The organism is Lentzea sp. CA-135723, from assembly GCF_050936595.1.
Taxonomy (GTDB): domain Bacteria; phylum Actinomycetota; class Actinomycetes; order Mycobacteriales; family Pseudonocardiaceae; genus Lentzea.
In genome coordinates this window covers 6,235,391-6,458,554 of the sequence record NZ_JBNJMK010000001.1, presented here as the reverse complement: position 1 = coordinate 6,458,554, position 223,164 = coordinate 6,235,391, and the positions used below count along the sequence as shown (strand labels likewise).

235 protein-coding genes, 4 tRNA genes and 1 pseudogene (2 of these 240 only partly in view) are annotated in these 223,164 nt (G+C 69.1%); 43 read left to right on the top strand and 197 right to left on the bottom strand.

Annotated features, from left to right (window positions below; translation table 11 throughout):
- Positions 1–330, bottom strand: partial view of a ribosomal protein S18-alanine N-acetyltransferase gene (gene rimI, locus ACQEU1_RS30155; protein WP_433208880.1) — the 5' portion only. 129 nt of this gene lie to the left of the window's left edge; 330 of the gene's 459 nt are visible here — the first part of the coding sequence; its start codon is at positions 328–330; the stop codon falls past the left edge of the window.
- Entirely contained in the window at positions 327–1,007 is a 681-nt protein-coding gene (tsaB, locus tag ACQEU1_RS30150) for a tRNA (adenosine(37)-N6)-threonylcarbamoyltransferase complex dimerization subunit type 1 TsaB (RefSeq protein ID WP_433208877.1), read from the bottom strand. Before tsaB ends, rimI begins: the two co-directional genes overlap by 4 nt.
- Before the next feature lie 204 nt (positions 1,008–1,211).
- Here tsaB and ACQEU1_RS30145 point away from each other — a divergent pair, with 204 nt between their 5' ends.
- Positions 1,212–2,558 (top strand): acyl-CoA synthetase, encoded by a 1,347-nt coding sequence (locus ACQEU1_RS30145; RefSeq protein WP_433208874.1) that lies wholly within the window; start codon positions 1,212–1,214, stop codon positions 2,556–2,558.
- A gap of 57 nt (positions 2,559–2,615) precedes the next feature.
- Here the strand turns inward: ACQEU1_RS30145 and ACQEU1_RS30140 are convergent, their stop codons facing one another.
- The 6 genes from ACQEU1_RS30140 to glmS all read right to left on the bottom strand — a co-directional run bounded on the left by ACQEU1_RS30140 (position 2,616) and on the right by glmS (position 8,938).
- Positions 2,616–2,957: a hypothetical protein gene (locus ACQEU1_RS30140; protein WP_394615373.1), complete on the bottom strand. Its 342-nt coding sequence runs from the start codon at positions 2,955–2,957 to the stop codon at positions 2,616–2,618.
- 63 nt (positions 2,958–3,020) lie between these two features.
- Positions 3,021–3,479 carry a tRNA (adenosine(37)-N6)-threonylcarbamoyltransferase complex ATPase subunit type 1 TsaE gene (gene tsaE / locus ACQEU1_RS30135; RefSeq protein ID WP_433208871.1) on the bottom strand — a complete coding sequence of 153 codons (459 nt, stop codon included), beginning with the start codon at positions 3,477–3,479 and terminating at the stop codon, positions 3,021–3,023.
- Positions 3,476–4,573 (bottom strand): alpha/beta fold hydrolase, encoded by a 1,098-nt coding sequence (locus ACQEU1_RS30130; RefSeq protein WP_433208868.1) that lies wholly within the window; start codon positions 4,571–4,573, stop codon positions 3,476–3,478. Before ACQEU1_RS30130 ends, tsaE begins: the two co-directional genes overlap by 4 nt.
- Positions 4,570–5,655: an alanine racemase gene (gene alr / locus ACQEU1_RS30125; RefSeq protein ID WP_433208865.1), complete on the bottom strand. Its 1,086-nt coding sequence runs from the start codon at positions 5,653–5,655 to the stop codon at positions 4,570–4,572. Before alr ends, ACQEU1_RS30130 begins: the two co-directional genes overlap by 4 nt.
- 37 nt (positions 5,656–5,692) lie before the next feature.
- Positions 5,693–7,078 (bottom strand): NAD(P)H-hydrate dehydratase, encoded by a 1,386-nt coding sequence (locus tag ACQEU1_RS30120; RefSeq protein WP_433208862.1) that lies wholly within the window; start codon positions 7,076–7,078, stop codon positions 5,693–5,695.
- Positions 7,079–8,938 (bottom strand): glutamine--fructose-6-phosphate transaminase (isomerizing), encoded by a 1,860-nt coding sequence (gene glmS, locus ACQEU1_RS30115; protein WP_433208859.1) that lies wholly within the window; start codon positions 8,936–8,938, stop codon positions 7,079–7,081.
- A gap of 134 nt (positions 8,939–9,072) precedes the next feature.
- On the opposite strand from glmS, the gene ACQEU1_RS30110 reads away from it, so the two are divergent.
- The gene (locus ACQEU1_RS30110) at positions 9,073–9,900 is read left to right on the top strand and encodes a dienelactone hydrolase family protein (RefSeq protein ID WP_433208856.1); all 828 of its coding nucleotides are present in this window, start codon (positions 9,073–9,075) and stop codon (positions 9,898–9,900) included.
- A gap of 86 nt (positions 9,901–9,986) precedes the next feature.
- On the opposite strand, the gene ACQEU1_RS30105 is transcribed toward ACQEU1_RS30110, so the two are convergent.
- From ACQEU1_RS30105 to eccCa, 17 genes are all read right to left on the bottom strand, one after another.
- Positions 9,987–10,427 carry a hypothetical protein gene (locus ACQEU1_RS30105; protein WP_433208853.1) on the bottom strand — a complete coding sequence of 147 codons (441 nt, stop codon included), beginning with the start codon at positions 10,425–10,427 and terminating at the stop codon, positions 9,987–9,989.
- Positions 10,424–13,132: a hypothetical protein gene (locus ACQEU1_RS30100; protein ID WP_433208850.1), complete on the bottom strand. Its 2,709-nt coding sequence runs from the start codon at positions 13,130–13,132 to the stop codon at positions 10,424–10,426. The genes ACQEU1_RS30105 and ACQEU1_RS30100 overlap by 4 nt, the downstream gene beginning before the upstream one ends.
- A gap of 6 nt (positions 13,133–13,138) precedes the next feature.
- Entirely contained in the window at positions 13,139–13,432 is a 294-nt protein-coding gene (locus ACQEU1_RS30095; RefSeq protein ID WP_433208847.1) for a hypothetical protein, read from the bottom strand.
- Between the two features lie 171 nt (positions 13,433–13,603).
- Positions 13,604–13,933 carry a hypothetical protein gene (locus tag ACQEU1_RS30090; RefSeq protein ID WP_433208844.1) on the bottom strand — a complete coding sequence of 110 codons (330 nt, stop codon included), beginning with the start codon at positions 13,931–13,933 and terminating at the stop codon, positions 13,604–13,606.
- On the bottom strand, positions 13,930–14,187 hold the full coding sequence (locus ACQEU1_RS30085; RefSeq protein WP_433208841.1) for a hypothetical protein: 258 nt from the start codon (positions 14,185–14,187) through the stop codon (positions 13,930–13,932). The genes ACQEU1_RS30090 and ACQEU1_RS30085 overlap by 4 nt, the downstream gene beginning before the upstream one ends.
- Positions 14,188–14,207: 20 nt before the next feature.
- Positions 14,208–15,542: a phosphoglucosamine mutase gene (gene glmM, locus ACQEU1_RS30080; protein WP_433208838.1), complete on the bottom strand. Its 1,335-nt coding sequence runs from the start codon at positions 15,540–15,542 to the stop codon at positions 14,208–14,210.
- 201 nt (positions 15,543–15,743) lie between these two features.
- Positions 15,744–16,313: a 30S ribosomal protein S9 gene (gene rpsI / locus ACQEU1_RS30075; protein WP_394615360.1), complete on the bottom strand. Its 570-nt coding sequence runs from the start codon at positions 16,311–16,313 to the stop codon at positions 15,744–15,746.
- A gap of 26 nt (positions 16,314–16,339) precedes the next feature.
- Positions 16,340–16,783 carry a 50S ribosomal protein L13 gene (gene rplM, locus ACQEU1_RS30070; RefSeq protein ID WP_189160352.1) on the bottom strand — a complete coding sequence of 148 codons (444 nt, stop codon included), beginning with the start codon at positions 16,781–16,783 and terminating at the stop codon, positions 16,340–16,342.
- A 262-nt stretch (positions 16,784–17,045) separates the two neighbouring features.
- On the bottom strand, positions 17,046–17,324 hold the full coding sequence (locus ACQEU1_RS30065; protein ID WP_433208833.1) for a WXG100 family type VII secretion target: 279 nt from the start codon (positions 17,322–17,324) through the stop codon (positions 17,046–17,048).
- A 75-nt stretch (positions 17,325–17,399) separates the two neighbouring features.
- Entirely contained in the window at positions 17,400–17,708 is a 309-nt protein-coding gene (locus tag ACQEU1_RS30060; protein WP_433208830.1) for a WXG100 family type VII secretion target, read from the bottom strand.
- A gap of 147 nt (positions 17,709–17,855) precedes the next feature.
- A complete protein-coding gene (locus ACQEU1_RS30055) occupies positions 17,856–18,245 on the bottom strand; it encodes a hypothetical protein (protein ID WP_433208827.1) in 390 nt (129 codons plus the stop codon).
- Between the two features lie 15 nt (positions 18,246–18,260).
- Entirely contained in the window at positions 18,261–20,063 is a 1,803-nt protein-coding gene (locus ACQEU1_RS30050; RefSeq protein WP_433208824.1) for a type VII secretion-associated protein, read from the bottom strand.
- Positions 20,064–20,223: 160 nt separating this feature from the next.
- A complete protein-coding gene (locus ACQEU1_RS30045; protein WP_433208821.1) occupies positions 20,224–22,887 on the bottom strand; it encodes a BTAD domain-containing putative transcriptional regulator in 2,664 nt (887 codons plus the stop codon).
- Between the two features lie 24 nt (positions 22,888–22,911).
- The gene (locus ACQEU1_RS30040; RefSeq protein ID WP_433208818.1) at positions 22,912–23,076 is read right to left on the bottom strand and encodes a hypothetical protein; all 165 of its coding nucleotides are present in this window, start codon (positions 23,074–23,076) and stop codon (positions 22,912–22,914) included.
- Positions 23,073–25,757 carry a BTAD domain-containing putative transcriptional regulator gene (locus ACQEU1_RS30035; protein WP_433208815.1) on the bottom strand — a complete coding sequence of 895 codons (2,685 nt, stop codon included), beginning with the start codon at positions 25,755–25,757 and terminating at the stop codon, positions 23,073–23,075. The genes ACQEU1_RS30040 and ACQEU1_RS30035 overlap by 4 nt, the downstream gene beginning before the upstream one ends.
- Positions 25,758–26,273: 516 nt before the next feature.
- Positions 26,274–28,964 (bottom strand): BTAD domain-containing putative transcriptional regulator, encoded by a 2,691-nt coding sequence (locus tag ACQEU1_RS30030; RefSeq protein ID WP_433208812.1) that lies wholly within the window; start codon positions 28,962–28,964, stop codon positions 26,274–26,276.
- 1,140 nt (positions 28,965–30,104) lie between these two features.
- Positions 30,105–34,130: a type VII secretion protein EccCa gene (gene eccCa, locus ACQEU1_RS30025; protein WP_433208809.1), complete on the bottom strand. Its 4,026-nt coding sequence runs from the start codon at positions 34,128–34,130 to the stop codon at positions 30,105–30,107.
- A 230-nt stretch (positions 34,131–34,360) separates the two neighbouring features.
- Between eccCa and eccD the strand changes: the two genes are divergently transcribed.
- Both eccD and mycP read left to right on the top strand, forming a co-directional pair.
- Entirely contained in the window at positions 34,361–35,764 is a 1,404-nt protein-coding gene (eccD, locus tag ACQEU1_RS30020; protein WP_433208806.1) for a type VII secretion integral membrane protein EccD, read from the top strand.
- Positions 35,761–37,164: a type VII secretion-associated serine protease mycosin gene (gene mycP, locus ACQEU1_RS30015; RefSeq protein ID WP_433208803.1), complete on the top strand. Its 1,404-nt coding sequence runs from the start codon at positions 35,761–35,763 to the stop codon at positions 37,162–37,164. The genes eccD and mycP overlap by 4 nt, the downstream gene beginning before the upstream one ends.
- Positions 37,165–37,245: 81 nt before the next feature.
- On the opposite strand, the gene ACQEU1_RS30010 is transcribed toward mycP, so the two are convergent.
- The 3 genes from ACQEU1_RS30010 to eccB form a co-directional block, all read right to left on the bottom strand.
- Entirely contained in the window at positions 37,246–38,325 is a 1,080-nt protein-coding gene (locus ACQEU1_RS30010; protein WP_433208800.1) for a WXG100 family type VII secretion target, read from the bottom strand.
- 5 nt (positions 38,326–38,330) lie between these two features.
- Positions 38,331–38,648, bottom strand: a complete 318-nt coding sequence (locus ACQEU1_RS30005; protein ID WP_433208797.1) for a type VII secretion target — start codon at positions 38,646–38,648, stop codon at positions 38,331–38,333.
- 236 nt (positions 38,649–38,884) lie between these two features.
- Positions 38,885–40,501, bottom strand: a complete 1,617-nt coding sequence (eccB, locus tag ACQEU1_RS30000; RefSeq protein WP_433208794.1) for a type VII secretion protein EccB — start codon at positions 40,499–40,501, stop codon at positions 38,885–38,887.
- Positions 40,502–40,771: 270 nt separating this feature from the next.
- On the opposite strand from eccB, the gene eccE reads away from it, so the two are divergent.
- The 3 genes from eccE to ACQEU1_RS29985 all read left to right on the top strand — a co-directional run bounded on the left by eccE (position 40,772) and on the right by ACQEU1_RS29985 (position 44,521).
- Positions 40,772–41,977 carry a type VII secretion protein EccE gene (eccE, locus tag ACQEU1_RS29995; protein ID WP_433208791.1) on the top strand — a complete coding sequence of 402 codons (1,206 nt, stop codon included), beginning with the start codon at positions 40,772–40,774 and terminating at the stop codon, positions 41,975–41,977.
- The gene (locus ACQEU1_RS29990) at positions 41,974–42,702 is read left to right on the top strand and encodes a hypothetical protein (protein ID WP_433208788.1); all 729 of its coding nucleotides are present in this window, start codon (positions 41,974–41,976) and stop codon (positions 42,700–42,702) included. The genes eccE and ACQEU1_RS29990 overlap by 4 nt, the downstream gene beginning before the upstream one ends.
- 256 nt (positions 42,703–42,958) lie before the next feature.
- Entirely contained in the window at positions 42,959–44,521 is a 1,563-nt protein-coding gene (locus ACQEU1_RS29985; protein ID WP_433208785.1) for a S8 family serine peptidase, read from the top strand.
- A 503-nt stretch (positions 44,522–45,024) separates the two neighbouring features.
- On the opposite strand, the gene truA is transcribed toward ACQEU1_RS29985, so the two are convergent.
- The 37 genes from truA to rpsL all read right to left on the bottom strand — a co-directional run bounded on the left by truA (position 45,025) and on the right by rpsL (position 69,234).
- A complete protein-coding gene (gene truA / locus ACQEU1_RS29980; RefSeq protein ID WP_433208782.1) occupies positions 45,025–45,819 on the bottom strand; it encodes a tRNA pseudouridine(38-40) synthase TruA in 795 nt (264 codons plus the stop codon).
- Positions 45,820–45,875: 56 nt separating this feature from the next.
- Entirely contained in the window at positions 45,876–46,439 is a 564-nt protein-coding gene (gene rplQ, locus ACQEU1_RS29975) for a 50S ribosomal protein L17 (RefSeq protein ID WP_433208779.1), read from the bottom strand.
- Positions 46,440–46,483: 44 nt separating this feature from the next.
- Entirely contained in the window at positions 46,484–47,542 is a 1,059-nt protein-coding gene (locus ACQEU1_RS29970; protein ID WP_285643098.1) for a DNA-directed RNA polymerase subunit alpha, read from the bottom strand.
- 151 nt (positions 47,543–47,693) lie between these two features.
- Positions 47,694–48,299, bottom strand: a complete 606-nt coding sequence (rpsD, locus tag ACQEU1_RS29965) for a 30S ribosomal protein S4 (protein ID WP_285643097.1) — start codon at positions 48,297–48,299, stop codon at positions 47,694–47,696.
- Between the two features lie 23 nt (positions 48,300–48,322).
- The gene (gene rpsK / locus ACQEU1_RS29960; RefSeq protein ID WP_033436732.1) at positions 48,323–48,730 is read right to left on the bottom strand and encodes a 30S ribosomal protein S11; all 408 of its coding nucleotides are present in this window, start codon (positions 48,728–48,730) and stop codon (positions 48,323–48,325) included.
- Positions 48,731–48,767: 37 nt separating this feature from the next.
- Complete coding sequence (gene rpsM / locus ACQEU1_RS29955; protein WP_045309821.1) at positions 48,768–49,148, bottom strand: 30S ribosomal protein S13; 381 nt, start codon at positions 49,146–49,148, stop codon at positions 48,768–48,770.
- A gap of 221 nt (positions 49,149–49,369) precedes the next feature.
- Positions 49,370–49,483 (bottom strand): 50S ribosomal protein L36, encoded by a 114-nt coding sequence (gene rpmJ, locus ACQEU1_RS29950; protein ID WP_010148647.1) that lies wholly within the window; start codon positions 49,481–49,483, stop codon positions 49,370–49,372.
- Between the two features lie 25 nt (positions 49,484–49,508).
- Positions 49,509–49,730 (bottom strand): translation initiation factor IF-1, encoded by a 222-nt coding sequence (gene infA / locus ACQEU1_RS29945; RefSeq protein WP_005166804.1) that lies wholly within the window; start codon positions 49,728–49,730, stop codon positions 49,509–49,511.
- 122 nt (positions 49,731–49,852) lie between these two features.
- The gene (locus tag ACQEU1_RS29940) at positions 49,853–50,527 is read right to left on the bottom strand and encodes a hypothetical protein (RefSeq protein ID WP_433208772.1); all 675 of its coding nucleotides are present in this window, start codon (positions 50,525–50,527) and stop codon (positions 49,853–49,855) included.
- 113 nt (positions 50,528–50,640) lie between these two features.
- Positions 50,641–51,423 carry a type I methionyl aminopeptidase gene (gene map / locus ACQEU1_RS29935; RefSeq protein WP_433208769.1) on the bottom strand — a complete coding sequence of 261 codons (783 nt, stop codon included), beginning with the start codon at positions 51,421–51,423 and terminating at the stop codon, positions 50,641–50,643.
- Positions 51,424–51,482: 59 nt separating this feature from the next.
- Positions 51,483–52,031, bottom strand: coding sequence for an adenylate kinase (locus ACQEU1_RS29930; RefSeq protein WP_359757727.1), 549 nt, complete (start codon positions 52,029–52,031; stop codon positions 51,483–51,485).
- Entirely contained in the window at positions 52,032–53,342 is a 1,311-nt protein-coding gene (gene secY / locus ACQEU1_RS29925) for a preprotein translocase subunit SecY (RefSeq protein ID WP_433208765.1), read from the bottom strand.
- Positions 53,343–54,693: 1,351 nt separating this feature from the next.
- Positions 54,694–55,137 (bottom strand): 50S ribosomal protein L15, encoded by a 444-nt coding sequence (gene rplO, locus ACQEU1_RS29920; RefSeq protein WP_433208762.1) that lies wholly within the window; start codon positions 55,135–55,137, stop codon positions 54,694–54,696.
- Positions 55,134–55,319 carry a 50S ribosomal protein L30 gene (gene rpmD / locus ACQEU1_RS29915; RefSeq protein WP_090094710.1) on the bottom strand — a complete coding sequence of 62 codons (186 nt, stop codon included), beginning with the start codon at positions 55,317–55,319 and terminating at the stop codon, positions 55,134–55,136. The genes rplO and rpmD overlap by 4 nt, the downstream gene beginning before the upstream one ends.
- A 2-nt stretch (positions 55,320–55,321) precedes the next feature.
- Positions 55,322–55,930 carry a 30S ribosomal protein S5 gene (rpsE, locus tag ACQEU1_RS29910; RefSeq protein ID WP_030473451.1) on the bottom strand — a complete coding sequence of 203 codons (609 nt, stop codon included), beginning with the start codon at positions 55,928–55,930 and terminating at the stop codon, positions 55,322–55,324.
- Between the two features lie 34 nt (positions 55,931–55,964).
- On the bottom strand, positions 55,965–56,366 hold the full coding sequence (gene rplR / locus ACQEU1_RS29905) for a 50S ribosomal protein L18 (RefSeq protein ID WP_090015388.1): 402 nt from the start codon (positions 56,364–56,366) through the stop codon (positions 55,965–55,967).
- Between the two features lies 1 nt (position 56,367).
- On the bottom strand, positions 56,368–56,907 hold the full coding sequence (gene rplF, locus ACQEU1_RS29900) for a 50S ribosomal protein L6 (protein WP_045309814.1): 540 nt from the start codon (positions 56,905–56,907) through the stop codon (positions 56,368–56,370).
- A gap of 12 nt (positions 56,908–56,919) precedes the next feature.
- Complete coding sequence (gene rpsH / locus ACQEU1_RS29895; protein ID WP_030478309.1) at positions 56,920–57,318, bottom strand: 30S ribosomal protein S8; 399 nt, start codon at positions 57,316–57,318, stop codon at positions 56,920–56,922.
- 120 nt (positions 57,319–57,438) lie between these two features.
- Positions 57,439–57,624 carry a type Z 30S ribosomal protein S14 gene (locus ACQEU1_RS29890; RefSeq protein WP_030473455.1) on the bottom strand — a complete coding sequence of 62 codons (186 nt, stop codon included), beginning with the start codon at positions 57,622–57,624 and terminating at the stop codon, positions 57,439–57,441.
- Positions 57,625–57,628: 4 nt separating this feature from the next.
- Positions 57,629–58,192 carry a 50S ribosomal protein L5 gene (gene rplE / locus ACQEU1_RS29885; RefSeq protein ID WP_089915278.1) on the bottom strand — a complete coding sequence of 188 codons (564 nt, stop codon included), beginning with the start codon at positions 58,190–58,192 and terminating at the stop codon, positions 57,629–57,631.
- 2 nt (positions 58,193–58,194) lie between these two features.
- On the bottom strand, positions 58,195–58,509 hold the full coding sequence (gene rplX / locus ACQEU1_RS29880; protein ID WP_090065866.1) for a 50S ribosomal protein L24: 315 nt from the start codon (positions 58,507–58,509) through the stop codon (positions 58,195–58,197).
- 2 nt (positions 58,510–58,511) lie between these two features.
- Positions 58,512–58,880 (bottom strand): 50S ribosomal protein L14, encoded by a 369-nt coding sequence (gene rplN / locus ACQEU1_RS29875; protein ID WP_030478306.1) that lies wholly within the window; start codon positions 58,878–58,880, stop codon positions 58,512–58,514.
- Between the two features lie 72 nt (positions 58,881–58,952).
- Positions 58,953–59,234, bottom strand: coding sequence for a 30S ribosomal protein S17 (gene rpsQ, locus ACQEU1_RS29870; RefSeq protein WP_030473459.1), 282 nt, complete (start codon positions 59,232–59,234; stop codon positions 58,953–58,955).
- On the bottom strand, positions 59,231–59,473 hold the full coding sequence (gene rpmC / locus ACQEU1_RS29865) for a 50S ribosomal protein L29 (protein WP_090094705.1): 243 nt from the start codon (positions 59,471–59,473) through the stop codon (positions 59,231–59,233). Before rpmC ends, rpsQ begins: the two co-directional genes overlap by 4 nt.
- On the bottom strand, positions 59,473–59,892 hold the full coding sequence (gene rplP / locus ACQEU1_RS29860; RefSeq protein ID WP_089915289.1) for a 50S ribosomal protein L16: 420 nt from the start codon (positions 59,890–59,892) through the stop codon (positions 59,473–59,475). Before rplP ends, rpmC begins: the two co-directional genes overlap by 1 nt.
- A gap of 3 nt (positions 59,893–59,895) precedes the next feature.
- The gene (gene rpsC / locus ACQEU1_RS29855) at positions 59,896–60,729 is read right to left on the bottom strand and encodes a 30S ribosomal protein S3 (protein ID WP_089915292.1); all 834 of its coding nucleotides are present in this window, start codon (positions 60,727–60,729) and stop codon (positions 59,896–59,898) included.
- A complete protein-coding gene (gene rplV, locus ACQEU1_RS29850; RefSeq protein WP_433208749.1) occupies positions 60,729–61,127 on the bottom strand; it encodes a 50S ribosomal protein L22 in 399 nt (132 codons plus the stop codon). Before rplV ends, rpsC begins: the two co-directional genes overlap by 1 nt.
- Positions 61,128–61,161: 34 nt before the next feature.
- Positions 61,162–61,443 (bottom strand): 30S ribosomal protein S19, encoded by a 282-nt coding sequence (gene rpsS, locus ACQEU1_RS29845; RefSeq protein ID WP_030478300.1) that lies wholly within the window; start codon positions 61,441–61,443, stop codon positions 61,162–61,164.
- Positions 61,444–61,461: 18 nt separating this feature from the next.
- Positions 61,462–62,295: a 50S ribosomal protein L2 gene (gene rplB, locus ACQEU1_RS29840; RefSeq protein ID WP_089949047.1), complete on the bottom strand. Its 834-nt coding sequence runs from the start codon at positions 62,293–62,295 to the stop codon at positions 61,462–61,464.
- Between the two features lie 19 nt (positions 62,296–62,314).
- Positions 62,315–62,614, bottom strand: coding sequence for a 50S ribosomal protein L23 (rplW, locus tag ACQEU1_RS29835; protein WP_065915972.1), 300 nt, complete (start codon positions 62,612–62,614; stop codon positions 62,315–62,317).
- Complete coding sequence (rplD, locus tag ACQEU1_RS29830; protein ID WP_433208744.1) at positions 62,611–63,297, bottom strand: 50S ribosomal protein L4; 687 nt, start codon at positions 63,295–63,297, stop codon at positions 62,611–62,613. The genes rplW and rplD overlap by 4 nt, the downstream gene beginning before the upstream one ends.
- Positions 63,297–63,947, bottom strand: a complete 651-nt coding sequence (rplC, locus tag ACQEU1_RS29825; protein WP_433208741.1) for a 50S ribosomal protein L3 — start codon at positions 63,945–63,947, stop codon at positions 63,297–63,299. Before rplC ends, rplD begins: the two co-directional genes overlap by 1 nt.
- 27 nt (positions 63,948–63,974) lie before the next feature.
- Positions 63,975–64,280, bottom strand: a complete 306-nt coding sequence (gene rpsJ / locus ACQEU1_RS29820; RefSeq protein WP_003938093.1) for a 30S ribosomal protein S10 — start codon at positions 64,278–64,280, stop codon at positions 63,975–63,977.
- A gap of 589 nt (positions 64,281–64,869) precedes the next feature.
- Positions 64,870–66,063, bottom strand: a complete 1,194-nt coding sequence (gene tuf / locus ACQEU1_RS29815; protein WP_433208738.1) for an elongation factor Tu — start codon at positions 66,061–66,063, stop codon at positions 64,870–64,872.
- Positions 66,064–66,211: 148 nt separating this feature from the next.
- Entirely contained in the window at positions 66,212–68,314 is a 2,103-nt protein-coding gene (gene fusA, locus ACQEU1_RS29810) for an elongation factor G (protein ID WP_433208735.1), read from the bottom strand.
- 75 nt (positions 68,315–68,389) lie between these two features.
- Positions 68,390–68,860, bottom strand: coding sequence for a 30S ribosomal protein S7 (gene rpsG, locus ACQEU1_RS29805; protein ID WP_030478293.1), 471 nt, complete (start codon positions 68,858–68,860; stop codon positions 68,390–68,392).
- Positions 68,860–69,234, bottom strand: a complete 375-nt coding sequence (gene rpsL / locus ACQEU1_RS29800) for a 30S ribosomal protein S12 (RefSeq protein WP_030473471.1) — start codon at positions 69,232–69,234, stop codon at positions 68,860–68,862. The genes rpsG and rpsL overlap by 1 nt, the downstream gene beginning before the upstream one ends.
- A 309-nt stretch (positions 69,235–69,543) precedes the next feature.
- Between rpsL and ACQEU1_RS29795 the strand changes: the two genes are divergently transcribed.
- The 5 genes from ACQEU1_RS29795 to ACQEU1_RS29775 all read left to right on the top strand — a co-directional run bounded on the left by ACQEU1_RS29795 (position 69,544) and on the right by ACQEU1_RS29775 (position 72,273).
- A complete protein-coding gene (locus ACQEU1_RS29795) occupies positions 69,544–69,996 on the top strand; it encodes an LppU/SCO3897 family protein (protein WP_433208730.1) in 453 nt (150 codons plus the stop codon).
- 134 nt (positions 69,997–70,130) lie between these two features.
- Positions 70,131–70,952 (top strand): phosphotransferase family protein, encoded by an 822-nt coding sequence (locus tag ACQEU1_RS29790; protein WP_433208727.1) that lies wholly within the window; start codon positions 70,131–70,133, stop codon positions 70,950–70,952.
- Positions 70,930–71,301, top strand: coding sequence for a zf-TFIIB domain-containing protein (locus ACQEU1_RS29785; RefSeq protein ID WP_433208724.1), 372 nt, complete (start codon positions 70,930–70,932; stop codon positions 71,299–71,301). Before ACQEU1_RS29790 ends, ACQEU1_RS29785 begins: the two co-directional genes overlap by 23 nt.
- Before the next feature lie 91 nt (positions 71,302–71,392).
- Entirely contained in the window at positions 71,393–71,839 is a 447-nt protein-coding gene (locus ACQEU1_RS29780) for a hypothetical protein (RefSeq protein ID WP_382445907.1), read from the top strand.
- A gap of 8 nt (positions 71,840–71,847) precedes the next feature.
- Positions 71,848–72,273 (top strand): hypothetical protein, encoded by a 426-nt coding sequence (locus ACQEU1_RS29775; RefSeq protein ID WP_433208721.1) that lies wholly within the window; start codon positions 71,848–71,850, stop codon positions 72,271–72,273.
- Here the strand turns inward: ACQEU1_RS29775 and ACQEU1_RS29770 are convergent.
- Positions 72,270–72,590: a hypothetical protein gene (locus ACQEU1_RS29770; RefSeq protein WP_433208718.1), complete on the bottom strand. Its 321-nt coding sequence runs from the start codon at positions 72,588–72,590 to the stop codon at positions 72,270–72,272. The genes ACQEU1_RS29775 and ACQEU1_RS29770 overlap by 4 nt on opposite strands.
- Positions 72,591–72,697: 107 nt before the next feature.
- On the opposite strand from ACQEU1_RS29770, the gene ACQEU1_RS29765 reads away from it, so the two are divergent.
- Positions 72,698–72,979, top strand: a complete 282-nt coding sequence (locus ACQEU1_RS29765) for a DUF4287 domain-containing protein (protein ID WP_433208715.1) — start codon at positions 72,698–72,700, stop codon at positions 72,977–72,979.
- Positions 72,980–73,402: 423 nt separating this feature from the next.
- Here the strand turns inward: ACQEU1_RS29765 and ACQEU1_RS29760 are convergent, their stop codons facing one another.
- The 15 genes from ACQEU1_RS29760 to rplJ form a co-directional block, all read right to left on the bottom strand.
- Complete coding sequence (locus ACQEU1_RS29760) at positions 73,403–77,299, bottom strand: DNA-directed RNA polymerase subunit beta' (RefSeq protein ID WP_433208712.1); 3,897 nt, start codon at positions 77,297–77,299, stop codon at positions 73,403–73,405.
- A 104-nt stretch (positions 77,300–77,403) separates the two neighbouring features.
- Entirely contained in the window at positions 77,404–80,889 is a 3,486-nt protein-coding gene (locus ACQEU1_RS29755) for a DNA-directed RNA polymerase subunit beta (RefSeq protein WP_433208710.1), read from the bottom strand.
- 1,163 nt (positions 80,890–82,052) lie between these two features.
- Entirely contained in the window at positions 82,053–82,862 is an 810-nt protein-coding gene (locus ACQEU1_RS29750; protein WP_433208708.1) for a hypothetical protein, read from the bottom strand.
- A gap of 89 nt (positions 82,863–82,951) precedes the next feature.
- On the bottom strand, positions 82,952–83,452 hold the full coding sequence (locus tag ACQEU1_RS29745; protein ID WP_433208706.1) for a hypothetical protein: 501 nt from the start codon (positions 83,450–83,452) through the stop codon (positions 82,952–82,954).
- Positions 83,452–84,684, bottom strand: a complete 1,233-nt coding sequence (locus tag ACQEU1_RS29740; protein ID WP_433208703.1) for an MCE family protein — start codon at positions 84,682–84,684, stop codon at positions 83,452–83,454. The genes ACQEU1_RS29745 and ACQEU1_RS29740 overlap by 1 nt, the downstream gene beginning before the upstream one ends.
- A complete protein-coding gene (locus ACQEU1_RS29735) occupies positions 84,681–85,820 on the bottom strand; it encodes an MCE family protein (RefSeq protein ID WP_433208700.1) in 1,140 nt (379 codons plus the stop codon). Before ACQEU1_RS29735 ends, ACQEU1_RS29740 begins: the two co-directional genes overlap by 4 nt.
- Complete coding sequence (locus ACQEU1_RS29730; protein WP_433208697.1) at positions 85,817–86,983, bottom strand: MCE family protein; 1,167 nt, start codon at positions 86,981–86,983, stop codon at positions 85,817–85,819. The genes ACQEU1_RS29735 and ACQEU1_RS29730 overlap by 4 nt, the downstream gene beginning before the upstream one ends.
- Positions 86,980–87,981, bottom strand: a complete 1,002-nt coding sequence (locus ACQEU1_RS29725; protein WP_433208694.1) for an MCE family protein — start codon at positions 87,979–87,981, stop codon at positions 86,980–86,982. Before ACQEU1_RS29725 ends, ACQEU1_RS29730 begins: the two co-directional genes overlap by 4 nt.
- Entirely contained in the window at positions 87,978–89,009 is a 1,032-nt protein-coding gene (locus tag ACQEU1_RS29720) for an MCE family protein (RefSeq protein WP_433208692.1), read from the bottom strand. The genes ACQEU1_RS29725 and ACQEU1_RS29720 overlap by 4 nt, the downstream gene beginning before the upstream one ends.
- Entirely contained in the window at positions 89,006–90,325 is a 1,320-nt protein-coding gene (locus ACQEU1_RS29715; RefSeq protein ID WP_433208690.1) for an MCE family protein, read from the bottom strand. The genes ACQEU1_RS29720 and ACQEU1_RS29715 overlap by 4 nt, the downstream gene beginning before the upstream one ends.
- Positions 90,322–91,131, bottom strand: a complete 810-nt coding sequence (locus ACQEU1_RS29710) for an MlaE family ABC transporter permease (protein ID WP_090065886.1) — start codon at positions 91,129–91,131, stop codon at positions 90,322–90,324. The genes ACQEU1_RS29715 and ACQEU1_RS29710 overlap by 4 nt, the downstream gene beginning before the upstream one ends.
- Positions 91,131–91,916, bottom strand: coding sequence for an MlaE family ABC transporter permease (locus ACQEU1_RS29705; RefSeq protein ID WP_433208686.1), 786 nt, complete (start codon positions 91,914–91,916; stop codon positions 91,131–91,133). The genes ACQEU1_RS29710 and ACQEU1_RS29705 overlap by 1 nt, the downstream gene beginning before the upstream one ends.
- Complete coding sequence (locus ACQEU1_RS29700; protein WP_433208683.1) at positions 91,913–92,974, bottom strand: ABC transporter ATP-binding protein; 1,062 nt, start codon at positions 92,972–92,974, stop codon at positions 91,913–91,915. The genes ACQEU1_RS29705 and ACQEU1_RS29700 overlap by 4 nt, the downstream gene beginning before the upstream one ends.
- A gap of 901 nt (positions 92,975–93,875) precedes the next feature.
- The gene (gene rplL, locus ACQEU1_RS29695) at positions 93,876–94,265 is read right to left on the bottom strand and encodes a 50S ribosomal protein L7/L12 (RefSeq protein ID WP_433208680.1); all 390 of its coding nucleotides are present in this window, start codon (positions 94,263–94,265) and stop codon (positions 93,876–93,878) included.
- 56 nt (positions 94,266–94,321) lie between these two features.
- On the bottom strand, positions 94,322–94,876 hold the full coding sequence (rplJ, locus tag ACQEU1_RS29690; RefSeq protein ID WP_045309760.1) for a 50S ribosomal protein L10: 555 nt from the start codon (positions 94,874–94,876) through the stop codon (positions 94,322–94,324).
- 244 nt (positions 94,877–95,120) lie between these two features.
- Here rplJ and ACQEU1_RS29685 point away from each other — a divergent pair, with 244 nt between their 5' ends.
- Positions 95,121–95,819 carry a hypothetical protein gene (locus ACQEU1_RS29685; protein ID WP_433208676.1) on the top strand — a complete coding sequence of 233 codons (699 nt, stop codon included), beginning with the start codon at positions 95,121–95,123 and terminating at the stop codon, positions 95,817–95,819.
- Between the two features lie 9 nt (positions 95,820–95,828).
- Positions 95,829–96,599, top strand: coding sequence for a methyltransferase domain-containing protein (locus ACQEU1_RS29680; RefSeq protein WP_433208673.1), 771 nt, complete (start codon positions 95,829–95,831; stop codon positions 96,597–96,599).
- Here the strand turns inward: ACQEU1_RS29680 and ACQEU1_RS29675 are convergent.
- Positions 96,558–97,442: an NAD(P)-dependent oxidoreductase gene (locus ACQEU1_RS29675; protein ID WP_433208670.1), complete on the bottom strand. Its 885-nt coding sequence runs from the start codon at positions 97,440–97,442 to the stop codon at positions 96,558–96,560. The two genes, ACQEU1_RS29680 and ACQEU1_RS29675, sit on opposite strands and share 42 nt — an antisense overlap.
- A gap of 84 nt (positions 97,443–97,526) precedes the next feature.
- Here ACQEU1_RS29675 and ACQEU1_RS29670 point away from each other — a divergent pair, with 84 nt between their 5' ends.
- Positions 97,527–98,495 (top strand): helix-turn-helix domain-containing protein, encoded by a 969-nt coding sequence (locus tag ACQEU1_RS29670; protein ID WP_433208667.1) that lies wholly within the window; start codon positions 97,527–97,529, stop codon positions 98,493–98,495.
- 63 nt (positions 98,496–98,558) lie between these two features.
- On the opposite strand, the gene rplA is transcribed toward ACQEU1_RS29670, so the two are convergent.
- From rplA to ACQEU1_RS29610, 12 genes are all read right to left on the bottom strand, one after another.
- On the bottom strand, positions 98,559–99,269 hold the full coding sequence (rplA, locus tag ACQEU1_RS29665; protein ID WP_433208664.1) for a 50S ribosomal protein L1: 711 nt from the start codon (positions 99,267–99,269) through the stop codon (positions 98,559–98,561).
- 83 nt (positions 99,270–99,352) lie between these two features.
- Positions 99,353–99,787 (bottom strand): 50S ribosomal protein L11, encoded by a 435-nt coding sequence (gene rplK / locus ACQEU1_RS29660; RefSeq protein ID WP_030478269.1) that lies wholly within the window; start codon positions 99,785–99,787, stop codon positions 99,353–99,355.
- Between the two features lie 85 nt (positions 99,788–99,872).
- A complete protein-coding gene (nusG, locus tag ACQEU1_RS29655; RefSeq protein ID WP_433208660.1) occupies positions 99,873–100,667 on the bottom strand; it encodes a transcription termination/antitermination protein NusG in 795 nt (264 codons plus the stop codon).
- Between the two features lie 40 nt (positions 100,668–100,707).
- Positions 100,708–101,142: a preprotein translocase subunit SecE gene (secE, locus tag ACQEU1_RS29650; RefSeq protein ID WP_433208657.1), complete on the bottom strand. Its 435-nt coding sequence runs from the start codon at positions 101,140–101,142 to the stop codon at positions 100,708–100,710.
- A gap of 15 nt (positions 101,143–101,157) precedes the next feature.
- Positions 101,158–101,230: transfer RNA gene (locus tag ACQEU1_RS29645), tRNA-Trp, on the bottom strand.
- 237 nt (positions 101,231–101,467) lie between these two features.
- Positions 101,468–101,878 carry a MaoC/PaaZ C-terminal domain-containing protein gene (locus ACQEU1_RS29640; RefSeq protein ID WP_433208654.1) on the bottom strand — a complete coding sequence of 137 codons (411 nt, stop codon included), beginning with the start codon at positions 101,876–101,878 and terminating at the stop codon, positions 101,468–101,470.
- Entirely contained in the window at positions 101,875–102,324 is a 450-nt protein-coding gene (locus ACQEU1_RS29635) for a MaoC family dehydratase N-terminal domain-containing protein (RefSeq protein ID WP_433208651.1), read from the bottom strand. Before ACQEU1_RS29635 ends, ACQEU1_RS29640 begins: the two co-directional genes overlap by 4 nt.
- A 72-nt stretch (positions 102,325–102,396) precedes the next feature.
- Positions 102,397–102,561 carry a 50S ribosomal protein L33 gene (gene rpmG, locus ACQEU1_RS29630; protein ID WP_015105301.1) on the bottom strand — a complete coding sequence of 55 codons (165 nt, stop codon included), beginning with the start codon at positions 102,559–102,561 and terminating at the stop codon, positions 102,397–102,399.
- A gap of 101 nt (positions 102,562–102,662) precedes the next feature.
- Positions 102,663–102,735, bottom strand: a tRNA-Met gene (locus ACQEU1_RS29625).
- Between the two features lie 44 nt (positions 102,736–102,779).
- Positions 102,780–102,855 (bottom strand) — tRNA-Thr (locus tag ACQEU1_RS29620).
- Between the two features lie 75 nt (positions 102,856–102,930).
- Positions 102,931–105,537: a putative bifunctional diguanylate cyclase/phosphodiesterase gene (locus ACQEU1_RS29615; protein ID WP_433208647.1), complete on the bottom strand. Its 2,607-nt coding sequence runs from the start codon at positions 105,535–105,537 to the stop codon at positions 102,931–102,933.
- A gap of 158 nt (positions 105,538–105,695) precedes the next feature.
- Entirely contained in the window at positions 105,696–106,448 is a 753-nt protein-coding gene (locus ACQEU1_RS29610) for a PhzF family phenazine biosynthesis protein (protein WP_433208644.1), read from the bottom strand.
- Between the two features lie 30 nt (positions 106,449–106,478).
- Here ACQEU1_RS29610 and ACQEU1_RS29605 point away from each other — a divergent pair, with 30 nt between their 5' ends.
- Both ACQEU1_RS29605 and ACQEU1_RS29600 read left to right on the top strand, forming a co-directional pair.
- Entirely contained in the window at positions 106,479–107,297 is an 819-nt protein-coding gene (locus ACQEU1_RS29605; protein WP_433208641.1) for a GNAT family N-acetyltransferase, read from the top strand.
- Between the two features lie 115 nt (positions 107,298–107,412).
- Entirely contained in the window at positions 107,413–107,649 is a 237-nt protein-coding gene (locus tag ACQEU1_RS29600) for a hypothetical protein (RefSeq protein ID WP_433208638.1), read from the top strand.
- A 111-nt stretch (positions 107,650–107,760) separates the two neighbouring features.
- Here ACQEU1_RS29600 and ACQEU1_RS29595 read toward each other — a convergent pair whose 3' ends face one another.
- From ACQEU1_RS29595 to ACQEU1_RS29585, 3 genes are all read right to left on the bottom strand, one after another.
- On the bottom strand, positions 107,761–108,186 hold the full coding sequence (locus ACQEU1_RS29595; RefSeq protein WP_433208635.1) for a carboxymuconolactone decarboxylase family protein: 426 nt from the start codon (positions 108,184–108,186) through the stop codon (positions 107,761–107,763).
- 84 nt (positions 108,187–108,270) lie between these two features.
- Positions 108,271–109,005 (bottom strand): SDR family NAD(P)-dependent oxidoreductase, encoded by a 735-nt coding sequence (locus tag ACQEU1_RS29590; protein WP_433208632.1) that lies wholly within the window; start codon positions 109,003–109,005, stop codon positions 108,271–108,273.
- Positions 109,002–109,820, bottom strand: coding sequence for an NAD(P)-dependent oxidoreductase (locus ACQEU1_RS29585; protein WP_433208629.1), 819 nt, complete (start codon positions 109,818–109,820; stop codon positions 109,002–109,004). Before ACQEU1_RS29585 ends, ACQEU1_RS29590 begins: the two co-directional genes overlap by 4 nt.
- Before the next feature lie 82 nt (positions 109,821–109,902).
- Here ACQEU1_RS29585 and ACQEU1_RS29580 point away from each other — a divergent pair, with 82 nt between their 5' ends.
- Entirely contained in the window at positions 109,903–110,256 is a 354-nt protein-coding gene (locus ACQEU1_RS29580) for a winged helix-turn-helix transcriptional regulator (RefSeq protein WP_433208626.1), read from the top strand.
- Between the two features lie 19 nt (positions 110,257–110,275).
- Here ACQEU1_RS29580 and ACQEU1_RS29575 read toward each other — a convergent pair whose 3' ends face one another.
- Both ACQEU1_RS29575 and ACQEU1_RS29570 read right to left on the bottom strand, forming a co-directional pair.
- Positions 110,276–110,953, bottom strand: a complete 678-nt coding sequence (locus tag ACQEU1_RS29575) for a protein phosphatase 2C domain-containing protein (RefSeq protein ID WP_433208623.1) — start codon at positions 110,951–110,953, stop codon at positions 110,276–110,278.
- 77 nt (positions 110,954–111,030) lie between these two features.
- Positions 111,031–111,111, bottom strand: a tRNA-Tyr gene (locus ACQEU1_RS29570).
- Between the two features lie 119 nt (positions 111,112–111,230).
- Between ACQEU1_RS29570 and ACQEU1_RS29565 the strand changes: the two genes are divergently transcribed.
- On the top strand, positions 111,231–111,722 hold the full coding sequence (locus ACQEU1_RS29565) for a YajQ family cyclic di-GMP-binding protein (RefSeq protein WP_433208620.1): 492 nt from the start codon (positions 111,231–111,233) through the stop codon (positions 111,720–111,722).
- Positions 111,719–112,591: a glucose-1-phosphate thymidylyltransferase RfbA gene (gene rfbA / locus ACQEU1_RS29560; RefSeq protein ID WP_433208617.1), complete on the top strand. Its 873-nt coding sequence runs from the start codon at positions 111,719–111,721 to the stop codon at positions 112,589–112,591. The genes ACQEU1_RS29565 and rfbA overlap by 4 nt, the downstream gene beginning before the upstream one ends.
- On the opposite strand, the gene htpX is transcribed toward rfbA, so the two are convergent.
- The 4 genes from htpX to ACQEU1_RS29540 are packed head-to-tail and all read right to left on the bottom strand — an operon-like array spanning position 112,588 to position 114,875.
- Positions 112,588–113,451, bottom strand: coding sequence for a zinc metalloprotease HtpX (gene htpX / locus ACQEU1_RS29555; protein ID WP_433208614.1), 864 nt, complete (start codon positions 113,449–113,451; stop codon positions 112,588–112,590). The two genes, rfbA and htpX, sit on opposite strands and share 4 nt — an antisense overlap.
- 19 nt (positions 113,452–113,470) lie before the next feature.
- A complete protein-coding gene (locus ACQEU1_RS29550) occupies positions 113,471–113,923 on the bottom strand; it encodes a 4Fe-4S binding protein (protein ID WP_382441750.1) in 453 nt (150 codons plus the stop codon).
- Positions 113,920–114,468 carry an NADH-quinone oxidoreductase subunit C gene (locus ACQEU1_RS29545; RefSeq protein ID WP_433208611.1) on the bottom strand — a complete coding sequence of 183 codons (549 nt, stop codon included), beginning with the start codon at positions 114,466–114,468 and terminating at the stop codon, positions 113,920–113,922. Before ACQEU1_RS29545 ends, ACQEU1_RS29550 begins: the two co-directional genes overlap by 4 nt.
- Positions 114,465–114,875 (bottom strand): NADH-quinone oxidoreductase subunit B, encoded by a 411-nt coding sequence (locus tag ACQEU1_RS29540; protein ID WP_191298138.1) that lies wholly within the window; start codon positions 114,873–114,875, stop codon positions 114,465–114,467. Before ACQEU1_RS29540 ends, ACQEU1_RS29545 begins: the two co-directional genes overlap by 4 nt.
- A 312-nt stretch (positions 114,876–115,187) precedes the next feature.
- On the opposite strand from ACQEU1_RS29540, the gene ACQEU1_RS29535 reads away from it, so the two are divergent.
- Positions 115,188–116,132 carry a LysR family transcriptional regulator gene (locus ACQEU1_RS29535; protein WP_433208608.1) on the top strand — a complete coding sequence of 315 codons (945 nt, stop codon included), beginning with the start codon at positions 115,188–115,190 and terminating at the stop codon, positions 116,130–116,132.
- 24 nt (positions 116,133–116,156) lie between these two features.
- Here ACQEU1_RS29535 and ACQEU1_RS29530 read toward each other — a convergent pair whose 3' ends face one another.
- The 4 genes from ACQEU1_RS29530 to ACQEU1_RS29515 all read right to left on the bottom strand — a co-directional run bounded on the left by ACQEU1_RS29530 (position 116,157) and on the right by ACQEU1_RS29515 (position 118,960).
- Positions 116,157–116,306, bottom strand: coding sequence for a hypothetical protein (locus ACQEU1_RS29530; protein ID WP_355300328.1), 150 nt, complete (start codon positions 116,304–116,306; stop codon positions 116,157–116,159).
- A gap of 148 nt (positions 116,307–116,454) precedes the next feature.
- A complete protein-coding gene (locus tag ACQEU1_RS29525) occupies positions 116,455–117,207 on the bottom strand; it encodes a transglycosylase SLT domain-containing protein (RefSeq protein ID WP_433208605.1) in 753 nt (250 codons plus the stop codon).
- Positions 117,208–117,739: 532 nt separating this feature from the next.
- Positions 117,740–118,117, bottom strand: a complete 378-nt coding sequence (locus tag ACQEU1_RS29520; RefSeq protein ID WP_433208602.1) for a hypothetical protein — start codon at positions 118,115–118,117, stop codon at positions 117,740–117,742.
- A gap of 9 nt (positions 118,118–118,126) precedes the next feature.
- Positions 118,127–118,960: a phosphotransferase family protein gene (locus ACQEU1_RS29515; protein WP_433208599.1), complete on the bottom strand. Its 834-nt coding sequence runs from the start codon at positions 118,958–118,960 to the stop codon at positions 118,127–118,129.
- A gap of 77 nt (positions 118,961–119,037) precedes the next feature.
- Here ACQEU1_RS29515 and ACQEU1_RS29510 point away from each other — a divergent pair, with 77 nt between their 5' ends.
- On the top strand, positions 119,038–119,298 hold the full coding sequence (locus ACQEU1_RS29510; RefSeq protein WP_433208596.1) for a GNAT family N-acetyltransferase: 261 nt from the start codon (positions 119,038–119,040) through the stop codon (positions 119,296–119,298).
- Here ACQEU1_RS29510 and ACQEU1_RS29505 read toward each other — a convergent pair.
- The 4 genes from ACQEU1_RS29505 to ddaH all read right to left on the bottom strand — a co-directional run bounded on the left by ACQEU1_RS29505 (position 119,295) and on the right by ddaH (position 121,417).
- Complete coding sequence (locus tag ACQEU1_RS29505) at positions 119,295–119,504, bottom strand: hypothetical protein (RefSeq protein WP_433208593.1); 210 nt, start codon at positions 119,502–119,504, stop codon at positions 119,295–119,297. The two genes, ACQEU1_RS29510 and ACQEU1_RS29505, sit on opposite strands and share 4 nt — an antisense overlap.
- A 317-nt stretch (positions 119,505–119,821) precedes the next feature.
- On the bottom strand, positions 119,822–120,223 hold the full coding sequence (locus ACQEU1_RS29500) for a DUF4279 domain-containing protein (protein WP_433208590.1): 402 nt from the start codon (positions 120,221–120,223) through the stop codon (positions 119,822–119,824).
- Between the two features lie 6 nt (positions 120,224–120,229).
- A complete protein-coding gene (locus ACQEU1_RS29495) occupies positions 120,230–120,493 on the bottom strand; it encodes a hypothetical protein (RefSeq protein ID WP_433208587.1) in 264 nt (87 codons plus the stop codon).
- Positions 120,494–120,604: 111 nt separating this feature from the next.
- The gene (gene ddaH, locus ACQEU1_RS29490; protein ID WP_433211861.1) at positions 120,605–121,417 is read right to left on the bottom strand and encodes a dimethylargininase; all 813 of its coding nucleotides are present in this window, start codon (positions 121,415–121,417) and stop codon (positions 120,605–120,607) included.
- A 138-nt stretch (positions 121,418–121,555) separates the two neighbouring features.
- Between ddaH and ACQEU1_RS29485 the strand changes: the two genes are divergently transcribed.
- The 5 genes from ACQEU1_RS29485 to ACQEU1_RS29465 all read left to right on the top strand — a co-directional run bounded on the left by ACQEU1_RS29485 (position 121,556) and on the right by ACQEU1_RS29465 (position 126,896).
- Positions 121,556–122,005 (top strand): Lrp/AsnC family transcriptional regulator, encoded by a 450-nt coding sequence (locus tag ACQEU1_RS29485; protein WP_382441738.1) that lies wholly within the window; start codon positions 121,556–121,558, stop codon positions 122,003–122,005.
- A gap of 10 nt (positions 122,006–122,015) precedes the next feature.
- Entirely contained in the window at positions 122,016–122,756 is a 741-nt protein-coding gene (locus ACQEU1_RS29480; protein WP_433208583.1) for an enoyl-CoA hydratase, read from the top strand.
- Between the two features lie 211 nt (positions 122,757–122,967).
- Complete coding sequence (locus ACQEU1_RS29475) at positions 122,968–124,806, top strand: 2-oxoacid:acceptor oxidoreductase subunit alpha (RefSeq protein WP_433208580.1); 1,839 nt, start codon at positions 122,968–122,970, stop codon at positions 124,804–124,806.
- A complete protein-coding gene (locus ACQEU1_RS29470) occupies positions 124,803–125,852 on the top strand; it encodes a 2-oxoacid:ferredoxin oxidoreductase subunit beta (protein WP_433208577.1) in 1,050 nt (349 codons plus the stop codon). Before ACQEU1_RS29475 ends, ACQEU1_RS29470 begins: the two co-directional genes overlap by 4 nt.
- Positions 125,853–125,996: 144 nt before the next feature.
- Positions 125,997–126,896, top strand: a complete 900-nt coding sequence (locus ACQEU1_RS29465; RefSeq protein ID WP_433208574.1) for a hypothetical protein — start codon at positions 125,997–125,999, stop codon at positions 126,894–126,896.
- A 51-nt stretch (positions 126,897–126,947) separates the two neighbouring features.
- On the opposite strand, the gene ACQEU1_RS29460 is transcribed toward ACQEU1_RS29465, so the two are convergent.
- A complete protein-coding gene (locus ACQEU1_RS29460; protein ID WP_433208571.1) occupies positions 126,948–127,871 on the bottom strand; it encodes a catalase family peroxidase in 924 nt (307 codons plus the stop codon).
- A gap of 63 nt (positions 127,872–127,934) precedes the next feature.
- On the bottom strand, positions 127,935–129,986 hold the full coding sequence (locus tag ACQEU1_RS29455) for a sunset domain-containing protein (RefSeq protein WP_433208568.1): 2,052 nt from the start codon (positions 129,984–129,986) through the stop codon (positions 127,935–127,937).
- 145 nt (positions 129,987–130,131) lie between these two features.
- Between ACQEU1_RS29455 and rarD the strand changes: the two genes are divergently transcribed.
- Positions 130,132–131,055: an EamA family transporter RarD gene (rarD, locus tag ACQEU1_RS29450; protein WP_433208565.1), complete on the top strand. Its 924-nt coding sequence runs from the start codon at positions 130,132–130,134 to the stop codon at positions 131,053–131,055.
- On the opposite strand, the gene ACQEU1_RS29445 is transcribed toward rarD, so the two are convergent.
- The 19 genes from ACQEU1_RS29445 to ACQEU1_RS29355 all read right to left on the bottom strand — a co-directional run bounded on the left by ACQEU1_RS29445 (position 131,056) and on the right by ACQEU1_RS29355 (position 152,555).
- Positions 131,056–132,021, bottom strand: a complete 966-nt coding sequence (locus tag ACQEU1_RS29445; RefSeq protein WP_433211858.1) for a polyprenyl synthetase family protein — start codon at positions 132,019–132,021, stop codon at positions 131,056–131,058. It lies immediately after the preceding gene.
- Between the two features lie 55 nt (positions 132,022–132,076).
- Positions 132,077–133,654, bottom strand: a complete 1,578-nt coding sequence (gene nuoN, locus ACQEU1_RS29440) for an NADH-quinone oxidoreductase subunit NuoN (RefSeq protein ID WP_433208562.1) — start codon at positions 133,652–133,654, stop codon at positions 132,077–132,079.
- Between the two features lies 1 nt (position 133,655).
- On the bottom strand, positions 133,656–135,224 hold the full coding sequence (locus ACQEU1_RS29435) for an NADH-quinone oxidoreductase subunit M (RefSeq protein WP_433208559.1): 1,569 nt from the start codon (positions 135,222–135,224) through the stop codon (positions 133,656–133,658).
- Complete coding sequence (gene nuoL, locus ACQEU1_RS29430; RefSeq protein WP_433208556.1) at positions 135,221–137,158, bottom strand: NADH-quinone oxidoreductase subunit L; 1,938 nt, start codon at positions 137,156–137,158, stop codon at positions 135,221–135,223. Before nuoL ends, ACQEU1_RS29435 begins: the two co-directional genes overlap by 4 nt.
- Positions 137,159–137,168: 10 nt before the next feature.
- The gene (nuoK, locus tag ACQEU1_RS29425; protein ID WP_030473209.1) at positions 137,169–137,468 is read right to left on the bottom strand and encodes an NADH-quinone oxidoreductase subunit NuoK; all 300 of its coding nucleotides are present in this window, start codon (positions 137,466–137,468) and stop codon (positions 137,169–137,171) included.
- Positions 137,465–138,319, bottom strand: coding sequence for an NADH-quinone oxidoreductase subunit J (locus ACQEU1_RS29420; RefSeq protein WP_433208552.1), 855 nt, complete (start codon positions 138,317–138,319; stop codon positions 137,465–137,467). The genes nuoK and ACQEU1_RS29420 overlap by 4 nt, the downstream gene beginning before the upstream one ends.
- Complete coding sequence (gene nuoI / locus ACQEU1_RS29415; protein WP_433208549.1) at positions 138,316–138,849, bottom strand: NADH-quinone oxidoreductase subunit NuoI; 534 nt, start codon at positions 138,847–138,849, stop codon at positions 138,316–138,318. Before nuoI ends, ACQEU1_RS29420 begins: the two co-directional genes overlap by 4 nt.
- Before the next feature lie 2 nt (positions 138,850–138,851).
- A complete protein-coding gene (nuoH, locus tag ACQEU1_RS29410; RefSeq protein ID WP_433208546.1) occupies positions 138,852–140,174 on the bottom strand; it encodes an NADH-quinone oxidoreductase subunit NuoH in 1,323 nt (440 codons plus the stop codon).
- The gene (locus ACQEU1_RS29405; RefSeq protein WP_433208543.1) at positions 140,171–142,621 is read right to left on the bottom strand and encodes an NADH-quinone oxidoreductase subunit G; all 2,451 of its coding nucleotides are present in this window, start codon (positions 142,619–142,621) and stop codon (positions 140,171–140,173) included. Before ACQEU1_RS29405 ends, nuoH begins: the two co-directional genes overlap by 4 nt.
- Entirely contained in the window at positions 142,618–143,898 is a 1,281-nt protein-coding gene (gene nuoF / locus ACQEU1_RS29400; protein WP_382441725.1) for an NADH-quinone oxidoreductase subunit NuoF, read from the bottom strand. Before nuoF ends, ACQEU1_RS29405 begins: the two co-directional genes overlap by 4 nt.
- A 10-nt stretch (positions 143,899–143,908) precedes the next feature.
- Entirely contained in the window at positions 143,909–144,628 is a 720-nt protein-coding gene (gene nuoE, locus ACQEU1_RS29395; RefSeq protein WP_433208540.1) for an NADH-quinone oxidoreductase subunit NuoE, read from the bottom strand.
- A complete protein-coding gene (locus tag ACQEU1_RS29390; RefSeq protein WP_433208537.1) occupies positions 144,625–146,025 on the bottom strand; it encodes an NADH-quinone oxidoreductase subunit D in 1,401 nt (466 codons plus the stop codon). The genes nuoE and ACQEU1_RS29390 overlap by 4 nt, the downstream gene beginning before the upstream one ends.
- Complete coding sequence (locus tag ACQEU1_RS29385) at positions 146,022–146,771, bottom strand: NADH-quinone oxidoreductase subunit C (protein ID WP_433208534.1); 750 nt, start codon at positions 146,769–146,771, stop codon at positions 146,022–146,024. The genes ACQEU1_RS29390 and ACQEU1_RS29385 overlap by 4 nt, the downstream gene beginning before the upstream one ends.
- Positions 146,768–147,319 (bottom strand): NuoB/complex I 20 kDa subunit family protein, encoded by a 552-nt coding sequence (locus tag ACQEU1_RS29380; protein ID WP_090013186.1) that lies wholly within the window; start codon positions 147,317–147,319, stop codon positions 146,768–146,770. Before ACQEU1_RS29380 ends, ACQEU1_RS29385 begins: the two co-directional genes overlap by 4 nt.
- A gap of 7 nt (positions 147,320–147,326) precedes the next feature.
- The gene (locus ACQEU1_RS29375) at positions 147,327–147,692 is read right to left on the bottom strand and encodes an NADH-quinone oxidoreductase subunit A (protein ID WP_030478224.1); all 366 of its coding nucleotides are present in this window, start codon (positions 147,690–147,692) and stop codon (positions 147,327–147,329) included.
- A 265-nt stretch (positions 147,693–147,957) separates the two neighbouring features.
- Entirely contained in the window at positions 147,958–149,223 is a 1,266-nt protein-coding gene (locus ACQEU1_RS29370; RefSeq protein WP_433208529.1) for a geranylgeranyl reductase family protein, read from the bottom strand.
- A 427-nt stretch (positions 149,224–149,650) separates the two neighbouring features.
- Positions 149,651–150,352 (bottom strand): demethylmenaquinone methyltransferase, encoded by a 702-nt coding sequence (locus tag ACQEU1_RS29365; RefSeq protein ID WP_433208526.1) that lies wholly within the window; start codon positions 150,350–150,352, stop codon positions 149,651–149,653.
- Positions 150,353–150,387: 35 nt separating this feature from the next.
- Positions 150,388–151,485 carry a glycosyltransferase gene (locus ACQEU1_RS29360; RefSeq protein WP_433208523.1) on the bottom strand — a complete coding sequence of 366 codons (1,098 nt, stop codon included), beginning with the start codon at positions 151,483–151,485 and terminating at the stop codon, positions 150,388–150,390.
- Positions 151,482–152,555, bottom strand: coding sequence for a glycosyltransferase family 4 protein (locus ACQEU1_RS29355; RefSeq protein WP_433208520.1), 1,074 nt, complete (start codon positions 152,553–152,555; stop codon positions 151,482–151,484). The genes ACQEU1_RS29360 and ACQEU1_RS29355 overlap by 4 nt, the downstream gene beginning before the upstream one ends.
- Before the next feature lie 144 nt (positions 152,556–152,699).
- On the opposite strand from ACQEU1_RS29355, the gene ACQEU1_RS29350 reads away from it, so the two are divergent.
- Positions 152,700–153,530: an inositol monophosphatase family protein gene (locus tag ACQEU1_RS29350; RefSeq protein ID WP_433208517.1), complete on the top strand. Its 831-nt coding sequence runs from the start codon at positions 152,700–152,702 to the stop codon at positions 153,528–153,530.
- On the opposite strand, the gene ACQEU1_RS29345 is transcribed toward ACQEU1_RS29350, so the two are convergent.
- From ACQEU1_RS29345 to ACQEU1_RS29310, 8 genes are all read right to left on the bottom strand, one after another.
- Positions 153,515–154,135, bottom strand: coding sequence for a hypothetical protein (locus ACQEU1_RS29345; RefSeq protein WP_433208514.1), 621 nt, complete (start codon positions 154,133–154,135; stop codon positions 153,515–153,517). The genes ACQEU1_RS29350 and ACQEU1_RS29345 overlap by 16 nt on opposite strands.
- Positions 154,136–154,253: 118 nt before the next feature.
- Positions 154,254–154,610, bottom strand: coding sequence for a hypothetical protein (locus tag ACQEU1_RS29340; RefSeq protein ID WP_433208511.1), 357 nt, complete (start codon positions 154,608–154,610; stop codon positions 154,254–154,256).
- Positions 154,611–154,736: 126 nt separating this feature from the next.
- A complete protein-coding gene (paaE, locus tag ACQEU1_RS29335; RefSeq protein ID WP_433208508.1) occupies positions 154,737–155,777 on the bottom strand; it encodes a 1,2-phenylacetyl-CoA epoxidase subunit PaaE in 1,041 nt (346 codons plus the stop codon).
- 1 nt (position 155,778) lies between these two features.
- Positions 155,779–156,270, bottom strand: coding sequence for a 1,2-phenylacetyl-CoA epoxidase subunit PaaD (paaD, locus tag ACQEU1_RS29330; protein ID WP_433208505.1), 492 nt, complete (start codon positions 156,268–156,270; stop codon positions 155,779–155,781).
- Positions 156,267–157,151 carry a 1,2-phenylacetyl-CoA epoxidase subunit PaaC gene (gene paaC / locus ACQEU1_RS29325; RefSeq protein ID WP_433208502.1) on the bottom strand — a complete coding sequence of 295 codons (885 nt, stop codon included), beginning with the start codon at positions 157,149–157,151 and terminating at the stop codon, positions 156,267–156,269. The genes paaD and paaC overlap by 4 nt, the downstream gene beginning before the upstream one ends.
- On the bottom strand, positions 157,148–157,432 hold the full coding sequence (gene paaB, locus ACQEU1_RS29320; RefSeq protein WP_285645464.1) for a 1,2-phenylacetyl-CoA epoxidase subunit PaaB: 285 nt from the start codon (positions 157,430–157,432) through the stop codon (positions 157,148–157,150). The genes paaC and paaB overlap by 4 nt, the downstream gene beginning before the upstream one ends.
- Entirely contained in the window at positions 157,429–158,370 is a 942-nt protein-coding gene (gene paaA / locus ACQEU1_RS29315; protein ID WP_433208499.1) for a 1,2-phenylacetyl-CoA epoxidase subunit PaaA, read from the bottom strand. The genes paaB and paaA overlap by 4 nt, the downstream gene beginning before the upstream one ends.
- A 9-nt stretch (positions 158,371–158,379) precedes the next feature.
- Positions 158,380–158,811 carry a DUF3592 domain-containing protein gene (locus ACQEU1_RS29310; RefSeq protein WP_433208496.1) on the bottom strand — a complete coding sequence of 144 codons (432 nt, stop codon included), beginning with the start codon at positions 158,809–158,811 and terminating at the stop codon, positions 158,380–158,382.
- A gap of 78 nt (positions 158,812–158,889) precedes the next feature.
- On the opposite strand from ACQEU1_RS29310, the gene ACQEU1_RS29305 reads away from it, so the two are divergent.
- Entirely contained in the window at positions 158,890–160,122 is a 1,233-nt protein-coding gene (locus ACQEU1_RS29305) for an isochorismate synthase (protein ID WP_433208493.1), read from the top strand.
- On the opposite strand, the gene ACQEU1_RS29300 is transcribed toward ACQEU1_RS29305, so the two are convergent.
- The 8 genes from ACQEU1_RS29300 to menD all read right to left on the bottom strand — a co-directional run bounded on the left by ACQEU1_RS29300 (position 160,094) and on the right by menD (position 166,848).
- The gene (locus tag ACQEU1_RS29300; RefSeq protein WP_433208490.1) at positions 160,094–160,624 is read right to left on the bottom strand and encodes a GrpB family protein; all 531 of its coding nucleotides are present in this window, start codon (positions 160,622–160,624) and stop codon (positions 160,094–160,096) included. The two genes, ACQEU1_RS29305 and ACQEU1_RS29300, sit on opposite strands and share 29 nt — an antisense overlap.
- Positions 160,621–160,794 carry a DUF397 domain-containing protein gene (locus ACQEU1_RS29295; protein ID WP_433208487.1) on the bottom strand — a complete coding sequence of 58 codons (174 nt, stop codon included), beginning with the start codon at positions 160,792–160,794 and terminating at the stop codon, positions 160,621–160,623. Before ACQEU1_RS29295 ends, ACQEU1_RS29300 begins: the two co-directional genes overlap by 4 nt.
- The gene (locus tag ACQEU1_RS29290; protein ID WP_433208484.1) at positions 160,769–161,617 is read right to left on the bottom strand and encodes a helix-turn-helix domain-containing protein; all 849 of its coding nucleotides are present in this window, start codon (positions 161,615–161,617) and stop codon (positions 160,769–160,771) included. The genes ACQEU1_RS29295 and ACQEU1_RS29290 overlap by 26 nt, the downstream gene beginning before the upstream one ends.
- A 78-nt stretch (positions 161,618–161,695) precedes the next feature.
- Positions 161,696–162,112: an Imm1 family immunity protein gene (locus ACQEU1_RS29285; protein WP_433208481.1), complete on the bottom strand. Its 417-nt coding sequence runs from the start codon at positions 162,110–162,112 to the stop codon at positions 161,696–161,698.
- Positions 162,100–162,849 carry a DddA-like double-stranded DNA deaminase toxin gene (locus ACQEU1_RS29280; protein WP_433208478.1) on the bottom strand — a complete coding sequence of 250 codons (750 nt, stop codon included), beginning with the start codon at positions 162,847–162,849 and terminating at the stop codon, positions 162,100–162,102. The genes ACQEU1_RS29285 and ACQEU1_RS29280 overlap by 13 nt, the downstream gene beginning before the upstream one ends.
- A gap of 75 nt (positions 162,850–162,924) precedes the next feature.
- Positions 162,925–163,674, bottom strand: a complete 750-nt coding sequence (locus tag ACQEU1_RS29275) for an SDR family NAD(P)-dependent oxidoreductase (RefSeq protein WP_433208475.1) — start codon at positions 163,672–163,674, stop codon at positions 162,925–162,927.
- A gap of 42 nt (positions 163,675–163,716) precedes the next feature.
- Complete coding sequence (locus tag ACQEU1_RS29270) at positions 163,717–165,219, bottom strand: M1 family metallopeptidase (protein ID WP_433208472.1); 1,503 nt, start codon at positions 165,217–165,219, stop codon at positions 163,717–163,719.
- A gap of 54 nt (positions 165,220–165,273) precedes the next feature.
- Entirely contained in the window at positions 165,274–166,848 is a 1,575-nt protein-coding gene (gene menD, locus ACQEU1_RS29265; RefSeq protein WP_433208469.1) for a 2-succinyl-5-enolpyruvyl-6-hydroxy-3-cyclohexene-1-carboxylic-acid synthase, read from the bottom strand.
- Between the two features lie 72 nt (positions 166,849–166,920).
- Between menD and ACQEU1_RS29260 the strand changes: the two genes are divergently transcribed.
- The 4 genes from ACQEU1_RS29260 (at position 166,921) to ACQEU1_RS29245 (ending at position 170,983) form a co-directional block, all read left to right on the top strand.
- Positions 166,921–167,823 (top strand): 1,4-dihydroxy-2-naphthoyl-CoA synthase, encoded by a 903-nt coding sequence (locus ACQEU1_RS29260; RefSeq protein WP_425412398.1) that lies wholly within the window; start codon positions 166,921–166,923, stop codon positions 167,821–167,823.
- Between the two features lie 18 nt (positions 167,824–167,841).
- Positions 167,842–168,873, top strand: a complete 1,032-nt coding sequence (menE, locus tag ACQEU1_RS29255) for an o-succinylbenzoate--CoA ligase (RefSeq protein WP_433208466.1) — start codon at positions 167,842–167,844, stop codon at positions 168,871–168,873.
- A gap of 77 nt (positions 168,874–168,950) precedes the next feature.
- Positions 168,951–170,063, top strand: a complete 1,113-nt coding sequence (locus ACQEU1_RS29250) for a hypothetical protein (RefSeq protein ID WP_433208463.1) — start codon at positions 168,951–168,953, stop codon at positions 170,061–170,063.
- A 47-nt stretch (positions 170,064–170,110) separates the two neighbouring features.
- On the top strand, positions 170,111–170,983 hold the full coding sequence (locus ACQEU1_RS29245) for a 1,4-dihydroxy-2-naphthoate polyprenyltransferase (protein ID WP_433208460.1): 873 nt from the start codon (positions 170,111–170,113) through the stop codon (positions 170,981–170,983).
- A 26-nt stretch (positions 170,984–171,009) separates the two neighbouring features.
- On the opposite strand, the gene ACQEU1_RS29240 is transcribed toward ACQEU1_RS29245, so the two are convergent.
- The 9 genes from ACQEU1_RS29240 to ACQEU1_RS29200 are packed head-to-tail and all read right to left on the bottom strand — an operon-like array spanning position 171,010 to position 178,786.
- Positions 171,010–171,408, bottom strand: a complete 399-nt coding sequence (locus tag ACQEU1_RS29240) for a hypothetical protein (RefSeq protein WP_433208457.1) — start codon at positions 171,406–171,408, stop codon at positions 171,010–171,012.
- Positions 171,408–171,857: a hypothetical protein gene (locus ACQEU1_RS29235; protein ID WP_433208454.1), complete on the bottom strand. Its 450-nt coding sequence runs from the start codon at positions 171,855–171,857 to the stop codon at positions 171,408–171,410. Before ACQEU1_RS29235 ends, ACQEU1_RS29240 begins: the two co-directional genes overlap by 1 nt.
- Entirely contained in the window at positions 171,858–172,835 is a 978-nt protein-coding gene (locus tag ACQEU1_RS29230) for a hypothetical protein (RefSeq protein WP_433208451.1), read from the bottom strand.
- A complete protein-coding gene (locus tag ACQEU1_RS29225; protein ID WP_433208448.1) occupies positions 172,832–173,251 on the bottom strand; it encodes a hypothetical protein in 420 nt (139 codons plus the stop codon). Before ACQEU1_RS29225 ends, ACQEU1_RS29230 begins: the two co-directional genes overlap by 4 nt.
- Positions 173,251–176,574: a hypothetical protein gene (locus tag ACQEU1_RS29220; RefSeq protein ID WP_433208445.1), complete on the bottom strand. Its 3,324-nt coding sequence runs from the start codon at positions 176,572–176,574 to the stop codon at positions 173,251–173,253. Before ACQEU1_RS29220 ends, ACQEU1_RS29225 begins: the two co-directional genes overlap by 1 nt.
- The gene (locus tag ACQEU1_RS29215; protein ID WP_433208442.1) at positions 176,571–176,876 is read right to left on the bottom strand and encodes a hypothetical protein; all 306 of its coding nucleotides are present in this window, start codon (positions 176,874–176,876) and stop codon (positions 176,571–176,573) included. Before ACQEU1_RS29215 ends, ACQEU1_RS29220 begins: the two co-directional genes overlap by 4 nt.
- Positions 176,877–176,931: 55 nt before the next feature.
- Entirely contained in the window at positions 176,932–178,020 is a 1,089-nt protein-coding gene (locus ACQEU1_RS29210; RefSeq protein WP_433208439.1) for a PLP-dependent cysteine synthase family protein, read from the bottom strand.
- A 27-nt stretch (positions 178,021–178,047) separates the two neighbouring features.
- Positions 178,048–178,317, bottom strand: coding sequence for a DUF4229 domain-containing protein (locus ACQEU1_RS29205; RefSeq protein ID WP_433208436.1), 270 nt, complete (start codon positions 178,315–178,317; stop codon positions 178,048–178,050).
- A 4-nt stretch (positions 178,318–178,321) separates the two neighbouring features.
- A complete protein-coding gene (locus tag ACQEU1_RS29200; RefSeq protein ID WP_382441690.1) occupies positions 178,322–178,786 on the bottom strand; it encodes an Lrp/AsnC family transcriptional regulator in 465 nt (154 codons plus the stop codon).
- A gap of 252 nt (positions 178,787–179,038) precedes the next feature.
- Between ACQEU1_RS29200 and ACQEU1_RS29195 the strand changes: the two genes are divergently transcribed.
- Both ACQEU1_RS29195 and ACQEU1_RS29190 read left to right on the top strand, forming a co-directional pair.
- Positions 179,039–179,245, top strand: a complete 207-nt coding sequence (locus tag ACQEU1_RS29195; RefSeq protein ID WP_089915625.1) for a BldC family transcriptional regulator — start codon at positions 179,039–179,041, stop codon at positions 179,243–179,245.
- A 57-nt stretch (positions 179,246–179,302) separates the two neighbouring features.
- Positions 179,303–179,470, top strand: a complete 168-nt coding sequence (locus tag ACQEU1_RS29190) for a hypothetical protein (protein WP_325517412.1) — start codon at positions 179,303–179,305, stop codon at positions 179,468–179,470.
- A 55-nt stretch (positions 179,471–179,525) separates the two neighbouring features.
- Here the strand turns inward: ACQEU1_RS29190 and ACQEU1_RS29185 are convergent, their stop codons facing one another.
- The 4 genes from ACQEU1_RS29185 to ACQEU1_RS29170 all read right to left on the bottom strand — a co-directional run bounded on the left by ACQEU1_RS29185 (position 179,526) and on the right by ACQEU1_RS29170 (position 184,264).
- Positions 179,526–180,941, bottom strand: a complete 1,416-nt coding sequence (locus tag ACQEU1_RS29185) for an AAA family ATPase (protein WP_433208431.1) — start codon at positions 180,939–180,941, stop codon at positions 179,526–179,528.
- Between the two features lie 103 nt (positions 180,942–181,044).
- Complete coding sequence (gene ccsB, locus ACQEU1_RS29180; protein WP_433208427.1) at positions 181,045–181,962, bottom strand: c-type cytochrome biogenesis protein CcsB; 918 nt, start codon at positions 181,960–181,962, stop codon at positions 181,045–181,047.
- Positions 181,962–183,437 (bottom strand): cytochrome c biogenesis protein ResB, encoded by a 1,476-nt coding sequence (gene resB / locus ACQEU1_RS29175; RefSeq protein ID WP_433211855.1) that lies wholly within the window; start codon positions 183,435–183,437, stop codon positions 181,962–181,964. The genes ccsB and resB overlap by 1 nt, the downstream gene beginning before the upstream one ends.
- Positions 183,438–183,478: 41 nt before the next feature.
- Positions 183,479–184,264, bottom strand: a complete 786-nt coding sequence (locus tag ACQEU1_RS29170) for a cytochrome c biogenesis CcdA family protein (RefSeq protein WP_433211852.1) — start codon at positions 184,262–184,264, stop codon at positions 183,479–183,481.
- Between the two features lie 167 nt (positions 184,265–184,431).
- On the opposite strand from ACQEU1_RS29170, the gene ACQEU1_RS29165 reads away from it, so the two are divergent.
- A complete protein-coding gene (locus tag ACQEU1_RS29165; protein ID WP_433208424.1) occupies positions 184,432–185,418 on the top strand; it encodes a M64 family metallopeptidase in 987 nt (328 codons plus the stop codon).
- A 47-nt stretch (positions 185,419–185,465) separates the two neighbouring features.
- Here ACQEU1_RS29165 and ACQEU1_RS29160 read toward each other — a convergent pair whose 3' ends face one another.
- The 17 genes from ACQEU1_RS29160 to ACQEU1_RS29080 all read right to left on the bottom strand — a co-directional run bounded on the left by ACQEU1_RS29160 (position 185,466) and on the right by ACQEU1_RS29080 (position 200,002).
- On the bottom strand, positions 185,466–186,023 hold the full coding sequence (locus tag ACQEU1_RS29160) for a TlpA family protein disulfide reductase (RefSeq protein ID WP_433208421.1): 558 nt from the start codon (positions 186,021–186,023) through the stop codon (positions 185,466–185,468).
- Complete coding sequence (locus tag ACQEU1_RS29155; RefSeq protein ID WP_433208418.1) at positions 186,020–186,649, bottom strand: histidine phosphatase family protein; 630 nt, start codon at positions 186,647–186,649, stop codon at positions 186,020–186,022. The genes ACQEU1_RS29160 and ACQEU1_RS29155 overlap by 4 nt, the downstream gene beginning before the upstream one ends.
- A complete protein-coding gene (gene hemL / locus ACQEU1_RS29150) occupies positions 186,646–187,941 on the bottom strand; it encodes a glutamate-1-semialdehyde 2,1-aminomutase (RefSeq protein WP_433208415.1) in 1,296 nt (431 codons plus the stop codon). The genes ACQEU1_RS29155 and hemL overlap by 4 nt, the downstream gene beginning before the upstream one ends.
- 11 nt (positions 187,942–187,952) lie before the next feature.
- The gene (locus ACQEU1_RS29145) at positions 187,953–188,303 is read right to left on the bottom strand and encodes a hypothetical protein (RefSeq protein WP_433208412.1); all 351 of its coding nucleotides are present in this window, start codon (positions 188,301–188,303) and stop codon (positions 187,953–187,955) included.
- A 5-nt stretch (positions 188,304–188,308) separates the two neighbouring features.
- Positions 188,309–188,728, bottom strand: a complete 420-nt coding sequence (locus ACQEU1_RS29140) for a DUF3093 family protein (RefSeq protein WP_433208409.1) — start codon at positions 188,726–188,728, stop codon at positions 188,309–188,311.
- Positions 188,728–189,471, bottom strand: a complete 744-nt coding sequence (locus ACQEU1_RS29135; protein WP_433208406.1) for a hypothetical protein — start codon at positions 189,469–189,471, stop codon at positions 188,728–188,730. The genes ACQEU1_RS29140 and ACQEU1_RS29135 overlap by 1 nt, the downstream gene beginning before the upstream one ends.
- Entirely contained in the window at positions 189,468–189,866 is a 399-nt protein-coding gene (locus tag ACQEU1_RS29130) for a hypothetical protein (RefSeq protein WP_433208403.1), read from the bottom strand. Before ACQEU1_RS29130 ends, ACQEU1_RS29135 begins: the two co-directional genes overlap by 4 nt.
- Positions 189,863–190,306 (bottom strand): hypothetical protein, encoded by a 444-nt coding sequence (locus ACQEU1_RS29125; RefSeq protein WP_433208400.1) that lies wholly within the window; start codon positions 190,304–190,306, stop codon positions 189,863–189,865. The genes ACQEU1_RS29130 and ACQEU1_RS29125 overlap by 4 nt, the downstream gene beginning before the upstream one ends.
- Positions 190,307–190,315: 9 nt before the next feature.
- Positions 190,316–190,822 carry a hypothetical protein gene (locus ACQEU1_RS29120; protein ID WP_433208397.1) on the bottom strand — a complete coding sequence of 169 codons (507 nt, stop codon included), beginning with the start codon at positions 190,820–190,822 and terminating at the stop codon, positions 190,316–190,318.
- The gene (gene hemB, locus ACQEU1_RS29115; RefSeq protein ID WP_433208394.1) at positions 190,807–191,781 is read right to left on the bottom strand and encodes a porphobilinogen synthase; all 975 of its coding nucleotides are present in this window, start codon (positions 191,779–191,781) and stop codon (positions 190,807–190,809) included. The genes ACQEU1_RS29120 and hemB overlap by 16 nt, the downstream gene beginning before the upstream one ends.
- Positions 191,782–191,967: 186 nt before the next feature.
- A complete protein-coding gene (locus tag ACQEU1_RS29110) occupies positions 191,968–193,500 on the bottom strand; it encodes a uroporphyrinogen-III synthase (protein ID WP_433208391.1) in 1,533 nt (510 codons plus the stop codon).
- Positions 193,501–193,518: 18 nt separating this feature from the next.
- Positions 193,519–194,454: a hydroxymethylbilane synthase gene (gene hemC, locus ACQEU1_RS29105; RefSeq protein ID WP_433208388.1), complete on the bottom strand. Its 936-nt coding sequence runs from the start codon at positions 194,452–194,454 to the stop codon at positions 193,519–193,521.
- Positions 194,451–195,764, bottom strand: coding sequence for a glutamyl-tRNA reductase (locus ACQEU1_RS29100; RefSeq protein WP_433208385.1), 1,314 nt, complete (start codon positions 195,762–195,764; stop codon positions 194,451–194,453). The genes hemC and ACQEU1_RS29100 overlap by 4 nt, the downstream gene beginning before the upstream one ends.
- A gap of 37 nt (positions 195,765–195,801) precedes the next feature.
- A complete protein-coding gene (locus ACQEU1_RS29095) occupies positions 195,802–196,557 on the bottom strand; it encodes a redox-sensing transcriptional repressor Rex (protein WP_433208382.1) in 756 nt (251 codons plus the stop codon).
- A 167-nt stretch (positions 196,558–196,724) separates the two neighbouring features.
- Positions 196,725–198,194 carry a molybdopterin-dependent oxidoreductase gene (locus tag ACQEU1_RS29090; RefSeq protein ID WP_433208379.1) on the bottom strand — a complete coding sequence of 490 codons (1,470 nt, stop codon included), beginning with the start codon at positions 198,192–198,194 and terminating at the stop codon, positions 196,725–196,727.
- Positions 198,195–198,281: 87 nt separating this feature from the next.
- Positions 198,282–198,521: a glutaredoxin family protein gene (locus ACQEU1_RS29085; protein WP_433208376.1), complete on the bottom strand. Its 240-nt coding sequence runs from the start codon at positions 198,519–198,521 to the stop codon at positions 198,282–198,284.
- A gap of 5 nt (positions 198,522–198,526) precedes the next feature.
- Positions 198,527–200,002 (bottom strand): AMP-binding protein, encoded by a 1,476-nt coding sequence (locus ACQEU1_RS29080; RefSeq protein WP_433208373.1) that lies wholly within the window; start codon positions 200,000–200,002, stop codon positions 198,527–198,529.
- 211 nt (positions 200,003–200,213) lie between these two features.
- Here ACQEU1_RS29080 and ACQEU1_RS29075 point away from each other — a divergent pair, with 211 nt between their 5' ends.
- The 3 genes from ACQEU1_RS29075 (at position 200,214) to ACQEU1_RS29065 (ending at position 202,852) form a co-directional block, all read left to right on the top strand.
- Positions 200,214–200,789, top strand: a complete 576-nt coding sequence (locus tag ACQEU1_RS29075; protein WP_285645541.1) for a sigma-70 family RNA polymerase sigma factor — start codon at positions 200,214–200,216, stop codon at positions 200,787–200,789.
- 138 nt (positions 200,790–200,927) lie between these two features.
- Positions 200,928–201,917 (top strand): DUF5667 domain-containing protein, encoded by a 990-nt coding sequence (locus tag ACQEU1_RS29070; RefSeq protein WP_433208370.1) that lies wholly within the window; start codon positions 200,928–200,930, stop codon positions 201,915–201,917.
- A 41-nt stretch (positions 201,918–201,958) separates the two neighbouring features.
- Complete coding sequence (locus ACQEU1_RS29065; RefSeq protein ID WP_433208367.1) at positions 201,959–202,852, top strand: HAD family hydrolase; 894 nt, start codon at positions 201,959–201,961, stop codon at positions 202,850–202,852.
- A 33-nt stretch (positions 202,853–202,885) separates the two neighbouring features.
- Here ACQEU1_RS29065 and ACQEU1_RS29060 read toward each other — a convergent pair whose 3' ends face one another.
- Positions 202,886–203,590 carry an ArsR/SmtB family transcription factor gene (locus ACQEU1_RS29060; protein WP_433208364.1) on the bottom strand — a complete coding sequence of 235 codons (705 nt, stop codon included), beginning with the start codon at positions 203,588–203,590 and terminating at the stop codon, positions 202,886–202,888.
- Positions 203,591–203,648: 58 nt separating this feature from the next.
- Between ACQEU1_RS29060 and ACQEU1_RS29055 the strand changes: the two genes are divergently transcribed.
- Positions 203,649–204,911: an isocitrate lyase/phosphoenolpyruvate mutase family protein gene (locus tag ACQEU1_RS29055; RefSeq protein ID WP_433208361.1), complete on the top strand. Its 1,263-nt coding sequence runs from the start codon at positions 203,649–203,651 to the stop codon at positions 204,909–204,911.
- Here ACQEU1_RS29055 and ACQEU1_RS29050 read toward each other — a convergent pair.
- The 14 genes and pseudogenes from ACQEU1_RS29050 to ACQEU1_RS28985 all read right to left on the bottom strand — a co-directional run bounded on the left by ACQEU1_RS29050 (position 204,880) and on the right by ACQEU1_RS28985 (position 218,143).
- Complete coding sequence (locus tag ACQEU1_RS29050) at positions 204,880–205,839, bottom strand: lysophospholipid acyltransferase family protein (protein WP_433208358.1); 960 nt, start codon at positions 205,837–205,839, stop codon at positions 204,880–204,882. The two genes, ACQEU1_RS29055 and ACQEU1_RS29050, sit on opposite strands and share 32 nt — an antisense overlap.
- A gap of 16 nt (positions 205,840–205,855) precedes the next feature.
- On the bottom strand, positions 205,856–206,893 hold the full coding sequence (locus ACQEU1_RS29045) for an NAD-dependent epimerase/dehydratase family protein (RefSeq protein ID WP_433208355.1): 1,038 nt from the start codon (positions 206,891–206,893) through the stop codon (positions 205,856–205,858).
- 275 nt (positions 206,894–207,168) lie between these two features.
- The gene (locus ACQEU1_RS29040) at positions 207,169–207,270 is read right to left on the bottom strand and encodes a 30S ribosomal protein bS22 (protein ID WP_015105422.1); all 102 of its coding nucleotides are present in this window, start codon (positions 207,268–207,270) and stop codon (positions 207,169–207,171) included.
- A gap of 120 nt (positions 207,271–207,390) precedes the next feature.
- Entirely contained in the window at positions 207,391–207,603 is a 213-nt protein-coding gene (locus ACQEU1_RS29035) for a helix-turn-helix domain-containing protein (RefSeq protein ID WP_030477960.1), read from the bottom strand.
- A gap of 149 nt (positions 207,604–207,752) precedes the next feature.
- A complete protein-coding gene (gene proC / locus ACQEU1_RS29030; protein ID WP_433208350.1) occupies positions 207,753–208,562 on the bottom strand; it encodes a pyrroline-5-carboxylate reductase in 810 nt (269 codons plus the stop codon).
- A 10-nt stretch (positions 208,563–208,572) separates the two neighbouring features.
- Positions 208,573–209,355 carry a thioesterase family protein gene (locus ACQEU1_RS29025; RefSeq protein WP_433208347.1) on the bottom strand — a complete coding sequence of 261 codons (783 nt, stop codon included), beginning with the start codon at positions 209,353–209,355 and terminating at the stop codon, positions 208,573–208,575.
- The gene (locus tag ACQEU1_RS29020; protein ID WP_433208344.1) at positions 209,352–210,248 is read right to left on the bottom strand and encodes a proline dehydrogenase family protein; all 897 of its coding nucleotides are present in this window, start codon (positions 210,246–210,248) and stop codon (positions 209,352–209,354) included. Before ACQEU1_RS29020 ends, ACQEU1_RS29025 begins: the two co-directional genes overlap by 4 nt.
- 1,295 nt (positions 210,249–211,543) lie before the next feature.
- The gene (locus ACQEU1_RS29015; RefSeq protein ID WP_433208341.1) at positions 211,544–212,365 is read right to left on the bottom strand and encodes a sugar phosphate isomerase/epimerase family protein; all 822 of its coding nucleotides are present in this window, start codon (positions 212,363–212,365) and stop codon (positions 211,544–211,546) included.
- Positions 212,362–213,726, bottom strand: a complete 1,365-nt coding sequence (locus ACQEU1_RS29010) for a hypothetical protein (protein WP_433208338.1) — start codon at positions 213,724–213,726, stop codon at positions 212,362–212,364. Before ACQEU1_RS29010 ends, ACQEU1_RS29015 begins: the two co-directional genes overlap by 4 nt.
- Positions 213,726–214,706, bottom strand: a complete 981-nt coding sequence (locus ACQEU1_RS29005) for a hypothetical protein (protein ID WP_433208335.1) — start codon at positions 214,704–214,706, stop codon at positions 213,726–213,728. The genes ACQEU1_RS29010 and ACQEU1_RS29005 overlap by 1 nt, the downstream gene beginning before the upstream one ends.
- A 27-nt stretch (positions 214,707–214,733) precedes the next feature.
- The gene (locus ACQEU1_RS29000; protein ID WP_053737067.1) at positions 214,734–215,414 is read right to left on the bottom strand and encodes a response regulator transcription factor; all 681 of its coding nucleotides are present in this window, start codon (positions 215,412–215,414) and stop codon (positions 214,734–214,736) included.
- Positions 215,411–216,580, bottom strand: coding sequence for a sensor histidine kinase (locus ACQEU1_RS28995; protein ID WP_433208331.1), 1,170 nt, complete (start codon positions 216,578–216,580; stop codon positions 215,411–215,413). Before ACQEU1_RS28995 ends, ACQEU1_RS29000 begins: the two co-directional genes overlap by 4 nt.
- A 198-nt stretch (positions 216,581–216,778) precedes the next feature.
- Positions 216,779–217,525 carry a phosphoglyceromutase gene (locus tag ACQEU1_RS28990; RefSeq protein WP_433208328.1) on the bottom strand — a complete coding sequence of 249 codons (747 nt, stop codon included), beginning with the start codon at positions 217,523–217,525 and terminating at the stop codon, positions 216,779–216,781.
- Between the two features lie 165 nt (positions 217,526–217,690).
- Positions 217,691–218,143, bottom strand: a pseudogene (locus ACQEU1_RS28985) (DUF5956 family protein).
- A gap of 239 nt (positions 218,144–218,382) precedes the next feature.
- Between ACQEU1_RS28985 and ACQEU1_RS28980 the strand changes: the two are divergent.
- A complete protein-coding gene (locus tag ACQEU1_RS28980) occupies positions 218,383–218,574 on the top strand; it encodes a hypothetical protein (RefSeq protein ID WP_433208325.1) in 192 nt (63 codons plus the stop codon).
- 198 nt (positions 218,575–218,772) lie between these two features.
- Here ACQEU1_RS28980 and ACQEU1_RS28975 read toward each other — a convergent pair whose 3' ends face one another.
- The 4 genes from ACQEU1_RS28975 to mshA form a co-directional block, all read right to left on the bottom strand.
- Entirely contained in the window at positions 218,773–220,338 is a 1,566-nt protein-coding gene (locus tag ACQEU1_RS28975) for a 4-coumarate--CoA ligase family protein (RefSeq protein ID WP_433208322.1), read from the bottom strand.
- Positions 220,339–220,748: 410 nt separating this feature from the next.
- On the bottom strand, positions 220,749–221,528 hold the full coding sequence (locus ACQEU1_RS28970) for a DUF4349 domain-containing protein (RefSeq protein ID WP_433208319.1): 780 nt from the start codon (positions 221,526–221,528) through the stop codon (positions 220,749–220,751).
- Between the two features lie 144 nt (positions 221,529–221,672).
- Positions 221,673–222,152 (bottom strand): YbjN domain-containing protein, encoded by a 480-nt coding sequence (locus tag ACQEU1_RS28965; RefSeq protein WP_433208316.1) that lies wholly within the window; start codon positions 222,150–222,152, stop codon positions 221,673–221,675.
- Positions 222,149–223,164, bottom strand: the 3' portion of a protein-coding gene (gene mshA / locus ACQEU1_RS28960) for a D-inositol-3-phosphate glycosyltransferase (RefSeq protein WP_433208313.1). Its footprint extends 232 nt past the window's final position; the window shows 1,016 of its 1,248 coding nt (coding positions 233–1,248); its start codon lies off the right edge, out of view — the gene reads right to left on this strand; it ends in the stop codon at positions 222,149–222,151. The genes ACQEU1_RS28965 and mshA overlap by 4 nt, the downstream gene beginning before the upstream one ends.

Sequence of the window (223,164 nt, the reverse complement as noted above, 5' to 3'; positions counted from 1 at the left end):
CCTCACCTCGAGGAACACCGGCACGCCGATCTCGTCGACCCGCGCGAGCAGGTCCTGCAGGAGCTTCTTGCCGACGCCCTTGCCCTGCCAGTACGTCACGACCGCGATGGTGTGCACGCTGGCCTCGTAGGGGCTGGACGCCAGCCCGGCGTACCCGATCAGCTCACCGTCGGCGTGCGCGCCCACGTAGTAGTTGCCGTTGTCGAGCTCGCTGTGGAACGCGTTCTCGCTCCACGGGTCGTCGCCGGGGAACAACGCCAGCTCGATCTCGTGGCACCTGGGCACGTCGGCGTGCCGCAAGGGCGCGAGCGTGACGGTGCCGGTGGTCATGCCCTGGTCACCCGCTTGCGCCCGGTGGGCTCGACGGCGTCGGGCCGGCGCAGGTAGAGCGGGGTGAGGGCGGCGGGCCGCGCCTTCGCGAGCACCTCGGCGGCCGCGGCGGCGACCAGGCCCTCAGGGCTCGGGTGCTTGGCGTCGAGGACTTCGAGGTTCAGCACCTCGGCGTAGATCTCGGCACCCTCGCCCGTCGCCTGGTGCACGCCCAGCTGCGGCAGCTTCTCGGCGAGGTCCTGCGGGCGTTCGACGTGCGGCCCGTCCGTGCGGCGACCGGCGGCGTCGTAGGCGGCCCAGTAGACCTCCTTGCGCCGCGCGTCCGTCGCGACCAGCAGCGGGTGGCCGGTGGCGGCGTCCTTGGCGATCGCGTCGGTGGTGGCGACCGGGTAGACCGGGCGGTTGAGCGCCTGGCCGAGCGCGGCGGCGGTGGCGAGACCGACCCGCAGGCCGGTGAACGGACCGGGGCCCGCGCCGACGACGATGGCGTCGAGGTCGGCGTAGGTCCTGCCGGCCTCCGCGAGGGCGTCGCTGATGTGCGGGGTGAGCAGCTCGCCGTGCGCCTTGGCGTTGAGCGTCACCCGCTTCGCGAGCAGGCGCGGCGGGGAGTCTGGCGCGAGTTCGACCACACCGGCGGTGACTGCGGGGGTGGCCGTGTCGACGGCGAGCACTAGCACGATTGTCCAGAGTAGTACGAGGTCGTGTCGGTCATCCGGTCGCCTCTTGCTGTCAACCGCCGGAGGCGATTCGGCGGCAAGCGGCGGCCGGATGACCGACACCCCGACGACCTCGTCGCCATCTGCGCAGCAGGGGCAATCAAACACAGTGTCTGAACCCACACTTCCGATGCGTCCTCTAGGGCGCCGTTGGACGCTGTGGGGATGTTCGCTGAACCGAGTGACCGCGAAGCCCTGCGCTTCGGCGAGAGGTCTCTGACGTACGCCGAGCTCCACCAGGCCGCGGGCACCTTGGCGGAACGGTTGCGCGGCCACACGCGGGTCGCCGTCTGGGCGACCTCGACGCTGGAGACGTGCGTGTCGGTCGTCGCCGGGCTGCTGGCGGGCGTGGCGATCGTGCCGCTCAACCCCAAGCTCGGCGAGCGCGAACTCGACCACATCCTCGGCGACAGCCAGCCCGACCTGGTGCTTCGCGACGAGCCGCTGGAACTCGGCGTGCCCGGGACGTTCGACGAGCACGGCACGGAGACCCCGGCCCTGGTCATCTACACCTCGGGCACGACCGGTCCGCCCAAGGGCGTGGTGCTGCCCCGCCGGGCGCTGACCTCGAACATCGACGCGCTCTCGAAGGCGTGGCAGTGGACCGCCGACGACGTGCTGGTGCACGGCCTGCCGTTGTTCCACGTGCACGGCCTGGGCATCGGCGTCCTGGGACCGCTGCGGCTCGGCGGCTCGGTGCGGCACGTGAAGTTCTCGCCAGAGGCCATCGGCCACGAGCTCGCGACCGGCGCCACGATGATGTTCGGCGTTCCGACGATGTACCACCGCATCGCCGAGGCCGTGGAGAACGACGCGGCGCTCGCCGAGCAGTTCGGCAAGGCACGGCTGCTGGTGTCCGGAAGTGCGGCTCTTCCGGCCGGCGACCACGCGCGCATCGCGAAGGCCACCGGGCAGGGCATCGTCGAGCGGTACGGCATGAGCGAGACGCTGATGAACGTCAGCGTCCGGTTCGACGGCGACCGCAGGCCCGGCGCGGTCGGGCTGCCGGTGGACGGCGTCGAGGTCCGGGTGGTGGACGAGCAGGGCCACGACGCGGGGGACGCCATCGGCGAGATCGAGGTGCGCGGGCCGAACCTGTTCCTGGAGTACCTCAACCGTCCCGACGCGACCGAGGCGGCGTTCCGGGACGGGTGGTTCAGGACCGGCGACATGGCGGTGCGCGACCCCGACGGGTACATCCGCATCGTGGGGCGGCGGGCCACGGACCTGATCAAGAGCGGCGGCTACAAGATCGGCGCGGGCGAGATCGAGAACGTGCTGCTCGAGCATCCGTCGGTGGCCGAGGTGGCGGTGACGGGCGAGCCGGACGACGACCTGGGCGAGCGGATCGTGGCCTGGGTGGTTCCAGCGGGCGAAGCGCCGGAACCATCGGCACTGAGCGACCACGTCGCGAAACTGCTCTCGCCGCACAAGAGGCCGCGAGTCGTGCGTTACCTGAAGGCCTTGCCGCGCAACGAGATGGGCAAGGTCCTCAAGAAGGAGCTGTCCTAAGAGGACTGCCAGCGGACGGCCGACGGGCTCGAACGGCCGTCCGCTGACGTCCGTCGATCAGCCAGCCGAGTTGCCGTTGCAGGCGACGTAGGACGGCGAGTGGTCGACCGTGAAGATCTCGAGCGGGCCGTTCCACTGCCACGGCGCGACGCAGGCGTTGTTCAGCACGCTGATGCCGTGACCACCGGCGGCGTGGTTGTCGTTGCACGCGGCGTAGCCGGGCGCGTGACCCTCGTGCAGCAGCGAGAACGGGCCGTTCCACTGCCACGGCGCGGCGCAGAGGTTGTCGGCAACGCTGATGCCGCCGGAGCGGTCGTGCTCGCCGGCGGAAGCGGGAGCAGCGGCCGCGAGCAGCGCGCCACCGATGACTGCGGTTGCGAAGAGCGTCTTCTTGATCATGCGACTCTCATCGGCCCGTCACGCTCTGTCCTTAATGGACGTCACCCCATGCGGCAGAGATCGTCACACAGGAAGGTCACGACCGGCCCACTCGCCGTGCGGGATGAGCTGAGCTGTGCGAACGTCGTCGGTTCCGCGTTCGAGGCGGATCAGCAGATGATCATCGTTCAGCCGTTCCGCGACGCCCTCGCCCCACTCGACGGCGACCACGGCGTCGACGAGATCGGTGTCCAGGTCGAGGTCGTCCAGCTCGTCCAGGTGACCCCCGAGCCGGTACGCGTCGACGTGCACGAGCCGCACGCCGCGGCCCTCGGCCGGTTCGTGCACGCGCGCGACGACGAACGTCGGCGACGACACCCTGCCCTGCACGCCCATGCCGCGCGCGAGGCCGCGCACGAACGCCGTCTTGCCGGCGCCCAACGGCCCGGCGAGCAGCAGGAGGTCACCCGCGCGCACGAGTTCACCCAGCTTGCGGCCGAACTCCTCGGTGTCCTCCACCAACGGCAGTTCGACGGTCTTCACGCTCGGCGCCACCACTTCTTCCGACTCTCTCCGCGATCGGTCGCGCAGCGTTCGACGAGCGCGACCAGGTGGTCGTTGACGAGATCAGCCTGCTCCATCATCACCATGTGCCCGGCACCGGGGGCCCGGACGAGGGTGGCGTGCGGCATCTCCTCGGCCATCCGCTCGGCGTGCGAGAACGGCGTGAGCTTGTCCGCGTCGCCGCTCAGGATCAGCACCTCGCAGTGCCGCAGACCCGCCAGCGCCTTGTAGCGGTCGTGCGTGCCGAGGGTCTCCAGGAACTCGGTGAGCACCTTCACCGTCGTCCCGTTGATCATCTGCTCCATCAGGTCCACAAGGGACGGAGCCACCTTGCGGTCGCCGAACGCCCCCATGCGGATGCCGCTCCAGGTAAGGCTTTTGGCGCTCTTGCGCACCCACTCGACCAGCCCGGGCTGCACGCCCGCGAGCCGTCCGACGCCCAGCGTCACCGGGTTGTACCGCGACAGCACGGACTTCGGCAGCCCCGCGCCACCCACGGCTCCGGCAGCGGTGCCGATCAACGCGACGCCCCGCACCCGTTCCTCGAACAGCTCCGGCTGCTTCTCGGCCAGCGCCATGATCGTCATGCCGCCCATGGAGTGCCCGACGAGCACCAGCGGCCCCTCCGGCACCACGCTGCGGATCACCGAGTCGAGGTCCAGCGCGAGCTGTTCGATCGTGCTGTTCTCCGGCGACGACCGCCCGGACCGCCCGTGACTGCGCTGGTCGTACAGCACCTGGTGCACGCGCGGGTCGATCAGCTCGGCCAGGTCGCGCCGCTGGAAGTGCCAGCACCGCCGGTCCAGCGCGAACCCGTGCACCAGCACGACCGTGATGTCCGGCTCGCCGCCGTCACCGGGGTCGGCCTCCTCGACGGAGATCGGCACCCCGTCCTCGGCTGCCACCGTCGACTCGCGATCGGGCCTGAGCTGCCCCAGCGGCTCGTCGGCGAGGCTGTCCGTCGCGGTCTTGCGCTCGTGCGAGACCTTCGCGGTCTGCGCCACGGCGGCACCCGCCACGACAGCGCCGACGGCACCGCCGACCCACCCGACGACCTTCCACACCGGCTTCACGTGTAGATCCTCCGCACCCGCGGCCGGTACATCCCGCAGACGATCTCGTAGTCGATCGTCCCGGTCAGCTCCGCCCACTCCGTCGCCGTCGGTTCCCCCCGGCTCCCGTCGCCGAACAACACGACCTCGGCACCCTCCGGCACCTCGTCGTCCTCGCAGTTCACCACGATCTGGTCCATGCAGACACGCCCGACCACCGGCCGGCGCCTCCCCGCGAGCAGCACTTCCATCCGTCCGGAGAGCGCGCGCGGGACACCGTCCGCATACCCGGCCGGCACCAGCGCCAGCGTCGTGTCCTTCGCCGCGGTCCATGTCATCCCGTAGGAGACCGACTCGCCGGCGGGGATACGTTTCGTGAGCGCCACGTGCGACCGGTAGCTCATGACGGGCCGCAGGTCGTGGTCCGTCGGCACGGGGTTCAGCCCGTACATCGCGATGCCGGGCCGCACCAGGTCGAAGTGCAGGTCGGGCCTGGTCAGCAACGCCGCCGAGTTGGCGATGTGCCGCAACGGGTCGAGCCCGGCCGCTCTCGCCACCTCGTACGCCTCGTCGAACCGCTTGGCCTGCAGGTCGATCGACGGGTCGCCGATCTCGTCGGCCGAGGCCAGGTGCGACCAGATGGCCACGACCTCGTGCCTGCGGGCCTGCTCGACCAACTCGGGCCAGTCCTGCGGCTGGCACCCGTTGCGACTGAGGCCGGTGTCGATCTTCAGGTGCAGCCGCGGCCGGGCGTCGGCCTCCTCCGCGGCCGCCTCGACCCGGCGCAGGTCGGACAGCGAGGCCACGGACATGTCGACGTCGGCAGCCAGTCCGGCCGCCAGGTCCTCGTCGGGCGCGTCCAGCCAGGCCAGGATCGGCGCCTGGATGCCCGCTCGCCGCAACGCGAGGGCTTCCTCCGTGCTGCACGAACCGAGCCAGGTGGCACCGGCTTCCAGTGCCGCGCGGGCGACCTGAACAGCGCCGTGCCCGTAGCCGTCCGCCTTGACGACGGCCATCGTGTCGGAGGACGGCGCTAGACCGGCGAGCAGGGCGACGTTGTGCCGCAGCGCGCCGAGGTCGACGACAACTTCTGAACGGGCCATAACCTGTTCATCGTGCCATGACAGCCGCGAGCAGGGACTATGGCGCAACTCGCAGTGACCGGATCGCGTCCGGGATCGCCGCCATCAGCCCCGACGCGGGTACCGGTGCACCGGCGGCCCCCAGTTCCGCCGCCAGCACGTGCAGGTAGGCCGCGTACCCCGCCGCCAGGAACGGGTCCAGCCCGCTCGCCAGCAGCGCGCCGATGATCCCCGACAGCACGTCCCCCGACCCGGCCGTCGCGGGCCAGGACGAGGTCGCCGAGTTCACCAGGGCCCGTCCGTCCGGCGCCGCCACCACGGTCCGGTGTCCCTTCAGCAGCACGAAGGCGTTGAACCGCCGTGCCGCCTTCCGCGCCGCCGCGACGCGATCCGCGCCGACCGGACCGGCCAGCCGTTCGAACTCGCGGTCGTGCGGGGTCAGCACCAGCGGAGCGTCGGGATCACGGGCGTCCCACAGGGACGGGTTCGACGCCAGCAAGGTGATGGCGTCCGCGTCGGCGATCGTCGGCACCCCGGCGTCCAGCACGAACCGGAGCACCTCGGCCGACGACGGCCCGGTGCCCATCCCGGGCCCGACCACCCAGGCCTGGACGCGGCCGGCGTCGGTGATCGAGCCGGTGCAGATCGTCTCCGGCCAGCGGGCGCGGATGGCGTCAGCGGCAGGCCCGGCGTAGCGGACCATGCCCGAGGTCGCGAGGACGGCCGCGCCGGTGGAAAGCACTGCTGCGCCGGGATAAGTCGAGCTTCCGGCGGCCACACCCGTGACGCCCTGCGTGTACTTGTCGTCAGCAGGCCCAGGCACGGGCCAGCGGACGTCCGCACGATCCAGCAGCACGAAGTCCGGATCGGACGGCCGCAGGCCGATGTCCACCAGGTGCACCTCGCCGCAGTCGGCCAGCGCGTGCACGGGCTTGAGACAGCCGAACGTCACGGTGGTGTGCGCACGCACGAACGGCCCCGAGGTCTCGCCGGTGTCCGGGTCGATCCCCGATGGCAGGTCGACGGCCAGGATCGGGGCCTGCACCGAAGCCACCAGCTCCGCCGCGGCCGGACGCAACGGGCCACGCGCGGACAGACCGACGATGCCGTCGATCACCAGGTCCGGCGAGCCCACCTCGGTGACGATCCGCCCACCGACCCGGCGGAACGCGGCCAGGCCTTCGGCATGGGTCTTCTCGGGCGACAACAACACGGCCGACACGGAAACCCCGCGGCGGCGCAGGAAGTAGCCGGCCCAGAGGGCGTCGCCGCCGTTGTTGCCCGCACCCACGAGCAACGTCACGCGGCGACGTCCAGCAAGCAGTCGAAGGGCGTGGGTGGCCACACCGAACGCGGCCTTGCGCATCAGAGAGCCCGGCGGGACGACCGCCATGAGCTCGTCTTCAGCGGACTTGACGCGTTCGGTGTGCCAGACGCCTCTCACTCACTCGACGGTAACGGACTTCGCGAGGTTGCGAGGCTTGTCCACGTCGTAGCCGCGGGCCGAGGCGATCTCGGCCGCGAGCACCTGCAGCGGGATGGTCGAGATGAGCGGCTGCAGCAGGGTCGGCACGGCCGGGATCTCGATCAGGTGGTCGGCGAACGGGCGGACCGTCTCGTCGCCCTCCTCGGCGATCACGATCGTGCGGGCGCCGCGGGCCTGGATCTCGCTGATGTTCGACACCAGCTTCGAGTGCAGGGTGGCGCGGCCCTTCGGCGACGGCATGACCACGACGACCGGTAGGCCCTCCTCGATCAACGCGATCGGGCCGTGCTTCAGCTCGCCCGCCGCGAAGCCTTCGGCGTGCATGTAGGCGAGCTCCTTGAGCTTCAGCGCGCCTTCGAGGGCCACCGGGTAGCCGACGTGGCGGCCGAGGAACAGGACGGCCTTCGAGTCGGCGAGTTCGCGGCCGAGTGCCTTGACCTGGTCGATGGTGCCGAGCACGCGGCGCACGGCCTCGGGCATGGCCTCCAGCTCGTGGAACTCGCGGGCTACCTCGTCCGGGTACTTGGTGCCGCGCGCCTGCGCGAGGGCCAGGCCGACGAGGTAGTTCGCGGCGATCTGGGCGAGGAACGCCTTCGTCGACGCGACACCGATCTCCGGGCCGGCGTGCGTGTAGAGCACGGCGTCGGACTCGCGCGGGATCTGCGCGCCGTTGGTGTTGCAGACGGCCAGGACGCGGGCCTTCTGCGCACGGGCGTGGCGGACGGCCTCCAGCGTGTCCGCGGTCTCGCCGGACTGCGACACGGCGACGACGAGCGTGTCGCGGTCGAGCACCGGGTCGCGGTAGCGGAACTCGGAGGCGAGCTCGACCTCGACGGGCAGGCGCGTCCAGTGCTCGATCGCGTACTTCGCGACGAGACCCGAGTGGTAGGCGGAGCCGCAGGCGATGACGAAGACCTTGTCGACGTCGCGCAGGTCCTGGTCGGACAGCCGCTGCTCGTCGAGGACGATCCGGCCGTTCGCGAAGTGGCCGCGCAGCGTGTTCGCGAGCGCTTCCGGCTGCTCCTCGATCTCCTTGAGCATGAAGTACTCGTGGCCGCCCTTCTCGGCGGCGCTGAGGTCCCAGTTGACCGTGAACGGCTTGGCCTCGGCGGGCTCGCCGTCGAAGTCGGTGACCTCGTAGCCGGAGCGGGTCAGCACGACCATCTGGTCCTGGCCCAGCTCGACGGCTTCCTTGGTGTGCGCGATGAACGCGGCCACGTCGCTCGCGACGAAGTACTCGTTGTCGCCGACGCCGACGACCAGCGGCGAGTTGCGGCGCGCGGCGACGACCGTGTCGGGCTCGTCGGCGTGCGTGAAGACGAGCGTGAACGCGCCCTCCAGGCGGTTCACGACCTTGCGCACGCTGGCGGGCAGGTCGCCCTTCGTGTCGCCCTCGGCGTAGGCGAACGACACGAGGTGCGCGACCGTTTCGCTGTCGGTGTCGGACGCCATCTCGACGCCGAGGCCCTCGAGCTCGGCGCGCAACGCGAGGAAGTTCTCGATGATGCCGTTGTGCACCACGGCGACACGGTTGGTCGTGTCGCGGTGCGGGTGCGAGTTCTTGTCGATCGGCGCGCCGTGCGTCGCCCACCGGGTGTGACCCATGCCGACGGTGCCCGCGAACCTCTCGCGACCCACCTCGTCGAGCAGCGTCTCCAGGTTCTGCAGCCGTCCGGCCTTGCGTTCGACGGCGAGGTCGTCGCCTGTCACGACCGCGACGCCCGCCGAGTCGTAGCCCCGGTACTCGAGGCGCCTCAGCCCGTCCAGCACGACGTCGAGCGCCGACTGGTGACCCACGTATCCCACGATTCCGCACACGGAAAACAGACTAGCTAGACCACGCCGCTAACCCTAATGAGTGAGCGACCCGCGTTTGCCCTGGTCAGAGACACATATGGTGTAGACCAATCTCGGATGTGGTGCGCGCGACAGGATCGACTACGGTTCACCACATGGCTCGCCGCGTGATCACGCTGACCGCGAAACAGGCTCTTGAGCAGCTCAGCAGGCCCGGACCGCACCCCGTGCTGCGCGGCGACCTCGCCCTGGTGGGCCTGCCGGGCGTGATCTTCACCCCGCGCGCCGGCCTGGGTCTGCCCGCCGTCGCGCTCGGACACGGCTGGATGCAGCCCGTACGCCGCTACCACGGCCTTTTGCGGCACCTGGCGTCGTGGGGAGTGGTCGCCGCGGCCCCCGCCGTGGAGCGCGGCCCGCTGCTGTCCGCGCGGGTCCTCGCGGCCAACCTGCTGACCACTTTGGACGTCTGCACCGGCGTGCGCCTCGGCACCGGGGAGATCAGCGTCGACCCGGCCAAGCTCGCCCTGGCGGGCCACTCGATGGGTGGCGGCGCGGCGGTGCTCGCGGCGTCCGAAGCGGAGCGCGTCCGTGCCGTTGTGACTTTGGCCGCAACGGAGACGCACCCCTCGGCCCTCGACGCGGCACGGTCGGTGCGCGCGCCCGGCCTGCACCTCGCGGCGGGCGAGGACCGCATCGCACCGCCCGTCGGCCACGCCGAGGCGATCGCGTCCGCGTGGGGCGGGCCGGTGCAGCTGCGGTTGCTGCCCAAGGCGTCGCACCTCGGGTTCACGGAGGGGCGGCACTGGAGCGAGCTCATGCTCGACGGACACGGGGAGCGGGGCGCGCAGAAGCTCGGGCGGGCGTACGTGACGGCGTTCCTGCTGCGCGTGCTGACCGGCGACCGGACGTACGACGAGCTGCTGGACAGCGACGTGAAGAACGCCGAGCTGGTGTTCCAGCGGGAGGCCCTGCCCGCCCGCTAGACCGCTCGACGGAGACGAACGCCCCCGGAGCCTGATGGCTTCGGGGGCGTTTCTCGTTCAGGAGCCGAGTTGGCTCGTGTGCGAGTTCAGGACAGCCAGGTCTGGCCGCTCAGGTCGTCATCGTCGTCCACCGGCGCCGGGCGGCGTGGGCGGGCCGGCGGCGGTGGCGGCAGCGGAGGTGCGACCGGCGGCGCCACGGGCTGCGGTGGCGGCGGTGCGGACGCCTGCGGTGCGTAGCCGCCGTCGTCGTCCTCCGGGCCGAACGCCATCTCGCCCGCGCCCCGGTCGGGACGTTCCCACTGGGGCTTGCGCGGCTGCTGCCGTTCGCCCTGCTTGCCGAGGTTCTCCGCGCTCTCGCGGGCCGCGGCCAGGTCCCGCCTGTGCTTGTCCTCGCGCGCCTCGATGTCGGCGGCGACCTTGTCCTGGCTCGCCCTGAGGTCCGCCGTGACGCCGGCCGTGGCGCGGCGGGTCCTCGCGAGGTTGTCGTCCAGCATCGCCTGGACCTGCGGGCTGACTTCCCCGATCATCGCCACGGGTTGGCCGCCTCTCCTCGCTCGTCACCCAGCGCGGTCTGCATGGCGCTCAACGGGTTGTTGTTGTCCTCGTCGAACAACGTGCCCGTGGTGCGCCACTGGCTGGCACCGCGCTCGGAGTCGCCGCCCTGCTGGCCGCCCGCTCCGGCGCCGGCCATGCCGCCACCCATCATCCCGCCGCCGCCCATCATCCCGCCGGACGCGGCACCGCTCGGGCCCTGGCCCTGGGCGTCCTGCATGGTCGGCAGGCTGGCCGAGCCGGGCTGACCCGCCTCGGACGGGTTCGTGCTGAACGAACCGCCGCTGCTGTCGCCGGAGTTCGGGCTGGTCCACGCGCTGTCCGGGGCCGAACCGAGCACGGACTCGCCACTGCCACCCGCGCCGCCGGTGAACGAGACACCGGACGTCGAGGTGCTGTCCGAGGCCTGCGCGAACTGCGGGCTCGGCGCGTCCGCCGCGATCCTGGGCTCGCCGACGCTCGGCATGATGCCGTTGTCCTCGATGAAGCTCCTGGCCATGGAGTCCTGGAAGCGCTCCGCCACGTTCGGCGCGGTGGGAGCGGTCTCCCCCGGCGCGCTCCAGACCTGCTCGGCCGCGGGGGCGGGCATGGTCTGGAATCCGGCCTCCGCGGGCATCGGCTGGAAGCCGGCCTCGGCCGGCAGCGTCCTGACGTCGTCGGGGAAGTCGCCCTCCGGCGTGCGCAGGCCGTCCTCCAGCCTGCCGCCCTCGGCACCGCCACCGCCGGCACCCTGGTTCTGCGCGGCCGGGTTCTCGTCCTCGCCGAACGACACCCCGATCTCGTCGGGCGTGCCGTCACCGTTGTCGGCGCTGATGTTGATCTCGCCGGTGTCCGCGTTCACCTCGGCGGTGAAGTTGACGCCGTCCTGCTCGATGTGGATCTTGCCGTCCTCGCCGACCTCGACGGGGATCGGGTTCGACTCCGACCCGAGCGGGCCCGCCGCCGGAGCCGCGCCGCCGCCGGGTGCGGGCGTGCTGCCCGCCGCCGGGGTCTGCGCGCCCGCCGTCGGCGACGTGGCGGTGAGCTGGTTGGCCATGTTGGTGATGGCCTGCGTGCCGTTCTGCCCCATCAGGGCCTTCGCGGCCTCGGGGTTCTTGCTGAAGTCGAGGTCGTAGGTCTTCGGCTCGCCCTTCGGCGTGTCGATCGTCATCTTCACGTGCCCGTTCGAGTCGGGCTCCGTGACCTTGATCGTGTTGTCGCCGGCCTTGACCGTGACGGTCTCCAGCTCCTCCTCGGGCTTCGGCTGGTCGGGCTTGCCGTCGCCGTCTAGGTCGTCCGGCTTGCCGTCACCGTCGGTGTCACCGGGGACGTCGGGCTTGCCGTCGCCGTCCTTGTCGAGCGGGTTCTCCGGCTTCGGCATCTCCGGTGCGCCACCACCGCCACCGGACGGGCCACCACCGCCGGACGGACCGCCGCCGCCACCGGGAGGAGTGCCACCGCCACCGCCGTTGTCGACGGGCTTGCGGTCCTTGCCGGCGTCGGTGAACGAGGGCGGGTCGCCGACCTGCTGGAACGGGTCGCCACCGAACGCCGTGGTGAGGCCCTCGAACATGGCCTTGTAGTCGCCGTCGACACCGGTCTGCACGGCCTGGCAGTAGCCGTCGAACGCCTTCTTCTTGCCGTCGAACTCCTCGCAGAGCGCCTTCAGCTTCTGCTTGGCGTCGTTGATGATGTTGTCGCGGGTGCCGGAGATCCAGCTGCCCCAGCCGAGGCCCGCGAGCATGCCGAGCGGACCGCCGCAGAGCGCGCCGAGCACCGCGCCGGAGATCGGGCCGGGAACGCCGGTGAGCCAGTCGAGGATGCCGCCGTCGTTCTCGTAGATGTCGCCGTTGGCGTGGCGGATCGCGGTCTCGGCCTCCTCGACCGACAGCCCGCCGCACTTCTCCGAGTACTGGTCGTGGATCTGCTGCGCGAAGTCCTTGACGTGCTTCTGCATGTTGGTGACGCCACCGGTGATCGCACCGGGTCCGCCGCCCGCCTTCTGCACGAACGTCTTGGAGGTCGTCGCGAACTTGTCGTGGTAGCCGCGCGCAGCCTCCGCGGCGGGGCCCTCCCACGAGCCGACGCCGTTCCAGGCGGCACCCAGCGCGTTGTCGTGCGCCTCCGCCTTCTTCACGTTCTCGGTCATCTTGTGCGCGTCCTCGCGGAACTTCGCGAAGTCGATGTCGCGCACCTCGTCGTACATGCGGTAGATGTCGCCCTGGAGGTTCGGGGCGGCACCCTGGTGCCCGCAGGCCGGCGCGGCCTTCTGGTAGACGGGGATGAACTTCTCGAAGAACCGCAGGCCCGGCGCACCGGCGTCGAGCAGCGTGTTGCTGTTCGGGACGTCACCCTGCTCGTTCAGGACCTTCTGGGTGGAGCCGAGCTCGCGCTCCTCCTTGGCCTTGTCGACGAGCTTGTCCGCGTCGGAGCCCTCCATCGTGAAGGCGCCGTGCTGGGCTTCCTTGCGGATGTTGTTGGCCTCGCTGATGCCCAGCGTCAACGGCGCGAGGAGCGTGCCGACCACGTGGTCACCGACGCTCGGGTCGTCCGGGACGTCGACGCCGTTCGCCTTGCCGTAGCGCTCGACCTCTTCCTGGGGAGCGCCGGCGCCGGCGAGGGCGCGGACGAGTTCCTTCTTGGTCTCCGGCGTGACGTTCGGGTCGTCGAGGAGCTTCCTGATCTCGTTCTGGTCCGCCACGACTCGTTACCCCTTGAACTGGCTCGAGGTCTGCGCCTCGTTCGACTCGTACGTCTTCGCGACGTCCTTCAGGCGAGTGGCGATGCCCGTCGCCTCCTTGCCGAACTTCTCCAGGCTCACACCGAACTGGTCGAAGAAGGTCTTGTAGGTGGCGGCGACGCCCTGGAACTTGCGGCCGACCTGCCCGGCGCCCACACCCGGTGTCACCGAGGGCTTCATCTGGATCAGACCTGATCCCTCTGCCTCGTAGGCCCCCGCGACCTTCGTCAGATCGCCGGACTGCACGCCGAACCCAGACATCTCCCGCCTCCCCTTCGTCCCCGATCTGACGCAATTCGGCCTCATCGGGTTCCGCCATACAGTGCCAGGTCGGGTCACGCGGTGACCGGAGCTCCACGATGTCGGTTGCCTTAGTAAACAGCCATTCGGCGGCTGTCGCCGATGATCACCACTGATCGGGTGGCGGGCAGGTCACCGGGGGTGGGGCGGGCGGCCACCGGGAGGCGGGTAGGACTGGCCGGGGTGAGGCTGCGGGTGGCCGGCTGGCGGGGGCGCGCTCTGCGGCTGCCATCCCTGCGGCGCGTGACCCTGCGGCGGACCGGCCTGTGGAGCGTGGGCCGGCGGCGCGTGACCCTGCAGGCCGTGCAGGGGAGGCTGAACGTCGGCAGGCTGCTTGCCGTACCCGGTCGGAGGCAGGTGCTTCCGGTTCTGCTTCTTGGCGACGACCACGATCACCACGACGATGGCCGCCACGACGAGCATGAACAGGAAGACCATCAGCTGCACGGGCCCGATGTTCATCGCGGGGCACCACCGTTCCAGGTGGACGGCTGACCGGGCGGAGGAGGCGGCTGCTGCCCGTACCCCTGCGGGTACGGCTGCTGCTGGGGGTGCTGCTGGTGCGGAAACCCCTGCGGGTACTGCTGCGGATACCCCTGGGGTGGGTACGGGGGCTGGGCCGCGGGCTTGCGCTTCGACGCGAGCACGACGGCGATGACGACCGCTGTCGCACCTCCCAGCAGGGCCAGGATCACGAGCAACATCAACACGGTCATCTTCCAGCCCCCGTCAGTCCTCAGTGCACCGAGGAAACCACACCCGCCAGTCGTTGCGCGGCCGACTCCGCCTGTTCGTGACTGGTCGCCTCGACCATCACCCGCACGAGCTGCTCGGTGCCGGACGGGCGCAGCAGCACGCGGCCGGTGTCGCCGAGCTCCTGCTCGACGGCGGCGACGGCCTCGCTGACCGACGTGGCCTTCGCCACGGCCGCCTTGTCGGAGACCTTCACGTTGATCAGGACCTGCGGCAGGCGGCGCATCACGGAGGCGAGGTCGGCGAGCGACTTGCCGGTCTCGGCCATGCGGGCCATCAGGCGCAACGCGGTGAGCAGGCCGTCGCCGGTGGTGGCGTGGGCCGGGAGCACGACGTGGCCGGACTGCTCGCCCCCGAGCGAGTAGCCGCCGGCCTTGAGGTCCTGCAGCACGTAGCGGTCGCCGACGGCGGTGGTGCGCAGGTTGATCTTGGACTCGCGCATCGCGATGTGCAGGCCCAGGTTGCTCATGACCGTGGCGACGAGCGTGTCCTCGAAGAGCTCGCCGGCGTCGCGCATGGCGAGCGCCAGGACGGCGAGGATCTGGTCGCCGTCGACCGGGTTGCCGTCGGCGTCCACGGCGAGGCAGCGGTCGGCGTCGCCGTCGTGCGCGATGCCGAGGTCGGCACCGTGCTCGCGGACGGCGGCGGCCACGACGTCGATGTGGGTGGAACCACAGCCGTCGTTGATGTTCAGGCCGTCCGGGTTCGCGTTGATCGCGATCACCTCGGCCCCGGCGCGGCGGTACGCGTCCGGTGCGGCCACCGACGCGGCACCGTTCGCGCAGTCCACCACGACCTTGAGGCCGTCGAGGCGGTGCGGCGTGACCTTGAGCAGGTGCTCGACGTACTGGGTCTCGGCGTCGGCGATGTCGCGCACGCGGCCGATCGCGGCACCGGTCGGGCGGTCGAAGCCCTGGCCCATGTGCTGCTCGATCTCGTCCTCGACCTCGTCGGGCAGCTTGTGGCCGCCGGCGGCGAAGAGCTTGATCCCGTTGTCCGGCATCGCGTTGTGCGACGCGGAGATCATCACGCCGATGTCGGCGCCGAGAGCGGCGACCAGGTGCGCGACGGCGGGCGTGGGCAGGGCGCCGACGCGCAGCACGTCCGCGCCGGCCGAGGTGAGGCCCGCGGTGACGGCGGCGTCGAGCATCTCGCTGCTCGCCCTGGGGTCGCGGCCGACGACGGCGATGGGACGGTGGGAGCGGTCGTGCTCGGCGAGAACCCGTGCCGCGGCTGCGGCGATGGACATCGCGAGCTCAGGGGTGAGATCGGCGTTGGCGAGACCGCGTACTCCGTCTGTGCCGAACAGGCGGGCCATAGAACCTCCGATGTGGACACTGCAAGGCGGCGGGGACACACCCGGAAAAACCCGGAAAACGCCGCGGGAGCAGCAGTTCGAGTGAACTGCTGCTCCCACGGGTACAGCTGGATGACGCTCGGGGTGCGGGGTGTCCCCGCAGTCACCGCGGAAGAGCCGTGGTCTGACGAACGCAGACACAGCTCGCCCCGCGATGGAGCATCAGCGCTTGGAGTACTGAGGCGCCTTGCGGGCCTTCTTCAGACCGTACTTCTTGCGCTCCTTGACCCGCGGGTCACGGGTGAGGAAGCCGGCCTTCTTGAGGACCGGGCGGTCCTCGGAGTCGACGGCGATCAGCGCACGCGCGATGGCGAGACGGAGCGCACCGGCCTGGCCGGTGATGCCGCCGCCACGCAGGTTCGCGATGACGTCGAACGTCTCGGGCTTCTCCGTGGTGACGAGCGGCTCACGGATGAGCTGCTGGTGCACCTTGTTCGGGAAGTACGCCTCAAGGGTCTTGCCGTTGAGGGTGAACTTGCCGGTGCCGGGCACGAGGCGGACGCGGACGACGGCCTCCTTGCGGCGGCCGACGGTCTGCGCGAGGTGCGCGGCACCGTTCAGCGCGGGAGCGACGGCCACCGGCGCGGAGGTCTCCTCGACCTCGGCGTCAGCCTCTGCGACCTCGGCCTCAGCGGCCTCGGCCTCAGGAGCCTCGACGACCTCGGCCTCGACAACCTCAGCCTCGACCTCGGGGGTCTCGACCTCAGGGGTCTCGTTCTCAGGGGTGGTCACAGGAACTTCCTCGGTGTACTCGTCGCTCACTGGGCGATCTTCTTGATCTCGAAGGCCTGGGGCTGCTGCGCCTCGTGCGGGTGGCTCGGGCCTGCGTAGACCTTGAGCTTGTTCGCGATCTGACGGCCAAGGCGGTTCTTGGGCAGCATGCCCTTGATCGCCTTCTCCACCAGGCGGTCCGGACGGGTGTCCAGGACCTCGCCGAAGGACTGCTTGCGCAGACCGCCCGGGAAACCCGAGTGGCGGTACTGGAACGCCTGGTCGCGCTTCGCGCCGGTCAGAGCAACCTTGTCAGCGTTGATGATGACCACGAAGTCACCGGTGTCAACGTGAGGCGCATAAGTCGGCTTGTGCTTGCCGCGCAGCAGCGTCGCGGCCTGGGTGGCGAGCCGGCCGAGCACCACGTCCTGGGCGTCGATCACGTGCCAGGTGCGGGTCACCTCACCGGGCTTCGGGCTGTACGTGCGCACGGATCTACCTCGTCGTCACTTGCGTCTGGGGTCACTGCGGCGGTTGCCCCAGACCGATCTTGGACTTGCCAAGCAATGGTTCCGAGACAGGCGCGGCACACACGGGCGCCAGCTACCGCACAACAACGTCAGAAGATACCGGATGGGTGGTGCGGAGACCAAAACGGGTCCTCTGAAGCACCCTCACCGAGGACATACGCGAGCCCCGGACCACGTGGTTCCGGGGCTCGCGAAGGGGTCTAGCGGTTGAGGCAGAGCACGCTTACCAGCGGCTGGCGTTCTGCTTCTCAGCGGCCTCGTAGGCCTCGCCGGCCTGGCCGACGGCGGTACCGATGGCGGCGAGCACCTTCTGCAGGTCGGCAGCGGCCTCGTCCCACTTGCGCTGCGCGGCCTCGTACTGCTCGCGGGCCTCACCCTGGTAGCCGGCGAGGGTCTTGGTGACCTCGGCGCGCAGGTCGGACAGCTGGCTGTCGATCTGCGTGGCCGAGCTGTTGATCGTGCTGGACGCCGTCTGGATCTCGGCGAAGGTGACCTGAAGCATTTCATCTCCCCTAGAAGTCTTGGTTGTTCAAAGAAGTCGAGCAAGTACCGCGAGGGCCTGGAAGGGCCCGGTCACTCAGCCCTGGAGGCGGCCGGCGAGGTTGCCGATCGAGGACTTGTTGTCCTCTTCCTGGCGGGCGTAGACGTCAGCGGAGCTCGCGATCGACTCGGAGATCGTGCGCAGGGCCTCCTGCAGCTTCTTCGCGTCAGCCTGGAAGCGCTCCATGAGGTTCATGAACGCAACGTTGGCGTCGCCCTTCCAGGAGGAGGAGACGGTGTCGACGGCGTTCTGCACCTGGCGGAGCGTGCCCTGCGTCTGGCCGTCGACGTCCATGATCCTCTTGGCCAGGGCGTCGAGCTCGGCTGCGGTAACTTCCAATGCCATTGGGAGATCCCCCTTCAGAGAACTTCAGGTCGTACTTCTTGGTTCGTACGCCTCTTACGACGCAAGACCCTGCCATGCCGGTTCCGCCCTGTCGCGACTTCTTTGGAAGTAGTTGCGCTAGTAAACGGCTCCGGGTGAAACCGCGACTCAGTAGAGGATTCGCGACTGCGAAAAGTCCTCGTCATCGTCACTCACACGGGGAAGCTGACCACTCGGACCGGCGACGGCCGCGGAACCCAGCGTGGCCACCGTCTCCGTCTCAACTGGACGCTGGACGGCCGGTTCGGCCGCTTCCGGCACCTGTTCGACGGCCAGTCCGCGCTCGGTGCGGAACCCGGTGGCGGCCTCCCGGACGTCCGCGGGAGTGGCCGGGGAACCGTGCTCGGCCCCGCGCTCACGGGCCCTCACCGCGAGGTCACGAGTGCGTTCCCGCAGCTTGGCATTGCGTTCACCGATCTCCCCCGACGCGCGGCGGGCACGGGTGAGGGCCGCCCCGACCTCGGCGCGGAACCGGGTGAGGACCTCGGTGGCGGACATCGGCGACTCCCTGGATCACTTGATGACGAGTGAGCGGACGACCTGCTCGCAGGCGGTGCGGACCTGCCCCTGAGCGGCCTGCGACGCCTGGCAGCCCACGCTCACCTGGTGCTCGCCGGAGAACTGGATGTACCACTCGACGCCGGTCTCCCCGACCGCTTCGCGATAGTGAACAACAGACTTCCCCGCGAATGTGGCGTTGTCGGCGAAGGCGTCGACACCGTCGCCTTTGCTTTTGCGTTCGTCATATGTGTTCTTCAACTCGCTCAACGCGCGCACACGATCGCGGTTGCTGTCGTACTTCAGAATTTGCTCCTGCACAGCAATACGCGCGCCGGGTTGTTTGCTATTGGAATTCCCGCGCTCAATCGGTTGCAAAAGCACCTGCCGGTCAACGGCGGCGCCACCGGTCTGCTCCCAGCCGTCGGGGAGGGTGAAGCTGTAGTCGTAGACGGCGATCTGGTTGCCGGCCGGACCGGGCGGGGTCTGCGGGTCGTCCTTCTGCTTCAGCCAGAAGTAGCCGCCGACGCCGGCCGCGACGAGCACCACCACCGTGCCGATCGCCACGAACAACGCCGTGCGGTTCTTCTTCGGCGGCGCCGGAGGGCCGCCTACCGGAAAGGCGACGGGGAACTGACCGGGCGGCGGCGTGATGCGGCGGGTGATCTTGCGGGTGGTCTCCTCGCCGACCCGGATGTTGTGAGTGACCTCACCCGACGGCGCGGGCTGCGACGCGACGCCACCGGTCCGTTCGGGATCGAGGCTCACGGCCCGCAGCGCGCCGCGGGCCACCACCGTCTCCGGCTGGTCGATGCTCGTCGGCACCACCCGGAGCTGCTCGTGCACGAGCCGCGCGACAAGAGGGATCCGGCTGGACCCACCGACCAGGAACACCCCGGCGAGCCGCTGGGGCGCGACCCCGGCGTCGCGGACGGCGGCCCCGGCGAGCGCGGCGGCCCGCCCGAGCGGCGCGGCGATCAACTGCTCCAGGTCGGACCGCGTCACGTGCGCGTCGGGAAAGGGCGGCGGCATCGGCACGTCCGTGTACGCGTGCCGGGACAACGTCTCCTTGGCCCCGCGCACGTCCTGCCGCAACACCCGCCGCTTGCGCCGGTCGGCCATCTCGCGCCCCTCGACGAGCTGCCGCCACGCCTCCGGGTCCTTGGCCGCGACCAGTCCACCGACGTGCTCCAGCAACGCCTGGTCGACGTCGGCACCGCCGAAGCTCGGGTCGCCCTTGGCCGACAGCACCCGGAAGCTCTTCCCGGCCCTGGCCACCACGCTCGCGTCGACCGTGCCGCCACCCAGGTCCAGCACGGCGAGCGCGGCACCGTCCGGCACCGAGTGGCTGGCCGAGTGGAAGACCGCGGCGGCCACCGGCTCCGGCACGAGCACCAGCTCCCGTCCGAGCCCCCGTGCCGCCTGCAACAGCACCCGCGTGCGCACCGTCCCCCAGTCAGCGGGGTGTGTGAGCACCAGCAGATCCACCGGAGCGCCCCCGGCAACGCGCCGCGCCTCCCCGACAGCCCGCGCCAGCACCGCGCGCACAACGTCCACAACGGGCAGCACGGTACTGCCGAGCAGCAGCTCCCCCTCGTCGACCCGGCGCTTCGGATGGGGCTCGTACCGGGCGGGGTCCACAGCGGCCTGACGCTCGGCCTCCTGCCCGACGAACAGGGTCCCGTCCGCGGCCGCGAACACCGCCGACGGCACGAGCGGCTGGCCGTCGAACACGACGACCTGCGGCTCCCGCCCGTGAGCGGAGATCGCGACGCAGGTGCTCGACGTGCCGAAGTCGACCGCGACGTGCAGGCTCATGCACCTTCCCCTCTTCCGCGCACATGCTTACCCGATGCGACTGGGCAGGACGACACGGATGACGAAGGTCGCCGTGAAGAGTTCAGCGCATCGCACCACCCACGTCCGCCCCGGGGTCGTTCCGGGACCGGCGGACGTCGGCGCAGATCCGGCGTTCCGCCTACTCCAGCTCGGCCAGCCTGGCCGCGAGCGCCTCGGCCTGCTCCTCGTCCAGTTGACGCAGAAGTTCCACCGCACGTCGCCAGGCCACGACGGCGTTCGCACGCTCGTCGAGCTCGACCAGGGCGTCGCCCAGGTCCCGCAGCGCCACAGATTCGTACATGGAGTCACCGAGCTCGGCCAAGGCCTTGGCAGCCGGTTCGAGCACGGCCACGGCTTCGACGTGCCGTCCGAGTCCGGTGAGCGCCTTGCCCCGCACAGCGTGCAGCCGCGCGAGCACGTGCTCGTCCTCGTCGTCGATCTCGGTCGCGATGACGACGGCACGGTCGCTCGCGACGAGAGCCTCGTCGTAGCGACCGAGCAGGTTCAGCATGTAAGCGACGTTGGAACGCGCGGCGCTCTCCATGTACCCGTTGCCGATCTCGGCGCTCACCTCGGCCGCCAGGCTCGAGGTGGCGAGGGCCTCCTCGATCTGACCGAGGATCTCCTGGTGCGAGGCCAAGTTGATCAGACCGGCCACCTCCGCGGTTCGTTCCCCTGCTTCGCGGACGAACCGCAGTCCCTCCTCGAAGCTGGCCAGCGCGTCGTCCCCGCGTCCGAGGTCCGAGTAGAGACCAGCCTGCTTCAGCAGCAGGAACCCTTGCTCGCGAGCGGTCCCGAAGGTCTGGACCGCCTCGAACATCTCGGCCGCTTCGGACCAGCGCGGCTGGTTGTAGACGAAGAACCTCTCCAGGTGCGTCGGGATCAGCAGCGCGAGCCGTTCCCGACCGCGTGCCGCAGCCTCGCGCAGGACCGCGTGGAGGTTGTCCCACTCCTCCCGCACCCACGCCAGCGCGTCGAACCGCGAGGTGAACCCGCGGGGCACCACGCCCGACGTGATCTCGTCGGCCCGCACCAGCGCGATCGGTTTCTCCACCAGGGCGGCGTTCTCGAGGGAGTGGACGTACCACTCGGTGATCCTCAGCACGGCCGCCTCGTCGTCCCCGCACAGCTCGGCCGCATAGGCGCGCAGCAGGTCGTGCAGGCTGTAACGCCCAGGGGACGGAGTCTGCACGAGGGCGTCGGCGACCAGCCGCTCCAGCAGCCGCCTGGCCTGCGTCACCGACACGCCGGCCAACGCGGCGGCAGCGCTCACGTCGAAGTTCTGACCAGGGTGCACCGACAACAACCGGAACATCCGTGCCGACTCGTCGTCCAACGCCCGGTACGACCACGAGAACACCGCACGGACGTCCACGTCGTAGAAGTCGCTGAACGCGTCGAGCCGCTCGCTGCGAAGCTCGGCCACGAACTCCCGCAGCGGCACGTCCGGGAAGCGCGCCACCCGTTCGGCGAACACGCGCAGCGCCAACGGCAGTCCGGCACAGCGTTCGACGATCTCGCGCGCGGCCTCCGGTTCGGCGTCGAGCCGCGGTTCACCGAGCACGACCGCGAGCAACGACCGTGCCGCTTCGAAGTCCAGCTCCTGCAGACCGATCGCGGTCGCGTCGTGCTGGGAGACGAGCGCGCGAAGCTGGTTTCGGCTGGTGATCAGCACCCGCACCCCGGCGGCCGCGGGCAGGAGGGGAAGGACCTGGCGTGCCGACGCGGCGTTGTCGAGCAGGAGCAGCAACCTCCTGTCGACCAGGGTGGTGCGCAGCAACGCGAACCGGGCGTCCGCGCCTGCCGGGACCTCGTCCACACCGAGCCCGATCAGCAACATCTCCGCCGCGGCGGCGGGGTCGACCGGCTGCACGTCGGGATCGAACCCGCGCAGGTTCACGTAGAGGTCGCCGTCCGGGTAGTTCTCCCGAACGTCGCGAGCCCACTGCAACGCCAGCGCGGTCTTGCCGACGCCGCCGACACCGTGCACGACGGTGACGCCCGCCGTCGTGGCGAGTTCCCCGAGTTCATCCTTGCGGCCAACGAAGTTCCGCACGCCGTGCGGGAGCTGCCGCGGCACCCGGACACGCTTGCCGGGAGTCACCTCGGCGCGCAGGATCCGCTGGTGCAGCTCCTGCAGCGCGGGACCGGGGTCGACGCCCAACTCGTCGGCGAGACGGCTCCGCAGGTCCTGGTACGCGTTCAACGCCTCGGCCTGGTTGCCCGACCGGTACAGCGCGAGCATCAGGTGCGACCAGAACTGCTCACGCAACGGGTGATCAGCGACCAGCGACCTCAGTTCCGCCACCAGCTCACTGGACAACCCCCTGTCCAGATCCGCGTCAATGCGCCTTTCGAGCACTGTGAGCCGTTCGTCGATCAGCCGCGGGACGTCCTCGCGGTGCAGGACGTCCGACACGACGTTGCCGAGCACGGACTCCCGCCACAACGCGGCGGCCGCGCCGAAGTCACCTGACCCCGCGAGAGCCCGGAACCGCAGCAGATCCACCTGATCGGGTTCGACCACGGCGGCGTAACCACCGGTCCGGGTCTGCACGCAGTCCGCCTCGCCCAACGCGACCCGCAGCCGCCGCACGACCATGTGGAGCGTCTTGTGCGCGCGGTCGACGTTCGGCGGCGAACCGTCCCACAGCCGGTCGACCAGCTCGTGCACCGGCACCAACTGGTTGGGGCGCAGCAACAACGCGGCCAGCAGCAGGTGGCATCGTCCGGAGGGGACCGCCACCGGTTCGCCGTCGAGCAGCACCTCCAGCGGACCCAGCACGCGGTATTCGGCTCGCACACATACCCCCAGATCACCGACAGTCTAGACCCGCTGTGGTCGCAGCGTGAGCGAAGTCCGAGCGCCCTCGGGCGCAGTCGTCCTCAGCCGGAACTCGTTGGGCGCAACAACAACGTCGGCACGCGCCCGGCCGGCACCACCACCGGCCAGCACCTCCAGCGGCCCCAGCACCCGGAGCTCGACGCTCATCGCTCACCTCCGGACAGCTCGGCGATCCGCGCCCGCAGCTTCTCCGCCACCTCGGCGTTGCCCATGGTCTCGCGCAGCACCAGGGCCGCCCGCAGCGCGGCCACCGCGTCCTCCGGGCGGCCCGCCCGCAGGTGCGCCTCAGCGAGGTTCTCCAGGGTGACCGTCTTGATCGGGTCGGCCAGCTGGTCCGCCGGCAGCGCGAGCACCTGCTGGAACGTCGCGACGGCCGCGGCGAGGTCGCCGCGCTCCAGCAGCAGCATCCCTCTGGTGTCCAATGAGGACGCTGCCGCGTCGATCATCCCCGCCTCCGTCACGACGGCGCGCGCCTCGTCGTTCACGGCGAGCGCGGCGTCGAACTCCCTGAGGCCCACCAACGTCATCGAGTAGTTGTTCAACGCGATGGCGAGTCCGGACGGCGACCCCTGTTCGCGCCGCTTCGCGACGGCCCGTTCGTGCATGGCCTTCGCCGCGGCGAGGTCACCGCTCATCGCGTGGTTGACCGCCCACTGGTCCAGGGTGACCGCGATGCCGTGCAGGTGCCCGATCTCCTCCCGCACCCGCAGCGCGGCGGCGTACTCGACGGCGGCCTCGGGGAACGAGCCCAGCGTGGCGAGCGCGTTGCCGAGGGAGTGCAGGGCGACGCCCTCCGCGTACCGGTCACCGGCGGCCCGCGCGGCCGCCACCGCCACGCGGTACAGGTCGATCCGCTCGGCCGGCCGGTGCCGCAGGTAGAGGTAGCCGAACATGACGGTCGCGAGCTGCCACGCGTGGTCGTGCAGGCCGTGCGCACCCGCGAGCCGCACGACCGCCAGCAGGTTGTCGTGCTCGGACTCGCACCAGGCCGCCGCGACCGCCGAGTCCTCGAACCGCACCGGCCGCACGCCGTCGGGCAGCGGCCGCAGCTCCAGGTCCGGACGGCTGCGGCGCAGCAGCCGGTCGGCGTTGTCCACCGAGTGCAGGTAGAACTCCAGCAACCGGCGCACGGCCGCGTCGCGGTCCTCCGCCGAGTCCTGGTCGCGCAACGAGCACGCGTACTCGCGCACCAGGTCGTGCACCACGTACCGGCCGCGCGACCGCTCGGTGACCAGGTGCATGTTCGCCAGCTTCTGCAACGACCTGCGCACGTCGGCACGGCCGCGCCCGTCCAGCGCGGTGGCGGCGTCGAGGGAGATGTCGGGACCCGCCGGGAGGCCGAGCAGCCGGAAGAGCGCCGCCGTCCCGTCGTCCAGGCGGCTGCACGACGTGGCGAAGGCGGCCTCGACCTGGCTCATCGGCCCGCCGGCCGAGGTGAGCTCGCCGACCAGCGCGCGGAGGGTGAGGCCGGGTTCCTCCGCCGCCCGGGAGGCCGCCACCGCGAGGGCGATGGGCAGGCCGCCGCAGAACGCGACGAGGTCGGCGACGGCACCGGGTTCGGCGGCCACCCTCCCCGCGCCGAGCCGGGCCGAGAGCAGCGCGACGGCGTCCTGCGCGCCGAGCACGCCGAGCGTCAGCGGCACCGCGCCCTCGCGGACGACGAGCCCGGTGAACCGGTTGCGGCTGGTGATCACGACCAGGCAGCCCCTGCCCGCCGGCAGCAGCGGGCGGACCTGCTCCACGTCCCGCGCGTTGTCGAGCAGCACCAGCACGCGCCGGTCGGCCAGCACGCTGCGGTAGAGCGCGGCCCGTTCGGGCAGGTCGGTGGGAACGGCGCCGCCGGACACCCCGAACGCGCCGAGGAACGTGGCCAGCACCTCGGCGGGGTCGGCGGGCTCCGCGGCCGGGTCGAACCCGCGCAGGTCGGCGTGGAGCTGTCCGTCGGGGAAGCGGTCGGCGACCGCGTGGGCCCACCGCACGGCGAGCGCCGTCTTGCCGATCCCGGCGGTGCCGTCGATGGCGGTGATCACGACCGCGGCCCCGCTCGTGGTCAGCTGGGTCAGCTTCGCGAGCTCCGCCGCACGACCGGCGAAGTGCTCCGGTGCCGCGGGCAGCTGGTGCGGGGTGCCGGTCCGGCCGAGCAGCCGGGCGTGCAGGTCGCGCAACGGCGGTCCCGGCTCGACCCCGAGCTCCTCGTCGAGGTGCTCGCGGATCTGCTCGTAGGCCGCCAGCGCCTCGCTCTGCCTGCCCGCCTGGTGCAGCGCCTGCACGAGCTGGGCCCAGAAGCCCTCGCGCAACGGGTGCGCCGCGGTCAGCTCGCGCAGCTCGCCGACGAGGTCGGCGCCCCGGCCGCGGGCGAGGTCGGCCTCGACGCGCCTGCCGTGCACCACCAGACGTTCCTCGACGAGCGGCGGCACGTCCTCGCGGTGCAGGTGCGCCGAGACGACGTTGGACGCCACCTCGCCGCGCCAGTGCGCGAGCGCGGCGGCGAACTCGCCCTCGGCCGCGAGCCGCCGGAACCGGGTCAGGTCGAGCCGTTCCGGATCGACCTCGGCGAGGTAGCCGCCGGTGGCCGTGCGCACGCAGTTGGCGTCGTCCAGCGCCATCCGCAGCCGCCGCACGACCATCTGCAACGTCTTGTGCGCGCGGTCGAGCGTGGGCGGCTCGCCGTCCCACAGCCGTTCCACCAGCTCGTCGACCGACACGAACCGGTTGGGCCGCAGCAGCAACGTCGTGAGCAGCACGCGCCCGCGTCCGGCGGGAACCGGAACGGGCACGCCGTCGCGCAGCACCTCCAGGGGACCGAGGACGCGGTACTCGACGTTCATGACTCCTTCACCTGTTCGTCCACTGTGGAGGTACGGGGTCGCGGTGTGACCGTTGTGTGAGCGGAGTGCGGCAGAGTGGTCACCAGCCGAGGACGACAACTGCGAGACATCGGCTGGGGGGCCGCTGTCGTCCGGTGCCGCCGCGGTGCACCTCTTGCACCGCGGCGGCGCCCCGGCGGTTGCCTCGACTTCCGCGTCCGGTCCGGCCGGCCGCTCTCCCGCCTGCGCGCGATGCCGCCCCGGCCGTGACGAAACGGGTGGGTCCCAGGGCCGCGGCGCCCGGCCGCACGGGACTCCGGGCTGCGCGCACCGCCGACGGCTCGCCATCGGGAAACACCTCCGCCGGCCCCGGCACGCGGTACTCGACTCGCACAGGTCCCCCCAGGTCGCGGCCAGTTTAGACGGTGCGTGATCGCAGTGTGAGCGAAGTGTGAGCGGGGTCCGGCAGAGTGGTTCTCAGCGGTGCTGGTGGCAAAGTTTCCTGGGGGGCCACCAGCACCGCTTCTCCGTTCCGGGTCAGCTCAGCGACGAAAGCAGCTCCCGCACGTCGTCCGCCTGCCCGTTGCCGAGGTCGTCGTAGACGTCGAGCGCGGCCCGGTAGTAGCCGCGGGCCGCGTCCAGCTCGCCCAGCTCCCGTTTCATGTCGGCCAGCCGCACGAGCGTGTCCGCCTGGTAGTGGCGGTATGACAACGTTGCCTGCAGCTCGACCGACCTGAGGTAGTTCGCCTCCGCCTCCTCGTACCGGCCGAGCGCGCGGTAGATGCTGCCGAGGGTGTCGCGGTTGGAGGCGACCACGGTGTCCCGCTCGTCCGGCACCAGCTCCAGGTACATGTCCCTGGCCTGCTCGGCGCGGGCGGCCGCCTCCAGGTGGTCGCCCAGCTCGTGGTGCAGGAACGCGAGGGACGCCGCGACGCTCGCCAGTTCGATGCGGTCGCCGCTGCGGGTCGCCACGGCCAGTGCGCGCTGCAGCGGGTCGAGCGCGCGCATGTGCCTGCCCTGCCGGGAAAGCAGGTACGCGAGGCCGCGCAGGTCGTTGGAGAGACCGATCTGGTCGCCCAGCCGTTCGTCGAGGGCGACGGCCTCGCGGAGGTGGCGTTCGGCCTCGTCGAACTCCTGCAGGGGGATGAGGCACGACACCAGGCCGCGGCGGGCCCGGCACTCGCCTTCGAGGTCGCCCGACCGCTGCGCCGCGGCGACGGCCAGCCGCTGCAGCCGTTCGCCCTCCCGCCTGCGGCTGGTAGCGAGCAGGAAGTGCCTGATGGCCCACACCGTGCGCCACACGTGACCGTCGAAACCCGCTTCGCCCGCGGCCATCACGGCCGGGCCGAACGCCGCGCGTTCCTCGGCGTACCAGCGGTCGGCGTCGGTGCTGACGTCGAACGCCAGCACGACCGCGCCGGGAACCGGGTCGGGGGTGGTGATGGGCTGGCGCAACGGGTCCGACTTCATGGCCGCCGCCAGCGCGGAGTGCATCAGGTGGTCGAAGAACCGCCGTTGGGCTTTCTCGCGTTCGTCGGCGGACAACCGGTGAGCCGCCTCCTCCGCCGCGTACGACCGCATCAGGTCGTGCAGCCGGTAGCGGCCGTTCTGGCTGTTGATCAGGCTGTAGCGGACCAGCTCGTCCAGCGCCTCCGCGGCAGGCAGCCCCAGGAGGCTGGTCGCGGCGGCCTCCGTGACGTCGGGCCCTGGGTGCAGGCCCAGCAGCACGAACAGCCGTGCCGCCACGGGACTCAGACAGCCGAACGTCCACGAGAACACCGCCCGCACGCTCGTCAGCGGGTCGTCCGTGTCCAACGCGTCGAGCGCGGCGTGTTCGAGCTCCTCCACGAGCATCTTGAGCGGGTGCTGGTCCAGCGTCGCGCGCGCCGCCGTGACCGCCAGCGCCAGCGGCAACCCGGCGCACAGCTCGACGAGCCGGTTGGCCGCGCCGGGTTCGTCCGCGACCCGTTCCGCGCCGACCCTGCCGCCGAAGAGCACCATCGACTCCTCCGGCCCGAGCACGTCGAGCTGCACGACGTGGTGCTGCGCGACCAGGCCGCGCAAGCGGTTGCGCGACGTGATCACGGCCAGGCTCTGCTCGCCGCCGGGCAGCAGGGGCCGCACCTGGGCGACGTCCCGGACGTTGTCGAGCAGCACCAGCACCCGCCGCCGCGCGAGCACCGCCCGGTAGCTCTCCAGCATCGCGTCGGTGCCCGCGGGGATCTCGCCGGCCGGCACCCCGAGCGCGAGCAGGAAGTCGCGCGCGGTGTTGACGGGGTTGACCGGCGCCCCGGTCGGGTCGAACCCGCGCAGGTCGCTGTAGAGCTGCCCGTCCGGAAACCGGTTCGCGATCCGGTGCGCCCACTGCACGGCGAGCGACGTCTTGCCGATCCCGCCGCTCCCGTTGATCACGACCTGCCCGGACGCCCGCACCGCGTCGAGCCGGCCGAACTCCGCCTCCCGCCCCACGAAGTGCGGCAACGCCGTCGGCAACTGCCGGGGAACGTGCTGCGGCACGTGCCGGGGCGGCACGGCGGCGAGCACCTGCTGCTGCGCCTTCCGCAGCCGTTCCCCTGGCGGCACACCGAGCTGCTCGGCCAGCACGACCGAGACCTCCTGGTACGCGGCGAGCGCGTCCGCCTGCTGCCCGCTCCGGTGCAACGCCACCATCAGCTGAGCCCAGAACACCTCGCGCAACGGGTGCTGCTGGGTGAGCGTCCGCAGCTCGGGCACCAGATCCGCGCCGAGGTTCCGCTCGAGATCCCCGTCGATCCGCGCCTCGAGGGCCTTCAGCCGCTCCTCCAGCAACGCGGGCACCAACTCCCGGTGCAACGACTCCGAGGTGACGTTCGCCAGCACCGGCCCGCGCCACAACCGAGTAGCCGCCCCGAACTCACCTCGTGCCACGTGCTCCCGAAACCGCAACAGGTCCAGCTGCTCGACCGTGACCACGGCGACGTACCCGCCCTCACGAGTCCGCACGCAACTCGCCTCGCCCAAGGCCCGCCGAAGCCGGGTCACCACCATGTGCAACGTCTTGCCGGCCCGGTCAGCCTGAGGCGGCGCCCCGTCCCACAACCGCTCGACGATCTCCCCAACAGACACGAACTCGTTGGCACGCAACAACAACGTGGCCAACAACACCCGGCAGCGCCCGGCCGGGACAACGACCGGAACACCGTCCCGCAGGACTTCGAGCGGCCCCAGCACGCGGTAGTCGACCCGCACGTCACCCTCCCGTCCGCTAGGTGACCGAGCCGCCGAGTGTATGGGCGAGAACTCGGTGTGACCGAAGTGTGAGCACCACCGGGCAAAGTAGTCAGCAGCCGGAACGGAGAGAGTGACACCAGAAAGTCCTGGGGGGATGTCACGCGAACCGAAACCCCGCTCCCAGCCACCCCTCCCAGTGGTGCGTGGCCAGGAGCGGAATCCGGTCATGGGGGAACCGGACAGTCCCCTGCTGTCCGGTCAAGGCCCGCAGCCCCGGCTGCGGGCCTTATTCATGCCAGGGAACAGTTGCCCGCCCACGTCATCAAGACGTGAGCGATGCGTGAGCGGCGTGAGGCAGAGTCGACCAGGCCAGCTCGGCCAGGCAGGTATCTGGGGGGACCACCAGGCCGAGCACGATCCGGAACGCCACAGCGGTCGCCTCCCTCTTGACCGCACGGCGTTCCGGATCAGGCACCGGGGGGGCAGGTAGAACCCCTGCTACCTGCGCGGACCCGCGGCTTCGGCCGCGGGTCCGTTCTGGTTGGGGGCTGGCTCACGCAGGGGTCCCCTCGGACTCAGGCTCCCCCGCGACCCAACGTACCGAGAGGGTCTGACACTCCGGCTGGATCTCGGCAGCGCACCCACCGCAGCCACCAACGCAGGCCAACCACGCACGCAAGCCCGGCGCGCACACCCAACCGCAGCCGCCAGCGCAAGGTGACCCCCCGTCTCAGCCCGGCGCGCGCCCTCAACCGGACAGCCAACGACACAAAGCCAACCGCCTACGAATCCTGGCGTGGCGAAGCGAAGCGAGCCCGAACGGGCTGATGCCCGGCTGGTCAGCGGTACAACCCACCGACTGCGATTGGGGCTTGACTTTGGGTGCGAGGTGCTACCACTAGTGGCTCGGCCGGGCCTCTTTTCAGCCCGGCCTTTCCGGTCCGACAAGCGCCTCGCAAGGGCCCCGAAGTCAAGCCCCAATCGCCACCCACGCGCTTCGACAGGACCCGCGCAAGCACCCTCGCAACCGCAGCCCAACCAACAAACGCAACCCACCCCGCTGGAACCGGAACCAAGCAACGGAACCGGCACCCACCAACGACAAGTGGGTGGCCCCGCCACCAAGGCAGGACCACCCACAAAGCCGAACCCCGAACCCTAGTCCGGCGAGATCCAGGCGAACTGGATCCGCTGCTGCCCGTGCTTGCGGGTGACCAGCGTCCCCCGCCCAGGCGGCTGAGGCGAGGGCTTCAGGTTGCCCACGATGTTGCCCTCCTCCTTCGACCCGGACCCCACGAAGATCGGCGCCGAGATCTCCTTCAGCTTGCCGATGATCGGGTCGTACATGGCCCGGGAGGCACCACCCATGCGCCGCGCGACGATCACGTGCAACCCGACGTCCTTGGCCTGCGGGATGAACTCGGCCAACGGCTGCATCGGGTTGGCACCACCCTGCGGCGCGACGAGGTCGTAGTCGTCGACGATGACGAAGACCTCCGGCCCCTTCCACCAGGAGCGGTTCTTGAGCTGTTCCTGCGTCACGTCCGGGCCGGGCATGCGGCCGGCCAGCGAGCCGCGGATCTCCTGGACGTTCTGCGTGAACTGCGGCCCGGAGACCGCGTAGCTCAGCAGGTGGTCGGTGTCGATGAAGCCCAGCATCGTGCGGCGGTAGTCCGCGAGCAGGATCAGCGCCTCCGAGGAGGTGTAGCTCTGCATGATGCCGCGGACGATGGTGCGCAGGAGGTTGGTCTTGCCCGACTCGCCGTCCGCGAGGGCCACGAAGTGCGGCTCCGCGTCGAAGTCCATGTAGACCGGGGCGAGCTCGTCCTCGTTGACGCCGACCGGGACCAAGCGGCCGCGGCCGGGGAACACCTGCTGCACGTGCGCCATGAACTGCCCGTGGTCGAGCAGGTCGGGCAGCATCCTGACCTGCGGGGCGTGCGCGCCCTGCCAGGACTGGGTGAGCTTGTTGGCGAGGTCGGCGACGCCGGCGGTGACGGTGCTCGCGTCCTGCGAGGTGTCGATGCGCGGCAGGCCGACGAGGTAGTGCAGCTTGCGGCCCGTGGAGCCGTCGATGGTGATGCCGCGGCCGGGACGGCCGGGGGGCACGTTGACGGCCACCTTGCGGTCTACCTCGGACTCGCTCGGGTCACCGAGGCGGAGCTCGAAGCGGGTGCCGAGGAGGTCCTTCATGGCCGGGCGGATCTCGGCCCAGCGGCTGGCGCCGAGGATCACGTGCACGCCGTACGACAGACCCTGGGCGGCGAGCGCCTGGATCTGCGGCTCGACCATCTCGAACTCCTGGCGGAAGTTCATCCAGCCGTCGATGATCAGGAACGCGTCGCCGAACGAGTCGTCCTTGATCTCGCCGCGCCGCTTGCGGTTGCGGAACTCCTGCAGCTCGATGCGCTGGTCGCGCCAGCGGACCTCGCGCTCGGCGATCAGCGTCTGGAGCTCGGCCACCATGCGGCGGACCTTGTCGACGTCGAGACGGCCGGCGAAGCCACCGACGTGCGGCAGGTCCTCCATCGCGGCGAGCGAGCCACCACCGAGGTCGATGCAGTAGAACTGCACCTCCTCCGGCGTGTGCGTCAGCGCCATCGACGCGATGACGGTGCGCAGCAGCATCGACTTGCCTGACTGCGGACCGCCGACGATCGCACCGTGGCCCGCGGCACCGGAGAAGTCGGCCCAGAGCAGGTCGCGGCGCTGTTCGAACGGCTTGTCGACGATGCCGACGGGGATCTGCAACGTGCTGTTGGCCGGGTAGCCGGGTGACGTCAGACCGCGGTCCGGCGTCACGTCGAGCGGCGGCAGCATCGTGTCCATCGTGGGCGGCTCGTTGAGCGGCGGCAGCCACACCTCGTGCGCGGGCGGGCCCTGGCCGACGAGCCGGTCGACGATGAGCTCCAGCTGCGTGGGCTCGTTCGCGTCCTCCTTGACCGGCTCCGCGACCTTCACGGGCTCGATCGGGCGCTCGGGCTCCTTCGGGATCTCGATGAAGTCCGGCACGAAGAACCGCGGCCGCTTGTCGCTGCGCACGGCCACCGACTCGCCGACGGACTGCATGCCCGCCGGACGGTAGGTGCCCGAGACGTAGAGCGCCTTGAACCTGGTCAGCGGCATGCCCTGCACGCTCAGGTAACCCGAGCCCGGGATCGGCGGCAGCTCGTACGCGTCCGGCACACCGATCGCCGCGCGGGACTCCGCCGCGTTGAACGTCTTCAGACCGATCCGGTACGAGAGGAACGTGTCCAGACCGCGCAGCTTGCCCTCCTCGAGCCGCTGCGACGCGAGGAGCATGTGCATCTGCAGCGACCGGCCGACACGACCGATCTGGAGGAAGATGTCGATGAAGTCCGGCTTCGCCGTCAGCATCTCGGAGAACTCGTCGATGCAGATGAAGAGCGCGGGCAACGGGTCGAGCTGGGCGCCGTTCTCACGGGCCTTCTCGTAGTCCCAGACGTTCTTGTAGTTGCCCTTCGCCAGGACCTCCTGGCGGCGGGACACCTCGCCCTCGATCGCGTCCTTCATGCGGTCGACGAGGCTGAGGTCGCCGGCGAGGTTGGTGATCGTCGCGGCGACGTGCGGTGCCTTGTCCAGACCGAGGAACGTCGCACCACCCTTGAAGTCGACGAGGATCATGTTCAACGCCGTCGACGAGTGCGAGGCCAGCAGACCGAGCACCAGCGTGCGGAGGAACTCCGACTTGCCGGAACCGGTCGCGCCGATGCACAGGCCGTGCGGGCCCATGCCGTCCTCGGCCGCTTCCTTGATGTCGAGCTCGACCGACTGGCCGTGCTCGCCGATGCCGAACGGGATGCGGTAGCGGTCGCGCTTGGGCCGGGGCCGCCACGCCTGCTGCACGTCGAACGTGATCGGGTCGCCGGGGATGCCCATGAACTCGAGCAGCGGCGGGTTGTTCGTCATCGCCAACGGGTCTTCGCCGCTGTCGCCACCGGCCTCGCCGGCGGCGCCCATGCGGTACGGCGACAGGCGGCGGGCCAGCGCCTCGGACTCCACGATGGTCAGGCGGTCCGGCGCGCCGAACCACTCGACGCCGCTCGCGGAACGGGCACCCAGCTGGTTGTTCTCGACGACGAGGCGCAGACCGCGCCGGGCCGTCAGGTTGCCGAGGCACTCGGACAGGTCGAGCAGCGTGACGCCGACCAGGCCCTCTTCCAGGATGATCATCTCTTCGCGGCTGATGTCGCCGTCGTCGATGACGATCACGATGTGCGGCTGGTCCGGCGGCGGCGGGGCGTTGCGGGTGAACCGCTGGCGGTCGCGCAGGTTCTCGTCCAGCATCGCCTCGATCTCGGCGAGCGAGTTCGCCATCATGCGGCGCTGGCCGATGCCGTCGATGTCGGTGGGGTGCTGCGCGTGCGGCAGCCACTTCGCCCACTCCCACAGCTGCTTCGTGCGGCCCGCGCTGACGACCGCGATCAGCAGGTCGTCCGGGGCGTGGAACGTGACGAGCTGGGCGATGAGGGCGCGCGCGAGGTCGCGGCGGTCCTCGATCTCGCCGAGCAGGCCGACGGCGGCGAACCCGCGCAGGGCGATGGAGATCGGGAGGTCGGGTACGAGCGAGTGGGCGCGCACGAACCGGCGCAGCGCCAGCGTCGCGATCGGCTCCAGCTCCTCGACGGGACCGGTCTGCGGTGGCACCAGACGAGTCGCGAGGCGCTGCGAGCCCCGGCCGGCGCGGAGGTGGCAGAAGTCCGGGTCGTTCTGGCGGCGTTCCCACATGCGGCGCGTGGTGGCGAGCGACCACAGCATCTGCGGGTCCGGGTGCACCCACTCGCGTTCGGCGCGCTGCTCGTCGGCCGCCTCGCGGGCGCGGTCGCGCATCTGGCCGAGGTACCGCAGGTAGTCCTTGCGGTCCTCGTTCATCTCGGCCTTCTTCTGGCCCTTGCCCGAGCCCATGCCGCTCGCCATCATGCCGATGGTCGAGATCATCATCATGCCGGGCATGATCATCGCCGCGGGCTGGCGCGGCATGAAGACCAGCATCATGCCCATCATGCCCATGGACGCCACGATCATGACGACGGGCATCGCCTTCATCATGATGTTGCCGGGGATGATCCGGGGCACCTCGGGTGGCGGTTCGAGGTGGACCTCACCGCCCGGAGGCCGGGGAGCAGCAAGGCGTGCCGTTCGCTTGAACTGCAGCGTGCTCAACTGACAGGCACCTCTTCGACTCGTTACGCCACCAGTAGCAACCGACACTATTGCGCATCAGCGGACGCCACGAAGGTGGGTCGGGAAAAAACCTGACCGAACGTGTTCTGCAAACGACACGTGCAGGAGACGTCGGTGCGTCCATACTAGGGCCGCTCGGCAACCGCCCAGGTGGACCAATAAGGTCGGGCACATTGTTTGCAAGCACTGATCTGACTTAGGGGGCCCTGGTGGCGACCGGTACGACGGTGTTCAGCCGTGTCACGGTGGTGGCACCTCGGACGCGTATCGACGTCGCGCTGCCTGCCGACGTGGCGGTGGCCGATCTCCTGCCGATGCTGCTGGACATGGCGAGAGAGGCCACTCCGGACGGTGGCGTCCGGCACGGTGGCTGGTGCCTCGCCAAGCTCGGCGACAACCCGCTCGACCCGGCGCGCACGCTGGCGTCGCTCGGCGTGGTCGACGGCGAGCTGCTGCAGTTGCGGCGCCGCAACGAGAATCCCCCGCCTCCGCTGTACGACGACGTCGTCGACGCGATCGCGGAGTCCGACCCGGACTCGTTCCGGCCGTGGACGAAGGAGACCGCGCAGAAGTTCGGTCACCTCGCCGGCTCGCTCGCGCTGATCGCGGCCGCCGTGGCGTTGTTCCTGTCCGGCCCCGTCACGACGGCGGGTTCCGGCAGCGGGCTCGCCGCCGCGATCGCCGGTGGTGTCGGCGCGATCGCCCTGCTGGCGGCAGGCGCGACCATCGCGCGGGCCTACAGCTCGGCGTCGACGGGTGTGCTGATCGCCGCGTGCGGATCGCTGCCGCTGGCGTTCGTCGCGGGCTTCCACGCCGTTCCCGGCGTGGGCTTCAACCCGAAGATGCTGCTGGCGTCGGCGTTGATGATGATCTTCGCGTGGGGCGGGATCCTGCTGATCGGGCAGGGCATCACGGTGTTCATCGCCGCGGCGACCGGCGGCACGCTGGTGGCGCTCGCGTTCCTCGTCGCGACGTTCGTGGAGCACCCCCTCACGGGTGTGGCCGCCGCGACCGGTGCCGTGGCGCTCGGCGCGCTGTCGCTGCTGCCGAGCCTGACGCTGCGGCTGGCCAAGATCCCGCCGCCCGTGGTGCCGACGAACGCCGAGGACCTCAAGGAGGACAGCGGCTTCCCGGAGTTCGCCGTCATCGAGCGCCGCACGGCCGTCGCCCACGAGTACCTGACGGGCATGATCATCGGCACCGGCGTGGTCGCCGCGCTGGCCGCCATCGTCGCCGCGAGCGCCCCCGGCATGTGGGGCCCGATCTACGCCGTCGTCGTCGCGATCGTGCTGATGATGCGCGGCCGTGCGTACGCGAACGGCGCGCAGGCCGTGGCGCTGCTGTCGACCGGCATGGTCGCCAGCGCGGGCATCCTGCTCGGCTGGCTGATCGCCTCGAACTCGTTCGACCGCATCGCGTTCGTCTTCGGCGCGCTGCTGGTGCTGGGAGCGCTCGCACTGGTGCTCGGTGTGATCTTCCCCGGCCAGAAGTTCTCGCCGCCGTTGCGCCGCACCGTCGACATCATCGAGGCGATCCTGATCGCGTCGGTGCTGCCGCTCGCGCTGGCCGTGATGGACATGTACCAGGTGTTCCGAGGTCTGATCACGCTATGAGGACCGGCATCAGGCGCACCACGGCGGCAGCGACCGCCGGACTGCTGCTGCTGACGGGGACGCTGCCGCAGGCCTCCGCTCAGCCGTCCTCGACGTCGCAGAGCGCGCGGCCGAACTCGGTGCCGCCCGACCTGCCGGCGGGCACCCAGCCGCCCAAGGACGAGGGCAAGCCCGACGTGGAGTACAAGCGCACCAACAAGGCGTGCGTCGAGTCCGACACCAAGAGCGAGCTGATCAAGACCAAGCCCTGGGGCCAGGTCCAGCTGAACCTCGACCAGGCGCACCAGTTCGCGACCGGCAAGGGCATCAAGATCGCCATCATCGACACCGGCGTCGACCCGCAGAACCCGCGGTTCGGCGGCAGGGTCGAGGCCGGCGGTGACTACGTGGCCAAGGCGAACGGCGTCGAGGACTGCGACGGCCACGGCACCGAGGTGGCGGGCGTCGCGGCGGCCGCGCGGACCGAGGGTGACTTCGTCGGCGCGGCACCGCAGGCGACGATCCTCGCGATCCGCCAGACGAGCGACCGCTTCGAGTTCGACAGCCCGACGGACAAGCGCGCGTCGGCGGGCAAGGTCGGCACGCTCGCCCAGGCGATCGTCCGCGCCGCCGACAAGGACGCGAAGGTCATCAACATCTCGTTGACGAACTGCAGCTCCCCCAAGGGTTTCAGCGCGGACGACCAGAAGCTCCAGGCCGCGATCCGGTACGCAGTGGACGTCAAGGACGTCGTCGTCGTGACGGCGGCGGGCAACCTGAGCGACCAGGGCACTGGCTGCGCGCAGCAGAACAACAACATGGACCCGAACACCGTGAACTCGGTGTCGTCGCCGGCGTGGTTCTCCAAGGACGTGCTGTCGGTGGCGTCCATCGCGCAGTCCGGCGCGGTGTCGGCGTTCAGCGTGTGGGGCCCGTGGGTCAGCATCGCCGGGCCTGGCGAGGAGATCATCTCCGTCGACCCCAAGGGCACCGGCCTGACGAACGCCAACGTCACCGCGCAGGGCGTGCAGGACATCAAGGGCACCAGCTTCGCCTCGCCGTACGTGGCGGGGATCACGGCGCTGGTGCGTGAGCGGTTCCCGAACCTCAAGGCGCGCCAGGTGATGGAGCGCCTGAAGATGACGGCGCTGCACCCCGGTGGCGTGACCGGCAAGGACAACAAGACCGGGTTCGGCATGGTCAACCCGATCGCGGCGCTCACCGCGGTGCTGCCGGCCGAGGCCGCCGGGTTCAAGGCGCAGGAGCAGAAGCAGATCACCACCAGCGTGACGCCGCCGCAGGGCCTCGACTGGCCGCCGATCATCGTGGCGTTGAGCGGAATCGGCGTCGGCGGTGTGCTGCTCGCGTTGACCTTGTTCATCCGCAATTCGCTGAACCGCAAACGCGGGCGTCCCGCCTGACGCGGTTTTCGAAACAAGTTTCGAAACAACGGCCCCGCTGAAAAGTTTCAGCGGGGCCGTTTTATTTGTTTCAAAACAAGATCAGTCGTCGTCGCCGATCGTCTTCGGCGCCGCCTTCTTGGGCTTGCCGAGCAGGTCGTCGATCGAGCCGGTGAGCCGTTGCCTCGGCTTGTGCTCCTTGTCGCCACCCTGCTGCCCGCCGCCGCCCATCGCGCCCATCATCGGCGCCATGCCGCCCATCATCCCGCCGCCCGCGGGAGCGGCCCCAGAACGCCCTGCGGCGGCCGCCGCGGCCTGTCCGGCGCCACCACCCTGCTGGGCCGGCGGAACCTGCTCAGCGACGCCTGTGGCCCCGCCGAACTGCATCTGCTGCTCGGGTGTCGCGGCAGCAGCGGGCGCACCGACCGAACCGACGCCACCGCCGACCCCGCCACCACCGCCGACCGAGCCTCCGCCGCCACCGGACGGCACTGCCTGGCTCGCCGCCGTCGCCGACGCTCCCGCCGGCGCGGGCAGCTTGGTCTCGGGCTTCGGAGGCGCGGTGTAGGTCCAGTTCTGGTCGGGGTAGCGGTGCTCCATCCGCACGGCGCCGAACGCCGCCGCGTCACCGGAGAGCCCGTCGCACAGCTTGAGGAACGCCTCCATCACCTGCCGCGCCGACTCGTGCAGCTCGCGGACCGGTTCCTTGAGCTCCTCGATGTGCCGCAGCGCGCGCTGGTCGCCGTCCGACGGCAGCGCGGCCGTGCCGGACACCGAGTCCGCGGCGTCGGCGAGCACGTGCGCCATGTCCTGCACGATGGTCCGCACGCCGTCCGCGGTCTCCTCCAACGCGTCCGCCATGGCGTTCATCGCGTCGGACAGGTCACCGCCCGCGAGCCCGACCTTGCGCATGTGGTCGAGGAACGCCTCGGCGTCCTTGCCCTTCCAGCGCTCGTCGACCCCGCCCAGCGGTGCCTTGACGTGGTTGTTGACCGCCTCGGTCACCTTCGCGGCCTTGCGCCAGCGCTCGGCTTCCTCGCGGAGGTCGTTCCAGTCGCCCACCAGCGGGTCGAAGAAGTCGTGCACGAGGTCCACGACCCCGAGCTTGCGGCTCACCCGCGAGAGGTAGTCGAGCTCGGGACCGACCTCGGCCGCGATCTGCCTGCCGTCCTTGGTCACCACAGCCCCTACCGCCGATCGGCCTTCTTGATGGCCTGCACGCCTTCGTCGTCCCCGGCCCCGTACTGCTGGGAGACCTCGTGCAGGCCCTTGGCGGCCGAGTCGAGCGCGTCACAGGCACGGGCGAGCTGGGAGTTGAGCAGCTCTGCCGCCCGCGCGTAACCCTGGGCCGTGCCGGCGGTTCTGCCGATCTCGCCGAACGACTGGGGGCGCAACGGCGACACCTTCATGGCGTCCCGCACCCGCCTCAGATCGTCCGTCGTCCCGTCGATGCGGTCGGCGTACTTCTCCAACCACTCGGCATCGACGCTGATGCGACCGGCCACAGCAGACTCCCCCCAGGACAGGTCCGGGTGCGGAGCGCGGTGACCGCAATCACCGTCACGTCTTTCGGCGATCAGCAGGGCACCTCGCGGCGTCGGCCCCCGCCCCCCATATGTCCAATATGAGGGGCGGGAGCCGACGCCGCGATGCACCCGTCTGACCGGCGAAACACGCGACGGCGGTTAGCGATCACCGCGCTTTTGTCCTGTTCGACGGTGCTGCACCCGGACCGGTTCCGCTACTTCTGCACGGCGGCCTGCGGGTCCTGGATCTTGCCGCCCGGCGCCGGGATCGAGTCGTAGCTGCGGTTCGCGTCGTTCTTGTTGAGCTGCGGGCCCATCGGCAGCAGGCTGAGGATCTGGTTCGGTGCCGGCGGGAACGTCCCGTCGAGACCGAGCGCCGCCGCCGTCGCACCGTCCGGCACGCCGTAGCGGACGCCACGACCCGTCACGACCTGCACCGGCCCGGTGCCGAAGTCGTTCTTGCCCTGGCTCGCCCGCACCACGGACGCCTTGCCCGGCAGCATCAGGAACTCGTCGATGATCTCGCCGTTGGCACCGGGCGAACCGAGCTGCGCCGGGGTCATGTCCTTCGGGCCCGGCAGCGCGGAACCGATCGTCACCGACGTGTGCTCCGCGCGGTTGTCGGCCGTGAAGTTCTCGGCCTTCCAGCCCAGGCACAGCACGACGTTGTTGGCGTTGGGCTCGAGCGTCGTCGGGATCTTCTCCGGGTAGGACTCGAGGGCGAGCGGCTTCGCCGGGCTGCGGTGGTTCGCGACCGCGCTCGGCGAGAGGCGGATGGCCGCGCGGTTGTTCGAGTAGGCGTAGCGCAGCAGGTCGCCGACCGTCTCCTCGACCGTCTGGAAACCGTCCTCCAGCGCGACCATGGACTCGAAGCCGTTCTGCCGCTCGACCTGGACGACCTCACCGATGTTGACCTTGGTCTCGGTGACGTACGCGGCCTGCTTGCCCTGGTTCGGCATGACCGGCGCGATCAGCGGCGCGACCTCGGGGATGGCGTTGAGCAGCGCCGTGCTGATGGCGCGCGGCTTCTTGCCGGTCAGCTTGAGGGCGTTGACCACCCGGTCGTTCTTCAGGTCCACCTCGGCGCGGACCGTCGACGACGAGATGTCGCGCAGGTTCTGCGGCGTCTTGTAGATCAGGTACGACTTCTTGGCGCCCGTGCGCTGCTGGACGAGCACGGCCTCGGAGCCCAGTTCCGCGTTGCCACCGCTGACACCGGCGATCACGGACGTCTTGATCTGGTTCTCCGCCGCCTGGTCCTCGCGGAACCGGTCGAGCTGGAGGGTGTCGCACACCGACCACTGAGCGTCGATGCGCATCTCCGGCGGCGGCAGCACGTCCGGCGCGTCCGGCAGACCCGTGAGGCGGCCGCGCGGCAGGTTCGCCAGCGCCTTCTCGCTCACGAGCTTCGGGGTTCCGCCCGCAGCGCCCTGCGTCGCGCCCGCCTGGCCGGCCGGTGCGTCGCCGCCCGCCTGACCCTGCTGCGCGTCGGGGTTGCTGCGGGACAGCCAGAGCAGCCGGGCCGACGCCAGGTTCGTCATCGGGATCAACCGCCGCGGGGCGTTGTCCACGACGTAGACCTGGCCGGTCTCCTTGCTGATGGCGATCTGCGTCTGGTCGTCGAGCCTCGGCGCCGGGCTGAAGAGCCCGATGACGAGGAAGATGATCAGACCGAGGACGCCCAGCACCACACCCACGGCTGTCGCGCGCGAATGTGTGCTCATCGGGTCGTTGAGCATCACCGCGTCTCTGCGGACCAGAGCTGACTGCATCCGCTTCAAGACGAATTGGTAGGCCTGGACCTGTGCCTTGGTGGTGGGTGTTGATGCCATTCTCGGCTCGCTGCTCTCCCAGTCGCGGTACGGTTCGGCAGGATAGCCGGACGCAGGTTGCTCCGTGGGCCGGTTCGCCAAGCCCACCGACCATCGAGGGGAAAGAGACCACAACGGATGTCCGTGACCACTCCACATCCGCCCCGGCCCAACCCAGGGATGGCACGGCCGCAGGGACCTGGGGGTCCTGGCCAGCAGGCACCCGCGCCTCCGCGTCCGGTCGGGCGTGTCCGTCGCAGAGCCGCGGGCGTGAGCCTCGGCTCGTTGCCCGTGTCGAACGTAGTCACGATCGAGGTCGGTCTCGCCATCGCCCTCCTCGTACTGGCGATCATGGGCGTCAAGCAGGGCGACGCGCTCAACGTCGTCTCCGTCTCGATCGCCGGCGGTGTGCTCCTCATCGCACTGATCCTGGCCTTCACCCGTTCGCGTGGCCGCTGGCTCACCCAGTGGATCGGCGTCCGCCTGCGCTACAACTTCCGCTCGCACGGCCGGACGGCGCAGCGCCAGGAGCAGACCGAGTCCAAGCCGGGTGACGACGAGCTGCAGGTGCTCGGCCCCGAGGACCCGCGCGTCGCGTTGCTGCGCCTCGCGATCCCGGACCTGGTGATCGCCAAGGGCGTCGACCACGAACGCCGCCCGCTCGCGTTGTCGTGGCACGACGGCGTGTGGACCGCGGTGCTGCTGGTCGACCCGACGCCGCCGCTGATCTCCGCGGTCGGCTCGGCGCCGTCGCTGCCCCTGGGAGCGCTCACACCGTGCCTCGAGGACCGCGGCGTGGTGCTCGACGCGATCACGGTGATCTGGCACTGCTACCCCGGCAGCGCGGCACTTCCGCCGAACTCGCCCGCCGTCAGCTCGTACATGGAGGTGCTCGGCCCGCTGCCCGCGGCGGCCAGGCGCACCACGTGGATCACGGTCCGGCTCGACCCGCGCCGCTGCGGCGAGGCGATCCGGGAGCGCGGCGGCGGCGTCGTCGGCGCGCACCGGGCGTTGATCGGCGCGTTGTCCCGCGTCCGCAACGCCCTGGAGTCCGCCGGCGTCACGATCCGCCCGCTCGACTCGGACGAGCTGCTGCGCGCGGCGATCTCGTCGGCGGAGCTCACCGCGGCCGTCGGCAACACGAACCCCGTGTCGTTGCGGGAGAAGTGGAAGGGCGTCACCGCGGGTGGCGTCGGGCACGCGAGCTACGCGATCACCGGCTGGCCGACCAAGGGCCTCAAGGGCAACCTCAACGCCCTGACCGGTGTGCGCGCTCTCTCGTCCACCCTCGCGATGTCCATCTCACCGTCCCGCGAGGACGGTCAGGTGTCGTTGCGCGGCCTGGTGCGGGTGAGCGCCCGCACGCCGAGCGAGCTCGACCGCGCGGAGGACCAGTTGTCGAAGATCGGCGACAAGCTCGACATCACGCTGACCCCGTTGCGGGGCATGCAGCTCGCGGGCCTCGCCGCGACGCTGCCGCTCGGAGGTGTGGCATGAGCTCCTCGTCCCGTCTGCTCGACGCCCGCGGCCGCGGCGCGGTGGCACCGGAGTTCCTGGTGTCGCCGAACATGCTCGACCTGGTCAGCCCGAGCGGCGACCGCGGCGGCATGATGCTCGGCCAGGGCACCAAGGGCGAACCGCTGTCGGTGTCCGTCCTGCGCCCGACCCCGACCCGCATGGTCGTCGTCGGCGGCCTGTACCTGGCGCGCCAGATCGCGTTGCGCGCCATGGCGACCGGCGCGTGGATCATCATCGCGACCGGCCGCCCGCAGGCCTGGCAGCCGGTGGTCCGCGCGGCGGGCCAGGGTCCGGACGGCCGCCCGTCTCAGCTGGTGCAGCTGCGCCGGCTGTCCCCGGCGGACCTGCCGCGCCCGACCGAGGACATGCCGCTGCTCGTGATCCACGACGGCGGCCACGTCCCGCAGGAGCTGTTCCCGCCGCGCGCCGCGTGGCAGACCACGATGTACGTGCTGCCGTACCTGCACCCGCAGGCGTCGTCCACGGCGAACAACGCGGACCTCGTGCTGCTGCAGCGCCTGCCGATGGGCCAGGCCCAGCTGGCGGGCCAGATGTGGCGGCTGCGCCCGCAGATGTTCCAGCAGCTGACGCAGCTCAAGGACGACCAGGTCATCGCGATGGGCCAGGACATGTGGGCGCACCTGCGCCTCTACACGACCCCGTCCGAACAGCAGATCCTCGGAGCCGTACGACGCGGCGATTGAGTGAAGCGCTCGATCGTCCCACTCAAAGCCGATTGAGACGCTCGACTAAATAGGCGAAACTTGCGCCCCGAACGGACAACCGTTCGGGGCGCAATTGTTTTGTCCATAGATCAGCGGCACCAACTAATTCACAGGTCGAGGCAAATCTGTTGATTCGCCATTCGAACGCATTTGCGTGGACCACCTTGTGTGAAATCAGTCCGCACCACTAAGAAAATTCTCACTGCACAACCCTGCGACGAGGGAGCTTGCTGCTATGGGAGAATCGTGGGCCAGACGAGCGGCTGGAATCGGGCTGGTGGCGGGCACGGCGCTCGCCCTGACGTCCGTCTCCGCCACCGCTGCGCCCGAGGGGGAGATTCGCAACCTCGGTGCGTCCAACGCGGTGAAGGACAACTACATCGTCGTGCTGAAGGACATGAGCACGTCGAGCGTGGAGAACCTCAGCGCTAAGTACGGCGCGAAGGTCAAGCACTCGTACAAGTCCGCTTTGCGCGGTTTCTCGGGCCAGATGTCGGAAAGCCAGGCCAAACGCCTCGCCGCCGACCCGGCCGTCGCCTACGTGGAACAGGACGCCGAGGTCCGCGTCTCCGACACGCAGACCCCGACCCCGTCCTGGGGCCTCGACCGCATCGACCAGCGAGCGCTCCCGCTGGACAACAGCTACACCTACCCGAACCGCGGCGCGGGCGTCACCGCGTACATCATCGACACCGGCATCCGGATCACCCACACCGACTTCGGCGGCCGCGCGGTCTCCGGCACCGACACGGTCGACAACGACGCGGACGCCACCGACTGCAACGGCCACGGAACCCACGTCGCGGGCACCGTGGGCGGCACGAAGTACGGCGTCGCCAAGGACGTGAAGCTGGTAGCCGTCCGCGTGCTGAACTGCTCGGGCTCCGGCACGTTCGCGGGCGTCATCGCGGGCATCGACTGGGTCACCGCCGACGTCCAGGCCAACCCGGCCCGCAAGCCGGCCGTGGCCAACATGTCCCTGGGCGGCGGCGCCAACCAGACCGTGGACGACGCGGTGGCCCGCTCCATCGCCGCAGGCGTCACCTACGGCCTCGCCGCGGGCAACGACAACGGCGGCAACGCCTGCAACACGTCCCCGGCCCGCACCCCGGAAGCCATCACGGTCGGCTCCACGGACCGCACCGACGGCCGTTCCTCGTTCTCGAACCTGGGCAGCTGCCTGGACATCTTCGCCCCTGGCCGCGACATCACGAGCGCCTGGCTCACGAACGACGAGGCCACCAACACCATCAGCGGCACCTCGATGGCCACCCCGCACGTGGTAGGCGCAGCCGCCGTCTACCTCGGCTCCAGCCCCACCGCCACCCCGCAGCAGGTCCGGGACGCCCTCGTTGACAACGCCACCTCCGACGTTGTCACCTCCCCCGGCACCGGCAGCCCGAACAAGCTCCTCCACATCACCGGCACGGCCCCCGGCAACCCGCCCGGCCAGTGCCCGGCCGTCACCAACGACACCGACACGGCCGTCCCGGACTTCGGCGAGGTCAAGTCGCCCATCACCATCGCCGACTGCAACGGCAAGGCAGCAGCCACCGCCACGGTGAAGGTAGCCATCAAGCACACCTACCGAGGCGACCTGGAAGTAGCGTTGATCGCCCCCTCAGGCGCCACAAAGGTCCTGAAGGTGGCCAACGGCTCCGACAGCGCCGACGACCTCAACGCCACCTACAACCTGAACGTGGCAACGGAAGACGCCAACGGCACCTGGCAGCTGCGCGTGCGTGACACCTTCCGCCAGGACACGGGCTACATCGACTCGTGGACGCTCGACATCTAGCCACACCTGAAAGCCGCACCACCGACGGAGCCCCCGGCACCCTGGCCGGGGGCTCCTCCTACGCCAGACGGAGAACGACGGCGGCAGGAAAGCGGCGGCGGGAGGCCAGATCGCACCGCGAAGCCGAAGGCGAGCCGCCCTTCAGCCTTCCTGAGCAAGCGGTCCCGGCGGTGGGGTCCCGTCACGAGTCGCGCCACAGCTCTTGCTGCATGGCTGGATGGGTGTCAAACCGACACGCTTTTCGTCGGTTTGACACCCATCCAGCCATGTGGCTCGCTCTTGGTGCGGCTTGTGACGGGACCCCACCGCCAACGCAACCAAACTACGAAACAGGCGGCCGCTCAAAGCAACAGGCGTGCCATCAGCCTGAGAGTGGCGCGGTGCCCCCCGATCAGATTGCCGGGGGTCTGGGGGCAGAGCCCCCGGAGGGAAGCACGCACGGCGAACCCGCCAACGAAACAGGGGAACCCTACGGACCAACAGCGATCAACAACGACCAGCGGTCAGGAAGACAGCGTCCGCACCCGACGAGTCGCCTCAGCCCGCGCAGCCAACTCGGAGTCGTCGGGGAAGTCCACCCGCACCAACGACAACCCGTGTGCAGGAGCCACCGTCACCCCGCTGGCACGCCCGTGGAGCGCCAAAAGGGACCCAGGCCACTCAACGGCCTTCCGCCCCTCCCCAACAGCCAGCAACGCCCCGATCAACGACCGAACCATCGAGTGGCAGAACGCATCCGCCGACACGAACGCCGTGATGACCCCATCCGAAGTAGCCCGCACCAGCTCCAGCCGCTGCAACTCCCGAATGGTCGTAGCCCCGTCCCGCCGCTTGCAGAACGCGCAAAAGTCGTGCTCCCCCAACAACAACCCGGCGGCCACGTTCATCGCGGCAACGTCCAGCGGACGAGGCCAGGCCAGGGTGTCCAACCGCCGCAACGGATGCGCCCCGAACTCAGCATCCGCGACCCGGTACTCGTAGTGCCGCCGCAACGCCGAAAACCGAGCGTCGAACTCGAAGGGCACCACGCGGGCGGAGAAGACCCGAACATCGTCCGGCAACGCCCGGGCCAGCCGCTTGGGCAACCCGGCGACGTCGACGGACGAGGGCAGATCAGCATGGGCGACCTGACCGGAGGCGTGCACGCCGGCATCGGTCCGCCCAGCAACAGTCAGAGAGACGTCCTCGCGCAACACCATCGACAGCGTGTCCTCGAGAACGCCACACACGGTTCGACGGGAAGGCTGACGGGCCCACCCCGAGAACGAGGTACCGTCGTAGCCCAGGTCGAACCGCACACGAACGAGCCCGCCGCCCCCGGAACCGGGAACGACGGGCTCGTCAGCGTTCAGACTCAGGACTTGTCCTTGGCGGATTCGTCCTTGGCCTCGTCGGCCTTCTCCTCGGCCTCGACGGCCTCAGCGGTCGGCTCGCCGTCAACCTCGACAGCGTCCTCGGCCTTGGTCTCGTCAGCCTCGGCGACGGGAGCCTCGGCAGCAGCCGGCTTCTCGTCCTTGGCGAACTTGGTCTTGCGCGCAGCCTCGGCCTCGGTGGAGACGAGCTTCTGCTGCACCAGCTCGATGATGGCCATGGGGGCGTTGTCGCCCTTGCGCGCCAGCGTCTTGGTGATGCGGGTGTAGCCACCGGAACGGTCGCTGAAGAAAGGACCGATCTCGGCGATCAGCTTGTGCACGACGTCCTTGTCGCGGATCACCTTCATGATCTCGCGACGGTTGTGCAGGTCGCCGGCCTTGGCCTTCGAGATGATCTTCTCGGCGTACGGACGCAGCCGCTTCGCCTTGGCCTCAGTGGTCTTGATCCGGCCGTGCTGGAACAGCGCCGTCGCCAGGTTGGCGAGCAGCAGCCGCTCGTGCGCCGGAGACCCACCGAGCCGTGGGCCCTTGGTAGGGGTGGGCATCGCTTACTCCTGTAACTGAAAGAGATCCTCTGGCTCTGAGAGCGTCAGAGCTGCTCGGTCTCCGCGTAGTCCTGGCCGTCGTCGTGCGGGTCCAGGCCGGCACCGGCGCCCCAGCCCGTGTCACCGGGGTGGTAGTCGGCAGCAGCCGCGGACGGGTCGAACCCAGGAGGCGAGTCCTTCAGGGCGAGGCCGAGGCCGACGAGCTTCATCTTGACCTCGTCGATCGACTTCGCACCGAAGTTGCGGATGTCCAGCAGGTCCGCCTCGCTGCGCGACACGAGCTCGCCGACGGTGTGGATGCCTTCCCGCTTGAGGCAGTTGTAGGACCGGACGGTGAGGTCCAGGTCCTCAATCGGCATCGCGAACGCGGCGATGGTGTCAGCCTCGGCCGGCGACGGGCCGATCTCGATGCCCTCGGCGTCGATGTTCAGCTCGCGAGCGAGACCGAACAGCTCGACCAGGGTCTTACCCGCGGAGGCAACGGCGTCCCTCGGAGTGATCGAGGGCTTGCTCTCCACGTCGAGGATCAGCTTGTCGAAGTCCGTGCGCTGCTCGACACGAGTCGCCTCGACCTTGTACGTCACCTTGAGAACCGGCGAGTAGATCGAGTCGACGGGGATGCGGCCGATCTCGGCGCCCGCCTGCTTGTTCTGGACAGCCGGGACGTAGCCGCGACCGCGCTCGACGACGAGCTCGATCTCCAGCTTCCCCTTGCCGTTCAGGGTCGCGATGTGCAGGTCGGGGTTGTGCACGGTGACACCGGCCGGAGGCACGATGTCGCCCGCGGTCACCACACCGGGGCCCTGCTTGCGCAGGTACATGGTCACCGGCTCGTCCTCCTCGGACGAGACGACGAGCTCCTTCAGGTTCAGGATGACGTCGGTGACGTCCTCCTTCACCCCGGGAACCGTGGTGAACTCGTGCAGCACGCCGTCGATGCGGATGCTCGTGACAGCAGCACCGGGGATCGACGAGAGCAGCGTGCGGCGGATCGAGTTGCCGAGCGTGTAACCGAAGCCCGGCTCCAGCGGTTCGATGACGAACCGGGAACGGGTCTCGGAGACCGCTTCCTCGGCGAGCGAGGGGCGCTGGGAAATCAGCACTGGGTTCTTCCTTTCAGCAACGACGCCCGCTATTTGACGCCGTCAACAACAGCCAGCCTCGAGGACCGGCAAACGCACTCGGCACACCCTTCGCGCCGATGCGGGACCCGACCCGAGCCACCGTCCACAAGAGACGATGGCTCGGAGAGGATCACTTCGAGTAGAGCTCGACGATGAGCTGCTCGGTGACAGGCGTGTCGATCTGCGCGCGCTCGGGCAGCTGGTGCACGAGGATGCGCAGGTTCGAGGGAACGACCTGCAGCCAAGCCGGAATCGGGCGGTCACCGAAGGACGCGCGCGCAGCCTCGAAGGGCAGCGTCGGCATGGACTTCGGCTTCACGTCGATGATGTCGAACTTCGACACCTGGTAGCTCGGGATGTTGACCTTGTGGCCGTTCACGATGAAGTGACCGTGGCTGACCAGCTGGCGAGCCTGGCGACGCGTGCGGGCGAGGCCCGCGCGGTACACCACGTTGTCGAGGCGGGCCTCGAGGATCTGCAGCAGGTTCTCACCGGTCTTGCCGGGGCGGCGAACCGCTTCCTTGTAGTACCGGACGAACTGCTTCTCGAGCACGCCGTAGGTGTAGCGAGCCTTCTGCTTCTCCTGGAGCTGCAGCAGGTACTCGGACTCCTTGACGCGGCCGCGGCCGTGCTGGCCGGGCGGGTACGGACGGCGCTCGAACGCCTGGTCCCCACCAACGAGGTCAACCTTGAGGCGACGCGAGATGCGCGTCGCGGGTCCCGTATAACGAGCCATGAGTTCTTACTCCTCCCCGTGCCTCAGACCCGGCGCCGCTTGGGCGGGCGGCAGCCGTTGTGGGGCTGCGGGGTCACGTCCTGAATGGTGCCGACCTCGAGACCGGCGGCCTGCAGCGAACGGATCGCGGTTTCACGGCCGGAGCCGGGACCCTTGACGAACACGTCAACCTTGCGCATGCCGTGCTCGGCGGCCTTGCGGGCGGCGTTCTCGGCAGCCATCTGCGCCGCGAACGGCGTGGACTTGCGCGAGCCCTTGAAGCCCACGTGGCCGGCGGACGCCCAGCTGATCACGTTGCCCATCGGGTCGGTGATCGACACGATGGTGTTGTTGAACGTGCTCTTGATGTGCGCCTGGCCGTGCGAGACGTTCTTCTTTTCCTTGCGCCGGACCTTCTTGACCCCGGCGCCCGTGCGGGACTTGGGTGGCAAAACGAACTCCTAAGTTGAGGGCAGTAGACGCGAGGTCTTACTTCTTGCCGGCCTTCTTCTTGCCGGCCACGGTCTTCTTCGGACCCTTGCGGGTACGGGCGTTCGTCTTCGTGCGCTGTCCGCGAACGGGCAGGCCGCGACGGTGCCGAAGACCCTCGTAGCAACCGATCTCCATCTTGCGACGGATGTCGGCCGCGACCTCACGGCGAAGGTCACCCTCGACCTTGTAGTTCGTCTCGATGTGGTCCCGCAGCTTGGCGAGGTCGTCGTCCGTCAGATCCTTCACCCGGAGGTCCGGGGAGATCTCCGTGGCGGCGAGCAGCTCCTTGGAGCGCGTACGACCGATGCCGAAGATGTAGGTGAGCGCGATCTCCATCCGCTTCTCGCGGGGGAGGTCGACGCCAGCGAGTCGTGCCATGTGGCGGTTAACTCCTGTCGATTACTTCCAGGTCTGCTCCTCGCCCAGTTCCGGTGACTGACTCGCTGTGTGTCGTTCCGGCTGCTCTCACAGCCGGTGTCCCGGCCCCGGCCTGGAATCCGGGGGTGTCCGCACGCCGATGAACACGGCGTGCGGTAGGTACGAGGAGGCTTCTCGTTACTGCGTCATCGAAAGATCTCGACGAGCGCGAGTGGAACTGCTCAGCCCTGGCGCTGCTTGTGGCGCAGGTTCTCGCAGATCACCATGACCCGGCCGTGACGGCGGATCACCTTGCACTTGTCGCAGATCTTCTTGACGCTCGGCTGAACCTTCACGCCTGAGATCTCCTGCTACTGGAGGTCACTTGTAGCGGTAGACGATGCGCCCGCGGGACAGGTCGTAGGGCGAGAGCTCCACGACAACCCGGTCCTCAGGGAGGATGCGGATGTAGTGCTGTCGCATCTTGCCGCTGATGTGCGCGAGTACCTTGTGACCGTTCTCCAACTCGACCCTGAACATCGCGTTGGGGAGCGGCTCGACTACGCGGCCCTCGACCTCAATGGCCCCGTCCTTCTTGCCCATGTCCTCCGCGTTTCGTGACGGTGGTAATAACCTTTGGACGCGCGCCTATCCGGTTCGATCTCACCAGCAAGGGCATGACAGAACCGGCGCGACGGATGCGCCACCTGACCAGTGTACGCAGTTCACTGCGGCAACCCAAATCGGGTCCGGTCGGTGCCGCTGTCCGGCTGCGCGGCCCGCTCCAGCACGGGCTTGAGCTTCGCGATGGAGCTGATCTCGGACTCGTGCCTGCCGAGCACGGACTGGAGCGTCCGCAGGCGCTGAACGGCGGTCCGGTCGCCGTACCCGGACTCGTCAGAACACCGCTGAGCTGCGTTGTCGAGCGCTCGGTCGCCCTTGCCGAAGCCGTAGGCGTCGAGGCCGGGTGCGTCTGGACCGGGGTTGGTGAACCCCGCCCGGTCGAGGCAGTGCCGCAGCGTCGTCTCGGTGGCCCGCCTCTCGGCGGCCTCCGGCCCGCTCGCCAGCAGCACCTCCCATTCGCGCACGACGGTGTCGTGCAACGCCGTGATGCGATTCACCGCATCGACGTACTCCCAGGGCGCGGAAGCCCGGAACGAGCCGCCGCACCCGCCGTCGACGGGCACGGGCGGGCTGACGAAGTTCGGACGGCCGACGTTGAGGTCGGAGAACGGTGGGTCGCAGTCCTCGACCGCCGCGATGGTCCCCGCCAGGAAGAGCTGGTCGGCGATCCGCGTCGCCGGGACGTCCTGGTAGGTGAAGTCGGTGGCCGGCTTAGAGGCAGCACAGCCTGCTAGTGGAATCAGAAGAACGGACAGGACGACACGGGTTACCCCCACAATGCCCCCAAGCATTGGACTCGCTCGTCCCCTCGACCGTATCCGTTCCCGCAAACGAATTAGCCCCGTTCGCCTGTCGGCAGAACGGGGCTATTCGGGAAAAGCGTGGGGGCTCAGTCCTCTTCGGGTGCGGTGAGCACCCAGGGACCGTCCTCGGTGATCGCGACGCTGTGCTCCCAGTGCGCGGCACGCGTGCCGTCGAGCGTGATGACGGTCCAGCCGTCCTCCAGCTCCTGGGAGTCGTCCGTGCCGAGCGTGAGCATCGGCTCGATCGCGATGGCCATGCCGACCTTGAGCCGGGCGCCACGGCCGGGCTTGCCGTAGTTCGGCAGGAACGGGTCCATGTGCATCTTGGAGCCGATGCCGTGGCCGCCGTAGTCCGCGACGATGCCGTACTCGATGCCGTCGCGCTCGCCCGACTCGATGGCCGAGGACTCGATGGCGAACGAGATGTCCGTGAGCCTGCCGCCGGGCACCGCGGCCTCGATGCCCGCGAGCATCGACAGCCTGGTGGCCTCGGACAGCTTGTGGTCCGCGGGCGAGATCTCGCCGACGCCGACCGTCACGGCCGAGTCGCCGTGCCAGTCGTCGAGGATCGCGCCGCAGTCGATCGAGATGAGGTCGCCCGCGGCCAGCACCTGGGTCTTGCTGGGGATGCCGTGGACGATCTGCTCGTTCACCGAGGCGCAGATGCTCGCCGGGAAGCCGTGGTAGCCCTTGAACGACGGGATGGCGCCGGCGTCGCGGATGGTCTGCTCGGCGATCTCATCGAGCTCCCACGTCGAAACACCGGGTTTGACGGCCGCCACGACGTTCTTGAGGGCCCGCGCCACGACCAGGCCGGAGGCGCGCATGGCCTCCAGCTGGCCGGGGGTCTTGATCTCGATCTTGCTCATGCCTTCACGATCTGTTGCAGCTGTGACGACAGCTCGGAGCCGCTGTAGCAGCCCGCCTGTCACTTCTCGTTCAGCGCGGCGAGCGCACGCTCGCTGATCTCGTCGATCTCCCCGACGGCGTCGATGGAGATGACCTTCTCCGCGTAGTAGCTCAGCAGCGGCGCGGTCTCGTTGCGGTACACCTGCTGGCGGTGCCGGATGACGTCTTCCTTGTCGTCCGTGCGCCCGCGCGCGAGCAGCCGCTCCACCACGACGTCCTCGTCGACCCGGAACTCCAGCACCGCGTCCAGCGAGTGGCCGCCGACCGCCAGGAACTCGCCCAGCTTGTCGGCCTGGGCGACGTTGCGGGGGAACCCGTCGAGCAGGAACCCGTCCGCCGCGTCGGCCTCGGCCAAGCGCTTGCGCACCATCTCGTTCGTGATGGAGTCCGGCACGAGAGCGCCCTCGTCGAGGATGCTCTGCACCTCCAGCCCGAGCTCGGTCTGGTTGCTGATGTGTGACCGGAAGAGGTCGCCCGTCGAGATGTGCGGCACGCCGAGCTTGCGGCTCAGAACTTCGGCCTGGGTGCCCTTGCCCGCTCCGGGCGGGCCAACGAGAACGAGTCGCATCTAGCGGAGGAACCCTTCGTAATTGCGCTGCATGAGCTGGCTCTCGATCTGCTTCACGGTGTCGAGACCGACGCCGACCATGATCAGAACCGCGGTACCGCCGAACGGGAAGTTCTGGTTCTGGCCGTCGCCGGTCAGGTCCAGGAACAGGTTCGGCAGGATCGCCACGATGCCGAGGTAGAGCGAACCGGGGAGCGTGATGCGACCCAGGACGAACTTGAGGTACTCGGCGGTCGGGCGACCCGGTCGGATGCCGGGGATGAAGCCACCGAACTTCTTCATCTCGTCAGCGCGCTCGTCCGGGTTGAACGTGATGCCGACGTAGAAGTACGTGAAGAAGACGATCAGCAGGAAGTAGACGCTGATGTGCACCCAGGACGACTGCTTGACCAGGTAGGTCTGCACGAACGAGGAGAACCAGTTCGGCTCGGTCGAGGAGCCCTGGGTGAGGCGGACGATCAGGTCCGGCAGGTAGAGCAGCGACGAGGCGAAGATGACCGGGATGACGCCGGCCTGGTTCACCTTGAGGGGGAGGTACGTCGACGTACCGCCGTACATGCGGCGGCCGATCATGCGCTTGGCGTACTGCACCGGGATGCGACGCTGGGCCTGCTCGACGTAGATGACGCTCGCGATGATGATCAGAGCCGCGACGAGGACGAGCGCGAAGGTCAGCTTGTCCTTCTCGAGGATGTTCTTGCCCTCGGCGGGGATGCGGGCGGCGATACCGGTGAAGATCAGCAGCGACATGCCGTTGCCGATGCCCTTCTCGGTGATCAGCTCACCCAGCCACATGATGACCGAGGTACCGGCGGTCATGGTGATGACCAGCACGATGAGGGTGAAGATGCTGTCCTTGCCAGGGATGACGTCCTGGTCGCACTCACCGAACAGCTGCCCGCGCACCGCCAGCGCCACGAGACCGGTCGACTGCAGGATCGCCAGGCCGATCGTGAGGTAGCGCGTGTACTGGGTCAGCTTGCCCTGACCAGCCTGTCCTTCCTTCTTCAACTGCTCGAACCGCGGAATCACCACGGTGAGCAGCTGAATGATGATGCTCGCGGTGATGTAGGGCATGATGCCCAGCGCGAACACCGACAGGTTGAGCAGAGCACCACCGCTGAACAGGTTGATCAGCGAGTAGATGTTCTGGCCTTCGAGAGCTTCAGCACACGCCCGCACGTTCTTGAAGGACACGCCCGGCGCGGGCATGGTCGCACCAAGCCGGTACACAATGATGATCCCGAGCGTGAACAGGATCTTCTTGCGTAGATCCGGCGTCGCGAGAGCCGAGCGGAATGCGCCGAGCACGCGAACCTCCTGAGCGTTGCCGACCCCCAGGGACCGGCACATGCGGTAGTTGGCAGGCCGAGTCAGGTAGCCACGACCAAGCAACCCGGAGGACATCCGGGTTCAGCCCGCGACTCTAACAGCCCTCCCGCACCACCCCGTACCCAGCGCCCAATCACAGGTTCCAACTCGTTGATCACTGACCACCCCACTAGCCCATCCGGGGTACCGCAACCCAGAAATCCGTGCTACGACCACCCAAAACGCCACTCCGGAACGCCCGCACCACCCACAAAGTTCCCGCAGAAATCCCCGCAGAGCGAACCACCTGACCACGCCGGCCTAGCGGCCAACTGGGGCCACACCAGAGCGCGCCGCCCGGATCGCGGGACGGACTGCGGGAGGCGCCTGCAAAGTGGGCGGCGCGGAGGAGGGCGGCGAAAGCGGCGAGGCAGGTCTGGGGAGGCGGGGGCCTGGCGGCAGGGGGCGGGAGGCGGGGCGGGTCGAGAACCGGGAGGTTCGGCCGGGACTGTGCAGCGCCTGGAAGGCGGAGGGCGGGGACGAGGCGGAACCCGGAAGGCGACGGCGGGGACGCGGGCCGGGATGAGGCCCCCGGAAGGCGAGAGCGGGCAAGACTCGGAGTGCGGGACGGGACAGGGCGAGCTCAGAAGGCGCGACCGGGGACGGCCGAAGCCCGAAAGGCGAGAGCGGGGGCAAGGCGAGGCAGGACAGGAAGGTCGGCGGGGCGAGGCCAGGCGGACACGCTTTCGCAGGGGTCCCCTCGGACTCAGGCTCCCCCGCGACCCAACGTACCGAGAGGGTCTGACAGTCCGGGGTGGTCAGCCGAGCAGCAACGGAGGCGATGGCGGCAGGGGCGGAGGCGCGGAGGCGCGACCCAACCGCAGTCGTCAACGCAACCCGACCACGCACGCAGGCCAGGCGCGCGGTGCCAACCGGACAGCCGTCAACGCAAAGCCAACCACCTACGAGGCCTGGCACGCGAAGCCGAAGGCGAGCCCGAACGGGCTGATCCCACTCCGGTCAGCGGTACCACCCATCGACTGCGATTGGGGCTTGACTTTGGGTGCGAGGTGCTACCACTAGTGGCTCGGCCTGGCCTCTTTTCAGCCCGGCCTTTTCCGGTCCGACAAGCGCCTCGCAAGGGCCCCGAAGTCAAGCCCCAATCGCCACCCCGCTCTTCGGCAGGACCCACGCACGCACCCTCGCAACCGCAGCCCAACCAAGCGAACGCGACCCACCCCGCTGGAACGCGACCAATCCCAACAAACGCGGCCAACCCCGCCGCAACAGGAACCACAACGCAAAGGGCCCCGAGGCGAATGCCTCGGGGCCCTCAGAAACGCGAAACGCGTCAGGCAGAAACCGTGGAAGAACCGCCGGCAGCCGCCAGCTTCTCCACAGCGGACTTGGAGAACTTGTCCGCGGTGACGTCCAGCTTGACCGACACGTCACCGTTGCCCAGCACCTTCACCAGGTGGCCCTTGCGGACCAGACCGGCCAGCACCAGCGCGGGAACGTCGACCGAACCACCCTCGGGGAACGAGGCGGCGATGTCGGAGACGTTCACGACCTGGTACTCGGTGCGGAACGGGTTCTTGAAGCCCTTGAGCTTCGGGAGCCGCATGTGCAGCGGCATCTGGCCACCTTCGAAGCGCGGCGAGACGTTCTTGCGAGCGCCCGTGCCCTTCGTACCGCGGCCGGCGGTCTTGCCCTTGGAGCCTTCACCACGACCGACGCGGGTCTTGGCGGTCTTGGCGCCGGGGGCAGGACGCAGGTCGTGAATCTTGATGGTCACGACTGGACCTCCTCAACGACCACCAGGTGACGCACGGCGTTGATCAGGCCGAGCACCTGGGGGGTGTCCTCACGCACGACCGACTGGCGGATCTTGCGCAGCCCGAGGGTGCGCATCGACTCGCGGTGGTTGTGCTTGGTGCCGATGGTGCTGCGAACCTGCGTGATCTTCAGCTGAGCCATGATCACACCCCCTGGCCCGCGCGAGCGCGGATCATGCCGGCGGGGGCGACGTCCTCGAGGGGCAGGCCACGACGGGCCGCGACCTCTTCCGGACGCTGCAGGCCCTTGAGGGCCGCCACGGTCGCGTGCACGATGTTGATCGCGTTGTCGGAGCCGAGCGACTTCGACAGCACGTCGTGCACGCCGGCGCACTCGAGGACGGCGCGGACAGCGCCACCCGCGATGACACCGGTACCGGCCGAGGCCGGACGCAGCAGGACCACACCAGCGGCCTTCTCACCCTGAACCGGGTGCGGGATGGTGCCGGCGATGCGCGGGACGCGGAAGAAGTTCTTCTTCGCCTCCTCGACGCCCTTGGCGATGGCCGCGGGAACTTCCTTGGCCTTGCCGTAGCCGACGCCCACCATGCCGTCGCCGTCGCCCACCACGACGAGCGCGGTGAAGCTGAAGCGACGACCACCCTTGACCACCTTGGAGACGCGGTTGATCGCAACCACGCGCTCGAGGTGGGGGGTCTTCTCCTGGGCCGCGCCGCCGCGGCCGCCGTCACGACGGTCGCGGCGCTCTCCGCGCTCGCCCCCGCCGCCTTCGCGACGCGTACGTCCTGGCATCAGGCGTCCCTCTCAATTCCGGTGATGATCATTGTCAGAACTCCAGCCCCGCCTCGCGAGCGGCGTCCGCCAGAGCAGCGATCCGGCCGTGGTACGCGTTGCCACCGCGGTCGAACACGACCGCCGTGACGCCGGCGTCCTTGGCACGGGCCGCGGCCAGCTGGCCGACCTTGGCCGCACGGGCCTTCTTGTCGCCGTCCAGGGCACGGACGTCGGCCTCCATGGAGGAAGCGGACGCGATCGTGTGGCCCTTCAGGTCGTCGATGATCTGCACGGTGATGTGCTTCGACGAACGGTGCACGGCCAGGCGCGGACGCTCGGCGGTTCCGTTGACCTTCTTGCGGAGGCGGAAGTGGCGACGGGCCTTCGCAACACGACGCCTGGTGGAGATGTCCTTGCCCACCGGCTTGCGCTTCGTAACAGTCGACTCGCTCATGTCACTTACCCGTCTTTCCGACCTTGCGACGGATCTTCTCGCCCGAGTAGCGGACGCCCTTGCCCTTGTACGGGTCGGGCTTGCGCAGCTTGCGGATGTTGGCGGCGACCTCACCGACCAGCTGCTTGTCGATACCCGAGACGGAGAAACGGGTCGGGGTCTCGACCGCGAAGGTGATGCCCGCGGGGGCCTCCACCTTGACGGGGTGCGAGTAACCGAGCGCGAACTCGAGCTCAGAGCCCTTGAGCGCGACGCGGTAACCGACGCCGTGGATTTCCATCTTCTTTTCGTAACCCTGGGTCACGCCGACGACCATGTTGTGCACGAGCGTGCGCGACAGGCCGTGGAGCGCGCGGTTGCGGCGCTCGTCGTTCGGGCGCTTGACCTCGAGAGTGCCGTCTTCGGCCTTCTCGACGATGATCGGCTCAGCGAGCGTGAGCGTCAGCAGACCCTTGGGGCCCTTGATGCTCACGTCCTGGCCGGCGATGTTCACGTCGACCCCGGAGGGGACAATGATCGGCTGCTTACCGATGCGCGACATGTCTACTCCCCCTTACCAAACGTAGGCGAGGACTTCTCCGCCCACGCCTGCCTTGTTGGCCTGACGGTCGGTCATGAGACCGCCAGAGGTCGAAATGATCGCCACGCCGAGGCCACCGAGAACTCGGGGCAGGCCAGTGGACTTCGCGTACACGCGCAGACCGGGCTTGGACACGCGGCGGAGGCCGGCGATGCTGCGCTCACGGTTCGGGCCGTACTTCAGCTCGACGACCAAGTTCTTGGCCACCTCGCCGTCCTCGTCGCGGTACGAGGCGATGTAGCCCTCGCGCTTGAGGATCTCGGCGATGTTCGCCTTGATCTTGGAGTGCGGCATCACGACCTTGTCGTGGTAAGCCGAGTTCGCGTTCCGCAGACGAGTGAGCATGTCTGCGATGGGATCGGTCATCGTCATGGTGACCTGGTCAACCTTTCTCGCTGCGGTTCACCGGCTCAGGGTCCAGACCCGCCCTCCCCCGGAGGGGAGAGCAGGACGGTCGTGTGCGGGCCTACAGCGAAGTAATGAAGCTTGGAATTACCAGCTGGACTTGCTCACGCCAGGCAGCTCACCGCGGTGAGCCATCTCGCGCAGGCAGATCCGGCAGAGGCCGAACTTGCGGAACACCGCGTGGGGGCGGCCGCAACGCTGGCACCGGGTGTAACCCCGGACCTTGAACTTCGGCTTCTTCGCGGCCTTGTTGATCAACGCCTTCTTGGCCATCGACTCAGTTCTCCTTGAACGGGAAGCCCAGGTGCTTCAGCAGCGCCCGGCCCTCCTCGTCGTTCGTGGCGGTGGTGACGACGGTGATGTCCATGCCGCGAGGCCGGTCGATAGCGTCCGGGTCGATCTCGTGGAACATCGACTGCTCGTTCAGACCGAACGTGTAGTTGCCGTTGCCGTCGAACTGCTTGCCCGACAGGCCGCGGAAGTCGCGGATACGGGGCAGCGCGATCGTCAGCAGACGGTCGAGGAACTCCCACATGCGGTCGCCGCGCAGCGTGACGCGCGCACCGATCGGCATGCCCTCACGCAGCTTGAACTGCGCGATGGACTTGCGGGCCCGGCGGACCTCGGGACGCTGGCCGGTGATGATCGAGAGGTCGCGCACGGCGCCCTCGATCAGCTTGCCGTCACGGGCGGCGTCGCCGACACCCATGTTGACGACGACCTTGACGACGCCCGGGATCTGCATGACGTTGGCGAAGGAGAACTGCTTCTGCAGCTCACCCTTGACCTCGTCGCGGTAACGCGTCTTGAGCCGCGGGATGATCTTCTCTGCGGTAGTCATGATCAGATGTCCTTCCCGTTACGACGGGAAATGCGGACCCGCTTGCCCTCGTCGTTCGTCCGGTAACCAACACGGGTCGGCTTGCCGTCCGAGTCGACCACCATCACGTTGGAGACGTTGATCGGGGCTTCCTGGGTCACGATGCCACCAGACTGCGCGCCCCGCTGGGTCTGCGTGATCTTGGTGTGCTTCTTGATCCGGTTGACGCCCTCGACCAGGACCTTGCCGTTCTCCGGGTAGGCCTGGATGACCTTGCCCTTGGCGCCCTTGTCCTTGCCGGCGATGACGACGACCGTGTCGCCCTTCTTCACCTTCATGGTCAGAGCACCTCCGGAGCCAGCGAGATGATCTTCATGAACTTCTTGTCGCGCAGCTCGCGGCCGACCGGGCCGAAGATGCGCGTGCCGCGGGGCTCGTTGTCGTTCTTGATGAGCACGGCGGCGTTCTCGTCGAAGCGGATGTACGAGCCATCCGGACGGCGACGCTCCTTGACGGTGCGGACGATGACGGCCTTGACGACGTCACCCTTCTTCACACCGGCACCGGGGATCGCGTCCTTGACGGTGGCGACGATGATGTCGCCGATGCCCGCGTAGCGGCGACCCGAACCACCGAGAACACGGATGCAAAGGATTTCCTTCGCACCAGTGTTGTCGGCGACACGAAGTCGCGACTCCTGCTGAATCACTTAACTTGCTCCTTGACCATTCCTGGCCCGCCGGATTTCCGACCCGACGGGCTCGGTCTGTCTAGAAAGGACTTACTTGGCCTTTTCGAGGATCTCGACGAGGCGCCAGCGCTTGGTCGCCGACAGGGGCCGGGTCTCCATGAGCAGGACGCGGTCGCCGATGCCCGCCGCGTTCTCCTCGTCGTGCACCTTCACCTTGGTGGTGGAGCGCATGATCTTGGAGTAACGCGGGTGCTTCTTGCGGTCCTCGAGCGCGACGACGATCGTCTTGTCCATCTTGTCGGACACGACGAGGCCCTCACGGACCTTGCGGTCGTTGCGCTTCTCGGTCTGAACTTCGTTGCTGTCGGTCATGCCGCACCCTCACCAGTGGAATCCGGCGAAGCGGAGAGCCCGAGCTCCCGCTCCCGCATCACGGTGTAGATCCGGGCGATGTCGTGCCGGACCGTGCGCAGCCGCCGGTTGTTGTCGAGCTGGCCCGTGGCCATCTGGAAGCGAAGGTTGAAGAGCTCTTCCTTCGATTCCTTCAGACGCAGCACGAGCTCTTCCTCGGTGAGCTCACGCAGCTCGGAAGCGGTGGTACCCGCTGCCATCAGAACTCACCACCCTCACGCGTAACGATGCGGCACTTCATCGGGAGCTTGTGGATCGCGCGGCGGAGCGCCTCGCGAGCGACCTGCTCGTTCGGGAACGCCATCTCGAAGAGGACGCGACCCGGCTTGACGTTGGCCACCCACCACTCCGGCGAACCCTTACCGGAACCCATGCGGGTCTCGGCCGGCTTCTTCGTCAGCGGACGGTCCGGGAAGATGTTGATCCAGACCTTGCCGCCACGGCGGATGTGACGCGTGATGGCGATACGAGCGGACTCGATCTGCCTGTTGGTGACGTACGCCGGCTCCAGAGCCTGGATGCCGAACTCACCGAAGGTGACCTTCGTGCCGCCCTTGGCAGCACCCGACCGCTTGGGGTGGTGCTGCTTGCGGTGCTTGACCCTACGAGGGATGAGCATGGCTCAGCTCTCCGTCTTCTCTGCAGAAGCCGGGGCCTCGGCCGACGCGGAAGCGTCAGCGGCGGCACGGCCGGCCTCGGTGCTCGTCGCCGTGGTGCCGCTGGCACCGGAACGACGGGCACGGTTCGGACGCTCGCCACGGTCGCGGCGCGGAGCGCGGTCGGCCTGCGAAGGCGCAGCCGCATCGAGCGCGCGCTTGGCGGAGATGCCACCGACGATGTCGCCCTTGTAGATCCACACCTTCACGCCGATACGGCCGAACGTGGTGCGGGCCTCGAAGAAGCCGTAGTCGATGTTCGCGCGGAGGGTGTGCAGCGGCACGCGGCCGTCGCGGTAGTGCTCCGAGCGGGACATCTCGGCGCCGCCGAGGCGGCCGCCGCACTGCACGCGGATGCCCTTGACCTGCGGCGAACGCATGGCCGACTGGATGGCCTTGCGCATCGCGCGCCGGAAGGCGACGCGGTTGGACAGCTGCTCGGCGACACCCTGTGCCACGAGCTGCGCGTCCGACTCGGGGCTCTTGACCTCGAGGATGTTCAGCTGGACCTGCTTCTTGGTGAGCTTCTCCAGCTCACCGCGGATGCGGTCCGCCTCGGCACCACGACGACCGATGACGATGCCCGGTCGCGCGGTGTGGATGTCGACGCGCACCCGGTCACGGGTCCGCTCGATCTCCACCTTGGAGATGCCGGCACGCTCCATGCCCTTGCTGAGCAGGCGGCGGATCTTGACGTCCTCCGCCACGTACTCGGCGTACTGCTTGTCGGCGTACCAGCGGGACTTCCAGTCGGTGGTGATCCCCAGCCGGAAGCCGTGCGGGTTGATCTTCTGGCCCACTACCGGGTTCCCTTCGCGCTGGTCTTCTTCGGACGCGACTCCACCTCGATGGTGATGTGCGACGTCCGCTTGCGGATCCGGTACGCGCGGCCCTGGGCACGCGGGCGGAAACGCTTGAGGGTCGGACCCTCGTCCACGTAGGCCACCGACACCCAGAGGGTGGAGGGGTCCAGGGACATGTTGTTCTCGGCGTTGGCCATGGCGCTGGCGAGCACCTTCGCGACCGGCTCAGAGGCGGCCTGGGGCGCGAACTGGAGCACGGCCAGGGCCTCGCTGGCGTTACGACCCTTGATGAGCTCGATGACGCGACGCACCTTCATGGGGGTGTCGCGAACGTAACGAGCCCGAGCCACGGCGCGCGGAAACTCCTGCGCCTCAGCGTCCTTACGGGCGTTCATCGCTGCTTTTCCCTTGCTCTTCTCAGTTCGACGCCTAGCGGCGACGAGACTTCCGGTCGTCCTTGATGTGACCCTTGAAGGTGCGGGTCGGGGCGAACTCGCCCAACTTGTGCCCGACCATCGCCTCGGTCACGAACACCGGGACGTGCTTGCGGCCGTCGTGCACCGCGATGGTGTGACCCAGCATGTCCGGGATGATCGTGGACCGGCGGGACCACGTCTTGATGACGGTCTTCTTGCCCGCTTCGTTCTGAACGTCCACCTTCTTGAGCAGGTGGTCGTCGACGAAGGGACCCTTCTTAAGGCTGCGAGGCATCCTTCACTCCCTCCCTGCTCAGCGCTTCTTACCGGTGCGACGACGCCGGACGATGAGCTTGTCGCTTGGCTTGCGGCGGCGGGTACGACCCTCGGGCTTACCAGCCGGGTTGACCGGGTGGCGACCACCGGAGGTCTTACCCTCACCACCACCATGCGGGTGGTCAACCGGGTTCATGGCGACACCGCGGACGGTGGGCTTCTTGCCCTTCCACCGCATGCGGCCGGCCTTGCCCCAGTTGATGTTCTGGTGCTCCTTGTTGCCGACCTCGCCGAGCGTGGCGCGGCAGCGCACGTCCACGTTGCGGATCTCGCCGGACGGCATACGCAGCTGGGCGTACGGGCCGTCCTTCGCGACGAGCTGCACCGAGGCACCGGCGGAGCGGGCGATCTTCGCGCCGCCACCGGGGCGGAGCTCGATCGCGTGGATCACGGAACCGACCGGGATGTTGCGCAGCGGCAGGTTGTTGCCCGGCTTGATGTCGGCCTTGGGGCCGTTCTCAACCGTGTCACCCTGCTTGAGCTTCTCCGGGGCGATGATGTAGCGCTTCTCGCCGTCTGCGTAGTGCAGCAGCGCGATGCGCGCGGTGCGGTTGGGGTCGTACTCGATGTGAGCGACCTTGGCCGGCACGCCGTCCTTGTCGTTGCGACGGAAGTCGATCAGACGGTAAGCCCGCTTGTGACCGCCACCCTTGTGCCGGGTGGTGATCTTGCCCGACGCGTTGCGTCCACCCAGCTTGTGCAGCGGGCGGATCAGCGACTTCTCCGGAGTCGACCGAGTGATCTCGGCGAAGTCGGAGACGCTCGCACCGCGACGACCGGGAGTCGTCGGCTTGTACTTGCGAATGCCCATCTCTACGCAGTCCTCGTCATCAGGCGGCAGGGCCGCCGAAGATCTCGATCGCCTTGCTGTCAGCCGACAGCGTCACGATCGCGCGCTTCGTGTCCTTGCGCTTGCCGAACCCGGTGCGGGTGCGCTTGCGCTTGCCCTGCCGGTTGATGGTGTTGACGCTGACGACCTTCACGCCGAAGACCTTCTCCACGGCGATCTTGATCTGGGTCTTGTTCGAACCCGGCGCCACCAGGAAGGTGTACTTGTTCTCCTCGAGCAGCCCGTAGGACTTCTCGGAGATCACCGGGGCGAGCAAGATGTCCCTGTGGTCGGGGATCACTTGGAACCCTCCTCGTCCACGACCGTCGCCGTCGCCTCAGCCGAGCCCTTGCCCGACTGGGCCTTGCTGGCGAGGAACACGTCGAGCGAGTCCTTGGTGAACACCACGTCGTCGTTGACGAGCACGTCGTAGGTGTTGAGCTGGTCGGGCGCGATCACGTGCACGTGCGCGAGGTTGCGCACGCTGACCCAGGCGACCTCGTCGGTGCGGTTGAGCACCACGAGAACGCGACGGGCCTGGGTGACCGACTCCAGGACCTTGCGCGCGGTCTTGGTCGACGGGGTGTCCCCGTCCACCAGGCCGGACACGACGTGGACCTGGTTCGCGCGGGCCCGGTCGGAGAGGGCGCCACGCAGAGCGGCGGCCTTCATCTTCTTGGGCGTCCGCTGCGAGTAGTCACGCGGCTGCGGGCCGTGGACGACGCCACCGCCGGCGAACTGCGGCGCACGCGTCGAACCCTGGCGGGCGCGACCGGTGCCCTTCTGGCGGTAAGGCTTCTTGCCACCACCGGACACCTCGCCGCGGGTCTTCGTGGCGTGCGTGCCCTGGCGCGCGGCGGCCTGCTGGGCCACGACGACCTGGTGCAGCAGCGCGACGTTCGCCTGCGCGTCGAACACGGAAGCCGGCAGCTCGACCGAGCCGGCGGACTTGCCGTCCGGGGTGCGGATCTCAACAGTCGACATCAGGCACCACCCTTCGCAGCAGTCCGGACGAACACCAGACCACCCTTGGGGCCGGGAACAGCGCCCTTGATGAGCAGCAGGCCGTTCTCGGCATCGATCTTGTGCACCTTCAGGTTCTGGGTCGTGACGCGCACGTGGCCCATGCGGCCGGCCATGCGCAGACCCTTGAAGACGCGACCCGGAGTGGCGCAGCCACCGATGGAACCCGGCGAGCGGTGCTTGCGCTGGGTGCCGTGGCTGGAGCCGAGACCCCGGAAGTTGTGGCGCTTCATGACACCCGCGGTGCCCTTGCCCTTGCTGGTGCCGGTGATGTCGACAACAGCGCCGGCCTCGAACACCTCAGCGGTGATCTCCTGGCCGACCGTGTACTCGCTGGCGTCGACCGTGCGCAGCTCCACCAGGTGGCGACGGGGCGTGACCCCGGCCTTGGCGAAGTGGCCCGCGACGGGCTTGTTGACCTTGCGCGGGTCAATCGCGCCGGCCGCCAGCTGGACGGCGGTGTAGCCGTCCTTCTCTTCGGTGCGAACCTGGGTGACGACATTCGGCTCAGCCTTGACGACGGTCACCGGGACGACCCGGTTGTTCTCGTCGAAGACCTGAGTCATGCCGAGCTTGGTGCCCAGGATGCCCTTCATCTGCCTGTCAGACATTGGTCCGTTACTCTCCGCGCCCAACGCTTACTGGATGTTGACGTCGACGCTGGCCGGCAGGTCGATGCGCATGAGCGCGTCCACCGTCTTCGGCGTCGGGTCGAGGATGTCGATCAGCCGCTTGTGCGTGCGCATCTCGAAGTGCTCGCGCGAGTCCTTGTACTTGTGCGGCGAGCGGATGACGCAGTACACGTTCTTCTCAGTGGGCAGCGGCACTGGCCCGACAACCCGAGCGCCGGTGCGCGTCACGGTCTCCACGATCTTGCGTGCAGACGCGTCGATCGCTTCGTGGTCGTAGGCCTTGAGCCGGATGCGGATCTTTTGTCCCGCCATGATGGCTTGCCGTTCCTCTGCTTCTCGTAACCGCTGCGGTGCGGTGCCTCGGATGAGGCCTGTTACAGCCTCTTGGCGCGCTCCGCCCCTGTTGAAGTGTCATGGTGCCCGGTCCACGCGGTCGGGCGTGTCGCGCCCGGTGCGCATACCGGTCCCACTCAAGGTCTCCCCGGTGGGATTGGGCCTACCACAGCCCATGCACCCTGATGCCCATCTCCGCAAGGAGGCGTTCACTAACAGGGCGCGGACGCTCGATCTCAGAACTCGAACACGCCGTGAAGCGCGCTCGGCCTTCATCGAGCAACCCGTAAAGGATGCCACACGGGCGTGGGGCGGTCCAAATCGGGGTGGGTGACTTGGAGGCAGATCACGTCGGGATCTTGGCCGGTGAGCGGTGCCGTCCGTCGCTTGTGGAGCGACGAGCGGACGGGTTCCGTTGCCCGGCAACGAGTTCCCGAAGCGGGTCTGCCCCGCGCGCGCTTTCGAACGAACTGGCGTGAGCTGACGCACACACCAGGTGGACCAACGACGAAGGCCGGGCCAACGAAGATCGTTGGCCCGGCCTCACGCCGAACTGGGTCGAGCTAGGTCACTTGATGATCTTGGTGACCGAGCCGGCGCCGACGGTGCGGCCACCCTCGCGGATCGCGAAGCGGAGGCCCTCGTCCATGGCGATCGGCTGGATGAGCTTGACGTCCATACCGGTGGTGTCACCCGGCATGACCATCTCGGTGCCCTCGGGCAGCGTCACAACGCCGGTCACGTCCGTCGTCCGGAAGTAGAACTGGGGACGGTAGTTGTTGAAGAACGGCGTGTGGCGGCCACCCTCGTCCTTCGACAGGATGTAGACCTGCGCGGTGAACTCGGTGTGCGGGGTCGTGGTGCCCGGCTTGACGATGACCATGCCGCGCTCCACCTCCTCGCGCTTGATGCCGCGGAGCAGCAGCGCGGCGTTGTCGCCGGCGCGGCCCTCGTCGAGGAACTTCTTGAACATTTCGATCGAGGTGACCGTCGTCTTCTTCGACGTCTCCTTGATACCAACGATCTCGATTTCCGAGTTGACGTTGATGATGCCGCGCTCGATGCGACCGGTCACCACGGTGCCGCGGCCGGTGATCGTGAAGACGTCCTCGACGGGCATGAGGAACGGCTTCTCGGTGTCGCGCTCCGGCTCCGGGATCGCCGAGTCGACGGCGGCCATGAGGTCGAGAACCGACTTGCCCCACTCGGCGTCGCCCTCGAGCGCCTTCAGCGCCGAGACGCGCACGACCGGCAGGTCGTCGCCCGGGAACTCGTACTCGGAGAGCAGCTCGCGGACCTCGAGCTCGACGAGCTCCAGGATCTCCTCGTCGTCCACCATGTCGGCCTTGTTCAGGGCGACGACGATGTAGGGGACGCCGACCTGGCGGGCCAGGAGGACGTGCTCCTTCGTCTGCGGCATGGGACCGTCGGTCGCCGCGACCACGAGGATGGCGCCGTCCATCTGCGCCGCACCGGTGATCATGTTCTTGATGTAGTCGGCGTGCCCGGGGCAGTCGACGTGCGCGTAGTGACGGTTCTCCGTCTGGTACTCGATGTGCGCGATCGAGATCGTGATGCCGCGCTGCTTCTCTTCCGGCGCCTTGTCGATCTGGTCGAACGCGAACGAGGCGTTCACATCGGGGTACGCGTCGTGCAGAACCTTGGAGATCGCCGCGGTCAGCGTGGTCTTGCCATGGTCGATGTGACCGATGGTGCCGATGTTGACGTGCGGCTTCGTCCGCTCGAACTTCGCCTTGGCCACTGGATTGTCCTCCTGGACTTCTTTTTGCTGGTCCGGCGGGCATTTGTGGCCACCCGCCGGACTTACACGTCAGGGTCTGAAAGTAGCGGACCCCAGGGAGAGACCCCCGGAGAGCCCGCGGTCGAACTGCGGTGCTCCGGTTGGGGAGTTACTCCCCGGTCGCCTTCGCGATGATCTCCTTCGAGACGTTCGCGGGAACCTCTGCGTAGGAGTCGAACACCATCGAGTAGTTGGCACGACCCTGGGTCTTGGACCGCAGGTCACCCACGTACCCGAACATTTCCGACAGCGGAACCAGTGCCTTGACGACACGGATGCCGCTGCGCTCCTCCATGGCCTGGATCTGGCCACGGCGGGAGTTCAGGTCGCCGATCACGTCGCCCATGTACTCCTCGGGCGTCGTGACCTCGACGGCCATCAGAGGCTCGAGGATCGCGGGAGACGCCTGACGGGCGGCTTCCTTGAGGGCCATCGAACCAGCGATCTTGAACGCCATTTCCGAGGAGTCGACCTCGTGGTAGGCGCCGTCCAGCAGCGTCACCTTCACGCCGACCAGCGGGTAGCCCGCCAGCACGCCGTACTGCAGCGCGTCCTGCGCACCCGCGTCGACCGACGGGATGTACTCGCGGGGGATGCGACCACCGGTGACGGCGTTGACGAACTCGTAGAGCGCGCCGTCTTCCTTCTTCTCCAGCGGCTCGACGGTGACGAGCACCTTCGCGAACTGGCCGGAGCCACCGGTCTGCTTCTTGTGGGTGTAGGAGTACTTCTCCACCGCCTTGCGGATGGTCTCCCGGTACGCCACCTGAGGCTTGCCGATGTTGGCCTCGACCTTGAACTCGCGGCGCATGCGGTCCACCAGGATGTCCAGGTGGAGCTCGCCCATGCCGGCGATGATGGTCTGGCCCGTCTCCTGGTCGAGGTTGACCCGGAACGTCGGGTCCTCCTCGGCCAGCTTCTGGATCGCGGTGCCGAGCTTCTCCTGGTCCGCCTTCGTCTTGGGCTCGATGGCCACCTGGATGACGGGCTCGGGGAAGGTCATCGACTCGAGCACGATCGGGTGCGCCGGGTCGGCAAGGGTCTCACCGGTCGTGGTGTCCTTCAGACCGATCACGGCGTAGATGTGGCCCGCGATGGCCTCGGTGACCGGGTTCTCCTTGTTGGCGTGCATCTGGAAGATCTTCCCGATGCGCTCCTTGCGGTCCTTGGTCGCGTTGACGACCTGGGTGCCGGAGGCGACCTTGCCCGAGTAGACCCGGATGTAGGTCAGCTTGCCGAAGAACGGGTGCACGGCGATCTTGAACGCCAGCGCCGAGAAGGGCTCGTCGGACGAGGCCTTGCGCGACACGACGGTCTCGCCGTCCTGCAGCGTGCCCTCGACCGGCGGGAGGTCCAGCGGCGACGGCAGGAAGTCGATCACCGCGTCGAGCATGGGCTGAACGCCCTTGTTCTTGAACGCGGAGCCGCAGAGGATCGGGTAGGCGGTGCCCTCGGCAACGATCTTGCGGAGGCCGGCCTTGATCTCCTCGACGGACAGGTCGCCCTGCTCGAAGTACTTCTCGGTGAGCGCGTCGTCGGTCTCGGCGACGGCCTCGAGGAGCTGCTCGCGGAACTCGGCCGCGCGCTCGACGAGATCCTCGGGGATCTCCTCGATCGCGTAGTCCTCACCCTTCTGGACCTCGCCGCGCCACGTGAGAGCACGCATCTCGATGAGGTCGACGACGCCGATGAAGTCGCTCTCGGCGCCGATCGGGAGCTGGATCGGCAGCGGCTTGGCGCCGAGCCGGTCCTGGATCGTCTTGATGGTGAAGTAGAAGTCCGCGCCGAGCTTGTCCATCTTGTTGACGAAGCAGATGCGCGGGACGTCGTACTTGGTCGCCTGCCGCCAGACCTGCTCGGACTGCGGCTCGACACCCTCCTTGCCGTCGAAGACGGCGACAGCGCCGTCCAGGACGCGGAGGTTGCGCTCGACCTCGACGGTGAAGTCGACGTGGCCGGGCGTGTCGATCAGGTTGATCTGGTGGTTCTTCCAGTAGCAGGTCGTCGCGGCCGACGTGATCGTGATGCCGCGCTCCTGCTCCTGCTCCATCCAGTCCATCACGGCGGCGCCGTCGTGGACCTCGCCGATCTTGTAGCTGATCCCCGTGTAGAAGAGGATCCGCTCAGTCGTCGTGGTCTTGCCCGCGTCGATGTGGGCCATGATCCCGATGTTGCGGACCTTGGCAAGATCAGTGAGCACGTCCTGTGCCACGGGTCTTTCCCCTGTCTTGAGCTTGTGAGCTCACTAGGGCTGGGAGAGCCCGGCCTTCTCAGGCCGGGCGTCGGATCACCAGCGGTAGTGGGCGAAGGCCTTGTTGGACTCGGCCATCTTGTGCGTGTCCTCACGGCGCTTGACGCTCGCACCGAGACCGTTGCTCGCATCGAGCAGCTCGTTCATCAGACGCTCGACCATGGTCTTCTCACGGCGCTGCCGGGAGAAGGTGATCAGCCAACGGAGCGCCAGCGTGGTGGAACGACCGGGCTTGACCTCGATCGGCACCTGGTAGGTCGCACCACCGACGCGGCGGCTCTTGACCTCCAGCGACGGCTTCACGTTGTCGAGCGCGCGCTTCAGCGTGACGACCGGGTCCGTGCCGGTCTTCTCGCGAGCACCTTCGAGCGCTTCGTAGACGATCTTCTCGGCCACCGAGCGCTTGCCGTCGACGAGCACCTTGTTGATGAGCTGCGTCACGAGGGGCGAGCTGTAGACCGGGTCAGAGATAAGCGGCCGCTTCGGGGCCGGTCCCTTGCGGGGCATTAGCTCTTCTCCTTCTTCGCGCCGTAGCGGCTGCGAGCCTGCTTGCGGTTCTTGACACCCTGCGTGTCGAGAGAGCCACGGATGATCTTGTAGCGAACACCCGGCAGGTCCTTCACACGACCACCGCGGACGAGCACCATCGAGTGCTCCTGGAGGTTGTGACCCTCACCGGGGATGTAGGCCGTGACCTCGATACCGCTGGTCAGCTTCACGCGAGCGACCTTGCGCAGTGCGGAGTTCGGCTTCTTGGGGGTGGTGGTGTAAACGCGGGTGCACACACCGCGCCGCTGCGGCGAGCCCTTGAGGGCCGCCGTCTTCTGCTTCGCCACCTTGTCCTGGCGGCCCTTGCGGACCAGCTGCTGGATCGTTGGCATTCGCCGGCTACTTCTTCCGTCTTCGTGGGATCCCCTTGCGGTTCACCCTCGTGTTTCTTGATCCCTCTCTGCACCCGAGGTCGGGCGTGTCGCCCGCTCCCAAGGTCCGCAAGCACCAGCTCAACTGCTACCTGCGAGTGGAGGTCACCGCTGCCTCAAGGGCACGCGGAGCGGCCCGACATGGGTCGGGCACGAGTAGCAAAGATACCCGCCCACGTCTACCTGGGTCAAAACGGGGGTACCGCCCCGGCGCCGTGCAGTAGACATGGAACCCGCTGTCCACGGTACTCGGGTGACGGAGAACGCACTGTGAAGCTCCTCGGAACCGCCGCGCTGGTAGCCGTTCTCGTGCTGTCCGGGTGCGCCGGCTGCTCGGTGCAGGCCGGGGTCGGCGAGTGCGCGACTCAGACCGACATGAACAGCGCCGAAGTCGCGATGACCGAAGTGGACTGCTCTTCTTCTGAGGCGGTGTACCGAGTTTCGTCCCGTGAGCGGCGCACGATGTGTCCGGAGGGCGACTACCTGACGGAGTCGTCCGGCCGTTCGCGGACCAACGGCAAGACGCGGCTCTGCTACGTCCTCAACGTGTCGGAGGGCGACTGCCTGAAGCCGGTGAACCAGTACTTCGAGCGGGTGCCGTGCGGCTCGGGTGTGCGCAAGGTCTCGAAGGTCGTCGACGGCCAGGCGGATCGCGCGCTGTGCGGCGGTGCCGACTCCCGCACGTACTCCCAGCCGGTGAAGACGATCTGCATCACCGGCTGAGCCGCCGCCACCGTCCGATGAGGACCTCGGTTCCTCTTTGCCGCGCAAGGAGTTCCACCCGGCGCGGCGCGACCTACCTGGCCGGCTTCACGGACAGCCGCACCGACGCGTTGCGCGGGTGATTCACTGTGCGCGTGGACGACCTGATCGCGGCGATGGCCTCGTTGACCGGCTCCGCGGCCGCCCCGGAGGTGCTCGGGGGCGACCGCGGCGACGTCGTGGTGGTGCGCGTCGGCGACGTGGTGGCCAAGGCGTTGCCCGCCGACACCGACGTCGTGGCGTTGCGGCAACGGCTGGAGATCGCCGCGGCGCACCCCGAGCTCTTCGTGCCGCCGCTCGCGTTGCACTTCGTGGACGACCGGCCCGTGACGGTGTGGCCGTACGGGACGCCGGTGAGCCAGGACGATCCCGACGCGGCGCCGTGGGAGGAGAGCGCGGCTCTGCTTGCGAAGCTGCACGCGTTGCCCGTGCAGGGGCCGGTGGCGGGCGCGCCGGAACGGATTGTGCGCGCAATTCGGGCATTGCCGCCGGAGCTGCCGTACGCCGATGTCGTGCTGCGCGCGTATGAAGTCCTGCCGTCGTTGGACTTGAACGGCCGTGCGTTGATCCACGGCGATTGGCACCTCGGACAGCTCGTGCACACGGGGTCCTGGCGGCTCATCGACGTGGACGATCTCGGGGTCGGCGATCCGGTCTGGGACCTGGCCCGACCTGCGGCTTTGTTCGCCGCCGGAGTCCTTCCGGGTGATCTTTGGGCGCGGTTCCTGGGTGCCTACCGTGAAACGGGCGGTGTGGCGCTGACGACATCCGAATGGGATGTCCTCAACATTCCCGCTCAGGCGTACGTTGTGCAGATGGCAGCGCGCGCACTAGTGAGCGGTCTGCAAGCTGTGGAACCGCTGATCGAGGCCTGCCGTCGGATCGTCACGACGCATGGCACCGACCACCGCGGCTAATATCGTATTTGTCCGGTCCCACCGCAGGAGGCTCACCACGATGCAGTGTCCCAAGTGTCATGCGAACATGCGCACGTTCGACCGCATGGGCGTCCACATCGAGCAGTGCGACGGCTGCCGCGGGGTCTTCCTCGACTACGGCGAGCTCGAGTCCATCACGCGCCTCGAGGCCCAGATGCAGGCGCCGCCGCCTCCGGTCGCGCCGCCGCCCGCCGCCTACCCGCAGCCGGCCCAGCCCGCCTGGGGCGCCCAGCCGCAGCAGATCCACCACCACCACGGTGGCCACGGCGGTTACGGCTACGGCCACCGCAAGCACCGCGGTCTCGGTGGCCTCTTCTTCTCCTCCTGATCGCGCGCGACGGCCCCGGATCCCTGCTCCGGGGCCGTTGACGACTACCGAAAAAGTAGTGGATAATCGGTAGTCAACGGGAGGAGTAGCCATGTCTGTCGCGACCGAGGCCGCCCACATCCGCGACCTCTTCGACACGATCGAAGAGCTGGAAGCCGTCGCGTCATCCCTGTCAGAAGACGACGAACGCCGCGCACGCCTCGACGGCGTGGTCGCCAAAACCCTCCGCCAGGCCCCACCGGTCCGTCCCGTGGTGGCAGGCGAGCTCCTCGACCTCACCGAGAAGACCGTGAAGGCCTGGGCCCGCGAAGGCGTGCTCGCCATCCACAGCCAGGAACCCAGGATGCTCCTCGACACCGTGCGCCTGCACGAGGTCCTCCACCTGGTCTCCGACCTCCGCCGCGCCGGCAAGACCCGCGGCCTGATCGACGAGGTCCACCGCCGCCTGAGCGACCAGTCCCTGCTGGACCGCCAGGACCTGGCCACCTCCCTCGACGAGATGCGCAGCGGCAAGGGACGCGTGGTCCGCTCAGTTTGATCGAGGTAGTGGAAACCCCAACAGCCCACGCCCAGGCAGGCGGCCTGCGCGGCAGAGCCCGCGTGGCCTACGAACGCTTCCTGGACGAACTGGCCCACTCGGGCTGCGCGGCCCTCGGCTACCGCGTGACGGGCCCAGAACCCCTGCCCCGCCTGTGCGTGAAGCACCTCCGGGGCCCCGACCGAGTGGTAGTCGCCTTCCCCTCCCCCGAAGTCGTGTGGGTGCTCCTGGTGGGCCCACACGACGACGACCCGGGCCTGGACCTCTACGAAGCCCTCTACGAGATGGCCGGAGTCCGCCCCCGCCTCTCCGAGAAGCGCACCAAACCCCGCTGCTGCACCGACGAGTCCGGCATCCCACCCCTGGTGGACGAACACCTGGTGGACGACCTCGTGATCCGCGCCAGAGCCCTGGCACGAGCCCGCCGCCGCTAGCCCTGGTCCAACACGAACCCGTCGACAACGGGGTCGTAGTGCAGGTACGGCTCCTCACTCGGGTCGAGCCCTTCGACGTCGAAGAGGACCTCGTCCCCGGCGCTCTCGAAGAAGTTGACCAGGAACCCGTCGGCGGGCCAGACCTGAAGCGTCGCCACACAGGGCTCAGGCCCGGCAGACCGCCACCCCCGAGCCCGCACCAGACCGGCGACCGCCGCCCACGCCCCAGACACCGAGCCGACGACACATCCGTCGTGCAGCACGCCGTCATCCGGGTCGAACCACTCACGCACGTCACTCCACCCCAGGTCACGCATGCCTTCATGGAACCAGGCACCCACAACCAGGTTTCACCGACAAATTTTCTTGTCAGTGCAGCGAAAGTTGTCTACGCTCGTGCCAGACACGACGAACGGAGCCCACGATGTCCTTCCAGGCCTACCTCGACGGCGCGGAGAAGAAGACCGGCAAGACCCCGGCGGACCTGCTGGCGGAGGCCACGAGCCGCGGCTACGACGGCACGACCAAGGCGGGCGTGTTCCTGGAGTGGCTGAAGACCGACTACGACCTGGGCAGAGGACACGGCATGGCGCTCTACCACGTGCTGAAGAACGGCCCGCAGATCAGCGAGAAGCACGTGGGCACGACCGGCACCCACCGGGACGAGTCGACAACGCTCCGCCTGGACGGCATCGCCCACCGCTGACAGCCAGGCGCAGAGCGAGGCGCCTTCCCTCTCACCGCCAGGCAACCCACCCCCAACGCAATGCCGAAGGCGAGGCGTCCTTACCTCTCACCGCCGTAAAACCGGTGTGGTGACGTGCCCACCCAACTCAGCCACGCACGCTGGAGATTGGGGCTTGACTTTGGGTGCGAGGTGCTACCACTAGTGGCTCGGCCGGGCCTCTTTTCAGCCCGGCCTTTTCCGGTCCGACAAGCGCCTCGCAAGGGCCCCGAAGTCAAGCCCCAATCTCTATCGACGCGAAGCGGCGATGAAATGACCCGGCTCGTCAAAGTCTTTGCCCCCAACGCAACCACCTCACAAGGTGACGCCGCCCGCACAAGACAAAACGGCCCCCAGAGCGAAGCTCCGGGGGCCGTTCAGCACTTGCAGACCTAGACCGACCGACTAGCGGTAGTCACGACCGAAGTCGTAGTCGTCCAGCGGCACCGCAGCGCCAGTGCCCGTGCCGAAGACGTCGGGCGTGTAGTACCCGTCGTCGTACGAAGGAATGGCGTACGCGGCGGCACGCGCCTCCTCGGTCGGCTGGACCTGGATGTTGCGGTAGCGGTTGATGCCCGTACCGGCCGGGATCAACTTACCGATGATCACGTTCTCCTTCAGGCCGATGAGCTTGTCCGAACGCCCGTTGATGGCGGCGTCGGTCAGCACGCGGGTCGTCTCCTGGAACGACGCCGCGGACAGCCACGAGTCGGTCGCGAGAGAAGCCTTCGTGATACCCATCAGCACCGGACGACCGGCGGCCGGCTCGCCGCCCTCGGCGACGACCGCGCGGTTGCCCGACTCGAAGTCGGCACGCTCGACCAGCGAACCCGGCAGGAACTCGGTCGCGCCGGAGTCGATGATCGTCACCCGGCGGAGCATCTGCCGGACGATGACCTCGATGTGCTTGTCGTGGATGGCCACACCCTGGGCGCGGTACACCTTCTGGACTTCCTGCACGAGGTGCAGCTGCGCCTCGCGCGGGCCCATGACACGCAGGACCTCGTGCGGGTCGGGGGTACCTTCCAGCAGCTGCTGGCCGACGGCCACGTGGTCGCCGTCCTGCAGCGGACCGGTGGCCGTGTTGGCGAGACGCTGACGCTTGGACAGCTTCTCGAACACGATCTCCTCGGAGCCGTCGTCCGGGATCAGCGTGATCTTCCAGAAGCGGTCGCCGTCCTCGATGCGGACGCGGCCGTCCACGTCGGCGATCGGCGCCTTGCCCTTCGGGACGCGGGCCTCGAAGAGCTCCTGGACACGGGGCAGACCGGTCGTGATGTCGTCACCGGCCACACCACCCTGGTGGAACGTGCGCATCGTCAGCTGCGTGCCGGGCTCACCGATCGACTGGGCGGCGACGATGCCGACGGCCTCGCCGACGTCGACCAGCTGGCCGGTGGCCATCGAGCGGCCGTAGCAGGACGCGCACACGCCGACCGCGGACTCGCAGGTCAGGACGGAGCGGACCTTGACGCGGACGATGCCGGCCTCGACCAGCGACGCGAGCGCCGGGTCGCCGAGGTCGTCGCCGCGGTTCAGCACGAGGTTGCCGGACGCGTCGAGGATGTCGTCCGCGACGGTGCGGGCGTAGACCGAGGTCTGCGCGAACTCGTGCAGGCCGACCTTGTCGCCCAGCTGCTCGCCGACGGTCATCTGGACACCACGGGTGGTGCCGCAGTCGACCTCGCGGATGATGACGTCCTGCGAGACGTCCACCAGACGACGGGTCAGGTAACCCGAGTCGGCGGTACGCAGCGCCGTGTCGGCCAGACCCTTGCGGGCACCGTGCGTCGCGATGAAGTACTCGAGCACCGACAAGCCCTCGCGGAACGAGTTCTTGATCGGGCGCGGGATGTACTCACCCTTCGGGTTGGTCACCAGACCACGCATACCCGCGAGCGAACGGACCTGCGTCATGTTGCCGGCGGCGCCGGACTGCACGATGACGCGGATCGAGTTGTCCTCGGGGAAGTTGTCTTCCATGATCTCGTGGACCTGCTCGGTGGCCTTCGTCCACACCTTGACCAGCTCGGAGTTGCGCTCCTCGTGGGAGAGCTGACCGCGCTGGTAGCGCTTCTCGACGGCGTCCGCGAGGCGCTCGTGCTCGTCGAGGATGCCCTGCTTCGCCTTCGGGACGAGGACGTCCGAGATCGCGACCGTGACACCGGAGCGGGTGGCCCAGTGGAAACCGGCGTCCTTCAGCTTGTCCAGCGTCCGGGCGACGGTGACCATCGGGTACCGCTCGGCGAGGTCGTTGATGATCACGGCCTGCCGCTTCTTGGGCATGACCTCGTTGATGAAGGCGTAGTCCTGCGGCAGGATCTCGTTGAACAGCACGCGACCCAGCGTGGTCTCCGCGAGCCACGGCTGACCGGGCTCCCAGCCCTCGGGCTCCTGGCCCTTCGGCGGGTTCTTGTCGGAGACGCGGATCTTCACCATCGCCTGCAGGCCCAGGACCTTGCGGTCGAACGCCATGAGCGCCTCGGCCGGCGACGAGTAGAAGTGGCCCTCGCCGATGTCGTCCTTCTTGTGGCGGGTCAGGTGGTACAGACCCGTCACCATGTCCAGACGCGGCATGGCCAGCGGCTTGCCGGACGCCGGGGACAGGATGTTGTTCGACGACAGCATCAGGACGCGGGCCTCGGCCTGCGCCTCGGCGGACAGCGGCAGGTGGACTGCCATCTGGTCACCGTCGAAGTCGGCGTTGAACGCTTCACAGACCAGCGGGTGCAGCTGGATGGCCTTGCCCTCGACCAGCTGCGGCTCGAAGGCCTGGATGCCGAGGCGGTGCAGCGTGGGTGCGCGGTTCAGCAGCACCGGGTGCTCGGTGATGACCTCTTCCAGCACGTCCCACACGGCCGGGCGCGCACGCTCGACCATCCGCTTGGCGGACTTGATGTTCTGCGCGTGGTTGAGGTCCACGAGCCGCTTCATCACGAACGGCTTGAACAGCTCCAGGGCCATCTGCTTGGGCAGACCGCACTGGTGCAGCTTGAGCTGCGGGCCGACCACGATGACCGAACGGCCGGAGTAGTCGACGCGCTTGCCGAGCAGGTTCTGGCGGAACCGGCCCTGCTTGCCCTTCAGCAGGTCGGACAGCGACTTCAGCGGGCGGTTACCGGGACCGGTGACCGGGCGGCCGCGGCGGCCGTTGTCGAACAGCGCGTCGACGGCCTCCTGCAGCATCCGCTTCTCGTTGTTGACGATGATCTCGGGCGCGCCGAGGTCGATCAGCCGCTTCAACCGGTTGTTGCGGTTGATGACGCGGCGGTACAGGTCGTTCAGGTCGGACGTCGCGAAACGGCCACCGTCGAGCTGCACCATCGGGCGCAGGTCCGGCGGGATGACCGGGACGCAGTCCAGGACCATGCCCTGCGGGTTGTTGCGGGTCGCCTGGAAGGCGGCAACGACCTTGAGGCGCTTGAGCGCACGCAGCTTCTTCTGGCCCTTACCGCTGCGGATCGTCTCGCGCAGGATGTCGGCCTCGGCGTCGACGTCGTAGTCGCCCAGGAGCTTCTGGATGGCCTCCGCGCCCATGGCACCGGTGAAGTAGTCGCCGTAGCGGTCGTACAGCTCGCGGTAGAGCAGCTCGTCCGCGATCAGCTGGGCGCGCTCGAGCTTGGTGAACGTGGACCAGATCTCGTCGAGGCGGTCCAGCTCGCGCTGGGCGCGGTCGCGGAGCTGGCGCATCTCACGTTCGCCACCCTCCTTGACCTTGCGGCGCACGTCGGACTTGGCGCCCTCGGCCTCGAGCTCGGCCAGGTCGGCCTCGAGCTTCTGGGCGCGGGCCTCCACGTCGGCGTCGCGACGGTTCTCGACGCGCTTGCGCTCGACCTGCATCTCGCTCTCGAGCGTCGGCAGGTCGTTGTGGCGCAGCTCGGCGTTCACGCCCACGATGACGTAGGCGGCGAAGTAGATGATCTTCTCGAGGTCCTTGGGGGCCAGGTCGAGCAGGTAGCCCAACCGGCTGGGGACGCCCTTGAAGTACCAGATGTGCGTGACCGGAGCGGCGAGCTCGATGTGGCCCATGCGCTCACGACGCACCTTCGCACGGGTCACCTCGACGCCACAGCGCTCACAGATGATGCCCTTGAAGCGCACGCGCTTGTACTTGCCGCAGTAGCACTCCCAGTCCCTGGTGGGACCGAAGATCTTCTCGCAGAACAAGCCGTCCTTCTCGGGCTTGAGCGTGCGGTAGTTGATGGTCTCGGGCTTCTTGACCTCGCCAAAAGACCACTGGCGGATGTCGTCCGCGGTCGCGAGACCGATGCGGAGCTCATCGAAGAAGTTGACGTCGAGCACGTCTACTCTCTTCCCCTTTTTAGATCGGTGGCAAAAGGAGCTGGTCGGAGGGCCGGTGGAGGGCTACGCGGGAGGCATTGCCCTCCACCGGCCGGCGAGGTGACTTAGTTGACGACGTCGTCCACGGAGGGCGACTCGGACCTCGACAGGTTGATGCCGAGGTTCGCGGCCGCGCGCTCCAGGTCTTCGTCGTCGCCGTCGCGCATCTCGATCGCGGCACCGTCCGAAGACAGGACCTCGACGTTGAGGCAGAGCGACTGCAGCTCCTTGAGCAGCACCTTGAAGGACTCCGGGATACCGGGTTCCGGGATGTTCTCGCCCTTGACGATGGCCTCGTAGACCTTCACGCGGCCGAGCACGTCGTCGGACTTGATGGTGAGCAGCTCCTGCAGGGTGTATGCGGCGCCGTACGCCTGCATCGCCCAGCACTCCATCTCACCGAAGCGCTGACCACCGAACTGCGCCTTACCACCCAGCGGCTGCTGCGTGATCATCGAGTACGGGCCGGTCGAACGCGCGTGGATCTTGTCGTCCACCAGGTGCAGCAGCTTCAGGATGTACATGTAGCCGACCGACACCGGGAACGGGTACGGCTCGCCGGAGCGACCGTCGAAGAGCTGCGCCTTGCCGTTCTCCTTGACCATCCGCTCGCCGTCGCGGTTCGGGATGGTGGAGCCCAGCAGGCCCGTGATCTCTTCTTCCTTCGCACCGTCGAACACCGGGGTGGCGGTCTTGGTGCCGGGGTCGACGTCGTACAGCTCTTCCGGCAGGTTCTTCGCCCAGTCCGGGTCGCCGTTGACGCTCCAGCCCTGCTTGGCGATCCACCCGAGGTGGGTCTCCAGCACCTGGCCGATGTTCATACGACGCGGCACACCGTGGGTGTTCAGGATGATGTCGACCGGCGTGCCGTCCTCGAGGAACGGCATGTCCTCCGCGGGGAGGATCTTGCCGATGACGCCCTTGTTGCCGTGGCGGCCGGCGAGCTTGTCACCGTCCTGGATCTTGCGCTTCTGGGCCACGTAGACGCGGACGAGCTCGTTGACGCCCGGAGGCAGCTCGTCGTCGTCCTCACGGCTGAAGACGCGGATGCCGATGACCTTGCCGTACTCGCCGTGCGGCACCTTGAGCGAGGTGTCGCGGACCTCGCGCGCCTTCTCACCGAAGATCGCGCGGAGCAGGCGCTCCTCCGGCGTCAGCTCGGTCTCGCCCTTGGGCGTGACCTTGCCGACGAGGATGTCGCCCGGCTGCACCTCGGCACCGATGCGGATGATGCCGCGCTCGTCGAGGTCGGCCAGGACCTCCTCGGAGACGTTCGGGATGTCCCGGGTGATCTCCTCGGCGCCGAGCTTCGTGTCGCGGGCGTCGATCTCGTGCTCCTCGATGTGGATCGAGGTGAGAACGTCGTCCTGCACGAGGCGCTGCGACAGGATGATCGCGTCCTCGTAGTTGTGGCCTTCCCACGGCATGATCGCCACGAGCAGGTTCTTGCCGAGCGCCATCTCACCGTTCTCGGTGCACGGCCCGTCGGCCAGGACCTGGCCCTCCTGCACCCGGTCGCCCTCGTTCACGATGGGCTTCTGGTTGATGCAGGTGCCCTGGTTCGAGCGACGGAACTTGTGCAGCGCGTAGGTGTTGCGCGCACCGTCGTCGGCCATGACGGTGATGTAGTCGGCGGAGACCTCCTCGACGACACCCGTCTTCTTCGCGACGACGACGTCACCGGCGTCCACCGCGGCGCGCAGCTCCATGCCGGTGCCGACGAGCGGCGACTCGGAGCGGAGCAGCGGCACGGCCTGACGCTGCATGTTCGCACCCATCAGGGCGCGGTTCGCGTCGTCGTGCTCGAGGAACGGGATCATGGCCGTCGCGGCCGACACCATCTGGCGCGGCGAGACGTCCATGTAGTCGACGTCGGTCGGGTCGATGAACTCGACCTCGCCGCCCTTCTTGCGGACCAGGACGCGGTCGTCGGTGAAGTTGCCCTCGTCGTCGGTCGGCGAGTTCGCCTGCGCCTTGACGTAGCGGTCTTCCTCGTCCGCGGTCAGGTAGTCGATCTGGTCGGTGACCCGGCCCTCGGTGACCTTGCGGTACGGCGTCTCGATGAAGCCGAACGGGTTGACCCGCGCGTAGCTCGAGAGCGAACCGATCAGACCGATGTTCGGGCCTTCCGGCGTCTCGATCGGGCACATGCGGCCGTAGTGCGACGGGTGGACGTCGCGGACCTCCATGCCGGCGCGCTCACGGGACAGACCGCCCGGACCCAGCGCCGACAGGCGGCGCTTGTGGGTCAGACCCGCGAGCGGGTTGGTCTGGTCCATGAACTGCGAGAGCTGCGAGGTGCCGAAGAACTCCTTGATCGCCGCCACGACGGGACGGATGTTGATCAGGGTCTGCGGCGTGATGGCCTCGACGTCCTGCGTGGTCATGCGCTCGCGGACGACGCGCTCCATGCGGGACAGACCGACGCGGATCTGGTTCTGGATCAGCTCGCCGACCGTGCGGAGACGACGGTTGCCGAAGTGGTCGATGTCGTCGACCTCGACGGGCACGTCACCACCGGCGGCGGCGTCCATCATGGTCTCGCCCGCGTGCAGGCGAACGAGGTACTCGATCGTCGTGACGATGTCGTCCTCGGTCAGGACACCCGTGTTGATCTCGGTGTCCAGGCCCAGCTTCTTGTTGACCTTGTAACGGCCAACCTTCGCCAGGTCGTAGCGCTTGTCCTTGAAGAACAGGTTCTCCAGCAGGGCCTGCGCCGACTCCTTCGTCGGGGGCTCGCCCGGACGCAGCTTGCGGTAGATGTCGAGCAACGCCTCGTCGGTACCCGCGGTGTGGTCCTTCTCGAGCGTGGTCAGCAACGTCTCGCTGAACGCGAACCGCTCGCGAATCTGCTCCGTGCTCCAGCCCAGAGCCTTCAACAGCACCGTCACCGGCTGGCGACGCTTCCGGTCGATGCGGACACCGACGGTGTCGCGCTTGTCGACGTCGAACTCCAGCCAAGCACCCCGGGACGGGATGATCTTGACGCTGAAGACGTCCTTGTCGGTCGTCTTGTCGACCGCGGTGTCGTAGTACACACCGGGCGAACGCACGAGCTGAGAGACCACCACGCGCTCAGTGCCGTTGATGATGAACGTGCCCTTGTTCGTCATCATCGGGAAGTCACCCATGAACACCGTCTGGCTCTTGATCTCGCCAGTGGTGTGGTTGGTGAACTCCGCCGTGACGAACAACGGTGCCGCGTACGTCATGTCCTTGTCCTTGCACTCTTCGGTCGAGGCCTTGACCTCGTCGAAGCGCGGGTCGGAGAAGGACAGTGACATGGAGCCGGAGAAGTCCTCGATCGGCGAGATCTCGTTGAGGACCTCTTCGAGGCCGCCCGTCGGGGTCTCGTCACCGGCGTCGACGCGGCGCTGGAACCACGCCTCGTCACCGGTGAGCCATTCAAAGGACTGGATCTGCAGGTCAAGCAGGTTGGGCGTCGAAAGCGGCTCGTGAATCTTCGCGAACGAGACCCGCTTCGGCGCTCCAGGGATCCCCGACGTGGAGTTGGTCGCAGCAGTGGCCTTGGTCGCGCGAGAGATCGCCAAGATGCGTCCTTCCAGGGACAGGTAGCTGGCTAGAGCGAACTAGCACGGCTGTCAAGGGTGCGGCGATGCCCGCATAATCCACGCTCTCGGCGAAGGGCAAGCGGAAAATGGGCAGCGCAAAGGGGCAGTCTAGCCACGCGCACGGCGACTGTCGAGAGGCACCTGGAAGGACCCTCCTCTTGCTCACCGACAGAGTGACCCTGCATGAGCGCGCAGTCAAGATGTTGCGGGCCGATCCACCCTCTGGATGGAGCGCCTTTTTCTCGGCTTCACCCATTTGACCAGCACAAACACGTGTGCGGCCGTGTTGGTGGGAAGTTGGCGGCTTCAAGTGAACTTACAGAGCGCCACTAAGATTTGTGTGACCGAGATCACGCGTGTCGGGGCTGGCGGAGGACGCGTTCGCGGTGCTTCTGGGGCTCCTGTGACGTCCTCACAGCGGAGTTGATCTTAGGGGATGGTGGACGGCGGGTGAACACGGGGCCGGTCCAAACGAGCCGGGCAGGTCGGGGGCTTCCGACTGGGGAGGGCGGGGGCTGCAGCGGAGGGCGGAGCTGCGGCGGAGGGCGGGGCTGCGGCGGAGGGCGGGGCTGCGGCGGAGGGCGGGGCTGCGGCGGAGGGCGGGGCTGCGGCGGAGGGCGGGGCTGCGGCGGAGGGCGGGGCTGCGGCGGAGGGCTTCGGCGGCTGAGGCTGGTCGTCTGCTGGGCTGGGCTTCCGCCGCGGGGAGGGGGGCGGGGCCGCAGTTGCGGCGGAGAGGGCGGGGGGCGCGGCTAGGAGCGACGACGAGGGCGCGGGGCTTCCGGCGGCGCGGCAGCAGCGCTGGGCAGACCTCACGGCGCGAAGCACGCCACTCGCGCGAGGCAAGCCACACGGCGCGTCACGCGCTATGTTGCGAAGCAGGCCGTACGGCGCGACACGCGCCACGTTGCGAGGCAAGCCGCACGGCGCGACGCGCGCCACACGTTGCGAGGCAGGCCACACGGTCGAAGCACGCCACCCTCGCGGGTCCGCCATGCGGTGCGAAGCCCATGGTGGGAAAGGCCCTGCGGGTGAGTTGTCCACAGATCGCCGAGCGGTCGGTTCGCGGGGCGATTTCGAAGCTAGCGTTCACGTATAGGCGGGCTGGCCCCCTGGGTGGGCGGGGCCTGCCGCGCGGGATTTCGTCAGCAGCCCTGGAGTTGGCGGGCCTGGTCTGAGGTGGCGCCGAACATCTCCATGTTGTCGATCTTCCAGCGGCCGCTGTCGTCCACCGCGCTCACGCGGAGCATGGCGGTGCCGCCGCCCGTCTGGTTGTCGGTGGTGCGGGTGGTGACCTGGTCGGCGAAGACCAGGACGGTGGCGTGGCCGTCCTTCAGGGACGAGACGGCCGAGGAGACCACCCGGACGGTGACCACCAGCTTCTGCTGCGGGGCCACCTCCTTCACCGGGCCGAAGACGGCGTTGTACTGGCAGAGGGCCTTGCCCGTGAGGAGCTCTTTGGCCGCCTTCTCGGTGGAGTCGACGTCGGCGAAGTTGTAGGAGAAGGACTTCTCCACCGCCTCGCGGATCTGGCCGTTGACCTCGGAGGTGGCGCCCGCGTCGACCAGGGCCTCGTCGTAGCTGACCGAGCGGGACTTGACCAGGAAGAACGTGGCCAGGCCGCCCAGCAGGAGGCCTACCACGACCAGCGCCACCGGGAGGGTCCAGTTGAGCTTCGCGGGCTCGGCCTTCGCGGCGGGGGCCGGCTTCTTCTTCGACGTGGGTGAGGGCGAGGGCGTCCACTCGGTGGCTTCCGGCGCCTTCAGCTCCGCCTCTTCGGACGCGGGTTCCGGCGCATCGGGCACGTCCGGCTCGTCGGCGACCTCGGGCACGTCCGGCGCCACGACCTCCGGCACGTCCGGCGCTACCTCGGCCGGCTTCGACGACGGCTCGGCGACCTCGACCGGCTCCGGAACGGGGTCGGCCGCGGGTGGGCGGCGGTTCAGGCCGGCCACCTTCGGGCGGCCTCCTGCCGGCGTGCTCGGGACTGGGCGGCGGCGGGGTGGGGGCACGTGCGCTCGATTCCTATCAGCTCTGGCCGGGGTCAGACGCCTGCCCGCAGCGGGCCCAGCTGGCTCAGCTTCCAGCCGTCGTCCGTGCGGGTGAGCTTGGTCAGGTACCGGTTGATCTTGGTGACCTGCTGGCCGCCGTCCGGGGTCACGGTGCTCTCGACCACGGCGATCATGGAGGCGGAGCCCGCGCGGTCGTCGAGCTCGGTGATGGCGGCGTCGAGGACCTTGGACGTGGTCACGGACTTGGCGTCGACCAGCTGCTTCTTGCGCGAGTCCTTGTCCTTGTCGATCTCCGCGCGCAGGTCGCCGGTGGACGAGTTCAGCCAGCGCTGGAGGTCCTCGTCCACCTTCTTGTAGTCGAGGGTCAGGAAGTTCGTGATGCCGACCTGGCCCGAACGCAGGGCGTCGTCGCGCTCGGTGGCGAACGACGACTCGGACGAGCCCGCCGCCGAGTACCAGACGAAACCGCTGAACACGGCGAACCCGAACATCACCACCGCGAAGACCGCGGCGACAGCTGTGAAGACCCGCACTACTTCTTCCCCTCCGTGGGCAGACCGAGCAGCTGGCCGAGCGACGTCAGCAGCGGCAACTCCGGCGCGGCGGCCTGGCCGGTGGGTTCCTGGCCCGGCTGCGTCGTCGCGTTGCCGACCGGCGTGGTCGGCGTCCCGCCGTACGGCGCGTTCTGCGAGCCTCGCACCGACGTCGCCGACCCGCGCGCCAGAGCGCAGTAGGCCTGCGTGTTCAGCGGCGCGGCAGAGGTGTCGCCACCCGGCCGGATCGTCGTTCCCTCGTAGCCCACGGTGCACGGCATCGGGTCGAACACGTTCAACGCCAGCCCGAAGTGCGCGGAACCGTCACCGGGCGCCACCGAGAAACCACCACCGACGGCGATGGGGTACGTCACGGCGATCTGCTCCAGACCGTCCCGCCTGGTCACGAGGATGTTCGAGGTCGTCAGCAGGTTCGCGAACACCACCCCGAGGTTCGGCCCGCTCTCCTTCAGCAGCGCCGACACCTGCTCCGACGCCGGCGGCACAGCGACGATCAACCGCCGCAGGTCGCCGTCCGAGGCCTTGAGCTGCTCGGCGAGCAACCGCAGGTCCCCGCTGAACGACCGGATCGCACCACCGGACGCGGCCTGCGTGGCCAGCACGATCCGCCCGTCCTGCAACAACTGCGTCGTCTGCGGCAGATGCTCGCGAGCGGCCGCCGTGAACGCCGCCGTGTTGTCGATCAGCACCTGGAGATCGCCACCGGTCCCGCTGAAGGCCGTGTGCAGCTCGTCCACGACGGTCCGCAACGAGTCCGTCGGCACCGACGAGGCGAAAGCGTCCAAATTGGACAGCAACCCGTCGACGGGAGGCGGGGTCTTGGTGGCCGACCGCGGAATCACCGACCCTGCCTCCAGGTAGGGCGCTCCATCGACCTTGGGCCGCAGGTCGACGTACTGCTCGCCGACCGCCGACCGGTTCGCCACCACGGCCTCCAACGAGGAGGGCACCCGCGGCGCGTCGGCGTCCAGCTCCAGGTCGGCCTCGATGCCGTCGCCCATCAGCCGCAGCTGCCCGACCCGCCCGATCGTCACGCCCCGGTACGTCACCTCGGCGTTGGTGAAGATGCCGCCCGAGTCGGCGAGCTGCATCGTCACGACCGTCGACGACGACTTGAACAGCCCGATGTAGGTGGCGCTGACGTACGACACACCCAGCAACGCGACCAGCACGAACGCGCCGATCTTGAGCTTCGTCGACCGCAGGATCACCTGCGACCACCTCCCAGCAGACCGCCGAGCAGGTCACCCAGCCCGGACCCGGTCCCCTGCCCGAGGTTCGGCAGCGGGATGTTCGGCATAGGCAACGGCGTGCCCTGCGACGGGATCAGCGAGTCGATCGGCGACTGCCGCGACCGCGACAGGTTGTCGAGCACCGTCCCGAGGTTCAGGTCGAGGTCGATGAACGCGTTGGTGTAGTCGCCGCGGATGCCGTCGACCGCCTCGTCCGGGAACGGGTAGGTCAGCAGCAGCTCCAGCGACTTCGGCAGGTTCTGCCCCGACTCGGCGAGCTTCGTCAGCGTCGGCTGCAACGCCTTGAGGTCCGCCACGATGTCGTCCCGGCTGCGGTTCACGGTGTCCGTCGCGACGTCCGACAGCTTGTTCAACGACTGCAACAACGTCACGAGCTGCGTCCGCTGCTCCGCCAGCACCTTCAACCCCGGCTCCAGGTCCGTCAGCGCGACGGCGATCTTCTCGCGCTGCCCCGCCAACGTCCCGGCCAGCCGGTTCAGCGAGTCGAGCGCGCGGACGATCTCCGCCTTGTGCTTGTCGAGCTCCCCGACGAACGTGTTGAGGTTGCCCAGCAACGAACGGATCTCCGCCTCGTTGCCCTCCATCGCCGCGTTGAGCTCCTTGGTGATGTTCTGCAGCTGCGCCACACCACCACCGTTGAGCAGCATCGACAACGCGCCGAAGACCTCTTCGACCTCGGGGTTGCGGTTCGTCTTGTCCAACGGGATCACGGCGTTGTCGGCCAACCGGCCAGAAGCGTCCTTGGGCTTCCCCAGCTCGACGAACTTCTCGCCCAGCAACGCCGACTGGCGCAGCTTCGCGAACGCGTTGGACGGCAGCTGCACGTCACCGTTGACCAGCATGGTCACCTCGGCGGTCCAGCCGTCGGCGCCCAGGTCGATCTTCTCGACCCGCCCGACCGGCACGTCGTTGACCTTCACGCCGGCCTGCGGCACCAGGTCGAGAACGTCCTTGAACTGCGCCTTCACCCGGTACGGGTGGTCACCGACGTCGGCACCGCCCGGCAGCGGCATGTTGTAGACGCCGTCGAACCCGCCGGACCCGCAACCCGAGACCAGCAGCACCGCGGCAAGACCCAGAGCCAGCTTCCTCACTGGGGCACCCCCGCGAGCGGCAGGGGCAGCGGCAGCCTGCCCGCGTTCAGGTCACCGAGCACCTCGGCCGGCGACTTCAGCGGGATCGCCCCGGTCAGCAACGGTTCCAGCTGCTTGCAGGTGTTCGCCAGCACCGGCGGCACGTTGTTCGGCGTGGCCTGCTGGATCAGCTTGCAGATCAGCACGATCGGCGGCTGGTTCAGCTCGTTGATGTTCGCGCGGGTGTCCAACGTCCCGGACGCCGCGTTGTAGGAGTTCTGCAGGTTGCCCAGCGCGAGCGGCGCGACGTCCAGCGTCTCCGCCAGCGCGGCCCGCTGGTTCACCAGCACCTGCGTGACCGAGGCGAGCTTGTCCACATTGGACTTCAGCACCTCGCGGTTGTCCTTGATGAACCCCTGCACCAGCCCCAGGGCCGTGGCCAGCTCCGAGAGCGCCGCCCCGAGGTCTCCGCGCTCGTCGGCGAGCATCTTCGACACGTCCGCGAGCTGCTTGTTGAAGTCGCGCACCTGGCTGTCGTTCGCGGCCAGCATCGCGGTGAACTTCTGCAGGTTGTCGACGGTCGCGAACAGGTCCTCCTTGGACCCCGACAACGTCCGGGTGGCCTGGCCGAGGTTCTTCAACGTGTCGTTGAGCGCCTGGCCGTTGCCCTCCAGGTTCGCGGCCGCCGAGTTCAGCAGGTCCGCCAACGCCCCGTCGGCGTTCGCACCGTTCGGGCCGAGAGCCGTCGTGAGCTTGTCGAGCGACGAGTACAGCTCGTCCAGCTCCACGGGCGTCGCGGTGCGTTCGCGCGGGATCACGGCGTTGTCGGCCAGCACGGGACCGCCGGTGTAGGCGGGCGCGAGCTGCACGTACCGGTCGGAGACGACGCTCGGCGAGACGACGACGGCCTGCGCGTTCTCCGGCACCCGCACGTCGCGGTCGACGGTGAACACGACCTTCACGGTCTTGCCCTCCGGCGTGACCTCGTCGATCGTGCCGACCTTCACGCCCAGCACCCGCACGTCACCGCCGGGGTAGACGCCGACGGCCGCGGCGAAGTGCGCGGTGACCTTGCGCCCGTTCATGGCCGCGAACACCCACCAGAGCCCGGCCGTCACGACCAGCGCCAGCACGCACGCGATCGCGATGAACCGGCCGACCTTGGACTGCGCCACGTCTGTCATCGCTGCACCCCCGGAGGCAGGCAGCCTTCCTCGTTGAACCCGACGACGCCGAGGTTCACCGAAGGTGGCAGCAGGCCGCAGATGTAGGTGTCGAACCACCGGCCGTTGCCCAGGGTGTTCGCGAACACCCGGTAGAACGGCGCCATCAGCGCGAGGCTGCGGTCGAGGTTCGCCTGGTTGCGCTCGAGGATCGTGGTGACCCGGCCGAGCTGCTCCAGCGCGGGCTTGAGCTGGTTCTGGTTGTCCGTCACCAACCCGCTCAGCTCGCGGGAGAGGTCGCGCGTGCCGGTCAGCAGCGCGCTGATCGACTCGCGGCGCTTGCGCAGCTCGCCGAGCAGCAGGTTGCCGTCCGCCAGCAGCTTCTCGAACTCGGCGTTGCGGTCGGCCAGCGTCTTGCTCAGCTGCCGCGTGTTGTCCAGCAGCTTCGCCAGCTGCTCGTCGCGCGAGGAGATCGTCTTCGACAACGCGGACAGGCCGTCGAGCGCGCCCCGGACGTGCTCCGGCGAGTTCTTGAAGGTGTCGGACAGGACCGTGAAGCTGTCCGCGAGCTGCTTGGTGTCGATCTGGCCGACGGTCGTCGCGAGCCCGTTGAACGCCTCGTTCACGTCGTACGGCGCGAGCGTGCGCTCCTTCGGGATCGGGTCGCCGGGAGAGAGCGGCGCGCTGCCCTGCGGGTCCAGCGCCACGAACTTCTGACCCAGCAACGTCTTGATGCGGATCATCGCGGTCGTCCGGTCGCCCACCCAGGCGTCCTTGACCTTGAACGTGACCCGCACGCGGTCGCCGTTGAGCTTGACCTTGGTGACCTTGCCGACCTTCACGCCGGCGACGCGGACCTCGTTGCCCGGCACCAGTCCCGCGGCCTCGCTGAAGTCCGCGGCGTACGAGGTGCCGCCGCCGACGATCGGCAGGTCGTCGGAGTAGAACGCGGCCAGCAACAGCAACGCGATCAACGTCAGGCTGATCGCGCCTGTCCGGATGGGGTTCGAGGTCTTCATCGGCGGCACCTCTGCTGAGTCACCGGCAACGCCGTGATCGGGATCGGGTTCGAGATGACCGGCGGCACGGCGACCTTGCCGCTGGCCTCGCACAGGTAGAAGTTGAACCACGAGCCGTAGGTCGCGGTCCGGGTGATCGTCTCCAGCTTGTTGGGCAGCCGCTGGAGCATCTGGTCGACCAGGACCTCGTTGTCGCCCAGCGTCTTCGAGACGATGCCGAGCTGCGCGATGTCGTTGCGCAACGGCTCCCGGCCCTGCTCCAGCAGCCCGGACGTGGCGTTCGTGAGGTCGCCGAGCGCGGTGATCGCGTCACCGATCGGCTGGCGGTCCTGGGCGAGGCCGGAGACGAGCGTCTGCAACGTGATCACGAGGTTGTTGAAGTCCTCGTCGCGCGAGTTCACGGTCTCCAGCGCGGTGTTGAGGTTGTCGACGACCTCGCCGATCACCTTGTCCTTGCTCGCCAGCGTGCTGGTCAGCGAGGCCGTGTGCTGCAGGAGGCTGTCGATCGTGCTGCCCTCGCCCTGGAGCACCTGGATGATCTCGAACGACAGCTTGTTCACGTCGTCCGGGTTCAGGGCCTGGAAGAGCGGCTTGAAGCCGTTGAACAGGACCGTGAGGTCCAGGGCGGGCTTGGTGCGTTCCAACGGGATCGTGCCGCCCTCGGCCAGCACGGCCTTGGTGTCACCGGTGCCCGCCTCCAGCGCGATGTACCGCTGCCCCACCAGGTTGCGGTACTTGATCGTCGCGGTGACGGCCTCGGGCAGCTTGCGGTCGCCGTCGATGGAGAACTCGACCTCGGCGGTCTTGCGGTCGACGACCTTGATGCCGTCGACCTGCCCGACGCGGACGCCGGCGATGCGGATGTCGTCGCCCTCGTTGAGCGCGGTGACGTCGGTGAACTGCGCCTTGTAGCCGGTGGCGCTGGACAGGTTGACGTTGGCGATCGTGACCGCGAGCAGCGAGGTCGCGAGGATCGTGACCACCGCGAAGGCGATCAGCTTGAGCAGCGGTCCGAGCAGTCCCTTCACTTGACGGTCACCTCCGCTCCGCGCACGAGCGGCCCGAGCAGCAGGCTCGACCAGCCCGGCATGTCCTGCGGCTCCACGCCGACGCGCGGCCCGAACAGCGCCGCGATCAGCCGTGCCTCCTCAGGGGAGTTGGCGAGGTTGGCCGCGTTCTGCGCGGACGACGGCGAGGTCGCGTTGCCGGCCGTGGCGGGCGGCAGGATGCCGTCGTTCGCGACGCGGGCGGGCGGCGGCGAGCTCGACCCGTCCTGCACCGGCCCCTCCGGCGGGTACTGCGGGAACGGGTCGGGCCTCGGCACGATGTCGTAGCAGCGGGGTCCGCGCTTGTCCTTGTACTCGGGCTCGTCGAGGTTCGGCTTGTACTTGCCGCGGTTCTGCGTGATCTCCAGCGTGATGTGCAGGCCGGGCTTGTCGGTGCCGGCGCCGAACGCCTTGCTGATGATCGGCTCGAACTCCGCGAGGCCCTTGAGCAGGCACGGGTACTCGGGCGCGTACTTCGCGAGCAGCTCCAGCGTCGGACGGCTGGTGTCGGCGAGGCCGATGATGTTGTTCTTGTTGACCGTGACGAACGACGTGAGGTCCTGCGACGTCGTGGTCATCGTCCCGTAGAGCGCGAGCAGGTTCTCGCGCTGGTCGACCACGGTCTTGGTGGTCGTGGTCATGTCGTTGAGCGCCTGCAACAAGTCCGGCGCGGCGTCCGAGTAGACGTTCGCGACGTCCGCGAGCCTGGAGATGTTCTCCTTCAGCGCGGGCAGCTGCGGGTTGAGCTCGCCGAGGTACTGGTCGAGCGACACCAGGGTCTGGCCGAGCGGCTTGCCCCGGCCGTCGAGCGCCTGGGACAACGCCGTCAGCGTGGTCGCGAGCTTCTCCGGCTGGACGGCCTGCAGGACCGGCATCAGGTTGTCCAGCACGCGTTCCAGCTCGATCGCGCTGCTGGTGCGGTCCTGCTCGATGACCGCGCCGTTCGCGATCGCGGCCTGCTTCTGCTGCGGTAGCACGAGGTTCACGTACCGCTCGCCGAACAACGTCTTGGGCAGCAGGCGCGCGCTGACGTTGGACGGGATCTGCTCGACCTTGTCCGGCAGCAGCGCGAGCTCCAGCTCGGCGCCGTCACCGCTGGTCCGCACGGCCTTCACCGAGCCGACGATGAGCCCGCGGACCTTGACGTCGCTCGCGGTCTGCAGCTGGTTGCCGATGTGGTCGGTCCTGAGCGTGACCTTCACGTAGTCGCTGAAGGCGTCCTTGTAGAGGGCGACCGTGAGGGACAGGAACATGGCGATCGCGAGAAGGAAGGCGATGCCCAGCACGCGTTTCCTCATCCGGCGATCCTCACGGTCGTAGTGGCACCCCAGATCGCGAGGCTCAGGAAGAAGTCGAGCAGCGCCGTCGTGACGATCGCGGTCCGCACCGCACGCCCGACCGCGACACCCACACCGGCCGGACCGCCGGACGCGCGGTAGCCGTAGTAGCAGTGGGTCATGATGATCACGACCGCGAAGACCAGCACCTTGCCGAACGACCACAGCACGTCGATCGGCGGTAGGAACAGGTTGAAGTAGTGGTCATATGTGCCCGCCGACTGGCCGTAGAACTCGACGGTGATCGTTCTGGCGGCGAGGTAGCTGGTCAGCAGGCCGATCACGTACAGCGGGATGATCGCGACGAACCCGGCGATGATCCGCGTGGTCACGAGGAACGGCAGGCTGGGGATGCCCATGACCTCCAGCGCGTCGATCTCCTCGGAGATCCGCATGGCGCCGAGCTGGGCCGTGAAGCCTGATCCGACCGTGGCACTGAGTGCGAGCCCGGCGACCAACGGCGCGATCTCGCGGGTGTTGAAGTACGCGGACACGAACCCGGCGAACGCGGACGTGCCGATCTGGTTGAGCGCCGTGAAGCCCTGGAGACCGACCACGGTTCCGGTGAACACGGACAGCCCGACCATCACGCCGATCGTGCCGCCGATGACCGCGAGCGCACCTGACCCGAAGCTGACCTCGGCCAGCAACCGCAGTGTCTCCTTGGAGTACCGCTTGAGCGCGCGGGGCGTCCAGGCCAGCGCCTTGATGTAGAAGGACAGCTGGTCGCCGAACCCGTCGAGGGTGGAGAGCACCTTGTTCGCCATCAGCTCCCCTTCGCGGGCACGACCTGCAGGTAGATCGTGGTGAGGACGAAGTTGACGAAGAACAGCAGCAGGAACGTGATGACCACGGCCTGGTTCACCGCGTCACCCACGCCCTTGGGGCCGCCGGCGGGGTTGAGGCCCCGGTACGCGGCCACGATGCCCGCGATGAACCCGAAGATCAGGGCCTTGAGCTCGCTGATCCACAGGTCCGGCAGCTGGGCGAGCGCGCTGAAGCTCGCGAGGTACGCGCCGGGCGTGCCGTCCTGCATGACGACGTTGAAGAAGTAGCCGCCCATCACGCCGACGACGCTCACCATGCCGTTGAGGAGCACCGACACGAGCATCGCCGCCAGCACCCGCGGCACCACGAGCCGGTGGATCGGGCTGACCCCGAGCACCTCCATGGCGTCGATCTCCTCGCGGATCTTCCTGGACCCGAGGTCCGCGCAGATGGCGCTGCCGCCCGCGCCCGCGATGAGCAACGCCGTCACGATCGGGCTGGCCTGCTGGATGATCGCGAGCACGCTGGCCGCACCCGTGAACGACTGGGCGCCGATCTGCCGCGTGAGGCTGCCGAGCTGAAGTGCGATGACCGCGCCGAACGGGATGGAGACCAGCGCCGTCGGCAGCACCGTCACGCTGACGATGAACCAGCTCTGCTGGATGAACTCCCGCAGCTGGAAGGGCCGGCGGAACGACGTCCGCACGACGTCGATCCCGAGCTGGCACAACTTGCCGGTCTCCCGCAGCGCGCCGGCGCCGGGGAACGAGGCCTGCGTGGTCACAGCACACCACCGTGCCGAGGCCACGGGCTGGGCGTCGGCGTCTGCACCCCGGCGTGCACGCCGTACCGCACGCGCTCCTCGGCCGTGAGACTGTCGATGATCCCCTGCTGAGCCTCGTGCGGCAGCTGGTGGATGATCGTCATGACCCGGTCCTTCCGCCGCCGCACCGCGTCGCGGTAGGGCAACCCGGGCGTCGGCTCCAGCTGCGGCACGATCCCGCGAACGTCACCCTCCGGCGACCCGTCCGAGTGCCCGGCGTCCGCGTGGGCCTGCTCGGCGGCCATCGTCGCCGTGTCCTTCTCCTCGGACATGCCGATGGGCCCCAGCCGCCGCCCGTTCAGGAACTGCTCCACCACGGGCTCGTCGCTGGTCAGCAACACCTCGCGGGGCCCGAACATGACCAGCTCGCGCCGGAACAGCATGCCGAGGTTGTCCGGCACGGTCCGCGCGATGTTGATGTTGTGCGTGACGATCAGGATGGTCGCGTCGATCTGCGCGTTGAGATCGATCAGCAACTGGCTGAGGTACGCCGTCCGCACGGGATCGAGGCCGGAGTCGGGTTCGTCGCACAGGATGATCTCGGGATCGAGCACCAGCGCCCGCGCCAGCCCGGCCCGCTTCCGCATACCGCCGGAGATCTCACCGGGCAGCTTCTTCTCGGCCCCGACGAGACCGACCATCTCCATCTTCTCGAGGACGATCCGCCGAACCTCGGCCTCCGTCTTGCGGGTGTGCTCCCGCAGCGGAAACGCGATGTTGTCGTAGAGGTTCATCGACCCGAACAACGCGCCGTCCTGGAACAGCACGCCGAACATCTTCCGAATCTCGTACAACTTGTGCTCGGAGCACTGCACGAGGTCCGTCCCGTTGATGACGATCTTCCCGCGCTCAGGCTTCAGCAACCCGACCAACGACTTCAGGAACACGCTCTTGCCGGTACCGGACGGCCCGAGCATCACGCTGACCTCACCAGGCGGGATCGTGAGCGTGACGTCCTGCCAGATGGTCTGCTTGCCGAAGGACTTGGTCAGACCCTCGACGACCACCTCGACGCCCATCCGCACACCTCCGCACACGCCCAGGGACGCCGCAGCGATCGGCGTCACATCTGGGCAACGAGTTCGTTCGCGGCAGGTTACTCACCAGTTGGCCTAATGGCGGTTGCGTTCAGATAACGCCACAGAGCGTGACCTCGCAAAACGGGCAAGCCCCCGTAGACCACTGCCCGACAACCGGGAAATTCCCCGAACGTGTGACCTCAGGCACATCGCCGCAGGTGGAGGCGGAGGCGGCAAGGCCGAACGCAGGCTCACGCAGGGGTCCCCTCGCGCTCAGGCTCCCCCGCGACCCAAGGTACCGAGAGGGTCTGACAGTCGGATGGGTCTTCAAGGGCGCACCCAACCGCAGTCGCCAACGCAAGCCGACCACGCACGCAGGCCCGGCGCGCGCACAACCGCAGTCGTCAACGCAACCCGACCACGCACGCAAGCCCGGCGCGCGCTCTCAGCCGGACAGCCAACAACGCAAGCCCACCACCTACGAATCCTGGCGTGGCGAAGCGGAGCGAGCCCGAACGGGCTGATGCCCGGCTGGTCAGCGGTGCAACCCATCGACTGCGATTGGGGCTTGACTTTGGGTGCGAGGTGCTACCACTAGTGGCTCGGCCGGGCCTCTTTTCAGCCCGGCCTTTTCCGGTCCGACAAGCGCCTCGCAAGGGCCCCGAAGTCAAGCCCCAATCGCCACCCCCAGGCGTTCGTCACGACCCGCGCGAACACCCTCGCAACCGCAACCCAACCCCAGGAACGCGACCAACCCCGCTGGAACCGGAACCCACAACACTGAAACCGCACCCCACCCGCACACAGCACCCCGAAAACACAAAAAACGGGCGTGCACCCCCGTTGAAAGGTGCACGCCCGTTCAAAACCGCGAAACGCCAGCCCCACGAGGGGGCTGAGATCACTTGAGGGTGATCTTGGCGCCGGCAGCCTCGAGCTTCTCCTTGGCGGCGTCGGCGACGTCCTTCGCCACGCCCTCGAGGATCGCCTTCGGAGCGGACTCGACCAGCTCCTTGGCCTCCTTCAGGCCCAGGCCCGAGACGACCTCGCGGACGACCTTGATGACCTGGATCTTCTTGTCGCCGGCCGACTCGAGGACGACGTTGAAGTCCGTCTGCTCCTCGACCTCGGGCGCAGCGCCACCGGCGGCGGGGCCGGCAGCGGCAACGGCGACGGGCGCCGCGGCGGTGACCTCGAAGGTCTCTTCGAACTGCTTCACGAACTCGGACAGCTCGAGGAGGGTCATCTCCTTGAACGCGTCGAGCAGCTCTTCGGTGCTGAGCTTCGCCATGATCGGCGGTCCTTTCTAATCTCCCGCGCGAAAGCGTCGGGCGTGTCTTTGGGTGATCAGCTTTCGGCGGGAGCGTCGGCCTCGGCGGCGGGAGCCGCGGCGGCCTTCTTCTCCTGCAGGGCAGCAGCCAGGCGAGCGACCTGGGAAGCCGGGGCGTTGAACAGACCCGCGGCCTTGGCCAGGTTGCCCTTCATCGCGCCCGCGAGCTTCGCGAGCAGCACCTCACGGGTTTCGAGGTCCGCGATGGCGGTGACCTCGTCGACCGAGAGCGGGCGGCCATCCATGTAGCCGCCCTTGATGATCAGGGCCTTGTTGTCCTTCGCGAAGTCGCGGATCGCCTTGGCGGCGTCCACGGGCTCGCCCTCGACGAACGCGATGGCGGTCGGACCGGACAGAAGGGCCTCGAGGCCCTCCACGCCGGCGTCCGCGGCAGCGAGCTTGACGAGCGTGTTCTTCGCGACGGTGTACTTGGTGCCCGCGCCGAGAGCGCGACGCAGCGTGGTGAGCTGCGCCATGGAGAGGCCACGGTACTCAGTGACAACCGCTGCCGAGCTGGTGCGGAACTGGTCCGCAAGCTCAGCGACCGCCGTAACCTTCGTGGGCTTCGCCATGATCGCCTCCTCTCTGGGCTGGGTTAGACCGCGAGTCAGGAGAAGGTCCCGAAACAACAAAAACGCCCTCGCGCACAAGCAGCACGGGGCGTCACAAAGAGCAAGCCTCGTCCTCCCTGCGCGGGCCGCCCGTGTTGCAACGGGGCCTTCGTTCTCCTCGCGGAGAAAACCTGCGGTCTTCGGTAGAACCACGAAAAGACTACTCGACTGTGTCCTGCCGCTCCAAATCGGCATGATGTGACCTGTGACCGACGAGCCCGGCAAGGACCTCGCGCCCCGCCAGCCGCAGCCGCCCGCGCAGCCGATGGACCCGGAGCAGCTGCGGCAGTTCCAGGAGTTCCAGCGGTTCCAGGAGTACCAGCGCTACCAGGAGGCGACGGGCCAGGCGCCCCAAGCTCCCAAACAGGGCGGCAAGCGCTGGTGGCTCGTCGTGCTGGGCAGCCGCATCTTCTGGCGCGCCTTGTTCTTCCTGCTCGTCGTCGGCAGCGCGCTGTGGGCCTACGACCGGTTCTTCGGCGTCGACGATCCTGGAGACGTCGCGCAGAACAGCGGCGGCGTCACCGGCGCGGCCCAGGGGCTGTCGGCGCCGGCCGGTCTGCAGGGCACGGTCGGCATGTTCTACAAGCACGTGTCGTTCGCCGACACGACCCGCGCCTGCACGCTGATCCTGCGGGACGACACCCGGCAGAAGTTCGCGAACGCTTACGGCGCAAGCGATTGCGCCGACGCGGTCACGAAGCTGAAGGCGCAGGTGACCAGCGTCGACAAGTACCAGCAGGTGATGTTCCCCCCGGACATGCTGAAGACGCCGACCAGCGACAAGGTCGTCATCGACTCGTGCGTCCTGACGGTCGAGGGAGGGCCGCGGCTCGGCACGTTCGTGGTCGAGAAGGTCAACGCCGGCTGGGTGATCACCGGCTGGGAGCCGAGCATCTGTGGTTGATTGGGGTGCATGCCAAACGCACTGGGGGTGCCCAGTCCCGACAAGGTCGAGTACATGGCGGACGCCGCCGCACTGGGTCGTGACTACAAGCACCAGATGCTCGTCTCGCTCGACCTGAGGCACGGCGACACCGTCCTCGACGTGGGCTGCGGCCCCGGCACCGACCTACCCGTGATGGCCGACGCGGTCACGACGTCCGGCCGGGTCATCGGCATCGACGTGGACCCGAGGATGGTGGCCGCGGCCGGCAGCTTCCTGAACTTCTACCCGCAGGTCGACGTCCGCCAGGGCGACGCCCACGCGCTGCCCGTCGACACGGGCACCGCGGACCGCGCCCGGATGGACCGCGCGCTCCAGCACGTCGAGGACCCGGCGAAGGTGCTCGCCGAGCTCCACCGGGCCATGAAGCCCGGCGGTCTGCTGCGCATCGCGGAACCCGACTGGGACGCCCTGCTGGTCGACGGCGACCTGGAGATGAACAGGCGGTTCAACCGGTTCGTCTGCGCGAACATGGTCCGCAACGCCACCATCGGCCGCGCACTCCCGCGGCTCGCCAGGGACGCGGGCTTCGAGGTCGAGAACGTCACCGCGGCCACGACCGTGCTGCGCGACTTCGCCAGGGCCGACTACACGCTCGCCCTGAGCCGCAACACCGAACGGGCCATCCGCGCCGGTGCGATCGACCGCGCGGACGGCGAGCGCTGGCTCGCCGAACTCCGCGAGGGCGACTTCCTGGCGTCAGTGACGATCTTCATCCTGGCCGCCCGCAAGCCCTTGTGACACCGGGCCGAACGACTCCACGGCGCGGGCGAGGCTCTCCTGCCCGCGCCCGGAGTCGACCTGCCGGTCCACCAACGCCTTGACCGCGTCGAGCCCCGCGAACGGCACGCCCTGCGCCTGTGCGGCCCTGATGAGCGTGGCCAGCCCCGACTGGTTCATCGCGAGGCTCGACTCCCCGTTGCCGTAGCTCGAGGCGTCGATCTCGGCGGCGAACGTCGTGAGCGCCGGCTGGAGGTCGGTCAGCCAGGACGCGAGCAGCGGCGTGAGCTCGGCGACCCCGATCCCGTTCGCCCGCGCCAGCGCCGCCGCGTGCAGGAACCCGCCGAGCAGCCCGTACATCCCGGCCAGGATCGCCACGTCGTACCCGGACGCGCGGCCGGCGTCGGCGCCGAGGTACGTCACCTTTCCCAGCAGCGCCAACGACTTCCGCGCGGACACCGGTTCCGAGCCGCTGTAGATGATCGACGACGCGCCGGTGCCGATCGTCTGCGGCACGGCGTACACGGCGCCGTGCAGGTACCCGGCACCCTGGGCCTCGGCCCACGCCGCCAGCTCGCGGGCGTCGTCCGGCGTGCCGGAGGTGAGGTTGACCAACGCCTTCCCGCGCACGTCCACGTCCCGCAGAACCTGTTGTGCCGCTTGGTGGTCGAGCAGCGCAACGACCACCAGGTCGCCCGCAGCCACCGCCTCGGCCGCACTGGCCGCGACGGTCGCCGCGAGCCCGGCCGCCTTCCCCTCGGAACGGTTCCAGACCGCCACCGGATGGCCGCCTCGCACGAACGTCTCCGCCAGCGCGCGGCCCAGATTTCCCAGTCCCAGCACGGTGATCGCTTCAGCTGTCATGCCTCCAGCATCGCCACGCTTGATCATCTCGACCAGTGACCGGAATGACCCCTGTCACCAAATTCCTGCCATAGGCTGGAGAGCATGAGCGCTGGTTCGGTGGCCCTGATCGTCCCCGCCGACTTCGGCGTCGCGGACCTGTACGAGCTGGGCATCCCGGCGGCGGTCTTCGGCACACCGCAGCCGGACCTCGCCGACCCCTGGTACGAGTTGTGGTTGTGCGGCACCGGAAACCGCACCCGCGAGACCACACCGAGCTTCACGCTCAACAGCACCCACACGCTGGACGACGTCGTCCGGGCGGACACCGTCATCGTGTCGTGGGTGCCCGACGAGGTCTTCGAGGAGAACGCTCCGGTGCCGCCCGACCTCGTGGCCGCGCTCCAGGAGGCCCACCGCAACGGCGCGCGGATCGTGTCGGCGTGCGTGGGCGCCTACGCGTTGGCCGAAGCCGGTCTGCTGGACGGAAAACGGGCCACGGCGCACTGGATGCACACGGCGTTGCTGGCGGAGCGCTATCCGAAGATCCACGTCGACGCGTCGCAGCTCTACGTCGACGAGGGCGACGTCCTCACCAGCGCCGGCATGAGCGCGGGCCTCGACCTCTGCCTGCACCTGGTCCGCCGCGACCTGGGCGCCCAGGTCGCGAACCAGCTGGCCCGCCGGATGATCGTGCCCGGCCACCGCCCCGGCCACCTGGGCCAGTACGTCGACCTCTCGGTCCCGGCCACCGACGAACAGGGCCTCACGCCCGTGCTCGACTGGGCCCGCGCCCGCCTCGACGAACCGCTGACGATCGAGATCCTGGCCCGTCAGGCCGCCATGAGCGAGCGGACCTTCTACCGCAGGCTGCACGCCACGACGGGCACGACGCCGTTGCAGTGGCTGCTCAACGAACGCATCACCAGGGCGCAGGTGCTGCTGGAGTCGACCGACCTGCCGATGGAGAAGATCGCGGCGCTCAGCGGCATCGGCACGGCCAACAACCTCCGCCACCACTTCCTCAGGCAGGTGGGCGAGTCGCCGACCGACTACCGCAGAAACCGGTCCTGAACAGCAGAAAGGCCCCCGGCGCGAAGCCGGGGGCCTTTCTCAGCTAACTAGAACCGCGGAGGCTCAGGCCTCGTCGACCAGCATGTTGCGGGTGCGGTTCGGGTCGACCGGGATGCCGGGGCCCATCGTCGTGGAGACGGTGACCTTCTTGACGTACCGGCCCTTGGCCGCGGACGGCTTGGCGCGGAGGACCTCGTCCAGCGCGGCCGCGTAGTTCTCGACCAGCTTGTCGGTGTCGAACGACGCCTTGCCGATGACGAAGTGCAGGTTGGCCTGCTTGTCAACGCGGAAGTTGATCTTTCCGCCCTTGATGTCGTTGACCGCCTTCGCGACCTCGGGGGTCACGGTGCCGGTCTTCGGGTTCGGCATCAGGCCACGCGGGCCGAGGATGCGAGCGATGCGGCCGACCTTCGCCATCTGGTCGGGGGTCGCGATCGCGGCGTCGAAGTCGAGCCACCCACCCTGGATGCGCTCGATCAGCTCGTCGGTGCCGACAGCGTCCGCACCGGCGGCCTCGGCCTCAGCGGCCTTGTCACCGGTTGCGAAGACGATCACGCGGGCGGTCTTGCCCGTACCGTGCGGCAGATTCACGGTGCCGCGGACCATCTGGTCGGCCTTGCGAGGGTCGACGCCGAGGCGAATCGCGACCTCGACGGTGGCGTCCATCTTGATCTTGGACGTTTCCTTGGCGAGCTTGGCGGCCTCCAGCGGCGAGTACAGCCGCTCACGGTCCACCAGCTCGGCGGCGGCCTTGTAGGCCTTGCTGCGCTTCATTTCTGACTGTCCTTAGTTCAGAGATCAGTTCGTGGTTGTTGAGCCGCGCTCGGCTCTCCCACGCTTTCTTGGAGGTGCTGCGATCAGCCTTCGACCGTGATGCCCATGGAACGGGCGGTGCCGGCGATGATCTTCGCGGCCTGGTCGATGTCGTTCGCGTTCAGGTCGACCATCTTGACCTGGGCGATGCTGCGGACCTGCTCCATGGTCACCTTGGCGACCTTGACGCGGTGCGGCTCGCCGCTGCCCTTGTCGACACCAGCGGCGGCGAGGATGAGTCGCGCGGCCGGCGGGGTCTTGAGCTTGAAGTCGAACGAACGGTCTTCGTACACGGAGATCTCAACCGGCACGACCTGACCGCGCTGCGACTCGGTCGCGGCGTTGTAGGCCTTGCAGAACTCCATGATGTTGACGCCGTGCTGACCCAGCGCGGGACCAACGGGCGGCGCCGGGTTGGCGGCACCAGCCTTGATCTGCAGCTTGATGATCGCTGACAGCTTCTTCTTCTTGGGAGGCATTGTCCGTACTTCCTGTTATTGCAGTGTCCGCGCGCGGCTCTGCCAGCCGCAGCGTGGCCGATCGGTCCCCCTTGCGGGAGACCGCTCAGATCTTGGAGACCTGGCTGAACGACAGCTCGACCGGCGTCTCCCGGCCGAAGATCGACACCAGGACCTTCAGCTTCTGGCCGTCCGCGTTGACCTCGCTGATCGTGGCGGGCAGCGTGGCGAACGGGCCGTCCATGACCGTGACCGACTCGCCGACCTCGAAGTCGACCTCGATGGTCGGCTTCGACACGGTCGTGGAGGCGGCCTTCTTGCCCTCGGCCGGCTTCTGCTCCTGCTGCGGGAGCAGGAACTTGAGCACCTCGTCGATCGTGAGGGGCGAGGGCTTCGAGGTGGCTCCGACGAACCCGGTCACGCCCGGCGTGTTGCGGACGGCGCTCCAGGACGCGTCGGTGAGCTCCATGCGGACCAGGATGTAGCCGGGCAGCACTTTGCGCTGCACCAGCTTGCGCTGGCCGTTCTTGATCTCGGTGACCTCTTCGGTCGGCACCTCGACCTGGAAGATGTAGTCCTCCATGTCGAGCGTGTGGATACGAGTCTCGAGGTTCGCCTTGACCTTGTTCTCGTAACCCGCGTACGAGTGCACGACGTACCAGTCGCCGGGCGCGTGGCGCAGGGCCTGACGCAGCTCTTCGGCGGGGTCCGCGATCTCTTCGTCGATCGGCGTCTCGTCGATCGCGAGGACGTCCACGTCCTCGTCCGACTCGTCGCTCTCGTCCGCGGCGGCGTCCACAGCCTCCGACTCGACCGTCTCGTCGGCGGCGATGTCCTCGGACACCTCGTCGTCGATGAGGTCGGTCTTCTCCTGGGCGTCGACGCCGTTGTCGGAGGTCACTGTGGATCTCGCTTCCTGGTTGCAGCGGCAGCTGTCCGGCTCAGCCGAACAGCTCGAAAACAGCCGCGCCGAAGCCGAGGTCGAGAGCCCACACCAGTGCAACCATGAAGACCACGAACACGAGCACGACACCCGTGTAGGTGATCAGCTGCTTGCGGGTCGGCCAGATCACCTTGCGGAGTTCGCTGACGACCTCGCGGATGTAGCGGAAGCCCCGCCCGATCAGCGAGGGACGCTTTTCCTGTCCTTCACGGGTCTTGGTCGGGCGACCCTTCTTCGCGTCCTCGTCCGACTCCTCGGACTTGGCGACGCTCTTCTTCGACTCAGCGCTGCTGCCGTCCTTGCGGGCGGCTGGGCGAGAGGAGGCACGACGTTCACGTCGCGCCGCAGCGTTGGACGGCCGGGTCGCGCTTTCGCGCTCCTCCGGCTGGTCCTGCTCGCGGCCCTCGCTCATGCCGTCCTCCACTCCACCCATGACGCGCTTCGACAGCAGGGGCGACAGGACTTGAACCTGCAACCTGCGGTTTTGGAGACCGCTGCTCTGCCAGTTGAGCTACACCCCTTCGGAATCCGACGAGCGGATCCCCTGGCCAAGCAGGAAGTGTACGGGAGCCTGTCCCGTCCATTCCAACCAGACCGCTCAAGCACTTGCCGAGCGGCCTGTCGCACAGCCTACCCACACGCGGGCCGAGAACACGAATCAGGGTCGTGCAACTGAAGCGCGTTCCAGGCCCGAATCTCGCTTGAGCACCGCAAACACCACCGGACCGGGTTGTCCGGTGGTGTTCTTGATCACAAGATCAGCTCACGCGCACGCGGGCGAAAGCGCCTGTCAACACCGACTTGCCGTCAAAAGCCGCGTTGATGTTGACCTTCACAGTTCCGTCCTCGAAGTCCTTGGTGACCTTCGCGGTGACCTCGACCAGGGCGCCCTCGTCGTCGTTCGGCACCACGACGGGACGGCCGAAGCGGCAGCCGTACTCGACGATCGCGCCGGGGTCGCCGATCCACTCGGCGACGATCCGCGACGCCACGGCCATGGTGAGCATCCCGTGCGCGATCACGTCCGGGAGGCCGACGTCCTTGGCCGTCTTCTCGTTCCAGTGGATGGGGTTGAAGTCCAGCGAGGCGCCCGCGTAGCGGACGAGGTCGGCGCGCTTGAGCCGCACGGACAGCGCCGGCAGCTCGGTTCCCACGACTGCGTTCGTCACGCGTCCTCTCCCCTCACGACGAGCATCGACTTGGCGGTCGCGACCGGCTCGCCGTCGACGGTGCCGATCTCCGTCCGCACGGTCACCATGTCGTTGCCCATGCGGTTCGTGATCGCGTCGATGTGCGCCACGCACACGAGCTGGTCGCCCGCGGTGATGGGCCGGTGGTGCGTGAAGTTCTGGTCGCCGTGCACGACGCGGCTGTAGTCGAGCTTCAGCTCCGGATCGAACATGACCGTCTCGTTCGTCTTCATCGACACGACGATCGCGAACGTGGGCGGGGCGATGACGTCCCTGTGCCCCAACGCCTTCGCGGCGTCGGCGTCGCGGTAGGCCGGGCTGGTCGCGCCGATCGCCGCGGCGAACTCGCGGATCTTCTCGCGGCTCACGTCGTACGGCTGCGACGGCGGATAACTGCGTCCGATGAAAGCGGGGTCAAGAGGCACCTGAAGAGCCTATATGCGACGAGGCCCGCCCCACGTGTGGGACGGGCCTCGGTCGAAAGCTTCGCTACGCGCTCAGCGGGTTTCCTTGTGCGCGCGGTGCGTCTTGCAGTTCGGGCAGAACTTCTTGATCTCCAGGCGGTCCGGGTCGTTGCGCCGGTTCTTCCTGGTGATGTAGTTCCGGTGCTTGCACTCCTCGCACGCGAGGGTGATCTTGGGGCGTACGTCGGTTGCAGCCACGGTCCTTGCCTTCCTGAGAGCACACGAGACCCCGTGGAACCCAGTCCGGGCTTACCGTCTGGCGGGGCGGACGACGTTGCCGTCCAAGGGATCTTGCTGAGTAGCGGTGGCCGGACTTGAACCGGCGACACAGCGATTATGAGCCGCTTGCTCTACCAACTGAGCTACACCGCTTTAACACAACTACAAGCCGCAGCGCTCAGCACTGCGGCCAGTAGTGGAGCCCCTTTACGGAATCGAACCGTAGACCTTCTCCTTACCATGGAGACGCTCTGCCGACTGAGCTAAAGGGGCTTGCTCTTTCGTTCTTGCTGAGCTGTGGAGAACTCTACAACACGCGTCTACCAAGAACGAAATCCGGGGGTCCCCTTAGTGGACCAAGGTGAGCACCGTCTCATCGCGAGCACCCCTGACCTGCACCGTTCGGGCGCGCAGCCACGCCTCGAAGCGGTCCTCGGACAGCGGGCGGGAGATCAGGTAGCCCTGGGCCACGTCGCAGCCCATGCCCACCAGCTGCTCGCGGGCGGCGTCGTCCTCGACGCCCTCGGCGACCACGACGAGACCGAGCGAGTGCCCGAGCTCCACGATCGACCGGACCACGGCCATGTCGCCGAGGTCCGTGCCCATCCCGAGCACGAACGACTTGTCGATCTTCACCTCGTCCACCGGCAGCTGGCGCAGGTACGCGAGTGACGAGTAGCCGGTGCCGAAGTCGTCGACGGCCAGCACGACGCCGATCGCGTGCAGGCGCCGCAGCACCGGCAGGGCGCGTTCGGGGTCGGCCATGACGCCGGACTCGGTGAGCTCGAACGTCAGCAGCCCGGACGGCACGTCGTGGCGTTCCAGCGCGGCCTCGACGCGGTTCGGGAAGTCCTCGTCGCCCAGCGTCCGCACGGACAGGTTGACCGCGATGGACATCCGCAGGCCGCGGTCGAGCCAGCGCCGCACCCGTTCCAGGGCGCGGTCCATCACGAAGTCCGTCAGCACGTCCACGAGCCCGGTGGCCTCGACGGCCGGCACGAACTCGTCCGGGTCGACGCGGCCGAACTCCGGGTGCGTCCAGCGCACCAACGCCTCCGCGCCCACGACCTGGCGGGACGGCAGCGCGACCTTCGGCTGGTAGTGCACCGAGATCTGGCCGGTCTCGACGGCCTGGCGGAACTGCGTCACGAGCTGGAAGCGGCGCAGGAACAGGTGGCCCATCGACGGCGCGTAGGCCTTCACCGGCGTGCCCTCGGACGTCGCGCGCACGGCCACGTCGGCCCGTTGCAGCAGCACGTCGGGATCCGGGTCCTCGGTCTCGGAGTCGGCCTTCGAGGAGTAGCCGACGACCGCGGAGGCCTCGACGGTCAGCCGGTCGACCGGGTACGGCACCGAGAGGCCCGCACGCAGGCGTTCGGCCGTTTCGTGCGCGGCAGCCGCACGCTCGTCGTCGAGGTATGCGGCGAATGCGCCGCCCTCAAGCCGTGCGAGCGGCACGTCCGCACCAAGTGCGTCACGCAGACGACGTCCGGCGGCGACGACCATCCGGTTGCCCCAGGCCTGACCGAGCGCGTCGGAGACGGTCGAGAGGATGTCGAGGTCGATCCGCAGCACCACGCCCCGCTGGGACTCTCGCAACGGCTCCGCGCACGCCTCGCGGAAGCCCGCGCGGTTGAGCAGGCCGGTCAGCGGGTCGTGGTAGGCGTCGTGGCGCAGCCTGGCCAGCAGGCGGCGGTTGTCGACGGCCGTCGCGAGGTGCGAGGCCAGGGTGCGCAGCAGCTGGATGTCGGCCTTGCCGAACCCGCGCCAGCGCGAGAGCCGGTCGTGGGCCTCGACGGCGCCGAGCAGCTGGGTCGCGCCGCGCAACGGGACGACCAGCGCCTCCTGCGCGTCGCGGCGCAGCAGGGCCTCGGTGACGTCCTCGGTCGCGTCGGCCACGCGGTAGTAGCGGACGTGCGTGCCGGGCAGCTGGAGGACCGGGTCCTCGCGCACGGCACGGGGGTCCGTCGCGGTCATCTCGTCGGGCAGCGGTTCGCCGGCGACGAGGGTGATCATGGCTTCCTGCGGGTCGGTGCGCAGGCGCAGCACGACCCGGTTGGCGTTGAGCTGCTCGCGGATGCGTTCCGCGATGAGCTGCCACTCGTCCTCTTCGACGCCGGTGGTGAGGTCGTCGTCGGGCTGGCGCGGGCCGGTGCCGTGCTGGCCCGACCTCGCGACGCGAAGGCTGACCTCGCTCAACGCCTCCAGGTCGCGCTGTTCGCGCAGCAGCCCGGAGTAGGCGAGGTAGGTGGCGACGATGCCCGCGAGCACCAGGACGATGAGGACGCCGCCCCACGCGGTGGTGGTGACGATCTGGTAGCCGACGAGGCCGGCCGAGGTGTTCAGCAGCGCCACGACCAGCGTCTGGAGCACGAGACGGACGCTGTTGCCGACGCGCATCGACTTGCCCATGAGGCGCAACGCGCAGAGGCCCAGCACGCTCGCGAGCAGCGGCACGGTGATGGTGCCGACGAACGCGCCGGCCCAGAACGGCCCGCCCTTGCCGAGCATGTTGTTCACGGCGGTCGCGGCCGCGAAGGCCACGGAGATCTCCATGAACATGAGGCCCGCGTTGTAGACGGCCCTGTCCAGGATCCGCCTGCCGAGCAACGTGCCCACGCCCGCGACCACGTGCGCGGCGAGCACGATCTCGAACGGCGCGACCAGCAGGCCCAGCACCAGCGGGATCTCGGTGAAGGAGATCGTCCAGGCGACGCCGCTGCGGACGTCGACGTTGATCGCGAGCTGTTCCGCCAGCAGGAAACCGACGACGAGAAGGGGGCCGATCCAGAAGAGGGAGGTCGTCTCCCTCTCCGGGAGCCATGCCGCGACCATGCCCGCGCAGACGACGCCTGCCACCAGGAGGGTGACGGCGAACGCGCTGAACGCGCGGTTGGTCGACTTGGCCGACCAGGCGGCCGAGTCCGACACGGGGGCCGACGCTCGGTCGGACATCCAGCCTCCTCGTCGGCCTGGGTGGGGGGACCTCTAGGCGTGACTGAGGGGTCCCGCACTTGGCGATCAGGACCCCTCCAGGGGCACCAATGTACCCCGCTCGGGGGACGAAATGGCAGGTCGAGCACGTTTGGTGACGTCGATTCACCCAGACGTGGTCACACCGCGAGGTGTCCCCGGAGCACCGTCACGGCCCTCCCCGAGAGCAGTACGCGATCTTGTGCCAGGGTCACGCGCACGAGCCCACCGCGGGGCGACGCCTGCTCCGCCAGCAGGTCAGCCCGCTTCAGCCGGGGCACCCAATAGGACGCAAGGGTGCAGTGGGCCGATCCGGTGACGGAGTCCTCCGGCACGCCGTAGGCCGGATAAAAACAGCGGCTGACGACGTCCACATCGCCGTCGCCAGGGGCCGTCACGATTACTCCGCGTGACTGGATTTGTGCCAGTCCTTGGACATCAGGTCGCAGAGAACGGACCTCCGCGGCGCTCTCCAACTCGACCAGGAAGTCGAAGCGCCCACGCGACACGGACTTGATCGTCGCATGTGGCAGCGCTTCCGCTAGACCGATTGGCGGGTCAGTCAACTCTGGCGGGTCCGCGGGGAAGTCCATCTGCACCCATCCATCGTCATTTGTGCATGTGAGCACGCCACTACGCGTGGTGAACGCCTGGTCGCCGCCCAGCACGTGCGCGGTGGCGAGGGTGGCGTGCCCGCAGAGGTCGACCTCCTTCTCCGGCGTGAACCAGCGCAGGTGCTTGTCGGGCGTGACGAAGGCCGTCTCGGCGTGCTTCATCTCGGCGGCGACCTGCTGCATCCAGGCGTCGTCGCGCGGTTCGGTCAGCAGCACGACTCCGGCGGGGTTGCCCGCGAAGGGCCGGTCGGTGAACGCGTCCACAACAAAGATCTCCACGGCGCCGACACTGCCATGCTCAGATGGGGCGTGACCGAGACTTTCTCCTACCGCGAAGCAGATCCGGACTCCCTCGGCCCGACCTGGGGCCCCTCGCGCACGCACGGCCTGATCTGGCAGCCGGACTGGGACCTGCCGGCCCTGCTCGACGCGTGGGACGCCCACCTGACCGGCCCGGACGACCCCGAGACCGCGGCGATCGTCCAACTCCCCTCCCGCGAGACCGCCGACGTGCTGCCCCTGGTGCACCGGGGGTTCTCGCCGTTGCTCGTGGTCGCCGAACGTCTGGCCGGCCGGACGAGCGCCGCACGGCCGTCCGGCGTGACGGTCCGCGCCGCCACGCACGCCGACCTGGACGTCGCCGTGGAGCTGAACCTGGACACGGTCCGGTACGACGCCCAGTTCGGCATGGTGTCCGAGCGCGCGAACACCGCCGAGCTCCTGCGCGAGGAACTGACCGGGGTGCTCGACCGCGACCACGAGGCGATGTGGCTCGCCGTCTCGGGCGACACGCCCGTCGGCATGCTCTTCGTCGACATGCCGCAGCACTCGGGGTGGATGGAGAGGTACACGCCGGCGCGGCCGTTCGCCTACCTCGCCCACCTCGGCGTGCGGCCCGACGCTCGCGGCACGGGTGCGGGCAGCGCGCTCGTGGCGTTCGCGCACCAGCTGCTGGACGACGCCGGAGTCGAGTCGACGCTGCTCCACCACGCCCTGCCGAACCCGCGCTCGACGCCGTTCTGGTACTCGCACGGCTATCGCCCGGCCTGGACGTTCTGGGTCCGGCGGCCCGCGGTGCGCGCGTCGTCCGGCGTGTCGGCGCAACCCGAACGGCCTAGTGGGACATGATCTACCCGTTCACACAAGCGAAGAACCCAAACGAACCCGTACTTGTGGAACGAATCCGGCCTCTATTTCGACAAAGGGGGTAAGCGGATTCGAACGTCACACCTGGGGGGTCGAGATGGAACTCAGTGCCAGAGCGAGGGCGATGCTGCGGGCGGTCGCCGCGGGCCGTGCCGAGGTGACAGGCGGTGCGGAGCCCGACCTGTACGTCGACGGACTGCCGTGCTGCGACCGGACGGCGACGCACGACCTCGTGCACGCCGGCCTGCTGCGCGCCTCGCGGCCCACGAGCTTCGGCCTGCGCGTCGGTGCGGAACTGACCGACGACGGCCGCGCGGCGCTGTCCGCTTCCTGAACGGCGCGTCGATCGCCCGATGATCGAACATCTGTTCGACATGGGGTATGCTCCGCGCTGAGGCCGGCACGCAAGAGAGAGGAAGCTCTTGCGCGCCGGCTTCAACCTTTTTCAGGCGACCTTCTGGCCCGTGGCGACGTTCAGCCGGTTCCAGACGTTGATCGCGGAGATCGCGACCGTGAGCCCGGCCAGCTGCTCCTCGCTCCAGTGCTTCGCGGCCTCTGCCCACACGGCGTCGCTGACGTGCACGTGCGTCATCTCCTCTGCGAGCGCGAACGCCGCCTTCTCCGCGTCGCTGTAGTACGGCACGTCCCGCCAGGCCGGGACGCACCGGATCCGTTCGTCGGTCTCGCCCGCCTTGCGCAGCAGCTTGCCGTGGTAGTCGATGCACACGCCGCAGCTGTTGACCAGGCTGACCCGGAGGTAGACCAGCTCCAGGAAGTTCTTGTCCAGCCCGGTCTTCTCCGCGGCCTCGGACAGCCCCAGCAGCGCCTGCATCGCACCGGGCACCGACATCATCGGGTTGGCGATCCTCATCTTCTTCTCTCCCTGTCGTCGTCTTCTACCTGCTCGACCCGGCAGGTCGGGAAGATGTGACAGGTCGTCCAAAGATTTTTTCTCTCAGACCTGGACGCCCTGGCCGAGACCGCCGTCGACGGCGAGTTCGGAGCCGGTCGTGAAGGTGGCGTCGAAGCCGAGGAACAGCACAGCGTCCGCGACCTCGTCCATCGTGCCGTGGCGCTTCAACGGGGTCATGCGGTCGCCGATCTCCTTGAACTCCTGGAGGGTCTCCGGCGACGCGCCGACCACGCCCATCGACGGGGTGTCGATGAAGCCGGGGCTGACGACGTTGACCCGGATGTTCCTCGGCGCGAGCTCGGCGGCGAACCCCCTGGCGAACGACCGCACGGCCGCCTTGGCCGCCGCGTAGAGGGTCAGGCCCTCCGCGCCCTGCTCGGTGGCGACGCTGGTGGTGAAGACGATCGCGCCGCCGTCGTCGATGAGCGGCGCCAGGCGTTGCGCGGTGAAGAACGCGCCCTTGGTGTTGATGTCGAACGTGCGGTCGTAGTCGTTCTCGGTGGCCTGCGGGAACGGCGTCAGCGTCGAGTAGCCGACGTTGACGAAGAGCAGGTCGATCCGGCCGAGTCGTTCCCGCACTTCGGTTTCGAGCTTCTGGACGTCTTGGAGGCTCGCCGCGTCGAACGCGACGGCGTGTGCCTTGATGCCCTCGGCCTTCTCGGTGGTGCGGCCGGTGAGCAGCACCTCGGCGCCTCCGGCGACGAGCTTGTCGACCGTCGCGCGCCCCATGCCGTGCGTGCCGCCGGTGACGACGACCTTCTTCCCCAGGTACCTCACTTGCGGATCCCCTCGATGATGCTCGCGATGCTGTGGTTGCCGTGCCCGAGCCGCTGGGCGCGTTCGAACACGCTGTGCAGCGCCCGCGGGATGGTGGCGTCGAGACCCTGCTGTTCGTTCGCCTCGGCGAGCAGGCGCAGCCCCGACACGTTGATGTCCAGCGCGGACACGTCGGTCTCGTAGTTCCCCGACTCGGTGACCGCGCCCATCTCCGGCAGGAAGGTGGTCATCTCGCTCAGCCAGTCCACGGCCATCGGCGTGAACTGCCCCGGCCTGATGCCCGCGGAGCCCATCAGCGCGACCGCCTGGACGTAGCCGCCGAAGGTCGCCCACATCATGCCGAGCAGGGCGAGGTCGTAGAGCGCGGCCAGGCCGGCGTCCTCCCCCACGTGCACGGGCTCGCCGAACGCGTGGAGCACGTGGTGGTTCTCGTTGCCGCTGAACAGGATCCGCGCCCGCTCCGTGCGAATCTGCTGCGGCACGGCCAGGATCACGCCGTCGACGTACTCGACGCCGTTGGCCTTCGCCCACCGCGCGGTCTGCCTGGCCTGCTCCGGCGTGCCGGACGTCAGGTTGACGAGCACCTTGATCTCGTTGCCGAGCAACGGTTGCTGGACGTCGTAAGTGGACAGACAGGTGACGACGACGTCGCTCTTGAACGCTTCTTCAGGCGTGTCAACGGTTCTGGTGTTCTCGATGGTCTTGGGCGTGCGGTTCCAGACCGTCACCTCGTAGCCCTCTTCGACGAGAGCCCTGGCGAGCGCGCTGCCCATCCGGCCGAGGCCGAGCACGCTCACGGTCTTCTTGATCCCCATGCTCCAGATGCTGGGTTCATGCTGTCTTTCCGACAAGTACCTACCATTTTGTCAGGTACCCACCTTTTGGTAAGGATCCAGCATGAAGCCACGGCAGTACGCCTGCGGACTGGACGCCGCGATCGACGTGATCGGCGGCCGGTGGAAGGCCCTCATCCTCTGGGCGCTGCACCACGGCCCGGTGCGCACCGGCGACCTGCGCCGCTCCGTGTCGGGCATCAGCGAGAAGATGCTGATCCAGGTGCTGCGCGAGATGGAGGCGGACGAAATCGTGCACCGCGAGGTGTTCCACGAGGTCCCACCACGCGTCGAGTACTCCCTCACGCCCCTGGGCGCGCGCCTGAACGAGGCGCTGCTGCCGTTGGGCGACTGGGGCGAGGACAACATGCGCGCCATCGCCCGCCGCCGCGGCGTGGAACCGGCTCCCAGGCATTGAGCAGCCCTGGGTTCCGCCGTCACCGGTCGAGGTAAACGACCGTCGCGTCATCCGAAATCTTCGCGCGCGGCCAATCCACGGCCTTCGCGTCTTCCTTCTCAACGGCCCGCATTCGCCGAATGAGGTCGTCCGGCCCGTTCGCCGACATCAGTTCCAATGCCTGCGGCCAGTCGAAGAGGTTGAACAGGTCGACCGCCCGCGCCGCCCCGTCGGACAGGATCGCCACCCGCCGCACGTCCGCGAGAGGCACCTCACCGGTGAGCGCGTGCTCGACGTCCGCGACCTTCGCCCCGGCCGTGCGCCGCGTCTGCGTGTCACTGACAACGCGAAGCTCGCTCTTGGTGTCCACCACCACCGTGGCGTCCCCGAGCACCAGGTACCGCAGCGCGTCACCGTCGATCCGCACCACCGCGACCGCCACGCTCGGCGAGTCGGGATGATCGAGGTCGCAGGTGCCCGAGTGCAGCTCAGCGGCCTGTTCGATGGCCTTCCTGAGCCCCTCGGCAGGCTCCAGGTGCGCGACCCTCAAGATCTCCGCGGCCAACTGGTCGGCGAACCACCCGACGCCGTGCTCGCACCCGTTCTCCGGCTTCGCCGTCACGCCGTCGAGCACCGCGAGGAGGTTGGGCCCGACCAACGCCCGGTCCTCGCTCGGCGCCGTCGTCCTGCCGGCCTCCGTGGCCATCTGCGTGCGCACTGAGATCCCCCTCGGTCCGAACGTCGATACGACGATGGGCCTCTGACCTGTCCGGTCAGAGGCCCATCAGTCTTGCGTGGCGGGTAGAGGATTCGAACCTCTGTAGCTTTCGCGACGGATTTACAGTCCGCTCCCATTGGCCGCTCGGGCAACCCGCCCCACACCGTCGTAACGGTGCGGGCAGAACAATACATAACCCCTTCGGGAGGCCCCAAATCGGGGTACCCCAGTAGCATCGCGGCAGGCTGTGACCCCGAGATCGTTGAGGAGTGAAGTCGTGGCGGACCCGTCGTTCGACGTGGTGAGCAAGGTGGACCGGCAGGAGGTCGACAACGCGCTCAACCAGGCGGCCAAGGAGCTGAGCACGCGCTTCGACTTCCGCGGGACCGGCACCACGGTGGCCTGGGCCGGCGAGGAGGCGATCACCTTCACCTCCGAGACCGAGGAGCGCTGCAAGGCTGCGGTCGACGTCTTCCAGGAGAAGCTGGTCAAGCGCAACATCTCGATGAAGGCGTTCGAGGTGGGCGAGCCCTCCATCTCCGGAAAGGTGTTCAAGGTCACGGGAAATCTCGTGCAGGGCATCACGTCCGAGAAGGCCAAGGAGATCGCCAAGAAGATCCGCGACGAGGCGCCCAAGGGCGTGCAGGCGCAGATCCAGGGCGACCAGTTGCGGGTGTCCGGGAAGAAGAAGGACCACCTGCAGGACGTCATCTCGCTGCTGAAGGGTTCCGACTTCGGCATCGCCCTCCAGTTCACCAACTACCGGTGAAGGGCATCGTCCTCGCCGGTGGCAGCGGAACGCGCCTGCACCCGATCACGCAGGCCGTCTCCAAGCAGCTGCTGCCGGTGTACGACAAGCCGATGATCTACTACCCGCTGTCGGTGCTCATGCTGGCCGGCATCCGCGAGGTGTTGATCATCAGCACGCCGACGGACTTACCGCTGTTCCGGCGTTTGCTGGGCGACGGGTCGCAGTGGGGCATGTCGTTCGAGTACGCGGAGCAGGCCGCGCCGAACGGGCTCGCGGAGGCGTTCATCATCGGCGCTGACTTCGTCGGTGACGACGACGTGGCGCTGGTCTTGGGCGACAACATCTTCTACGGCCAGGGCTTCTCCACGACCCTGCAGCAGCACGCGTCCTCTTTGGACGGCTGCGTGCTGTTCGGGTACCAGGTGAAGGACCCCGAGCGGTACGGCGTGGGCGAGGTCGACTCGACGGGCAAGCTGTTGTCCATCGAGGAGAAGCCGGCGAAGCCGAAGTCGAACCGGGCGATCACCGGGCTCTACTTCTACGACAACGGTGTGGTGGACATCTCCCGCAACCTCAAGCCGTCACCGCGCGGCGAGCTGGAGATCACCGACGTCAACCTCGCGTACCTGCGCGAGGGGCGCGCCCAGCTCGTGGACCTGAGCCGCGGCTTCGCGTGGCTCGACACCGGCACGCACGACTCGCTGCTCGAGGCCGGGCAGTTCGTGCAGGTGCTGGAGCACCGGACGGGCGTGCGCATCGCGTGTCCCGAGGAGATCGCGCTGCGCATGGGCTTCATCTCCGCGCAGGAGTGCTACGCGCTCGGCGAGAAGCTCGGCAAGTCCGGGTACGGCGAGTACCTCATGGCCGTGGCGCAGGGCACCCGCTAGCGCCTGGCCATCTCTTCGAGCCTGCGGATGCGGTCGGCGATCGGAGGGTGGGTCGAGAACCACCTGGCGAACTGTTCCCCGGTGCGGAACGGGTTCGCGATCATCAGGTGGCTCTGCGACACCACCTCCGGCTCCGGTGCGAGCGGCGCCGCCCGCGTCCCCAGCTCGATCTTGCGCAGTGCTGAGGCCAGCGCCAGCGGGTCGCCGGTCAGTTCGGCACCCGACTGGTCGGCCTGGAACTCGCGCGAGCGGCTCACGGCCAGGCGGACCACGGTGGCCGCGACCGGGCCCAGCAGCGCGATCAGCAGCAGGCCCAACGGGCCGGGGCCGTCGTCGTCCGAGTCGCCGCCGCCGAAGATGCTCGCGAACATGGCCAGGTTGGCGAGCATGGTGATCACGCCGGCCAGCGCGCCCGCCACGCAGCTGATCAGGATGTCGCGGTTGTAGACGTGCGCGAGCTCGTGGCCGAGGACGGCGCGCAGCTCCCGTTCGTCCAGCAGGTCCAGGATGCCCGTGGTGCAGCACACGGCCGCGTTGCGCGGGTTGCGGCCCGTGGCGAACGCGTTGGGCGCGACCGTCGGGCTCAGGAACAGCCTGGGCATGGGCTGGCGCGCCTTCTGCGACAGCTCCCGCACGATCGCGTACAGCCGCGGCTGCTCCACTTGCGACACGGGCACCGCCCGCATCGCGCGCAGCGCCAGCTTGTCCGAGTTGAAGTACGCGTAGGCGTTCACGCCCAAGGCCAACACCAGGCCGATGACCAGTGCCGTGCGGCCGAACAAGCTGCTGACCAGCAGGATCAGCGCGCTCATCCCACCGAGCAGCACGGCGGTCTTCAACCCGTTGAAGTGCTTGTGCACGGTTGCGCCTCCGGGTCTGTTACGTCCTACCCCTCAACGAACCAGGCCTCCTGCCGGTTCCTGCGGCCGTCTCCGGGGCGGCCTCCGCGGCGGCGTCGAGCGCGGGCGGTGGCGGCACCTTCTCGACCCACGTCGACAGCACGTCCCGTTCGTGGACGAGCTCCGCCACGGCGCCCTCGCCGTCGAGCGAGCCCGTGCCCGGATAACCGAAGTCCGGCGCCCAGTGCAGGGCGTCGAACGGGCAGACCTCGACGCAGATGCCGCAGTACAGACACTGGCCGTAGTCGATCGCGAACCGGTCGAGCACGTTGCGGCTGCGCGGGCGTGCGCTGCCGGGCTGCTCTTCGACCTCGGTGTGCGACGTGATGTGGATGCACCAGTCAGGGCACTCGCGCGCGCAGATCATGCACACGGTGCAGTTGGCGTCCAACAGCGCGATGACACCCCTCGTGCGCGGGGGAAGGTTCGTCACGACTGCTGCTCCTCTTCACGGCGCGGGCCCCAGGACGGGTCGGGCACGCCAGGTGGTGCGGTGCGGCGCCGGCTGGGGGCGCTCGTGTTGTCCTCGCCCGGTTCGAGGCGGCCCGGCCACGGGCGCACGACGCGGGAGGCGAGCACGAAGTCCTTGCGCAGCGGGTGGCCCTGGAAGCTCTCGGGGAGCAGCAGGTGCTCGGGTTCGCCGTCGACGGGCGGCACACCGAACATCTCGGCCGCCTCGCGCTCGTGCCAGTGCGCGCCCTGCCAGAGGTGGGCGACGCTCGGCAGCGCCTCGTCGGGGCCGAGCTCGGTGCGCAGCATCACGCCCTGGCGCGTGCTCGGGTCGATGACGTGCAGGAACACCGCGTGGCGCTGAGCAACCGCGCCCGGCCGGCCCGCGTCCTCGACGCCGAGCCAGTCGAACATCGTGTGGCCCGCGGCGTGGAGTTCGGCGGCGGCGGTGAGCCAGCCGGCGAGCTCCACGTGGTGGATGGTCTGGCCGAACGCGGTCTTGGGGGTGGCGGCGGATGGGGTCGTCACGCGTTCACCAGCCCGTGCAGGGCCTTGAGGCCCTCCAGCAGCGCCTCGGGCCGCGGTGGGCAACCGGGGACGGCGACGTGCACCGGCAGGGCCTGGTCGATCCCCTTGGTGACGCTGTAGGAATCCCAGTACGGGCCGCCGGTGTTGCTGCAGGCGCCCACGGAGATCACGTACCGAGGTTCGGGCATGGCCTCGTAACTGCGGAGGACTGCGGGCAACATGACGTCCGTGACGGTGCCGGACACGACGAGAACGTGCGCCTCGCCCGCGCCGTCGACAGGCGTGACGCCGAGGTCGGGAAGGCGGTCGAGAGCTGCCATCACTTCGACTCCGCAGCAGGCGAGTCCGAGTTCGAGCACGGTGACCTGGTAGGTGGTGCCCCAGTCCAGGCGAGCGGAAGCCGTCACAACGGCTGAGGATAATACTTGGGGGCCCGCCGGCTTGCGCCTGGCGGACCCCCACCCCCCAATGATTCCCCCCGGAATCGGCTCCCACGCGTGGTCGCCGCGGATAGTTTTGTACACGGCGGGATAAGTGTCCAGGGATTTGCCGACAGGATCTGCAGATAATTTGTCGGCGAAATGCGGTCAAGTTCAGTTCAACTGATCGGTAGAACATCAGAGAGGGTTCCGATGTCCGGCTCGTCCCAGTTGGTGCTTCCCACGAGCACCTCGCTGCACCGTCTGCTGAACATGCCCGGTGCCCTACTGGATACCACGATGGACCAGCTCAGGACGCTTTTGACGGTTCACGAGACCCGATCGGCGCTACGGGCGGCACGGGCGTTGGGGCGCGAGCAGTCGAGCGTGCAGAAGCAGCTCGACACGTTGAACAGGAACTTCCTGGAACTGTGCGGCGAAGCGCTCGTCGTGAAGCAGGGACGCGGAAAAGACGTGCTGTTCACGCCTACCGGTGAGTCACTCGTCGAATTGGCGCGGGAGACGCTCGCGGAGTGGCTCGACGGAATTCACGAGTGCCGCCGCAAGCTCGGCACGACCGTCACCGTCGGCACCACGCGATACATGCTGGACACGCTCGCGAAGGCGTGGCATCACGTCGCCGACGAGTTCCGCGAGCGCGACGTGGACCTCAAGGTCGTGCACATCCGCACCAAGGACATCTGGACGAAGCTGGAGACGCAGGAGGTCGACGTCGTGTGCGGCAGCGTCGTGACGCGGTCGGGCGCGGGGTGGGAACGGCCGGAGTTCGACGTGATCGAGTGGCGCCGCGGCGGGCTCGCGTTGCTGACGAATCTGCCGACGACGGTTGTGGGCGACCGGGTGCGGGTACCTCAGTTGAGGTCGGTCCCGTTGGTCGTGCCGGGGGCGGGGCTGATCGCCGAGTTCCTGCGGGGCTGGTTCGGGCCGGACTACCGCCAGGGGCTCGACATCGCCGCTGAGATCGACGAGATCCAGTACGGCATCTCGCTGCTGCGCTCGAACCTCGTCCAGGGAGCCATGATCGTGACGTCTGGCTTGGGCGTGGTGGCGTCGAACAACGAGCTCCGGGAGGGAGGAGGCCTCCGCGTCGTTGAACTCTCAGATGACTCGCTGGAGCGGCTTGTGGGCGTTTTCGCCCGAACGGACGAGCTGGCGAAGCATCCGGCGGATCACCCGCTCAACCTGCTGTGGTCGGCCTTCCAAGCAGAAGCGCCCCGGCAGTAGCCGAGGCGCTGGTGCTCTTGCGTCTTACTTCTTCGCGGGTGTCATGGCGTCGTGCTCAGGCCTGCGTTGCTCGACTTTGGGACGGTGCTGGGCTTTGGCCATCTTGGCCAGCCAACTCGTCGCCTCCGAGCGGATCTTCTCCAGCTCGTCGTCGCGTGCCTGTTGCTCGTTCATCGGCCACTCCCTGCGTTCGGGGATCGCGTTCGATGGGAGCACTACCGGGCGTGTGCCCGCTAGGGCCGCCATGCTTGTGGGTGAACCTGGTTGACAGCATCGCCCGCCGATGCGCTTTCCGCACCCCCGACACGGCGGTTCGACCTCTTTAGTACCCCCGGTACCCGCCGCCGAGGCCCATGCTGACCAGACCCGGGTGGTTGTGGAAGCCGCCGTAGCGCGCGTAGGTGTACCGGACGCCCGCGATGATGTTGTCGACCGGCGCGAGGATGTTGTCGTACCCGGCCAGCTTGTAGGCGTTGAACGTCGGGTCGATGCACTGCATCAGGCCCTTGGACGGCGTTCCGCGCATCGCGTTGGAGTCCCAGTTGTTGACGGCGTTGGGGTTGCCGTTCGACTCCTTCATGATGATCGTGTAGATCTCGTCGACGGAGCCGTTGTCGATGTTGGTGCCGTTGGCCTGCAGGACCTTGATGGCGTCCTTGATCCAGCCCTCGACCTCGCGCTGCTTGGCGGGCTTGCGCATCTCCGCCTGCCGCTCGGCCTCGGCCTTCGCCGCCGCCTCGCGCTGGGCGTGAGCGTCCGCGGCGACCTTGGTGGCCTGCTCGAACGTCTGCTGCGCGTACATCTGCTGGAACTGCAGGAGACGACCGACCTGGTTGCCCGGGTTGACGTCGTGCACCGTCTGGATCGTCTTGGTGGCCTGCTGGTCGGGAAGAGCGCCCAGCTCGGCCGCACCCGCGGCGAGTTCCGTAGAAGAACCGCTGGTGGCGGCGTTGGCGATGGCAGCGGTGCCGGCGGCGACACCTGCTGCGACGACGATCGCGCTCACGCGGTGAGCGAGCGGGACCTTGTCGTCCTCGACGCGGTGAGCGCCGGGCTTGACAACCTGTTTGGGCACGACCGTGTACACGGTTCGGCCATCGGCCTTGCTGTGCCGGGCCAAGGGGGAGCCTCCTGCGTCGGGGAGCTTGGTCTCCGGCAAACCCAGGCGGGGGACTCTGGGCGGACAAAGGGCCCTAGTGGCTGCAGCTCCTGTGTCCTGCCGGTGACCAAACCGTTATCGGCGGGCGAGAACGTAACCTCGCGTCACGAGCGCAGGCAAGCTTGAGCGCCCGTTGGGTGACTCTCGTCACTTTTGCAGTGGGTCGGGCTAGCGGTTGCTGACAGACAGTCAACGAGCCTTGTGAATGCTGCGTAAGTTCATCGTTGCCTCCTGACGAACTGGCGGAGCTGTCTGTTAGTTCGCTGCTGGCTCGACTCTCGTTATGGGTTACGTCCACGACCACGCGATCGAGTGATCCGGTCACGCTTCGTGATGCAGTTGGGGTGCGGGGAGCTGACCTGCGAGGACTTGATCGCTGGACAGCGTTTTTCTCGGTCTGACGAGGGGTACGGAGAGAGCGCCTTTCCGGTTCACCCGATGTTGTGGGTTAACTCTTGCGCCTCTGCTCCAGCGCCTTGAGCACCCAGTCCGAGCTGTCCCCGGGGCTGTCGTTGAAGGCGAGCGCGGCCTCCGGCTGATGCCAGTGCACCTCGTTGACGACGGCTTGGAAGAGCTCCAAGAGCCCCGGTCCCTTCCGGATGCCGCCGCCGACCACGACCACGTCGTACTTCTTCGCTTTGAGCTTCGCGGCGAGCTTGCCCTGGGCACGGCCGTCGAGCTCGGCGAAGTCGATGAGGAAGAGGTCCTCGGTGAGGCCGAGCTCGGCGAACTGCCTGCTGCCCTGCTCGATTCCGGCGGCGACGGGCGCGGGGTCGAAGCCGGGGATGGTGTGCGGGTCGAAGCCGATCACCAGAACGTCAGTCATCTCGCGACGCTACTGCGGCCACCAGAGACCGGCCACGAGCACTTCGAGCAGGCGGAGGACCCGCTGCCGGTCGAACGGCAGGTCGGCGACCAGGTGCGACGCCTCGCGGACCTCGCACTCGGCCCTGAGCACGTCCAGCGGGATGCCGGTCTCGCCGGCGATGAGACCGAGCACGGCGTGCAGGTGCGGGCCGCTGAACCTGGCCAGGAAGAACCAGTCGTCGAGAGGGTCGCCGAAGCGGGCCCACTCGAAGTCGAGCAGCGCGACGAGCTCGGGGCCGTCCGCCAGCCAGTTGTCCCAGTGGCAGTCGGCGTGCACGGGCACCGTTGTCTTCACGTGCGCGGGCGCGCGTGAGGCGATCTCTTTCAGGCCGTCGCTGATGGCCGGCGGAACGTCGAGGTTCTCGATGCGGTCCTCGAACGCGTCCTTGCCCGTGTAGCCACCGTGGCCCGAAACGTTCGCGAGCACCTCGCGGGCCTCGGCCGGGGGCGTCCAGGCGTGCAGGGCGGTGAGCTTGTCGATGCCCTGCCTGGCCAGCGCGAGCGCGGCCGGTTCGTCGAGGTCCGGGAGGCCCATACCGGGTGCGCTGCCGGGGAGGCGGCGGTAGCAGGCGTAGCGGACATCGCCGTGCTGCCCGCCTGCGAGCAGTGGAGCGGTGAGGCCTGGCGGCAGGTGTGACGCGAGGGCGATCTCGCGATCGAGCCGGGTGTGGCCGTCCGCAGCGATGAGCTTCACCACCACGTCGGCGCCGACGTACACCTGGTGCGACTGGCTGCTCGTGCGCTCGAGCGGTCCCGGATCACGGCCGAGCGCGGCCTTGGCAATCGTGCGAGCGTCCCCCATGCCGGCCAGCCTCCCACTCGTGCGGAGAAACCCGCGCGACAGCCTCAACACGGTCGTCACATGCGCGAAGACCTGACGTGGCCGGGTACATGAAGATCCAGTACCGGCCCACCGTGATGGACGTCCACCGCGTCTTGCTGGACGGCGGCGTGCACCCTTCGTACTGCCGCCGGGGCATCGCGAGCGCGTTGATCGCACACGCCCTGCAAGCCGCCGTTCGTCAGGGTTATGACCGCGCTTTGTTGAGCGTCGACTCGGAGAACGCCACCGGAGCGTTCGGCATCTTCGAAAGGGCGGGCTTCACGGCGACAAGGCGCTATGTGAAGTGGGAGCGCTAAGCCGGCGCCAGCTCGAACCCGGCGATGCCGACCCTCATTCCGAGGAACCAGAGGAGCACGGCCGCCCCGCCCACCAACGCCGCGATGCCGACGGCGAGCACCAGCAACCTCCACAGCAGCAACCAGCTCGACGTGTGGTGCCGGATCGTGGACCACACGTTCTCCTGGCCGCTTCCTTGCTGGTCAGACCGCCTGACTAACGTCACCGCTGCTTGCTCCTTGGACAGTGTCTATGTCGGACGAGGCAAGCGTATGGACCCATATGTGCGCTAGTAAGCCGTTCTCGGCCTTATGTCGCTGAACGGCGCCATCGGTACGTCGGACAACGCCGAAGCCTTCAGCGGCCGTTGCCGACTTTTTCCGATTTCCTCGAAACGCTGAACGTTTCCATTAGTGCCTCAACGCGTTGAACGGCACTTCGGACGCGACAAGCGGGTTGGAGTAAAACCAATTTCTTGGCCTCCCAGGTGGGGCCGTCTCGCCATATAGGTACGGCTGATCACCTGCTCGCGTTCGACGGGCCTCAGCAGAGGTCGAAGGTGACTTCGAGGTCGAGCTCGGCCAGCCGGCGCATCAGGTCGGTCGTGAAGGTGAAGCCGCCCTGCGCGTCGTCAGCGGTGAAGACGCCGCAGAAGATGTCGACGTCGCCCCCGAGCGCCTCGAACTCACGCCGACGCCCTTCGACGAACGCCACAAGCTCCGCGACGTGCTCATCGAGCGGGCTCGTGCGCTCCGCACGGCTGCTGAGCGACCAGTGCGACATGGTCCGCCGAGGCCCATCAGTGCGCCGCCTGCTCACCGGATCACCGATGTCGTAACCGTGATCGGGCTCGCCGAGCGCGGCAACGAGTTCCGCCAACATCGACGACTCGCTGAAGACCCTCAACGACGCCTTGTACTCGTGCCGTTCCCGCTCGTCCGGCACTCCGGGCTAGTCCCGGCCGGACGTCTGCGCCACCACACCGGCCACGGCCTGCCACGCCTTCCCGTCGGCGGCGGGCAGCGCGGCGTTCACCGCCCCGTGCGCGGTGACGATGGAGCCCGCCATCGCGGTGGCCGCCGCCAGGGCGAGCGTCGCGTGCACCTGCGCGAAGGCGAGGTTCGAGACCTCGGCCGCGTCGCCCGGCTCGATGCCGTCGGCCTTGGCGGCCGCGAGGTACTCCTGGGCAGCCGCGTAGTGCTCGGGACCGTTCATGCCGGAAACCCTAGGACACCGCCGCTCGCGCACGGGACCGATTTCCGCCCTGGCAAAGGAGAACACCCCCGGACGATGATCGTCCGGGGGTGTTCGTCGTCCACGAACTGATCAGCCGCGCAGTTCCATCGTGCAGCACTTCGGGCCGCCGCCCGACTTGCGGAGCTCCGAGATGTCGACCAGCACGGGCTCGAAGCCGCGGCGCGCCACCTGCTCGGCCAGGTTGGTGGCCTCGACCGGCATGACGACGTGCTTGCCGTCGGAGACCGCGTTGAGGCCCAGGCAGACGGCGTCGGCGTCGTTGGCGATCACGGCGTCCGGGAAGAGGCGGCGCAGGACCTGCTGCGAGCCCGGGGAGAAGGCCTCCGGGTAGTAGGCGACCAGGGGTGACGGGGACTGGTCGTCGAGCATGAAGAGGGCCACGTCGAGGTGGTAGAAGCGCGGGTCGACCAGCTGCAGGGAGACGACGGGGACGCCCAGGACCTCTTGTGCCTCGGAGTGCGCATGAGGGTCGGTGCGGAAGCCTGTGCCGGCCAGCAACAACGAACCGGTCCAGGTGAAGTCGCCCTCTGCCTCGTTGACGGCTGTGGGCATGACGACCGAGTTGTAGCCCGAGGCGAGGAACCAGCGGCGGAAGTGGTCGGCTTCTGCGGCTCGTTGTGAGGCGCGGAAGCGGGAGCCCAGGACCTTGCCGTCGATGACGGTGCCGCTGTTGGCGGAGAACACCATGTCGGGCAGGCCCGCCACGGGCTCGATCACGTGGACCTCGTGGCCCAGGCGTTCGTAGGTCTCCTTCAGCGCGGTCCACTGCTCTACGGCCAGGGACGTGCTGGTGGGCCTGGTGGGATCCATCCACGGGTTGATGGCGTACTCCACCGTGAAGTACGTCGGCGGGCACATGAGGTACCGACGGGTGGTCGGCATGCGCGTCGGCGCGATGGGTGCGGCGATGTCCAGGGTGATCGGCTCGCCGGGCCCGGAGATGGATACCGTCATGGATCGAAATGTAAAGCGCGGGTGGACCATCGATCAACGCCGCGACATTGCGTCAACTAGGGCAGAATGTTGCGTGTGGACAGCATCGACCATCGAATCATTTCGTGCCTCATGGCCAACGCTCGTTCCAGCTACGCGGAGATCGGGAAGGAGGTGGGGCTGAGTGCGCCCGCGGTGAAGCGGCGGGTCGACAAACTGCTGGACACTGGGGTCCTCAGGGGGTTCACGGCGGTGGTGGACCCCGAGGCGCTCGGGTGGGGGACGGAGGCGTTCGTCGAGGTGCACTGCCGGGGGAACGTGGCGCCGCACGACATCCAGCACCGGCTGGAGCCGATGGCCGAGGTGAGCGCCGCCTACACGGTGTCGGGGGCGGCGGACGCGATCGTGCACCTGCGGGCCGCGGACATCCACCACCTGGAGACGGCGCTGGAGCGGTTGCGGGCCGTGGAGATCATCGACCGGACGGTGTCGACGGTGGTGCTGTCCCGGCTCCTGGACCGGCCGCCGGCACCCTAGAGTCCGCGGCATGGCTGAGGTTCTGCTGGAGTTCGAAGAGTCCGTCGCGGTGATCACGATCAACGATCCGGAGCGGCGGAACGCGCTGACGATCGACCTGTCGCAGGAGCTCGCGGACAAGGTCGAGGAGGCGCAGACCCAAGCCAACGCGCTGATCGTCACGGGGGCGCCGCCGGCGTTCTGCGCGGGGGCGGATCTCACGCAGCTCGGGAACTCCAAGGACGAGGGACTGCGGAACATCTACAAGGGGTTTCTCGCCGTCAAGAACGCCGAGATCCCCACGATCGCCGCTGTCAACGGGGCCGCGGTCGGGGCCGGGCTCAACCTGGCGCTGGCCGCGGACGTGCGCGTCGCCGGGCCCAGGGCGCGGTTCGACGCGCGGTTCCTGCAGCTCGGCATCCACCCCGGCGGCGGTATGACGTGGATGTTGCAGAAGACCACCAACGCCCAGGTCGCCACGGCCATGACGCTCTTCGGGCAGATCCTGGACGCCGACCAGGCCGTGGCCCACGGGCTCGCCTACGCGAAGGCCGAAGACCCACTGGCAGTGGCCAAAGAGCTGGCCAAGGTGGCAGCCGAGGCCCCCGCAGCACTCGTGCGGACCATCAAGGCCACGATGCGGAAGACCGATGCAATGCAGGTCCACGCTGATGCGGTCGAGGCCGAACTGGGGCCACAGGTCGAATCGATCGACACTCCAGAGTTCGCTGCGAGGCTTGCCGCGATGAAGGCTCGGATCAGCGGACGATAAGTGTTACCTTGGGTAACAGGTAACGAGGGTGATGTCGGACGCATTCGGGTATCCGCTGGTAGCACTGTGTTTACCGTCAAGTTAAGGACCCGGTGCGGCAGATGGGACGGTTCGTCTCGCCTGGTGGTACACGGCCCGTCTCGCAGGCGGTCCTGGCGACTACCCTCGTGGTGGGGCATGGCCACCCTTGGAGAGAGGTATCGGCGTAGGAATGAGCACTGAGACTCGCAAGCTGGATCGCGTTGTGATCCGCTTCGCCGGCGACTCGGGTGACGGCATGCAGCTCACCGGAGACCGGTTCACGTCGGAAGCGGCGGCGTTCGGCAACGACCTCGCCACGCAGCCCAACTTCCCCGCCGAGATCCGCGCACCACAGGGCACGCTGCCCGGTGTGTCGTCGTTCCAGCTGCACTTCGCCGACTACGACATCCTGACGCCCGGCGACCGTCCCGACGTCCTCGTCGCGATGAACCCCGCCGCGCTCAAGGCGAACGTGGGCGAGCTGCCGGACGGCGGCATCCTCATCGTCAACACCGACGAGTTCTCGAAGCGGAACCTGACGAAGGTCGGCTACGACTCGAACCCGCTGGAAGACGACTCGCTCGAGAAGTTCCAGGTGCACAAGATCGCCATGGCGACCTTGACCATCGGGGCGCTCGAGGAGACGGGCCTCGGCAAGAAGGACGCCGAACGCGCGAAGAACATGTTCGCGCTCGGCCTGCTGTCGTGGATGTACCACCGGCCCACCGAGGGCACGGAACGGTTCCTGCGCGAGAAGTTCGCGAAGAAGCCGGACATCGCCGAGGCCAACGTCCTCGCGTTCCGCGCGGGCTGGAACTACGGCGAGACGACCGAGGCCTTCGCCGTCACCTACGAGGTGGCGCCCGCGAAGCTGAACGTCGGCACGTACCGCCAGATCACCGGCAACACGGCGACGGCGTACGGCATCGTCGCGGCCGCGCAGCTCTCGAAGCTGCCCGTCGTGCTCGGCACGTACCCGATCACGCCGGCGTCGGACATCCTGCACGAGCTGAGCAAGCACAAGAACTTCGACATCACCACGGTGCAGGCCGAGGACGAGATCGCGGGCATCGGCATCGCGCTCGGCGCGTCCTACGGCGGCGCGATCGGCGTCACGTCGACGTCCGGTCCCGGCATCGCGCTGAAGTCGGAGACCATCGGCCTCGGCGTGATGACCGAGCTGCCGCTGCTCGTGATCGACGTGCAGCGCGGTGGCCCGTCCACCGGTCTGCCGACGAAGACCGAGCAGGCCGACCTGCTGCAGGCGATGTTCGGCCGCAACGGCGAGTCGCCGGTGCCGATCGTGGCGCCGCAGTCCCCCTCGGACTGCTTCGACGCCGTGGTCGACGCGACCAGGATCGCGTTGCAGTACCGCACCCCGGTGCTGTTCCTGTCCGACGGCGCGATCGCGAACGGCTCCGAGCCGTGGATGATCCCGGACGTCGAGACGCTGCCGGACCTGACCGTCGAGTTCGCGACGGACCCGGAGAACTTCCAGCCGTACTCCCGTGATCCGGAGACGCTGGCACGTCCGTGGGCCGTGCCCGGCACGCCCGGTCTCCAGCACCGCATCGGCGGCCTGGAGAAGCAGGACGTCACCGGCAACATCTCGTACGACCCCGAGAACCACGACAAGATGGTGCGCCTGCGCCAGGCCAAGATCGACGGCATCGAGGTGCCGGACGTCGTGGTCGACGACCCGGATGGCAACGCGAAGGTCCTCGTCGTGGGCTGGGGTTCGTCGTACGGCCCGATCGGTGCGGCCGCGCGCCGGGTCCGCAAGCTCGGCCTCCCGGTCGCGCACGCGCACCTGCGGCACCTCAACCCGTTCCCCAAGAACCTGGGTGACGTGCTGAGGTCGTACGAGAAGGTCATCGTGCCGGAGATGAACCTCGGCCAGCTGGCGATGCTCCTGAGGGCGAAGTACCTCGTGGACGCGGAGTCGTACACCAAGGTGCAGGGCCTGCCGTTCAAGGCGGAAGAGCTGCAGGACGTGCTCGCTGACGTGATCAAGGGGGTGTCGGCGTGACCGCCATCGACATCGGTCTGCCCGGCCTGAGCGGGGTTCCCACCACCGACGAGAAGCAGTCGGCCAGGGACTACAAGTCGGACCAGGAAGTCCGCTGGTGCCCCGGCTGCGGCGACTACATCGTGCTCAACACCATGCAGTCGTTCCTGCCGTCGCTGGGTCTCAAGCGCGAGAACATCGTGTTCGTCTCGGGCATCGGGTGCTCGTCCCGCTTCCCGTACTACATGAACACGTACGGCATGCACTCCATCCACGGCCGTGCGCCGGCCATCGCGACGGGTCTCGCCGTGGCGCGGCCGGACCTGAGCGTGTGGGTGGTGACCGGTGACGGCGACGCGCTGTCCATCGGCGGCAACCACCTGATCCACACGTTGCGGCGCAACGTGAACCTCAAGATCCTGCTGTTCAACAACCGGATCTACGGCCTCACCAAGGGTCAGTACTCGCCGACCTCCGAGCCGGGCAAGGTCACCAAGTCGACGCCGATCGGCTCGGTCGACCACCCGTTCAACCCGGTGTCGCTGGCGCTGGGCGCGGAGGCCTCCTTCGTGGGTCGCGCGCTCGACTCGGACAAGGCCGGGCTGACCTCGGTGCTGCGGCAGGCCGCCGAGCACCGCGGTTCGGCGCTCGTCGAGATCTACCAGAACTGCCCGATCTTCAACGACGGCGCGTTCGACGTGCTGAAGGACGCGGACGAGGCGCAACGGCGGATCATCAACGTCGTGGACGGCGAGCCGATCCGCTTCGGCCGCGAGGGCGAGTACTGCGTGGTGCGCGAGGGCTTCGGCCTCGCCGTCGCGAAGTCCGCCGACGTGGACGCGAGCGACATCGTGGTGCACGACGCGTCGGACCTGAACCTGTCGTTCGCGCTCTCGCGGCTGTCGACGCAGGACCTCACGCACACCGTCACGGGCGTGTTCCGCCGTGCGGACCGTGCGACGTACGACGACGGCGTGCGCGCGCAGGTCAGCGAGGCCAAGAACGCGAAGGCCGCGGACCTGAGCAAGCTGTTGCACGGCAAGGACACCTGGACCGTGGTCGGCTAGCCCCGCGGAACCACCGGAGAGGCCCGTTCGGCGCAGCCGGCGGGCCTCTCTTCGTTGAAAACCCTGTAATCGCAACGGATTCGTGATCGTCTTCGTCTAAGCGACGTGAAGGACCCGGCCATACGCGGTACTACCGCGATCTCCGTGCTGTTGTTGGTTTTCTCCCTCGGACTCGGCGCTTGTTCGACAACACGCTCCTCGTCCTACGGGCTTCCCGAACGTCCTCCGCCAGGCAACTCCGAAGAGCTGGAAAGCCCACGCGGCCACATCTCGTTCCAGCCCGCTTTCGCACCGATCTCGTTCGAGTTCGACGGTCAGTCGCTCAAGGTCCAGCTGGACTCGAAGGTCGTCACGCCGATCGGCGTGGTCAAGATGGGTGGTTCCACGGGCGAGGTGGTCAAGCCCGACGGCAAGCCGTTGACCCCCGAACCCTCCGACGTCACCCAGCTCATCGTCTGCCGGCAGGACAGCAACGGTCAGACCTGCGACGCGACCCGGATCAACACCGGCCGCAAGATCACGGTGGAGATGAACGGGAGGTTCATCCAGGAGGTCGAGCGCAACCGCATCGTCATCCACGCCGATCCCGGAGCCACGGTCAAGCTGACCGACAGCGGGCCGCCGTCGAAGAAGGACGACGTGCGCGGGCCCGCGCGGGAGGACATCGAGGAGTTCGACTTCCACGCCACGAGCCCGGACACCGACGTGGATCTGGAACGGTCCCAGGCCGGCCTGCGGGCGGATCTGCGCTACGACCACGTGACCGGCGAGCTCAGCATGATCAACGGAGCCAAGCTCGCGCCGTACGACACCTACGAGTGGTCGGAGCCCGGCAAGGCCACCGACTACCCCGGTGAAGCCGAGTGCCTCGCCGTGGAACAGGACAAGTGGGTGGACCGTCTCAACGAGGACCAGCTGGAGTCGGAGCACATCATCGTGTGCGTGAAGACCTCCGAAGCAGACCTCGGGTACCTGCTGCTCGCACCTGACCGCAAGCGCAAGCCCGTTGCCTACTACGTCTACTCCTACGTCTGGGTCCGGTAAGGCCCGCCGAGAAGGCCCCCGATCGAACGTTCGGTGGGGGCCTTCTCATGTCTACCGCTGGTGCGAGCGGCGGTCGTAGGAGACCGCGTAGATGGTGCTGCGGGCGGCCAGCACCGGGTCGTCCGACACCTCGATGCCGTCTACCAGCGCGGTCGGGTCGAACACCTGCGCCTGCCAGTGCTCCTGGTCCTCGGCCTCGGCGGTGATCTCGATCCGGCCGACGTCCACAGCACTCCGGTCGGACGGCCACGCCACGGTCGAGTCGTGCGTCGGGTCGCCCGGCTCGCCGAACGTCACGCGCAGCACGAACGAGATCGGCAGGCGCGAACGCAGTTCCTCGGTGAGGTGGTGCGGGGTCCACGAAGAAGAGTCCTCGGCGTCCACGACACCTGCTTCCGGCACCCATGAGTAGCGCACGGGGCGCACGACGCCTGAAGCGTCACGCCACAGGAACGCGTGGATCGCCCAGTACTGGGACGTGCCGTAGCTCTCGGGGATTCCGACCGACTTCGCCGCCACCAGAGCGGGGCCGACGGTCGGGTGCGCTCCCACGAACGACTTGATGTGCGGCACCGAGGGATCGGCAGCGTCGGTGTCCGCCTTGGCCGCCTTGATGAAGTCCACGAACTCCTCGGGCGTCGCCGCCACGAACCGCTCCACGTTCACCATCACCAGGTCGGTGTTGGTGCCGTCGGCGAGGTGGAACTTCGTCGCGAAGCCGCGCACGGAACGGTCGCTGTCGAACGCGTGCGGGTTGGCGTCGGTGTGCGAGAAGCGGACGGTCGCGCGGACCGGCGCGCCCTGCAGGTGTGGCGCCGTCGTGAACGGGGCCGCGGCGCCGGACGGGGTGAACACGGCTTCGTAGACGAAGCCTCGGGCGTGGGCTCGGCGGAAGCCGTGGTGGGTGCCCTTCAGATCCTCGATCGAGTCCACGATCGTCGAGGAGATCTGCGATTTCGCCAGCTCGGATGACATGCGCCGAAGCTATCGGCGCATGTCACGAGCTGCCAGAACAGCGTTCCATTTGGCGGTAATCGATCAGGGAGCGGGGCGGAAACCGGCCTTCTCGGCGTCCGCCTCGGTGCGGAACCACACGTCCGCGCGGGTGCCGGTGAAGTTCGCCGACCCCTCCGAGTAGTAACGGCGGCCGGTCAGCGTGGCCTTCACCGCGAAGTCCGCGGCCGGCGCGTGGCCGTCCGACTTCGGCAGCACCGAGCCGGGACCGAACGGCGAGCGCGGGTTGAAGCCCTCCGGCTGCTGGAACCGGGCCGGCGCGCCTCCAGCCGCGGGCGCGGGGGCGCCGCCGGTGGACGGCGAGAAACCGACCGGGCGGGGACGCACCGGGAGTGCCGGGGCGGCCGCGGGGGCCTCCGGCTTCGCGGACTCGAAGGCCGAGAACGCCGGGAAGCTCTGCTGGCGTTGCTGCTGCATCGTGCTGCGGCGTGCCTCGCGGATCGGCAGACCCGCCTCGGTGTGCCGCTGCGGCAGTTCGACGGGCTCCGGTTCCGGCTCCGGCGGGGCGGCCAGCAGGGGCTCGTCGCTCGGCACGAACGTCGGCACGAACGGCTGGTCGTTGCTCGTGTCCGGGAGCGTGCGGGTCTGGCCCAGCGCGGGCAACGGCTCGTCGGCCTCGAGCAGCGGCTCGAACAACGACCGCGAGCGGGGCGGCTCGGCGACCGGAGCCGCCGGGGTCTCCGTGCCGTGCGAGAAGGCGGCACCGACGGCACGCGGGGTGCGTTCCGGCACCTCCTCGGCCTCGACGCGCGGCTCGAACGCCGAGAACGGCGCGGGCGGCGGGGCACCCGGCGTCGTGAACGGCATGGTGAACGAGCCGGTGTGCTCGGGAGCGACGAACTCCTCGTAGACCCGCTCCTCGTAGACCGGTTCCTCGTACGCCTGCTCCTGGTGAACCGGCTCCTGGTGGACCGGCTCCTCGTGGGCCGGTTCCTCCCGCAACGCGTGCGCGGACTCGGACGCCGGTTCCTGCTCCGGCTCGTGCTCCGCGAACAGGGGCTCCTCGGCCGACGTCGTCTCGAAGACGCCGTTGCGGACGTGCGGCGCGTCCAGGTCGATCGGCTCGATCAGGCCGGTCTGCTCGGCGGCGGTCTCCGGCTCGACCTCGGTCTCGGGCTCGGTGAACCCGTCGAGCTGGCCGGAGAAGTCGTCGCGCAGCGCCGGGTACTCGCCGGTGAGGTCGTTGCCGGGCCAGCTGCTCTCGTCGACGGCGATGAACGTCGTCTGCTCGGAGCGGGTGCGCGCGGGCTCGTCCTCCTGCTCGGCGGCCTCGTCCTGGAAGACCTCCTGCTCTTCCCGGGACCAGACCTCGCGCGGCTGGTAGATGAAGTCGTCCGGCTGCTCGACCTCGGGACCGGCCGTCGGCGAGAGCGCGGGGGCGCCGGGCTCGGCGACCGGCGGCAGGGTCGAGGTCTGCTCGGCGGGCAGCTCCGGCTCGTCGTCGAAGTCCGCGGCCTCGAGGCCCGACTGCGACAGGACCGTGGTCTGCTCCGCCGGGGTCTCCGGCGGCACCTCGGGCGCCAGCCGCTCGAACAGCGAGCGGGGGCGGTCGTCCTCGGCGTCGGCCAGTGCCTTCTGCTCGGCCAGCTGCTCCTCGAAGCGGCGCTGCGCCTCTTCGGGCTCCAGGTACTGGCGGACCGGCGCGGCGGGCTCCTCGTCCAGCTCAGGCTGGGCGTCGAACGTCGTGGTCTCGTGCGGCGCGGGCTCCTCCACGACGGGAGGCGCCGGCGGTGGCAGCAACGGCGGTGGCGGCTGCACGGGCGCCGGCTCACCGAAGTACGCGGGCGGCTCGACGTACGGCGCGGGCGCCGGCGGCAGCGCCGGAGCGGGCGACGGCGGCGTCAGCACCTCGTCGCTCAGCGATCGCGGCGGCGCGGCCTCCCACTCGTCGACCTCGAAGTCGTCGACGGTGACGGCGGCCGGGACCGGCTTGGCCGCCCTGCGCGCGTCGAGAAGTTGATCATCCAGGTCGGCGATCTGCTTTCGCGCGGGGCGCACCATCACCAACCAGGTGAGCAGCACTCCCGCAACGAAGGACAGCAGGCTCCACAGCCAGACCTGCCCGAAGATGTTCACGGGTAAGCCCCTTCTAAGACCACACTCCGACCCCACTCACTCGGAAGGGTGAGCATGGCCAAACTACAGTGCCTTTGATGATGCTCCGTCACTACGCCGTTCAGCGCAAATAACGGGTCGAAAGCCCAGCGTAGAGTGGGATTTTGTGCCCCCTCTGACCACGTCGGCCATCACTTCGCCAGAAGTTCACACCCAGGGGCGAGGGGTCACCTACGGCGCACTCGCCTACGTCCTTTGGGGCCTGTTCCCGGCGTACTGGCCACTCCTCGTACCCGCCCAGCCGGTCGAGGTGCTCGCGCACCGGATCGTCTGGTCGTTCGTCACCCTCGCCATCGTCGTCGCAGTGCTCCGGCGCTGGCGTCCTCTCCTGGAACTATCCGGGAAAGGCTGGCTCATCGTTACCTCAGCCGCCGTCTTGATCACGGTGAACTGGGGCGTCTACATCTACGCCGTCAACAGCCATCATGTCGTCGAGGCCGCCCTCGGCTACTTCATCAACCCGTTGGTGAGCGTGGCACTGGGCATGATCTTCCTCAAGGAACGATTGCGCATCACTCAGGTCGCGGCCATCGGCGTGGCCGTGATCGCTGTGATCGTGCTCACCATCGACTACGGCAGGCTTCCGGTGATCTCGCTGGTCCTGGCGTGTTCCTTCGGCACCTACGGCCTGCTGAAGAAGAAGGTGCCGTTGGACGCGATCTCCAGCCTGACCGCGGAGAACGCCGTCATCGCGCCGATCGCGTTGGTCTACCTGCTCACACTCGGCAGCGCGAACACGTTCACCTCCGAGGGCACCGGCCACGCGCTGATGCTCGTCACCACCGGCTTCGTGACGGTGATCCCATTGCTGCTGTTCGGCGCGGGTGCTCGGCTGATCCCGTTGAGCACCATGGGGATGCTCCAGTACATCGCCCCGATCCTGCAGTTCGCGTGGGGCGTGTTCGTGGTGCACGAGCCGATGCCGGCCAGCCGGTGGATCGGGTTCGGCCTGGTGTGGCTCGCCCTGGCGTTCTTCACGTTCGACGCGCTGAGGAACCGGCGCAAGCAGGCGCTCGCGCCGGTCAGCTGATCAACGAGAGCGCTCCACCACGTAGACGGCCAGCTCTTCCAGCGCGTCCCTCGCGGGGCACTCCGGCAGCTTGCTGAGCTCCACCCGAGCCCTGTCGACGTAGTCGCCGAGGATCTCGCGGGACCTGTCCATGCCCGCGGACTTCCGCAGCAGGTCCAGGGCCTCGTCGACCAGGTCGTCGTCGGAGATCGGCCCCGCCAGCAGCTCGGCGAGCCGCGTCTCGGACGGGTCGGCCAGCGCGTAGAGCATCGGCAGCGTCTTCACGCCCTCGCGCAGGTCGGTGCCGGGCGTCTTGCCCGACGTGACCGACGGCGACGCGATGTCGATGACGTCGTCGGAGATCTGGAACGCCGCCCCGATCACCTCGGCGTACCGGCGCAGCGCGTCCGTCTGCTCCTCGGTGGCGTCGGAGAACATGCCGCCGAACCTGGCCGCCGTGGCGATCAGGCAGCCGGTCTTCTCCTCGATCACCTTGAGGTAGTGGGAGATGGCGTCCTCGCCGGGCTGCGGGCCGACGGTCTCGCGCATCTGGCCGGTCACCAGCAACGAGAAGGTCTCCGCGATGATCCGCGCCGCGTCCGTCCCCAGGTCGGCGGTCAGCCGGGACGCGTGGGCGAACAGGAAGTCGCCCGTCAGGATCGCGATGCTGTTGTCCCACTTGACGTTCGCGGAGACCGCTCCGCGCCGCATGGTCGCCTCGTCCATGACGTCGTCGTGGTAGAGCGTCGCGAGGTGGGTGAGCTCGACCACAGTGGCCGCCTTGATGACCTTCTCCCGGTCCCAGTCGGCGCCGAACTGCGATGCGAGCAGTGTGAAGAGCGGGCGGATCCGCTTCCCGCCCGCCTCCACAAGGTGAAGCGAGGTTTCCGTGACCGGGGTGAACTCGCTCTGCACGACGTCGTGCAGGTTGCGCTCCACCTCGGCCAGGCCGTCCTGGACTACCTCGGTGAGCACGGGGTCCACCAACGCGAACCCCGGTCCCTCATGCTCGCTACTGGTCACACCAGCAGCCTACGTACACCTAGCTGAGGAAGGTGCCGGTACCCGCCCAATCGAGCACGAACGTGGGCCACAAACCCAGCACCAAGGTCACGACGGCACCCAACGTGATCGCGATCGTGGTGAACGCGCCGGGCACGGTGACGGTCGGGCCGTCCGGAGCCGGGTCGCTGAAGTACATCAGCACGATCACCCGCAGGTAGAAGAACGCCGCCACGGCCGAGGCCACGAGAGCGATCACCACGAGCGGCGTCAGGCCGGCCTCGATCGCCGCGCTGAACACGACGAACTTGCCGATGAAGCCGGACGTCAGCGGGATGCCGGCCAGGGCCAGCAGCAGGAACGTGAAGGTGGCCGCCACGATCGGCGACCGCTTCGCGAGGCCCGCCCACTGCGACAGGTGCGTCGCCTCGCCGTCCGAGTTGCGGACCAGCGACACGATGCCGAACGCGGCGATCGTGGTGAAGCCGTACGCCAGCAGGTAGAACATGGTCGCGCTCACACCGGGGGCGTCGCCCTCGGGGGTCAGCGCGATCGAGCCGATGAGCAGGAAGCCCGCGTGCGCCACCGAGGAGTACGCGATCATGCGCTTCACGTCGGTCTGGGTCAGGCCCAGGATCGCGCCGATCACCATCGACACGACCGCGACGGCGTAGAGCACGCCGCGCCACTCCCACTGCGTGTTCTCGAACGCGACCGTGAGCACGCGCAGGATGCCGCCGAACGCGGCGACCTTGGTGCAGGCGGCCATGAACGCCGTCACCGGCGTCGGCGCGCCCTGGTACACGTCCGGGGTCCAGGCGTGGAACGGACCGACGGCGGCCTTGAACAGCAGGCCCACCACCAGCAGGCCGAAGCCCGCGAACAGCAGCGTGTCGGAACGGTCGGTGCCACCCGCGGCCGTCGCGATCGCCGAGAGCTTCACCGAACCCGCGTAGCCGTAGAGCAGGGCCACGCCGTAGAGGAAGAACGCGGAGGCGAACGCGCCGAGCAGGAAGTACTTCACGGCCGCTTCCTGCGAGAGCAGGCGACGGCGGCGAGCCAGGCCGCACAGCAGGTACAGCGGCAGCGACAGGACTTCCAGCGCGATGAACATCGTCAGCAGGTCGTTCGAGGCGACGAACGTCATCATGCCGCCGAGCGCGAACAGCGTGAGCGGGAAGACCTCGGTCTGCATGCCGGTCTTCGTCGCCTGCGCGCGGTCCTGGACGGTGCCGGGACGGATCGCGGCCTGCGCCACGAACGCGCCGCCGGGTTCCACCGAGCGGTCAGCGATCAGCAGCACCGACCCGAAGGCCAGCACCAGCAACGTGGCCCACAGGAAGAGCGACGGCGAGTCGACCGCGATCGCGCCCGCCAGCGTCGCCACGCCCGTCTCCGGGCGGTCCGACGTGGCGTACAGGATCAGCGTGCCGGTGGCGGCGACCATCGACACGAGCGTCAGCACGAGCTGCACGGCCCACCGCTGGTGCTTGGGCAGCAACGCCTCCAGCAGCACGCTGACGCAGGCCGCGCCGAGCACGATCAGCAGCGGCGCGATGGCGCCGTAATCGATCTCCGGCGCCTCGATCGTCTGCGCCTGAGCGACGAGAAGGTTCACGTCACTTGCCTTCCTGCACGGTGACCGGGTCGGTCACGCCGACCTCGGTCAGCGTCGCCCCGACAGTCGGGGTGATGACGTCGAGCACCGGCTGCGGGTAGAACCCGAGGGCCAGCACGATGACAACGAGCGGTGCCAGGATGGCGATCTCGCGCTTGTTGAGGTCGCCGATCGTGGTCTTCTTCTCCGGGTCGCCGACGGCGCCCGGACCAGCCGCGGCACCGACGAGCGCGTCGCCGCGCAGCGGGCCGGTCATGATCCGCTGGTAGAGCCACAGCACGTAGAGCGCCGCGAGCACCATGCCGACCGTCGCGATGATCGTGAACACCGGCTGCGTCGGGAACGAGCCGATCAGCACCAGGAACTCCGAGACGAACGAGTTCGTGCCCGGCAGCGACAGCGTGGTCAGACCGGAGATCAGCAGCATGCCGGCGAGCAGCGGCGCCACCTTGGACATGCCGCCGTAGTCGGAGATCAGCGACGAACCACCGCGCGCGATCACCATGCCGACCACCAGGATCAGCATGCCGGTCGAGATCGAGTGGTTGAGCATGTACGACACCGAGCCCACGCCCGCCTGGGACGTGAACGAGAAGATGCCGAGCGCGATGAAGCCGAAGTGGGCGATCGAGACGTAGGCGAGGAACCGCTTCATGTCCCGCTGGCCCGTGGCGAGCAGCGATCCATAAAGGACACCGGCCACCGCGAGCACGAGCACCAGCGGCGCCAGGTTCTTCGACGCCTCCGGGAACATCGGCAGCAGGTAGCGCAGCATGCCGAACGTGCCGACCTTGTCCAGGATGCCGACGACGATGACCGTGACGCCGATGGGCGCCTCGGCGGCCGCGTCGGGCAGCCAGGTGTGGAACGGCACGAGCGGCGCCTTGATCGCGAACGCCAGGAAGAAGCCGAGGAACAGCCAGGTCTGCGTCGTCGAGTCGGCGTCGCTGACCACCTTCACGAGCGTCGCCCAGTCGAACGTGCCCTTGCCCAGCTCGTCCGACGCCATCGCGTAGGCGCCGATCGCGGAGGCCAGCATGATCAGGCCGCCGAGGAACGAGTACAGGAAGAACTTGACCGCCGCGTACTGCCTGCGCGCGCCGCCGTAGCCGCCGATCAGGAAGTACATCGGGATGAGCATGACCTCGAACAGCACGTAGAACAGGAAGACGTCGGTGGCGGCGAACACCGCGACCGTCACGGCCTCCTGGATCAGGATCAGCGCGAGGTAGCCGCCCTGCGTGCGGCCGGCGGGCAGCTTCTCCGTCCAGCCGGCACCGATCACCAGCGGGATCAGCAGCGCGATGACCGCGATCATCACCAGCGCGATGCCGTCGATGCCGAACGAGAGCCGGACGCCGAACGCCGGGATCCAGTCCACGCCGGTGGCGAGCTGGATGCGGTCGCCGTCCGGGTCGTACGCGGCCCACAGCAGGACCGCGAGCACGAGCTCGACGAGCGAGAACGCCAGCGCGACGAGCTTCGCCTTCTTGTCGTCCTTGCGCAGGAACGCCACCACCAGCGCGCCGACCAGCGGCACCACCAGCAGTGCGATCAGAACCCAGGTCACGAGAACCTCACCACCAGGAGCGCCCCGAGCACGAAGATCGAGCCCAGCAGCATGGACAGTGCGTAGGAGCGGACGAACCCGGTCTGCAGCCTGCGCAACCGGCCGGAGCTACCGCCGAGCAGCGCCGCGGTGCCGTTCACGACACCGTCGACGCCCTTCAGGTCGAGGAACACCAGCGCGCGGGTGAGCCAGGTGCCCGGCCGCGCGAACAGCGCCTCGTTCAGTGCGTTGCCGTAGAGGTCCGCACGGGCCGCGCGCACCGGGAACGACACGCGCTCCGGGCGTTCGACGGGCTGCTTGCCGCGGCCGAAGAGCAGGAACGCGAGACCGGCGCCGACCAGCGCGAGCACGACCGTCAGGATCCCGACCATGCCGTGCGAGATCACGCCGTGCTCCTCCTTCAGCTCTCCCAGCGAGGGCTCGAGCCACCCGGCGAGACGTCCGCCGGAGGAGAGGAACCAGCCGCCACCGATCGAGCCGACCGCGAGGATGATCATCGGAACGGTCATCGTCAGCGGGGACTCGTGCGGGTGGTACTCCTTGCCGTTCTCCGCCTTCAGGTCCTTCCAGCGGGGCTTGCCCAGGAAGACCAGGATCAGCAGGCGCGTCATGTAGAACGCGGTCAGCGCGGCACCGAGCAGGGCGACGCCACCGAAGACCCACGGCCGCCAGCCCTCGCCCGTGAACGCCGCCGCGATGATGGCGTCCTTGGAGAAGTAACCGGCGAACGGCGGGATGCCGATCAGCGCGAGGTAGCCGAGCGTCCAGGTGACGAAGGTGATCGGCAGGAACTTGTAGAGCCCGCCCATCCGGCGGATGTTGCCCTCGTCGTTCATGCCGTGCATGACCGAACCGGCACCGAGGAAGAGCCCGGCCTTGAAGAAGCCGTGCGTCAGCAGGTGCATGATGCCGAGCGCGTAGCCGATCGGGCCGAGGCCCACGGCGAGGATCATGTAACCGATCTGCGAGACCGTCGAGTACGCCAGGACCTTCTTGAAGTCGTCGTAGGCGCAACCGATGATGCAGCCGATCAGCAGCGTGACGCCACCGATGATCATGACGACCAGGCGGCCGTCCTCGCTCAGGTTGTAGAGCGGGTTCGAGCGGGCGATGAGGTACACGCCCGCGGTGACCATCGTCGCCGCGTGGATCAGGGCGGACACCGGGGTCGGGCCTGCCATCGCGTCCGGCAACCAGGCCTGGAGCGGGAACTGACCCGACTTGCCGCAGGCGCCGAGGAGCAGCAGCAGCGTGATCGCGAGGACCTCGGCGGAGGAGAACTCGCTGACGCGGCTGAAGACCTCGGTGTACTGCGTCGTCCCGAGCTTGTTGAACATCAGGAAGATCGCGATGGCGAGGCCCAGGTCACCGACGCGGTTCATCAGGAAGGCCTTCTTGGCCGCCGACGCCGCTTCCGGCTTGTACTGGTACCAGCCGATCAGCAGGTACGAGGCGAGACCGACGCCCTCCCAGCCGAAGTACAGGGTCACGAAACCGTTGCCCAGCACCAGCAGGAGCATCGCGGACACGAAGAGGTTCAGGTAGGCGAAGAACTTCCGCCTGCCTTCCTCGTGCGCCATGTAGCCGATCGAGTAGATGTGGATCAGCGAGCCCACACCGGTGATCAGCAGCACGAACGTGAGCGACAGCGGGTCGAGCCGCAGTCCGAACTCGACGGTCAGCGCGTTGACGTCGATCCAGTTGAACAGGTGCAGGTTCTGCACCCGCTCCTCGGCGTTGGAGATGCCGGCGGTCGAGAAGAACAACGCGAGCGCGTAGCCGAACGACGCCAGGAGCGTCGCGCTGCCGAGCAGGTGGCCCCACTTGTCGGCGCGCTTGCCACTGACCAACAGCACCGCCGCGCCGAACGCGGGCAGCGCCAACAGAAGCCAGGCGAGAGAAGCGACCCCGCTGGCGGCAACAGGTTCCGTCACCGGTGACCCCTCAGTACTTCAGCAGGTTCGAGTCGTCGACCGAGGCCGAGCGACGCGTCCGGAAGATGGACATGATGATCGCGAGGCCGACGACGACCTCCGCCGCGGCGACGACCATCACGAAGAACGCCATCACCTGACCGTCGAGCGAGCCGTTGATCCGCGCGAACGTCACGAGGCTCAGGTTGACCGCGTTGAGCATGAGCTCGACGCACATGAAGACCACGATGGCGTTGCGGCGCACCAGGACGCCGACGGCGCCGATGCTGAACAGCAGTGCCGACAGCAGCAGGTAGTAGGTGGGGGTCACGACTCACTTCCCTTGAGCGCGTGCGCGTCCGCCTCGTGGGCGGTGCCGGCCACCCCGGCGACGTCGTCCGAGAGCTTGGACTTGTCGGTCGCCTCGATGACCTCGAACAGCGACTCCTCCGACACGGTGCCGTCCGGCAGCAGTGCGGGAGTGGCCACCGAGTTGGCGGTGGCGAAGACACCGGGACCGGGCAGCGAGCCGACCCGCTTGCCCTCCTGGAAGCGCTCCTCGACGAGTTCCTTCTGCGTCTTCTTGGCGGGCTTCCCGTCACGGCCGACGAAGGCCAGGATCATCGCGCCGAGCGCGGCGGTGATCAGCAGCGCCGACGTGAGCTCGAACGCGAACAGGTAGTCCGTGAAGAGCTTCTGGCCGATGTTGCCTACGTTGCCGCCGTTCGTCGTGTTCGCCTCGGCGAGACCGCGGGAGTCGACGGACGTGAGCGCGCGGGCGACCGAGCCGACCATCAGGACCGCGAACCCGATGCCGAGCAACGCGGCCGCGAGTCGTTGTCCCCGGATGACTTCGACGACGGAGTCCGAACTGTCCCTGCCGACCATCATCAGCACGAACAGGAACAGCATCATGATCGCGCCGGTGTAGACGATGATCTGCACGAAGCCGAGGAACGGCGCCTGCTGGACCATGTACAGCACACCGAGGCTGAGCATCGTCACGACGAGCCAGAGCGCGGAGTGCACGGCGTTGCGCGCGAACAGCATGCCGAGCGCGCCGGCCAGGGCCAGCGGGCCGAGCACCCAGAACGAGATCGCCTCGCCGGTGGTGACCGTGTCGACCACGCGCTGCACCGGTTCCGGCTGCTGCTGCGCGAGGAAGCTGACGAGAAGGCTCACTGCTTCTCCCCCGCTCCTTCTTGGGCCACCTTCGCCAGCTGCGGACCGTTCACGTAGTAGTCCTGCTCGTTCTCGCCGAGCCGCATCGGGTGCGGCGGCTGCTCCATGCCGGGCAGCAGCGGGGCGAGCAGGTCTTCCTTGGTGAAGATCAGGTCCTGGCGGTTGTCGTCGGCGAGCTCGTACTCGTTCGTCATCGTGAGCGAACGGGTCGGGCAGGCCTCGATGCACAGGCCGCAGCCGATGCAGCGCAGGTAGTTGATCTGGTAGTCGGCACCGAAGCGCTCACCCGGTGAGTAGCGGGCTTCCTCGGTGTTGTCGCCACCCTCGACGAAGATCGCGTCCGCGGGGCAGGCCCACGCGCACAGCTCGCAGCCGACGCACTTCTCCAGCCCGTCCGGGTGCCGGTTCAGCTGGTGACGGCCGTGGAACCGCGGCGCGGTCACCTTCTTGACCTCGGGGTACTCCTCCGTCACCACCTTCTTGAACATGGTGCCGAAGGTGACGCCGAAGCCTTTCAGGGACTCGAACATCCCTACTCAGCCTCCTTACCGGTGGTGACGGCAGCCGTTTCCTGGGGAATGGTGGCGACCTTGACCTTGCGCTTGGGCGCTGACTTGGGGACCGCGAGGTCGAGCGGCGGGACGGGGAAGCCCGAACCCGCGAGCGGAACGCCCTTGGTGTCCTGGACCTTCTTGTCCGGCAGCAGGAACGAGACCAGCAGCACGAGCCCGACGATGACGCCGAGCGCGATGAGCCGCTGCGCCGTGGAGAGCTGCTGGATCGCACCGGTGCGGATGACCGCGACGGCCATGATCCAGACGAGGCTGGTCGGGACCAGCACCTTCCAGCCCAGGCGCATGAACTGGTCGTAGCGCATGCGGGGCAGGGTGCCGCGCAGCCAGATGAAGAGGAACAGGAAGGCCAGCGTCTTGATGATGAACCAGAGCAGGCCCCACCAGCCGGTGTTCATGAAGTCGCCGCTCCACGGGGCGTGGTAGCCACCGAGGAAGAGCGTCGTCGCGAGCGCCGACACCGTCACCATGTTCACGTACTCGGCGAGGAAGAACAGCGCGAACTTCAGCGAGCTGTACTCCGTGTGGAAGCCACCGACGAGCTCCGACTCGGCCTCGGGGAGGTCGAACGGGGCGCGGTTGGTCTCACCGACCATGGCCACGACGTAGATCGCGAAGCTGGGGAACAGCAGGAGGCCGAACCAGCCGGGTGCGAACCCGAGCACCGTGGTCGCCTGCGCGCCGACGATGTCACCGGTCGACATCGAGCCGGTGAACATGATCACCGCGACGATCGACAGGCCCATCGCGATCTCGTACGAGATGACCTGGGCGGCCGACCGCAGCGCGCCGAGCAGCGGGTACGGCGAGCCGGAGGCCCAGCCGGACAGCACGATGCCGTAGACGCCGATCGAGGAGCAGGCGAGCACCACGAGCACGCCGACCGGGAGGTCGACGAGCTGCAGCGCGGTCTGCTCGCCGAACAGGTTGACCTCACCCGCGAGCGGGATCACCGAGAACGCGAGGAACGCGGGGATGCAGGAGATCACCGGGGCGAGGAAGAACACCCACTTGTCCGCGAGGACCGGGCGGATGTCCTCCTTGAACGCGAGCTTCAGACCGTCCGCGAGCGACTGGAGCCAGCCGTTCGGGCCGACCCGGTTGGGGCCGGGGCGGTGCTGCATGCGCGCGACGACCTTGCGCTCCCAGTTGATCATGAACAGGGTCATGACCACGAGGAACGCGAAGATCGCGACGACCTTGACCAGCACCAGCCAGATCGGGTCGTCCGCGAGCAGCTCGGCGGTCTTGCCGTTGTCCGCGGCGAGAACCTTCTGGATCATGACTTTCCTCCGCTGACGGAGACGATCGAGCCGTGGCCCGCGCCGAGGGTGGCGCGGACGGTCACGTCACCCGAGTTGGTGGGCAGCCAGATGACGCCCTCGGGCAGGTCGTCGGTCTCGACCGGGAGCGTGATCGCGCCGCGGTCGGTGGAGACCGTCACGTACCCGCCCGAGGTCAGGCCGAACTGCTCCGCGGTGGCCTCGGCGATCTTCGCGACGACCGGGCGGGCCGTGCCGGCCAGGTGCGGCTCGTCGACCTGCAGCGAGCCGTTGCCGATCAGGCGGTGCCAGGTGGCGAGGACGGCCTTGCCGGGTCCGGCCGGGGAGGCCAGTGGCGCGGCGACGTTCAGCGAGGAGCCGGTGACGGCGCCCTCGCCGAGCCGGGCCAGGTCGGCGGCCGAGGCGGCGGGCGTCTGCGTGAACAGGTCCGCGTCCATCTCCACCGCGAGGGTGTCGAGCACGCGGCAGTCCGGCAGCGCGCCGGTGCCTTCGAGCGTCAGGCCGAACTCGCGGCGGCGGCCCTCCCAGTTGAGGAAGCTGCCCGCCTTCTCGACCGCCGGGGCGATCGGGAGCACGACGTCGGCGTACGCGGTGACCGCGCTCGGCCGCATCTCCAGGCTGACGACGAAACCGGCTCCCGCCAACGCCTTCTCCGCGAGCCGCGGGTCCGGCAGGTCGAACGGGTCGACGCCGCCGACCAGCAGGCCGGACAGCTCGCCGTTCGCGGCGGCCTCGAGGATGCCCGTGGTGTCACGGCCGGGCGTCGCGGGCAGCGAGCCCTCCTCAACGCCCCAGGTGCGCTCGACCTCGGTGCGCGCGGTGGCGTTGCTGACGTGGCGGCCTCCGGGCAGCAGGTTCGGCGTGGCACCGACCGCGAGCGCGCCGCGCTCACCGGCACGGCGGGGAATCCACGCGACCTTGGCGCCGGTGCGCTCCGCGAGCCGGGCGACCGCGGTGAACGCGCCGGGGATCACGGCGGCGCGTTCGCCGACCAGGATCACCGCGCCGGGCTTGCCGAGCAGCTCCACGACGTCGGAAGCGTGCTCCGGCAGGGCGTTGATCGCGTTCGCCTCGGCACCGGGCACGCAGGCGAGCAGCGTGCCGAACGTCTTCTCCACGGCCGGGGTCGTGAACTGGCCGAGGTGGAAGACCTTCGTCCGGCCGGTGCGGGCGGCCTTGCGCAGGCGCAGGAAGACGATCGGCGCCTCTTCTTCAGGCTCGAACGCGACCAGCAGCGCGGCCGGCGCGGCTTCGATGCCCTGGAAGGTGACGCCGTTGTCCGGGTTCGTGAACACCGTGGTGCCGGACAGGAACTCCAGCTCCTCGGCGCTGTGCGGCCGGGCGCGGAAGTCGATGTCGTTGGTGTTCAACGCGATCCGGGCGAACTTCGAGTACGCGTAGGCGTCCTCGACGGTCAGCCGGCCACCGGTCAGCACGCCGACGCCGTGCGCGTCCCGTGCCGCCGCCAGACCCGCGGACGCGACCTGCAGCGCCTCGGTCCACGACGCCTCGCGCAGCTCGCCGCTCTCCGCGTCGCGGACGAGCGGCCGCTTGATGCGGTCGCCGGTCGTGGCGTAGCGGAAGGCGAAGCGGCCCTTGTCGCAGATCCACTCCTCGTTGACCTGCGGGTCGTCGCCGGCGAGCTTGCGCTGCACCTTGCCCCGCCGGTAGTCGGTGCGCTCGGCGCAGCCGGAGGAGCAGTGCTCGCAGACGCTCGGCGTCGACACGAGGTCGAACGGCCGGGCGCGGAAGCGGTAGGCCGCCGACGTCAGCGCGCCGACCGGGCAGATCTGGATGGTGTTGCCCGAGAAGTAGCTCTGGAAGGGCTTCTCCTCGGCGATGCCGATCTGCTGGTGCGCACCGCGTTCGAGCAGCTCGATGAACGGGTCGCCGGCGATCTGCGCGGAGAACCGCGTGCAGCGCTGGCAGAGCACGCAGCGTTCGCGGTCGAGCAGCACCTGCGTGGAGATGTTGATCGGCTTCGGGAACGTCCGCTTGTGCTCGTGGAAGCGGGAGTCGCTGCGGCCGTGGGCGATCGCCTGGTTCTGCAGCGGGCACTCACCGCCCTTGTCGCAGATCGGGCAGTCCAGCGGGTGGTTGATGAGCAGCAGCTCCATCACACCCTGCTGGGCCTTGTCGGCGACCGGCGAGGTCAGCTGGGTCTTCACGACCATGCCGTCCGCGACCGTCATCGTGCAGGAGGCCTGCGGCTTCGGCATCGGCCGGCCGCCCATCTCGACCTCGACGAGGCACTGGCGGCAGGCGCCCGCGGGCTCCAGCAGCGGGTGGTCGCAGAAGCGCGGGATGACCGTGCCGAGGCGCTCGGCCGTGCGGATCAGCAGCTCGCCCTTGGGCGCGACGACGGTCTCGCCGTCGATGACGAGCTTGACGTGACCCTCGGGCACGACGACGTCGTCGGTGCTGTTCTTGTCAGGGGCGATGGTCATGCGTTCGCTCCAGCCAGGACCTTGGAGTTCTGGTCGCAGAGGGCCAGGAACTCGTCCTTGAAGTACTTGATGCCACTGGTGATCGGGCTGACGGCACCGTCACCCAGCGCGCAGAAGGAACGGCCGAGGATGTTGTCGCAGACGTCGAGCAACGTGTCGATGTCGCTCGCCGTGCCGTTGCCCGCGACCATCCGCTGCAGGATCTGCACGAGCCAGTACGTGCCCTCGCGGCACGGCGTGCACTTGCCGCACGACTCGTGCTTGTAGAACTCCGTCCACTTCATGACGGCCCACGGCACGGACACGGTCTCGTTGAAGATCTGCAGGGCGGTGGTGCCCAGCATCGAACCGGCCTCGGCGGCGCCCTCGAAGTCCAGCGGCACGTCGAGGTGCTCCGCGGTGAACAGCGGGGTGGACGAGCCACCCGGCGTCCAGAACTTGATCGGGATGCCGTCCTTCATGCCACCGGCCATCTCCAGCAGCTGCCGGAGCGTGGTGCCCATCGGCGCCTCGTACTGGCCGGGGCGCTCGACGTGACCGGACAGCGAGTAGATCTTCGGACCGGGCGACCGGTCGCGACCCATCTCGCGGAACCAGTCCGCGCCACCGTTGACGATGAAGGGAACCGAGGCGATGGTCTCGACGTTGTTCACGACAGTGGGCGACGCGTAGAGGCCCGAGGTCGCGGGGAACGGCGGCTTGAGCCGCGGCTGGCCGCGGCGGCCCTCCAGCGAGTCGAGCAGCGCGGTCTCCTCACCGCAGATGTACGCGCCGGCGCCGGCGTGGATCACGACGTCCAGGTCGAACCCGCTGCCGAGGATGTCCTTGCCCAGGTACCCCTTGGCGTACGCCTCGCGCACCGCCGCGTTGAGGCGGCGGATGCAGTGCAGGACCTCGCCGCGGACGTAGATCGCCGCGAAGTTCGCGCGGATCGCGTACGACGTGATGATCACGCCCTCGATCAGCGAGTGCGGGTCCGCCATCATGGTGGGGATGTCCTTGCAGGTGCCCGGCTCGCCCTCGTCGGCGTTGATGACGAGGTAGTGCGGCTTGCCGTCGCCCTGCGGGATGAAGCCCCACTTCATGCCGGTGGGGAACCCCGCGCCGCCGCGGCCGCGCAGCCCGGAGTCCTTGCACTGCTGGATGAGCTGGTCCGGGTGGGCCTTCAGCGCCTTGGGCAGGGCGGTGTAGCCACCGGTGCGCTCGTAGGTCTCGATGGTCCAGGACCTGGGCTCGGTCCAGCGCTTGGTGAGAACGGGAGTCAGCGGGTCAACCATTGGTGATCCCCTACTTCTTTTCCGGCAGGGCAGGGAATTCGGCGTTCGACGGCATCGCGGGCGCGTCCCAGCCTCGGTCCTTGGCGATCTGCGCACCGGCCAGCGTCTCCGGCGCCGCCGACGGGCCGTCGAGGTCGGCGTCGCGACCCTCGAAGAACCCGGCGAGCTGGAGCTCGGCCTGCTTGAAGTCGGTGAGCGGCGCGCCGCGCGTCGGGGCGGGCTTCTCCCCCGACTGCAACGCCTTCACGAGTCCCAGCGCCTTCTCGGACGTCTGGTTGTCGTAGAACTCGTAGTTCACCTGGAGAACGGGGCCGAGGTCGCACGCGGCGAGGCACTCGGCGTGCTCCAGGGTGATCGAGCCCGGCGTGCCCGGCTCGCCCGCGGTCTCCTCGTGGCCCACGCCGAGGTGGTCCTTGAGGGTCTGGTAGATCGCGTCGCCGCCGAGCGCCGCGCACAGCGTGTTGGTGCACACGCTGACCAGGTGCTCACCGCAGGGACGGCGCTTGTACATCGTGTAGAACGTCGCGACCGCGCTGACCTCGGCCTCGCTCAGGTCGAGCTGCCCGGCGCAGAACCGGATGCCCTCCTGCGAGACGTACCCCTCGACGGACTGCACGAGGTGCAGCATCGGGAGCAGCGCGCTGCGGGACTGCGGGTAGCGGGCGATGATCGCCTGCGCCCTGTCCACAGTGGACTGGTCGAACGTGGTGTTCTCAGCTGCCTGAGTCATCGGTCGCAACCACCCATCACCGGGTCGATCGAGGCGACGGCGGCGATCACGTCGGCGACCATGCCGCCCTCGCACATCGCGGGCATCGACTGGAGGTTCACGAAGCTCGGTTCGCGCAGGTGCACGCGCATCGGCCTGGTGCCGCCGTCGGAGACGACGTGGTAGCCGAGCTCGCCGCGCGGCGACTCGACCGGCACGTAGACCTGGCCTGCCGGAACCTTGAAGCCCTCGGTCACCAGCTTGAAGTGGTGGATCAGGGACTCCATGGACTGGCCCATGATCTTGCGGACGTGCTCGAGCGAGTTGCCCATGCCGTCGCTGCCGATCGTGAGCTGCGCGGGCCACGCGATCTTCGCGTCCTCGACCATCACCGGACCGGTCGGCAGGCTCTTCACGACCTGCTTGATGATCTTCAGCGACTGGTGCATCTCCTCGAGGCGCAGCAGGTACCGCGCGAAGCAGTCCGCCGCGTTCGAGGTGGGAACGTCGAAGTTGTAGTTCTCGTAGCCGCAGTACGGCTCGACCTTGCGCAGGTCCCAGCCGAGGCCGGCGGAACGCAGGATCGGGCCGGTGATGCCGAGCGCGAGGCACGCGTCGACGGGCAGGTAGCCCACGCCCGCGAGGCGGTTGCGCCAGATCGGCTGGCCGGTGAGCAGCTTGTCGTAGTCCGGGAGCCGCTTCTCCATGACCTTGACGAACGCGTTGATCTTCTCGACCGCGTCCGTCGGGAGGTCCTGCGCGAGACCGCCGGGACGGATGAACGCGTGGTTCATCCGCAGGCCGGTGAGGTGCTCCAGCAGGTGCAGCGCTTCCTCGCGCTCGCGGAAGCCGGAGGTCATGCCGGTGAGGGCGCCGAGCTCCATGCCGCCGGTGGCGAGCGCGACGAGGTGCGAGCTGATCCGGTTGAGCTCCATGAGGAGCACGCGGATCGCCTGCGCCTTGTCCGGCACCGTGACGCCGAGGAGCTTCTCGACGCTCATGCAGTACGCGGCCTCGTGGTGCAGCGGCGCGAGGTAGTCCGTGCGCGTCACGAACGTGACGCCCTGCACCCAGTTCCGGTACTCGACGTTCTTCTCGATGCCGGTGTGCAGGTAGCCGATGACGCTGCGGGCGTGCGTGACCGTCTCGCCCTCGAGCTCCAGGACCAGGCGCAGCACGCCGTGCGTCGAGGGGTGCTGCGGGCCGAGGTTCATGACGATGCGCTCGTCGTGGACCGCGTCCGCGAGCACCTCGTCCCAGTCGCCACCGGTCACCGTGTAGACGGTGCCCTCGGTGGTCCTGCGCGACTCCGCGATCTCGGCGTCGACGCTGGTGCGGGTGTTGACGTCGTCCGTGCTGTCGCTGCCGGTCGAGCTGGTGTTCGTCCCGGTGGTGACGTCCGAAAGCCGCTCGGTCATGAGTACGACCGCCTCTGGTCCGGCGGAGGAATCTCCGCGCCCTTGTACTCGACCGGAATGCCGCCCAGCGGGTAGTCCTTGCGCTGCGGGTGGCCGTCCCAGTCGTCCGGCATGAGGATGCGGGTCAGTCCGGGGTGACCGTCGTAGACGATCCCGAACATGTCCCAGGTCTCGCGCTCCTGCCAGTCCGAGGTCGGGTAGACCTCGACGAGGCTCGGCACGTGCGGGTGCTCGACGTCGACCGCGACCTCCAGCCGGATGCGGCGGCGGTACGTCATCGACGTGAGGTGGGTGACCGAGTGCAGGCGCTGCGCCACGCCGGCGCCGTAGTCCACACCGGACACCGAGCTGCACAGCTCGAAGCGCAGCGACGGGGTGTCGCGGCAGATGCGCGCGACCTCCAGCAGCGTCTCCGGCTTGAGGTAGAAGGTGATCTCGCCGCGGTCGACCGTGACCTGCTGCACCGTGTCGGCGGGCAGGCCCTTCTCGCTGATCGAGGCGAACAGCTCGTCCGCGACCTCGTCGAACCAGCCGCCGTACGGGCGCTCGGCGGGCGCGGCGACGTGGGCGGGCAGGCGCAGGCCACCGAAGCCGGACGTGTCGCCGGAGCCGGTGACGCCGAAGAGGCCCTTGCGCTCCTTGCCCGCGAGGATCGGCGCCTTGGCCTTCGCCTCTGTCGGGTTGGTCTTCTCGAGGTCTTCTCCCGCGCGGTTGACGCTGGAGTGCTCTCCCCCTGGCTCGGTCACTTCTTCCTCGCAAAACGCTCGGACGACGGGATGAGATCGGTGCGGTAGCCCGAGTCGGCGAGTGCCTTGGCGCGCACGGCGCCCAGCGGCTCGTCCATGATCTTGGCGTGGATCTTGAGGATCGCGTCCATCAGCATCTCCGGCCGCGGCGGGCAGCCCGGCAGGTACATGTCGACGGGCACGACGTGGTCGACGCCCTGCACCACCGCGTAGTTGTTGAACATGCCGCCGGTGCTGGCGCACACGCCCATGGCCAGCACCCAGCGCGGCTCGGGCATCTGGTCGTAGATCTGCCGCAGCACCGGGGCCATCTTGTTGGTGACGCGGCCGGCCACGATCATCAGGTCCGCCTGGCGCGGTGAGGCCCGGAAGACCTCCATGCCGAAGCGGGCCAGGTCGTAGCGCGGACCACCCGTCGTCATCATCTCGATGGCGCAGCAGGCCAGGCCGAAGGTGGCAGGCCAGAGCGAGGACTTGCGGGTCCAGTTGACCAGCTTCTCGACGCTGACCAGCAGGATGCCGTTCGGGAGCTTCTCCTCGAGACCCATGACTTCCTCAGTTCCAGTCGAGGCCGCCGCGACGCCACACGTAGACGTACGCGAAGCCGACCGTGGCGACGAACAGGACGATCTCCACCAGCCCGAACAGGCCGAGCTTGTCGGCCGCTACGGCGAACGGGTAGAGGAAGACCATTTCGATGTCGAACAAGATGAACAGCATCGCCGTCAGGTAGTAGGCGACGGGCATGCGCCCACCACCCACGACCGGCTGCGGGCTCGGCTCGATGCCGCACTCGTACGCGTCGAGCTTCGCCTTGTTGTAGCGGCGGGGTCCGATGTACGGCGCTGCGGTCACCGAGAACAGCGCGAACGCCCCGGCAAGCGCGAACATCAATACGAGGGGGAGGTAAGGGTCAAGCACGCTCCGTCGTCCTTTCCTCGCGGTCGACCGCACCCTAAGGGTGTTGTTCTCCGACTCGTTTGTTAGGCGAACCTAACAAACGCTTGTGAAACAGTTCACAAGCTTCTTCAGACTGTTGTGAAGTGATTCACAAGGTCGCTCGCCAGTGTAGAACGCCTGTAAATGACCTAGATCACAGGGTCTGACCTGGGGCTTTAACTTGCCCGACACATGCGAAACGGCACCGGCTCGTATTGAGCCGGTGCCGTCACCTATTCGGAGTAATTTACGCGCTGGGCGCGAGCTTCGTGGCGGCCACGATCAGCTTGTCCATTGCGTCGCCGTCCTTGGGGTCGTAGAGGCCCGCCAGCAGCTTGAGCACGAGTTTCATCAGGCGTTTCCGCGGCATTCCGTACTTCGTTGCGGTCCGCATGATCGCCGGGTTACCGATGAGCTTCGAGAAGACGTTGCCCAAACGGTAGTAACTGCCGAGCGCCTCCTCGATCCGCACCGGGTAGCCGTGGAGCGCTCGTTCACGGTTGACGCCGGTCCGCGCGAGCGCCTGGACGATGGACTCGGACGCGATCTTGGCCGACTCCATGGCGTAGCCGATGCCCTCGCCGTTGAACGGGTTGACCATGCCGCCGGCGTCGCCGACGAGCACGAGGCCTGCCCGGTAGTGCGGCTTGCGGTTGAGGCCCATGGGGAGCGCGGCGCCACCGATGCGGCTCGTCGCGTTCTCCTCGCGGAAGCCCCACTCCTCGGGCGTCGCGTCGAGCCAGGACCTGAGCAGCTGGCGGTAGTCCGTGGTGCCGTAGGCCTTCGACGTGCTCAGGATGCCCAGGCCGACGTTCACCGTGCCGTCGCCCATGCCGAAGATCCAGCCGTAGCCCGGCAGCAGCTTGCCGTCCGGGGCCCACAGCTCGAGGTGGCTCTCGAGGTAGTCGTCCTTCGAGCGCGGGCTCTCGTAGTAGCGCCGCACCGCCACGCCCATGGGCTTGGCGTCGTCCTTCTGCAGACCGACGCTCAGGGCGAGCCGCGCGGACACGCCGTCGCAGCCGACGACGATCGGCGCGCGGTAGGTGACCGGGTTCTTCTCCGGTCCCTGCTTGGCCTCGACGCCGACGACCCGGCCGTTCTCGATGATGGCCTTGGTGACGGTGGTGTGCTCGTGCATGCGGGCGCCGGCCGCCTTCGCCGCGTTGGCCAGCATCTCGTCGAAGTCCATCCGGGGACGGACCACGCCGTAGTTCGGGAACGTGGCCAGGTCAGGCCAGTCCAGCTCCATCGTGACGCCGCCGCCGACCACGCGCAGGCCCTTGTTGTGCAGCCAGCCGGCGCTCTCGCGGGTGTCGATGCCGAGGTCGATGAGCTGCTTGACGCCTCGGGGGGTCAGGCCGTCGCCGCAGACCTTCTCCCTGGGGAAGGTGCTCTTCTCGAGGAGCAGGACGTCCAGGCCTGCCCTGGCGAGGTAGGTCGCCGCGGTTGAGCCCGCCGGTCCCGCGCCTACGACGATGACGTCGGCGTCCTCGTTGATCCCGCGCCTGCTCATCCAGACTCCCTAACGTGTGCCGTGACTCCGTCACCGAGCCTAACCGGACGTTGCTGAGGGTTCTGGGCGCTGGGGTCGGGTTCAGGTTCCGTGGGTGCGTTGCGGTTCCAGCGGGGCGGGTCGCGTTCCTGGGGCTGGGCTGCGGTTGCGAGGGTGCTCGCGCGGGTCTCGACGGACGCGGGGGGATGGCGATTGGGGCCTACCGCTGACCAGCCGGGCATCAGCCCGTTCGAGCTCGCTCCGCTTCGCCACGCCAGGACTCGTAGGTGGCCGGCGTGCATCGTCGGCTATCCGGTCGGGTGCGTGCGCCTGGCCTGCGTGCGTGGCCGGCCTGCGTCGACGACCGCCGTTGAGCAGGACTGTCAGACCCGCTCGGTACGTTGGGGCACGCGGGAGCTGGCTTCGAGGGGCCCCAGCGTGAGCCTGCCTACTCGGCGGCCGGCTTCGGCTTCGTCGCCCGGTGCAGGGCGACCATGCCGCCGGTCAGGTTGAACCAGGCCACGTCCTCCCAGCCCGCCTGCGAGATGAGCTCGCCCAGCGCCCGCTGGTTCGGCCACGACGCCATCGACTCCGCCAGGTAGGAGTACGCGACCGGGTTCGACGAGACGAACTTCGCGATCAGCGGCAGGAGCTTGAGCAGGTAGCGCATGTAGACGAAGCGGAACGGCTTCCAGACCGGGGTCGAGACCTCGCAGATGACCATGCGGCCGCCCGGCTTGGTGACGCGGGCCATCTCCGTCAGGGCGGCGACCGTGTCGTTGAAGTTGCGGATGCCGAAGGACACCGTGACCGCGTCGAAGGAGTCGTCCTTGAACGGGAGGCGCAGGGCGTCGGCGGCGACCTTGGGGACTCGGCGGTGGGCACCGGAGGCGAGCATGCCGACGGAGAAGTCCGCCGCCACGCACCAGGCGCCCGAGGCCGCGTACTCGACGGTGGAGACGGCGGTGCCCGCGGCGAGGTCGAGGACCTTCTCGCCGGGGCGGGCGTCGAGGACCCTGCGGCTCCACTCCCGCCAGCGGCGGTCGAAGCCCAGCGTCATGACCGAGTTCGTGCGGTCGTAGCCCTTGGCCACGCCGTCGAACATCTCGGCTACTTCGCGGGGGTTCTTGTCCAGGCCGGCTCGCGACATGCCATGAGAGTAGGTCAGGGGTGCTGAGATCTTCTTCAGGGCACCTTCAGCGCGGTGAGCATGCCGCCCACCGCCGCGTGCCAGGGGTACTGCTCGGCTCTGGCGCGGGCCGCCTCGCGCGAGCCCGTGCGCAGGAGGGTCTGGGCCGCCAAGGCGAAGGCTCCCGCGTGGTCCTGGACTGCGGCGCCGCAGGAGGGCTGGACGATCTCCTTCAGGGCGCTGCTCTGGCTGACGACCACCGGGGTGCCGCTGGCCAGGGCCTCCAGGGCGGCCAGGCCGAACGTCTCGTGCGGGCCCGGCGCCAGGGAGAGGTCGGCGGACGCGAGCAGGTCGGCCACGTCCAGGCGGGACTTCACGAAGCCCAGGAAGGTGACGGGGAGGCCTGCCGCGCGCTTCTCCAGGAACGCTCGCCTGGGGCCGTCGCCCGCGATCACGAGCCGGGCGGAGTGGCCCTGCTCGTGCAGTTCGGCGAGCGTGTCGACGGAGCGTTCGACGTGCTTCTCCGGGGACAGGCGGCCGCAGTGGATCAGCAGGTTCTCCTCGCCCTGCAAGAGGTCCCTGCGGAGGTCCGCCGAGTGGCGGGTGGGCGTGAACGTGGTCAGGTCGACGCCGAGCGGGACCTGGGCGACGTTCGTGGCGCCGATCCGGTCGAACTCCTCGCGGGCGAACCCGGTCGTGCAGACGACCGTGTCGTACGAGGCGGCCATGCGGCGGTTCGCCCAGTCGGCACCGCGTTCGGCCGGGGTCTCCGGCAGCACGAAGCGGAGCAGGCGGTCGAGGCGTTCGTGGGAGATGACGATGTTCGGGATGTCCCGCTCGGTGGCCCAGGCGCCCATGCCTCGCAGCGTGAGCCGGTCGGAGACCTCCAGGCGGTCCGGCTTCAGGCCTTCCAGCAACGCCTTGACGCGCCACGGGTCGACCACGCGGTAGCCGCCGGTGTACGGGATCTTCAACGCGGGCAGGGTGATCCGCCTCACGCCGCCGGCGAGTTGCTCGTCGGCGTGGCGGGGGCCGGGCACGACCAGGACCACCTCGTGGCCCAGTTGGGCGTACCCGGTGCCGAGGTGGTGCAGTGCCGTGCGGAGTCCGCCCGACTTGGGCCCGTAGAAGTTGGCGAGCTGAACGATCCTCAAGCGGCCGCCTGGTGCGTTAGTCCGATCACCGCAGCGTAGTGGCCCATCAGCTGGTCGCAGATGGCAGGCCACGTCCTGGTCAGGACGGACTTGCGGGCGGCCAGGCCGAAGCGCTTGCGCAGCAGCGGGTCGCGCAGCAGGTCCACGTACTGGGTGATGTCCTCTTCGAAGAGGTAGCCGGTGCGGCCGTGGCGGACGAGGTCGCGCGGGCCGCCCGCGTTCGGCGCGAGCACCGGCAGCCCGGTGGCCAGGGCCTCCTGGACGGCCTGGCAGAACGTCTCGTGCGGGCCCGTGTGGATGAAGACGTCCAGGGAGGCGTAGGCCTCCGCCAGCTCCTGGCCGGTGCGGAAGCCGAGGAACTCGGCGTTCGGCATGTCCTTCTCGAGCTGCTCGCGGTCCGGCCCGTCGCCGACGATGCGCAGCTTCACGCCGGGCAGGTCGTGCAGCTCCTTGAGCCGGTGGACCTGCTTCTCCGGCGCCAGGCGGCCGACGTAGCCGATGGTCAGCTCGTCGTTCTGCCGCGGCCGCGGGTGGAAGAGGTCGATGTCGACGCCCCTGCCCCAGCGGTGCACGCGCGGGACGCCGTGCTGCTCCAGCGCCTCCACCGCCGAGCTGGACGGCGCGAGCGTGCGGTCCGCCAGCGTGTGCAGGCGCTTGGTCCACCGCCACGCGGCACGCTTGGTGAGGCCGAGGCCGTAGTTGCCGGCGAAGCCCGCCACGTCGGTCTGGTAGACGGCGACGGTAGGCACGTCGATCTTGCGTGCGGCTCTGAGCCCGTAGGCGCCGAGGACGAACGGCGACGCGAGGTGCACGACGTCCGGCTGGAAGTCCGCGAGGGCGTGCAGCACTCTCGGACCCGGCACGCCGATGGGAAGACTCGTCACCAACGGCACGTCGACGGAGGGGACTCTGACGACGGGCGTGCCGTGGTGCTCGTCGGCACCCGCGCCCGGCGCAACGACCATCGCCTGATGTCCGTTGCGGCGCAGGTGCTCCAGAACCCGGAGCACCGAGTTGGTGACTCCGTTCACCTGGGGCAGGAAGCTCTCGGTCACGATAGCTACGCGCACAAGCACACCTTGAGGTGCTCGTATGAAGTCCGCGTGACGCGTGATTTGACGTGGACAGAACACCTCACGTCGTGGCCAGGTGATCGTCGATTCGTCATCTTCGCTTAGGTTCCCGGTCACTCGACGCGGTGAAACTAGGCCAGCATGACCGTCTTGTCGTCCCGTCCCGCGCACCCGGTAGACCCCGGCCTGGTGTCCATCGCGCTGGAAGTGGCCGGTCGCCTGGCGAACGACGCTTCGGACGTCATCATGGCCACCGCCGGCCGCGGCGTGCGTCCCGACTCCGACGAGTCACCGTTCGACTGGGTCACCGACACCGACCGCACCCTGGAACGCCACACCCGCCGCGTGCTCACCGCCGAGTTCCCCACGATCCCGGTGTTCTGCGAGAACTCGGACGCCGTCCCCGGTGAGTCCGAGTACCGCTGGGTCGTCGATCCCGTCGACGGCACCGCGAACTACACCGCCGGCATGCCCTGGTGCGCCTACAGCCTCGCCCTGGTGGACCGCTGGGGTCCGGTGGTCGGCGTCGTCGCCGACCCGTACCGCTCCCAGATCTACGCCGCCGCACGTGGCCGTGGCATGCGTGCGAACGGCACGCCCGTGCGTCTGACCGAACGCCAAGGCGACTCTCTGGTCGTGTGCACCGAGATGACCCGCACGGGCCCATGGCCCGGCATGGGCGAGTTCATCTCCACAGCTGCGATAGCAGGCACGGGCGTGCGCGTACTCGGCTCGAAGTGCTTGGCAGTAGCGCAGGTCGCTCTCGGCCACGTCGCTGCCGCCGTGCTGCACGGCTACCACGAGTGGGACGTCGCCGGTGCCGTGTCGCTGGCCGTGGAGTCGGGTGCGGTCGTGCTGGACAGACGCGGCGCGGGTGCGTCGCTGCCCGTCGACGGCCTGCTGGTCGCCGCCCCGGACGTCGCCGACGAGGTGCTGTCGTGGTGGCAGTCGGCGCTTCAGGTCGACAGCTGAGGAAGCTGCTTCTCCAGCACTTCGAGGTGCGTGCGCGCCTCATCGAGCTCGGGGTGGTCGAACATCTGCAGCGCCACCCGCCCGACCTCGTTCTCGAACGCGTGGAAGTCGTGCGTGGCCTGGAGCAACCGCTGGTAGACGGGGTGCTGGCGGTCCACCGCACCGAGCGCCCTGCCGAGCTGCGCGATGCCGCGCACGTCGTCCAGCTCCGTCGCCAGCTTCTCGCTGATCCGCTGGAGCCAGTCCTTGGCGGGCGAGTTCGGCACGGTCTGCACGGCCGCGGCGACCCTGCGCGTGGACTCCGCGCACCGCTCGACCAGGTCGGACCACATGTCGTAGGGCTGCTGCGGGAACGGCGGGTGCACCGGCTGGGGCGGCGTGTAGCGGGGGCGCTGGGCCGACTTGCGGATGGCGCCCACGACCGTGCCGAGGACCGCGCCCGGAATGCCGCCGAACAGGGCGGAGGTGAACGCGATCGCGATGAAGGTGATGAAGGCCGACGTCGGTTTGTCGCTGGGGGTCGTGACGTCCACGACCGTGACGAGGACGCCCATGAGCAGGGTGCCGATCAGGGCACCCCAGACAGCTGAACGGACGACGACCATGCGGTCGATGGTGCCACGTTCACCAGCCGTTCGTGGGGCGTCTGAGATCTCGGCCTGCTTTCTATCTGTGCTAATGTTCTTCTTGTCGGTTCCAGTAGGAGCCGGAAGTGGACCCGGTTCACCGTCCGGACGGTCGGTTGCCGGGTTTCGCGCTTTCTGGACACTGGTCGAGCCGCACCACCGCGTCGAGCATCGGCTGGATTCGTTGCCGCCAGTCACCTCCCGCCCCGAAGCACCACGCGAGGGCATCACTCGCCCACAGCACCGGGTCCTCTGCCGGTCGCAGGTGCTCGTAGGTGAACGGACCGTCGACCTTCTCCAGCACGGCCGCGAGCGTTTGCCTGTCACGCGTGTCCTGGTGGGCACAGCTTTCGATCGCGAGGCGCGTGACCCCGAGTTCCTGGAGCCAGGTCGCGGCAGCGGCCAGGCAGAGTCGACGAGCACGGATGTCGTCCGAGTCCCGAACGGTCCACACAGCCGCTCGTAGACCCATCTCACGCAGCCGCGAGACGAGTTCGCGCCTTCGTGAGTCGCTCTCCTTCTTGAAATGAACGCGACGCTGACCAGACCTCACCAGCCGACGCAACGCGGTCCGGACCGATCAGGCGTCGAAGTCGACCGTCACGCACTCGCTGGTCGGCAGCGCCTGGCAGGTGAGCACGAAGCCCGCCTCCACCTCGGAAGCGTCCAGCGCGTAGTTGCGCCTCATCTCCACGGTGCCCTCGGTGACCAGCGCCCGGCACGTCCCGCACACCCCGCCCTTGCAGGCGAACGGCAGGTCGGCGCGCACCCGCTGGGCCGCGTCCAGGATCGGTTCGTCGGCCGGCAACGGCAGCGTGGTCGACTTGCCGTCCAGCACGACCGTCACGGAGGCGGCCGCCTCGATCACGGCTTCCGCGCGGCGCGGTGGGGGTGGGGGCTCGTCCACGTAGAAGAGCTCGTGGTGGACGCGTTCGGTGGGTACGCCTCGGTCGCGCAGCACGGCGGTGGCGTCCTGGACCATCTCGTAGGGGCCGCACAGCCACCATTCGTCGATGGCGTCGAACGGGACCACTGACCCGAACAGCGCGGTCAGCTTCTCGGCGGTGAGGCGGCCGGTGAAGAGTTCGACGTCCCTCGGTTCGCGGGACAGGACGTGGATCAGCTGGAACGTGGCCGGGTAGCGGTCTTTGAGGTCGGCCAGTTCGTCGGCGAACATCACCGTGTTGGTGCTGCGGTTGCCGTACATCAGGGTCACGCGGGCGCCGGTGGCGAGGACCGTGGCGGCGATCGACAGGGCCGGGGTGATGCCGGAGCCCGCGACGACCAGGCCGTGGTGGGTTCCGGTGCCGGTCGGCGTGAACTTGCCCAGGGGTGGCAGGACCTCCAGCACGTCACCGGGGACGACCCGGTCCACCAGCCACGTCGAGAACTGGCCGCCGTCGACCCGGCGGACGCCGATGCGCGGGGCTGCGCCTGCGGGGGCGCAGATCGAGTACGAGCGGCGTTCGTCGCCCTGGCGCAGCGTCAGGTACTGGCCCGCGGTGAACGCGAAGTCGTCGGTGAGGTCGGCTGGGATGTCGAAGGTGACGGCCACGGCGTCGTCGCAGAGGCGGTCGACGCTCGCGACGGTGAGCTTGTGGAAGGCGGCTCGGCGCGACAACTCAGATCTCCTTGACGTGCTCGAACGGTTCGGCGCAGGCGTGGCAGCGGCGCAGGGCCTTGCACGCGGTCGAGCCGAAGCGCGAGATCTCCGAGGTGTTCGGGGAGCCGCACTGCGGGCACGTGACCTGGCGGGACGGTGGCACGAGGTTCAGCGGGACCGGGCCCGCGGCCACCGGGCCGATGCGGGACGGCGGTGCGATGCCTGCCTCCGCCAGCTTCGAACGGCCCTCGTCGCTGATCCAGTCCGTGGTCCAGGCCGGGGACAGCGACAGCCGCACCTCGACGTCCTCGTAGCCTGCGGAGACGAGAGAACGGCGCAGGTCAGCACCCATCTCGTCGATCGCGGGGCAGCCCGAGTAGGTCGGGGTGATGGTGACGACGACGCGTCCGTCGGTCTCGGACACTTCGCGCAGCACGCCGAGGTCGGCGAGCGTGAGGACCGGGAGCTCCGGGTCCCGCACGGCCGACGCGACCTCCAGTGCCGTCGTCACCAGACCGCTCCCGGCAGCGAACGGTGCAGGTGCTGCATCTCGGCCAGCAGGTAGCCCATGGCCTCGGTGTGCACGCCGTCGCGGCCCGCCATGCCGGCGACGCGCGCCGCACGAGTGTCCGTCGGACGCGTCAGGCCGGCAGCCGAGAGAACAGCCTCCAGCACACCGTCCACTTCGGACCGCAGCGATGCCGGGTCCACGGCGACGCCGGCCAGGGTGGTCTCGACCGCGTGCGTCGCGAAAAGCTCGTCCACGAACGGCCACACGCGCTCCAGCCCCGCCTGCATGCGGCGGTGCGACTCGTCGGTGCCGTCGCCGAGGCGAACGGTCCATTGGGCCGCGTGGTCGCGGTGGTACGCGAGCTCCTTGAGGCCCTTCTCGGCGATGGCCTTCAGAACGGGGTCCGCCGAGCCGCGCAAACGGGAGAACAGGGCCAGGCGCCACGACGAGAACACCAGCAGACGCGCGATGGTCGTCGCGAAGTCGCCGCCAGGCCCAGGGCCGCAGTCGATCTCGGCCAGGTGCACGTTGCGGAACTCGCGTTCGTCGCGCAGGTACGCGAGCGCGTCCTCGTCGCGGCCGAGCACCTCGCCGGCGCGGGTCAGCAGCATCCGGGCCTGGCCGAGCAGGTCCAGGGCGATGTTGGCGAGCGCGATGTCCTCTTCCAGCTCGGGGGCGCGCGAGCACCACTCCGCGAGGCGCTGCGAGCAGATCAGCGCGTCGTCGCCGAGCATCAGGCAGTACGCGGCGAGGGCTTCGCGGTCGACACCGGCCGGGAACTCGCGGTCGACGCCGGACAGGGCCTCCGAGAAGCCCGTTCCGAACGCCCAGTGCGCGTCCTCTCCGCCCAGCAACGACTCGTACGCGTTGTCGAAGCTCATAGGTGCGGCACGTCCTCGGGAATCGCGTAGAACGTCGGGTGCCGGTAGACCTTGTCGCCCGCCGGCGCGAAGAACGGGTCCTTCTCGTCCGGCGACGACGCGGTGATCGACGTGGCGGGCACGACCCAGATCGACACGCCCTCGTTGCGGCGCGTGTAGACGTCACGGGCGTTGCGCAGCGCCATCTCGGCGTCCGGGGCGTGCAGCGAACCGACGTGCACGTGGTTCAGGCCGCGCTTGCCCCGCACGAACACTTCCCACAGCGGCCAAGACGTGCTCACGCGGCACCTTCCTCACGAACGGCGTTCTTGGCGGCGTGCGCGGCCGCGGCCTCGCGGACCCACGCGCCGTCCTCGTGCGCCTTGCGGCGGTGGGCGATGCGCTGCTCGTTGCAGACGCCGCCACCCTTGACGACCTGCCAGAACTCGTCCCAGTCCGGCTGGCCGAAGTCGTACTCGCCGCGTTCGGAGTTCCACTTGATCTCGGGGTCCGGGAACGTCACGCCGAGCGCCTCGGCCTGCGGCATGCTCATGTTCACGAACTTCTGCCGCAGCTCGTCGTTGGTGTCGCGCTTGATCCGCCACGCCATGGACTGCTCGGTGTTGGTCGACTCGGCGTCCGGCGGGCCGAACATCATCAGCGCCGGCCACCACCAGCGGTTCACCGAGTCCTGGACCATGTCCTTCTGCTGCTGCGTGCCGCGCATCATCGTCATCAGCAGCTCGTAGCCCTGCCGCTGGTGGAACGACTCTTCCTTGCAGATGCGGATCATGGCGCGCGCGTACGGCCCGTACGACGTGCGGCAGAGCGGCACCTGGTTGCAGATCGCGGCGCCGTCGACCAGCCAGCCGATCACGCCGACGTCGGCGAACGTGAGCGTCGGGTAGTTGAAGATCGAGGAGTACTTCTGGCGGCCCTCGATGAGCTTGGTCGTCAGGTCCTCGCGGTCGGCGCCGAGCGTCTCGGTCGCCGAGTACAGGTACAGCCCGTGGCCCGCCTCGTCCTGCACCTTCGCCAGCAGGATCGCCTTGCGCCGCAGTGAGGGCGCGCGGCTGATCCAGTTGCCCTCCGGCTGCATCCCGATGATCTCGGAGTGCGCGTGCTGGGCGATCTGCCTGATCAGGGTCTTGCGGTAGCCGTCGGGCATCCAGTCGCGCGGCTCGATGCGCGCTTCGGACTGCACGGTGCGCTCGAAGCGCAGCTCCAGGTCATCCGCCATGCCCCGATGTTACACCCGAGTGCCGAATCTGCGTATAACTGTCACAACGGCGGCGATGACGATCCAGACGGACACGAGGAAAGTTCCGACGGGAAGCAAGCTCAGCACGGCCGTGCGTCCGGCGACGCGCACGAGTTCGGGGTTCGTCTGGTCGTACTCGACCCTCACGTTGTCCCCGACGTTGAGCCCGGCCGGGTAGAGCACGCCTTGAGACGGGATGATCACGCGCCCGTCCGGTGTGGCGTAGCGCACAACCGTGCGGTTGAAGGCGACGGAGTCGACCTGCGCCACCGCCTGCCCCATCGACTTCTCGATGGCCATGTCGTCCCGCCAGCACGCGATGGGCAAAAGCACGCACACGAGCGTGATCACGCCACCGACGACGAACAACGCTCTGCAGACCGCACGGCGGACGCGTACACCGCGGGGCGTCTTGGTCACTGCGTCCTCCACCACAACTGAGAAGTCTAGAGCCGGGCGGATGCCGCGCTTTCAGGTTGAGGTCCATACAGTCGGACTGTGACCTCAGCACCGACATCGCGAGCACGGCAGCGGATCCGCGTCCGGTCGAGGCGGGACACCGCCGGTGACCTGCTCGGACTGCTGCCGTCGCCGGAGCACGCCCTCGCGTGGGTGCGCGACGGGTCCGGCCTGGTCGGCTGGGGCGAGGCGGCGCGGTTCGAGGTCAGCGGCCCCGACCGGTTCGCGCAGGCGGACAAGTGGTGGCAGGAGTTCTGCGCGCACCTCGACGTGGACGACCCGCTGGGCGTGCCGGGCAGCGGACCTGTGGCTTTCGTCTCGATGGCCTTCGCCGACGAGCCGGGCGACTCGGTGCTGATCGTGCCCGAGGTCGTCGTGGGCCGCCGCAACGGCGAGCAGTGGGTCACCACCATCGGCGCCTCCGACCCGGCACCTCACGTCGCGCCGCTGTCGAGGCCTTCGTCCGTCCGCTACTCGAACGGTCAGCTGCCGGTCACGCAGTACCGCGAGGCCGTGCGCTCGGCCGTCGCCCGGATGCGGGCGGGCGACCTGGACAAGGTGGTTCTCGCCCACGACCTGCTCGCCGTCACGGACCGAGCCCTCGACCAGCGGTTCGTGCTGCAGGGCCTCGCGCGCCGGTACCCGGAGTGCTGGGCGTACGCGGTCGACGGGCTCGTCGGCGCCACGCCCGAACTGCTGCTGCGCCGGACCGGGTCCGTCGTGGACTCGCGGGTGCTGGCCGGCACGACGTGGCCGCACGACGGCATCTCGGACGAGGAGCTCGCGGCGGCGTTGATGTCGTCGGAGAAGAACCTGGAGGAGCACGACTACGCGATCCGGTCTTTGGCGGACACCCTCCGGCCCTTTTGCACGACGATGTCGGTGGAGGGGCCTTCGGTTTTGCGCCTGCCCAACGTCTCGCACCTGTCTTCAGACGTGATCGGGACTTTGGGGTCTTCTACCTCGTTGCTGGGGCTTGGGGAGGCGGTGCATCCCACGGCCGCTGTGGGTGGGACGCCCCGGTTGGACGCGACGCGGTTGATCTCGCAGCTGGAGGGGATGGATCGCGGGCGGTACGCCGGGCCTGTCGGGTGGATCGACGGGAACGGGGACGGCGAGCTGGGGATCGCGTTGCGGTGTGCGCAGATCTCGGGGTCGACGGCTCGGTTGTTCGCCGGGTGCGGGCTGGTGGCCGACTCGGATCCGGACATCGAGGTGCAGGAGGCGCACGCCAAGATGCGGCCTATGCGCGAGGCCCTCGAAGGGCTCTAGCCACGAAGTCCGCCTTGCCCGCCGTGTAGGCCTCACGGTCGTGGCCGTTGCTGTCGGCCAGTTCGCGTTTCAGGTCTTCGTACTGCCGCGCGAGGTCCGGGTCGGCCCTGAGGGCATCCCGGAACCTCAGCTGGTCGGTCCAGCGGTGATGGCCGGCCTCGATGACGTGCAGGTGGGCTTCTCGGCGCGTGCCGGTGGGGTCCGGTTTGACGAAGAAGCGGCGCCACGGGCGGTTGTCCAGCTCCGGCGGCACGCAGGCCCAGCCGTGGGCGGCCAGCAGGTCGACCGGGGTGGTGTCCAGGCTGGTCACCGAGGCCATGAGGTCGACGATCGGCTTGGCGGCCAGGCCGGGAACGGCCGTCGAGCCGATGTGCTCGACGCCGTCGACCAGCCAGGGGGCGAGCAGGTCGGTCAGGCCGGCCGCCTCCGCTCGTGCCCGCTCCGCCCACGCCGGGTCGTGCGGACGGACCTCCGGCCGTTCATAGGCCCAGGGCGGCGTCAAAGACGCGCGGTGAACGTCCGCCAGGCCGAGGTGCTGAACGTCAGCACCTCACCGGCCTGGTTCTTCGAGTCGCGGACTCGTGCATCGTCGGCAAGCGAGATCTCCAGGCAGTCACCTTCCTCCGTGGCGTTGCTGTAGCTGCTCTTACGCCAAGCGCGGTCCTGGGGCATCGAGTTCCTCTCGCGGCGAGTTGACGTACTCCGCCAGCTTCCTCCGCGATTGTTCCTCATCCAAGGCGACCTCAGCCAAATGATCGAAGATCAGTCGGGTGCGTGCGATTGCCCCTCGGTCCTGCACGAACACCTGGGTCAGATCGCTCTCGGCGTAGGCGATCGGCATCGACTTCTCGTACTCCCACAGACGTACCCCAGCGGAGTTGACGATCACGTCCGCGGGCACGATCCGCACGATGTGCGCGTAGAACAGGAGCTGGAGGTACTGGTCTTCCATGACCTGGCGGTCACCGATCTGCTGCCGCAGCGCTAGCTCATGGATGTAGAACAAGCAATCCGGCCGATCGTGTCGCCTCAGCACCGCCTGTCGGTCCATTCGCGCCCTGACGACCGCCGGAATCCGCTCTTCGACGACAAGGGCGCCCGCGCGGAGCAGGGCCTCGGCATACGACTCGGTCTGCAAGAGGCCCGCCACCGTCAAGGTGTCGTAGTTGAGCATCTTCTTGGCCGTGGACTCGGCCAGAGCGAGCGTCCGGACGTTGTCCGGAACTTGCACGATGTATTCCTCGAAGGCGTTGCGGTAACGCCGCTTGAAGTCCTCGAAGTAGTCGAGGTCCTTGCCGCACATCGTGAGGAACTGGACCAGGTCGATCTCGCTCGGCCGGGCCTTGCCGTGCTCGATGGTGGAGACCTTGCTGGGATCCCAGCCGAGGCGGGAGGCCACCTCGTGCCCTTTGAGGTCGGTGCAGGTTTCGCGCAACCGACGTAGTTCATCGCCCAGATCGCGGCTGTACGCCGTGGATGGAGTGCTTTGAGCCATAGCCATCGACGCTATGACTTGGACCGGTTCCACGATATGGGCTCGTTCGGGTGAAAACGAGACCTGAGCGATCCGGCGTCAGTTCACATCGACGAAGTGAAGTTCGGCGAAGTCGGCTGGGATGCGCCCGCCGTGCTCCAGATAGGCGGCGAGCACAGCACGGACGATCTCCAGCGGCACCACCTGCCGAACTGGGATCTCCTGAGTGTTGTCCGCAAAATCGAACAACGTCGTACCGGTGGCCGCCTGGTCGCCGAGCGTCGCACGAGCAGGATCCCAGTACTCCTGCACAAATCCGGATTCCGCCCCTATACCCGCGTACAAGTGCGGAAACCCGTAGGGATCGTCGTTGATCGCAAGCTCAACGATCGAGGGAACAGGACCGCCCTCCAACTCGATCACGCGGATGATCAACTCGTTCAGGTCTTCCTGCGTGGCGATCAAAAACGGAGATGCGCCAGTCTCGTGGTTGTAGACCGCCTTCAGCGTTGCCACGGTGCCCGTGTCCCTCCTGCGATCGTCCGCCGGTAGCCGTCCGAACCGTGGATGGTCAGCGTTGAGCCAGCGGGGAGAATCGCCCCGACCAGCACTTCGCATCCGAAGTCACCTGGACAAGGCTTGTTGTCGATCACCACGGTAGCGTGCTGGATACCGTGGTCTCGCATGTGCACAGCAAGCTTGGTCTCGACATGCCATGCGGCGAACGGGAGCCCCGGACGAGGCATCATGAGGGCCTTGAGGCAGTCTGCCACCGCCTCGTCGCCGGGGCCCTCTCCGCTCACGATCTCGCTTTCCGCACAGCCCGGCGCGAACCACCGACCGCGGGTCTTCTGACCGGTCTTTCGCTGCGAGGGAACCGGTAGTTGCTCCTGCAGTCGCCTGATGCGCTCTGGTGAGCCCTGAACGGGTGCGTTCGTGCCCTGCGGCGGCAGCGGGTCAGAAGACCCGCTCGGAGGCCCGAGCGCCAGCCTCCTGACCATGCCCTCAACGGCGTCCGCCACGGTACCGAGCCCCGATGTCAGCCCCTCCGGCTCTCGAATGCCATCGATCGCGCTCGTGAGCAGCGAGCACGTTTCTTCAACATCCGCCTGGTGGGATCCGCGTCCGACGATCGCCAGAAGTTCGCGCGCATCCTCAGCGAGTTCTGCCGCGAGGTGCGCCGCGGTGATCGCATCATGGATCTTGCTGATGACACCGTTGAGCGCGGAACCCAGGTCGCCGATCGATGCCACGGATCCCTCCATCCACGCCATAACGCTATGACTTGGACCTGTTCCACGACATGGGCTCGTTCGGGTGAAAACGGATCAGCGGTGCGGGCGGCCGCTGACGTAGATGACCTGGCCTGTCACGTAGTCGGCGTCTTCCGCCGCGAAGAACAGCACGGCGCGGGCGATGTCGTGGGGTGTGCCCACGCGGCCGCGCGGGAGCGTCCGGCGCATCGCCTCGACGTGTTCGTCCAGCGTGCGGCCCTTCCGGGCGGCCGAGCGCTTGGTCATCTCCGTCACGACGAAGCCGGGGCCGACGGCGTTCACGGTGATGCCGTGCGGGGCCAGGTCGAGGGCGGCGCCGCGGGTGAAGCCCTCGAGGCCGGCTTTGGCGGCGACGTAGTTGACCCGGTCGTCGTCGACGATGGCGGAGACGCTGGAGATGTTGACGATCCGGCCCCAGCCCGCGTCGCTCATGGCCGGTGCGGTGGCCTTGAGCAGCAGGAAGCTGCCTCGCAGGTGGGTGTTGACGACGTCGTCCCAGTCCGACAGCGGCATGTCGAGGACGTGGTGGTCGCGGGCGAAACCGGCGTTGTTGACCAGGATCTCGACCGGGCCGAACTCGGCGGTGACCTGGTCGACGGCGGCGGTCACGGCGTCCGGGTCGCTGATGTCGGCGAGCACGGCCAGGGCTGTTCCGCCGGAAGCGGTGATCTTGTCGGCTACCTCGTGGACCGAGTCGGAACGGTCCAGCAGGGCCACGCGGTGGCCGAGGTCTGCGAGGGCTTGGGCAATGCCGGCACCGATTCCGGAGCCGGCGCCGGTGACGAGCGCGACGCGGGTGTTCACCCCTTGATCGTGCTCGTCACCGGACGCTACGCGCCACTCGGGTTACTTGTGGGCGTCCAGGAGCTGGTGGGTCAGTTCGATCTTGGCGCGCGACTTCGGTGCGGCCGGCACCGAGAGCGACTTCGCGGCCACGTCGGAAGCACGGCCAGGAGCCTGCGCCGGCTTGCCCTTGGTGAAGAGCCAGGTCTGGAAGAGCTGGTCCAGCTGCTGGCCGGAGACGCGCTCGGCGAGGGCGATGAACTCCTCGATCGTGGCGTCGGAGTACTTCTTCTCCGCGACCCAGGTCTTGAGGATCTCGAAGAACTTCTCGTCGCCGACGGCCGCGCGCAGGGCGTGCACGGCCAGCGCGCCGCGGTCGTAGACGGCACCGTCGAACACCGCGCCGGCACCGGGGTCGCCGGGCAGCACGTTCCAGAACTCGCTGTCGGCCGGGTACAGGTCGTAGGTGTAGTCGGCGTTCTCCTGGGCCGTGCCCTCACCGACGTGCTCGGACCACAGGAACTCGGCGTAGGAGGCGAAGCCCTCGTTCAGCCAGATGTCGCGCCAGTGGTGCACCGACACGGAGTCGCCGAACCACTGGTGGCCCAGCTCGTGCGCGACGACGTAGGTGTTGGCGCCGCGGCGGAAGAAGCCCGTGTCGTAGGTCGGGCGGGTCTGGTTCTCCAGCGCGTAGCCGAGGTTCGGGGTGACGAGGCCACCCTGCGCCTCGAACGGGTACGGGCCGAAGTTCTCCGAGAGGAACTCGATGACCTCGGGCGTGCGCTCGATGCTCGCCTTCGCGGCGTCCGCGTTCTCGCCGAGGCGCTCGGAGTACGCGTTCACGTACGGCTGGCCGGAGGGCGTGGTGCCCTGGGTCAGCTCGAACTGGCCGATCGTGAGGAACGTCAGGTAGGTGGCCTGCGGCTTGGTGCTGCGCCAGTTCCACCGGGTGTAGCCGTTGATCTGGCGGGTCTGGCCGACGAACGTGCCGTTCGAGATGGCCTCGACGCCGTTCGGGACGGCCACGTTGACGTCGAAGGTGGCCTTGTCGGTCGGGTGGTCGTTGGACGGGAACCACCAGGAGGCGATCTCCGGCTCACCGATGGCCAGTGCGCCGTCCGCGGTCTTCGTCCACGCCGTGAAACCGTTGCGGTCCTTCACGGTCGACGGGCTGTCGGCGTACGTGACGACGATGGTCAGGTCCTGGCCCTTGCGCACGCCACCGCGCGGGGTGAGCGTGAGCTCGCCGTCGTCGGAGACGAACGACGACGGCACGTTGTTGACCCGCACCGACTTCACCTTGAGCAGGAAGTCGAGGTTGAACTGGGTGAGGTCCTGGGTGGCCTTCGCCAGGATCGTCGTGGTGCCCGACAGCTGGTCGCCGTTCGGGTTGTAGTTGAGCCTGATGTCGTAGTGGGAGACGTCGTACCCACCGTTGCCGTAGGTCGGGAAGTACGGGTCGCCTGCGCCAGGTGCGCCAGGAGACGCCGCCAGCGCCGTCCCCGCGAAGAGCGTCATCGCGGCCGCGGACGCCACCGCGGCCGTCGCCTTGGTTCTGATCGACATGCGGCGGACGCTATCCAGACGATCTTGGACGAGCCACCGACTTCCGTAGGTTTCCTACCTGCTGAAAACCATTGACACAGTCGACTTGAGACGTTGGTGCAGCGCGCGCAGTTCGTCACGTTTTGCCTGCACTTCGACCACTTGGAGGCCTTTCGGCGCCGCAATCGCGCTACGGAACTCCTCCTGGCCGTCCACTGTGGAGTGTGGAATTCGGTAGCCGGCGCACAAAGCGGTCAGATCCGTCCCGTGCGGGGTGCCGAATATCCTTTCGAAACTCGCGTCGTACTCCGGAGCGCCTTGTTCCAGCAACGAGAAGATGCCGCCGCCGTCGTCGTTGAGCACGACGATCGTGAGGTCCGGCAGGCGGTCGGCGAGCAGGCCGTTGCTGTCGTGCAGGAACGTCAGGTCGCCCATCAACGCGAACGACGGCCCGTCGTGGTTCAGCGCCAGGCCGATCGCCGTGGACACGCTTCCATCGATGCCCGCGGCACCCCGGTTGGCGTGCACGGCGACGTCCGGCCGCCGTTCGCCCGCGAAGTCGACGTCGCGGATCGGGTTGGACGAGCCCACGAACAGCAGCGACCCGGACGGCATGGCCTGGGTGAGGTCGCGGGCGACGTGCAGCCCGGTCGGCCACGGCTCGGCGTCGAGCAGGTCGTCCACCGCCACACTGACGTTCTTCACCGCGCTCTGCCACGTCTGCAGCCACTCGCCGTCGAGCGCCTGCGGTTCCGGCAGCCAGGTGGACGCGCGGGTGGCGGTGAACTGGACGTCCGGCCACTGCGCCTGGTCCCCGACGGCATGAACGGTTGGAGTGCTTCCAAGCAACGCCTGCTGTCCCCTCGACAGCGTGACGCGGCCGACCACCAGCACCGCGTCGGGCTTCAGGTGCTCCGGCAGGCCCGCGTTGAGCAGCAACGACCCGTGCCGCAGCCCGCCGGGCGCGGTCGGTTCGGCGATCACCGGCCAGCCCAGCCGCGACGCCTCCAGCAACCGTTCCGGCCGGTCGTCGCCGAGCAGCACCAGCGTGCGGGCGGGCAGGTCCGACGCGCGGGTCTCGACGGTGAACGTGCGGTCCGTCTCGGTCCACGGGCCTTGCTTGGACGACGACGGCCACTCCGCGCCGGACGGCGTGAGCGGCGGCCGGAAGGGCACGTTGACGTGCGACGGGCCGTTCGTGGCGATCGCCCGGCAGACCAGTGACCGCGTGACGGCCTCGTCGGCGCCCTCCGGCATGTGCAGCGTGGGGATGCCGAGCACGTCGTGCTGGTTGATCGTCTGGCTGGAGCCCGTGCGGTACAGGTCGACCGGGCGGTCGGCGGTCAGCGCGATCAACGGCACGTTCGTCAGCTGCGCCTCGATGACGGCGGGGTGCAGGTTCGCCACGGCGGTGCCGCTGGTGCACGTCACGACGGCCGGCTCACCGGTCTTGGCGAGGCCCAGCGCGAGGAACCCGCCGCTGCGCTCGTCGATCCGCACGTGCACCGCGAGCAGGCCCTTCTGCTCGGCCTGGTGCAGCGCGAACGACAGCGGGGCGTTGCGCGAACCGGGGCACAGCACGACGTGCCGCACGCCGTTGCGCACCAGCTCGTCGACGATCACCCTCGCGTGCGCAGTTGACCCGTTCATCCCTCAATTGTCACCGGACGCGCTGAGAGGTCGCCCGCTGGTCTCAGCCGCAGCCGCCTAGAGTCTGCGACCGTGGCAGATCAGGAGCTCTTCGACCCGTCGTTGTGGAAGCCGATCGAGGGCTTCGACTTCACCGACATCACCTACCACCGCGCGCTCGACCAGGGCACGGTCCGCATCGCGTTCAACCGGCCAGAGGTGCGCAACGCGTTCCGGCCGCACACGGTGGACGAGCTGTACCGGGCGCTGGACCACGCGCGGATGTCGTCGGACGTCGGGTGCGTGCTGCTGACCGGCAACGGGCCGAGCCCCAAGGACGGCGGCTGGGCCTTCTGCAGTGGCGGTGACCAGCGGATTCGCGGGCGCAGCGGCTACCAGTACGCCTCCGGGGAGACGGCGGAGACCGTGGACCCGGCTCGGGCCGGGCGGTTGCACATCCTGGAGTGCCAGCGGTTGATCCGGTTCATGCCGAAGGTCGTCATCGCGGTCGTGCCGGGGTGGGCCGCCGGTGGCGGGCACAGCCTGCACGTGGTGTGCGACCTCACGATCGCGAGCGCCGAGCACGCGAAGTTCAAGCAGACGGACGCGGACGTCGGCTCGTTCGACGGCGGCTACGGGTCGGCGTACCTGGCGCGGCAGGTCGGGCAGAAGTTCGCCCGCGAGATCTTCTTCCTCGGACGCACCTACTCCGCCGAGGACATGTACAAGATGGGCGCGGTCAACGAGGTCGTGCCGCACGCCGAGCTGGAGACGACGGCGTTGCAGTGGGCGCGCGAGATCAACGGCAAGTCGCCGACGGCTCAGCGGATGCTCAAGTACGCGTTCAACCTGATCGACGACGGACTGGTCGGCCAGCAGCTCTTCGCCGGCGAGACGACGCGGCTCGCGTACATGACCGACGAGGCCGTCGAGGGCCGCGACAGCTTCCTGGAGAAGCGCGACCCCGACTGGTCGAACTACCCGTACTACTTCTGAGCTCCAGGGCAGGTGCACATGCTCGACGAACTGCGCGCGGCGCTGGCCGGTGGCGAACCGCTGGTCGACGGACCACTGGACGGCTGGGAGAAGCGCGCCGTGCTCGGCGTGCCCACCTCCGGGTCGACCGGCGAGCCCAAGACGGTGCTGCTCGACGCGGACGCGCTGACGACGTCCGCGGAGGCCACCCACGAGCGGCTCGGCGGGCCCGGCACGTGGCTGCTGGCGTTGCCGATGGGCCACATCGCCGGTGCTCAGGTGCTGGTGCGGTCGATCGTCGCCGGCACCACGCCCGGCGTGCTGGAGCTCGCGGGCGGCTTCCGCGCGATGGGCTTCGCGCACGCCGCCCGCCCGGTGCTGGCCCAGCCCGGCCGCCACTACACCGCCCTGGTGCCGACGCAGCTCTCGCGGCTGATCGTGACCGAGGGACCGGGGCTGGAGGCGCTGCGGCAGTTCGACGGCGTGCTGATCGGCGGGGCCGCCACCCCGCCGAAGCTCCTGCAGCAGGCGCGCGCTCTGGGCGTGCAGGTCGTCACGACGTACGGCATGAGCGAGACCGCCGGCGGCTGCGTGTACGACGGCGAGGCGCTGCGGGGCGTGTCGGTGCGCACCGACGACGTGATCGAGATCAGCGGACCGGTGCTGGCCCTCGGGTACCGCGGGTCTGCTGAGCCGTTCGCCGAGTGGTTCCGGACCGGGGACCTCGGGCGGGTGCACGACGGGCGGCTGGAGGTGCTCGGGCGCGCGGACGACGTGATCGTCACGGGCGGCGAGAAGGTGCCTCCGGTGCTGGTGGAACGGGCTCTGGCGACCGTCGACGGCGTGCTGGAGGCGTGCGTCGTGGGCGTGCCGGACGACGAGTGGGGTGCCGTGGTGGCCGCCGCGGTCGTGACGCGCGGGGTGGAGCCGTCGGTCGAGGAGCTGAAGGCCGTGGTGGCCGAGGCCGTGGGGCGGGCGGCGGCGCCGAAGCTGGTGCGGTTCGTGCACGAGCTGCCGTTGCGCGGGCCCGGCAAGGTCGACCGGACGGCCGTTGCCGCCTCTTTTAGGTGAACCTTTACCGCTGAGGGCAACTCTCCCCGCGAAGCGCACGAACTCAGGACGTGCGCGCTAGCGATGGGGGCTTCTTCATGCGCTACCTGATACCGCTGGTCGCCGGTGCCGCTTTGGTGGCCGGGCTGGCATCACCCGCCCAGGCGGCACCCGCTGCGAACGAGTGGACCGCTGACGTCAGCGGCCGCGCGGTCACGTGGGGCGGTTCGCCGCGCACGGGCCTGATCGAGCTCGGCGCGCACAGACTCGCTCAGCCCGCCAACGCGGTCACGGCGGCGGTGACCGGCGACGGTGTCGTCGACGTGCGCGGTCTGCGCGCGGACGGGCAGTGGACCGAGTGGCTGGAGGCGGCGGCGAACCAGCCGGTGGTCCTGCCGGTGACCACGTCCACGATCGAGACGCGCGTGGTTCTGAGCGGTGGCAAGGCTTCCCGCGTGAAGCTGACGGCCTCGCAGGCTCCCGCGACCGTGGCGGCCGACGACATCTCCGTTGCGGCTGCTGGACGTTCGTACCGCGTGTACGCCACGCGCGAGGGTCTGGTCGGTGGCACCACGGCGAACGGGCACACGATCGTGTCGCGCGACCACTTCGTGGCGTTGCCGTCGCGGCGTGGGCTGGCCAACAAGAACTCCGGCAACTACAGCGTGCAGGTGTGCGCGTCGAACGGCCGTTGCGAGTGGGCGCCCGTGTGGGACGTCGGCCCGTGGAACACCAAGGACGACTACTGGAACCCGGCCGCGACCCGGCAGATGTGGAAGGACCTGCCGCAGGGCAAGCCCGAGGCGCAGGCCGCGTACGAGGACGGCTACAACGGCGGCAAGGACGAGTTCGGCCGCAAGCCCGCGAACCCCGCCGGCATCGACCTCGCCGACGGCACGTTCTGGGACGGCCTCAAGCTCACCAACAACGCCTGGGTGACCGTGACGTACCTGTGGACCGGCTCCGGTCCTCTGGGGACGGTCCGCACGGCCGCGGCCAACGGCACGGTGAACGTCCGCAGCGGCGCCAGCTCCTCGTCGTCGCAGGTGGGGCTGGCCGCGAACTACGCGCAGGTCAGGGTGACGTGCCAGCTCACCGGTGAGTCGGTGTCGGGCACGCAGGGCACGTCGAACGTCTGGTACCGCATCGCGTCCGGCAAGCACATCGCCAAGGCGTACACCGCGGGTGTGTCCGGCGCACCTGCCTGCTGATACACCCCTTCGGCGGGTCCTCAGGAGCCATACCGGAGGATGAGGGCATGGCCTCAGTCGTCCAATGGATCCAGGGGACCCGCCCGCGCACGCTGCCGAACTCGATCGCGCCGGTGGTCGTCGGCGGTGCCGCCGCGCACCACATCGACGAGTTCAGCGTGCTCTACACGGTGCTGGCGCTGGTCGTCTCGGTGGCGTTCCAGGTCGGCGTGAACTACGCCAACGACTACTCCGACGGCATCCGCGGCACGGACGACAACCGGGTGGGGCCGTTCCGGCTCACCGGGTCGGGCGCGGCCGAGCCGGCGAAGGTGCGGCTCGCGGCGTTCATCTCGCTCGGCGTCGGCGCGCTGGCCGGGGTGGCGCTGGTGGTGCTGTCCGGGCATTGGTGGCTGCTGGCGTTCGGCGCGGTCTGCATCGCCGGGGCGTGGTTCTACACGGGCGGCAAGCGTCCGTACGGCTACGCGGGGCTCGGTGAGATCGCGGTGTTCCTGTTCTTCGGGCCGGCCGCGGTGCTCGGGACGTTGTACGTGCAGACCGGGGAGATCACCGGCATCGGCATCGGGGCGTCCATCGCGATGGGGTCGATCTCGGCCGCGGTGCTGGTGGCGAACAACCTGCGCGACATCCCGACGGACGCCGTGTCGGGCAAGCGGACCCTGGCCGTGGTGCTGGGCGACAAGGACACGCGGCGGCTCTACCTCGCGTTGATCGCGGTGCCGTTCCTGATCGCGCTGGGCATGGTCGTGCGGGTGCCGTACGCGCTGCTGGCGTTCCTCGCGGCGCCGATCCTGCTGCCCGCCGTGCGGCGCGTCGCCGCGGGCCGGGGCGGGCGCGACCTGATCCCGGTGCTGCAGTTCACCGGGATCGCGATGCTCGCGTGGGCCGTGCTGGTCAGCGCGGGGCTCGTGCTGGACTAGAGCGCTCTCACCAGCCGTTTTCGGTGCTACCAGGCGTCTTCGGTGAACTGGATGGGTTCGTCGTCGTCGCGGGGCTTGGGCTTCGGGCGTGGCGGCGGGGCCGTCTCGCCCACGATCAGCTCGTCGAGTCGCGCGCGGTCGGCTTCGAGTGCCTGCCGCACCAACGGGTCGTGGCTCGCCTCGCCGGTGAGGACCTGACGCCAGCTGAGGCCGGCACCCCTGGCGATGCGGTCGGCCAGTTGGCGCATCGCCGGTGACGCGTCGGAGGACTTGGCGAACTGCATGACCCTGCGGATGTCCTCAGTGGACGGCTCCTTGCCCCTGAGGTTCTGCTGGGCGGTGCGCATGGCGCGGTCCGCCTCGGCGACGGCGTTGCTGAGGAAGTCCTCCGCCGCCTGGATGTCCGGTGTCCGCCAAGCCGTCATCACCACTTGTCCTCCGTGAAGATGTCGGGGGCGTTCTCGTCGCCGTCGTCACCGCGGTGCCGGCGCGGGTCCTGGGCGTTCATGATCTCCTCGGGGGTCAGGCCCTCCTGGAGCATCTGGAACGCCTGCTTCATCTTCTTGACGTTCTCCTGCTGCATGGACTGGACGTCCGGGTCCTGCGCGGCCTTGCCGGAGACGACGTCCTCCCAGGTGAACTCGCCCGCGTCGACCTTGCGCTTGAGCGCCTTGAGCTGCTCGGGCGCGTCCTTCTCCTGCGCGGCCCGCTCGACCTGCTGCGCGATCGCCTTGAAGTCGACCGGCGGGACGGGCGGCAGCGGGGTGTCCTTGAGGCGGTTGGCGAGGTCCTGCGCCTCCTTGAAGCGCGCGTCGACCTGCGCCTCGGCGGCGCGCAGCTCAGCGGACTTCCAGCTGTCGTTCGGGGTGGTCATCTAGTTCTCCCTGCCGAAGAGGCCGCGCCGGATCGGCCTCGCGTCGCCGCGGATGTCGCTGACCTCGGCGCGGCGCGCGACGGTGCGCCACTGCCGGAAGTCCACTTCGGACAGTCCGAGCTGTTGCGCCGTCTCGTAGTTCTCGCCGAGGAAGTGCAGCACAGCCTCGTCGCCGAGCACGCCGATGATCTCGAACTCGGCGCCGCGGAACGTGCAGACCGTGCGGACGAGCTGGAGGTCCTCGACGGCCGCGTCGGGCACCTCGAGGAAGCCGTCCTGGTTGAAGTCCTGCGGAGCCGGCTGGCCGACGAGCGGGTGCAGCAGGACGCTGCCCGGCGTGGTGCCGAAGTCGATGTCGAAGTCCTGGCCGCGGTACCGGCCGATCAGTCCACGACGGACGGTCGGGCGGTGCGGAATCGGGGCCTGCCAGTACCTTCCGGGACCGAAGCCGACGTCGCCCGTCGGGATCCAGCCGGTCTGGCGGTTGACGTACTTGCCGACGCTGCGCCCGCCTGCGTTGTCGGGGTCGAAGCGCCACAGTTCCGTGCCCGCCGGGAGCTCGGCGAGGTCCATGACGTACTCGGGGATGGGGTTCGCGCTCGGCGTGTAGCCGGTGCCGGTGAACGGGACCGGGTAGACGCGGGTGGTGCCCATCTTCCGCGCGCCGTCGAGCGTGGGGCCGCCGAAGCTCGTGGCGAAGAGTTCCGTGGTGTGGGCCAGGAAGCGCAGCAGGTACTGGGTGCCCCTGGGCCAGTCCGCGACCTTGTCGACGCCGAACGCCTCGGCGAACTGGTCGCCCGTGCCCTGCGGGAAGTCCTGCCCGCGCGTGACGAACCCGGCCGCGCGGTGCGGTTCGAACTTGCCGGGCACCACGACGTTGCCCAGGTAGAGCTGCGCGACCGCGGGGTGGACGATCTTCTGCAGGATCGTCCCCGGCCCGATGCCGGCCGCCTTCTCGACTGTCTGCGGGGTGCTCATCCCGGGTTCTTCTCCTTCCACCGCTGCAGGAAGTCGGTGCGGTCGACCTGCACGTCCTCCAGCTCGCCGGTGCTGAGCGTGGCGGTGAAGCCGTTGTACTGGTCGCCTTCGAGCCCGTTCTGCCGGGCCCAGACGTACTCGCCGCCCGCGTACCCGGCCTCGGCCTTGCCGTTCTCTGTTTTCACGATGTTGAACGGCTGGCCGCGCCACGTCGCCTTGCAGGTCTCTTGGTACCAGGCGTCGAGGTCCTTCGCCGGGACGGTCCTGAGCTCGCGGTTGCCGTACGTCTGGAAGCCCTCGGCGTGCTCGTAGGTCTCGCCGGGGATCTTGCGCAGCCAGACGTGCGTGCCGTCTTCCTCGCCGGCGAAGTACGTCTCGCCCCGGTACTCGGCCATCTCCTGGGAGTAGTGGGTCATCAGAGCTTCGTCCAGCCGAACTTGCGGTCGTACACGGCGTGCAGTTTCTCAGTTCCGTCCGCGTTCACCTGCCAGATCTCGGCACGATCCGGCAACGGAGTGCCGCCGTCGACCCGCCACTCCGGCATGCCGCCCATCGTGGAGCCCGTGCCCGTGAAGGGGTCGTACCCGTCGTACGTCTTCGTCGTACCGCCCGCTGCCGCCATCTGCTGCTGCGACTGCTGGTAGTGCTGCTGCTCCTGCGGCGACTGGTACTGGTTCGGACCGTACGGACCGGGCTGGGTGAAGTCCGGCACGTCCTTCTTCGGGCCGCCGAACGGCACGTTGTGGTTCGGCTGGTTCTGGTCGGTGATCTCGTAGCGGAGCTGCATGGCCTGCTGCGCGCCCTGCGGGATCGGCGTCCAGCCCTGGCCCTTGTCGTCGAGCGCCAGGCCGTCCCGCAGGCCCTGCGGCGTGTTGACGCCGACCACGTCCTGGCCGCGAGCGATCGAGCCGCCCATCTGGTTCTGCCAGGTCTCCTGCTTGGAGCCGGCCGCGTGCGGCTGGTCGGGCAGGTAGGTGCTGAGCGCGCCCTGGTTGAGCGCCTTGGTGACGATGTCGCCGGAGTCGACCTTGATCTGGTTGCGGACGTCCGCCACGTGCTGGGCCTCGTCCGCGGTGAGGTTGGTGGACAGCCGCTGGCTCAGCTCGACGTAGCGGTCGCGGTCGGCCTGGTTGGGCAGGATCTGCTCCAGCTGGTGCTGGTAGCCCTGGCCCTGGGCGGCCATGGCGGCGGCGTCGAAGTGGCCCTTGAGGTCGGGGCCGGACGGAGGAGGCGGGGTGCCGCCGTCACCGCTGCCGTTGCCGTCGGTGTGGTCGCCGGTGGGGTGGTCGCCGTTGGGGTGGTCGGCTGGCTTGGGGTCGTGGTCCGGCTGGGACGGGGTGGGGTCGGTGTCCGGGTGGGCGTCGTGGGGCTTGGGGTCGTCGGCGCCGCTGGTGTCGGTGTCGTGCGGCTTGGGGTCGTGCGGCTGGTCCGCCGTGTCGTGCGGCTTGGGGTCGGCGTCGTGCGGCTGGCCAGCGGTGTCGTGCGGCTTGGTGCCGGGGTCGCCCGGGGTGGCGTCGTGGGGCTTGGGGTCGTGCGACCCGGTGGGGGTCGTGTCGTGGGGCTTGGGGTCATGCGACCCGGTGGGGGTCGTGTCGTGAGGCTTGGAGTCGTGCGCGCCGGTCGGGGTGGTGTCGTGCGGGCGCGGGGACGACGGGTCGTGCGGGGCGTTGCCGGACGGCGTGTGGTCGGCGCCGGTGCTCGGGGACGGGTGTCCGGGAGGCGACGGGAGGCCGCCGCCGGAGCTCGGCGTGTGATCCGTGGTGGGGCTCGGGTGGCCGGGAGGGGAAGGCAGTCCGCCGCCCGTGGTGGACGGGGACGGGGCCGTTGCCGTGCCGGAGCTCGCGGTCGGGTGGTCCGCGCCGTGTCCGGGCGGGGTGGGCAGGCCGGAGCCGTGGGTTCCGGGAGGCGTGGGCAGGCTGCTGCCCGCACCGCTCGGCGTCGGGTGCGTGTCCGGAGGCGTGGGCAGGCCACCGCCTGCGGTCGGGTGGGTTCCCGGAGGCGTGGGCAGGCCACTTCCGGGAGGCGTCGGCAGGCCGGAGCCGCCGTGCGTGCCAGGAGGCGTGGGCAGGCCGGAGCCGCCGTGCGTGCCGGGAGGTGTGGGCAGGCCGCTGCCGGAGCCGCCTGGGGCCGGGTGCGTGCCCGCGTTCGGCGGGGTTGGCAGGCCGGAACCTGACGTCGGGTGGGTGCCTGGGCCCGCGTGGGTACCAGGGCCCGAGGTTGGGTGGGCGCCCTGGCCCGCGGTCGGTTGGCTGCCGGGGCCTGAAGGCGGTGTCGGAAGGCCCGTGCCGCCTGGCCGAGGTCCACCGGATGCCGGCGTGCCTGAGGTCGGGGTGTTCGGCGGGGTCGGGAGGCCCGTGCCGTGTCCGGGTGGGGTGGGGAGACCTGAGGGCCTTTGGGCGCCGGCGGGGGTGCCTGCGCTCGGGAACGACGGGACGCCGCCTGCTCCTGGCCGGGAGCCCGAGCTTCGGGTCTGGTCGCCGCCTGCTCCGCCTGGGGCCATCGGGGCGCCCATCGGCATGGCGCCGCCCATCGGGGTCTGGTGCTGGGCCGGTGGGGCCGCGGCGGGGGCCGCTGCTGCCGCGTGGGTGTTGTCCAGGCGTGGGGCCGGGCCGTGGGGGCCGCCGCTGGACGGGACGCCGCCACCGGACGGGACGCCGCCACCGCTGGAGGGGACTCCGCCGCCTCCCGTGGAGACGCTGCCGGGGTGGACCGAGGCGCCGCCGCCGCCTCCGCCGCCCAGGGACGGTGGGGCCGCGGCCGCTGGGCCCGCCGAGGTGGCGGCGTGGGTGGTGGCCGGGGAGTCGGGGGCGTGCGGGAGGGTCGGTGGGGCGGCTGCCGGGGCGCCGCCCGGGGCCACCGCGGAGGCGGCGGCCGGTTTGGTCTCGTCGGCTCCGCCGGGTGGGGTGTAGATCTCGCGGACCTTCGAGCCCACGTCGTGGCCCCGGTCGGCGATCTCCGTCACCGAGTCCTTGATGGAGGCGGCGTCGTCGCTGATGTCGCGGACGGCGTTGCGGACGTCGCGGCCCGCCTCGGCGACCTCCTGCGTGGCGTTCATGGCCTCGGCGAGGGAGTCGGCGTCCTTCAGCTTGCCGATGGCGGAGAAGACCCGGCCCACGGCGTCGAACAGGGCTTTGACGTCCGCGATGAGCTTCTGGACCGTGTCGATGATGTCCATGACGCGGCGGTAGATCTGGTAGGCGTTCCAGACCATCTCGGCGGCCTTGATCCAGCCAGCCACCGGGATCCAGACGGTGGCGGCGGCCTCGAGGAGCTTGTTGACCAGGTAGTCCAGCAGGCGCGCGGCCTGCTTGCCGAGGGCCTCAGCCCCGCTGGCCACCGTGTCGAAGCCCTTGGCGATGAGCTGGGCCACGCCCATCTCGGCCAGCAGGCCCGCCTTCCAGCCCAGGGCGATGTACTTCTCGTGGGCGCGCGCCGCGTCGCCGTCCCAGTGGCCGCGGACCTTGCCCACGGCGTCGGTCAGGTTGTACGAGACGTCGTTCATGGCGTTGCCGACCATGCGCCAGGCGTCGCCGTCCGCGCGGATCTTCGACCAGTCGCCGGTGATCGGCGTGATGATCGTGGAGACCAGCGACTCACCGGTCACGGCCTCGAACACCCAGTTGACGGCCTGGACGCCCCAGCCCTGGTCGCGCAGGACGTCGTTCAGGGACGCCGTGTCGACGTCGGGCTTCTTCAGGGACGCCGCGACGGGACGCGGGTCGTGGTACGCGGTCGTCACTTCAGCAGCCCGTCCAGGATGCGGCGCTGGAGAGCGTCGATGTCGTCGTACGTCTTGGCCGTCGCGTCCACCGCGGTGGCGGTGCCCTCGAGCTTCGACCTGCCGAAGTCGAGCGTCTCGTCGAACAACGCCCGCACGACGTCCACGCCCGGCTGGAGCAACGCCAGCAGGCCGGTGAAGCCCGCCTTGTCGCACGCCGTGGCGTGGACGTACTCGCGGATCTTGTCGAACTCTTGGGCTTCGGTGCGCAGGTACTCGGCGTACGCGCGCAGCTCGGCCGCGTCGGTGAACAGCGACGACACAGCGTCCCCCCTGCGGACTCAGGTGCTCAGGTCACGCTGTGACGCACTGCTCTCGTCACCAGTTCCCCGTGCGGTGGAAGTTGTCGAGACGTTCGAGGCACGGATCGAGATCCATGCCCTGAGCGGCTACCCATGTGTCGTCGTAATAGGTGTTCGCGTAACGCTCGCCGCCGTCGCACAGCAACGTCACCACGCTCCCCCGCGCCCGCGACTGCCTCATCTCGGCGACGATCTGGAACGCTCCCCACAGGTTCGTGCCGGTGGACCCGCCGACCCGCCGCCCGAGCACGTTCTCGGCGTACCGGATCGTCGCGACGGACGACGCGTCCGGCACCTTGATCATCCGGTCGATCACGGCGGCGATGAACGACGGCTCGACCCGCGGCCGGCCGATCCCCTCGATGCCGGACCCGCGCGTCGCCACCAGGTCGGGGTTGCCGTCCCGCCAGGAGTCGAAGAACACCGAGTGCTCCGGGTCCACGACGGCCAGGCGCGTGTTCAGCTTCTGGTAGTGGACGTACCGGCCGATCGTGGCCGACGTGCCGCCCGTGCCCGCGCCGACGACGATCCAGTCGGGTTCCGGCGACGGCTCCAGCCGCATCTGCTCGAAGATCGACTCGGCGATGTTGTTGTTGCCCCGCCAGTCCGTCGCGCGTTCGGCGTGCGTGAACTGGTCCATGAAGTGGCCGCCCAGCTCGGCGGCGAGGCGGCGCGACTCGTCGTACAGCGCCGACGGCTCGTCGATGAAGTGGCACCTGCCGCCCTGGCGTTCGATCAGCGCGACCTTCTCCGCCGAGGTCGACCGGGGCATCACCGCGATGAACGGCAGCCCCAGCAGCCGCGCGAAGTACGCCTCCGACACCGCCGTGGACCCCGACGAGGCCTCGATCACGGGCGTGCCACCGGTGATCCAGCCGTTGCAGATCGCGTAGAGGAACAGCGACCGGGCGAGCCGGTGCTTCAACGACCCGGTGGGGTGCGTCGACTCGTCCTTCAGGTAGAGGTCGATGCCCCATTCGAGCGGCAACGGGTAGCGCAGGAGATGCGTGTCGGCGGAACGGTTCGCGTCCGCCTCGATGATCCCGACGGCCTCGCACACCCAGTGCCTGGTCCGGCTGCAAACACGGTCAACGGAGGTACTCACACCTGGGACGATAACGGCGCGAACGCCCTACGCCTGGGTGAGAGGACCTTCGTCACCACGCAGTTCCGACCGCAGCTTGTCGCGCTCGGCCTTGCGGGTCTGCTGGTGGTCGTTCAGGCCCACGGCCACGCGCTGCCGCAGGCTCTTGAAGATGAACAACGACGCCGGCAGCGCCACGACCACGCCCACGGCGAGGGCGGGCAGCAAAGGAACCTTGAACAACAGCAGCGCGCCGGTCACCACCACGACGAGGCCGAGGCGGGCGAGGACGTAGAGCGTCACATCACGAGCGAGCACCCGTTCAGGTTACGTCGCCCTCTTCGTCGACGGTGTTCGGGCGTCCCTCGAAGCGGGTGGAGAGCACCACGGTGGTGCGCGTGCGGGCCACGCCGGGGATGCGCCGGAGCCGTCCGAGCGCCCGTTCCAGGTCGTCGACGGTGGCCACCCTGACCTTGACGATGAACGACTCGTCGCCCGCCACCCGGTAGCAGGACTCGACCTCGTTGAGCTCGGCCAACGCGACCGCGACCTCGTTGTCGTCGGCGATGTCGGTGGGGTGGATGCCGATCAGGGCGGTGACGCCCAGGCCGACCGCGCTGGGGTCCACGACCGCGTGATAGCCGACGATCACGCCACTGGACTCGAGCTTGCCGACTCGCTCGTGCACGGCGGAGGCGGAGAGGCCGACCTGCCGGCCGAGGTCGGCGTACGTGGCACGACCGTTGGCGCGCAGGGCGGCGATGATCTGTCGATCAAGAGCATCCACCCGCGACACCCTATGCCTCACGCACGCATGCGGGTTGCCCAGGTCACACGAATACGCCGGGCAAACGGACGGTGAGCTGCACGACCGACTCCCCGGCGAACGAGCCGCCGTCTGCGGAGCAGCGGCCAACAAGCACGGTGTCCGAATCGCCCCCTGCGTCCCTTACTACCTCTTTACCAAAAAACAAGCGTTCGAGTACCTGATGGGTCAGATGCCACGATCAGACCGGAACGTCTGATCTGAGGAGGACGAGTGACTGCAGCCACCGAGCGGCTCTTGACGCCTGGGGAAGTCGCCAATCTGTTCCGGGTCGACCCGAAGACCGTGACCCGATGGGCCACCGCAGGTCGCATCGGCTCGATTCGCACCCCTGGAGGACATCGCAGGTTCCGTGAGACCGAGGTGAAGCAGCTCCTGTCGGAGCTGACGACCGAGGCAACTGAACCCGTCCGCCACTGAAACCGTAGTAATCCCTGTGCCGCGGGTAATCTCGTGGCAAAGGGAGGTGGCGACACGATGATCTACCTGCTGGCGGTGATCGGTGCGCTCACCGTGGCTGTGCTCGTGTGGCGAGCGTTCGCCCCGCAGCACTCGGAGTACACCCCAGGCCGCAAGGTGATCGCACCGGACGACGACCCGGAGTTCCTGCGCAAGCTCGACGAGAAGCGCAAGCGCGACGAGTGAACGGAAAAGGGGCCCTGACCACAGGACCCCTTTCCGTAACTGTCCGGCGTACCGCTCAGGCGTGCGGGAAGTCGTCTGCCACTACGGCGGCGAGTTCCAGCAGGGCCAGGCGGGTCTCTGGCGCGAGCTGGTCCAGCGCGATCTCGGCGCCCTCTTCGAGGTGCGCGTCGAACGGCAGGCGGACCACGGCACGGCAGCGCTGCTGGAAGTGGGCGGCGAGCTTGTCGAGGTCGACCTTGCCCGACTTCGGGCGCACCGAGTTGATCACGCACACGGACTTCGCGACCAGGTCGCGGTAGCCGTGCGCCTCCAGCCAGTCGAGCGTCGCCGCTGACGTCTGCGCGCCGTCGACCGAGCCGGACGACACCAGCACGAGCGAGTCGGCCTCGTCGAGGACGCCCTTCATCGCGGAGTGCATCAGGCCTGTGCCGCAGTCGGTGAGCACGATGTTGTAGAAGAGCTCCAGCAGGTCCACCGTGCGCCGGTAGTCCTCTTCGCTGAACGCCTCCGACACGGACGGGTCCTGCTCGGAGGCGAGCACTTCGAGCCGCGCGGGCGACTGCGAGGTGTACGAGCGCACGTCGCTGTACTTCTTGATCTTCGAGGCGTCGCGCAGCAGGTGCCGCACGGTCGCCGTGGTCTCGCGCGGGATCTTCAGCGCCAGCGTGCCGCGGTCCGGGTTCGCGTCGACCGCGATCACCCTGTCGCCGCGCAACGACGAGAACGTCGAACCCAGCGTCGTGGTCGTCGTGGTCTTGCCGACGCCACCCTTCAGCGACAGCATCGCGATCTTGTAGCACCCGCGCAACGGCTGGTTTATCCGCGCGATGAGCTCACGGCGCCGCACGTCGGCGGGGCTCTCACCGAGGTTGATGGTGCCACCGGAGATCGAGTGCAGGGTCTTGCGCCAGCCGGACGTCGGCGGGCGCTTCTCCTTCTTGATCAGCTGCTGCGACGACACCTGCTCGGCCTGCGAGCGGTACTGCTGCTGCGGGAAGTTGTTCGGGAACTGCTGGCCCGCGAACTGGCCGTACTGGGCCGTGTTCTGCCCGGTGTTGTGGGGACCGGACTGGCCGCCGCCCACCTGGTAGCCACCCGACTGCGAACCGGGCGCCGGGTAGGGGCCGGACGCGCCGCCGGACACCTGGTAGCCACCGGACTGCGAGCCAGGCGCCGGGTAGGGGCCGGACGCGCCGCCGGACACCTGGTAGCCACCCGACTGCGAGCCAGGCGCCGGGTAGGCGCCCGACTGCGAACCGGGTGCCGGGTACGGCCCCGACGAGCCGTCCGGGACCTGGTACGCGCCTGAGGCGTGGTCGGGGACCTGGTAGTCGGGCACCGGGTGCGAGCCTGAGTGGCCGCCACCGACGTGCTGCGGGCCGGACTGCTGCGGGTCGAGGTAGGCCGCCGCCTTCGGGTCGACGTACTGCGGGCCGGAGCCCTGTTCCTCACCCGGTGGTTGCCATGTCACCGCTGTGGCCCTCCCTGAGCAAGAGAGACCGAGACTTCCCCGACCCCCAGGTTGCGACGGTACGCAACCGCCAACGGTTCCATCGACCTGGGGGCTTAACTCGTTAGAGACCGGCGTACGAATGCAACCCGGTAGTGACCAAGTTGATGAAGAACAGGTTGAAGACGTTCAGCGCGAAGCCCGCGACGTTGATCCAGGCGGCCCCGCGGCCACGCCAACCGGCGGTTGCGCGGGCGTGCAGGTATGCCGCGTAGACCACCCACGAGACGAACGCGACCGTCTCCTTCGGGTCCCAGCCCCAGAACCGGCCCCACGCGGCCTCGGCCCAGATCGCGCCGCAGATGATCCCGGCCGTGAACAGCGGGAACGCGAGCACGGTGGTCCGGTACGACATCCGGTCGAGCACGTCGGCGGACGGCAGCTTCGGGAACCGGTCGGACTTGCGGTCCTTGAGCAGGTAGAGGATCGACGTCACACCGGGGATCAGCAGCACGCCGGACGAGATCGAGATCACCGAGACGTGGATCACCAGCCAGTACGACCGCAGCGCGGGCTGGACCGGCGCGGACTCGGCGTACAGGACCGTGCCGCCGAGGAACAGCAACACCAGGATCGGGGTGAGCACGAACGCGCCGAGGCGGCGGATCGGGAACTTCGCCATCAGCACGATCCACGTCACCACGGCCGCGAGGCACAGCAGCGACATGTACTCGTACATGTTGCCCCAGGGCGCGCGCCCGGCGGACAGACCGCGCATGACCAGCGACCCGAGGTGCAGCACGGCGCCCAGGACCGTGAGCGACGCGCCCATGCGGCCGATGCGCTCGGACCGGGTGAGCTCGCTCTTCGGCTCGTCGACGAGGACGTTCGGCCCGCCGGCACCGGCCAGCGCCTCTGCCTTGCGCGGCGCACGGGCGAAGGCCTGCTCCACCGCGTACAGCATGATCGCGAAGAGGTAGACGCCCAGCGCGCTGCGGTACAGCCAGTCGCTGTACGTCGCGAGGGTCTCGTTGACCGGCATCAGGACTTCTCCTCGTTCAGAACCGCGCGGGCGAGCCGCGTGAACTCCTCGCCGTATCCCGCCTGGTCAGTGCGGGCGAGCCCACCGACCTCGACCAACGTACGCCCGTCCTCCAGACGGGTCGCACGCACCCACACCCTGCGGCGCTTGACGGTCAGCGAGACCCCCAGGCCGAGGATGATCAGGACGGCGAACGCGAGCACGTACCCCTGCGTGGGGTCGTGCGAGACCTGCAACGACACCCAGTCGTGCACGGAGTCGAAGCGCACCTTGGTGCCGTCGTCGAGCGCGATCTCCTCGCCCAGCGCGAGGTTCTTGCGCGCGACCTTCTGCAACCGGCCCTGGTCGACCATCTTCATGTCGATCGAGAAGATCGACTGGCCGCGGCCGTCGTCCACGCCGAGGTCGCCGCGGTACACGTCGACGGCGACCATCGGGTTGTTCAGCGCGGGGAACTTCGAGTTCAGGATGGTGCCGTGCAGCAACGGCGTCGGCGCCAGCAGGCCGGTGACCGCGATCTGGTTCTTGCGGCGCGTCTCGGAGTCGGTGATGCCCGGCGGGTCGAACTTCGTGGCGCCCTCCGAGGCCAGCGTGAGCTGGTCGCTCGGCAGCCACTGGATGCCCTGCGTGCGCTTCTCGCCGTTGGGGAACGTCACCGTGAACGTCGGCGTGTAGCCGTGGCCGAGCAGGTAGACGCGGTCGCCCTCGGTGCGCAGCGGGTGGTTGACCTGGAGCGTGTACGGCTTCCACGCGTTGGCCGCGAGGTCGTCGCCTGCCTGGTAGCGGATGTCCGACTGGAAGCCGACGGGCTGGCCGTTCTCCAGGTACTCGGCGGAGAACTTGCCGATCTCGACGCAGAACGGCGTGAGGTCGGTGCCGTCGATCCGCAGACCGGGCCGGAACGTGTCGTAGTTGAAGATGCCGCCGTTGCAGAACTGGCCGCCGTTGGCCTGGACGATGACCTGGCCCTCGTAGCTGAACATCTTGCCCAGCGCGAACGACACCAGCAGGCCCAGCAGCGCGAAGTGGAAGACGAGGTTGCCGGTCTCGCGCAGGAACCCGCGTTCGGCGCTGACCGTGTCCTCGCCGACGTCCGCCCGCCAGCCGCGCAGGACCTTGCGCGCCCTGCCGACCGCCTCCTCCGGCGTGAGGTCGAGCTCGGCCTGCGCGTGGTGCGGCATGCGGGAGAGGTTGCGCGGCGTCAGCACCGGCTTCGCGCGCATCTGCTTGAAGTACTCCCACGTGCGGGGCAGCAGGCACCCGACGAGGGACGTGAACAGCAGCAGGTAGATCGCGGCGAACCAGGGCGTGCCGTAGACCTCGAAGAACCCGAGCTTGAGCAGCAGCTCGCCCCACCAGCCGTGCTCGGCGACGTACTCGTCGACCTTGGCGCTGTTCAGCGACCGCTGCGGCAGCAACGCGCCGGGCATCGCCGCGAGCGCGAGCAGGAACAGCAGGGTCAGCGCGGTCCTCATCGAGGTGAGGCCGCGCCACGTGTTGCGGAGGAAGGCGATCACTAGAGCGGCAACCTCACGACGTCGACGAACGAGTAGCGCAGCCACCCGACGAACTCGCCCCACAGGCCGGTGACCAGCGCGATCCCGACCAGGATCAGCAGCACGCCACCGAAGACCTGCACCTGCCGGGCGTGCGTGCGCAGCCACTTGGTGACGCCCAGCGCCCACCGCGCGCCGAGCGCGAGCACCACGAACGGCAACCCGAGCCCGAGGCAGTACGCGAGCACCAGCACGGCCCCGCGCGCCGTCGACGACCCGATCTCCGTGCTGCGGGCGACGGCCAGCACACCCGCGAGCGTCGGCCCGAGGCACGGCGTCCACCCGAGCGCGAACACGGCCCCGAGCACCGGCGCCCCGAAGAGCCCGGCCTTGGGCTTGGTGTGGAACCGCACGTCCTTCTGCAGCGCCGGCACCAGGCCGAGGAACACGAGTCCCATGAGGATCGTGACGACCCCGCCGATGCGCTGGAACAGGTCGGCGTTGAGGAACAGGGCGTCGGACGCGCCGAGGATCGCCATCGAGGCCAGCGCGAACACGACCGTGAACCCGGCCACGAACAGCAGACTCGCGCCCGCCACTCGCCATCGGCCCTGCTTGGCCGGCTCGTTCGCCTCGACCCGCGGTGCCTCGGCGCCGACCAGTCCGGCCAGGTAGGCCAGGTAGCCGGGGACGAGCGGCACGACGCACGGGGACGCGAACGAGATGAACCCGGCGAGCAGAGCGACCCCGGTGGCCAGCAGCAACGGCCCGGAGATCGCCAGATCGGTGGGGTTCACGGATCTCAGGGTAGGTAGTTGCCCAGATCACGCGACCACCGGTGTCCGCTTTTCAGGTTCCTGTAAGGCGTCGGCGATCCGGCCGTGTTTCGAAACACCACCTGAGACAACGGTTGGGCCAAAAGTACGTACGATTGCCGCTTGTGGGTGACATCACGGTTGCTTAGCGTCAGCACATGCGACGCACGCGGCTCGTCATCCCGGCGCTCACCATGACAGCGCTGGCACTGTTCGCGCAGGTACCGGTCGGCGCCGCCCCGGCCATGGAGTGGCGTGAGGTCTTCAACGAGGACGGCAGCATCACCCAGGCGCTGACCCCGAAAGCACCACGCGAGAAGTCGTCGGAGCTCCGGCTGCTCGCGGCGGCCGACGTGGTCGAGGTGCAGAAGACCGGTGACTCGGCGGACCGGTTCGACCTCGTGTTCGTCGGCGACGGGTACACGGCCGACGACCTGAAGACGTACTCCGCGAACGTGAAGAGCAAGTGGGAGGAGCTCTCCGCGGTCGAGCCCTTCAGGAGCTACAAGGAGTACTTCAACGTCTGGCAGGTCAACGTGATCTCGCCGGAGTCCGGTGTGGACCACGACCCCACCAAGGGGATCCTGAAGAACACCGCGCTGGACATGGGTTTCTGGTGCCAGGGCCGCGACCCGCAGACCGAGCGGCTGCTCTGCGTCAACGAGACCAAGGCCAAGGAGTTCGCGGCGCTCGCCCCGCAGGCCGACCAGGTGATCGCGCTCGGCAACACCGCGAAGTACGGCGGCGCCGGCGGTTCGGTGGCGACGGCGTCCGGCTCCAACGCGCAGGCGGGCCAGATCGCCATCCACGAGCTGGGGCACTCGATCGGCGGCCTCGCCGACGAGTACGACTACCCGTACGCGGCCTACACGGGCACCGAGCCGCGCGAGATCAACGTGACCAAGGATCCGACCGGGGCGAAGTGGGGCGAGTACCTCGGGCAGCCGTCGCCGGACGGTGGCGTGATCGGGCCGGTCGAGGGTGCTCGGTACTACAAGACGGGGCTGTACCGGCCGACCGCCAACTCGATCATGCGGACGCTGGGCAAGGAGTTCAACTCGATCGGCAGGGACGCGATGGTCAAGGCGTTCAAGGCGAAGATCCCGTCGCTGAACAACCCCGTGGTGCCGCCGGTCGTGCCGTAAAGCCTCACCGCACAACGAAAAGGGGCCTCCCGCAGGAGGCCCCTTTGTCATTCCTTCGCTAGCTCGTCGAGCACCTTCTGCACGTCCGTGGCCAGCACCGGTTCCAGGAACGCCGCCGCCACCTTGTGGTTCTTGTCCACGACGAACGTCGACGGCACGACGTTCGGCGGCAGACCCCTGAACACGTTGACGAAGCTCCGCGCCGAAGCGTCGTAGATGGACGGATAGGTCAGCGACCTGTCCTTCATGAAGTCGCGCGGGTGGTCCTTCGAGGTCTCCTTCACGTCGACCCCGAGCACCTGGGTGCCGCCGTCGAAGACCTTCTGCATCTCCGGCGCCTCCGTGCGGCACGGCCCGCACCAGGCACCCCAGATGTTGATCACGACGGGTTTGCCCGCGTAGTCGGACAGCTTGATGGTCTTGCCGTCCTCCATCAGCGACTCGCCCTCGAGGCCCTTGAGCTCCTTGCGGTCGGCCGGCGCGTAGCGGATCTCGACCTGACCGCCGGGGGCGACCAGTGAGAAGTCGCCGCCGCCGATCTGGGCCGCGTCCTTCCCCGTCGTGCAGCCGGCGAGCAGCAGCACGAGCACGAGCAGACGTTTCATGCCCCGGTCACCCGCGGGTTGGTCGCGCCGACGGGCTCGGAGTAGGAGATCCGGACGAGCTGCTCGCCCTCGAAGATCAGCGACGTCAGCGAGGCCAGCGAGCACTCGCGCTTGCGCGGGTCGTGCCACATGCGTTTGCCCTCGAGGAACCGGCGGACGGTCCAGATGGGCAGCTGGTGCGACACGCACACGGCCTCGTGGCCCTCGGCGGCGGCGCGGGCCTTCTGCACGGCGCCGAGCATGCGGTGCGCGATCTCGAGGTACGGCTCGCCCCAGGACGGCTTGAACGGGTTCACGAGCTTCGGCCAGTGCTGCGGGGACCGCAGCGCGCCGTCTCCGACCGCGACCTTCAGGCCCTCGAACTGGTTGTCGGCCTCGATCAGCCGCTCGTCCGTGGCCAACTCCAGGCGGTGCGAGTCGGCGATCGGGGCCGCCGTCTGCTGTGCACGGTCCAACGGCGACGCGACGACGTGGACGATGTCGTGGTCTGCCAGGTGCTCGGCCACGGTCAGCGCCTGCTTCTGGCCCCGCTCGGACAGCTTGAAGCCGGGCAGGCGGCCGTACAGGATCCCGGTCGGGTTGTGCACCTCGCCGTGACGCAGCAGGTGGACGGTGGTGCGGCTCACTGGCGGGCCTCCTTGGCGGCACGGGCCGCGTGCGGCAGTGCGTCGGCGATCACGGCGAACTCCTCTTCACCCATGGCAGCGTTCACGAACCACGCCTCGAACGCGGAGGGAGGTGCGTAGACGCCTCGTTCGAGCAGGGCGTGGAAGAACGGCGGGAAGCGCCACGTCTCGCACGCCTGCGCGCCCGCGTAGTCCTTCACCTCGGTAGAACCGAAGAACACGCTCACCAGGTTCCCGGCGAACTGCACGCGGTGCTCGACACCGGCGTCGGTCAGGGCGGAGGTGAACAGGGCGCCGAGGCGCGTCGCGTTGCGGTCGAGCGCCCGGTAGACGTCCTCGTCGGCCGCGCGCAGGGTCGCGAGACCGGAGGCCACGGCGACGGGGTTACCGGACAGCGTGCCCGCCTGGTAGACCGGGCCGGACGGGGCGAGGCGCGCCATCACGTCCGCGCGGCCGCCGAACGCCGCCGCGGGCAGGCCACCGGACATGACCTTGCCGAACGTGTAGAGGTCGCCCGCCACGCGCTCCAGGCCGAACCAGCCGGCGCGGGAGACGCGGAAGCCCGTCATGACCTCGTCCATGATCAGCAACGCGCCGCCGGCGTCGCAGATCTCGCGCAGGCCCTGGTTGAAGCCGGGGCCGGGCGCGACGGCGCCCATGTTGCCCGCCGCGGCCTCGGTGATCACGCACGCGATCTCGCCGGGGTTCTCCGCGAACGCCGCCCGCACGGCCTCGATGTCGTTGTACGGCAGCACGATGGTGTCCTCGGCCTGCGCGCCCGTGACGCCCGGCGAGGAGGGCAGGCCGAGCGTCGCGACGCCGGAGCCCGCCTGGGCGAGCAGCGCGTCGACGTGGCCGTGGTAGCAGCCGGCGAACTTGATGACCTTGCGGCGCTCGGTGAAGCCGCGGGCGAGGCGGATCGCGCTCATCGTGGCCTCGGTGCCCGAGTTGACCAGGCGGACCTGCCGGACCGGGTCGACGCGGTCGATCAGCTCGGCCGCGAGCTCGATCTCGCCCTCGGTGGGCGTGCCGAACGAGAGCCCCTGCGAAGCGGCCTTCTGCACGGCCTCGACGACGGCCGGGTGGGCGTGCCCGAGGATCATCGGGCCCCACGAGGCCACCAGGTCGACGTACCGGTTGCCGTCGGCGTCCCACAGGTGCGGACCTTCGCCGCGGACCATGAAACGCGGGGTGCCGCCGACGGAGTGGAACGCCCGCACCGGAGAGTTGACCCCGCCGGGGGTCAGCGTCGACGCGCGCTCGAACAGGGCCTGGGATCGACTCGCAGTCACGTACCCCAGTCTCACACGTCGGCTTCGGCGACTTCCTGCGGCCGGGTGCGCACGGCCAGCATGATCTGCCGCACAGCGTCGAGGACGAGGACCACGGCGAGCGTGGCGGCGGCGATCGAGGTGCCCAGCCAGTTGCCGTGGTAGCGCGTGGAGATCAGCGGGTCGCGGCCGTCGATCGGGTACTCGAGCCGCACGACGCCGCGGTTCCAGCACCAGATCGCGAGGATCACCAGCAGCACGACCGCGACGATCTCGCCCGCCGCGATGAGCCCCCGCTTGGGCTGGTGCAGGCCGGGCTCGGCGGGCGGCGCCTGCGCGGGCTCGGCCACCACGGTGTCCGGATCGGTCACGGCCTCTGTCACACCGCTCAGCCTCTCACGACCCGCCGCAGCGCCGCGAGGAAGGCTTCCGGATCGCGGGCCCAGCCGAGCACCACCGTGCCGTCGGCCAGCCGCAACGGCACCGTGGACGTGCCCTTCGGCACCGACCAGCCACCGCCGAGCACCCTCGCCCCGGCGGGCGCGCCGACGTCCTGGGCGGCCTCGATCATCGCGACCGGCAGCTTCTCCCGCCCGAACTGGGCCTCCTCGGTCGTGAGCGCGACGCTGCCGGTCTTGATCCGCAGGTTCACCCACACCACCGCGCAGAGCGTCAGCACGAGCCCGGCGACGAGCCAGAGCGTCGCGGACGCGGGTCCGGTGATCAGCTCGACCAGGTAGCCGGCGACCGCGAAGGCCGGGCCCCACAGGAGCGGCCACCAGCTGCTGCCGGACTCGCGGTAGAGCACTAGCGCACGTACCTGTTGGAGGCGGGCAGGAACTGGAGCACCACGGCCGCGACCGTCAGCCCGATCACCAGGATCGAGATCGCCACGCTCGGCATCCACACCGTCGCGCCGATCGAGAGGAACAGGATGGAGATCATCGCCAGCAGGCCGAGCACCGCGAGGATCGTGAGCAGCACCCGCGCCCAGTTCTGGCCGTTGCGCAGCACGATCGCGAACGCCACGTACGGCGCGGCGGCGACCAGCATGCAGAACCCGGAGATGACGGCGAACGCCTTCATGCCGATCTCGGTCGCCTGCCGGTCCTGCTCGGTGAGGACGTCGTCCTGGCCGAGCCCGATGTCGGTGTTGACGAGGAACAGCACCGGCAGCACGGCCACGGACAGCACGGCGGCCGCGATCCAGATCCACATCGCGGCGGTGATCGTGGCGGGCCGCGGCGGCGCCATCTCGTGCGGCAGCACGGGTGAGAGCGGCGGCATCGGGAAGCTGCCGCCACCGACCTGGTTCACCTGGTACGAACCGGGCTGCTGCACCCCGTACTGGCCGTCCACCTGGTACTGGCTCGCCGGGTAGGCGCCCGCCGGGTTCTGCCACTGCGCGTGGTCGAGCGGCGGGGCCACCTGCGGCACCGCGGGCGGGGCGAGCTCCGGTGGCGCCGGCGCGGCCGGGAACCCGGTGCCCACCTCGTACGCCCCCGGCTGCGGGTCCGGCTGCCAGGGGTTCGGGTCCTGCGGTTGGCTCACTGCTCACGCACCTCCGCGAGCCACTGTGCCGTACGCGCCTGCCACGTGAAGACGATCGCGACGCAGATGAGCAGCAATGTGACCAAACTCGACGCGCTGACACCCACGTACAGGATCCAGACCATGTGCGCGATGGCGACGAACGACAACGCGGCGCGCGGCCAGTTCTTGCGCTTGAGGAACTGCCACACCAGCAGTCCGTAGGCCACCACGAAGACCAGCGCGACCCCCGACAACGTGGCGAGGAAGCTGGTGATCTGCCCTTCCGACCAGTCCGTGAGCTCCCGCACCTCGGCGCGCTGGAACCAGAGCCCGGCGGTGGTCAGGAACACGAAGACGGCGATGGCGAGCCAGAGTCCGACGGCGATGCGGACCGTCCGGGGAGCCTCGTTCACGTCAGCTGCTCGCGTTCGGTCAGGAAGTCCGACGACTGCCGGAAGTAGAACAGCACCAGGCCGGACATCGCGATCAACGCGGGCACGAGCGCGTAGCCGTTGCCGACCATCTGGAAGAACAGGTTGATCAGCACGGCGATCATCAGGCCGGTGCGGCTCTTCCTGGTGCCCGCCTTGACCTTGCCGGCGAGCCACACCATGAGCGCGGCCACCACGACGGTGACGCCCATGACGACGCCGAGGGTCGCCGTCGCCGACGACTCGATCATCTCCGACGTGAGCGCCGGGTCGGTGTTCCTGCTCTTGATCGCGTCGACCAGGGCCTGCCTGGTCGCGAACTGGAAGATCCCGGCCGCCACGCAGAGGGCCGCTCCGGCGACGACCAGCCAGTAGCCCACGGTGATCGTGCGGGGGGTGCCCGATTCCTTCGGAGACGTCACGTTCGAAACCTAGGACCGCAGGAAGGCGCTGTCCACCGTGACGCGTTTGCGGAAATGCGAAGAAACGCGGTACATCAGCACGATCGCGGACGCGTCGAGCGCCGTGGTGACGAACGTGACGGCGAGGTCCACCGGCCGCATCTCCACGCCGAGCGCCGCCGCGGCACCGCTTCCCCACGCGCCCAGCCGGAAGAGTCCGAACGCGACGGACGCGCCGCCCAGCACGGTCAGCAGGACCCGCGCCCAGTTGCGGCCGCGGGCCATGGCGTTGGCGAAGCGGGTGTAGGCGACCAGCACGGTGACGGCGATCAGCAGTCCGAAGAGGACTCCGCCGTTCACGCCCGCGTCGATCTGGTCCTGGCCCATCTCCGGGCTCTGCCGGCGCACCTCGGCCACGAGCATCTCGCGGTCGAAGAGCTGCGCGACGAACCTCAGCATCCCGACGCACGCGCTGGCGATCCACAGCCAGCGCGAGACGTCGATCAGCTTCGGGGGACGCTCTACCTGTCCAGCCACCGCGCGGCTTCCACGGCCCAGTACGTGAGCACGATGTCCGCGCCGGCGCGGCGGATCGACGTGAGGGACTCGAGGATCGACCGCTCGCGCTCGATCCAGCCGTTCGCCGCAGCGGCCTCGATCATCGCGTACTCGCCGGAGATCTGGTACGCCGCAACGGGAACGTCCGAGATCTCGGCGACCGAGCGCAGCACGTCCAGGTACAGCAGGGCGGGCTTGACCATGACCATGTCCGCGCCCTCGGCGAGGTCCAGCTGCACCTCGCGCAGCGCCTCGCGGGCGTTGGCCGGGTCCTGCTGGTAGGTCTTGCGGTCGCCGGAGAGCTGCGACTCGACGGCGTCGCGGAACGGGCCGTAGAACGCCGACGCGTACTTGGCCGCGTAGGCGAGGATCCCGGTGTCCTGGAAGCCCGCCGCGTCCAGGGCGTTGCGGATGAACGCGATCTGGCCGTCCATCATGCCGCTGGGGCCGACGACGTGAGCACCGGCGCGCGCCTGCGCGACGGCCATCTCGCCGTAGACCTCCAGCGTGGCGTCGTTGTCGACCGTGCCGTCGGCGGCGAGCACGCCGCAGTGGCCGTGGTCGGTGAACTCGTCGAGGCAGCAGTCCGACATGAGCACGGTGCTGTCGCCGAGCTCGGCGCGCAGGTCGCCCAGTGCGGCGTTGAGGATGCCGTCCGGGTCGGTGCCGCCGGAGCCGACGGCGTCGCGTTCGGCGGGGACGCCGAACAGCATGATGCCGCCGACACCCGCCTGCACGGCCTCGACCGCGGCTTTGCGCAGCGAGTCGCGGGTGTGCTGGTGGACGCCGGGCATGCTGCTGATCTCAGCGGCCTCGGAAGCGCCTTCCTTGACGAACATGGGAAGGACGAGGTGACGAGGGCGCACCTCGGTCTCGGACACGAGGCGGCGCATGGCGGGCGTCGTGCGCAGCCGCCTCGGCCGGTGCAGTGGGTACATGGGCTCCGCCCTGTGTTTTTGGCCGCGCCTCCGGCGCGGCGGCGATTTCGCCGGGAAGTCGGTCATCCGGCCGACTCGGTTTTCTCGATCTGGGCTCCGCCGAAATCGAGAAAACCGGGTGACCGGATGACCGACGCGAAATCGCGTCCCACGTCAGCCGGTCGTCTTACCGGCTCTTCAGTTAGCTCAACTCCTGCGCAGACGCTTGGTCTTGCGCGGGGGAGGCAAGGCCCCTTCGGCGCGCAACCGGGCGGCGTGGGCGGCCAGCGCGTCGACCAGCGCGGGCACGTTCGCCTCCTCGGGCTGCACGTCGACCCGGAGGCCGAACTCCCGCGCCGTCTCGGCGGTCTGCGGGCCGATGCACGCGACGAGCGTGCGGGCGTGCGGCTTGCCCGCGATGCCGACCAGGTTCCTGACCGTGGACGACGAGGTGAAGCACACCGCGTCGAAACCGCCGGACTTGATCATCTCGCGGGTGTCGGCGGGCGGCGGGGCCGCACGCACGGTGCGGTACGCCGTCACGTCGTCGATCTCCCAGCCACGTTCGCGCAGGCCGGCGGCCAGCGTCTCGGTGGCGATGTCGGCCCGCGGCAGCAGCACGCGGTCGACCGGGTCCAGGATGTCGTCGTACGGCGGGAAGTCGTTCAACAACCCCTCGGACGACTGCTCACCGGACGGCACGAGCTCGGGGATGATGCCGAACGAGCGCACCTTCGCGGCCGTGGCCTCGCCGACGCAGGCGATCTTCACGCCGGAGAACGCGCGGGCGTCCAGGCCGAACTCGCGGAACTTCTCCCACACCGCGCGGACGGCGTTGGTCGAGGTGAAGACGACCCACTGGTAGCGGCCGTCGACGAGACCCTTGACCGAGCGCTCCATCTGCGCGGGGCTGCGGGGCGGCTCGACGGAGATCGTCGGCACCTCGACGGCGATCGCGCCGTGCGAGTGCAGGCGCTCCGACATCGCGCCGGCCTGCTCCTTGGTCCGCGGGACCAGCACGCGCCAGCCGTACAGCGCCCGCGACTCCCACCAGGAGAGCTTCGAGCGGGCAGCGGCGGCGGCGCCGACCGTGACGACCAGCGGGCCGCCCATCTCACCGGCGTCGGCCGCGAGCGCGGCCAGCGTGGTGTCGATGGTGCGCTGCTGGAAGCCGGTGCCCTCGGCGGTCACGGCGACCGGGGTCTGCGGCGCGAGGCCGTTCTCGACCAGGTTCGACGCGGCCTCTGCCAGGTGCGAACCGGTCGCGTGCAGCACCAGCGTGCCGGGCGAGCCGGCCAGGCCGGCCCAGTCGGAGACGGTCCGCACGTCGACCTCGGTGTGCACGCCACCGAGCGCGACACCGGCGTAGGCCGGGACGGCGGTGCCCGACGGCACGCCGGGGACGACGTCGAACGGGATCGTCGACTTCGCGACGGCCTGCGCTTCCTTCACGACCGAGTCGAGGGTGAGCGGGTCGCCGGCGACGAGGCGGACGACCGTCGCGCCGTTGCGCGCCTCGTTCACCAGGTCCTTGGCCACGTCGGCGGACTCGCCGACAGCGGGGCGGACCTCGACTCCCTCGGCCACGGTCGCGAGGACGTCCGAGGGGACGTCCGGGTCGGTGACCACGAGTTCAGCCCTGGTGAGCAAGTCGTGGGCCCGGACCGTGAGCAGCCCGGTGTCGCCGGGGCCGGAGCCCACGAAGGCGATGCGTCCGGGGGTCTTGCGTGCGCGGGTCATCAGGGCACTCCCCATCGATTACGCCTCTGGGCCGCTCAGCACAGCGGCCCCGAGGTCGAGCAACTCGGCGGCCAGCGCCCGGCCGAGTCCCTCAGCTTCGGTCAAGTCACCGGTGGCGGACGCGCGGAGGAGATCGTTCTCCGGCGTCGCTGCGACCCCGCGCAGGGAAAGTCGGTACACGACCTTGCCCTCGTCGTCGAGGTCTTCCACCACATCGGCCAGCGCGCCGACCGGCGCGCTGCAGCCCGCTTCGAGCGCGGCCAGCATGGCGCGCTCCGCGGTCACAGCGGCCCGGCTGGCCGAATCGTCCAGAGTGGACTGGATCAGGTGCTCGGCGTCGACGTCGTCGACCCGGCACTCGACTGCCAACGCACCCTGCGCGGGTGCGGGAAGCATCTGGATGGGCTCCAGGTTCTCGGTGATCTCGGCCGCGCGGCCGAGTCGCGAGATGCCGGCGCGAGCCAGCACCACCGCGTCGAGCTCACCGTCGCGGACCTTGCCGATCCGCGTGTCCACGTTGCCGCGCAACGGAACGATCTCCAGCCCGAGGCCGAGAGCCTCCAGCTGGGCCTTGCGGCGCGGGGATCCGGTGCCCACAGTGGACCCCGGCGGCAGCTCGCCGAGCGTGAGGCCGTCGCGTGCCACGAGAGCGTCGCGCGGGTCCTCCCGCCGGGGCACGGCCGCGAGCGTCAACCGGGGGTCCGGCGCGGTCGCGAGGTCCTTGTAGGAGTGGACGGCGACGTCGATCTCGCCGTTCGCGAGCGCGTCGCGAAGGGCCGTCGTGAAGACGCCGACGCCGATCTCGGGGATCGGAGCGCTGGAGAGGTCGCCCGCCGTCTTGATGACGACGATCTCGACCTGGGCTCCGGCAGCCTTCAGCGCCTCGGCCACGGTCCCCGTCTGCGCGAGCGCCAGTGCGCTGCCTCGGGTACCGATCCGTAGGGTGCGGGTCACCGCGTTTCACCATCCACAGAAGACTTGGTCTGACTGACGACCCCAGGCGACTGGGGGTCTAGCCCGAACAGCTCGCGGAGAGCCTCCGCGTAGCCGGTACCACCAGGGGCGGAGGCGAGCTCCTTCACCCTGACGGTCGGCGTGTGCAGGAGCTTGTCTACAACGCGGCGCACCGTCTTGGCCAATTCACCGCGTGTCGCGGGGTCCAGTTCGGGAAGTCGCGAATCAAGACGGAGCAGTTCGGCGTCGACGACCTCGGCCGCCCGCTTGCGCAGGGCCGTGACGGTCGGCGTGACCTCGGCGGACCGCTGGCCCGCGAGGTAGGCCCTGACCTCGTCGGCGACGAGCTGGGCCGCGAGCCGGGCGTCCTGGCCCGCGGGTGCGTCGGAGAGGCGGCGCTGGAGCGTTTCCAGGTCCACCACACGAACGTTCGGCAGTTCGGCCGCGGCCGGGTCGACGTCCTTGGGCAGGCCCAGGTCGCACATGACCAGCGGCCGCGAGCGCGCGCTGATCATGTCCGCGCGGACGGTCGTGCCGATCGAGCCGGTGCACGCGAAGACGATGTCCGCGAGGTCGATCTCGACGGCCAGCGCGGACAGGTCCACGGCCGTCGCGGGGACGCCCTCGGACTTCAGCGACGTGGCGAGACGCACACCGTTGGCCTGCGTCCGGTTCGCGATGACGACCTCGCCGATGCCCGCCCTGCGCAGGTGGGCCGCGGCCAGGCCGCCCATGGCGCCGGCGCCGACGAGCAGCGCGCGCTTGCCGGTGAGCGTGCCCAGGTGGGTCTCCGCGTCGCCGAGGGCCTCGGAGACGACGGACGCGCCCGCCTGGTCGATGCCGGTCTCGCTGTGCACCCGCTTGCCGACGCGCAGCGCGTTCTGGATGAGCTCGTGGACGGTCTTGCCGACGACGCCCGCCTCGTCCGCCGCCGCGTACGCGCCGCGCAGCTGGCCGAGGATCTGGGACTCGCCGACGACCATCGAGTCGAGGCCCGCCGCGACGGAGAACAGGTGCTCGACGGCAGCGGCGGCGTAGTGGACGTAGAAGTGCTCGTAGAGGGCCTGGGGCTCGATCTGCGCGTGCTGCGCGAGAACCTCGACGACCTCGGACATGCCGCCGTGGAACGACTCGACGACGGCGTAGACCTCGACCCTGTTGCAGGTCGACAGGACCATCGCCTCGGAGACGCTGGGGGCGGCGAGCAGCTGGCCGAGGACCTTGGGCAGGTCCGGCTCGGCCACGGTGACGCGTTCCAGGACCGGAACGGGGGCGGTGCGGTGCGACAGACCGACTACGAGCACGCTCATGCCATCACCACGTCCACCGGAGCCTTGTGGCTCACGCTCACGGGCGACTCACCATCCCGTCCACACCGAGTCCGTTGTTGCCGACCGAGACACCGGCAGCCTCGTCCGCACGTCGTGCGACGTGGAACGACAGGATCTGCATCTCGACCGCCAAGTCAACCTTGCGCACCTCGACGTTGTCTGGAACCTGAAGGACAACCGGTGCGAAGTTCAGAATGCACTGGACGCCCGCAGATACCAAACGGTCGCAAACCGACTGAGCGGCCGGTGGCGGCGTCGCGATGACGCCGATCGACACCTCGCGCTCGAGGCAGATCGCGGTGATCTCGTCGATGTGGTTGACGGGGATGCCCCCAACAGGGATTCCGATGAGATCGGCGTCCACGTCGAAGAGGGCGGTGACCGGGAAACCGCGGCCGGGGAAGCCGCCGTAGTTGGCGAGAGCGTGACCAAGGTTACCGATGCCGACGACGGCCACCGAGTGGTTGCGGGTGAGGCCGAGGATGCGCTCGATGTGGCTCACGAGGACCTCGACGTCGTACCCGACGCCCCTCGTGCCGTAGCTGCCGATGTAGCTGAGGTCCTTGCGGAGCTTCGCCGCGTTGACGCCCGCCGCCTGGCTGAGCTCCTCGCTGGAGACCGCCGTCACGCCCTGGTCGGCCATGCCGGACAACGCGCGGAGGTAGACGGCGAGCCGGGCGACGGCCGCTTCGGGGATCGCACGGGCGCGCTCCCTGTCGGCGGGCTCGGCAGGGGTGGTGGTCGTCTCACCTTCGCCCCGCTGTGCTGCCACGCTCTCCGACCTCCGGGTGTGCTTCACCGCAGGGATCCGCGGCGTTGGTGATACCCACACCGTACCGCTTGTGAACGCACGCACAAAGTCGATGATCCACTGCGACGACCCCGGTCACAGGGCGTGACCAGCGCTTCCGTCGTTCATGATCACTACGGGGTGAGCGCCTACTCGACGGTGAAGGTGACCGAGTGCCATCCCGTCGCGCCGTCGGGAACGGGGTCGAGGCGCGCCTGGTCCTGCGTCTGGCCGGACTTGTCGGTGGCCCGGCACTCGACCGTGTGACTGCCCTTCGACAGGTCCATCTCGATCTTCCACATGCGCCACGTGCTGTCGCTGACGTCGGCGGCGAGCTCGGTCTCGTGCCACACGCCGCCGTCGATGCGGACCTCGACCTTGGCCACGCCCCTGGGCTGGGCCCAGGCCGTGCCCGCGATGACGGCCTTGCCGCTGACCTTGCCCATCCGCTTGGGCCGGTCGATGCGGGAGGAGGTCTTGATCGGCGCCCTGGTGGCCCAGCCGCGCGGGATCCAGTAGCCCTGCTCCTGCGCGAACGTGGTGACGTTGAGGTCGGTGACCCACTTCGTCGCGGACACGTACCCGTAGAGGCCGGGGACGACGAGCCTGGCCGGGAACCCGTGCTCGGCGGGCAGCGGCTCGCCGTTCATGCCGATGGCGATCAGGCCGTTCTCCAGCACGTAGTCGAGCGGGCTGCCGGCCGTGAAGCCGTCGTCGCTGGTGCTGAACAGCTGGTCGGCGCCCTGCTTGACGCCTGCCTGCCGGAGCACGTCGCCGATCTTCACGCCGATGAAGTTGCCGGTGGAGATGTACGGGCCACCGACCTCGTTGGAGACGCAGGTGAGCGTGACGGTCTCCTCGACCAGGTCCATCCTGCGGATCTCGTCGAACGTCAGCACGGCCGGCCGCTCGACCATGCCGTGCACCCGCAGCGCCCACTCCTCGGCGCGGATCCGCGGCACGCTGAGCGCGGTGTCGATGCGGTAGAAGTCCTTGCCGCTGGTGATGAAGCTGGGCGTGCCGTCCTTGGCGAAGTCGGCGTTGAACGGGATCTCGGGCGCCTTGGTCCTGGGCGTCAGCGGCCCCACGGCCTGGCGGGAGCCTTCGACGTCCGTGCTGTTGCCGAAGATCTGCCCCGCCGTGGCCGCCGTGACGGCCAGGCCCGCGGTGATCAGGAACGTCCGGCGGCTGTCGCTCTCCTCGGCCTCCTTGTGCAGGTAGCGGAAGACGTAGACGCCCGCGGCCGTGCTGGCGACCGGGGCGAGGATCGCGAGCGCGCCGACGTCCGGCCTGGTCGCGACGGCCGCGACGCCGACGAACCCGAGGACGATGGCGACCAGCGAACCGGGCGCGGGGCTGTTCCTGCTGGCCAGGCCCGCCGCCACCCCGATGCCCGCCAGGACGATCGCCATGCCGGTGAGCAGGACGAGCTTGTCCGCCGTGCCGAAGGTCTCGACGGCGAAGTCCTTCAGCCAGGACGGCGTGAGGTCGATCGCGGCGTTGCCCACGGCCAGGTACGGGGAGGCGCTCAGGCCGACGAAGGCCGCCACCAGGTGCCCGGCCGCGAGGGCGGCGAAGAGCGCGAGCAGTCCGGTGAGGGCGGCCTTGGCGGGCTTCATGCCTTCTATTCGACACCCACCGGGGGCCGGTTCGCTCAGGCCGTAAGACGCCGGTAATCAACTTCCGGGCCTGGGAGCCGGTGCGGCTCAGCCCGCGAGGGCCGCCCGGAGGCGGTCCTCCTCCACCTGCCAGTAGCCGTGCTCGGCGCCGTCGACCAGGAACACCGGCACCCGGTCGCCGTACTCCGCGCGCAGCTCGGGGTCGGAGTCGACGTCCTCGACGGACCAGGTGGCGCCCAGCTCCGCGCAGATCCGCTCGATCTCGACGGCGGCCTCCTCGCAGGAGTGGCACGACACCCGGCTCATCAACGTCACGTGGTGGGTCATGCCCGTCATGCTCCCAAAGGCCTGCGGAGCACCGCGCGGGCGAGCTTGCCCGTGGGCGAGTGCGGCAGCGCGGTCGCGAACTCGACCGAGGTCGGCACCTTGAACTTGGCCAGGCGGGCGGCGCAGTGGGCGACGACCTGCTCGGAGGTCAGCTCCCGGCCGTCGCGCAGGACCAGCACCACCTTCACCGACTCGCCGGTCTTCTCGTCCTGGACGCCCACGGCCGCCGCCTCGAGGACCTCGGGCAGCTCGCCGATGACCTGCTCGACCTCGTGCGGGTAGACGTTGAAGCCGTTGACGATGATCAGGTCGCCGGCGCGGTCGACCAGGTGCAGGTCGCCGTCCGCGTCGATGAAGCCCACGTCGCCGGTGCGGAACCAGCCGGAGGAGTCGGGGCCGTGGGCGCCGTCCGGCCAGTAGCCGGAGAAGAGGTTGTCGCCCTTCGCGGACACCAGGCCGGTGCCCGGTTCGTCCTCGTCGATGTCGAGGACGGAGCCGTCGGTGTCGACCAGGCGGATCTCGACGCCGGGCAGGGCCTGGCCCACGGAGCCGGGCTTCGGGGTGCCGCCGACCAGGGTGGACGTGAGGACGGGGCCCGTCTCGGTGAGGCCGTAGCCCTCGTAGATCGGGATGCCGATGGCGCCCTTCATCTCGGCGATGACGCCCGCGGGCAGCGGGGCCGCGCCGGAGGTGAACAGGCGGACGGTGGCGAGCTTCTCGCGCAGCAGCTCCACCGGGTGGGCCAGGATCGCCCGGTACATGGGCGGGACGCCGACCATCGTGGTGACGCGGTGCTCCTCGATGACGTCGAGGGCGTTGGACGGCTCGAAGCGCTCCAGCAGGACCGCGGTCGCGCCGGCGCCCGCGACCTGCAGCAGGCCGGGGCCGAGGCCGTAGACGTGGAACAACGGCAGCGCGAGCAGCACGCGGTCGCCCGCGGTGACCGGGGCCGGGCGCAGCGAGGCGCACTGGGTGACGTTCGCGAGCAACGCGCGGTGGGAGAGCATCGCGCCGCGCGGCACGCCGGAGGTGCCCGAGGTGTAGCCGAGGACGGCCAGGTCCTCGCCGCCGCGGACTGCCTCGAACGGTTCGGCGGTGGCCGTGACGTCCGGGACGTCGATCACGGTGGCGTCGGAGCCCTCGCCGTCGCCGACGAGGGACGTGGCTCCCGAGTCGGCGAGGATGCGCTGGAGCTCGCGCGGCGGGTTGCCGGGGCCGGTGGGCACCACGACGCCGCCCGCGCGGAGAATTCCGAACACGGCGACCACGAACTCGGGGCTCGTGGGCAGCCGTACCGCCACTCGGTCGCCCGGTTCCAGACCGGAATCGGCCAAACGGCGGGCGAAAGCATCGGTCGCGCGGTCGATGGTTTCCCACGTGAGGCTCTTACCGCTCGCTACGTCGACCAAGGCGACGTGGCCGGGCCCCCGCTGTGCCGAGGCACGGACAAGGTCTGAGACATTGCGAGCGGAAGTCAACATGGCCTCCTCATGAACAACTGGACGCTTGGGGCAGTCTTCCACGCGTGACGGGCGTCATGAAGCAGCGGTTCGTGCGTCTCCACATCACAACCTCATCCGCTACCTACTACGGAGTAACAACACGTATGCTGCCGCCACGGCGACTCTGTGGAGGTGCCGCGAGCCGATGACCGCGCGGGCACGACCGAACACGATCAGGACCACCCGAACCATGACGGGGGGTCAGCACGACAACGCCGCCGACGAGCCGTGGCAGCTCGTCAAGGCCGCCCAGGAGGGTGACACCCAGGCGTTCGGAGTGCTGTACGACCAGTACGTCGACATGGTGTTCCGCTATGTCCTCTTCCGGGTGGGCGGCGATCGCGCGTTCGCCGAGGACGTGACCAGCGAGACGTTCCTGCGGGCGCTGCGCAGCATCGGGTCGGTCAGCTACCAGGGCCGCGACGTGGGGGCGTGGTTCGTCACGATCGCCCGCAACATCGTGTTCGACCACGTGAAGTCGAGCCGCTACCGGCTGGAGGTCACGACCGCCGAGCTGCAGGACAACCGCGAGGAGACGAGCGGCCCCGAGCAGGAGGTCATGACCGAGGCGACCAACGCGGAGCTGCTCCGCTGCGTTTCCCAGTTGGGTGACGACCAGCGCGACTGCATCGTGCTGAGGTTCATCGAGGGCAAGTCGGTGTCCGAGGTCGCGCAGATCATGGACCGCAACGAGGGCGCCGTGAAGGCACTGCAACACCGGGCCGTTCGCCGGCTCGCACAGATCCTCCCGTCCTGGTTGCGGTGATCGCGATCGCAGGGGCGTAACCCAAAGCAGATCAACTTCGTTACTCGGGCTGAGATGGACGGCAAGGGAAGAACACCGCGGTGGCGGCAGACGGAGCACGAGCGGTTCGCTCGTGCCGTTGAGGGCGGCCCACAGCCGGTGGGGAACGACGACCTCGCTGAGGACCTCGCGATCGTCGAACTCCTCCGGCGGATGGACGTCGGCCCGGACGCCGAGGCGCGCGAACGGATGAGACAGCGGGTCCTGACCGCGCCCCCACCTGAGCAGCCATTGGTGCTCTCGTCGGTAAGACGGGTGGGAGCGCGCGCACGAGTAGCGGTCGCGGCAGCCGCGGTCCTGTGCTTGTTGTTGTCACTCGCCGGCATGAGCGTGCTGCTCAGCCGTGACGCGCTCCCGGGAGACCCGCTCTACGGCATCAAGCGCACGACCGAAAGCGCGTCGCTGGGCCTGACCTTCGACGAGGAGGACCGCGCCTACAAGCACCTGGAGTTCGCCACGTCCAGGGTCACCGAGATGGAGACGCTGGCCGACCGCGCGGCGGACTCGTCCGCCCAGCTCACGGCGCTGGCCGACCTGGACGCGGACGCCGCGGAGGGCTCGCGTCAGCTGACCACCTACGCCACGTCGTCGGACAGGACGGCACTGCCCGCGCTCAACGAGTGGGCGCTGGCGCAGTACGTGAAGCTCGGCACCCTGCGCACCCGCCTGCCCGACGACGCCCGCGCCCACGCGGACACGACGATGTGGCTGCTCGCGAGCATCGCCCAGCGGGCGCACGACCTGGCGGCACGTGCCGGTTGCGACGCCGTGACCAGCGGCTTGTCGGACACGCTCGGCCCGTTGCCGGCGAAGGACGAGTGCGCGGCGGTCGTCACCGACCCGAGCTCGTCGCCGGGCAGCACGCCGTCCTCGGTGGCGCCGACCTCGTCGGGTCTGCCGGTGCCGTCCTCGGTCCAGCCTCCGGTGCAGCCGACCCAGTCGCTGGCGCCGGGTTCGTCGACGGCCCAGACCTCGAAGCCGGGAGCGACCACGCCGCCGGCCTCGTCGAAGCCGGGAATCACGATTCCGCTGCCCCTGCCGTTGCCGAGCATCTCGCTTCCGCTGCTCCCCGGCATCAGCTTCGGCTGAGTCGGGCGCTTTCCGGCGAACCTGATCGCTACGCTTGGGACATGGGCAAGCGTGACGTGGAGAGCGACCGGCTGGCCGAGCTGGCCGGCGAGGCATCGGCAGAGGCGGCGATCCAGGCCGCCGCGATGGCGCCGGAGCTCGAAGCGTCGCTGACGGTCCCACCGGACCTGACCGCCGCAGCCTTCTTCGACGTGGACAACACGATGATGATGGGCGCGTCGATCTTCCACTTCGCCCGCGGCCTGGCCGCGCGCAAGTACTTCTCGACGTCCGACCTCGCGGGCTTCGTCTGGCAGCAGCTGAAGTTCCGAGTGGGCGGCCGCGAGGACCCGGCCTCGGTCAAAGCCTCACGTGAGCAGGCCCTGTCGTTCGTGGCGGGCCGCAGCGTCGCCGAGCTCGTCTCGCTGGGCGAGGAGATCTACGACGAGCTGATGGCCGACCGCATCTGGAAGGGCACCCAGGCCCTCGCCCAGATGCACCTCGACGCAGGTCAGCGCGTGTGGCTGGTCACCGCGACCCCGGTGGAGCTGGCCCAGATCATCGCCCGCCGCCTGGGCCTCACCGGCGCGCTGGGCACGGTCTCGGAGTCCGAGGACGGCATCTACACGGGCAGGCTCGTCGGCGACCTGCTGCACGGCAAGGCGAAGGCCCAGGCAGTGCGCTCCCTGGCCGCCAAGGAAGGCCTCGACCTGCGGCGCTGCACCGCGTACTCGGACTCGTCCAACGACGTGCCGATGCTGTCGGTCGTCGGCACCGCGGTGGCCGTCAACCCCGACTCGCAGCTGCGGGAGGTGTCGCGGCGCAAGGGGTGGGAGATCCGCGACTTCCGGACCGGGCGGAAGGCGGCGAAGATCGGCGTGCCGTCGGTGCTGGGCGCGGGCGCGCTGGCAGGCGCGGTGGCGGCGACGATGGCCTACCGGCGCCGGGTCAAGTAAGCCGAGACAGGCGGCGCGAGCCGAGGGCGCAGGTCACGCGGCGAGCAGGCCCAGCTCGCGCCATCCTTGCTCGCCCTCCGGGGTGAGCAGCACCGCCCGGGACGTGCCGATCCGGCGCACCCAGCCGCGCTCGAGGAACGTGCCGCACAGGAACGCCCCGGCGGCTCCGGCCAGGTGAGGAACGCGCTCGGTCCAGTCGAGGCAGGCACGGCTGACGACTCGCTTGCCCGGCTCGAAGCCGAGCTCCTTGAGCCACACCATTCCCGGCTCGGTGATGGCGAGTTCGGCAGCCAGGCCGGTGGTCGCGAGCTCCCTGCCAATCCCCGCGGCGACCAGCCCGGCCTCCACCAGCCCTGTCTTCAGCGCGATCCCCAGCCGTCCGGCCAGGTGGTCGTAGCAGGTGCGGCCGCGCGCCATCGCCTCCGACACCGCCGCCGCCCGCAACCCCCTCGGCGCCACCCCCGGCCCGGCGAACGCCGCCATCGACTCCAGCAGCTCCGCCACGTGCGGCCCGGCCAGCGCCACGTACCGGTGCCGCCCCTGCCGGTGCTCCACCAGCAGCCCACCCTCGACCAACCGCGTCAGGTGCTCGCTGACGGTCGACGCGGCCACCCCGGCGTGCTGGGCCAGCTCCCGGGCCGTCCAGGCGCGTCCGTCCAGCAGGGCACCGCAGATCGCGGCACGGGTCGAGTCCGCGAGCAGTGAGGCGACCTGGGCGAGTGCTTCCACGCCGCCCATTCTGAGGCCGGGACACTTCGGCCGGCACCGAAGCGTCCCGGGCCTAGCGTCAACGGCCATGAGCGAAGAGTTGCTGCTGCCGGTTCCGTCGGTCCCGCCGGGCGACACGGGCGTGGCCTGGCTGAGGTCGTCCGTGGTCAGGTTCAGCAACGGTGAGGAGCACGCCCGCCGGCGTGCCCTGACCGAGCGGCTCTTGGAGGGCGTCCAAGCGACGAGTCTCGACGAGTTGGCGGCCGCGCTGGGCCTGCCGGGCGCGCTCCCGCACATCGCCGCGATCGCCCCGGTCTACCAACCTCACGAGCCGACGACCGCGGCGGCGGACGCGGCCGTGGAGCGGCTGGCCAGGAACCGCGACGAGGAGACCGCGGCCAGGATCGGGCTGCTGGTCCAAGCCTGGGCCGCCACGAACGCCCTGGCCGAGCACCTGCGGACCGGCGACCCGGCCCCGCCCGTGCCGGTCACCCGCAGGGCCGGAGGAGTCGTGGTGAGCCTCGAAGATCACCCGTTCGGTCACGGTCCGCACGCCTGTCCGGGCAGAACCCTGGCCACGACGATCGCCAAGAACATGGCGTTCCGGGCCCTGCACCACCAGGACGTCCCGCTGGTCCTGCCGAACGCCTGGGACTTCGCCTCGGCGATGGCCCTGCACGCGGCGGGGTTCGGAGCGGTCGGCACGACGAGCCTCGGCGTGGCGGCCGCGCACGGCATCCCGGACGGCATGGGCCTGGCGGGAGAGCAGGCCGTCGCGCTGGCAAGAATGCTCGCCGACCTGCCGTTCCCCGTCACCGCCGACCTGGAGTCCGGGTTCGGCAAGTCACCGCGAGATGTCGGCGAACTCGTGGCCGGCCTCGGCGTCGCGGGCGTGAACCTCGAGGACGGACGGCCGCACGGCCTAGCCACCCCGCAGGAGCAGGCGAAACTCATCGCGGCCGTCAAGGAACGCGCGCCGGGCGTCTTCCTCAACGCCCGCATCGACACCCACTGGCTCGGCAAGGCCCGCGACGAAACCGCGGACCGCGCCCGCAGGTACGTCGACGCCGGCGCCGACGGGATCTTCGTGGCGGGACTGACCGAGCCGCGCGAGATCGAGGAACTGGCGAAGATCGCCCCGCTCAACGTCCTCGCCCAGCAGCGCACCCCGAAGGAGCTCGGCGACCTGGGCGTTAAACGGATCAGCACCGGATCACTGCTGTTCAGGGCGGCCCTGCAGCACACCGTCGCGGCCGCGACGGCGGTTCGGGACGGTGGGCTCCCCGAGGCGTTCGGCTACGACGAGGTGCAGGCGATGGTCAGCCGAGGAACACGTTCCGACGCTGGGTGAGCAGCCGGTAGAGGGTCTGCTGGATCGTCTCGCGCACCTGGTCGGTGAGGTTGAAGACGAGCATCGGGTCGTCGGCCGCGTTCTCGCCGAAGACGTCGGTGCGGATCGGCTCGCCGAACTCGATGTACCACTTCGACGGCAGCGGGATCGCGCCCAGCGGCCCGAACAGCGGGAACAGCGGCGTCACCGGGAAGTACGGGAAGCCGAACAGGCGTGCCAGCGCCTTGATGTCGCCGATCATCGGGTAGATCTCCTCGGCGCCCACGATCGAGACCGGGATGATCGGCACGCCCGTCTTCAACGCGGCCGACACGAAGCCGCCGCGGCCGAAGCGCTGCAGCTTGTAGCGGTCCTTGAACGGCTTGCCGATGCCCTTGAAGCCCTCCGGCCACACGCCGACGAGCTCACCGGACGACAGCAGGCGCTCGGCGTCGGCGTTGCAGGCGAGCGTCTGGCCGCCCTTGCGCGCCAACGCTCCGAGCAGCGGCGTGCGGAACACCAGGTCGGCGCCGAGCCCGCGCAACGGCCGGTGCGCCGGGTGTTCGGACGCGATGCCGTACGACGTCATCAGGGCGTCGAGCGGCAACGTGCCGGAGTGGTTCGCGACGATCAGCGCGCCACCGGCCATCGGGATGTTGTTCAGGCCGATGGTCTCGACCCGGAACCACTTCTCGTACAGCGGCTTCAGCGGCGGCATCAGCACGTTCTCGGTCAGGTCCTGGTCGAACCCGAACTCGTCGATGCGGTAGTCGCCCGCGATCCGCCTGCGCGCGAACGCCAGCAGGTCGGTCAGCCTGCGTTCCCAGTCCGGTGTCTCGGACTGCTGCTGCTCCGGCTCGGGAACCACCTCGACGTGGCGCGATCTGCGCGCTGCGTCGCGTTCCGGGTCGTGCAGCGGGATAACGCGTGCTCCTGCCACTGCGTTCATCTCCTCAAGGCAAAGATCAGCGGAAACGAGCGGCCGCTTCGAGGATGGTCCGCTCTGCGGCACCGACCGTCTCCGGGTCGATGAGCGGCTTCAGGCCTCGGCCGTTCACGTAGTCGTCGAACGCCTGCTGGGTGGTCCACCGCGGCGTGAACCCGAACTCCTTGCGCAGCAGGGTGGTGTCGACCACGCGCCCCCAGTTGAGGAACCTCATCTGGTCTGGCGAGAAGTCGACGAGCCGGGCGCTCCGGAAGAAGCCACCGACCGTGGGCACGGCCGCGCTGGGCACCGGCAGGTTCAGCCTGCCAGCCCGGCGGATGGCCTGCGACAGCAGCAGCACGCCGTCGCCGCCCACGTTGTACACACCGGGCAGGTCGTGCAGCGTCGCGCGCTCCAGGATCGCCAGCGCGTCCTCGGAGTGCAGCAGCTGCACACGAGCGTCGTAGCCCAGGACGGTGGGCACGACCGGTAGGGCGAAGTAGCGCGTCAGCACCGTGTCGATGCGCGGGCCGATGAAGTTGGTGAAGCGCAGCGTCGTGACGTTGACGTCCGGCCTGCGGCGGCCGAACCCGCGCACGTAGCCCTCGACCTCGACCGCGTCCTTGGCGTAGCCGGACGACGGCAGGTCCTTGGGGCCCATGTCCTCGGTGAACACCGCCGGGTCGCGGCTGCTCGACCCGTAGACGGCGCTGGTGGACTTCACGACGAGCTTCTGCACCTTGGGCGACTTCTGGCACGCGGCCAGCAGCTGCATGGTGCCGATGACGTTCATCTCCTTCATCGCGGTGCGGCCGGTGGGCCCGGCAGGGCTCGCGGTGACGGAGGCGTGCACGACGGTGTCGACGTTCGCGGTGGAGATGACCTTGCTGATCAGCGGGTTGCGGATGTCGGCCCGCACGAACTCCGCTCGGCCCATGCGGCGCAGCAGATCGCGTGGCGGCGGCTCGGTGTCCACACCGAGCACGCGCTCGATGTCCGGGTTCGCGGCGAAGCGCGCGGCGAGGTGGCCGCCGAGGAAGCGGCTGACTCCGGTGACGAGGACGACCTTGGGCGTCATGCGACTCCAAGCACGAAGGACTCTGCGATTGGTCGATGCTACAGACCAGATGTGAAACCGGAGGGGGCCGGAACGCCGTCTTGACGCAGGTCACGCAGGCTTTACGGGCTAATCACCCGAACGGCGGCCCCCGTTCCCGTGGATGTGTCACGCTGTCTCACGGAGTGATATTCCGTGTCGGCGCAAGCACCCGAACAGGTTGCGGACTTCGAAAAAACGCAACCGCCGCCGGCCTCCTGCAAGAGGAGACCGACGGCGGCAGAGCGCATGCGGGCTTACTTGCCGCGCTTCCTGCGCTGGACCCTGGTCTTGCGCAGCAGCTTGCGGTGCTTCTTCTTCGACATGCGCTTGCGGCGCTTCTTGATGACCGAGCCCATGCGGGTTCCTTAGCTCTAGACGTTGCTTTGACTGGCGCGCCCCAGCCTTGGCCGTGTCAAGCACGGCGCGCCGGTAAGCACGATCGGCCTACCAGTCTACCCGGCGGGGTTCGCCAGCCTTCAGCCAGCGTCGAAGTACGCGTTCTCCAGGTAGGCGTGCACCGCTTTTTCCGGCACCCGGAACGACTTGCCGACCCGCACCGCGGGTAGCTCGCCGGAGTGCACCAGGCGGTACACGGTCATCTTGGAGACCCGCATCATCGAGGCCACCTCGGCCACGGTCAGGAACTGCACCTGAGCGAGGCCTGTTCGTTCGTTCTCCTTCGCAGGCATAAATCACCGCATCCTTCGACACGTGTCGTGCCGTCGGTCTTCCCCACCGACGGTTCGACACGCACGTGCTGCTCTGAGAGTAGCGGGACTGGTGTGACTCCTGCGACGGCCAAAGTGGGGACGTTCCCTCACTTGGCGTCTCGATCGGCTCAGTCCTCGTGCTGCCTGCCCAGCTCAACGGACCGGTCACGGGCGCTCTCGATGGCCGCGAGAAGTGCCGCGCGAACCCCGTGCTTCTCCAGCTCGCGGATCGCCATGATGGTCGTGCCGGCGGGCGACGTGACGGCCTCGCGCAGGATCACCGGGTGGTTCGAGCCCTCGTTGAGCATCGTGGCGGCCCCCACGGCCGACTGGATGATCAGCTGCGAGGCCAGGTCGCGCGGGATGCCGAGCAGGATGCCCGCGTCGATCATCGCCTCGACCAGGAAGAAGAAGTACGCGGGCCCGGAGCCCGACAGCGCCGTCACCGCGTCCTGCTGCGACTCCGGCACCACCGCGACCTTGCCGACGGTCGACAGCAGCTCCTCGACGACCTTGAGGTGCTCGGCCGTGGCGTTGGAGCCGCCGGAGACCGCGCTCATGGCCTCGCCGACGACCATCGGGGTGTTCGGCATGACCCGCACGACGGGCGTCCCGGCGGGCAGCCTGCGCTCGTACAGCGCCGTGGGCAGCCCGGCGCACAGCGACACGATCAACGTCCCGGCCCGCAGCACCGGTGCGAGCTCGGCCAGCAACGGCTCGATGTCCTGCGGCTTGACCGCCACGACGAGCACGTCCGCCTGCTCGGCCGCCCCCGAGACCGTGACGGCCTCGAACCCGTACTGCTCCGTCAGCGCGCGAGCCCGTGACTCGTGCTTCTCCGTGAACAGCAGATCCGAGGCCGGACGACCACCCTGCAAGAGCCCGGACAGGAGCGCTTCACCGATCTTGCCCGCGCCGAGCACCGCGATCTTCGTCATCGGTCAAGTCTCACACAGCGGGCGTCAACGCCAACTGCCGTGCCTGGCACACCAGCCGTCCGGCGGCGTCGATGACGGTCGCGTCCTCGTCGAACCACTGCCCATGCACGGCCTGGCAGGTCACGTGGATCCGCAACCACCCCGGTGCAGGGCGCGCTCGCAGGAGCGCGGTCAGCTGCACCGTCGGTGACCAGCCAAAACGCCCCAGGTTGAACGTCACCGGCATCGACAGATCGCCCGCCAGCAACGCGAAGTACGGGTCGGGCTGCTCGTCCGTCGGCCGCGCCCACAGCTTCAACGTCAACGGCCCGTCGGTGCGCCGGTCGAGGAAGCTCGCGGACTCCCGGTCCACCCTCAGATCGCACAGCGCGCCGACCTTGTAGCTCCCACCTGTTGGGAACGTCGCCATCTCCACCGCGTTGGGAGGCGGTGACGCGGGCATGGCCGGCAGGTTCACGTAGTCGGCCCGGTGCTCGGGGATCCGCCCCGTCGTCACCGAGGCCTCCACGCACACCTGCCCCCGCTGCTCCAGCGACACGTTGATCACCGTCGCGGTCCGCCCCGCCTTGCGGACGTCGGTCCGCACCAGCACGGGCCCGACCTCGGGCGCACGCAGGAACTGCGCGGACACGGCCAGCGGATCACCCTCGGCCACCGCGGCGGCGGCGCGGGTCATCACCGCGAGGAGGAACCCACCGTGGGGCTTGGGCCCGACGGTCCACTCGGCGGGCAGGGACGCGGTGAAGGTTCCGTCACCGAGCGAACGCACCGCACTGGACTTCGAGAAGGTCATGAGCGGCTGGCCAGCGACCGCAGGAAGAAGGTCACGTTGGCAGGCCGTTCTGCTAGTCGCCGCATGAGATATCCGTACCACTGCTCGCCGTAAGGAACATAAACGCGAGTGCCGAGGCGCCTCTGCTCCTCGGTCCGGATGCCGTAGAGCATCTGGTACTCGAAGTCAGTTTTGTCATACCACCGGGCCCGCTCGCCAATGATTTCGATGAGCCGCGGGTCGTGCGTCGCGAACATCGGATAGCCCTCCCCGGCGAGGAGCACGTTCACGCACCGCACGTAGTTGAGGTCCACCTCGTGCGGGTCCTGGATCGCCACCTCGGGAGGCTCCGCGTAGGCCCCCTTCACCAACCGCACCCGGCTGCCGGGCCCCGCGAGCTGCTTGCAGTCGTCCAACGTCCGATGCAGGTACGTCTGCACCACGGCCCCGACCCAAGGCCACGTGCGCCGCAGCTCCGCCAACACCCGCAACGTGGAGTCGGTGGTGGTGTGGTCCTCCATGTCCAACGTCACAGTCGTCCCGCACTGTTCGGCGGCGGCACAGATCCGGGAGGCATTCGTCAGGGCAAGCGCCTCGTCCAGGGACTGTCCAACCGCGGACAACTTGACGCTCACCTCGGCGTCCTTCGCCAGCCCTGCGGCGTGCAACGCGTCGAGCAGCTCCAGGTAAGCCTGCACGGTCCGCTCGGCCTGAGCCTTGTCGGTCGTGTCCTCGCCGAGGTAGTCGAGGGTGACGGGGAGCCCCAGGTTCCGGACCACCTCGACGGCGTCCGCAGTGCTCTCCCCGGCCACGAACCGCTTGACGACGTCGCGGCTGATGGGCGCACTGGCCACCAGATGGCGGACCGTCTCGTTGCGAGACGCGGCCATGATCAACGCTCGCAGCGGGTTCACACCACGAACCCTAACCCGGCCAGACCACAACAGTGCCGAACGACCCTTGCCAACACTTGCCGAGGGGCAGGCTGACGCAGGGGTCCCCTCGGGCTCAGGGTCCCCCGCGACCCAACGTAGCGAGAGGGTCCGACAGTCCGGAGCAGCCAGCCGAGCAGCGGAGGCGGGAACGGACAGAGGGGCGCGGGCGCGGAGGCGGCGGCGGGCGGCGGCGGGCGGTCGGAGGCGCGCGGTCGGAGGCGCGCGGTCGGAGGCGCGCGGTCGGAGGTGACGGCAGCAGAGGCGAAGGCGGCGGGCGGCGGAGGCGGCAGGCGGCGGAGGCGGCGGGCGGCGGAGGCGGCGGGCGGCGGAGGCGGCAGGCGGCGGAGGCGGCGGGCGGCGGAGGCGGCGGGCGGCGGAGGCGGCAGGCGGCGGAGGCGGCAGGCGGCGGAGGCGGCAGGCGGCGGAGGCGGCAGGCGGCGGAGGCGGCAGGCGGCGGAGGCGGCAGGCGGCGGAGGCGGCAGGCGGCGGAGGCGGCAGGCGGCGGAGGCGGCAGGCGGCGGAGGCGGCAGGCGGCGGAGGCGGCAGGCGGCGGAGGCGGCAGGCGGCGGAGGCGGCAGGCGGCGGAGGCGGCAGGCGGCGGAGGCGGCAGGCGGCGGAGGCGGCAGGCGGCGGAGGCGGCAGGCGGCGGAGGCGGCAGGCGGCGGAGGCGGCAGGCGGCGGAGGCGGCAGGCGGCGGAGGCGGCAGGCGGCGGAGGCGGCAGGCGGCGGAGGCGGCAGGCGGCGGAGGCGGCAGGCGGCGGAGGCGGCAGGCGGCGGGCGGAGGCGGCGGGCGGAGGCGGCGGGCGGAGGCGGCGGGCGGAGGCGGCGGCGGGCGGAGGCAGAGGCGGCGGCGGGCGGAGGCAAGCATGAAGGGCGCACCCAACCGCAGTCGCCAACGCAAGGCGACCACCGTCTTGGCCCGGCGCGCGCACCCAACCGGACAGCCAACGACGCACCTCAACCACGTACGAGTCCTGGCGTGGCGAAGCCGGAGGCGAGCCCGAACGGGCTGATGCCCGGCTGGTCAGCGGTCGAACCCACCGACTGCGATTGGGGCTTTACCTTGAGGGGGCGGGATGCCAACCTGTCCGGTCCGGCCGGGGCGCTCTATCACCTCGGCTTTGAGGCCGCGAACGCATCCCGCCAGAGGCTCAAGGTCAAGCCCCAATCGCCACCCCGCACTTCGGCAGGACCCGCGCAAGCACCCTCGCAACCGCAGCCCAACCAAGCGAACGCGACCAACCCCGCTGGAACAGGCACTAACGGAACCGCAACTAGCCCCGCGACGAATCAGCGTCCCAGTCCAGATGCAGCCGCGCGAACAACAACGACTCGGCCAGCATCTCCCGCCGCAAAGCCGGCGACCCCGCCCGCCGCGTGTTGACCTCCAGCACCACCTGCCCGTCGAACCCCCCACGGGCCAACATCTCGCAGAGCTCGGCACAGGGCTGGTCCCCGCGCCCCGGCACCATGTGCTCGTCCTTGGGCGCCCCGGACCCGTCAGCCAGGTGAACGTGCCGGAGCCCGTCCCCCATCCGCTTCGCCAGTTCCAGCGCGTCCATGTGCGCGGCCGCTGAATGCGACAGGTCCAGCGTGTAGTTCCGGTGCCCGACGTCGGTCGGGTCCACGGACGGCTTGAACGCGTTCATCTCCACCGACCGCCCCCGCCCCAGCGGACGCCGCACCGGGAACATGTTCTCCACGGCGATGGCGACCCCGCTGGAGTCCTCCAGCGAGGCGACCAGCTCGGCGAAGCCGTCCGCGTACTTGCGCTGCCACCGGAACGGCGGGTGCAGCACGACCGTGGGCGCCCCGAGGTCGCCGGCAGCCGCAACGGCCCGGCGCAGCCGCTCACCTGGATCGGGTGACCACACCCGCTGCGAGATCAGCAGGCACGGCGCGTGCACGGCCAGCACCGGCATGCCCGTCCTGACGGACAACCGGTCGACGGCGCGGATGTCCTGCGACACCGGGTCGGCCCACACCATCAGCTCGACGCCGTCGTAGCCCAGGTCGGACGCGATCTCGAACGCCGCTCCGGCGGGCTGCGGGTAGACCGATGCCGTGGAAAGCCCGACCGGGATGCGGGCCGTCAACTCTTCACCAGCAGCATCGCCGCTGGTGACACGGTGACGATGAGGCCCACGAGGACGGCCAGGACGGTGGTCTGCAGGTCATCGGCTCTGCGGATCTTGCGCACCAGCAGCACCAGGCCGACGGTGACCGCGAGCGCGACGACCAGCGCGGCGGCGGGTACCGAGCGCCAGAGGTAGTTGAAGGCGAGCCACAGGCCGGCTCCGCCCAGGACGCCGACGGCGAGCTGGCCGATCATGACCAGCCACTCCTTGCCCGCCGAGCGCGGCTCTGCCGGCTCTTCTTCCTCGGCTTCGGCGGCGTCGTCGAGGCCTGCGGGGCCCTCGTCGTCGTCCTCGTCCTCGTCGTTGTCGGCGAGGTAGTCGTCGTCGGCGCGGTAGGCGGCGTACTCCTGCGAGTCGTCGTCGTCCACGTACGGGCCGGGGTGCGCGGCGGTCGACTCCATCGGCGCCATCGACAGGTCGGTGTGCGCGTTCGGGTCGTCGTCGCCGAACCAGGCGTCGGGCACGTTGCCGGGCAACGGTTCCGGCAGCTTCGGCGGGGCCGGCGGCACGATCAGCACGGACTCGGTCTCGAGTGCGGCGATCTTGTCCACCGGCGCCTTGGCCGGGATGCGCGGGAGCTGCTCGGTCATCGCCTCGCGCGGCGGCTGGCCGGGGATCGGCATGGCCACGGACGGCTGACCGGGCTTCGGCGGGCGGACGATGCTGGTCCGCGCGGCCGCGGGGGTCGCGGTCGCCTGGTCGAGGCGTGCCTCCAGCCTGCCGGGCGCGTCCGGGCGCGGCAGGTCGGAGCGCGACGGCTCCGGGCGCGGCGGTTCGGGGCGGACCTCGGGCCTCGGCATGTCCGAGCGCGACGGCTGGTCGCGGACCTGCGGCACCTGCCTCGTCTGCTCGGCGGCCGCTGGCGGCGGCGCGGGAGCGGCGGGCGGGGCCTGCTTCGGCGGTCTGCGGACCAGCGGCGGCGGCGCGGGGGGCGGCACCGGCATCTGCTGCGACGGCTGCGGCTTCGGCGGCTGCGGCTTCGGCGGCTGGGCCTTCACCTGCGGCGCGACCTGCGGTTTCGGCTGGTACGCGGTGCGCTCCGCTGCCGCGGGCGGCGGTGCGGAGGGGGGTTCGGGCGCGGCGCGGCGGCCGGGCTGCGGCGCGGCCGTGTCGTCGCGCACGGCCATCAGGCGGCCGCTGTCGGACAGGACCCGCTCGATGATCGTCTGGGGTGCGGTCTCCGGCTGCTGGACGTCGTCTTCCTCGTCCGCAGCCCGGCGGCGTCGCCGACGAGGCGCACTCTCTGCGCTGCCGCCGTACTGGGCGAGCAGCTCAGCGACTGTGCGCTGCGTCTGGTCGGATCCGCTCTCTCGACTCATCAACTCCACCGTGCCCCGGTCTGGCCAGTCCGTCCAGTATCGCTCTGGTCCGTCCCATCAGTGTGGTCCAGCCGCCGGAGGATGACACCCTCCCGGAGTGCCCACGGGCAAATCTCCAGCTGCGTGAGTGACAGGGCTCGCATTGTGGCCTCCGCGACCAATGCGCCCGCGACGAGCTGGTGGGCGCGCGATGTGCTCACGCCTTCCAGCTCCGCGAGGTCATGGGCCGACATCCGGGAGATGAACGCGATCAGCTGCCGCAGGCCCGCGTCGGTGAGCACGCGTCGTGCCCTGGGCCCGGCAGACGACGGCGCGGCCCCGGTGAGCCGCGCCAGCGTTCGGAAAGTTTTTGAGGTCGCAACCACTCGATCGGGTTCACCCGCGCGTTTCAGCTTCCGCGCCACGGGCGCGAGCTGTTCGGCGAGCCACTCGCTGGTCTCGCGGACCTCGGAACGCCTGGGAGGGTCCTTCTTGAACCTCGTCCTGGTGAGCCTGCCCGCGCCGAGCGGCACGGAGAAGGCCAGGTCCGGGTTCTCGTCACGGCCGATGGCGAGCTCGAGCGAGCCGCCACCGATGTCGAGGGAGAGCAACTTGCCCGCGGACCAGCCGTACCAGCGGCGGACCGCGAGGAAGGTGTACTTCGCCTCGTCCTCGCCGGACAGGACCTTGAGGTCGACCCCGGTCTCGGCGCGCACCCGGTCGAGCACCTCGGCGGAGTTGCCCGCCTCGCGCACGGCCGAGGTCGCGAACGCCATCAGGTCGTCGCAGCCGGACCTCTTCGCTGAGGCCTTGGCTGCGGCGACGGCACGAACGAGCTGGTCAGCGCCCGCTTTGGAGAGCTGCCCCTTGTCGTTCAGCTGCTCGGCGAGACGCAGGATCGTCTTCTCGGACGTCATCGGGATGGGGTGGGCACCACGATGCGCGTCCACCACCAACAGGTGGACGGTGTTGGAACCCACGTCGAGAACGCCCAGGCGCACGCCGGAAACGGTACCTGGTCGTGTCCGTCAGGACTCGAACTTGTAACCCAGACCCCTCACGGTCACCAGGTGACGCGGGGCGGACGGGTCGGGTTCGATCTTCGAACGCAGCCGCTTGACGTGCACGTCCAGGGTCTTCGTGTCGCCCACGTAGTCGGCTCCCCAGACGCGGTCGATCAGCTGGCCGCGGGTGAGCACCCTGCCGACGTTGCGCAGCAGGTACTCGAGGAGGTCGAACTCCTTGAGCGGCAGGCTGATGTCCTGGCCGCCGACGGTGACGACGTGGCGTTCCACGTCCATCCGCACCGGACCGGCCTCCAGGATCTGCGGCAGCAGGTCCTCGGACTCGCCGCCGCGGCGCAGCACCGCGCGGATGCGGGCGATGAGCTCGCGGGCCGAGTACGGCTTGGTGACGTAGTCGTCGGCGCCCAGCTCGAGCCCCACGACCTTGTCGATCTCGCTGTCGCGGGCCGTCACCATGATCACGGGGACGGCGGAGCGCTGGCGCAGCTGCTTGCAGACGTCCGTGCCGCTCATGCCGGGCAGCATCAGGTCGAGCAGCACGATGTCGGCGCCGTTGCGGTCGAACTCCTCCAGCGCCTCCTGGCCGGTGGCCGCGAGCGCCGCGGTGAACCCTTCCTTGCGCAGCAGGAAGGCGAGCGGATCGGCGAAGGACTCCTCGTCCTCCACGATGAGCACCCTGGTCACAGCTCTCCTCCAGTGTCACCCGCGCCGGTGGGGACGAGGGTCGGGTTGGGTTCGGTCGCCGCGGCCGGCAGCCGCAGCGTGAAGGTGGAGCCCGTTCCTGGCAGGCTCCACAGCTTCACCTCACCGCCGTGGTTGGCGGCGACGTGCTTGACGATCGCGAGCCCGAGACCGGTGCCTCCGGTCGCGCGCGATCGGGCCTTGTCGACGCGGTAGAACCGCTCGAAGACGCGGATCTGCTGGTCCTCGGCGATGCCGATGCCGCGGTCGGTCACGGCGATCTCGACGTGGCCGTCCACCAGCCGGCGGCTCACGCTCACCGGGCTGCCGGGCGGCGAGTAGGCGACAGCGTTGTCCAGGAGGTTCGTCAGTGCCGTGACCAGCAACGACCGGTCGCCGGGCACGACGAACCCGCTCGGTTCGTCGGTGGTGATCGAGATGTTGACCGACTCGGCGGCGAGCTTGGACCGCGACAGCGCCTCGTTGATCACGACGTCGATCTCGGTGTCGGACAGCTCGGGCAGCTTCTCCGCGCCCTGCAGGCGGGAGAGCGCGATCAGCTCGGTGACGAGCGTGCCGAGGCGGGTGGCCTCCTGCATGATCTTCGCGCTGAACCGGCGGACCTCGTCCTGGTCGTCGCTCGCGTCCAGCACGGCCTCCGCCAGCAGCGCGAGGGCGCCGACCGGGGTCTTGAGCTCGTGGCTGACGTTCGCCACGAAGTCGCGCCTGGTCTTCTCCAGCCGCACGGCCTCGGACTCGTCGCTCGCGTCCACGACCGTGAAGCCCTCGGTGAGCAGCCGGACCTCGGCGTGCACCGCGGCCGGCTGACGGCCCTTGGTGCCCTCCGGTGGCGAGATGTCCACGTAGACGATCTCGTTGCTGTTGCGGACGGCCTCGGCGGCCTTGCGCGCTCTGTCGTCGACGCGGTTGTTGCGGACGACGCCCAGCTCTTCTGCCCTCGGGTTGTGCAACACCACGTCACCGAAGTGGTTCAACACCACGATGCCGTCGTGCGAGTCCTCGACGATCCGTTGCATCAGGTCCGCGACCGTCAGGCCCTCCGGGGCCTTCGGTGTGCGCGGAGCGGTGAATCGGCCAACGAGGAAACCGGCGATCACGCCGATGAGCGCGACGCCGATCGACACAGCGAGGTAACCCGTTGTGGTCACGGGCGAATGGTAAGCAGCTCAGAGGTGTCTTGGCCTAGTACGGAAGCCTGAACCGTGACGCCTATGACACCTTTGGACCAGGTTGTTTGTGCCCTGGCCAGACCTAGTTCACCCAACCGTGTCCTTAGGACGGACGGCGTACGAAAAATGCACGTGCGCACCGCCGTCCGGTGCACACGTGCATTTCTCAGAATGTGGTTAACGACCCTGGTTGGCGACCGCCGCGATGGCGTCCTTCGCGGCCTCGGGGTCGAGGTATTCGCCACCCGGCTTGAGCGGCTTCAGGTCCTCGTCGAGGTCGTAGCGCAGCGGGATGCCGGTGGGGATGTTCAGCCCCGCGATGGCCTCGTCCGAAATGCCGTCGAGGTGCTTCACGAGCGCGCGCAGCGAGTTGCCGTGCGCGGCCACCAGCACCGTCTTGCCGGTGCGCAGGTCCGGCACGATCGACTCGTCCCAGTACGGCAGCATGCGCTTGACGACGTCGAGCAGGCACTCGGTCAGCGGCAGGTCGGGGCCGAGGCCCGCGTAGCGCGGGTCGGTGTCCTGGCTGAACTCGCTGCCGGGCTCGATCGGCGGCGGCGGGGTGTCGTACGAGCGGCGCCAGAGCATGAACTGCTCCTCGCCGAACTCCTCCAGCGTCTGCTTCTTGTTCTTGCCCTGCAACGCGCCGTAGTGGCGTTCGTTGAGGCGCCAGTCGCGCTTGACCGGGATCCAGTGCCGGTCGGCGGCGTCGAGGGCCAGGTTGGCGGTCATGATGGCCCGGCGCATGAGGCTCGTGTGCAGGATCTCCGGCAGCACACCGGCCTCTTTGAGGAGCAGCCCACCGCGGCGGGCCTCCTTCTCGCCCTTCTCCGACAGGGGAACGTCCACCCAGCCGGTGAACAGGTTCTCCGCGTTCCACGTGCTCTCGCCGTGGCGGAGCAGCACCAAGGTTCCGACAGACATGGCGGCTAGCCTGCCATGCCTGCCCGCCTGCCGTACCCCGGCAGGTCACCGTGATCCACGCCATGGGACTCGCCGGCCCTGACGACCTCGCCGCTCGCACGAGAAAGCCGGTCCCGTCCGTGCATGTTCCGTTGGCGACATCGCCGCCGGGCGTCGCGTGGTCAGTCAGCGTTCGTAGAGATCAGCTACCGCGTCGGCCACAAGGGGCGCGAGTTCCCTTGGACGAACCGCGCCATTGTCCGGGTCTGCTTCGCGGAGGTGGACGTTGATGTGCGAGTAGGCCTCGTCGAGCGAGCCGTAGCCGCGGGGCAGACGCTGGTACCAGCGATAGCCACGTGGCGGAGTGGGCACCTGGGCGTCCGACAGGTACTCATCAATGCCCTCATCAACGGCAGCCTGGTCCGCCTGCGTTCAGGGCTCAGTCGCTGTGGTCAACTTCGTACCCTGCACAACGGTGACGGTGACGGCGTGCTGTTCGTCGTCGACCACGCGGACAAGGCGATCGGGACCGGCCAACCACGCCACGAGCATGCCCCAGCCAGTGTCAGGCACCCGGTCGTAGCTGACGCCGCCGGACTCGACTCGAACCGACTCCGGACGACTCGAAAGCGGCGTCATCGCTACATCGGCGGGGAGCTGCTGCACCTGCTCCCACCTCTCCGGGGTGAACTCCACGCGGCCGGTTCCCATCCCTCCGGCCCTGGTGCGCATCCTCCGCGGGCACCTCGACACCTTCGGCACCACACCAGGCGGCCGGCTGTTTCGAGGGGCCAAGAGCGCTTCACTCGGCGGTCTGCACGGCGGCGTGGCAGCAAGTCAGGAAGATCGGCTCGTCCCCTGAGCAACAGACCTCGCCGATGGCCGCTGACCCGTGTTCGCTCCGTCACGCGGCCGTCTCGACCTGGCTCGCCGCAGGCCTGTCCCCGGTGGAGGTCGCCGAACGTGCCGGCCACTCGGTCGCCGTGCTCCTCGAGGTGTGCGCCGCTGTTCTCGACGGACAGCAGGAGACGTCCAACCAGAAGATCGGCGATCTGCTCGGCGACGGCTGAACCTCCACGTGTGCGCAGGCAGACTCAATGACAACGCCCCCAGCAATGATCTTGCTGGGGGCGTTCGTCGTTCCGTGCACGTGCCGTGAGCGGTGGCAGAACCCCGCAGTCAGCGGCAGACGGTGACCACCTGGCCGGACCGGTCCGGGCAACGTTTCCGCAGCCGAGAACGGAATGGCCACGTCCGAGACTTCAAGATCAACCCTGCTCGCGGGCCCTGAGGTCCTTGCGCAGGATCTTGCCCGCCGCCGACTTCGGGATCGCCTCGATGAACTCCACGACGCGCACCTTCTTGTGCGGCGCGACGTGCGACGCCACGAACGCCATCACGGCGTCACCGTCCACAGAGGAACCCGGCTGGCGCACCACGAACGCCTTGGGGACCTCCTCGCCGTCCGCGTCCTTCACGCCGATGACCGCCGCGTCGGCGATCTCCTCGTGCGTCAGCAGCACGGCTTCCAGCTCGGCCGGCGGCACCTGGTAGCCCTTGTACTTGATGAGCTCCTTGACGCGGTCGACGATCGACACGATGCCGTCCGCGTCGATCACGGCCACGTCGCCGGTGTGCAGCCAGCCGTCGTCGTCGATGGTGGCGGCGGTGGCCTCGGCGTTGTTGAGGTAGCCCTTCATGATGTTCGGGCCCTTGCACCACAGCTCGCCGCGCTCGCCCACGCCCACGTCCTCGCCGGTGGCCGGGTCGACCAGGCGGCACTCGAGGTTGGGGATGATCACGCCGACCGTGCCGACCGAGATGTCGTCGCGGCCGTCCGGGATGGCGTGGCTGACCGGGGACATCTCCGTCATGCCGTAGCCCTGCACGACGCGGCAGCCGATGCGCTTGCGGACGGCGGCGGCCAGGTCCTCGTCGAGCGGCGCGGCGCCGGAGAAGAGGGTGTGCAGCGGCGACAGGTCGTAGTTGTCGACGATCGGGTGCTTCGCGAGGGCGACGGCGACCGGCGGGGCGATGTAGACGCGGTCGGTCTTGTGCTCGGCGATGACCCTCAGGAACTCCGGCAGCTCGAACTTCGGCAGCGTCACGACCACGCCGCCGATGTACAGGCCGTTGTTCATGAGGACCTGCATGCCGTAGATGTGGAAGAACGGCAGCACGGCGAGGATCCGGGTGTGCTCGCCGACGTCCGCGAGGATCGGCCCGCACTGCACCAGGTTCGCGACCAGGTTGCGGTGCGTGAGCATGACGCCCTTGGGCAGCGCGGTGGTGCCGGACGAGTACGGCAGCACGGCCAGGTCCTCGGACGGGTTGATCTCCACCTCGGGCACCGGGTGCGTGTTGTTCAGCAGCTCCGGCAACGACGGGTAGCCCTCGGCGCCGTCCAGCACCACGACGTCGGTCACGCCCGCCTTCGCTGCGCCCGGAGCGGCGTTCGGGAGCAGCACGGAGACGGTGAAGAGCATCTTGGCGCCCGCGTCGTGCAGCTGGTGCGCGACCTCGTCCGGCGTGTACAGGGCGTTGATCGTGGTCGCCGTGGCGCCCGCGCGGAGGATGCCGTGGAAGACGACGGCGTAGTAGGGCGTGTTCGGGCTGAGGATGCCGACGACATCACCCTTGCCGATACCTCGCGCGGCGAGGGCCGCCGCCATCCGGTCGATCGCTCCGGCCAGCTGGCCGTACGTGAGCGTGGCGCCGGACATGCCGTCGATCAGCGCAACCCGGTCCGCGCGGTCGGCGATGTCGCCGAACAACAGCTGGTGCAGCGACACATCGGGGATCTCGACATCGGGATACGGACTGCGAAAGACCATGCGGCGACCTCATTCACATCGCTGTACATCGCTGTACACCCTGCCTGTGGGCTCATCGTGATCCAGCCCACTGGGCAGGTCAAGGACGACTCGATCGCTACAGATGCGTTACTTTGCGCGGCTAAATACACTCGAATGGAGTAATACAAGCACTTGTGATCGCAAGGACGTATCTGAGAAGTTGATACCGCCTCCGCGAGTCGGCTCCCACGCTTACTCGACGAGCGCGAGGCACATGCGCGATTCGTCATCCCCCGTCGAATCGCGTGGCCCGCCAAGGATCCGCAGGCTCCCCCCGTCCACGGATCCCTTGCCGCGGGGACCTTTGACGCGGGACGGCTCGATGCGACTCCCCCTCTCTCCCGAGCCGTTCCGCGCATCATCAAAGGCACACTCTCAGTAGAACTTGATCACCCTGCTTCGTTCATTCGGGTGACACGACGGCGTCGCCGCAGCAGGTAGACCACCGCCGCCGCGGGCAGCGCCAGGACCACCGCGAACGGCAGCAGGGCGCCGACGGCGATCAAGATCCCGTTCAGGACGGCCAGCAACGCGTTCCAGCCGCCCGACAGCGCGCTGAGGAACCCGGCCTTCTCCGGCTCCGGCGGCGCGATCGGCACGGTCGCCACCTGCACCGTCAGCGTCGCCATCGCGGCCTTGCCCTTGAGCGACTCGGCCCGCCGCTGCAACGACTCCAGGTCGGCCTGCCGCTTGGTCAGCTCGGCCTCGACCTGCGCGATCTCCGCCGTCGACCCGGCACGCTCGAACAGCACCCGCAGCCGTTCCACGCTGGCCTTGGCCGTCGCCATCCGCGACTCGGTGTCCACGAGCTGGTCGGTGACGTCCTCGCTGCGCACCTCGCTGCGGGTGACCTCCCCGACGCTCGCGAGATCCCGCACGACCCTGTCCAGCTCGGCGGAGGGCACCCGCACGGTCACCGACCCCGACTTCTTGGTCGAGTTCTCCTGGCCGGCGAACCCGCCGACGGCCGTCGCCCGGTTCTTGACCTCGCCGATCGCCTTCAGCACGTCGTCGCTGCGCAGGTCGACGGTCGCCGTGCGGACCAGCTGCCGTTCCTGGTCCTGCACGGGCTGCGCGGCGTTCTCCTTCGCGGGCTCCTGCCCCGGTTTCTGCTGCGGAGCCACGTTCTGCTCCGCCTGCGGGGGCGTGCCGGCGTCCTTCGCCGACATGCTCCCACCACTCGAGTTGCTGCCGCACCCCGTCGAAACCAGGGCCAGCAACGCGACTCCCACCCACAGCACTGGTCTACGCATGCCTGTCGGACGTGGTGACCGCGACAGGGGGTTGCCGCCTAGGCCGAAACGAGTCGGCGGCTAGTCCGAAACGAGATGTTGGAACGCGGCCAGGTTCGCGAGCGACTCCCCGCGCGACACCCGCCAGGCCCACTCGCGCCGGATCGCGTCGGCGAACCCGATCTCCAGCAACGGGTTGAAGTCGCCGTCCGCCGCCTCCAGCACCTGCCCGAGCACGCGGTCCAGCTCGTCGGCCGTCACGGCGTGCTTGCCGACCCGGCCGACCAGGTAGATGTCACCCTCGGCGTCGATCGTGTAGTGCACGCCGTACAGCCGTGCGTTGCGTCGCAGCAGGAAGCGGTACACGTCCTCGAACGACTGGTCCGGCCGCCGGCACACGAACGCCTCTACGACCAGCGCGTGCGCGGTCTCGACCAGCCACACGTTGGTCTGGAGCTTCTTGGTCCCCGGCAGCGTCACGAAGAACTTGCCGGGCTCCCTGCGGTCGTACCTCAGCTCCCGTTCGTCCAGAAATTCCTTGATCACATCGTCGACGCTCAAGCGAAAACCTCCCGGCGGAACACCTCTGCCGCCTCTTGATACCCCGCCAGCAGGGCGTCAGTCGTGCGGTCCCAGGAGAAGCGTCGCGCATGCCCCACGGCGTTGCTCGCCAGGTGCTCCCGCTGCGGCAGGGCCACGTCGCCCAGCGCGGCGGCCCACTCACCGGCCTCGTGCCCGTGCACGAGCACCCCGGACACCCCGTCCCGCACCGCCACCGGCAGCCCGCCGACGGCCGCCGCGACCACCGGCGTCCCGCAGGCCTGGGCCTCCAGCGCCACCAGCCCGAACGACTCGTTGTAGCTCGGCACCGCGACCAGGTCGGCGGCCCGGTAGACCTCGGCCAGCGTCGGCCCCGGCTGCGGCGGCAGGAACCTCACCACGTCGGTGATCTGCAGTTCGGCGGCCAGCTCCTCCAACGCCTTCGGGCGTTCGGTGCCGGACCCCGAAGGCCCGCCCACGATCAGCACGACCAGCCGCGACCGCAGCCCGGGATCGCGCACGAGCATCTCCGCGGCCGCACGAAGCAGCACGTCCGGCGCCTTCAACGGCTGGATCCGGCCGACGAACGCCAGCACCACCGCGTCCTGCGGGATGCCGAACCACTGCCGGGCGCGCTCCTGCGAGCCGGGCGTGAAGCGGTCGAGGTCCACGCCGGGCGGCACGACGGCCACCTTCGACGGCTCCGCGTCGTAGAGCTTGATCAGCTCGCCGGCCTCGATGTCGGTGTTCGCGACGAGCCGGTCCGACTCGTTGACGACCTGCTCCTCGCCGATCACCCGCATCCGGGGCTCCGGCGCGTCGCCCTCGGCCAGCGCGAGGTTCTTGACCTTGGCCAGGGTGTGCGCGGTGTGCACCAGCGGCACGCCCCACCGTTCCCGCGCGAGCCAGCCGACCTGCCCGGACAGCCAGTAGTGCGAGTGGATCGCGTCGTAGTAGCCCGGCTCGTGCCGTGCCTCGGCGCGCAGGACACCGGCCGTGAACGCGCAGAGCTGGCCCGGCAGCTCCTCCTTGC

Excerpts from the sequence above, each read along its gene's own strand:
- ACQEU1_RS30145 (WP_433208874.1), top strand. The coding sequence starts at position 1,212 with ATGTTCGCTGAACCGAGTGACCGCGAAGCCCTGCGCTTCGGCGAGAGG.
- ACQEU1_RS30140 (WP_394615373.1), bottom strand. The coding sequence starts at position 2,957 with ATGATCAAGAAGACGCTCTTCGCAACCGCAGTCATCGGTGGCGCGCTG.
- alr (WP_433208865.1), bottom strand. The coding sequence starts at position 5,655 with ATGGCCCGTTCAGAAGTTGTCGTCGACCTCGGCGCGCTGCGGCACAAC.
- ACQEU1_RS30110 (WP_433208856.1), top strand. The coding sequence starts at position 9,073 with ATGGCTCGCCGCGTGATCACGCTGACCGCGAAACAGGCTCTTGAGCAG.
- ACQEU1_RS30105 (WP_433208853.1), bottom strand. The coding sequence starts at position 10,427 with ATGATCGGGGAAGTCAGCCCGCAGGTCCAGGCGATGCTGGACGACAAC.
- ACQEU1_RS30095 (WP_433208847.1), bottom strand. The coding sequence starts at position 13,432 with ATGTCTGGGTTCGGCGTGCAGTCCGGCGATCTGACGAAGGTCGCGGGG.
- ACQEU1_RS30090 (WP_433208844.1), bottom strand. The coding sequence starts at position 13,933 with ATGAACATCGGGCCCGTGCAGCTGATGGTCTTCCTGTTCATGCTCGTC.
- ACQEU1_RS30085 (WP_433208841.1), bottom strand. The coding sequence starts at position 14,187 with ATGACCGTGTTGATGTTGCTCGTGATCCTGGCCCTGCTGGGAGGTGCG.
- glmM (WP_433208838.1), bottom strand. The coding sequence starts at position 15,542 with ATGGCCCGCCTGTTCGGCACAGACGGAGTACGCGGTCTCGCCAACGCC.
- ACQEU1_RS30065 (WP_433208833.1), bottom strand. The coding sequence starts at position 17,324 with ATGCTTCAGGTCACCTTCGCCGAGATCCAGACGGCGTCCAGCACGATC.
- ACQEU1_RS30060 (WP_433208830.1), bottom strand. The coding sequence starts at position 17,708 with ATGGCATTGGAAGTTACCGCAGCCGAGCTCGACGCCCTGGCCAAGAGG.
- ACQEU1_RS30055 (WP_433208827.1), bottom strand. The coding sequence starts at position 18,245 with ATGTCCGCCACCGAGGTCCTCACCCGGTTCCGCGCCGAGGTCGGGGCG.
- ACQEU1_RS30050 (WP_433208824.1), bottom strand. The coding sequence starts at position 20,063 with ATGAGCCTGCACGTCGCGGTCGACTTCGGCACGTCGAGCACCTGCGTC.
- ACQEU1_RS30040 (WP_433208818.1), bottom strand. The coding sequence starts at position 23,076 with ATGAGCGTCGAGCTCCGGGTGCTGGGGCCGCTGGAGGTGCTGGCCGGT.
- ACQEU1_RS30035 (WP_433208815.1), bottom strand. The coding sequence starts at position 25,757 with ATGAACGTCGAGTACCGCGTCCTCGGTCCCCTGGAGGTGCTGCGCGAC.
- mycP (WP_433208803.1), top strand. The coding sequence starts at position 35,761 with ATGAGGACCGGCATCAGGCGCACCACGGCGGCAGCGACCGCCGGACTG.
- eccB (WP_433208794.1), bottom strand. The coding sequence starts at position 40,501 with ATGGCATCAACACCCACCACCAAGGCACAGGTCCAGGCCTACCAATTC.
- ACQEU1_RS29990 (WP_433208788.1), top strand. The coding sequence starts at position 41,974 with ATGAGCTCCTCGTCCCGTCTGCTCGACGCCCGCGGCCGCGGCGCGGTG.
- ACQEU1_RS29985 (WP_433208785.1), top strand. The coding sequence starts at position 42,959 with ATGGGAGAATCGTGGGCCAGACGAGCGGCTGGAATCGGGCTGGTGGCG.
- rplQ (WP_433208779.1), bottom strand. The coding sequence starts at position 46,439 with ATGCCCACCCCTACCAAGGGCCCACGGCTCGGTGGGTCTCCGGCGCAC.
- rpsD (WP_285643097.1), bottom strand. The coding sequence starts at position 48,299 with ATGGCTCGTTATACGGGACCCGCGACGCGCATCTCGCGTCGCCTCAAG.
- rpsM (WP_045309821.1), bottom strand. The coding sequence starts at position 49,148 with ATGGCACGACTCGCTGGCGTCGACCTCCCCCGCGAGAAGCGGATGGAG.
- infA (WP_005166804.1), bottom strand. The coding sequence starts at position 49,730 with ATGGGCAAGAAGGACGGGGCCATTGAGGTCGAGGGCCGCGTAGTCGAG.
- map (WP_433208769.1), bottom strand. The coding sequence starts at position 51,423 with ATGAGCAAGATCGAGATCAAGACCCCCGGCCAGCTGGAGGCCATGCGC.
- ACQEU1_RS29930 (WP_359757727.1), bottom strand. The coding sequence starts at position 52,031 with ATGCGACTCGTTCTCGTTGGCCCGCCCGGAGCGGGCAAGGGCACCCAG.
- rpmD (WP_090094710.1), bottom strand. The coding sequence starts at position 55,319 with ATGGCTCAGCTGAAGATCACGCAGGTTCGCAGCACCATCGGCACCAAG.
- rpsE (WP_030473451.1), bottom strand. The coding sequence starts at position 55,930 with ATGCCAGGACGTACGCGTCGCGAAGGCGGCGGGGGCGAGCGCGGAGAG.
- rplR (WP_090015388.1), bottom strand. The coding sequence starts at position 56,366 with ATGAGCGAGTCGACTGTTACGAAGCGCAAGCCGGTGGGCAAGGACATC.
- rplF (WP_045309814.1), bottom strand. The coding sequence starts at position 56,907 with ATGTCGCGCATCGGTAAGCAGCCGATCATTGTCCCCTCCGGGGTCGAC.
- rpsH (WP_030478309.1), bottom strand. The coding sequence starts at position 57,318 with ATGACGATGACCGATCCCATCGCAGACATGCTCACTCGTCTGCGGAAC.
- ACQEU1_RS29890 (WP_030473455.1), bottom strand. The coding sequence starts at position 57,624 with ATGGCCAAGAAGGCGTTGATCAACAAGGCCGCGAAGAAGCCGAAGTTC.
- rplE (WP_089915278.1), bottom strand. The coding sequence starts at position 58,192 with ATGACTACCGCAGAGAAGATCATCCCGCGGCTCAAGACGCGTTACCGC.
- rplX (WP_090065866.1), bottom strand. The coding sequence starts at position 58,509 with ATGAAGGTGAAGAAGGGCGACACGGTCGTCGTCATCGCCGGCAAGGAC.
- rpsQ (WP_030473459.1), bottom strand. The coding sequence starts at position 59,234 with ATGACCGACAGCAACGAAGTTCAGACCGAGAAGCGCAACGACCGCAAG.
- rpmC (WP_090094705.1), bottom strand. The coding sequence starts at position 59,473 with ATGGCAGCGGGTACCACCGCTTCCGAGCTGCGTGAGCTCACCGAGGAA.
- rplP (WP_089915289.1), bottom strand. The coding sequence starts at position 59,892 with ATGCTCATCCCTCGTAGGGTCAAGCACCGCAAGCAGCACCACCCCAAG.
- rplV (WP_433208749.1), bottom strand. The coding sequence starts at position 61,127 with ATGAACGCCCGTAAGGACGCTGAGGCGCAGGAGTTTCCGCGCGCCGTG.
- rpsS (WP_030478300.1), bottom strand. The coding sequence starts at position 61,443 with ATGCCTCGCAGCCTTAAGAAGGGTCCCTTCGTCGACGACCACCTGCTC.
- rplB (WP_089949047.1), bottom strand. The coding sequence starts at position 62,295 with ATGGGCATTCGCAAGTACAAGCCGACGACTCCCGGTCGTCGCGGTGCG.
- rplD (WP_433208744.1), bottom strand. The coding sequence starts at position 63,297 with ATGTCGACTGTTGAGATCCGCACCCCGGACGGCAAGTCCGCCGGCTCG.
- rplC (WP_433208741.1), bottom strand. The coding sequence starts at position 63,947 with ATGTCTGACAGGCAGATGAAGGGCATCCTGGGCACCAAGCTCGGCATG.
- rpsJ (WP_003938093.1), bottom strand. The coding sequence starts at position 64,280 with ATGGCGGGACAAAAGATCCGCATCCGGCTCAAGGCCTACGACCACGAA.
- rpsG (WP_030478293.1), bottom strand. The coding sequence starts at position 68,860 with ATGCCCCGCAAGGGACCGGCCCCGAAGCGGCCGCTTATCTCTGACCCG.
- rpsL (WP_030473471.1), bottom strand. The coding sequence starts at position 69,234 with ATGCCAACGATCCAGCAGCTGGTCCGCAAGGGCCGCCAGGACAAGGTG.
- ACQEU1_RS29785 (WP_433208724.1), top strand. The coding sequence starts at position 70,930 with ATGGCACCGACCACCGCGGCTAATATCGTATTTGTCCGGTCCCACCGC.
- ACQEU1_RS29780 (WP_382445907.1), top strand. The coding sequence starts at position 71,393 with ATGTCTGTCGCGACCGAGGCCGCCCACATCCGCGACCTCTTCGACACG.
- ACQEU1_RS29770 (WP_433208718.1), bottom strand. The coding sequence starts at position 72,590 with ATGCGTGACCTGGGGTGGAGTGACGTGCGTGAGTGGTTCGACCCGGAT.
- ACQEU1_RS29765 (WP_433208715.1), top strand. The coding sequence starts at position 72,698 with ATGTCCTTCCAGGCCTACCTCGACGGCGCGGAGAAGAAGACCGGCAAG.
- ACQEU1_RS29730 (WP_433208697.1), bottom strand. The coding sequence starts at position 86,983 with ATGACAGACGTGGCGCAGTCCAAGGTCGGCCGGTTCATCGCGATCGCG.
- ACQEU1_RS29725 (WP_433208694.1), bottom strand. The coding sequence starts at position 87,981 with ATGAAGACCTCGAACCCCATCCGGACAGGCGCGATCAGCCTGACGTTG.
- ACQEU1_RS29715 (WP_433208690.1), bottom strand. The coding sequence starts at position 90,325 with ATGAGGAAACGCGTGCTGGGCATCGCCTTCCTTCTCGCGATCGCCATG.
- ACQEU1_RS29710 (WP_090065886.1), bottom strand. The coding sequence starts at position 91,131 with ATGGCGAACAAGGTGCTCTCCACCCTCGACGGGTTCGGCGACCAGCTG.
- ACQEU1_RS29700 (WP_433208683.1), bottom strand. The coding sequence starts at position 92,974 with ATGGGCGTCGAGGTGGTCGTCGAGGGTCTGACCAAGTCCTTCGGCAAG.
- rplL (WP_433208680.1), bottom strand. The coding sequence starts at position 94,265 with ATGGCGAAGCTCAGCACCGAAGAGCTGCTCGACGCGTTCAAGGAGATG.
- rplJ (WP_045309760.1), bottom strand. The coding sequence starts at position 94,876 with ATGGCGAAGCCCACGAAGGTTACGGCGGTCGCTGAGCTTGCGGACCAG.
- ACQEU1_RS29680 (WP_433208673.1), top strand. The coding sequence starts at position 95,829 with ATGCCAAACGCACTGGGGGTGCCCAGTCCCGACAAGGTCGAGTACATG.
- ACQEU1_RS29675 (WP_433208670.1), bottom strand. The coding sequence starts at position 97,442 with ATGACAGCTGAAGCGATCACCGTGCTGGGACTGGGAAATCTGGGCCGC.
- ACQEU1_RS29670 (WP_433208667.1), top strand. The coding sequence starts at position 97,527 with ATGAGCGCTGGTTCGGTGGCCCTGATCGTCCCCGCCGACTTCGGCGTC.
- rplA (WP_433208664.1), bottom strand. The coding sequence starts at position 99,269 with ATGAAGCGCAGCAAGGCCTACAAGGCCGCCGCCGAGCTGGTGGACCGT.
- rplK (WP_030478269.1), bottom strand. The coding sequence starts at position 99,787 with ATGCCTCCCAAGAAGAAGAAGCTGTCAGCGATCATCAAGCTGCAGATC.
- secE (WP_433208657.1), bottom strand. The coding sequence starts at position 101,142 with ATGGGTGGAGTGGAGGACGGCATGAGCGAGGGCCGCGAGCAGGACCAG.
- ACQEU1_RS29615 (WP_433208647.1), bottom strand. The coding sequence starts at position 105,537 with ATGTCCGACCGAGCGTCGGCCCCCGTGTCGGACTCGGCCGCCTGGTCG.
- ACQEU1_RS29600 (WP_433208638.1), top strand. The coding sequence starts at position 107,413 with ATGGAACTCAGTGCCAGAGCGAGGGCGATGCTGCGGGCGGTCGCCGCG.
- ACQEU1_RS29595 (WP_433208635.1), bottom strand. The coding sequence starts at position 108,186 with ATGAGGATCGCCAACCCGATGATGTCGGTGCCCGGTGCGATGCAGGCG.
- ACQEU1_RS29585 (WP_433208629.1), bottom strand. The coding sequence starts at position 109,820 with ATGGGGATCAAGAAGACCGTGAGCGTGCTCGGCCTCGGCCGGATGGGC.
- ACQEU1_RS29580 (WP_433208626.1), top strand. The coding sequence starts at position 109,903 with ATGAAGCCACGGCAGTACGCCTGCGGACTGGACGCCGCGATCGACGTG.
- ACQEU1_RS29535 (WP_433208608.1), top strand. The coding sequence starts at position 115,188 with ATGGACCAGCTCAGGACGCTTTTGACGGTTCACGAGACCCGATCGGCG.
- ACQEU1_RS29530 (WP_355300328.1), bottom strand. The coding sequence starts at position 116,306 with ATGAACGAGCAACAGGCACGCGACGACGAGCTGGAGAAGATCCGCTCG.
- ACQEU1_RS29520 (WP_433208602.1), bottom strand. The coding sequence starts at position 118,117 with ATGACTGACGTTCTGGTGATCGGCTTCGACCCGCACACCATCCCCGGC.
- ACQEU1_RS29515 (WP_433208599.1), bottom strand. The coding sequence starts at position 118,960 with ATGGGGGACGCTCGCACGATTGCCAAGGCCGCGCTCGGCCGTGATCCG.
- ACQEU1_RS29495 (WP_433208587.1), bottom strand. The coding sequence starts at position 120,493 with ATGAACGGTCCCGAGCACTACGCGGCTGCCCAGGAGTACCTCGCGGCC.
- ddaH (WP_433211861.1), bottom strand. The coding sequence starts at position 121,417 with ATGCCGACCACCCGTCGGTACCTCATGTGCCCGCCGACGTACTTCACG.
- ACQEU1_RS29485 (WP_382441738.1), top strand. The coding sequence starts at position 121,556 with ATGTTGCGTGTGGACAGCATCGACCATCGAATCATTTCGTGCCTCATG.
- ACQEU1_RS29480 (WP_433208583.1), top strand. The coding sequence starts at position 122,016 with ATGGCTGAGGTTCTGCTGGAGTTCGAAGAGTCCGTCGCGGTGATCACG.
- ACQEU1_RS29475 (WP_433208580.1), top strand. The coding sequence starts at position 122,968 with ATGAGCACTGAGACTCGCAAGCTGGATCGCGTTGTGATCCGCTTCGCC.
- ACQEU1_RS29460 (WP_433208571.1), bottom strand. The coding sequence starts at position 127,871 with ATGTCATCCGAGCTGGCGAAATCGCAGATCTCCTCGACGATCGTGGAC.
- nuoI (WP_433208549.1), bottom strand. The coding sequence starts at position 138,849 with ATGTTCGAGTCCCTGAAAGGCTTCGGCGTCACCTTCGGCACCATGTTC.
- nuoH (WP_433208546.1), bottom strand. The coding sequence starts at position 140,174 with ATGATCCAGAAGGTTCTCGCCGCGGACAACGGCAAGACCGCCGAGCTG.
- ACQEU1_RS29405 (WP_433208543.1), bottom strand. The coding sequence starts at position 142,621 with ATGACCATCGCCCCTGACAAGAACAGCACCGACGACGTCGTCGTGCCC.
- nuoF (WP_382441725.1), bottom strand. The coding sequence starts at position 143,898 with ATGGTTGACCCGCTGACTCCCGTTCTCACCAAGCGCTGGACCGAGCCC.
- nuoE (WP_433208540.1), bottom strand. The coding sequence starts at position 144,628 with ATGACTCAGGCAGCTGAGAACACCACGTTCGACCAGTCCACTGTGGAC.
- ACQEU1_RS29390 (WP_433208537.1), bottom strand. The coding sequence starts at position 146,025 with ATGACCGAGCGGCTTTCGGACGTCACCACCGGGACGAACACCAGCTCG.
- ACQEU1_RS29380 (WP_090013186.1), bottom strand. The coding sequence starts at position 147,319 with ATGGGTCTCGAGGAGAAGCTCCCGAACGGCATCCTGCTGGTCAGCGTC.
- ACQEU1_RS29370 (WP_433208529.1), bottom strand. The coding sequence starts at position 149,223 with ATGAGCAGGCGCGGGATCAACGAGGACGCCGACGTCATCGTCGTAGGC.
- ACQEU1_RS29365 (WP_433208526.1), bottom strand. The coding sequence starts at position 150,352 with ATGTCGCGAGCCGGCCTGGACAAGAACCCCCGCGAAGTAGCCGAGATG.
- ACQEU1_RS29350 (WP_433208517.1), top strand. The coding sequence starts at position 152,700 with ATGACCGTCTTGTCGTCCCGTCCCGCGCACCCGGTAGACCCCGGCCTG.
- ACQEU1_RS29345 (WP_433208514.1), bottom strand. The coding sequence starts at position 154,135 with ATGGTCGTCGTCCGTTCAGCTGTCTGGGGTGCCCTGATCGGCACCCTG.
- paaC (WP_433208502.1), bottom strand. The coding sequence starts at position 157,151 with ATGAGCTTCGACAACGCGTACGAGTCGTTGCTGGGCGGAGAGGACGCG.
- paaA (WP_433208499.1), bottom strand. The coding sequence starts at position 158,370 with ATGGCGGATGACCTGGAGCTGCGCTTCGAGCGCACCGTGCAGTCCGAA.
- ACQEU1_RS29295 (WP_433208487.1), bottom strand. The coding sequence starts at position 160,794 with ATGCCCCAGGACCGCGCTTGGCGTAAGAGCAGCTACAGCAACGCCACG.
- ACQEU1_RS29290 (WP_433208484.1), bottom strand. The coding sequence starts at position 161,617 with ATGGCTCAAAGCACTCCATCCACGGCGTACAGCCGCGATCTGGGCGAT.
- ACQEU1_RS29270 (WP_433208472.1), bottom strand. The coding sequence starts at position 165,219 with ATGTCGATCAGAACCAAGGCGACGGCCGCGGTGGCGTCCGCGGCCGCG.
- menD (WP_433208469.1), bottom strand. The coding sequence starts at position 166,848 with ATGAACGGGTCAACTGCGCACGCGAGGGTGATCGTCGACGAGCTGGTG.
- menE (WP_433208466.1), top strand. The coding sequence starts at position 167,842 with ATGCTCGACGAACTGCGCGCGGCGCTGGCCGGTGGCGAACCGCTGGTC.
- ACQEU1_RS29250 (WP_433208463.1), top strand. The coding sequence starts at position 168,951 with ATGCGCTACCTGATACCGCTGGTCGCCGGTGCCGCTTTGGTGGCCGGG.
- ACQEU1_RS29245 (WP_433208460.1), top strand. The coding sequence starts at position 170,111 with ATGGCCTCAGTCGTCCAATGGATCCAGGGGACCCGCCCGCGCACGCTG.
- ACQEU1_RS29240 (WP_433208457.1), bottom strand. The coding sequence starts at position 171,408 with ATGACGGCTTGGCGGACACCGGACATCCAGGCGGCGGAGGACTTCCTC.
- ACQEU1_RS29235 (WP_433208454.1), bottom strand. The coding sequence starts at position 171,857 with ATGACCACCCCGAACGACAGCTGGAAGTCCGCTGAGCTGCGCGCCGCC.
- ACQEU1_RS29230 (WP_433208451.1), bottom strand. The coding sequence starts at position 172,835 with ATGAGCACCCCGCAGACAGTCGAGAAGGCGGCCGGCATCGGGCCGGGG.
- ACQEU1_RS29225 (WP_433208448.1), bottom strand. The coding sequence starts at position 173,251 with ATGACCCACTACTCCCAGGAGATGGCCGAGTACCGGGGCGAGACGTAC.
- ACQEU1_RS29190 (WP_325517412.1), top strand. The coding sequence starts at position 179,303 with ATGATCTACCTGCTGGCGGTGATCGGTGCGCTCACCGTGGCTGTGCTC.
- ccsB (WP_433208427.1), bottom strand. The coding sequence starts at position 181,962 with ATGCCGGTCAACGAGACCCTCGCGACGTACAGCGACTGGCTGTACCGC.
- resB (WP_433211855.1), bottom strand. The coding sequence starts at position 183,437 with ATGAGGACCGCGCTGACCCTGCTGTTCCTGCTCGCGCTCGCGGCGATG.
- ACQEU1_RS29165 (WP_433208424.1), top strand. The coding sequence starts at position 184,432 with ATGCGACGCACGCGGCTCGTCATCCCGGCGCTCACCATGACAGCGCTG.
- ACQEU1_RS29160 (WP_433208421.1), bottom strand. The coding sequence starts at position 186,023 with ATGAAACGTCTGCTCGTGCTCGTGCTGCTGCTCGCCGGCTGCACGACG.
- hemB (WP_433208394.1), bottom strand. The coding sequence starts at position 191,781 with ATGTACCCACTGCACCGGCCGAGGCGGCTGCGCACGACGCCCGCCATG.
- ACQEU1_RS29110 (WP_433208391.1), bottom strand. The coding sequence starts at position 193,500 with ATGACCCGCGCACGCAAGACCCCCGGACGCATCGCCTTCGTGGGCTCC.
- ACQEU1_RS29100 (WP_433208385.1), bottom strand. The coding sequence starts at position 195,764 with ATGAGCGTGCTCGTAGTCGGTCTGTCGCACCGCACCGCCCCCGTTCCG.
- ACQEU1_RS29090 (WP_433208379.1), bottom strand. The coding sequence starts at position 198,194 with ATGAAGCCCGCCAAGGCCGCCCTCACCGGACTGCTCGCGCTCTTCGCC.
- ACQEU1_RS29085 (WP_433208376.1), bottom strand. The coding sequence starts at position 198,521 with ATGACCCACCACGTGACGTTGATGAGCCGGGTGTCGTGCCACTCCTGC.
- ACQEU1_RS29080 (WP_433208373.1), bottom strand. The coding sequence starts at position 200,002 with ATGTTGACTTCCGCTCGCAATGTCTCAGACCTTGTCCGTGCCTCGGCA.
- ACQEU1_RS29075 (WP_285645541.1), top strand. The coding sequence starts at position 200,214 with ATGACGGGGGGTCAGCACGACAACGCCGCCGACGAGCCGTGGCAGCTC.
- ACQEU1_RS29065 (WP_433208367.1), top strand. The coding sequence starts at position 201,959 with ATGGGCAAGCGTGACGTGGAGAGCGACCGGCTGGCCGAGCTGGCCGGC.
- ACQEU1_RS29060 (WP_433208364.1), bottom strand. The coding sequence starts at position 203,590 with ATGGGCGGCGTGGAAGCACTCGCCCAGGTCGCCTCACTGCTCGCGGAC.
- ACQEU1_RS29055 (WP_433208361.1), top strand. The coding sequence starts at position 203,649 with ATGAGCGAAGAGTTGCTGCTGCCGGTTCCGTCGGTCCCGCCGGGCGAC.
- ACQEU1_RS29050 (WP_433208358.1), bottom strand. The coding sequence starts at position 205,839 with ATGAACGCAGTGGCAGGAGCACGCGTTATCCCGCTGCACGACCCGGAA.
- ACQEU1_RS29045 (WP_433208355.1), bottom strand. The coding sequence starts at position 206,893 with ATGACGCCCAAGGTCGTCCTCGTCACCGGAGTCAGCCGCTTCCTCGGC.
- ACQEU1_RS29040 (WP_015105422.1), bottom strand. The coding sequence starts at position 207,270 with ATGGGCTCGGTCATCAAGAAGCGCCGCAAGCGCATGTCGAAGAAGAAG.
- ACQEU1_RS29035 (WP_030477960.1), bottom strand. The coding sequence starts at position 207,603 with ATGCCTGCGAAGGAGAACGAACGAACAGGCCTCGCTCAGGTGCAGTTC.
- proC (WP_433208350.1), bottom strand. The coding sequence starts at position 208,562 with ATGACGAAGATCGCGGTGCTCGGCGCGGGCAAGATCGGTGAAGCGCTC.
- ACQEU1_RS29025 (WP_433208347.1), bottom strand. The coding sequence starts at position 209,355 with ATGACCTTCTCGAAGTCCAGTGCGGTGCGTTCGCTCGGTGACGGAACC.
- ACQEU1_RS29010 (WP_433208338.1), bottom strand. The coding sequence starts at position 213,726 with ATGAGTCGAGAGAGCGGATCCGACCAGACGCAGCGCACAGTCGCTGAG.
- ACQEU1_RS28990 (WP_433208328.1), bottom strand. The coding sequence starts at position 217,525 with ATGTCTGTCGGAACCTTGGTGCTGCTCCGCCACGGCGAGAGCACGTGG.
- ACQEU1_RS28980 (WP_433208325.1), top strand. The coding sequence starts at position 218,383 with ATGGCCGCTGACCCGTGTTCGCTCCGTCACGCGGCCGTCTCGACCTGG.
- ACQEU1_RS28975 (WP_433208322.1), bottom strand. The coding sequence starts at position 220,338 with ATGGTCTTTCGCAGTCCGTATCCCGATGTCGAGATCCCCGATGTGTCG.
- ACQEU1_RS28970 (WP_433208319.1), bottom strand. The coding sequence starts at position 221,528 with ATGTCGGCGAAGGACGCCGGCACGCCCCCGCAGGCGGAGCAGAACGTG.